This window comes from Fructobacillus durionis (genome assembly GCF_900112405.1).
GTDB lineage: Bacteria > Bacillota > Bacilli > Lactobacillales > Lactobacillaceae > Fructobacillus > Fructobacillus durionis.
In genome coordinates, this window is record NZ_FOLI01000001.1 from 113,998 (window position 1) to 344,683 (window position 230,686).

Consider the following 230,686-nt stretch of genomic DNA (forward strand, 5'->3'; position numbering starts at 1 on the left):
GACACAAGTTCTACGACCGTAAGGAAATTTTGGACATTATGGCCTACCTGTCTTTGGTCGCCAACCCGGCTGACAATGCTGCTTTAGAACGGATTATCAACGTGCCAAAGCGTTCCATTGGTCAAACGACCCTGGACCGCCTCTTTACCTTTGCGGATTCCATTAACCTGCCAATGTTGGCCGCCATCGATCAAATCGAAATGGCACCGGACATTCGTCCAGCGGCTGCAACCAAGTTGCTCGCCTTTGCGGAAATGATTAACAACTTCCGTCAGCAGGCTGAATTCTTGGAAGTGTCTGAATTAACAGATTTGATTCTTGACCAATCGGGCTACCGTAAGGAACTTCAGCAAAAGTCCGACCCTGAATCACAGTCCCGTCTTGAAAACTTGGACGAATTTATTTCGGTTACCAAGGAATTCGAGACCAAGTATGATAAGGATGCTGAAGATGCGGTTGATCCTTTGACGGACTTCTTGGGTTCAACGGCCTTGATGGCGGATTTGGATAACGTGGAAGAGGATTCGGGAGCAGTGACGCTGATGACTCTGCACGCCGCCAAGGGATTGGAATTCCCAGTCGTCTTCTTGATTGGCTTGGAGGAAGGACTTTTCCCACTCGGACGGGCTGCACAGGACGAGGATTTGCTCGAAGAAGAGCGCCGCTTGGCATACGTTGGGATTACCCGTGCCGAGAAGAAGTTATATTTGACCAACGCCTTCTCCCGAATGCTTTACGGGAAGACGCAATCCAACCAACCTTCCCGTTTTATCGATGAAATTTCGGATGACTTGATTGAAAAGGCCTATCCAGCCGGCTCATCAGCTACTCAACCAGGATTATCATCGAAGTTTCTTCGGGCAACGGCAACGACCTACCAGGGTCGCCCTGTTCAAGCATCTGCTGTTCAAAAGTCTGAAAGTAAGACGACAGGGGCTGAAGGTGTTTCTTGGCAGGCTGGCGATAAGGTTCAGCACAAGAAGTGGGGTGTCGGAACGGTTGTTTCAGTCACCGGCTCTGCCGAAGACCAGGAGTTGAAGGTTGCCTTCCCTGAGGATGGTATCAAGCAACTCTTAGCCGCCTTTGCACCAATTACGAAGGCCAACTAAAAATTACCTTAAAAGTCCTGTCCGAAACAATCGGACAGGATTTGTACATAAGATTTAAAAAGAATGAAAGGAAGTTTTCATGCCAGAGCCAATCGACATTAAAGACCTCACGACGGAACAGGCAAAGAAGGAAATTCAGACTTTGCAGGACCGTTTGACAGATTACGGAATTGCTTACTATGAAAAAGACGCACCCTTAGTTGAAGACCACGTCTACGATGAACAGTACGCCCGCCTCCAAGCTTTGGAGCAGGCCTTTCCACAGTTTATTAGCCAGGACTCACCAACTCAAAACGTTGGTGGCGCACAGACAAAGTCCGGCTTGCCAAAGGTGCAACACCCAGTGCCCATGTTGTCATTGGGGGATGTTTTCTCGCTAGAAGAACTGCAGGAGTGGGAAGACCGAACGAAGAAGGCTTTGGGCTTTCAGCCAAAGTACAACTTGGAATTAAAGATTGATGGCTTGGCCATTAATCTGAAGTACGAACAGGGGAAGTTAGTGCAGGCTTCGACCCGTGGAAACGGGTTGGTGGGTGAAGACGTGACGGCCAACGTGATGACCATCAAGGATGTCCCAAAGACTTTGCCAGAAGCCGTAACGGTTGAAGTCCGTGGTGAGATTTACATGCCCAAGGCTTCCTTTGCCAAGTTGAACGAAGAACGGGAAGCCGAAGGTCAGGAACCTTTTGCAAACCCACGTAACGCGGCGGCAGGATCATTGCGCCAGCTCGATGCCCGTGAGACAAAGAAGCGAAATCTGTCTGCCTTTATCTATTACACAGCCGAGCCTGATCAATTGGGCGTCACCACTCAGGCCGGCTTGCTCGACCGTTTCCGTGAACTGGGGCTACCAACCAATCCGGATAACCGGGTCATTGATAAAATGTCTGAAGTTGGCCCATACTTGGAAGAGTACACTGCCAAGCGTGAAGGCCTCCCATATGGAATCGATGGTGTTGTTGTCAAAGTCAATAACTTTGACGACGAAATCGACCTAGGGAACACTGTGAAAGTCCCACGTTGGGCTATCGCTTACAAGTTTCCACCCGAAGAGGCTGAGACGGTTGTCCGCGATATTGAATGGACGGTTGGGCGAACGGGGGCGGTAACGCCAACGGCGGCCATGGATGCTGTTCAACTGGCGGGTACAACTGTTCAGCGTGCTTCCTTGCATAACCCTGATTACCTGCAAATGAAGGATGTTCGCGTGGGTGATACGGTGACTTTGCACAAGGCCGGCGACATTATTCCTGAAATTGGTCAGGTGATTTTGTCAAAGCGTCCAGCGGACTCAGAGCCTTACGAAATTCCAACGACTTGTCCAGCCTGTGGCGCCGATTTGGTCCACGTGGAAGGGGAAGTGGTGCTACGTTGTATGAACCCAGCTTGTCCTGCACAGATTCAAGAGGGTTTGACCCACTTTGCCTCACGAAACGCCATGAACATTGACGGCTTGGGTCCTCAAATTGTTTCTCAGCTATTAGACAAGAAACTGGTTAAGGACGTTGCTTCAATTTACTCATTGAACCGTGAGGAACTGCTTACTCTGGATAAGTTTAAAGAAAAGTCAGCAGACAATCTCCTGGCGGCCATCGCTGCTTCAAAGGATAATTCCGCTGACCGCTTGCTCTTTGGATTGGGCGTTCGCCTAGTTGGTGCCAAGGCTGCCAAAACTATTTTGCAAAGTCTGGGTGACCTTAGAAGGGTTTCTTCTGCTTCAGAAGAAGACATTGTCGCCATTGATGGTGTTGGTCAGGCGATTGCTGATTCACTGGTAAAGTACTTCAAGGAACCAGAAGCTCAAGCACTTTTGGCAGAGCTGGCTCAAGCTGGTGTGAACATGGCTTATCATTCAGATCAGGGACCAATTGATGAAAATTCATTTTTCTATGGTAAAAAGATTGTTTTGACTGGTAAACTAGAAGTAAGTTCGCGTTCCGAGATTGCCGCCTGGCTTGAAGGACACGGTGCTTCAGTCACTGGATCTGTTTCAAAGAAAACGGATTTGGTCATTGCCGGAACAGATGCTGGTTCAAAGCTGAAAAAAGCTGAGGACCTTGGTATCACTGTTTGGAATGAGCAGGAATTCTTAACCGCTCAGGGTAATGAAAGCAAGTAAGCTTTATTTATTATCTTTCATAAAGAGGAATATTTATGTTAAAACGCATCAAAATGAGGACCTGGATTATTATTGGACTGATTCTTGTTATCGTCCTAGGAATCTTCTTTTTCGTTGTTAATCTATCGTCACAGGGTCCTTCTACTTCAAAAACAAAGGGTGTTCAGTTAACCCAAAACGGTGCGGGACAGTACCAGACGGTTATTAAAGACGGGCATTACCTAACTTCTGCTGCTCGTGGTTTGACCGCAACTTCTCAGGGAAATGCGGTTGATACGAAGGACTTCGAGTCCGGTCTGTTGACTTTGGCAAAGAGTCATTTCAAGACTGGTCGCTATATCTTCCAAGAAGGACAGTATTTGTCATCAGATACAGTTAACAGCCTCTTGGCTCGTCAAACGGACTCGAATACGACTGGTTTGAACCCTAAGGATAACGGAAAGACTGATTCTTCCCGTAATCCAATCTATGTTCAGAGCTTAACTGAACAAGACTTCATGACTAAAGATGGTTCAAACTTGAAGTTGGCGGGGATGGTCGTCGGTGTGGCAATGAACACGCAGGATACCTACCAAAAGGAACAATATGGTGCTAATTATTATCAGAACATTTCGGAAGAAGACCGAATTGCTTATGGTAAGAAGATTGCGCCAAAGTTGATTAAGCAGATTCGTGCTCAAAACGGTGTGGCTAAGAACATTCCAATTGTGATTGCCATGTATGCGAATGCTTCTGAAGACTCACTTGGTTCAGGTAATTTCTATTCAGAAACAACTTCTAAGTCGGGAACAAACATTTCATCATGGACTGACATTGATGATAAAACCGTTGTGTTCCCTAAGGAATCTTCTGATTCGTCATCCGTTGGATCTGATGAAAACACTGGCTTCACAAACTTTAAGAATGATATTTCCAGCTTCTTCCCAAACATTGCAGGGGCAACAGCTGTTGGAAAGTTTACCAACTCAAAGTTACAGTCAATGAAGGTTACGGTAACAACGCAGTTCTTCTCACAGACAGAGATTGAAGCCTTTGCAAACTATGTCGCTTCTGCTGCTGTGAAGTTCTTACCTTCATCAGCACCCGTTCAAATTACGATTAAGACTGCTAACGAAACGCAGGCCATCCTGGTTCGTAAGTCAGATGATAAGTCTTATACAACAACCATTATGTAAAGACAAAATGAATAAAAAGCAGCGCTATCGATTAAGATAGGCTGCTTTTTTATTTATCATAAATAAAAAAACGCTAATTCAAAGATTAGCGCTTTAAAATAGTATTTAATGGAATAACAAAGTCGTTCATTATAAGGCAAGTACCGAAAGTAATAGTGCCAGCATCGCAACCATTGGTTGATAGCGATAAGTTAATGGGCGAATAAAGGATAGCGTGTAAACACCAGCGGCTAGAATGAGGGCTAAGATGCTTGCTGGTCCAAAGGAATGGAAAACAAGCAAGCGGCCAACATATAGGCCACCCGTTAGAAGCCCAAGAAGACGTCCCTGAGACTTCGGTAAGAAGAGGGCGGTCAGATAGAAGAGGCTGGCGTAAAAGAAGGTCCAGGAACCGTTTAAGAAGGTTTGGTCGACATAGTTGTTAGCTAGAAAGGCCACGCAGACCGGAACGGAAAACGTAACCAGAGAAGCGAGTGCGACTAAACCCAATCCGTTCTGTAATTGAACCATCGGGAAGGGAAGAATGGCTAAAACTAAAATCAGTAGTAGTAGCAGCACTAGAATTTCGAAACGGTTTCGCAGTGAGGATGAGAAGAGAACAACAAGCGATGCAGCCAAGAAAGCATAGATACGCCAATCCTTTTTTTCAAAACGTTCCACAATTTCTAGTGCGATTGCTGCTGCACAGAACACGGAGTAGGCTAGCAATGGCCAAACCTGTTCGAAGGTTAGCCTATTTGTTAAGGTTCCGTTCAACATTGGCTTAATCCACCAAATAGCGGTTAAGGCCAGTGTGATAACTGGCATCGTGTAGGCTTGTACTGCTGGAAGTTTCGCGTAAGGCTTAACTTCCTTATCTGCAACTTGCTCTTTTTCTTCACGCCGTCGGCTGCGGGAAAAGAAGTTTTGAGCGGCTACTGGTAGTTTGTTTTCAGCACTTTCAGTGCTTTCAGTACTCTGATTATCCATTTGTGGCTCTTCGTTCATGTCATTCCTCGAGTGTTTTCTTGTACTTTCTCATTTTATCATGTAGAATAACAAATATACATTACAACAGCTATCAAGAGCAGGGAAGTGATACAGCACGATGATCCTGCACCAACCGGCATGTGCACGGTGGTAATTCTGTAAGATAGGCAAAGTCATTGCGTCCAAAGGCTTGCTTTGGGCGCTTTTCTTTTGCTCTTATGGTTTCTGATAGTAAGGAGGAATAGGAAATGACAAAGTATTTTACAGCTGAATCGGTGGCCAATGGTCACCCTGATAAAGTCGCAGACCAGATTGCCGATGCCATCTTGGATGCGGTCCTAGAACAGGATCCGAAGGCCCGTGCCGCCATTGAAGTGACTACTTCAACTGGTGACGTCTCAATCTTCGGAGAACTTTCAACAACGGCCTATGTTAACATTCGCCAAATCGCGGTAGAAACGGTCCGTGCCATCGGTTATGACAAGCCAGAACTTGGTTTCTCAGCCGATTCCATTAACGTATCCAACAAGATTGTTGAACAGTCAGCAGATATCGCCCAGGCCGTTGATAACGCCGATGACGATCCAGACCAACTGGGTGCTGGTGACCAAGGAATGGTCTTTGGTTATGCCACAAACGAAACAGCCGACTACCTTCCATTGGCCTTGGATTTGTCCCACCAATTGATGCGCCAAATTCGTGCCGTTCGTGAAGAAGGACAGGTTGCCTACCTCCGTCCAGACGCAAAGGGCGAAGTGACTTTGGCACTGTCAGACGATGGTTCGGTTGAACGAATCGCTGCCGTTGTTTTGTCAACGCAGCACGATGCCGATGTATCACTTGAACAGCTACGTGAAGACATGAAGAAGTTGGTCATTGACCAAGTTCTGCCAGCTGATTTGGTTGATGAAGAAACGAAGTACTATATTAACCCATCCGGTCGTTTTGTTCTTGGGGGACCACAGGCTGATTCTGGCTTAACCGGTCGTAAGATTATCGTTGATACTTACGGTGGGGCTGCTCATCATGGTGGGGGCGCTTTCTCTGGTAAGGATTCAACTAAGGTTGACCGTTCTGGTGCTTACTACGCTCGTTACGTTGCGAAGAACTTGGTTGCCGCTGGTTTGGCTGATAAGGCTGAATTGCAAGTGGCTTATGCCATTGGGGTTGCTGAGCCAGTTTCATTAAACATCGAAACCTTTGGAACAGCTAAGGTTTCAGAAGACAAGATTGAAAAAGTCGTGAAGGAACTCTTTGATTTCCGTCCACTATCCATCATCCGTTCATTGGACTTGCAAAAGCCAATTTATAAGCAAACGGCCGCTTATGGTCACTTTGGCCGTCCAGACTTGGACTTGCCATGGGAGCGTTTGGACAAGGTAGACGAAATTAAGGCTGCTATTCAATAACCATTAAAAAAAGCCAGCATGTTAGTCATGCTGGCTTTTTTGTTTACTTTTTCTTTTTATTTTTGGAAAGGTTGACTGCTTCAATTACGGGATAAGTGCCAGCCATTGAGAGGGTAAAGGAGTAGGCCCCGTTTTCAAGAACGTTGCCATCTAGTTTAATACTCTCCAAATCACGGATGTGGAAGGCGGCATTGTTTCCTAATGGGAAGGAGATGAAGCCACGGCGAGAAGGGTTTTGACGGCCCTTCTTTCCCTGTAAGTAGGTTAGTAAAATCTTTGGCCAAGCCACTTGGTTGACAACACGAACTGTAAAAGGCTCCTGTTCATTATCATTGTTCAGTAGAATCTGAAGACCGAGTGTCTTTGGATTGTGCTGGTATGACGTTCCATGCCGAAGTGTCCAGGCAAAGAAAATCTTGTCCTGGTTACGAGAGAAGTTACTCCAGAAATTGAGGAACTGTTGACCGGCCTGCTTCCAAATGACTTTTTGGTTAAAGGTTGGGAGAAGGGCGGAGAAGTCTGAACCAATTTGCAAGTAATTAAAGAAGTAGCGCGCCCCCTTGGTTGGGACATCGCCCTCAATCTTTGCGATTGGACGATTGATAATCGTGTTTTGGTTCAATGAAGCGTTAATCTCAGAAAGAATTTCGTGAACCTGGAGTCCCTTTTCTGGCCAGGAGATTAATAAAAGGGGGAGTTTACGTTCCGGATTGATCGCGAGAAATCCGGAAAGAACCTCGTTAGCCGTTGCTTCGTTTCCGATGACAATGATTGGTAGATCAATGCTTTGGAAGGAGCGGGAACGGGCTACAATTTTGGCTTGTGCATAGAGGGAGTGGTGCTGTTTTTCAACACGGTAGGAGGCCATAAGACCAGCCTGTGTTAACTCTCCCTGTAATTGGTCGAGTAGTCCCTGCTTATTCTTATGGCGAATAAGAGAGGCACCGACAAAGATATGAGCTTGCGTGGGCATAAAATAGCCCTCCTAAATAATTGGTGTAAAAAAGGCATGCTATTCGCATGCCTTCGGCCTTAAACCATGATTAACATTGGGAGAATCATTGGCTTTCGGGCAGTTTCTTTATGAAGATACTTGGAAAGGTCATCGATGATGGCCTGTCGAATATCAGATTCGGAAGCATTCTTTTGAGACATTGCTTTACGAATCGTATTGAAGATGACGTGGCGACCGTCGTTAATCAAGTCACCAGACTCACGCATGTAAACGAAGCCTCGTGACAAGATATCAGGACCAGAAAGGATTTCTTTCTTCTTCAAGTCGATGGTTGCGGTTACGATAACCAAACCATCTTGTGATAGCTTGAGTCGATCGTGAAGAACCACTGAACCGATGTCACCAATTCCTGAACCGTCGATGTAAGTATCTTCGGCTGGGAAGTGTCCGGCAAGGCGAGGTGGGTTAACACCGTCCATTGCCAAAACGTCACCGTTTTCTTGGATGAAAGTGTTCTCTGCAGGTATGTCAAGTTCTTCGGCTAATCCGGCGTGAACCTTCAACATACGGAACTCACCGTGGACTGGCATGAAGTACTTAGGCTTCATCAGAGAAATCATCAACTTCTGTTCTTCTTGGCCACCGTGACCAGAAGTGTGAATGTTGTTTAGTTTTCCATGGATAACGTTGGCGCCGGCTTCTTCCAATTTGTTAATCACAGCGTTAACAGAGGCTGTGTTACCAGGAATTGGAGAAGAGGAGAAGATAACGTTATCCTTTGGCTTCAAGCGAACTTGCTTGTGAGTACCGTTGGCGATACGAGCCAAGGCAGCCATTGATTCACCCTGAGAACCAGTTGACATGATTAAGAGTTCATCATCGGGGATGTTCTTAATCTGTGACTGTTCAACGAGGGCGTCGTCAGGAATGTCCAAATAACCAAGTGCACGTCCGTTTGACATGGCGGATTCCATTGAGCGTCCGAAGACGGCAATCTTACGACCATGACGGATGGCAGCGTCCGTTGCCATCTTGATACGGTTCATGTTTGAAGCGAAGGTGGCAAAGATAATTCGACCGTGCTGCAACTGATTGAAGAGCTTGTCGACTGTCTTTTGAACCCATGCTTCGGATTTAGTCCATTCGGGACGTTCTGCGTTCGTTGAATCAGACATCAAAAGCAAAACACCTTCGTGACCAATGCGAGCCATTGACCAGAGGTTTGGCTTTTGCTTAGTGGTTGGTGTTAAATCAAACTTGAAGTCACCCGTTTCAACGATTGTTCCAACTGGTGTCTTGATAGCAATACCAAAGACATCGGGGATGGAATGGGTAGTACGGAAGAATTCAGCGGATGTCTTACCGAAGTTAATCACGGAGCCATCCGTAATTTCGTGGAGTTCCACGCGGTTTAACATTTGCTTTTCTTCTAGTTTGTTACGAATCAGGGCCATAGCAAGAGGACCTGCGTAAACTGGTACGTTCACAGCCTGCAAGAAGTAGGCGATGGCACCAATGTGGTCTTCGTGTCCGTGGGTAATGACAAGGCCTTTGACCCGGTCAATGTTTTCGACTAAGTACGAGTAGTCAGGAATGACGTAATCGATTCCTAATAGGGAATCTTCAGGAAACTTGATCCCGGCATCGACGATGACAATTTCATCTTGGTATTCGATACCATAGGTGTTTTTCCCAATTTCGCCAAGTCCCCCGAGGGCGTAGACCGCAACTTCGTTGGGCTTAATATCAATTTTTTCCATGAAATTAGTTGAACTTTGTGAATTTGAATTCTGGATCAGCCTGTTCGTACACCAGTGCTGCGTCAGAGAGTTCTTCAACTGTTTCAATGTTGTAATCAGTGTTCTTTTGAGCCATTGCATAGGCGTCAGCCTGTGAGTCAGCTTCTAAGTAGAAAGATTGTGTTAGTTCACGCTTTGGGTTGCGTTCCATACTTTCTTGGTAATAAACTTTGTAAACCATTGTGGTTCCTCCAAAATATTTAATTCTTTTTTGTCACGAATCGAAAACCTTATTTGTCATTTTACCATAGATAGAAGGAAGTGGCGACTTTTATTAGAGTAAAATCCTAGATAAAATCGGTCTGTAAACGTGCGAAATGATGATTTATTTGTTATAATAACACCAATTACGAATAAACGAGGGATATGCTCATGGCAATTGGCATGAATGATTTGAAGACAGGTTTGACAATTGAGTACTCAAACTCAATCTGGCGCGTGATTGAATTCCAACACGTGAAGCCTGGTAAAGGAGCGGCTTTTGTTCGCTCAAAGTTGAAGAACTTGCGTACTGGTGCGGTTAACGAAGTAACGTTCCGTCCTGGTGATAAGTTCGAACAAGCAGAGATTACGACACGTCCTATGTCATACTTGTACGCTGAAAACGGTGGACGAGTATTCATGGATACTGAAACATTTGAACAAATCAACATTCCTGATGACCACTTGAAGGAAGCCTTGAAGTACATGCTTGAAGGTATGGAAGTGAAGATCACAATGTATGGTTCTGAAGTGTTGGGCGCAGAATTGCCTTCTTCAGTTCAATTGAAGGTTGTTGAAACGCAACCTGGTATCAAGGGCGCAACTGCAACTGGTTCTGGTAAGCCAGCCGTTGTTGAAACAGGCGCAACGATTACGGTTCCTGACTTTGTTAACGAAGGTGAAACGATCATCGTTAACACTGAAGACGGTTCATACAAGGGTCGCGCTTAATTATGTCGACTGCTTTGCTCTGGTAAAGCAGTTTTTTGTGTTTTGTTAGACCGTCTCGACGGTTAATTTTGGTCAATCAAGGAGGAAGCCCATGGCAAAGTCAACTGATTTAACGAACAAGAACTTTTTACTGACAAAAGAGCAAATGGCTGACGGGCAGATGCTCGTTTCTAAGACTGCTCTTGAGGCGGTTGCTCAGGCAGCTGCGCAAGGCGTTGATGGGGTTGTTGCCATGCAAGCCAAGGTATATGAGCACTTGCCAAAGTACTTGACTAAGGTTGCTGGTGTGCAGCCAGCCGTTCCTGGTGTCATGATGAAGAAGGACGAACGGGGAACAATCTCTTTCGACCTTTCAGTGATTCTTGAATACGGTGCTGTTATTCCTAAGGTTGCCTTTGCTGTTCAACAGGCTGTGAAGTCTGACCTTGCGAACTTGGCTGGTTTGACAGTTGATTCTGTGAACGTGACCGTTGCTGGTTTGGTACCTGATGAAGACCACCAGACGATTGATCCAGAACACCTTTTTGATGAAAGTGCGAAGAAGGAGTCAGCAAAATGACCCAGATGTCACGACATGAGGAACGCCGTGCTGCCTTGCAAATTTTATTTGCAGCTGTCAAGGAAGTTCCTGATGACAATCAAATGGACTTGAACTACGACTTGGTATTGCGTAACGACGCCTACCAAGCATTCCTTCCACAGCTAGTGAACGGTGTTTTGGCAACATCCAAGGAATTGGATGAAAACTTGTCAAAGCACTTGGCCACTGGCTGGAAGTTGGACCGAATTTCACGTATTGATTTAGTTATCTTGCGTATTGCAGCTTACGAATTGACTTTGCCAGAACCAACTCCTTATAAGGTTGTTGTGGACGAAGCTGTTGAGCTTGCAAAGGAATTTGCAACCAAGGAAGATGCGCAGTTCGTGAACGGTGTATTGAAGAACTATGCACCTGAAAATGTTCAATAAAATTAAATAAGAGGGTCGGCTTTCAGGCCGACTTTTTTATTTGTCTTCTAATTGGTAGTTGATTCATGCTGGATAAGCGAGAGCAGGGCTATCCTGTGCTAAAATAGGAGAAGATATTTAGGAGGATTCCATGGCAATTTATCACCCAAACGAACAACCTGCACCAACTTACGATGCGCACACTCACTTAAACGATGATGCGCTTTACTTTGACGTGCCTGCCTACCTTGGCCGCGCGCATGAATTCCAAGTTTTGGAAATGAACGTGGTGGGTTATAACAAAGTCGGGAACGCTCGCGCTTTGGAAATCGCTCATGAAAACGATGGCGTCTATGCCGTTTTAGGATACCAGCCGGAAGATACGCCGGACTTCGATGATGAAGCAGCCGCTGAGTTGGAAGAACAGTTGAAGGACCCATCCGTTGTCGGTGTTGGCGAAACTGGTTTGGATTATCACTGGGACACAGACCGTGATGTACAAATGAAGTCTTTCCTTGCCCACATTGCCCTTGCAAAGAAGTACGATTTACCAGTAATTATCCACAACCGGGATGCCTTTGATGATGTTTATCGTGTCTTAAAGGAGCAGGGTGTGAAGAAGGCGATTATCCACTCCTTCTCTGGTACTGCTGAACAGGCCAAGGCCTGGGCAGACCTTGGCTATTACGTTTCATTTTCTGGCGTTGTGACCTTCAAGAAGGCCGACGATGTTCGTGAGGGTGCAAAGGTGGTGCCATTGGACCAAATGCTGGTTGAAACGGATGCCCCTTACTTGGCACCTACGCCATATCGTGGAAAGACCAATGAACCTGGTTGGACGAAGTATGTGGTGGATTCATTAGCGGAAACGCTTGAAATGGACCGGGATGAACTAGCGGCTAAGACGGTTGAAAACGCCCACCGTGCCTTTTTGAACCATGACTAAAGAGCGTGAAGACAAGCGGCCGGTTATTGACGCCGTGGTCGTTGTTGAGGGCTGGTCGGATACTCAGCGTCTGGCGCTGGCAGTTGAATGTGACACCATTGAAACGGGGGGGTCTGCGCTGGGGGATGAGGTGATTGAACGAATCCGCCTGGCCCAAGAGCGGCGGGGCGTGATTGTTCTGACCGATCCGGACTTTAACGGAAACCGTTTGCGCCAGCTGATTTTGGCGGCGGTGCCGGGAGTGACTTTGGCAAGTATCTCTAGAGATGAGGGGAGAGCTGAGAAGGATAACCCCCACAAATCCTTGGGAATCGAACATGCTCCGCTAGCTGTGTTACAGCAGGTACTGCTGGAAGCGGATAAAAAAACCAAGGGTGAAAGGCCAGAATCCGATATTGACCGTTCCTTTATGATGGCCTGTGGACTAATGGGTGGACCTGAATCACGTGAAAAGCGTCGAATTCTGGGAGATCTACTATCCATTGGGTATGGAAACGGGAAGCAGTTCTTAGCCCGCTTGCAAGCACTCGGTTACCAAAAGAAAGATTTAATTGAAGCATTAGAAGGAGGCCAGAATGGCCAAAACGATTGATATTGCATCACCTGCACGTACGCAGGCGATTTTGAACCAGTACGGACTCCGTGCTAAGAAGAAGTTTGGACAGAACTTCTTAACGGATGGCAACATTTTGTCTGGGATTGTTGATGCTGCGGAATTAACAAAGGAAGACAACGTTGTTGAAATTGGTCCTGGAATTGGTGGACTAACTGAATATTTGGCCCGCGCTGCCAAGCAGGTCTTGGCCTTTGAAATCGATCCAGACATGGTCAAGATTCTCGCTGAAACATTGGCACCATATGATAATGTCCAGGTTCTTGAACAGGATGTTTTGGAAGCGGATTTGAAGACGGTTTTGTCCGATGCCTTTGGAGAAAATGTGCCGGTCAAAGTCGTGGCGAACCTTCCTTACTACATCACGACCCCAATCCTTTTGGCCCTTTTACAAGCCGGAATTAACTGGGAAAAGTTAGTTGTAATGATGCAAAAGGAAGTAGCCGACCGCCTTTCAGCTAAGCCAGGAACCAAGGAATACGGTGTTTTGACCGTTATGCTCGATTACTATGCTTCTGTTTCGGTTGCCTTGAAAGTACCGGCTGCTGCCTTTAATCCTGCGCCCAACGTTGATTCAGCGGTTGTATCGCTGTCACCAAAACCAGCCGAGAATCCAGTGGAAGAACCAAAGCAGCTCTTCTCACTCGTGAAGGCTTGTTTTGCCCACCGTCGTAAGTCACTTTGGAATAACTTATTGCAGCGTTTCGGTAAGGAAGAAGGAACAAAAGTCAAGTTGACGGCGGCCCTCGAAAAGGCCGGAATTGAACCTGGAATTCGCGCTGAACGCTTGACGCTAGCCGAGTTCACTGACCTCTATAATGCTTTAAAAGCTGAAACAATTCTTTAAATAAAATTGAATGATTCTACATAAATCGCCCGTTCACTTGATAAATTATTAACATTAGGTTATAATCATTATTGTTAAATGAGAAAGGCGGTTCCTATGTCAACCTTAGAAGAGATTAAGTCGCGCCTCGATGCGCACATCGGAGAAGAAGTGACAGTTGTTTCTCAAGCTGGCCGCAAGAAATATACAAGACGTTCAGGTATTCTTCGTTCAACCTTCCCTTCCCTATTTGTTGTGGAATTAGACGAAGAAGCACAGTTTGAACGTGCCTCTTATAGTTATACTGACGTATTAACTAAAAACGTAGATATTGATTTTGCTGATTAAGGTAATTTCAAATTAATTGACCCGTTTGTGGGTCTTTTTTGATACCGAGGAAATGATGATGACAGAACAGATTCAAGTGAACCATTATACCGTTTCTTTTGGAAAAAAGATGATCTTAAAGGATGTTTCCTTTGCCTTACCCACTGATCAACTGACCGTTGTGCTTGGGGAAAACGGAGCAGGGAAGACGACTTTGATTAAGGCACTGATTCAGGCTGCTTTAACTGGTGAAAAGGCAGAGACCATTCAGGTGCATGCCAATAAGTTAGCCTATGTTCCGCAGTTCCGCGATTTGGGGGATGATTATCCCTTATCGATTAAGGCCTTTGTTGGCTTGGGGGTGCGTGACAAAGGTTTGCCTTGGTTAAACCAGGAAGAAAAGGCCCGTGTTTCGGATGCACTGAACCGCTTAGACCTTAGCGAACTGGCTGATTTACCCTTAGCTAAGGCTTCTGGGGGTCAAAAACAGCGGGCCTATATTGCCCAAGCACTTGCTAAGAAACCGGATTTGTTAATCTTAGATGAACCAAGTTCCGCCTTGGATAGTCTACACACGGCTGAACTAGTGGCGCAAATTCGAAAGGCACAGCAGGACTGGAAGATTGGAGTGCTTTGGATTTCCCACGATACTTCCTGGGTGAAAAAGTCTGCCGATTCCTATCTTTGGTTGCACGATAAAACGATTACAACTGGCCCAGCGATTGAACTACCAGACGGGGCATCTTCCAAGCATTCGGAGGAGGTAAAGCATGTTCTCTGAAACTTATATGGTGAATGCCTATCTAGCCGGTACGGTTATCTCAATTATTTCCGCTCTGGTGGGGACCTTTGTGGTTGCTCGTTCCTATAACTTTTTGACACACTCACTCTCAGAAATTGCCTTTGCCGGTGCAGCCATGGGCTTCTGGTTAGGTTTTGCACCGCTACTTGGAATGGTGGCTCTAACGGCGTTATCTGCCATTGCCATCGGCTCTTTGGAAAACGCCAAAGTCAAGTCTGACAACGTGACCTCAGCCATTTCCGCTCTGGCCATTGGGCTCGGAATTCTATTCCTTGCCTTGGGGCATTCCTCGTCTTCATCGGCCACAGGAATTCTTTTTGGATCAGTGTTAGGAATTTCGGTTGGTGATATTCAACTGCTCCTTGGAATGGCAGCCTTCATTTTGGTTCTCTTCTTCTTGCTTTTCCGGCCACTCTCACTGTTGGCCTTTGATGAAGCTGGTTTGCTTCTATCAAATAAGAAAAAGGGACTTTTACGAATTGTCTTCCTGCTTGTGATGGCGCTGTCCGTTGCCATTTCTTCACAATTGGTTGGATCTTTGCTGATTTTCGTACTGGTGACTTTGCCAGCTGCTGCAGCTAGAACCTATCAGAAGACAATCCCGGGCTTAATTGCTTTGAGCATTTTCTTTGCTCTTTTTGGAACCTGGTTGGGATTGGCACTGGCCTACATGACGAACCTGCCAACGTCGGTCTTTATTGCACTGATTGAGGTCGGCATTTACTTGTTGTCACTGGCTTTGGCAAAGGTGAACTAATTAAAAAAAGAAATAAAATTGTTATCCGATAAAGACGAATGTTCGCCTTTATCGGCTTTTTTTATGCTATAATTATTTGGATATTTTGTTTATAAAAGGGGGCGGACTAAGGAGTCCGACACTATTAATTATGAAGACACGTCGTGCAGATCGTTTGGTCGATATGACCCATTATTTACTCGAGCATCCACGTAAGCTCGTTTCATTGAATTTCTTTGCAGAACGCTATGAAACTGCCAAGTCATCAATTTCAGAAGATTTGGCCATTGTCCGTCGCGTTTTTAAAACACGTGGAACCGGTGATTTGAAGACATATCCTGGTGCAGCCGGTGGTGTCTTTTACACACCATTGATGGGCGAGGAAGAAGCAACAGCCTTCGTTGATGAAGTGATTGCTGAAGTATCAAACGAAGACCGTGTGTTGCCTGGTGGCTATGTTTACCTGTCTGACCTCCTAGGACAACCAGATGTGTTGCGTCAAACTGGACGACTACTCTCGACAGAGTACGTTGGGGAAGAAATTGATGCTGTCATGACTGCTGCGACAAAGGGAATTCCTTTGGCACAGGCTGTTGCATCTGAATTAAACGTACCTTTCGTTATCGTTCGTGATGACGCGAAGGTGACCGAAGGGTCAATGATCTCAGTTAATTATTTGACGGGATCATCAAAGCGTGTTGAAAAGATGGCTTTGTCAAAGCGTTCATTGCGCTCAGGGTCACGTGTTTTGATTGTCGATGACTTCATGAAGGCCGGTGGAACTATTCAAGGAATGCAGACACTGGTACGCGAATTCGGTGGAACAGTTGTGGGAACGGCTGTCTTTGCCGAAGGTCGTTCAAACGTTCGTTTGATTGAAGACTTCACATCACTTTTGCACGTTGAAACAACTCCTGATACAACTGGTCAAATTAAGGTTGCAGCAGGAAACTATTTGTCACGTATTTACCAAAAGAAGGATTAATCATGAAGGGAACAAACGTTGTCATTCTAGCGGCCGGAAACGGTTCTCGAATGAAATCAAACTTGCCAAAGGTTTTGCACCAAGTGGCAGGAAAGGCGATGGTTGACTGGGTACTTTCATCGGTCGAACCATTGGCACCCGAAAAGATTTTAACTGTCACTGGTGTTGGAAATGAAAAGGTTCAAGCCCACATTGGTGACCGTTCTGACTTTGTCATTCAAGAAAAGCAATTGGGAACAGGGCACGCGGTTTTGCAAACGAAGGCGGCCTTGGGCGATGCCAAAGGTTCAACTCTGATTCTGTCAGGGGACACACCACTCTTTACAACGAAGACGCTACAGGCTTTGTTGGAAGAACACGACCGGACAAAGGCGGCTGTGACTGTTTTGACTGCCCACGCTGATGACCCAACGGGTTACGGCCGTATCGTTCGCGACGATGATGGTTTGGTCTTGAAGATTGTTGAAGAAAAGGACGCTTCCATTACGGAACGCCGCATTCAAGAAATCAATACCGGCGTTTACGTCTTTAATAACGAGCTTTTGTTTGAAGCGCTTGGTAAAGTCGGTAACGACAATGCTCAAGGCGAATACTACTTGCCAGATACTTTGGATATCTTGCGTGAATCCGGTCATCAAATCGCTGCCTTTGAGACAATGGATTTCACGGAATCACTCGGTGTGAACGACCGTGTGGCTTTGGCAAAGGCCAACGAAATCATGCGCGCTCGCATTAACGAAAAGCACATGCGCAACGGGGTTGAGTTGTTAGCACCAGCCCAAACCTACATCGAAGCCGATGTTGAAATCGGACAAGATACGGTTATTGAAGGCAACGTGACAATTACCGGTAAGACGGTGATTGGTCGGGATAACGTTTTGACCAATGGGACCCGTATCGAAGATTCAACGATTGGGGATGGGAATGTGATTACTTCTTCTCATATGGAAGAAGCCACGGTTAAGAACAAGACCACCATTGGCCCTTACGCCCACCTCCGTCCTCTTGCTGTGATTGAAGACGAAGCCCACTTGGGTAACTTCGTTGAAGTCAAGAAGGCAACGGTTGGCTTGCGTTCGAAGGTTGGCCACTTGTCATACGTTGGAAACGCTACCCTTGGCGAAGACGTTAACGTTGGTGCTGGTACGATTTTTGTGAACTATGACGGTGTTCATAAGTTTGATAGCAAAGTCGGTGATCGAGCCTTCATCGGTTCCAACACGAAGATTATTGCGCCAGTGACAATCGCTGATGAGGCGATTACAGCTGCTGGGTCAACCATTACGGATGATATTGAAAAGCATGAAATGGGAATTGCTCGTTCACGTCAAACGAACAAGGCTGATTTCTGGAAGCGCATGCCACATAAAAAGTAATGAAAAAAAGAACTGCGAGAGCGGTTCTTTTTTTGTTGCTTTGAAATCGATTTAACGATTTTTTTGTAGAAAATAGAAAGTATACCAATTTACATAATTGAGTTAAATGTGCTAGAATATAAATGTAATTTCATTAGACAGATTATTTTATTTTTAAAAAGGAGTGCTTATGGACTTTTCAGTATTATATATCGGCTCTGGACAGGCAACTTGGAACGGAGCAGTGCCCTTGGCCAAGTCTGGTGCCAAAGTGGCTGTGATTGAAGAATCACAGTACGGTGGTGTTTGTTCAAATAAGGGCTGCAATGCCAAAATTATTTTGGATAAGCCACTGGTCTTAATTGACCAGATTAAGGCCTTGCAGGGCCGTGGCTTGGATGGTGTTCCTAAGGTGAACTGGGAAGACCTGATGGCCCATAAGCATGAACTTATCGTGCCACAGGATCAGCATGGTAAGGACCGTTTGGACAACGTTGGAATTACAACGATTAACGGCCACGCCGAATTCGTTGATGCCCACACGGTCAAGGTCGGTGAAAAGACTTATACGGCAGACAAGATTGTTATCGCAACGGGGATGCGCCCACACCGTTTGACGATTCCGGGTGCTGAAAACTTTGCGGATTCAACGGACTTCTTGTCATTGCCACATATGCCAGAGCACGTGACAATTTTGGGTGGTGGCTTTGTCGCCATTGAGTTCGCAACGATTGCTGCTGCAGTCGGTGCCAAAGTCGATGTGATTACCCGTGGTAACCGTATCCTAAAGCAATTCCCAGCGGAATACGTGGCCAAGGTGCAAGAGGATTTGAAGCGGGCTGGCGTACGCTTTATTCCGGATATGAACATTGCCCGTGCTGAGAAGAACGCCGATGGTTCATTGACTTTGTTTGGCCCTAAGGAATTCCAGTTAAGCACGGATTACGTTTTGGACGCTACTGGTCGCGTGCCAAACCACGACCAGTTGAACTTGGAAGCAGTTGGAGTGGAAGCAACCAACCGTGGTATCGTAGTTAACGATAACTTGCAGACCAACGTACCAAACATCTATGCTTCAGGGGATGCCATTGATAAGACGATTGCTAAGCTGACACCAACGGCTGCCTTTGAATCCCGTTACCTGGCAGCTAAGTTCATGGGGACAAACGATGGGCCAATCGTTTATCCTGCCATTTCAGAGATTGTCTTTACTTCACCACGGATTGCCCAAGTGGGGGTTTCCTTGGATGAGGCAAAGTCAAAGCCTGAACAGTACGAAGTGGTCGAAGCTTCGTATGATGGTGATTGGTACCGCCAGATCAAGAATGAACAAGGTGCTCAATTGGCCTTGATTTTTGATAAAACTAGCCAGAAGTTGGTTGGGGCTGCCGAAATGGCCATGGATGCCGAAGAAACAATTAATACCATTGTGCCATACGTGCAGATGGGACTGACGAAGGAACAGTTAAACGACTTCGTTTATGTCTTTCCTTCCATTGCTTACACTTTGCAACGCCGTTTACCATTAGTTTAAATTAAATAAATCCACTGCTTTTTATCGGAGCGGTGGATTTTGACTTTTGTAGCGTCTTTGGCTATGCTATACTTTTTTTGTTAAGTAAAGGAGATTCTGATGGAATTAGCAGGCGATGCCATTGTCGATTTGGTCGACAACCAGTCATATCAAGATAAAGTCGTGGAAAACCCAGCCGGGCAGGCGGTCGATTTGGATGCCCTCTTTGAAGCATTCAAGGCCTTAGCTAAGAATGAAGAACCAGCCCGAGCTGCGCTTGATATCGATGGCGGTATCGAACAGGGTGGAACCACTCTATCGATGGAAGCCAACGTCATCAACTTGCCATTGCGCTATAAGAATCAAGAAAAGAAGTTGGTCTTTGTTGATCAGGCCTATGAACTAAACGTCTACTTGATTGTGGACAACGCCCACGTCAGCAAGTCCGCTTTGAAGATTGAAAAGTTGTCTTCTTTGTCAGCCTTTTTGGATGACCCGGATTCTGTTTTGGCTAAGGCTGCTAGCCGCTTTGCCGAATTACTCGATACGATTCGTGAAAATCAAGAAGCGGCAGTGGAAGAAGAAAAGGAAACAGCTGAAGAAGAGAAGACTGCTGATAAGAAAGCTTCGACTAAGAAAAAATAATATGTGTTAAAAAAACCTCCCGGTTGAATAACCAGGGGGCTTTTCTTATTCTTCATGAATTTTGGCGGATAAGTGGTAGGCAACGTTATCCTTTTCCACAGTCGCTTTCAATACATTCGGAGACGAGACATGGGAAAGGGTGGTGAGTTCACCAAGGTCATAAGCATCCAAGACTTCTTGAACAAGTTCTTTTTTTGATGAAAAGTCCAAGGCGGGGATGGCTAAGTCTTCGTACTCTCGTGTATTTGCTCGACCAATGGCCTTGAGCTCTTTTGTCTGGATTTTTGTAATGATTAGCATAGCTTGATTATAGGGGTTGGGGGAAGGAGAGTAAAGGAGAGAGGGAGTTTTTGCTAATTTGCATTGGTACTAATTCTTTGTTAGTTTATCTATATTAGAATTAGGAGAGATGGGAATGAAGAAGAGTACATTTTTAATATCGATTGCTATCATTGCTGCTTTGATTCAGGTAGTCGATAACCACTTGATTGCACCATATGTTAATACATGGCAGAATTGCTTGATTGTTTTCTTTATTGATTGTCCTTCCTTTTATTTTGTTTATTGGTTGAGAAATACCCGAGAGCATAAGGGGTTTAGGAAATCGGATTCTGGTCCGAAATAAAAGATTCTGTATGTAAATAAAGGGAGAAAATATGAAGAAGAGTACATTTGTTATATTATCTGCTATTTTTTATGGTTTTATCATTTTGATTGATGAACTCTTGATTGATCCATATGTTAATCAGTGGCAGAACAGTTTGATAATGATGATTATTACTGCTCCCGTGTTTTATTTCATTGCAAAGAGAGGTAATGAAATAAGCCGGAGAAGTAATCATACAAACTCTGAAAAGTAATCTGACTTGCCTTTTTGCTCTTTAGCTGGCATAATAAAGGTATGCGATGAGTCGAGCGCGTCTTTTAAGACGCCCACGCGGCCTGCTAGGATTAAATTCCAAGCCTCGGATTAGGTGCAGGTGTAATGGTTGTTGTGGAACTTCCATTTCTCACCATGACTACTAGCGCAAGCTAGGGTGACGCTGACTTGTTTGGTTCGTGACTGAATCAAACCGCCCGTCGAAGCGAATTCGGCATGCCAAACTAAGAGCTAACTTCGGTTAGCTCTTTTTTACTGTCTAAAGCTACAGCTAAAAGACTTTCTGATATAATAAAGAAAGCTAAAACAAGTTATGGAAAGGGGCTTTCGGTGGAAGAATCACAGTATGTCAGCGTTGCTGCACTAACGAAATATTTATCCGCGAAGTTTGATCGAGACCCACACTTGGGTAAGGTTTACCTGACGGGAGAAATCTCGAACCTGGGGAACCGTCGGTCCCGCCATCTCTACTTTTCCATCAAGGACCCCGAAGCCAAGGCCGTGATTCGGGCCGCCATGTTCTCTTATGCTTCCCGCTTGAAGTTTGAGCCAGAAGAGGGGATGAAGGTCCAGGCTGTCGGCCGTGTGCAAATTTACGAGCCTTCTGGTTCCTACTCGATTATCTTGGAACAGATGACGCCAGCCGGTGTCGGGGACCTCTTCTTGGCTCTCCAGCAGTTAAAGGACAAGTTGGCAAAGGAGGGTCTCTTTTCAGCACCTAAGCGGCCAATTCCACCACTGCCCCGTAAGATTGCCGTGATTACTTCGCCAACTGGTGCGGTCGTGGAAGATGTGGCCAAGACGGTTGAACGGCGGTTGCCACAGGCCCAGGTGGTTTTGCTGCCAGCCGTTGTGCAGGGGGATGGCGCCGTGCCATCACTGTTGAAGCAGTTGGATAAGGTCGATGAACTCGGCTTTGACACGGCAATTATTGGTCGTGGTGGTGGTTCGATTGAAGACCTCTGGGCCTTTAACGACGAGGCCTTGGTTCGTAAAGTCGCCGCCTTGAAAACGCCGATTATTTCCTCTGTTGGGCACGAAACCGACAACACCTTGGTTGATCTGGTCGCCGATCAACGTGCAGCAACACCTACGGCTGCTGCCGAATTGGCAACGCCGATTTCCAAACAGAACTTAATTGATCGAGTCTTGGAATTATCCTCTCGTCTGACGCTAGCCGGGCAGAAGTTGCTGGCAAAAAAAGAGCAGGATTTGAAGTACGTGATTGACCGGCCAATTATGAAACAGCCGGACCGACTCTACGCTGCCTACCAGCAGGAAGTTGATTCATTGGAGAAGCGTTTGTACCAGGCATTCTCACGGAAGACGGAACAGGCTAAGTACCAAGAAACGGCTTTAGCTGAACGCTTGGCTGCCCAGCAGACCCAGATGTTACGTCCTTATCAGGAGCGGGTCGCATTAGCAGCGGCTAAGTTGGATTTGGTTTCACCGTTGAAGATTTTGTCAGCTGGTTACACCATCGTGAAAGGACCTGAGGGTCAGGTTGTGAAATCAAAGAGTGATTTGAAGGCTGGCGAAAAGGTCGGATTGACTTTTGCAGACGGCCAGTTGGAAGCTGAGATTTTAGGAGAGAAACATGACTAAAGATGCATCATTTGAAGAAAAATTGAAGCAGTTGGACCAAATCGTGACGGCCCTTGAACAGGGTGACCGTCCATTGGAAACAGCCTTGGCCGATTTTAAGACTGGTGTTGTTTTGGCAAAGGACTTGCAGAAGACTTTGGCTGAAGCCGAAAAGACTTTGGCAAAGGTGATGCAAGACGACGGCTCCATGACTGATTTGGAATTGACCAACAATGACTAGTTTTAAGGACTTCATTCAAACATATAAGCCTCAGGTGGAAGAAACCTTGGTTGCTGAAAGTAAGCAGCATGGACCCGAAGTGTCCGATTCCTACGAGCAGGCCTTGCAGTATGCCCTGCTGACAAAGGGAAAGCGCTTGCGCCCACTTTTGGTTTTGGCTGTGATTGATTCTTTCGGACAAGCGATTGATGGCGAGGCGGTGAAGGCTGCTTCAGCCATTGAATGGGTGCATGCCTATTCGCTCGTCCACGACGATTTGCCTGAAATGGATAACGATGCCTACCGCCGCGGTCAACTCTCCGTACACGCCTTGTATGGACCTTCCTTGGCCGTTTTGGTGGGAGATGCCTTGCAGGCACAGGCCTATCAAATCCTGTCAGCTGTCAAAAGCATTTCAGCAGAACAGAAGATGCGGATGGTCGCGACTTTGTCAGCGCGTTCGGGGGCCTTTGGCATGGTTTATGGACAAGTCTTGGACATGGGAAACCACAACGTTAACCATGATGCTGTTGCTCAGGAAGCTGTGTTGAACCAGGTCTACCAGAAGAAGACGGCGGATCTCTTAACTGCTGCCGCTTTGATTGGTGGTCATTACTTGGATTTGGATGAAGCGGCGATGGCTTTGATGGGGAAGTACGGTCAGAAGTTAGGCCTCCTTTTCCAGATTCAGGATGACTTCGATGACTACGAGCAGGATGCAGAAGAGGGCGTTGTTTCCCTTGTTCATCTCTACGGCTTGGAAAAGTCAAAGCAGATGATTGCGGACTTGCGATCTGAAGCGAAGCAGGCTTTGCAGGACCTAGAAAAACTTGAACCAGCCTTTGATGCCGGTCTACTAACAAATTTGATTGATTTAATTGGAGCATAAGAATGGCAGTTGCAAAAGAACGTGTCGATATCTTACTTGTTCAGCAGGGACTCTTTACTTCCCGTGAACAGGCCAAGCGGGCCGTCATGGCTGGCCAAATTCTCGGTGAGAACGAGGAACGCTTGGATAAGGCTGGGCAGAAGATTCCAGTGACAACGGAATTACATTTTAAGGGACAACCACTGCCATTTGTGTCTCGTGGTGGCTACAAATTGGTGAAGGCCATTGAGACTTTTGGAATGGATATGAAAGACCAAATTGTCTTGGATATTGGCTCATCAACCGGTGGCTTCACTGACGTTTCCCTGCAGAACGGCGCCAAGCACGTTTATGCTTTGGATGTTGGAACCAACCAATTGGCTTGGAAGCTGCGGATTGACGAACGCGTGACGGTGATGGAAAATACAAACTTCCGTTATGCTAAGCTGGCAGACTTCATGGAAGGGCAGCCAACCCGGGCGACCATTGACGTTTCCTTCATCTCCTTGGGATTGATTTTGCCAACTTTGAAGGACATCTTGGCTAAGGGTGGTGAAGTTGCTGCCTTGATTAAGCCCCAATTTGAAGCTGGTCGTGAATTGGTGGGAAAGCATGGGATTATCAAAGACCCAGCGGTTCACCGTTTAGTTCTCGAGAAGACTTTGCCAATGATGGTTGAATCAGGCTTTTCAGTGAAGGGCCTGACCTATTCACCAATCAAGGGAGGTCAGGGAAACATCGAGTTCTTGGCCTGGTTGGAACGGTCGGATGAACCGGTTATCGCAGATGACGTGGACATCGATAAAGTCATTGAAGAAGCTCACGGTCAACTCGACCAAGAAGGTTAATTCAGTCGCCTCTTTGCAGGCGAGTACATATATGATTTGGAGGCAGGGGATGCTTGAACAACTTGTCATTGAAAATTTTGCCATCATCGATCAGGTCGAACTGTCTTTTGATGACCGTCTAACGGTTTTGACCGGGGAAACCGGTGCCGGTAAGTCCATTATTATTGATGCTTTAGCGATGTTGACTGGTGGCCGAGCTAGCACGGAAATGATTCGAAATGGTGCTGATAAGGCTGTCTTACAGGCTCTCTTTACCCTTGATGCCAAGCCGGAATCACGCAATGACGAACTGAAGGCTGCTTTCGAAGCCGCCGGTATCGATGTGTCGGATAACCAAGTGGCCATTTACCGTGAGTTTAACCAGAAGGGACGTTCGGTTTCCCGCATTAACGGCATGATTGTCCCTTTGAAAACACTCGCCTCCTTGGGTGCCCGTCTGGTGGAGATTCAGGGTCAGCACGATACATCCTTGCTCTTGAACCCTGATTCCCACTTGGCGCTTTTGGATGACTTCGCAGACGCCTCTTTGAAACAGGCCAAGGTCGAGTATGACAAAGTCTTTACTCGTTACCGTGATTTGGCGCAGCGTTTGAACCAGGTCAAGAACCAGGCCCACGATTTGAATCAACGCTTGGATTTATTGACTTTCCAGGCCGAAGAATTGAAGACGGCTAACTTGCAACCGGGTGAAGAAGACGAGCTTCTCGATGAACGGGCGAAGTTGGCCAACCATAAAAAGATTGCCGACTCTCTGGACCAGGCTCAGCAGGCGTTAAATCCTGGCTTGGAAGGGGGCGCCATTGACTTACTGGCCGCCGCTAATTCCGCACTTGAAACGGCCGCGTCCTTTGATAAGGGCTATGAGAACTTGGCCCAGTCCATTTCAGAAGCCTACTATGCCGCCCAAGATGCCGGCCGCGATCTGGATGAGTCGGTCGCCAATCTGACTTTTGATGAAGAAGCCCTGGTGAAAATTGACGATCGTTTGCAAGTTATTCACCAGTTGAAGCGTAAGTACGGCGATACAGTGGATGAAATTCTAGCCTTTCAGCAAAAAGTCGAGGCCGACCTATCGGCATTGGACGGCGGTTCGCTCGATATCGACCAGTTGACGGCTGAAAAGGCTGCTTTGAAGGAAAAGATGGACGGTGCAGCACTGACCTTACGTGAGCGCCGCCAGAAGGTGGCCAAAAAGCTGGAAGAAGCGGTTAACCAGGAACTCCACGATTTGTTGATGAAGGAAGCCTTTTTTGAAGTGCACTTCGAGCCGGTTGAAGGATTCTTACCAAGCGGTGCCGACCGCGTGACCTTTAACGTGCAAACCAACAAGGGGGAGGGCGTGAAGCCTTTGGAAAAGGCCGCCTCTGGTGGTGAAGCCTCCCGTTTAATGTTGGCCTTGAAAACCATCTTTATCTCTCAGCAGGGACTCTCAACTGTTGTCTTTGATGAAATCGATACTGGTGTTTCAGGACGAGTTGGTTCCGCCATTGCTTCGAAGATGCGGGCGATTTCAGTTCAAACCCAGGTCTTGGCGATTACCCACTTGCCACAGGTTGCTGCAGCTGCTGACCACCACTTCTTGATTGAAAAGTCTACGTTGGGCGACCGAACGGTTACCCACGTGACGGATTTGGAAGAGGCCGACCGTGACCGTGCGGTGGCGATGATGCTTTCTGGAGATGAAATTACCGACGTTGCCCTAGCCAATGCCAAGGATCTACGAGCTAAGGCTGGTAAATAATGTATAAAAAAAGGAATCTTAACGTAAGTTGAGCTTCCTTTTTTAATTCATATTCTTGTTAGTTGATATATCTGTCACTTGTATATATCTGCATTATTACGTATCATGATTAATTGATTATTTAAATAAACCGATTTTTTTTATCACCCTGGAATAGATGAGAAGGAATTCCGATGATGTTCAATCGATTAGCCAAACTGATTCAACGAACCATTCAATATAAAAAGAAACGTACCATTCAATTTTTATCTGTTTACTTTTTTGCAGTGATTTTGCTAGTGACGGTTTTTCATCAATCCTCCCGTCTAAAGGGTGCATACGAAGGAACAAATAATTCGTCGATTGTTTTCCATGGTGAGAGTTTTGTAACGAATTTAGATGGAACTGATGCTTGGGATGAAGGAACATATTCCATTCGTAGTCAGCAATTATCGATTACCATTGATGGCCAAACTTATTATGGAAAGATGGATAAAGACCAGAAGCATTTTTGGGTAGAAATTGACAGTGAGAAGGTTTGGTTTGAGAGACACTAATTAAAAAAGGTTCTGTACACGATCAGGGCTTTTTAATACAAAAAAGTCCTTTCCGTTTTGGAAAGGACTTTTAAAGTGGTTAAATTTTAGCTATGTGTATAGAAGAGAAAGGCAACGAAGATAACAGCCAAGCTGTACATCAGGAAGTTAACTTCCTTACCGCGCTTTGCAGCAATCATCGTAATAGGGTAGGCGATGAAGCCAAGAGCGATTCCATCAGAGATTGAGTAAGTCAAAGGCATTCCGATAACAATCAAGAAGGCAGGTGCGGCAATGGCCATGTCTTCCCACTTAATCTTCTTCAAGTTACCAGCCATCATAATTCCAACCACAATCAAGGCAGGTGCGGTTACCTGAGAGGTAACCACCGTTAGCAATGGTGAGAAGAAGAGGGCTAAGATGAAAAGACCAGCCGTTACAACGGAGGTGAAACCGGAACGACCACCAACGGCGATACCAGATGATGATTCGACGAAGGCAGAGGTTGGAGATGTACCAAGGGTAGCACCAACGGTCATACCAACGGCATCGGCCATCAAGGCCTTACCGGCACGGGGCATCTTACCGTTTTCATCAAGTAAACCGGCTTGTTCAGTCAAACCGATCAAAGTACCAGCAGTATCGAAGAAAACAACGATTAAGAAAGTCAACGCAACAATCAACATTTCAAAGGTGTTAATGTCACCCAAGTGCATCCAGGCCTGTCCGAAGGTTGGCTTTAAGGATGGTGCAGAAGAGATGATTGATGTTGGCATTGGAATTTCCTTGAAAATCAACCCAACAACGGCTGTTCCAACCATTCCAAAGAAGATGGCGGCTGGGACTTTTTTAACAATTAAAATCAAAGTCAAAGCAATTCCGAAGATGGCCAAGAGGGTGCTTCCCTTCGTCAGGGTCCCCATGGCAACCATGGTATCAGCGTTGGCAACAATCAATCCGGCGTTGTGTAAACCGATGAAGGCGATGAAGAGACCGATACCAGCGGCGATGGCCACACGCAAGTTGTAAGGGATGGCATCGATGATTTTTTCACGGATGTGTGTCAAAGTCAAAGCCAAGAAAATCAAGGCGGCAACTAAGATTCCTGAAATGGCCGTTTGCCAAGGCACCTTCATACCCATAACAACGGAATAGGCGAAGTAGGCGTTCACACCAAGGCCTGGTGCAATGGCGATTGGATATTTAGCAACAACACCCATGAAAAGGGTGGCGGTTGCAGCAGCCAGTGCAGAGGCAGTAAAGACCGCGCCCTTGTCCATGCCAGCGGCGGCAAGAACGTTTGGGTTTAAGAAAAGAATGTAAGACATCGCCACAAAGGTGGTGATACCAGCAATTGTTTCTTTTCGAAATGAAGTGCCCAGTTCTTTAAACTGGAAGTAAGATGCAATTTTCGACATGTATAACTCCTCAATAAGTAAAAAAGACTACCTGAATAGTTTACCAATAATGAAAGGGGATGTCTGAAGGAAAATGAAAAAAATGGCATTAAAAAACGAACAATTAAATAGAAATTAAATGAACGTTTGTTTTTCATCTCTCTATTTTAAAAAATATTCGGCTATCTCTTTTGATAGGCGGACATTGCGATTTTGATTTCTTTTAAAAGGACTTTGGCAGCATGTTTGAGATTGAGATATAATTGGTTATCATAGACTTTTTTAGAGGGGGCAGAATAATGGATCAAAAAACTTGGGAACGCCTAGTTAAGTACACGGAATTACAGGGAACGTCTGGACAGGAAGATGCTGTTCGAAAGGCCTTTCGAGAGGACATTAGCCCCCTAGTTGACCGTGTGGAACAAAATGGCATGGGTGGCCTTTTTGGTGTGAAAGAGGGGGCTGCTGATGCTCCCCGAGTTATGTTTGCAGCGCACCTTGATGAAGTAGGTTTCATGGTTGCAGGCATCTTGCCAACTGGTGCACTTCAGGTGGTGGCATTGGGCGGTTGGAATCCAATGACGGTACCTGCCCACCGTTTTACTCTGTTTACTAAGGAAGGTCAGTACCCGGTTGTATCTTCTTCCATTGCTCCCCATCTCTTACGTGGTAAGGGTGGTGCTGCCCAAGCCTTAACGATTGATGATATCTTGTTCGACGCTGGTTTTGAATCGAAGGAACAAGCGGAAGCCATGGGTGTTCGTCCGGGAGACTTCATTGTTCCTGAAACGAAGACGGTTCGGATGGCAAACCCTAACCGTGGGTTGTCAAAGGCTTACGATAACCGCTTCGGTGTATCCGCCATTGTTTCGGCATTGAATGATTTGCAGGGTGTTCAAACTCCTAATACTTTGATTATGGGTGCCAATACTCAAGAAGAAGTTGGACTTCGCGGCGCTTTGCCTGCTGTACAGCAAATGAAGCCAGACGTTTTCTTTGCGGTTGATTCATCAGCCGCTAACGACGTTGACCAGACGGTTGGTCGTCAAGGCGTTCTTGATCAGGGAACGTTGATTCGTGTCTTTGACCCAACGGTTGTGACGTCACCACGTTTGAAGGAATTTATTCTACAGACTGCTGAAGATAACCACATCCCATACCAGTACTTTGTTTCAAAGGGTGGTACGGATGCTGGTGGTGTTCAAAAGTATGGACAGGGATTACCAGCCGTTGCGCTTGGCGTTGCCTCCCGTTACATCCATACTCACGAAACGGTCTGGTCAATTCCTGACTTTGATGCTGCTCGTGAACTCATTGTTGCTTTGGCTAAGAACTTAGATCGTTCAGCTCTTGATGATATTGTGGGGAACTGATGTTTAAGAAATTACAGCGACTCGATTATTGGATAGCGGTTCCCTACGCCGTCTTATCCTTACTCGGAATCGTCATGGTCTTCTCTGCCACACAAAACGCCTATTTAGCACCGGTGATGTCCTTTGCCAAGCAGGCAATCTTCGTTGTGGTTGGCTGGGCAGCGGCCTTCATGACTTTTAAAATTAACCGAAATGCCTTGCGCTCTCCGGTTCTTTTAAACATTCTGCTCTTTGGAACGACTATTTTAATGGTGGCAGCTCGTTTAGCCCCTGCTGTTAACGGTGCCCACGGTTGGATTAACCTAGGACAGGTAACACTTCAACCCGTCGAATTAGCCAAGATTATGTTGATTCTTTATTTTGCCCACTGGTTTACGGTTTATCCTTGGAAACCAGGAAAGGGACTTGGTGGATTTATTCGGACCTGGGTACAGCCCGGCCGACCTGTTAAGTTACTCTGGCCCATTGCTATCTTAGCTTTGACCTTAATCATGCCTGATTTGGGGAACTTATTCATTACTGTTTCCGTTTTGATACTCATGGTTTTGGCTTCAGGAGTGAAGCCACGGGCTAATCTGATTCTGGTCGTTATCTTTTTCTTGATGTTGGCCTTTTTACCACAGATTATTTCGGCTTTGGATTTGAAAGAGTCATCGTCTTATGCCGTTCGTCGTTTATCAAACTTTGTCGATCCTTGGTATAATATGGACCAGAGTCGCCAGCTGCTTTACTCTTACTATGCCATTTCGCACGGGGGATTGTTCGGTGTTGGCCTTGGTAACTCATTAATTAAGCCTTACTTACCGGAATCAAACACTGATTTCATTATGGCTGTTGCCACAGAGGAGTTGGGCGCCGTCTTGGTTGTCGTGGTGCTTGGTCTGATGATGATACTGATTGGACGTTTGGTGGTGCTTGGCATTCACCAAAAGTCCCAGTATAACCGCCTCTTTTTATACGGACTGGCTGGGCTACTAACCATGCAGTCCTTTGTTAATTTGGGTGGTGTCTTAGGATTGCTCCCAATCACGGGAGTTGTTTTCCCATTTATTTCTGGTGGGGGATCCTCCTTTGTCTTCTTCTCTGCAGCGGTGGGATACGCCTTAAACATTGCCGCGCAGCACGTTCAACCAACTCGGCCAAGTCCACAAGATGATGCGGCACGAAGGGAATTAAAACACTAATGTTTGAAATGCAAAAACGACGAGCTATCTACGTTTATATGCGTGGGCTCAAGCAAGTTGGCCAATTGAAAAAGTTTGGCGACATTGCCTATATCTCAAATAAGATGAATTACGTTGCTTTGTATGTAAATGATGATGACGCTGAAGAATTAGCGTTGAAACTAAAGAAGTACCGCTTTGTGAAAACGGTCAAGGTTTCGCCACGTCCCGATATTGATCCTGATTTGGGCGATTTACACGATGATGTCTTCTTTGAGGCCTATGATAAGGGCCAAGATGAAGGAGAAACTGCCGCTGGGGCACCAGCCTCCGTTTCAGAATCACCAAAGAACATTGATAAGGTTCAGTCAGAACAAATCAAGGTGGAGGAAAAGTAAATGCGAGTCATTGCTGGAAAATTTGGTGGCTTGCACCTGGAAGCCGTTAAGGGCCGTGCAACGCGACCAACCACTGATAAAGTTAAAGAAGCAATCTTTTCCATGCTGATGCCATATTTGGATGGGGGCCGTGTGCTGGATCTCTACGCTGGTACTGGTGGATTAGGCATTGAGGCGATTTCCCGTGGCATGGATGAAGCGGTCTTGGTTGATAAGCAGCCGGCGGCTTTGGCAGTTATTCAAAAGAACATCGAAAAGACCCATGCTGAAGATGCCTTTACGGTGTTGAAGGCGCCTGCTGCGTCAGCACTATCACGGCTGGCAGGGCAGGGCTTGACTTTTGATATGGTCTTATTGGATCCACCCTATGCTAAGGAAAAGTTGAAGCAAGACATTGACAAGATGATTTCTTCTGGCCTTTTAGTGGACGGTGCCATTGTCATGATTGAATCTGATCAGGTAGCGGACCTGCCAGAAGCAAATCAAGAACTTGCTTTGTTGAAACAGAAGGACTACGGAATTACCCGTGTGTCCATCTACCAATATGAGGCCTAAGGAGTTGTAAGAATGAAAAAGGCTGTGTTTCCTGGATCTTTTGACCCACTAACCAATGGTCACTTAGATATTATTGAACGAGCAGCTGCCCTCTTTGATGAGGTGGTGGTTGCTGTTGGGAAAAACACGAATAAGCAGGGTCTATTCCAGCCTGAAGAACGGTTGGAATTAGCCAAGGCGGCTGTTGCCCACCTTTCGAACGTAACGGTTGGTCAAATCGATGGCCTAACCGTTGACTACATGGAAAAGATTGGTGCACAATACATTATTCGCGGATTACGTAACTGTAAGGACTTCGAGTATGAGCGCGATATCGCTGGTGTCAACTCGGTTTTGGATGATGTTGAAACGGTTTTACTCTTTGCAAAGCCGGAAAACCAAAACATTTCTTCTTCAATGGTCAAGGAGATTTCCAAGTTGTCTTCCAACCGCTTAGCTGCTTTTGTACCACCAGTTGTCGTAAAAGCATTGCAAAGTCATTTTGAATAAAATTATTGAAAGAGCTTCCGATTTTGGAAGCTTTTTTTCTGTCTTTTTCGTGATATGTCAATAAGGAGGACAGAAGATGTTTGAAAGAATTAATTTAGAGAATTTACTATTTTGGGTGAAGACTTATTGGCGCTGGTTGCTAGCTGGCTTGGTCGGTCTACTTGTTTTAATTGTGACCTTCTTTGTCATCTTGGCTGGCCATCAAAAGGAGAAGACACCCAGTGATTTTATGATATCTAGTCAGTCATTGAGTTCCAAAGAAGAGCCAAGTGCTAGCAAGTACATTAAGGTGGATGTAAAGGGAGCCGTTCACCACCCAGGTCTCTACCAGTTAAAGATTGGTGATCGACTAGAGGATGCTTTGAAAAGGGCAGGAGGAATCACGGAAGAAGCAGATGTTGAGCAACTCAACCGTGCGCAACTGTTAGCGGACGGGATGGTAGTTTATGTTCTGAAAATTGGTGAGGAAAAATTACCTGAGATGAAAAATGCTGGCACAATCCCTGGAAACCCCTCGGCATCCGATACAGGGGGAGTTGATTCAGCTAAGAATACAGGGAAGGTCCATTTAAATCAGGCGAGTCAAAAGGACTTGGAAAGTTTAACCGGAATAGGTCCGAAAAAAGCAGAGCAAATCATTGCCTACCGGGAGCAGCATCCCTTTAAATCTATTGATGAATTAAAAGAAATTCCAGGTATTGGACCAAAGCGTTTTGAACAATTAAAGGATCAACTTCAGTTATGAAAGGGACCCGTTTCTTTTTTCTTTTGGCTATCATTTGGGGAACCTTAGCGTCGGTTGTTTATTTACCCAATGAGTTGACTATTTTTCTTGCCTTACTTGTGCCACTTTTTTCTTTTACTCTGGGATGGAATCGGCGGCTTTTTTCATTTTGGCTGTTGACTGCTAGTTTTTTCCTATATGCACTGTGGGGAAACAACCGTTTGAATCAACAGACGCACCAACAAGAGGAAAATAAAACGTTTCGATTACTGGTCCAGGCAGACCAGGTGAAGGTCAATGAGGAGGGAACGGTGAGTGGACGGGGTGTTGATGAAAACGGACAGAAGTTACTCTTCTTTTATCGCTGCCATAATCAGGCGGAGGTAACAAAGTTTGATTTATTGAGACAGCCAGTTAAAATTACCGGGCCAGCGGAAAGAAAAACCATTATGCCAGCCACAAATGACTATCAATTTGACTTCAAGCAATTTTGGCGGAGTCAAAAGGTGACTCAGCAGCTGTCCTTTCAGTCAGTTGAAATCCAAGAAGTAGAAGCAGAAAACTTGTGGCAGGCTTTTTACTTTAAAGTACATCAGGCGCATAAGACTGCTGAACTTTTTGCGAATCGTTTACCTAATCCTTTACGTGACTACAGTCTGTCATTGCTCTTGGGGAGCAAGGAGAGTCAGCTCTATGAGCATAACCCGCAGATTGCAGAATTAGGGCTCATTCATTTGTTTGCGCTATCCGGCCTGCATGTATCCTTTTTTCTGACTGCCATTCAATGGCTTACAAGGTCGTTACGAATTACTCGGGAAGTATCGGATGGATTGATTGCGGTGCTTTTACCAATTTTTTATCTTTTTACGGGAGCTCCTGTTGTTTTATTCCGAGCCTTAGTGGCAGGTGAAATAAGAATTATCAGTAGAAATTTTGGGCGACCCGTACCTGGGATAACGGTTTGGTCAGGATCACTCTTGCTTTCTTTATTGGTCTATTCACAGGTTTTGCTGACGATGGGTGGGCGTTTATCCTTTGCTTTGACCTTTGCGATTCTACAACTTGGTCATATGAGTTATTGGAAGCGGGGAATTTATCTTTCTTTGGTCACTTTCCCAATTATCTTAGCCCATCAGTATGCTTGGAATGTTTGGCAGACCTTGGCTAACCTGATTGCTGTGCCGGTTTTTTCAACAGTGATTTTACCGGCTACCTTATTGGGTTACTTCATTCCAGGGTTAGATAGGGTAATGAACTTTGCCGTTTTTCTTTTTGATAAAACGGTGGAAACGGTTGGAAAAGTACCTGGTCAAATTGTGTTGGGTGCTTTTCCCTGGCCGTCCTTATTGTTATTGTTTTTGTTACCCTGGTTCATTTTAGCAGCGAATAAAAAAGTCAAAGGCCTACTTTGTGGCTTTGGATTGCTACTGTTGATGAGTAGTCATTTACTGGTGCGCTTTCCGGTTAACGGCGAGTGGACGACTTTTGATATCGGACAGGGCGATGCGGCCGTATTGATTGAACCAAGGCGGCGGTCCGTTACGTTAATTGATACGGGTGGAAAGGTAAGCTTTGGACCTGCGGTATCTTATAAGGTCCGTCAACAGCCGGAAAGTGCTAGTGAAAAGAAACAGCGAACTTTAAAAAAGCAGGAGGGATTGGCTAGAAATGTTATTCTACCTTACTTACATGCCCGTGGAATTTCAAGAATTAACACGCTGGCTCTTTCCCATCAGGATCAAGACCATATAGGGGATGCACGGGTCATTTTGAAGAATTTTAAGGTTGATCAGTTGGTTATGCCGGCGGGAATGGGTTCGCTTCCGGCCTATCAAAAGAAAATTAGACCGTACTTGAGAGGAACGAAGGTGATAGAAGCGACTGACCAGACACGAGTCGCTAGTTGTCCATTAAAGATTGTTTATCCCTTTGAAACGGGGACGGCCGGAAACGATGATTCTTTAGCATGGGTCGGTCGTTTGGGTGGTAAAAACATCTACACGGCTGGAGACCTGGACCAGGCTGGAGAGAAGAAAATATTAGAGAAGTATCCCGGCTTTGCCCCGGACATTGTTAAGTTTGGTCACCATGGTTCGAAGACTTCAACTGATGAAGCGGTTTTTGCTCGTTGGCAGCCGAGTGTTGGTATTGTATCTGCTGGTCGAAACTCCCGTTATGGTCATCCACATAGGGAAACTTTAGAGGTGGCGGCCAGGGAGAAGATGATTGTTTATAATACGCAAAGCCAGGGTATGCTAAGATATGTATATCAAAAGAATCATGGACATTTTGAGGTGACATTACATGACCCTGCAGGACTTAAAAGTACAAATTGAACATCAGGCCCTACCTGACTTGTACCTTGTGACAGGGGATGAAACAGCCTTACTTCAAAAGGCCAAGCGACTCTTTACTTCGATTATTCCTGAAGAAGACCAGGAAATGAACTTTGCCTCTTATGACTTTGGTGCAGTTGGATTGGATGATGCGATTGCGGATTTAACGGCGCCACCTTTCTTTGGTGACCACCGGGTGGTCATGTTGACGAACCCGACTTTTATGACTGCGACAGGGAAACTGACAGATAGCCAGGAAAAGGCCTTATTATCCTTGATTGAGCACCCTGTTCCAGGAAACCTATTGGTGATTTTTGCCGCTGACATGAAGTTGGATAAGCGTAAGAAAGTCACGAAGGCCATCAATTCCAAGGCAGAAAAGCTTGAACTAGCGCGTTTGAACGAACGACAGGTGGGACAAGCCTTGCACCAGTTGTTGGACCAGCTGGGCTTTCAGATTGAGACAGCTGCGGAGCAGGAATTGATGCTGCGAGTGCAAGCCTCTTACAGCAAGATGCTGCAGGAATTGCCAAAGCTCTTAGCTTATGCCGCGGATAGTAAGCAAATCACAAGACAGGCTGTAGATGATTTGGTTATTAAAGAGTCAACTGCCCAGGCCTTTGATTTGGCAGATTTGGTTCTTAAGGGTAAGCAGGAAGCGGCCATTCGAACCTACCATGATTTGGTGAAGAATGGTGAAGCACCGCTTCGCCTAAACGCGCTCTTGCTTGGTCAGTTCCGATTGTTGTTACAGGTGGCTTCATTACCTGGAAGCGATGCCGAAGCTGGTAAAGCCTTGGGAATTCACCCATTCCGAGTAAAGTTGGCCCGTCAGTCATTACGCAAGTACCCACTGGGAAAAGTGCGGGAAGGCTTCCTTAAAATTTTAGACATGGAAATTCAGATGAAGTCCAAGCAGGTGGATCCACTCTTCTTGTTTGAGAGCTTTATGGTGAATTTTTAGTAGTATATATAAAAACGACTCACCGAAAGGTGGGCCGTTTTTTATTGTTATGACATATTAGAATAAGTACAGTTTTTCCAGTAAAAAGCTGTTATTATTCAATCAGCGATGAAGATTTGCGGTGGTCGCCTTTTGATAGGAAGGAGGTACGCCTATGATTCAAGAAATCATAGAAACCAAATTTCAGTAGAAAGGTGGCCTCCTTCAGGTGACTGAAGGACAATTACTTTTAGTTATTTTAGCAGTAGATATGATTATCCACCTGCTAGAGTATGTCGAAAGACATCTTAAGAATAACAAGAGGGATCGTTGAAGCTTGGCGGCCGATGGCTCCTCTTGATTACTAGGCTTCCATCGCATTTGCGGCATCGCCGGAAGTTGAACTTTGGTTCAACTCCCTTTTTCATGTTTAGTATAACAGATAGTTTGACTTTACTTGCTTGTTATTCTGAAGAGTCGTAATACTTTATAAATAAAAAAGCCCTGGGCGCCGATAGGCCATCCAGGACTTTTAAAATTGTTTAGTTAAATTCGCCATCTGCGATTTGTGCAAGTGTATCGCGTGATGGGATGAAGAAGAGTTGACCAGTCAAGATGTCTGAGAAAGTCAACAAGAAGTCGGATTGATCCAACATGTTAATCAACATACCCTTGGTTACGTGCCAGTAGCGTGAGTAACCCATGAAGTAAGTCCCAGTGATACCCGTTGCTGGGTCTGAGTAAGGAACGTTCATACGGATAATCTTTTGTTCTTCACCGTTTTCGTCGTATTGAGAAGCGACATTGTGAGCATTCTTGTACTTGTCTTCGTCTTCCAATTCCAAGTCGGTGAACTTTTCACGTCCAACGGCCTTTTCTTGGTGTTCGGTCTTCATCTTGTTCCAGAAGTCCATGTCGTGACGCCACTTTTGTGCAAAGGCGTATGAACCGTTGATGTAATCAGGGTCTTCTTCGCCGATGATTGCGTAAGGTGCGGCATCTGCTTCAGCAGGGGCTTCCGTTCCATCGATGAAGCCGATGATGGCGCGACCTTCGAAGTAACGGAATCCTTGAGTTGAGTCCAAAACTTCTGTGTAGTCCTTCAAGAACTTCATGAATTGAGCCTGGCATTCGACAACAACGGCTTGGTTGTTTGAACGAATGTGGAAGAACAAGTCACCTTCGGTGGCTGGCATTTGGTACTTAGGGCCTTCAAGGGTTTCATAAGTAACCAATTCCTTTGGCTTCGTTGTGTTTGGGAACATGATATCCCAAGCGTGGTTTGAAATACCGATGGCAACCTTCAATTGTGAAGGGGTACCATCGTTTTGACCGTCGCGAATACGCAATGAGCGGATGATTGCTTGTGAGCGGTCGGCAAAGTCTTCGAACATTTCCTTTAAGTCTTCAGCAGGCAAGTCCTTGAACTTCAATACAGTAAACTGTACGCTTTGCCCGATATCCTTCCAGACATCTTGGGCCATCGCTGGGTTGATTGGCATAATGTAAAATCCTCACTTCTCTTTGATAAATGATATTATAGCTTATTTTCTGTATAGATAACATAGTAAATTAGAGTCATTTTAGTCTAATCTAAAGTAGGGTGGAAGATTAGAAAATTAGGGGCATAATTGGCCATTTTGAGCAGTTATTGTAAGTATTTATACAAAATAATTGAAAAGATTTAGGAAATTTCTCCTTTCCGAATTGTCAGAATAGATTAGAATTTTGGATTGGCAATGTAATCGATGATGGTGAGTAGGCGGACTTTCTTTTTTGAACCGTCCTCTATAAAATAAGGGCATGGCAAAAATCACGAAAATATCCACTCAAAAACGAGCGGGACGATACAATCTTGAATTAGACGGACGTTTTGCATTCGGTATTTCTGAAAACGTTCTGGCCAAGTTTGGTCTGATGAAGGGCCGTGAACTCAGCAAAGAAGAAGTTGAGCGAATTAAGGAAGCCAACCTGGTTGACCAGGGCTTGCAAATTGCCTTGAACTACTTGGGGCCAGCCTTGCACACTGCCAAGCAAGTCCGTGACCGCTTGAAAAGCAAGGATATAAAAGAAGAGGTGATTGACCAAGTCATTGAGTACTTGCAGAGTCAGCTTTTATTAAACGACGCGACCTATGCTAAAGCCTATGTGAATACCAAGCAGCTCTTTTCGCCCAAAGGACCACGAGCGATTGCAATGGACTTGAAGAAGGCTGGTGTGAAGGATGATCTGATTGAGGATGCCCTTTTGGAATATCCAGAAGAGGCGCAGTTAGAAGTGGCAACAAAGATGGCTGAGAAAATCGCCAGAACCCACAAGCGGGATTCGACTCGGATTCGTCAGCAAAAGACCGCGCAGGCTTTAGCACAAAAGGGCTTTTCTTTTGACATTGCCACAGCAGCGATTAATCAGATTGATATCGCCTCGGATGAGGAAGATGAGAAGGCGAACGCTTTGAAAGAGGCAGAAAAGGCCGCCCGCCGGCAGCGGACTGGAACAGCCAAGGATCGTTATTATAAAGTCAAATCTAAGCTCTATACGAAGGGCTTCCCCAGCGACGTGATTGACTGGGCGTTAGCGGAGTTGGATTTTGGTGAAGAAATCTAATTTTAATCTTTTTTGACAGGATTTATGATATAATCTAAAAGGAATTTTTTGTCAGAAAAGTGGGACGAGCATGATTGTTGATAAGCCAAGTCGCGGTCCACGCGAAGGGGATGTCATCACGATCAAGAGTTATAAGCATGACGGCTCGTTGCATCGAACATGGCGTGACACCATGGTGTTAAAAACCAGTGAGAATGCCATCATTGGATTAAACGACCATACTTTGGTGACAGAAGATAACGGCCGCCGCTGGGTAACCCGCGAGCCGGCCATTGTGTACTTTCATAAAAAGTACTGGTTTAATATTATCGCGATGATTCGCGATAACGGGGTTTCCTACTACTGCAACCTGGCTTCTCCCTATACCTTAGATAAAGAGGCACTCAAGTACATTGATTATGACTTGGACGTCAAAGTTTTCCCAGACGGGGAGAAGCACCTGTTGGACGCTGATGAATATGCAGCCCACAGTAAGAAATGGCACTATCCAAAAGAGGTAGACCAAATCTTGAAGGCCCATGTTAAAATTTTGGTCGACTGGATTGACCAAGAAAAAGGACCTTTTTCACAGGGATACGTGGACGTTTGGTATTCCCGTTACCAATATTTGATGCAACAGCGGTTGAATGATCGTCGTTGACTGAAAAAAAGCAGGAATAATTTTCCTGCTTTTTTTGTACAATAAAGTCGTAGAATTTTTATGATTATGCTAATTCATGAGATTAATAAGTAAGGGGTATGACATGACCGTTACAGTTAATATAGCAGCAGGTGAAGTGGACAGCCGTGCCCATTTTGTTTCAGAAATAAAGGAAAAGATTCGACAGGGTGAACGACGTCGTATCTTTTACATTGTGCCCAACCACGTGAAGTTTGATAGTGAAGTGGATGTTCTTTCACGTTTGGCTGAAGAAGGGGGGCAACTCGATGGCCAACAGTCTTACGCACAGTCACAGGTTCAAGTCTATTCGCTGAGCCGCTTGGCTTGGCGCTTGTTAGAAGATGAAGGTGTTGTGCAGCCACCTGTACTGGGGGCTGCTGGACTCTTTGTGATGGTTTCTAAAATTCTCCAAGAAGAAAAGGGCCGACTACCAATTTTTGCCCGCATGGCTGCAAAGCGGGGATTTATTGAAAAGCTGGTGGCCCAGTTATCTGAACTGCGTGCATCAAGAGTCACTCCTGAAGAGTTGCTAAACATTGTGTCTGAAATTGACACGTCTAACGACCAGCAGAAAGCTCTGAATGCCTCAGCACTACAGCAGAAACTCCGTGACCTGGCCGTGGTTGCGGATGCCTTCAATCAGAAGATGGGTAATGACTACATTCTTTCGCAGGAAACGCTGCCTTACTTTGTCGAGCAGATGAAGAACCCGGATTTAACGGATGCGATTTTTTACTTTGAAGGTTTTACTGGATTTACAGCGGCTGAATGGGCTTTAGTGCAGTTGTTAGTCCAACATACGGATGTACAAATTGCTTTGTTGGGACGTGTTGATGCCGCCGACCCATTGAAGTATGAAAATGCTGGTTCGGTCTTCGATAAGCCTTTGGAAACGGCCCGTACGATTCGAGCAATGGCTAAAACAGCGGACGTTGATTTTAATGTTAAGGTCTTAGATGAATCAACAAATAACGTCTTAGAAAGCACTCGGACCAACTTACTGCGTGCTTGGGAAAAACTCGGTGCCTACCGGGACTTTTCCGCAGACCTAAAACAGCAGCAAGCGACCGATTTGAACGTCTTTGTTGGCGCTAACGTTGTGACGGAGTTGGAAGAAGTCGCCCGCCGTATTCGAGAAGATTTGCGTGGGGATGCTAACTTGCATCTACGCGATATTTTGGTTTTGGCCCGGGATTTGAATCCATATGCTAAGCACTTGCCTGCCGTGATGGACTCCTTTGATTTGTCTTACTTCTTGGATAACGATGTTAAGATGGGCAACCATCCCTTGGTTGAGTTGACGACGACTTTGCTAGCCAATCCTTCTGTTTTGTACCAGAAAGATAAAATCTTAACGATTTTGAAAACGGGCTACTTACGACCTCTTATCGACGGACAATTGATGGATTCAGAGACCTATTTCGAAGCCGTCTCTTATTTGGAAAACTACCTTGATGGCCACCGGGTTGCTCGTCGGGTTTGGCAGAATGATACCGCTGAATTTGCTCTCTTTAAGGTGGAGGGAAATGAAGAGACCGCTGCCTTTAATGAAGACCAAGCGGTAAATAAATTAATAAACGAATTGAAGCGTTTCGTTCATCATCTTTTGGATGCTTTGACGGAGGCCTTTGCTGAAGTGAAAACAATTGAAGAGGGTGCGCGAGTATTAATGACCTTCTTGCAGGAAGAGAAGCTGCCGGAAGCTGTTTTGGAACAGCGAGACGGTTTGACAGATGCTGGGGAGCTGATGAAAGCTCAACAGCTGCAGGAAGTTTGGCAGCTCTTTACCAACATTTTGGAGCAGTTAGTTGCCGTCGCGGGGGATGAAGACTTTGCCCGCTCCACCTTCTTATCAGCCTTGCAGGCTGGCTTTTCTGGTGGAACATTCTCTGGAATTCCAAACCAATTGGACCAATTGACGATTTCCGAAGCGGGAATCGTGCAGAGTCAAAAGTATAAGAAGTTGTACTTTATTGGCGCCACCCGTTCGTCCTTGCCAGCACAGGCGAACAATAAGTCCTTGCTCTCAGACCAGGACCGTCTGATGGTGCAACCGGCTCTTGAAAATCAAGAAGATCCACGCTACTTGCAGGAAAGCGCTCAACAGCAAATGGCCAGCGAATCCCTGCTCTTTTATAACGCCTTGCAAACGGCGGCGGATTCAGTCACGATGTCATATCCACTGCTTGACCAGGATGGTAATGTGAACGAACCATCGCCATATTTGATGCGTTTGGCACATGCCTTTGGTTTTGCTGAAGATGACTTTGATAAAGTCAGAGCCCAGGCGGACGGATTGGCTGATTTGGTTGAAAACTACGCTGGGACGGCTTCGGCTACATTGAGCCAATTGGTGAAGTTGTCGACTGACAATGAGTCGGAATCGGCTATGGCAAAGGTACGAGCTGGATTAGCCGATGCTGGTTATGCAGAACAAATGAAGCGCGTACTGGCTAGTCAAAAATATAAAAATGAGCCAGCGGACGTTTCACGAGAATTGGCTAAGGAACTCTTTGGTAATAGTCCTTTGGTTCTGTCAATTTCACAGGTTGAATCTTTCTACCGTAATCCATACGAATACTTCTTGAAGTATGGCTTACGACTAAACGAAAAACCAACGGCCGAAATTGATAACCGAACAGAAGGAACGGTCTATCACGCCATCTTTGAAAAGACGGTCAACCAGGTAATTGGTCAGCAGGAACGACTGGCCGATGCTACAAATGAAGAAATCAGTCAGGATGTAGATACAGCCTTGGCCACGCTTCTAACAAATCCAAAATATAGCGAACTGACCGAAGAAGGCCAAGGTGCTGCCCTTGCTAATGCGATGAATAAGCAGTCGAATAAAGTACTGCAAAACTTACGCGATGTTTCTCGCCTATCCGCTGCTTCTCAGCCAGTCGCGGTTGAAGAAGGATTTGGATTACAAAGCAATGGCTTACCGGCCATCGAGATGACGGATGGCCAACGTTCTGTGAAGCTTCGTGGAAAAGTCGACCGTTTTGACCGTCAGGACGGTATAGGTGACTTTGGGACGATTATTGATTACAAGTTGTCAGGGAAGACTTTCAAGTATGCAGATGCTGCGAACGGTTTAGAGTTGCAGTTGTTGGCCTATTGGCAAGCAGTGAATGAAAACAATCAAAAGTTAGGATTGGCTGCATCTGGACATGTTGGCGGTGCTTTCTTTGCCCCAATTAATGATCAACAGACAGCGTTTAAGGACTTTAAAGATAGTTTTGACGAACTCCTTGCAGGTGATTTGAAGGCACCTGGAAATAAGTTGCGTGGTCTGTATCTAGACGATGAAGATTACGCCGATTCACTTGATAATATTGATATGGGTGAAGCTTCAGCTGCTTATGCGATGCAGAAAAACAAGACGACACCTGGATTTAATTCAAATATATCTGATTTTATTACTACTGATAACCTTGACTTATTGATGCGTCGCAATCGCGAGCTGATTTTGGATGCGGCTGAAAAAATTGAGAAGGGTCAGTTTAAGTTGAGTCCCTCAAAGAGCGCCCTTACCTATTCGAAATACCTGGATGTGATGCGTTTTGACGCCGCATTGGGTGATAAATACGAGGACTTCCGTTACAGCGGGCAAAAGGGTCCTGTCATGAAGGCCTTATCAGCCGATTACGAAGCAGAAGATTCAGAAAAGGAGAACGGTCATGCCTGAATTTACAGATAGTCAGAAAGCAGCCATTGAACAAGCTGGTCATAATATTCTCGTTTCGGCTTCTGCGGGTTCAGGAAAAACAACGGTTTTGATTGAGCGTTTGATTCGTAAAATCATGGCTGGAACGTCCGTTGATAAGTTCTTGATTGTGACTTTTACCCGTGCAGCAGCGGGTGAAATGAAGGACCGGCTGGAAGCGGCGTTGACAAAGCGCCTGCAGACAGAAGAAGACCAAGATACACGGGTATATTTACAAGAACAGTTAGCTCTTTTGCCAACGGCAGCGGTGACAACCATTGATGGTTTCGCCTTGAAGCTGATTGAGTCTTACTACTATGAAATTGATTTAGATCCAGCTTTCCGTTTGGTGGCCGATTCGGCCGAAGAAGCGCTCTTTAAAAACCGGGTCTTAGATGGTCTTTTCGATGAGTTATTCGACGAAAGCCATTCAAAGCACCAGGCTTTTCTTCAGGTTTTGGAGAACTTTGCTTCGGTTTCTCGTAGCCAAAATTTGAAGGACATTATTTTAAAGTTAGCGAACTTTGATATTGCTCGTCCCGAAGAGGATAACTGGTTGGATTCGTTGACGGAGAGCTATGACGGCTCTTTGTCAATGAAAGACCAAAAGGCTTACCAGAACTATTTGACAGGTGAAGTGCGCCCTTTGGTAGAAGAAGCACTGAATGATTTACCTGTGGCTTTGTCAGCGGTTGAAGGCGAAGAGAATGACAAGTCTATTAAAATGGCTGAATCATTGCTAGAAGTTCAGGGATATTTGCAAAAACTGCTCTATGATCTGGATGAGGGTGTTGATTATGACCAGATGAAGTCTGATATTTGTGTATATCCTAAGAAATTCCCGGGCCGTTACCAACAAAAAAAGATAGAAGCTTCAGAAGATACTGCTGCATTAGCTGAAGCTATTGAACCCGCTATGGTTTACAGAGAGCGTTATTTTGCTGGAAAAGATGCTCCAATCGCCTCGATTGCTAATTCCTTCTTCCGACTCACCGAAGAACAGTGGCAGACAGTGAACGCCCGTAGTCAGCGAATCGTTTCTGATTTAGTGATGGTGACTAAGGAATACTTGGCTGCACTAAAAAAGGCTAAGGCGGAAGCCAATATCTTGTACTTCTCGGACTTGGTCGTGCTTGCCCGACAAATTCTGAAAAATGATGAAATTCGTCAACTTGTTCAAGGACAGTTTGCCGAAGTAATGGTCGATGAATACCAGGATGTGAACCGCTTGCAAGAAGCCTTCTTGAAGGATATGTCAAACGGCCACAACATGTACATGGTGGGGGACATTAAGCAGTCGATTTATGGTTTCCGTCAAGCAGCGCCACAGCTCTTTGCCAATAAGTACAGCGCCTTTGCAAAGGACGAGAATGATGACGAGCGAATCGAATTAGCCGAGAATTTCCGTTCTGAAAATAACGTGACGAAGGTGATTAACCTGATTTTCACGCAGATTATGGACCAGGAGTTGGGCGATGTGGCTTACGAAGGGTCAGCAAAGTTGATTGCTAAAGCGGCCTTCCCTGATGACGTGCCACCCGTCTTTAACTTAGACTTGTTGGCTATTAAGCAGGGAAAGAAGAGCCAAAGTGATGATGCCGATGACGGGGATGGCGATGATGATCGTGAAACCCGTGAGAAGACTTTGACCTACCTGTTGAAGAAAGTCCAAGAGATTCGTGCCCATGGTCAGGTTTATGACAAGAACATGGGGATGCGTCCGGTTCAGTATTCGGATATTGCCATCTTGACTCGTTCGAAAACCTCTTACCCAGACTTGCTTCGTTTGGCTCACCAGGCTGGTATTCCAATTCAGTCTGAATCTGTTGGTGACTACTATAAGGCGATGGAAGTTTACGTTGTCTTAGATATCTTGCGTATTTTGGATAACCCACACCAGGACATCCCGCTGGCGGCTGTTCTGCGTTCGCCTATCTATGGTTACGATGAAAACGATTTGGCGAAGGTGCGTTTAGCCGATAAGGCCCATGATTTCTACATGGCCTTGAAGGCGGATGCTAAAGAGAACGAAAAGAGCCAAAAAGTCCTGGATGATTTGGCTGCTTGGCGTGTTTACGCAAGCCAAAACGACCTCGTTGGCTTGATTTGGGCAATTTATCAGGACACTGGTTGGTTAGACTACGTGGCTGGTTTGGCTGGTGGCGCTCAGCGTCAGGCAAACTTACACGCCTTGTATCAGCGGGCAACGACTTTCCAGGAAAACGGACAATCAGGACTCTTTGCCTTTATCGCCTATATCGAAGAGGTGCAGGATTCGGGTGGTAACGTGGGCGAGGTTGCTCAGGAAACATCGAACTCAGCGCTTTCGTTGATGACGATTCACAAGTCAAAGGGACTGGAATTCCCAATCGTTATCTTGCCGGAGCTGGATAAGCGCTTTAATGACATGGACATGAAGTCTGCCTTCGTTCTTCAGAAGGATGCGGGAATTGGTTTGGATTATTTAGAACCAAATGCCAAAGTCAAGGTGCCAAACTTAGGGAAGTATGCAGTTAAGCAGTCCTTGAAGCGTCAGAGCTGGTCAGAAGAGATGCGACTCTACTACGTTGCTTTGACCCGTGCTAAGCAGCAACTGTATTTGATTGGTCGTATTGATCCGCTTGAGGATAAGGAGACGGCTGAAGCGAAGTTGTATAAAAATGCCGTTGAATCAACGGAGCAGTTCTTGCCTGAAAGCCAGCGTTTGAAGGCCAAGTCCTACTTGGATTGGACCCTTCAGTCCTTTGCTCGTTTGGAAATTCCAAGTTTACAGCAGTACTTTATGGGTGACGAGAAGCCACTACACCAGTTGCTATCAGGGGAAAAGAATGGTTCTTGGTCAATTGAGGCCCAGGTTATTGCCGAAGAAGATATTCCAAAGCAGGAAGATTTGAAGGGACAGTTACCAAAGGCTGAAAGGGATGAGACCGAGAACGAAGCTAGAGTAAAATCTGCTGACTTTGATGCCCAACTTTTGAAGGATAAGCTTTCTTATCGCTATCCTTATGAGGCAGCAACGAAGACCGCTGCCTACCAGTCAGTTTCAGAAATTAAGCAGCTTTTTGAGGACCCAGACCGTCCATATCTAGAAGATTTGTATTTGGATGAAAACGGCCAGGCAGTTGAGAAACCGGATGAACAGACGGTTGAAACAGATGCTTTGGATGAGAAGTCCGAGCAGAAGGCGGCCAATATGCTAACTAAGCAGGAATTACCAATGCCTGCCTTCATGACGGATGGTAAAGTCAAGCCATCTCCAACGGCTGTTGGAACTGCTACCCACTTAATCATGCAATTGTTGAACTTTGAAGCTTGGATTGATGAATCCGACTTGCAAGACATGGTTGACCGTTTGGTAGCGACGGGTAAGATTGCCAAGGAAGTGGCACCGCTCATTAATTTGGGGCAGATTATCGATTTCTTGCGGACGGACTTTGCCGATACAATTGCTCGTCATAACGATACTCTGAAGCGGGAAGCACCATTTGCCATGATTATTCCGGCAAAGCGTGTTTATCAGAATGTTGACGATGAAGAACCAATTTTGATTCACGGAATTATTGATGGTTACTTCGTTGATGAAGCGAAGAAGACGGTAACAATCTTTGACTATAAGACCGATTTTGTTCCAAAACGTGCAGGAGAACGCCAGCGGATGGCTCTTCAACGGATGAAGAAGAACTATACGGGTCAGTTGAATCTGTATCGACAGGCGTTGCAGGATGAATATCCAGATTATGAAGTGCTACCTGGTCGATTAATTCTGCTATCGGCGGGAATGACTTTGGATTTAGATTAGAATTTAATTTATTGCGCTTTTAATGTTATCCGCCTATAATGGCAGACAAGTTCGGGAAGAAAGCGAGCGCTTTCATACAATAAAGGAGATTTCCGTGAAAAACTTTTATGATATTTTGCAATACCTGAAGAAGTATGAAATTTACATTCACGTTGGGCATCGACTTTGGGATATTGAAGTGGCGGCTTTGGAAGTGGATAACTTGTATAAAGCAAAGGTGTTATCCGCATCAGATTACCAAACAATGAAGGTGATCTTGGCAAAAGAGCACAAGGAAGAAGCAGAACGTTCCGGTGACCTTGGCCATTACAACGGACAAAAGTCTTCACAAGCCACTTCAAAAGCTTGAACTTAGAATGGGCATAAGCCTGAAAAGAAAGTTTTTGTAAACGCTTGCAAAACTTTCCTAACCTTTGTTAAAATATATTTGTAATTAAGGAAATAGGAGGCGGACCCCTGATTTGCCTTGGCCATCGGGGGCCAATCGATCATCATGACTAAAGATAAATTAATCGGTGTTGACCTTGGTGGAACAACCATCAAGTTTGCAATCTTGACTGACCAAGGGGAAATCCAACAAAAGTGGTCAATTCAAACGAACATTTTGGGTGACGGAAAGCACATCGTGCCTGACATCATCGAATCAATTAACCACCACTTGGACATTTACCAATTGGATCGCTCACGCGTGATTGGTATTGGTATGGGAACTCCTGGAACTGTTGACCGTGAAAACGGAACAGTTAAGGGTGCCTACAACCTAGGTTGGGCTAAGGAAAACGCCGTAAAGGAACCTATCCAAGCCGGAACTGGTTTCCCATTGTTCATCGATAACGATGCCAACGTTGCTGCTTTGGGTGAAGCCTGGAAGGGTGCCGGAAACAACGACGCTGACGTTTCATTCATCACACTTGGAACTGGTGTTGGTGGTGGATTGGTTGCCAACCACCAATTGATTCACGGAGTTGCCGGTGCCGGTGGTGAAGTTGGCCACATCATCGTTGAACCTAATGGATACTTGTGTACTTGTGGAAACCATGGTTGTTTGGAACAATACGCTTCAGCAACTGGTGTTGTTCACTTGGCACAGGACTTCGCAGAACAATACGTTGGTGAATCACGCTTGAAGAAGATGATTGACGACGGTGACGAAGTTACTTCAAAGATTATCTTTGACTTGGCTAAGGAAGGTGACTACCTTGCCAACGAAGCTGTTGATAAGGTTGCCTACTACTTGGGTTACGCATCAGCAACTATCTCAAACATCTTGAACCCATCAGCCATCGTTATCGGTGGTGGGGTTGCCGCTGCCGGTGAATTCTTGCGTGAACGCGTTGAGAAGAACTGGTCAGTATTCGCCTTCCCAACTGTTCGTACTTCAACAGTTGTTAAGTTGGCCGAATTGGGTAACGACGCCGGTGTTATCGGTGCTGCCTCATTGGCACGTAAGTAATATCAATTTAAATGAGTCATTAACGGCTCGACTTTTAAAAGAGTTATCCATACGGATGGCTCTTTTTTGTTCGCTTTGGTACAGTGCAAAATATGGTAAAATGGAAAAGTATTGTGGCGCTATTTTGCCATGTCGAGAAAAGGAGGCCCAACCGTGGAGTGGGAGAAGTTTTTTGAACCTTATGAACAGGCCGTAGCCGAGCTAAAAGTAAAGCTTGGTTATTTGACGACCGGTCAGGTAAAAACGGGAACCCGTCCGGTTGAGTCGGTGACGGGACGTGTGAAGTCCCAGGCCTCCATTGAAGAAAAGATTGTTCGTCGTCATTTGCACGAGGACCGTTTGGCCTTGGATCTACAAGACATTGCCGGCTTGCGAATCATGACTAAGTACATCGATGACATTTACAAGGTCGTTGAGTTGCTTCGGAAGCGCACGGACTTTACGATTTTGGAAGAACGTGACTATGTGATGAATGCTAAGCCTTCTGGTTACCGTTCTTATCACATGGTAATCGAGTACCCAGTTTCCCTTTATTCAGGTGAAACGAAGGTTTTGGCCGAGATTCAAATCCGAACAATGGCCATGCACTTTTGGGCAACCATTGAGCACGATTTGAACTACAAGCACGGTGAGATTAAGCCTGAAATGGCCAAGCAGCTGGCTGAGATTTCGGAACAGACTTTTTCACTCGAACAGGAATTATCTGAAATTAAGGACATGGAGTAGGGTTCGACTCCCCCTCAGCGCATATTGAATGCTGCTGATTTCAGGATAAGACCATTAAACGGTTTGAGTCCGTTAGTCGGCATGTAATAAAATGCCGATGACAGGTATCACAGTAAGCACTAAGAAAGAAGCTTTATGAAAGTCGCACTCTATCACAATGACCAAGAACGGTCATTACGAATTGTGAAAGAATTGAATAAAGAATTGAAGGAGCAGGGGATTGTTCGCGATGATGAACATCCTGATCTCGTTATCACGGTTGGTGGTGATGGGACGCTCCTCGGGGCCTTCCACGAGTATATCGGGTACGACCCTGACCTGCGTTTCGTGGGATTGCACACGGGACACCTTGGTTTCTATACGGACTGGTTGGGAAACGAGGTGAAGGAGCTGGTTGCTTCCTTGAAGAATGATTCGGGACAGCGGGTTTCCTACCCATTGTTGAAGCTAACGACGACTCAGTCTGATGGCTCAACGCAGGAGTATCTGGCTTTAAACGAGGCTACGATTAAGCAGCCAATTGGAACGCTGGTTTCAGATATTTACTTGGGTAACCACCTCTTTGAAGGCTTTCGAGGGGACGGCGTTGCCATTGCAACGCCAACTGGCTCAACGGCTTATAACAAGGCGAACGGTGGGGCGGTTTTGCACCCATCGTTACAGGCTATTCAGATGTCTGAAATCGCTTCGATTAATAACCGAGTCTTTCGAACACTGGGCTCACCACTGATTGTACCTAAGGGCCAGACCATTACGGTGAAGCCTAAGCACCAGTCGTTTTTGATTACTTGTGATCAGTTAGAAATTCTTGCTGAAAACGTTGTTTCTGTGCGCTTTGAAGTAGCGGACGAGATGATTCACTTTGCCTCATACCGACACTTAGACTTTTGGTGCCGTGTGCAGCAGGCCTTTATTGCTGATGAGGTAAGGGATTTAGAGAATTAACTCCCTAAATCGTTTTATTATTTGAACTATTGAAAGGAAGAGCCGAGTAGAACCTTGATTCGGCCCAGATCACTATGAAATTTTCTTGGACATATGAAGGGGATGAGGAACGTAAGGTACGTTCCTTCCTCCAAAGTCATGGCGTATCACACCGGATGTTTTCACAAATGAAGCATAACGGTGGGGCCATTCTTGTAAACGACAAGCAGGTCTACACGTCAGACTACCTAAAGAAGGGTGACGTGGCGACGATTATTATGCCAGTGGAGCAGGGTAACGATTTGGTTGTGCCTGACTTTTCACCCATCAAGGTTATTTATGAAGACGACCACTTCTTGGCTGTTGATAAGCCATACGGTGTTACAACTGTCCCTGGTCATGCCGACCGCCTGCACACCTTGGTTAACAAAGTGAAAGGTCACCTCATCGATGAAGAGGCCGAAGACCTTGTTCCCCACGTGGTCACGCGTTTGGACCGTGATACATCTGGTCTGGTGTTGCTTGCTAAGCACCGCTTCGCGCACGCCGTTTTGGACCAGCAGTTGCAAGACCATTCGGTGGAAAAGTTCTACACGGCCTATGTGTCTGGTATCCTGCCTGACGATCACGGTATCATTGAAGCACCAATTGGTCGTTTGGAAGGGGACTTCATTAAGCGAACGGTAACTGATGATGGGAAGCCATCTAAGACGGAGTACTGGGTGGAACAGCGTTATGAAAAGGACCCTGAGCATCCAATGACCCGTGTAAAAGTCCAGTTGCACACCGGTCGAACACATCAAATTCGTGTTCACTTTAAGCACATTGGTTTCCCATTGGTTGGCGACGACTTATACGGTGGTCCACTCTGGTATGGTTTGAAGCGTCAGGCTTTACATGCCTATCAGATGGCCTTTTATGACCCATTCGCTGAAGAAACACGACACCTTCAAACTGATTTGCCTGAAGATTTGCTAGCTTTAAAGGATATTGAGGGCTAAAATAGTTAATTAAACGTACAAAATCATTTTAAGGGCAGTTATTTTCGCCCTGAAAGGAATAACGAAACGATGGAACTTGATCACGACCAGCAGTTAGAGCAAACGGTCCACGACTTGGTCAACTTTATTAATTCCGGTCAAGACGATGAATTTATGAATCGTTTTACGACCTTGCACGACTTTGAAAAGGGACAGGTCTACGCTGCCCTACCTGAAAGCATTCGTGAAGTGGCTTGGCGCATCATGGATGACGAGACTTTGGCAACGATTTTCGATAACTTGGAAATTGATCCAGAAGAGATTGTTAAACTGTTAGAAGAGATGCCAGCTCAAAAGGGTGCCGACATCTTGGTTGCGATGTTTGCGGATAACGAAGCTGACCTCCTACAAGCAATGCCCGCTCGTGAAGTAGCGAAGTATCTCTCACTCATGCCCGCTGACGAAGTGCGCGAAGTGAAGAAGCTGATTAAATACGAGGACGATACTGCCGGTGCCTTGATGGCCACGGAGTATCTTGCCGTTAAGCAGTCTGAAAAAGTCAAAGACGTTCTTGTTCAAGTTAAGAAGCAGGCTGAAGAAGCCGAATCAATCATTTACGTTTATGTCATCGATGATGAACAGCATTTGATTGGTGTTGTCTCACTGCGTGATTTGCTCACACATCCTGATGACATGACCATTGATTCCATTACTAACACCCGTGTTATCTCCGTGAAGGCCGATAGTGACCAAAAGGACGTCGCACAGGTTGTTGCGGATTATAACTTCTTCTCAATTCCTGTTACGGATAGTGACCACCACCTACTTGGAATCATTACCGTCGATGATATTGTTGATGTTATCGATGAAGAGGCCGTGGGTGACTACTCTGGCTTAGCTGCCGTGGATGTTTCGGATACTGATGATTCAGCTTGGCATTCAGCTATCAAGCGAATCCCATGGTTGATGACGCTATTGGTTCTCGGGTTGGCTTCAACAGCCCTCATTGGTATGTTTGAGCATACGATTCGTCAGGCTCCAATTCTAGCTGCTTTCATTACCATTATCGCCGGAACGGCCGGTAATGCTGGTACGCAGTCATTGGCCTTAGCAATTCGTCACTTCGGTAACGGATCTGATCGGTCTGGTTGGAAGAACTTGATTTCTGAGTTCATCTCAGCCATCGTTTTGGCTGTTACAGCTGGTGTTATCCTGTTTGTTGTGACTATTTTGTGGCAGGGCAACAACGGTTTAGCCGTTGCGGTTGGATTGTCACTTGGTTTATCTATTTTAGCGTCATCGCTTTTGGCCCACTTAGTTCCAGCTATCATGAACCGCTTCGATATCGATCCTGCGGTTGTGAACGGCCCTTTGGTTGCCACGGTCTGTGACTGGGCATCTATCCTAATCTACTTCAGCATTGCCACGGCGATGTTGGGGCAGTTTGTGGGGAAGTAAAGAGTTAATAAAAAAGGATTGCCTATAGCAATCCTTTTTATTTTTCAAAATTTTTATGTAGTTTGTTCTGATATAATGTTTGATGTTTGAATAAATTAAGTGAAGAGGAATGTATTTTGTATAATCGATTGCGTAAAAATAAGGAGCAACACTCTAGAAAACGAAAAATTATTATGATTTTTATGCTTTTCATAATCATAATTCTTGGCTTTTGTGGATATAATCTGCAGGAAAAGTATCATTTCTTTGGTGATGGCGTTACCCACGTAACGATTGCCGATGTTGACTCATTCTCAACAGCATCTCGTAAAACAAGTACTAAGATGCCTGAATTTAAGCAAAAGTCCCTTTTATCAGACATTCCTTCATCGAAATACTATAATTCTGCAACTGGTAAAGAAGGGAAAATCGCTGTTTGGGATTCTTGGCCTGTTCAAAATCCAGATGGGACTGTTGCCAACTTCCATGGTTATCGTATCGTCATCGGTCTGACATCAAAGGACCATCGAAACGATGGTGATGCTCACATGGGGATGTACGTTCAAAAGATTTCTGATGATTCAAACGATCTATCAACTTGGCAGTATATTGGAAATGTCTTTAACTATTATGGAGAAGGTGCACCTAACGGGAAGCCTGATAAATACCTCCAACAAATTAAGGGTGAGTGGTCTGGCTCAACTGTGATGATGGATTCTAAGAGCAATACTTTGCGTGTGTTCTATGCGAATGCGATGACGAAGGGGCAAGCACTCACAACGGCACAAATCACATTAGACCCTAAAAAGTCGGGAGACTGGAATTCTGGACTAACAATTAACCATTCGAAAACAAAGGACCATAAAACGGTCTTTGTTGGCGACGGTTACTATTATCAAACCGTTTCCCAAAATGCAGGTCATGCTGACAAAATGTCTGATGAATTGGCAATGCGTGACCCGCACTTTGTTGCTGACGGTGATAAGTATTACCTTGTGTTTGAGGGAAATACCGGTTCTAAATATCATATTCAAGGTAAAGCCAATTTCATGAACTACTCAAATTATGGAAATTGGTCAACTTATAAATATATGCAGAAAAAACTACTGGATAACAAGGATACCAATTTGTATGGTGTTTCTTATTACGCTAATTCTGCAATTGGAAAGATTGAGTTGAATTCAGACTTTAGCCTTAAAAAGGTCCTAAAGCCCATGGTTGTTGCTAATCTGGTGAATGATGAGTTAGAGCGAGTTAACCTATTCCAATTCCGTGGTAAGTGGTATTTGTTTACTACTTCCTGGGGGGCTAAGTTTGCATCAACAACTGAGAGTCTCTCAAAAAATGCTTATATGTTAGGTTATGTGTCGGATAATGGCATTAATGGCTCTTATAAAAAGTTGAATGGTAATGGATTGGTCTTAAATACTAATTTGCCAAAGTCGGGTATGACCTATGCTTACTTGGTAATTCCAAATAAGAATCAAAAAAATAATAAGTTGGTTGTAACTTCCTTTGAAGATTCGCATACTTTTGCTCCAAGTTTCTTGCTGGAAGTAAACGGTCATAAGACAAAGGTTATTAACAATAAGGTCTTGGATCAGGGAGCCTTAGTGGATAACGGCCATTATTATAAAGCTAAACCAGAGTCATCGAATAAATAATTATTGTGCGTTATTTTTTAGATTGCCGAAAAAGAGATTAATTATATTAATCTCTTTTTTTGAATAAAAAGAAAAAAAGAGTATAATATCTGAGTCACAATTAAAAAAAGGTATATAGAAATGTTAAAAAATAAATTTAATAAAGTGAACTATTTTAGTTGTTTTGTTTTTGTGATTTTTATATTTGTACTGGTTGGTACATTTTATGATCGGCAAATATCAGAAGCTGTTATTGATAAAAAGTCAATCTGGGCACATTTGTTTGAGCACTATACTGTTCAAGGTGCAAATGTTCTTTATTTTTCTGTTTTTGAAATGATGACTTGGATTGCCTGGCGGCGTATTCAAGATAAAACTTTAAGATGGACTGTTGTCATTGGCATGTTATTAATTGATATTAATCAAATGTTTTTAATAACCTATGACTTTGTGTATTACACGGCTGCTGTTATACAAAAACATAGTCTGGGTGTGAGATGGCGTGAATGTTTTGACGCCGTACCCTTATATGACCATTCTCAAGAGTTGGTATTTTGGCTTTCGACGATTATTTTATTTATTATTTTTTCCTTTATATTTTTTTGGTTCATCTCCAAGCAAACGGAAGAACAACTCCGATATTCAACTAAAGCTGCTTTTATCGGCTTGTTAGTCGTTGTCTTAGCACAGGTATCAATTGATGGTTTGAAAAACTGGTGGGGCCGTTATCGCCCTTATGAGATTGGGGCGCAAGGAACGCATTACACTCCATGGTATAAAATTAACGGGGATAATGGGCATTCTTCATTCCCTTCAGGGCACACTCGCTTTAGTTGGCTCTATCTCTATCTTCCTTTGCTGTTACAACGTAACCAAATTAAACTTCAACGTATTTTTACAATTGTCGCAATTGTTTTTGGAATTGGTGGTGCCTTGGGACGAGTGCGTACCGGTATTCATTTCCTAACAGATGTTTCGGTATCATCATTGATTACTGTCACGATTATTTATTTGGCTAGTCGGGTAATGCAAGTCCATTTTATTGAAAAAAAGTAATTGTCTATTCCTAATATTCAAAGCTATGCATTTGATATTCTAAAGAAATAGTGTGTTTACTTAAATTCTCCAGAAAATTCTGAAATAGAAATTGTTTTCTAGTAAAATTAAATGTGTATTAACATGGCGACTTTTTGTCATGAAATCTTTCATAAGATAGGAGCACCAAATGAAAAAAATTATTATTTCACTAGCAGCACTTGTTGCGGCTGGCCTCATTGCATGGGGAGCCTACACACTTGGTTCAAACCATAGCTCTGATAACGACTCAAGTTCTTCTAAGACTTCAACAAGTATTTCTAAAAAGAAGTCAACGAATACATCATCCAGCTCTAGCAATTCAGCATCTGACTCATCTAGTTCTTCCCAAAAGCATTCAGCCTTTGGAGGACAGGGTGGTGGACAACCATCAACACCTTCAACGACAGATGTCAATATGGCTAAGGCACAATTGAAGGCAGCTGGTTTCCCCGTTGATGAATGGGCACCTTCAGACATCGAGAAGATTATCTCTGATGCACAGCAACAGGGTATCTCTGTTGTTGATTATGCTAATCAGAATTACCACAAGTAAAAAGATTAGCAACTAAGGAACAATAAACATGAAAGTTAAAAAAATTATCTTAACAATCGCTGCTGTCTCTTCAATGGGATTCGCAGCTAATGCATTAAACGTTGCCAACGCTGATGGCGTTCCATCAGTTGTGGCAGGGCAATCAGGTTTGCCATCGATGGATGTTGTCGATGTAGCGTCATACCAGGGTAATCTATCCGTTGATGATTTCAAGGCAATGAAAGCCGCTGGAATTAAAGGGGTTATTGTTAAGTTGACTGAATCAACTAACTACACCAATCCTTTTGCGCGTACTCAGGTGAATAACGCTCGTGCGGCAGGTATGAAGGTATCTGCTTATCACTTTGCCCGTTACCAAAGTGCTGACGCGGCTCGTAACGAAGCAAATTATTTTGCTGATGTTGCCTATAACTTGGGATTCTCAAGTTCTGATTTAATGGTTAACGATGTTGAAGACAACAACATGGTCGCACACAACGTGTCCGGTAATTCAAAGGTCTTCAACGATCAGCTACATTCTCGTGGCTTTTCAGATACTGGGTTATATACTTACACGAACTACAATATGGATCGTTCATTCATGCCAAATAACCGTATTTGGATGGCTTCGTATCCATATGAACCATCATCAAGCCGTTTGTGGAATACACAATATGGTATGTGGCAGTGGACATCAAATGCTCACGTAAATGGTGTTTCTGGTACTTTTGATATGTCAATTGACTATTCAGGTATGGCATCAGTTGATTCTGGCTATCGTTACGTTCCTTCAGCAGGAGGTTGGCGTTGGGTAGAAAACGGTCAGCTTTATACTGGTTTCCGCATGTACATGGGAACTTATTACTGGTTTGAAAATGGTGTTCGTTCTGATAATGCCTGGCACGAAGCATGGGGTAACTGGTACTACACAGGTTCTGATGGCCGTGCTGTTCAGGGTCATCAAAAGATTGATGGTCAAGATTTGTACTTCGGAGATGACGGATCATTTGCTCTCCGCTCATCAGGTTATATTTATGATCGTTCATCGCAAAATGGTGGCTACCGTTGGTATGAAAACGGTCATCTCTTTACTGGTTTCCGTTTCTATATGGGAACGTTCTATTGGTTCGTTGACGGGGTTCGTCAAAATGCCGGATGGCGTTCAGCATGGGGAATGAAGTATTACACTGATGATACTGGTCGTGCTCTTCAAGGCGTTCAAAAGATTGATGGCACTTACTATAACTTCGGTAATGACAATTCATACTACGAACGTGGTGGATACATCTTTGATGGTTCTTCACAAAACGGTGGTTACCGCTGGTATAACGACGGGAAGCTTTTCACTGGTTTCCGATACTACATGGGAACTTACTACTGGTTTGTTGACGGAGTTCGTCAAAATGCCGGATGGCGTCATGCATGGGGAATGACATATTATACCGATGCAAATGGTCGTGCAGTACAGGGTGTACAAACGATTGACGGAAAAACTTATAACTTCGGTACTGACAACACGTATTACTTACGATAAGTTGAAAGCCACTACTGAGGTAGTGGCTTTTTTTGCTAAAAAACATCTAATAGGAGAAAGAATAGATGCGCATTAAAATGTATAAAAGCGGAAAGGCTTGGGTAACAACTGCACTGTTGATTACTGGTTCTGTGGCTGCGCTGCAAATGAATCAGCCTGTTTCTGCAGACAATAACGAAACGACAAATACTGTTGTGACTACAACTCATCCAGAAAACGGCTTTCAGACTGTCAACGGTAAGCAGTATTACTATGAAAATAACCAATTAGTAACGAATACTCAAAAGAACATTGACGGGAAGATTTACGATTTAGCCGCTGATGGAGAAGCAACTATTAAAAATGGTTTGGTTAAAATCTCAGACCAAGATGGCTATGCTTTTTATAAAGATGGCGTACGTGTTACGAATCAATTTGTAACGGTTGATAATAACACCTATTACTTCGGACAATACGGTGAATCATATTCTGGTTTGCATACCATTGGTACCGATGAGTATTATTTCGGAGATGACCATAGCTTCACGCTTCGCCGTTCAATTGATAGCATCACTATTAACAATGTCCCTTATAAGATTGACAGTGAAGGTCGTTTGACTGCTATTCACGGTATCCTTTGGGGATTTGGTGATTCAACTACGGTAGGCTGGAACCCTTATAACGATGGTAGCCGTTCTTATGATTATTATGCAGCGCAAGCGCTACAAATGCTGTATAAAAACACTTCTGCCTATTCTGGTACACAGATTGGACAGGATATGGTTTGGATGACGGACCAGGCTGTTTCTGACCCATCTTTTACTAAGGCAACCGATATTGTGATTGCGCTTGGGGTCAATGATTCTAATTATGGTATTCAAAATATTAATACCATTGCACAAATTTTCCAAGATTCAGTTCGTCGATTGCATCAAGCAAACCCTAACATCAAAATTCACATCTTGCTTCCGCAAGGGGATTTCTTGAATGGACGGAACAACGACACAATCAACGGCGATGGATTCTCAATGAACCAATTAAAGAGCGTCCTAACTATGATTGGAAATAACATGGGTGTGAATGTTATTGATGCTGGTGTTGTAACCGATCAAAACCATAATGAGACGATTCCTGATGGTGTTCATCCAACGAACGCGGCTTATAAAGCTATTGCTGCTAAGATTGCCGATGCTATTCAAAATGATCATCAGCAGTATCGAGACAATGCCCAACATTACGATTTAGGAAATGTTTCAGGGTATGTGAACACACTTGCCGGTTGGCGTTGGTTGGAAAACGGTAAGGCTTATACCGGTTTCCGTTACTACATGGGAACTTACTATTGGTTCGTGAATGGTGTTCGCCAAAACCGCGGATGGCATGAAGCCTGGGGACGTTTATACTACACAGATGATAACGGACGTGCTGTGCAAGGTATTTACAACATTAATGGTCAGAACTTTGACTTTGGAAATGATGGTTCTTACTACTTGCGTTCATCTGGTTACCTTTATGATGGTTCATCACAAAACGGTGGTTATCGATGGTATGAAGACGGTAAACTCTTTACTGGATTCCGTTACTACATGGGCACCTTCTACTGGTTCGTTGATGGTGTTCGTCAAAATGCTGGTTGGCGTCAAGCATGGGGTATGACATACTACACAGATGCTAGCGGTCGAGCAGTTCAGGGAATCCAAACTATTGACGGTAAAGCATATAACTTTGGTACGGACAACACATATTATGAACGTCCCGTATCAGGTTATATCCACGACGGTTCATCACAAAACGGTGGTTACCGTTGGTATGAGAACGGTAATCTATTTACCGGTTTCCGATTCTATATGGGAACATATTACTGGTTTATTGACGGCGTTCGTCAGAATGCCGGATGGCGTGAAGCTTGGGGTATGAAGTATTACACTGATGCTAATGGCCGTGCTGTACAAGGTGACCAAACAATTGATGGCCGTCATTACTTCTTTGGAAACGATGGTTCATATTATTTGCGTTAATTATTGAAATTATAAAAAAGACAAACGGGTTTTATTGTTTGTCTTTTTTTAATATTCTGATATAGTTTCTTATTAGGGAGATTTTTAAAATTATCAATTGATAATTTTTTATTCTAAAAAAAGTATTTGAGAGAGAAAAATGAAAAGTAAAATTCTTATCGTTCGTTTAGTATGTACGATTGCGTGTTTTGTACTTATCGGAACAACAAATAGTCAGAATATTCACGCTAGTACGCATTATACAAGAGCAGATTTGCGGTCCATTGTTGATTCAATGAATAATTCGGACTTTCGAGCTCCTCAAGTTGAGACGGATTCATTAAGAAAAGATATAACGGGTGTTACCGGTAAAAATGCCCAAGGAAAAACCGTTCGATTGAACGTTGGTGATACCTGGCACATCCAAAATCCTGATGGAACGGTCGCAAACTACCATGGTTATCGTTTAGTAGCGGGTATAACATGGTTATCTGACCATAGTTCACCATGGTATTACTCTAAAATTGGACTTTTTGCTCAAAAGATTGACGGTAATCAAGATATTTCATCTTGGAAATATTTAGGCTATGTATTTAATGATTTTGGGGAAGGTAAAGCCGGTAATAGTGATACACCATTAAACAACATTACTTCTGAATGGTCTGGTTCAACTGTTTTACTAAATTCAAATGATGATTCTTTGCGTTTTGTATACACTAATTTTTCTTCTGCGGGACAGTATTTAACGACAGCAAAGGTATCCGTTGTTCCACAAAGTGGTAATGATTGGAATTCAGGATTAAAAATTGAGCACTCTAAGACAACTGATCATAAAACTGTTTTTGGTGGCGATGGTTCAAAATATGCTAAAGCCTCTACTGGTGGCATTGATGAATCTGCTATGCGTGATCCTCATATCATCTATGATAATGGCCAACCGTATGTTGTTTTCCAAGGAAGTACTGGTAATTCAGCAGATCAAGCAGGAGAAAATAATTTAAATAATCGTCAATATTATGGTTTGAGTGATAGTGAATATCAAAAGTTTGTAAATAAAATTAGAGCTCAAAAAGGAAGTTCTTTATATAATAGGGTGTTAAATTCAAATAGTACTATTGGTATTATCAAGTTAAATAATGATTTTACTGTTAGTCAAGTAAATGACCCCTTAGTAACATTTAATGGAACTGGGATTGAAATTGAGCGAGCTAATATTTTTGAAAAGAATGGCAAGTGGTATATTTTTGCAACTAGTCACGGGACGCATTTAGCAACGAACAATAAGAGGATAAATGATGGTAAAGCCCAATATATGTTTGGTTTTGTATCAAGTGATGGAATTACTGGAAATTATCAGCCGTTAAATGGTAATGGCTTGGTACTTGCTAGTGATGATCAAACTGCTAATTTTGAGTACTCTTTCCTAGTTATACCAAATAGTAATAATAATCGTTGTATGATTACTTCGTTTTTGAATAATCGAAGTTTTGCTGCTAGCTATGAACTAGAAATAAATGGCAATACAACTAAAATTATTAATAATAAAGTTTATGATCAAGGTGCATTGACGACTAATGGTAAAAGTTATAATGTTAGTCCTCAAAAAAATACGGTCTATTCTGGTTATCTCTTTGATGGTAGTGCATTTAATGGCGGGTACCGATGGTACGAAAATAATAAACTTTTCACTGGTTTTAGGTATTATTGTGGTTCTTATTATTGGTTTGATGAGGGTGACCGACAAAATAATTGTTTCCATGAAGCCTGGGGACACATTTATTACACGGGGGCTGATGGTCGTGCCGTTCAGGGACATCAAAGAATTAATGGCCAAGATTTGTACTTTGGTGATGATGGTACCTATTACTTACGTTCCTCCGGTTATCTTTATGATGGCTCATCGCAAAACGGGGGCTACCGTTGGTATGAAGATGGTAAGTTGTATACAGGATTCCGCTATTACATGGGGACCTATTACTGGTTTATTAATGGTGTTCGTCAAAACGCCGGATGGCGCTCCGCTTGGGGTATGAAGTACTATACTGACGATAGTGGTCGAGCAGTTCAGGGTATCCAGAAAATTGATGGTACTTACTATAATTTTGGTAATGATAATTCTTACTATGAACGTGGTGGCTATATCTATGATGGCTCTTCACAGAATGGCGGCTATCGTTGGTACAATGATGGTAAACTATTTACCGGTTTCCGCTACTACATGGGAACTTACTATTGGTTTGTTGATGGCGTTCGCCAGAATGCCGGATGGCGTGAAGCCTGGGGTATGAAGTATTATACTGATGCCAATGGGCGCGCTGTACAAGGTGACCAAATGATTGATGGACGTCATTACTTCTTTGGAAATGACGGTTCATACTATCTTAGATAAAAACTAAAAGTCGTAGGGTTAACAATCCTTACGGCTTTTCTTTTTTTTTACTTATATATATAATAAGTAGGTTAATGAAATGCATGATTGTTCAGTTGAGAGGGAAAGCATGAAACGTCGTTATTATTATCTGGATATCTTGAATATAGTGGCTACCTTTGCAGTTGTAATGCTCCATTCATCGAGTTTTGCTTTTATGAATGCTGCGGGAATGCGATGGAATTTAGCAGTATCTATCCAAGTTCTCTTTATATTTGCGGTTCCAATCTTCTTAATGATTTCGGCTGCCAATATTTTGAATTATCGACAACGCGAAACAACAGAAATTTTCTTTAAAAAACGTTTTAAGCGAATTGCGATTCCTTTTGTGGTTTGGTCTATTGTTTGGTTCCTATATTTTAACCATTACGACTGGCATTATTCTTTGAAAAGTTTCAATACATATAGTCGTTTACTAGACGGCTTCTTACATGGGACGATTCAACCAATCTTTTGGTTTTTCTATGTAATTATTGGCTTTTATTTGTCGGTTCCGATTTTAAGTAAGATTTTTATTAAAGAGAATAAAAAAACGATTCAGTATTTAATTGGATTGAATTTAGTGGTGATTGGTTTGTTTAGTTACTACTATCAGTTGCAGCATCAACCATCATTAGCTCTTGAAGGATATTTGAGTATTGGAGCTTCAGGTTCTATTGGTATTTTTGCAATTGGTTGGTACCTGCATAATTTATCGCTTGAAAACAAAGAAAGGTATCTTTATATTTTTGGTATCTTTTCTGCATTAGTGATGATTGCTCTTACAATTTATCTTTCGCACAAACGAGGCAGCTACCAGAGTGCTTCCTATAGCATTTGGGGCATATTTGGTTTGGGCTGGTCGGCTACTGTATTTGCCTTTGTAAAGTCGAGGTTATATAGTTGGGAGCCTAGTGAACGGATACAGTCTCTATTACGCCATGTATCTGGGGCATCCCTTGGCGTTTATGTCATTCACTACTTCTTTATCGACCGTGTTGATCGTTATCATCTCCTTGCCAATAATTCTTTGATTCATCTTTTTGTCTTACCGGTTATCGTATGGTTGATTTCAATTATCATTATTTTGTTAATTAAAAAAATTCCGTATTTAAAGAGAACAGTTTAAAAAAGCGCACGATATGTGCGCTTTTTTTAGTAAAGACTTAACTAAATATTAAGACTATATATTGTAGAATATTAAAGATAAGCAAAACGAAATGGATTCCGATTTATGCAAGTTGCTAAAAATTATTTATACAATGCAGCCTACCAGTTGCTGAATATTATTGTTCCCATTATCACCCTGCCATACTTGGCACGTGTGCTTGGAAAAGAGGGTGTAGGAATTGCATCCTGGACGAATTCATTGGTTACTTACTTTCTCTTAATTGCTTCACTGGGAATTGTTACCTATGGTTCGCGTGAGATTGCCTATGTTCATGATGATGAAGAGCTGAGACAGAAAAAGTTCTGGGAAATTCAAATTATTCATTTCCTAGCGGGTGCAGTGGCCGTGATACTTTACATTGCTTTTATTTATGGTGGTGGTGCTATGAACACTCGAATCCATAATAATGAGTTATTTTTGTGGTACCAGATATGGGTTATTTTCTCAGGGATTGTGGATATCTCATGGTATTTTATGGGACTGCAGGATTTTAAGAAAACTGTACTACGTAACATGATGATTAAGCTGTTGATGACAGTTTTGATCTTTGTATTAGTTAAAAGTCCCCATGACGTAGGTGCCTACATTCTATTATTGGCCATCTCACAAGTGGTCGGAAATCTTTCAATGTGGTTTTATCTTATTGGTAAGTTTAAATTTCCTAAGCTTTCATCCTTAGAGTTTAACGTGCATTGGAAGCCAGTCTTCCTAATGTTTTTACCAACTATCGCAACACAGATTTATTTGCAGTTAAATAAAACAATGTTGCCATTCATGACGGGATCCACTGCTTCATCGGGAATTTATGATAATGCCGATAAAATTATTAAGGTGTGTTTGGCCTTAGTTACGTCGGTGGGGATGGTCATGCTGCCAAGAATGTCAGCTCACTTTGCCGCAGGGGAGAGTGAGCAGATGAAAAAGGCTATTCATTCATCCATGGACTTTGTCTCGGCTATTGCGATTCCACTGGCTGCTGGAATCGCTGCTGTTGGTCCCACGGCTATGCTTTGGTTCTTAGGCCGCTCTTGGGGTGAAGTTGGAACGGCATTGGTCCTTTTGACACCAATTATCGTTTTCATCGGTTGGTCGAATGTTATTGGTAATCAGTTTTTGATTCCAACCAAACGCTTGAATGATTATACCTGGTCAGTGACCTTTGGAGCTGTATTGAACATCTTCTTAAACTTCTTCTTTATCTACCTTTGGGGAGTTGAGGGTGCAGCTGTCGCAACGGCTTTATCTGAATTAGCTGTTATTGCCTATCAGTTAGTCGTTACGAGAAATGATATGCCAGTCATGAAGCATTTCGTTGGCCTTTGGCGCTATGCTGTTGCCGCAGGGGTGATGTATGCTGTGGTAACGATTATTGTTGACATGCACCGTATTGGTATTATTTCAACGTTAATCGAATCGATTGTTGGTCTTGTTGTTTACCTTCTTGTTTTAGTCTTACTACGTGCACCTATTCTAAAACAGTTGAAAGGACCGCTATTCTTCCGATAGTTCGTATTTTCTGGTATAATTAGCGGTTGTGTACAAATAATTTAATAATGGAGGATGGGGCAGTGAAAGAAATCTTGTTCTATCGCCTTCCCAAACGTCTGCTAGATATTATTGTGTCCTTATTAGCCTTGGTGGTTTTTTCACCATTATTCCTAATTATTGGACTCTGGATTAAGTTTTCAGCGGGAACGTCACATGTTTTCTATAGCCAGGACCGTGTTGGTAAAGGCGGGAAGCATTTTAAAATCTATAAGTTCCAATCAATGGTTGATAATGCCGATGAAATTTTGAAGTCGGATAAGGATTTGTACCAACGATTCGTAGAAAATGGCTACAAGTTACCAACAAAGGAAGATCCTCGAATTACAAAGATTGGATCCGTTCTTCGCCGTACTTCCTTGGATGAGCTTCCACAGTTTTGGAATACGTTGATTGGTAATATGTCAATTATCGGGCCACGACCGGTTGTTGAAAAAGAATTGGCGGAATACGGTAGTCAAGAACGAATTGATAAGTTCTTGTCAGTTAAGCCCGGTGTATTTGGTTTGTGGCAAGCATCTGGTCGTTCTAACATTGGCTATCCGGAACGTGCTCATATCGAATTGGAGTATGTTGACGAAGCTAATTTGGCGTTAGATTTTAAGATTATGTTTTTAACAGTTATTGCAATTTTTAAGGGCGATGGCGCCTTTTAATTTGAGGAGAGAAAATGGAATTTTCATTTACTGATTTAATGAAGCGTTTTTGGAAGTATAGTTGGGTAATTGTATTGTTTATGATTATTTTTGCTGGCGCAGCATTCTCATACGCTAAGTTTTCAAAGACCATTACTAATTATTCAGCAACGCGTTTAGTTTTGATGGCTAAGAATAACACGGATGTTAAAGATCCTAATTCTCGTTATTCTGCTGATAAATCTTTAATTACAACTTATCAGAAGTTGGCCCAGGATGACGCCATTGTGAGTGCCGTTCAAAAAGAGTTGCCATTCAATATGAAGAAGAATGAAATTACGTCAGCTATTTCAGTTGAAAATCCTTCTGATACATTGATGTTATCTTTTAAAGCAACAGCACCAACACAGTACAAGGCTAAGACGCTTGTTAACACCTATGCCAATGTTTATTCAACTGTTGGTCCTAAGCTTTATCCTGACATGGGACAACCTGATTTGTTGTCAAAGGCTACATCTTCTGACGTAACGCAATCTGGATTTAAGTCTGGTAAGAAGCTAGCCGTATTTGGAGCATTTGCAGGTTTGGTTATCTCAATGTTTGGTATTTTGGTAACTGGAATCCGTCGTAACTATAAATTAGCTAAAGAACAAGGATAATGAGTCAGTCATGGTGAATTTTCTCCTCCCAATTACATTCTTTTCGAAGAATTATAGTAACGCGGTAGCTGAAACAAGTTCTATGATTGCTTTTCCATTTTTTGTGGGAATAATTCTTGTCCAGTTATTTCGTCAACCAGGCCGGTTAAAGTCAATTTTGCCTTCAAAAACGGCATTGGCCTTAGCTGGCTTTTTCTGGGTTTTACAGTTGGGAGCAATGGCATGGTCTTACCGCTTAACAGGTGAGACTGTTTTAACGAGTGGTTTAATTCATTCGGTCATTGTTTTAACAACGTGGAGCCTGACTGTGTATATCGCATGGGCTACGATAGAAGTTACTGTTACAAGTGAACAAGATGAAAAGAAATTTGTTAAATCGGGATTGATTGCTTTAGCAATTTATCTGCTACTTGTTGTTCTACCACAAATTCTTGTGACTCTAAATGTACATCGCCTTAACGGTTATGTTAACCATCTCGCATCATTATTCGAACGCAGATGGCGAGTGCATGGTCCTAACTATGACTTTTATCGTAAAGGGTCTTACGTAACCAGCCAGCATCGTGTAAATGGCTTTGAGCCTGAAGCCGCTTTCTTGGCAAACTTGCTTGGAGTTGTTTATCTGCCAATCCTGATTGGCTTGACTGCAACCGGTCAAAAATTCTGGAACTGGACTAAGAGCCGTCGCTTGGATCTCGTGTTAAACGTTTTCTTTGCATTGACTCTCTTTGGTATTTTGTTACTTGCAAAGACGACAACCGGAATATTGACAGCTGTGATTGCCTTCGTGCTTTGGATTATCTGGTCAAAGGGCGGAATGCGTGCTTTCTTAGTGACCATGGCTGTGTTGGGAATTCTACTTGGAGTTGCTGCGTACATTAAGGTTCCAACGGTGCATAACCTATTGAATCAGTTCTTATTCGCAAAGGGTGGTACTGATAATCGCCTAGGTGGAACAATTGGCTTACTATTGACCTTCTTAACGCATCCGATTTTCGGAGTTGGTTACGGTTACACATCATTCTTTACGATTCAAAATGTTCCGGAATATACGACTCGTAATTATGAGTTCCAGCATGTTTATTCACAGTTTGGCTATCCTAACCTTTCCGATTTACTAGGTTGGTTTGCTTCCTTTGGTTTAATCGTCATGATTCCGGCAATTTTCTTACTCGTTCGACTAGTGGCTAGAACTTATTTAGTTCGTTACCGATTAAATTCAATGAACTTATCGGCTGAACAACAGCAGTGGACAAGGGGATTAGTTGCTTCATTTATTACGATGATAATTCTTGCAGCTTTCTCTTCGATTTTTGTTATCCAAGTATTCTTATGGCCATACTTATTAATGTTTTTCTTTTATCGAAAGCATATGATTCGGCTTGAAAAGGAGTTGAAATAATGAATATTTTTGTGGCAACACATAAAAAATATGACATTCCTTCCGATGGTTGTTATCAACCAATTATGGTTGGATCTGCCTTGCGTGACCATATCCCAGATGGTTTCCAGCGCGATGATGAAGGGGAGAATATCTCCACTAAAAATCCTAATTTTAATGAATTAACAGCCATCTATTGGGCGTGGAAGAATTCAAATACCTCAGTTGTTGGGCTCGTTCATTATCGTCGATATCTTGGATCAAAGAAGTCCCATGACGTTGCGGACCGACTAACTAAGTCCCAAATTAAGTATCTCTTACGTGATCATGATGTGATTTTGCCAAAGGCGCGGAACTACTTCATCGAGAACCAACGTAATCACTACTTACACGCTCATGCAAACGAACCATACTTTGCGATGGAGTCGGTGATCCGTGATGACTTTCCTGAGTTTTATCCAGCCTTCCAGCAAATGGAAAAGTCAACGAAGGCTCACCTCTTTAACATGTTTATCATGAAGCGTGAGGTTTTTGATGATTACGCTAGCTTCTTGTTCGGCGTTTTGGAAAAAGTCGAAGAAAAGGTCGACTTATCCACATTGAGCGGACAAGATTTGCGCGTATATGGCTTCTTATCTGAACGATTGATGGATACCTGGTTATATACCCGCGGTTATTCATTTATCGAAGCCCCCGTTGTATCGCTTGAGAAGACGAACTGGATTGACAAGGGAACACAGTTCTTAAAGCGTAAGTTTTTCCCTAATTCAAAGAAAAAGGTACATTTCTAATGGCTAATAAGTTTAATACAAAGAATTATGATTATTTGATTGTTGGTGCCGGACCTTTCGGTATGACTTTTGCATACGAAGCAGCTAAGCGCGGCAAGCGTTCATTGGTTGTTGAAAAACGTGCTTTCATTGGTGGAAACACACATACACACGTTGAAAACGGAATTACGGTTCATGATTTTGGTGCACACATCTTCCACACGGACAACAAGCAGGTTTGGGACTATGTGCGTCAATTCGCTGAATTTAACGGTTTCCAAAACCAAGTGATTGCCAACTACAACGGTAAGCTTTACAACTTGCCATTTAACATGAACACCTTCTACCAAATGTGGGGAACGAAGACGCCTGACGAAGCGAAGGTTAAGATTGAAGAACAAAAGTCTGCCGCTTTGAAGGAATTGGGCGACCGTCAACCACGTAACTTGGAAGAACAGGCCATCTCTTTGATTGGTACCGATATCTACCAAGCTTTGATTAAGGGCTACACGGAAAAGCAGTGGGGACGTAAGGCGACAGAATTGCCAGCCTTCATCATCAAGCGTTTGCCAGTTCGTTTTATCTACGATAACAACTACTTTAACCACCGTTACCAGGGAATTCCTGTTGGGGGATACACACAAATTTTCGAACACATGGTTGAACGTGCAGATGGTTTGATTGATGTGTTGACTGACACAGATTTCTTCGACCACAAGGACGAATTCTTGGCTGAATTCCCTAAGGTGCTTTACACGGGAATGATTGATCAGTTCTTCGATTACAAGCACGGTGAATTGGAATACCGTTCATTGCGTTTCGAATCAGAAACAATCGACTCGGATAACTACCAAGGAAACGCTGTAGTGAACTACACGGATGCCGAAACACCATTTACACGTCAAATGGAATGGCGTCACTTTGATGGCTTGGCCGATGAAGGTAAGACCATCATCACGCGTGAGTACCCACAAGATTGGGACCGCACGAAGGAAGCTTATTACCCAGTCAACAACGAGAAGAACACAGAATTGTACAAGAAGTATGTTCAAGAAGCTCGTGAAAACGCCCCTGAAGTGATGTTCGGTGGCCGTTTGGGTAAGTACCGTTACTTTGACATGGACCAGGTCTTCAACGACGCGTTGAACACGGTTCGTGCCGAATTCGGTATCGACGATGACTTCAACTTCGCTCATGACGAAGTAAAGTAAAAATAAACAAGCCCTTAAGGGCTTGGTACATAAAACTGTATTAAAGAGAGAAGTACGGTTTAAAAGAGAAGGATAGATTTATGAAAGAAGCGAAAGTTCACAGAATTGAATGGGTAGATGTTGCGAAAGCAGTTGGTATTTTATTGGTCGTTTATGGACATGTCTTGTTAGGTGCACATGATGCGGGGCTATGGTCTGATACTTTGAACTACCGTATTCAGCATAGCGTTATTTATACAACCCATATGCCACTGTTCTTCTTTCTTTCTGGTATTTTTGCAATTAAGTGGGTGCAGAGAACTCCAAAAATTGCGTTGACACAAAAGCTGCGGTCTTTGATTATTCCATACTTTGTTTGGGGATTTATTCAGGCAATCGTGATGCAGGTCGTGTCTAAGAATACGAACAATGGGCAGGGAATTAGTAATGCCTTACAGCTACCATTTATTCCTTATGCACAGTTTTGGTTCCTTTATGATCTTTTCTGGATCTTCTTAATTTATTACCTGGTTGTCCATGTTTTCCATTGGTCTGATAAATTAGTTGTGATGCTTGCAATTGTTTTGTTTATTCTTTCGCCATACTGCCATGTTTGGGAATTTTGGCGAATCTTTTATCACTTTATTTTCTTTATTGCCGGTACCTATGTATTGAAGCATCAAGATCTGATTAATCGTTTTAAGTTATGGCAAACTTTGATTGTTGCTGCTGTATTGAATGTTATTTTATTTGTACTGCCTCAACAGGAACTATTGATTACTATTTGTTCTTTTTTTGTGGCTATTGCAGGCATCTTTTTCCTAATCAATGTATCGAAATTATTAAAAACGCCAATGATTGAATACATTGGCCGCAATTCAATGGCAATCTATGTGATGCATATTATTTTTACTGCTGGGACTCGTGTCTTTTTGATTAAACTTGGACATGGAACATTGCTATGGGTATTACCGGTGGGTGTCTTAGCTGGAATGATTGGTCCATTGGTTGTATTCGAAGTGCTTAAGAGATTAAAAATTAACCAGTATTTATTTTAGTTAGGTAAAAATACTTTGTAATTATTTTGCTTTGATAAGGAGAAGTAAAAATGAATCAGGAAGAACAACGAAAAACATTATCTTTGGTAGTACCAGTCCATAATGAAGAAGATACGATTCATCTTTTTTATAATGCTATTGAAGAAATTAAGCCAAAAGTTAATGCCACCATTGATTTTCACTTTATTGATGATGGGTCAACGGATAAAACTTTATCAATTTTACGCGATTTAGCTGAAAAAGATGAGCATGTTCACTATGTCTCTTTCTCAAGAAATTTCGGTAAAGAGGCAGGACTATATGCAGGTTTGCAACAGTCTAAAGGTGACTATGTCGCGGTAATGGATGTGGATTTGCAAGATCCACCAGAATTATTACCCGAGATGTTAAACGAAGTTGAATCGGGCGAATACGATGCAGTTGGTACCCGACGTGCTGATCGTAAAGGTGAAGCAAAAATACGTTCCTGGTTCTCTTCACAATTTTATAAGTGGATGAATAAGGTATCTCAAACCCACTTAGTTGATGGTGCAAGAGATTATCGTGTGATGACTCGACAGATGGTTGATGCCATTCTATCGATGACAGAAAACCAGCGTTTTTCAAAGGGAATCTTTACTTGGGTAGGTTTTAAAACGAAGTACATTCCATTTGAAAATCGCGAACGAGTGGCAGGGAACACCTCCTGGTCATTTTGGTCTTTGGCAAAGTACGCGGTTGAGGGTATTGTTTCATTCTCGACAATGCCGTTAACTATTGTGACTTTTTTGGGATTGATTACATTCGGTGCTTCGATTTTAGCCGGAATTTTTATTGTGATTCGAGCACTAATCTCTAATACATCCGTAGCAGGATGGCCATCGATGGTTACCATCATGCTTTTTATTGGTGGTATTCAAATGCTAAGCCTTGGAATTATTGGACGTTATATTGCTGCTATCTTTATGGAAACAAAGAAGCGTCCAATTTACATTGCTAAAGAAGAAAAATAGTTATTAGTGTGGTAGAAAATGTTTAAAAGTAAAAATTTAGTGGATTTTAAGAGACGATTAAAAAGAATCCAAGGCATTAGTGGATTCTTTTTTATTGGGATTGTGTTTGCTGTTTTACTCTTGATGATTGGTCATGGACACATTCTGTATCAAGGAGCAGATGAGCAATTTCATTACAACCGAATTTATGAGTTGTACCGGAATATGCAACACGGGAACTTCTTTCCAACCATCTCAACTTATTCAGCTAATCAAATTGGAAGCAGTGTCATAACAATGTACCCATCACTCCCTAACTATTTGGGAGCTTTGTTACTATTCGTTTTTCCTCGAGTTCCAGCCATTTATCTTCTCATTTGGATTCAGTGGATGGTTCAATATGTTATTGCACGATATGTATCGCGTCAAATGGGTCTAACAAATGGGGAGTCATTTACTGTTGCGGTTCTTTTTACAACTGCGACTCCTTTAGTTACTCAAACGATTCAGCAGTGGCTATTTGGTGAAGTATGGGCCATGTCGTTTATGCCTTTAATCTTACTTGGCCTATATCGTATTGCTAAAAAGTTTTGTTTTGACAATAAAAGCACCAATTTACAGAAAGTTGACTTTCAGATCATTTGGCCTTTAGCGATTGGTTTTGCATTAATGCTTAATTGCCATGTATTATCTTCGGCTATTTTGTTTGTTTATACTGCGATCTTTTCTCTAATTGTATTTATTTTTGGTAAGAAACGATTGAACTTTCTTTTGCAAATGTTTATTGCGGGAGTATGGGCTTTCTTGCTTTCAGCAGGCTTCTTGGTACCTTTTCTGTATAACTCTGCAACAAATCGACTCCTTACGCCACAGCCATATGATTATTTAAGTACCTGGGCAGCCCCAGGCGTTAAAGATATATTCCATTCATCGTTTAGCTTTTTTTCAAACACAATTGGTTTTATTTCCATTATTAGCTTGATTTTGGGTGCTTTATTATTTTTCACTCCCAAGTACGGTAAAAAGTTGAAGGCACTTTATATTGCAGCTGTACTACTCACACTGGCTGGAACACGATATGTGTGGGTACATATCTATAATAGCCCACTAGGGATTATTCAATTTCCCCATCGTGTGTTTGTAGTTGCAATTTTTGTATTATCTATTTTAATTGTATTATCAACACGAAAGTTATTTAAAAATAAAGTAGTACAAAAAACTTTAATGGGCTTGCTGGTTACAGTCAGTGTTTTATTAATGTTTGTTGGTGCTCGTAATCATTGGCTTAATACTATGAGAGCGACATCAAGTAACGTTAACTATGTACCAAGTGAGAGCCATAAGCTTCCAGCACCTTTTAGTGGGACAAATTTTTATACCAAGTCAAATACAACTGATAATTTAACTAAATATTGGGAAACTTTTGGTGCTTTTGATTACTTACCCCAAAATATAAAATTGTCTTCAGAATTATTAGCTCATAAAGTAGTAGTTAATGGAGAAGTATTTGAAAAAACAAACTACCAATCTTTGCCAAATGGGATTGAGTATACTGGTCACTTTAAGAGTGGCGAAGCAAAGCTACCACTTATATATTATAAGGGAAATTATAAGGTTACAGATCAAAGTGGTAGGACGTTAGATTATTACGTAAATGGTGAAAAACAATTTGTTGTTCAAACGGAGAAAGATACAACAGAAATTAAGGTAGTTCGAAAGCATTCAATACTCGAAATTTCTTCTTATGTAATTAGTTTGATTACCTGGATTGCTACATTAGTATTTTTTATTCATCGCAAGAGGTTTGTGAAAGGAGAGGGATAAGTGGTTAATCATTGTAAACGTTTGATTGTTGTTGTTCCTGCATACAACGAAAGTCAAATTATTAAAAAGTCCGTAACTAAGTTGAGCGAAGTATTGAAACATTTAATTGATCAACAATTGGTTTCAAAAGAAAGTAAATTACTGTTTGTAAATGATGGGTCTGAGGATGATACTTGGGATCAATTGATTTCATTTCATAAAGAAAATTCTTTAGTAACTGCAATTAATTTTAGTCGTAATTTTGGACATCAAAATGCCATTATTGGTGGCCTCACGGAAGCATATGATTATGGTGATATTTTTATTACGATTGATGCTGATCTACAGGATGATCCATGGGCAATTGTCGAAATGGTGAAGTCTTATTATGAGGGATTTGATGTTGTGTATGGTGTTCGGGAATCACGTACCACAGATACATTATTTAAACGATCAACCGCTGGACTATTTTACACATTGATGTCTAAGTTGGGCGTTAAAATGGTTCCTGAAGCAGCAGATTTCCGTTTAACTTCAAAACGAGTGGTAAAGCAATTACTTTCATATTCTGAAAGAAATTTGTTCTTACGTGGAATCGTTCCTGATATTGGTTTCCCAAGTACAAATGTGTACTATTCACGAAAGGAAAGAGAATTAGGAGAAACTAAGTACCCACTGCGTAAGATGATTGGACTGGCATGGGATGGAATTACATCTTTCTCGATGGCACCAATGCGTTTTGTGCTGTTCTTAGGGATTTTCTCCTTAACTGTATCCTTTATAATGTTGGTTTATACGCTCGGACAACATATTTGGGGAGATACTGTCCGTGGTTGGTCTTCATTAATGTTGTCTATTTGGTTTATTGGTGGATCTCAGTTAATTGGACTAGCGATTTTTGGGGAATATCTGGGAAAGGTATTCAATAACACTAAACAGCGCCCACGGTTTATTGTTCAAGATAATTTGTTAAAAGAGGGGCAAGATAATGCCTAATCATATAAAGAAAATTCTATTACCGGAAAATTTAAAAAAGTTTATATTTCCAGTATCAATTATTATTTTAGCTAGTTTAGCAGCACTAGGTTCATCCCCATTTTATTTAACAAATCCTTGGGATGATTCAAATGCTATGTTAACGATGGGACGCTCATTCTTACACGGAATTTTGCCATTCAAAGATGCGGTGGATCAACGTGGCCCATTTTTATATTTTATTTTTGCAATTGCAGCATTAATTAAGAACAATAGTTTTTTGGGTGTATACATAGTTGAACTTATTAACATTTTAGTCGTATATTATTTCACCTACAGAATTGTAAAAATCATGACTCCAGATGGTTCAAAACAACCATGGATTGCTATTATTGGTCCTATTGTTCTTTTTGGAACAAGTGCTTTTTACCTTGGGGGAGCGCCAGAAGAGTTTGCTTTTACGTCAGTCTTATACTTACTCTTTACAATAGTTCGTTCAAATTATGACCTGTTAAGAATTCAAACTAAACAATTAGCGTTCATCGGATTAAATTTCGGATTTGTGTTCTGGAATAAATATTCTATGATTGGTCCATTTATTGTTTTCTTTATTTTGTTAACGTTCTATTCAGTGAAGAAAATAAGTTTGAAAGATTATTTTTTGAAATTGGTTCTACCGATTTTTATTGGCTTTTCATTGGTTTCGGCTATTATTCTTTTCTTCTTTGTACTATCGAATGGGTTAAACGACCTAATTCAAGTTTATTTTGTACAAAATATGGCATATGGCAATACACCATCTCCTTTTTTGTTTAGGTACATTGCTAGCATAGCTTATATTGCTGCCATTGTTGGGATGCACACATATGTATTGATAATTTTGGCTATAGGATGGTTCTTAGGGATAAAAAATAGCCAAAATATCTTTCCTGAAATTATAATTTTTATTGGTTCAATCCTTATTATGGCAATACCAAGGCAATACACCGACTATTATAATTTGATTTGGTTACCACTGTTAGTTTTTGCACTTATCCGTATCGTTAATTCATTATTAAACTCTAAGGTTGAAACACTTCATTTTAATAACAAGAATAGGTTTTTTGCTGTATTGGCTACAGTCTTAGTTGTGTTCTTACCTTTTGTAAATAACACTCAATTAGGACGATTGATTGTTAAAGGAACTGATAAAGCAGCTGATTACGGAAATCGTAATTCACAGGAACTATTTGCTAAAATCATGTTACAAAAAACGAATTCAGCAAAGCCAAGTTTAGTTATGTTGAATTCTTTAGATGATGGATTTTTCTTAGCTACGCAATCATTACCAACAACACGTTTCTGGCATAAATTAAATATGACACCAAAGCAAATGCCGGAAATGTATGCGGATTTTAATGAAACTTTGTCAAAACAAAAGGTGCAATTCGTAGTGATTCGTTTGAAAGAGCGACCTGCCACATCGGTTAAGCTTCTAAAAGAACAGATAAAACATGAAGTTGATCCATCATTGGTCAAAAATTTGGAATGTAATTATGATATAAGTGCTATATCTGCAAATCGCGATAATCTTGGATATGTACTTTTGCAAAGTAAAGAAATGGATAAAAGTCAATATTATATTTCTAAATTGAATTAATAAGGAAAAATTATATGTCGATGCTAAAAACAATAAAAAACAAAAAAATAATACTAATAAGTATTATTTTATTTGTAATTACTTTAATTCCTAATTTACTGATTCCTTTTGTTTCTGATGATGTATCATTTGCACTTGTAACAGGTGAACATGGTTTTATTCGTAACTTAGTTAGTATGTCTTATCATTTTTATTTTGATTGGTCAGGCCGACTACTTACAGATTTTGAATCTAGAGTTCTTCTTCAATTTCCACATTTTTTTGTTGCATTGTTTAAGAGTGCAGCATTAGTATTATTAATTTTCTTGATTGCACAATTACCAAGTAATGTTTTTAAGAAAAAGAATATCTCTGCATTTTCGTTTGTATTTATCTTTATCGTTTATTGGATTTGTAATCCCAATTTAGGGCAAACAACTTTTTGGACAGTTGGTGCATCAAATTACTTATTTACAAATGTTTGGATATTAGTTTATTTAAATTTAGCTTTTTATACTGATTTTAGAACTAAGAATATAATCAAGAAGATTCTTTATTTCTTGGTTGCTTTTGCAGCCGGTTTATCAAATGAAAATACAGCTCCGGTTGTTGTTTTATTGAGCCTTGGATTAGTTATCTATAATTTTTTAAAAACTAAACATTACTCGTTTAATTGGATTACCGGTACTCTTTTTTCAGTAATCGGTGCTAGTGTATTGATATTGGCTCCAGGGAACAGTATTAGGCAAGAAATCAGTTCACCTATTTTTAAACAAGAGTCATTATTTGTAAAGATTCACGACTTTTTTGTTAATGGAGTGTTTACATATTCATTTTCTAATTATGGTTTCTTTTTCTTAATTTTTACTCTCATTTTAATTGCTGCCTTTCTATTTAATAAGAGTGACCGTAAGGCAATGAGTTGGACCATTATTTTTGGAGCAATGGGAATACTTAGTAATGCGTTGTTTACATTTTCGCCTGAAATTCCACAACGTGCATTACAGGGGGCATTCGTATTCTTCCTAGTTTCAATGAGTTTTGCTATTAATCAATTACTTTCAGCTGAGGTAACTTCTAAAATTGAAAAAGTTTCTATTTCAATTTTATTTTTACCTTTATTAGTCTTTTTCGTCCTTAGTTACTCTTTGGAAGTTCACTCATTTAATTTAGCTGGAAAAGAAAGTGCAATTAGGATTCATTTAATGAAGGAAGCTGCTAAAAATCATAGTGGCAGTGTTAATATTCCTTCCTGGTATATTGGTCGTGTATTGAGGCCTAATAATGATCCTTATGATCGTTATTTCAACCACAAAATTGGTCAATATTACGGTTATTATGGTTATGTTCATGAAGTAAGAGCACATTTTGATTATACAGATTCAAAATTACTTTCAAAGACTCAGTTTGCTGTTCGTGACAATCCAGTATTTTCTAAAATTAATATTTATAATGATGATGAAAATTTGAATAGAAAGACAGTTGTTCTATTTTTGAAGGATGATGCGAATAATATTCAAAATGGTAAGTTGAAATTAGTAACGGATCATGGAGAAAAGCAACTCGACTTTTCAAGTTTAGATATTTTATCAATTAATGGATATAAGTTTATTAGTGTAGATATTGATAAGTTCTTGTATAAAAATTCTCTTCGTGAAATTGATGTGAATTATGAAAATAATGGAAAAGTAGGGAAGGAAATCCAAGTTCATGACATCAAGTAAAATAAAAAATATATTTTCTAGTGGCGAAGTTATAGCATGGGGATTTTTGATTATTTTCCCTATCCTAATGTTGAGTAATATATTATGGACTCCAATCCATATTCACTCCGATGATTATTTCCATCTTTCAAGAATTTATAATTTATACCAGAGCAGATTTGATTTTCTATATCCACAAAACTTTGCTTCTCTGGGTAGAGTAGGAAGTATCGTTAATGTATTTTATCCTCCAGTTCTTTTACAAATGATTACCGCAATTTTACCAAAGGGGCTGGGAGCAATAACGGTACTGAAAATTGTTGTTTGTTTTGTTTTATATTTGAATACTATAGCTGTATACGTACTATTGAGATATAAGCTGGCTAAATCAAGATCCTTTTCTCTTGCGATGGCGATATTTTGGGGAGCGGTAGTTATTTCCTTTGATATCGCTTCAACGGGAGGAGAAGCAATTGGTAAACTTTCTTTTCCATTTATTGCTTATGGATTAATTAATTTACGCAAGAAAAATGCATATATTTATTTAGTACTTGGATTTTCTTTTGCATTGTATACTCATCTGCTAACGACGTTATTCTTAGTAGTATTTGTATTAATTTATTCCCTTTTTGTTCTTTTCAATCAAAAAGAATGGGTAAGCGTTGTTCTGACAGGAGTTAAAACGATTGCTCTTACTGCCCTAACAGGTATGATTGTGTATTTACCAGTTATTTATTTTGGGCATTACAATGAAATTGCTTTTCCTCCACAACCTGCAAGCTTCTTTACAGGTTATAATCGAATCTACTTGTCTTCGATTATTGAAAATCCGATGTATCTCGTGATGATAGCTTTTGTTATTATTTCGATTTTTATTACTAAGAAAATTTCACTTGGAACTTCACTAAGTTTGATTATAGCTCTCCTGGGAACAGCAGCCTCATCATGGCCATTCTTCTTGCAACATACATCAGTAAATGTCATTCAATTCCCATATCGTCTCTTTCAGTGGGGACTGTATATGGCTATTATGTTTTCTATATTTAGCTTGGCCAATATATCTAAGCAATTTAAAAATCAAAAAACGATATTGATTTGTTCTGTAATTTTTTCAATCTTCTTAGGTAGCGGTATTTATCAGTATTGGTTCCCAAAGGTAAATGAAGATGGAACATTATGGGTTGCTACCACGAAAGATGTTGAGACAAGTATTGACAAAAATGAAGATGGATATCATCTTTATGATTTTCCTTCATTCACGGATTCTATGCTAGATGATTCAGCTTCATGGAATTTAATGAATTTTTCTGATTATGCACCACGACATGTTTTAAAGGATACTCAGTCAAAGTTCTTAAAGTATGATGATAGGGCCAAGCATGTTGCAATGCATGAATTGAAAACATCCACTAACCATTACGTAGAAACAAAAAATTTCACGTCAAGCTATAATATGATTTCATTTAGCCCATCTAGTGATGTGCATGCAACAAAAATTGCATTACCTGTCTTTGGTTATAACAAGACAAAACTAAATGTATTTATTAACGGTAAATTAGTAAGCTATAATATTGAAAATGGTTTAGTCACAGTAAGTGGTTCATTAAAGTCTTCAGATGTTATCGTTATTAAGCAAATGGTTCCGCTAGTTGAAAAAATGGCTTTTGTATTTTCAGCTTTGGGTTGGATTATATTCATATCATTTGTATTTAAAATTAGAAAGAATAAAAGGTATAAACGTGAAAGTGAAGGTATTGAGGGAAAAGTTAATTAGTAGGAAGTATTACCAAAGATTAGTTTCAGTTTTTTTTGTTACTCTTTTATTTTCTTTATTAATTAGTGTAGATAAAAACGTATCTGCTAATGCGCTAAAAGAAAGTATTTTAACTTCAAGTACTTATTCTTCTAATGAAAAAGCTATAAAAGGAAATAAAGGCAATATACCTAATACGTTACAGACAAAATTATCAGAAGAGATTAGTGTTCAAATTCATAATAAAATGATTCTTGATAATCCCTTGTTGGTAGGAAATGATTTAAATCAAAATTTCCATTTTAATAACCCTCAAGGTTTTTCAAATGATGTGACAAGTATTTATCCTCATTACAATTCTCATGGGGAAATCGATTATTACGAGGGGTATTACTTATGGTCATCTGTTGGTAAAAGCGTTGGTGATCAAGAGTGGTATCATTTTAAAACTTATAATTTGTCTACATTCTTGCCCTATGATGATTAACCCTTTTACCTACAAAAATATTGGAATACCAAAACCTAATCAAAAGTATGATAATTTAACCGGATTCGATGTTGAAAAAAGTACCGATATTAAAGACGTACCCTGGGATTTTGCTATCGGTGGTGGTACTTTTAAAAATAATTCTAAATACAATGGTGCTAGTTGGTATAAAGAGGATTTTAAGGGAAATAAGATTAATTCTGATGCTGTTATTGCTTTGTTTTCAGGTGCCAATGATACAGGATATTTAGCATATTCTAATAATGGAGAGCAATTTAAACCAATTTGTAGAAGAGCTTTGGACTTATCTTCCGTACCATTTGTATCAGGACTTAGAGATTTTTCAACAGTTACTGTGAACTCTGGAAAGAAACTTGTTTCATATGTAGCAGGAGCGGATGATCATAAGTTTTATATTATTGAATCTAATGATGGATACAATTGGAAATATACGAATAAGACTATTGATTTGACCACTCTAGGAAGTCAGAACTTAGAACAATATAGTAATCAAGTAGTTGATTTGCAAAAAATTCGTGTAGAATCACCATATGTAACTACAATTTCGGGTCAGCCAATCATGATTTTTGGTGCACAAAATCCTAAGGATTCAACTTTTTCTGGTGCTGCGTATGTAACGGGGCATTTTGATAGTGATGGGATTTTTCAAATTGATTCTAATTCTAAAACGGGGTCTATTGATCAAGGATTTGATGTATATGGTGCTAATGCCGTAAAGTTGGATGAAAACAATCAGATTTTTCTTGGTTGGTTAGGTAATTGGAATGTTGGATTCAGTGGCCACCAAGGCGGGTTATCTTTATCAAGGGTATTACAATGGAGAAATGGTCAGTTGTATCAGATTCCTATTGATCCAGGAGATGTAAAAGATTTACAAACTTCTAACTATCAAAAAGGTATATCTAATACGGTTACAACTAGCCAAAAGTTAGACGTTAAGTTTAATGAAGCTAAATCTTCGTTCCATATTAATTTTAAACGTAAAGATAATAGTTCGAACATAGATGTAGTTTTCAATAATGGATATTTCCAAGTGAAACGTGAAAATGGAGTCTTAGGAAACAAAAATTATCAGACATCATTTAATACAGGTGTTAAAAATATTTCTAATATTCAATTTTATGTTGATAATACTTCAATTGAAATTTATATACCTGAAATAGGAAAGATGTTTACTCTTTTGAGTTATGCTAATGTTCCAAATTCACCATATGCATATACTATTGATTCTGATGCCGTAATATCTACAAATGAATTTGATATTAATAAAAATATTGAATTATTGAGTACAAAAGAATCGGCGCAAAAATTAGCATCAGATGCTGATTTGTTATCAAAAATTGCTGCTTTGCTACACATTAGTGTAAAAAATTCCAAGTATGAGGAACTTGACCAAAAAGTTAAAAGTTTGAGTACAGCGTATGGTAATTGTGATAGCCAATCAAAGTCATATGATAAACAAAGTAATGGTACTTCAAAATACGCTTATATAGCTATTCAGAATTCTTCAATTAATGTATTGAATACTCAACTTCAACAGTTAGAAAAAAGTATTTTTGATTTAATAAACGAGAATTCTTCAAATCTTAATCATGAAGCTGGATTTATAACTATTGACCCTAAAACAACTATGTACTTTAACGGACATACATTTGTTAAGGGGATTCAAAAGATTGATGGAAAAATATACTTTTTCAATTCTAATGGTGTCTTAAGTAAGAACGAATTTAATGACTTTAATAATAAGACTATTTATTCTAATTCTGATGGAGTCTTAGCTAAAGGGTTATCAACAATAGATGACAAATTGTATTTTTTTGACGATGAAAATAATCTAGTTAAAAATAGAGTACTAAATATTGAAAGTAACTGGTATTTTTCTGATTCAAAGACTGGAATTCTAAAGGAATTACATTTAACTGGTGGTTTCTTTAGCCCAGATGGCGAAAATCAATATTATTTTGATAAATTAACAAACCAATTGTTAATCGGTTTCCAGCATATTGATAATAAAAAACTATATTTCAATACTTTAGGTCAGTTAATTAAAGGGAATTTCTTTTCAGAAAATAATGCCGAATATTACGCGGATCCATTGGATGGACATATAGTGACTGGTCGAAATGTTATTGGAGGATACCGATACTATTTTGATTCAGATGGTAAAAAAATTGTTGGGTTGTATTTTTATGATAAAGGAAACTGGTTCCATGCTAATTCAGTCAATGGACGTTTGGATACCGGCCTATGTGATATTGATGGCCATTGGAAATACTTTACTAGTGAAGGTATGCAGGTCTTTGGAAAGTTTTTCCAGAATAACGGTAAATGGTATCATACCAATCAAGGTGATGGTGAAATCGATACCGGATTGAAACTAATTGATGGACACTGGAAATACTTTACAAATGAAGGTGTACAGATTTTTGGCAAGTATTTCGAGAATAATGGCAAATGGTATCATGCAAATTCATTTGATGGAGAAATTGATACTGGACTCAAATTGATTGATGGTGAGTGGAAATACTTTAATAAAGATGGTAGCCAGGTATTTAATCAGGATATTTGGGTAAATGGCAAAAAGTATCATGCGGATAGTGGTTCTGGAAAAGTGGAAATGAGCACTTCTGGTTACTTATTTGATCCATCTGTGAATGGGTATCGCTGGTTTGAAAATGGTCAGCTTTATACTGGTTTCCGTTATTACATGGGAACTTACTATTGGTTCGTGAATGGTGTTCGCCAAAACCGTGGATGGCATGAAGCCTGGGGACGTTTATACTACACAGATGATAACGGACGTGCTGTGCAAGGTATTTACAACATTAATGGTCAGAACTTTGACTTTGGAAATGATGGTTCTTACTACTTGCGTTCATCTGGTTACCTTTATGATGGTTCATCACAAAACGGTGGTTATCGATGGTACGAAAACGGTAAACTCTTTACAGGATTCCGTTACTACATGGGAACCTACTACTGGTTCGTTGATGGCGTACGTCAAAACGCTGGTTGGCGTCAGGCATGGGGTATGACATACTATACAGATGCCACTGGTCGAGCTGTACAGGGAATTCAAACCATTGATGGTAAAGCATATAACTTTGGTACGGATAACACATATTATGAACGTCCCGTATCAGGTTATATCTACGACGGTTCATCACAAAACGGTGGTTACCGTTGGTATGAGAACGGTAATCTATTTACCGGTTTCCGATTCTATATGGGAACATATTACTGGTTTATTGACGGCGTTCGTCAGAATGCCGGTTGGCGTGAAGCTTGGGGTATGAAGTATTATACTGATGCTAATGGCCGCGCTGTACAAGGTGACCAAATGATTGATGGTCGTCATTACTTCTTTGGAAATGATGGTTCATACTATTTGCGTTAAAATTTCAAATTAATGGAAAAGGCCCGAAGATTATTTCTTCGGACCTTTTTTATTTTCTTTTTATCAAGGCGACTAGGGTAGTAAGCAGTATGCTAAGCGTAGAAGTTATAAATAATAATTTGTGCGAGCTTTCGTCTGATTGAACGTTTATAACGTGTTGACCTTTTTTAAGATTTAGGCAAACCATTTTGTTATTAATTGATTTAATATTTTTACCATTATCTGTAATTTGGTAGTTAAAGTGATTGTACAAGACAGTAGGTAGCGTAATATTTGCATCACTATCGTTTATGACCAAGAACTGAATTGAATTTTCAGTTCGGTTAGTAATTGCAAATCGGCTATCTTTTGGATTCTTTATTTGAAGATTTTCTTTCAAGACGCCCTTTGGTATATAATCACCAAAACTATAGCGCGTAGTTACGATTTCTTTATAATTTTCCTGAGTGATTTTATCCCGATGGTTAGACCAACTAGGTTTAATCTGGGTAACATGAGATGAACCATTAAATGTCAGAGCAATAATGACTAGAGAAATAAAGGTAATTATTAACTTTGGACTAATTGTTAGCCGTTGCATTGGATACAAAGCGACGGCGATAACGATAAACAATACGATGAAGGCGTTTAATCGTCCAAGGAATTGAATCAAACCCAATGGCGTGTTCTTAAGTATCTCCCATGGGAAAATATTAAATGTGAGGACAAATAATATATCGGCAGAAATAATCCATGATTTACAAGCGGAATTTTGAACTTTCTTTGTAAATAACAAACAAGTAAGGACGAGTTGAATTAGCACAACTGCAATACCATAGCTCCATGGTAGATTTTCTCCCATGCTATTAGTAAATAGTTGACTGATATAATCGTTAACATTTGATCCGGTAACTCCTAAGAAAGGAGTGATGAAGGGGGTTGCCCGTTTGTACATTAATAGAATGTTGAATAGGGAATATGCAGAAATTGCTAACGCAACGAGTGATGCGAAAACTAAGCTCTTAATTATTTCTAGGTTAATTTCTTTTTTAATTACTTTGTTAATTTCATAAATGATAATAAAGCAAATAGCCATCATTAATGATAGTAGATGACTATTTCCCAACATTCCCATGGATAAGCCAAGAACAAAAATACCTTTTTTTTGGCCTCGATGGATTTGGATTAACCCTAGGATTACTAAGGGCATCCAGGCATAACCAAAACATTCACCAATGGCGACTCGTGTGTATAAATCAATAAAATGGAAATTATTGAATTCATAAATAATTGTTCCAAACCATATCATCCAATAATTATTAGTTAATGATTTTAACAAACTAAATGTGTTAACAATGGTCAGTAAATTTAATAGAAAGAAACCCCATATAAGGCCTGTATACGGATCGCTAATAAATAACCTAGGTATGATAAAAGTGAATCCACCAATCCAAGGATACATGGCGCTAATCGCAACTCCTGGATAACTAAAATAGCTTGGTGCTACTAAATAGTTAAACATTGAAGGAATATGGTGATTTTGAAGTGCTAGTATGACGTTTTCAAAGCGGTTCAAGTGAAAAAAACCGTCAGTTGAGCAGTTAAAATATCCTTGTGAAAATGCTGGAAGTAGACTAAACGCAGCAAAGACTACTATTAATAATGAGTTGAATAGTATGAGTGCTTTTTTGGATGTGATTATTTTATGTAATGTTGACATGCTTATTCTCTATTTTTTTGACTTTTATTTTTCTAACCTTATATAAAATATCACATTTTTACTCTAAAAAACTTAGTAAGGCCATTTACTTTTTAATATTTAAGGAGTGGTAAAAGGAAGTAGTTCAGTTTTTCAATATGATATAATCAATTAGATAAATCACGATAAGGATATGACATGACAAAATCAGTATCAGCAGTCGTTGTGACCTATAATCGGTTAGAGCTGCTTAAAGAAGTTATTGAAAGCATTAAAAGCCAAACGGTTCCTGTGTCCCATCTTATAGTGGTGGATAACGCCAGTAATCATGATACTAAGGATTATCTTGAATCTTTAGGGAATAGTATTGATTATCTCAGATTAGAAGAGAATCTGGGAGGTGCCGGTGGTTTTAACCATGGAATTCGTTATTTTATGGAAGAAACAAAGGATGACTTTGTTTGGGTAATGGATGATGATACTGTCACTCATCCTGACACATTGGAACAGTTGTTAAGCTATGCAGATGATCAACCAAACTTTTCATTCTTAGCTTCCGATGTTCGTTGGATTGATGGCCATCGTTCAAAGATGAACCTTCCATCAGCGGTTGAGAAACAACCAGGCGATGGTGAAGTTCCCGAAGATCAAGTTGAACCCCTAGAACTTAAAAACGCTAGTTTCGTTTCACTGATGATTAAGCGGGAGATTATCGAAAAAATTGGTTTGCCAATTACTGATTTCTTCATTTGGGGTGACGACATTGAGTATACTGAGCGTGCTGCTCGAGTTGCTCCCGGTTATTTTGTGCCTGCCTCAAAGGTAACGCACAAAATGGCCAGCAATGTTGGTTCATCACTAATGGATGACGGTCCCAATCGAACACCTCGGTATTTTTACTCATATCGAAACCGTTACTATTATGTAAACCAGCGCGAATTTTTACCACGCCTAAAGGGAATGGTTAAATTACACTTAGAGCTTTGGCAGATGCGTTTTGCTAAAACAGAACGTAAAGATGAAAAGTTAGCAGTTTTGAAAAAAGGTTTGAAGGCTGGTAGAAGTTTCCGACCTGACGTTGAATTTGCAAAGAATAATAAAGATATTTAATAGAAAGCAGAATTATAAAAATGTCTGAACAAAAAAAAGTTTCTGCGGTTGTCGTCACATATAACCGCTTAGATTTGTTGAAGCAATCTTTGGAAGCACTTTTTAACCAAGAATATCCATTGTCACACATCATTGTTGTTGATAATAAGAGTGAAGCAGATACGAAGGAATACTTAGAATCTCTTGGTGATAAGATTGATTACCTTCGTTTAGAAGAAAACCTCGGTGGTGCCGGCGGCTTTAACCGTGGTGTACGTTATTTTGCTGAACATACAGATGACGATTACGTTTGGTTGATGGATGACGATACAATGGCACATCCAGATACATTGGCAAAGTTTATGGATTTTGCTAATGAAAAGCCAGAGTTCTCATTCTTAGCATCAAAGGTGCTTTGGAAAGACGGATCGCTTGCAAAGATGAACGTGATGCACTACATGAATAACAAGTTGATTCCTGCTACGGAAACAAAGCCTGTTCAAACTCGTAACGCTACCTTTGTTTCACTACTCGTTTCTCGTGCTGCTGTTGAAGCTGTTGGATTACCAATTACTGACTTCTTTATTTGGGGGGATGACATCGAGTACACGGAACGTGCTGCTCGCTTCATGCCAGGATACTTTGTTCCGGCAGCTCAAGTAACGCATGCTACTAAGGGAAACGTTGGCTCATCATTGCTGAATGACTCTGCCGACCGTACGCCTCGTTACTACTATCACTACCGTAATAAGATTTACTATGCACGTCAACGTGATTGGTATCGAAAGCTTCGTGCAGAAGTTCGACCTTGGTTGGATTATGTACAGATTTCATTCTCAAAAACTGAGAATAAAAAGGGAAAGTTGGCTATCATCCGTAAGGGTGTAAAAGCTGGATTTAATTTTAATCCTGTTGTTGAAACAGTGAAAAAAGAAAAATAATTTCTAGTTTTATTGACTAGCTCACAGAATATCCCGTTTGCTAAATAGCCAACGGGATATTTCTATGTAGGGATTATGTAGTGCATTTTGAGAGAATGTATGAATAACGGGAAAGAAGATGGATTTAAAGAGAAGTAATCGAAAAAAGAAGAAACACCCAATTTTAAAGAGCATGCTTTTTCTGGCGTTGCTTCTGGTGATTGGAACTGGAATTTGGGGATGGCATAACCGTCGAAACATTCGTTTAGCCATTAACCAAATGGGCGTTGCGCATTTAACACGGCAGGACTTTTCTAAGACAGAAGAGAAGGTCAAAAACAGTACTGATTACCGTGTGCCCGATGCTAAAGAAGATAAGCTATTGAGTAACATACCTAGTGCTAAGCAATACAATAGCAAAACTGGTCAGTGGGAACCGGTGATGGCTTGGGATTCTTGGCCAGTAACAACGCCGGATGGCACGGTTGCCAATTACCATGGGTATCGTTTAACGATGGCGCTTACAGCTGTTGGGAATCGTAGTAATGATATCGGTTCTAAGATTGGTTTATATGCTCAAAAGATTTCGGATAAAAACACGGATGCTTCGTCTTGGATATATTTGGGTAATGTATTCTCTAGTTTCGGAGAAGGAAAGGCTTCGTCTAAGGATGATTGCCTTAACCAAGCGATTGGTGAATGGTCTGGAACAACTACCCAAATGAATAAGAGCGACAATACTCTTCGAATGTTTTATACCAATCGATACGGGACAAATAAGCCTGGGCAAGCATTAACAACGGCGAAAATTGAGATTGATCCTAAGGTTGGGGATGATTGGAAATCTGGACTTGTCATTAACCACTCTAAAGCTTCTGATCATAAAACTGTTTTTGCAGGTGATGGTAAGTATTATCAAACGGTTGATCAGATTCAATTTAAAGGGGATTCCGCTGATTCCTATGCTTTGCGTGATCCACATTTTGTTGCAGATGGTGGTAAGTACTACCTGGCTTTTGAAGGAAATACTGGAACAGAAACCGGCTATCAAGGTAAAAATAATTTTTCAAACGCTAAATATTTTGGTAGTTCGTCATTCTTTAAAAAAGATGTGAATCGTTTGAATAAAAAGGGTAATGAAACGGAGTACAACCGCACATACTTAGCGAATGCAACATTAGGAAAATTGGAATTGAATTCTGACTTTACCGTTAAGAAAATTATGAAGCCAATGTTGACAGCTAACGCAAGTTCCGATGAAATGGAGCGTCCTAATCTCTTTGAATACAAGGGAAAGTGGTATCTCTTTACTTGTTTCTGGGGAAACAAGATGGTAACTAATAATAATTATTACCTTGGTAAAACCTATATGTTTGGTTACGTTTCAGATAACGGGATTAATGGCACTTACAAACCGTTAAATGGAAATGGCTTAGTGATGCAAAGCTCCTTTAAAATGAATGACCCAAGATATCCTTATGCTTGGTTAGTAGTGAAGCCATCTAAAATTGTGAATAACCGTTTTGTAATCACGTCATTTGAAGGGAACCGTACTTTTTCACCAAGTTTCATGGTGGAGATTAACGGTCATAGCACAAAGATGGTAACGAATGAGGTTCTTGATCAAGGAGCCTTAGAGACAACAGGAAAGACCTATTCTGCTACAGCACAGCCTGCAGAATAGTGATTGAAAGAGAGCAGTTAATGCGTAAACTTTTTGATAAAAAATCGATTATTTGGTGGGGATTATCCATCATATTCTTTATCTATTTTCTAGTAATGAACTTGGATACACCGCTTTTTGATGATGACCTTTATGTGAGTTCACATCAAACTTTCGTTAGCCTATATAATCAAGCACATGCTGATTATTTTGGCTGGAATGGTCGTGCAGTGGGGCAGACCCTTTGGCGGCTGCTCATAGCAAGCCAAGGAATTGGCGCAAGCTTAGCGATTGCAGTAGTTTCAGTTGGATTGTTCTGGCTAATTGGAAAGTTTGCAAAGAATTCGTCCACTAAAAATTGGGCAATCCTTTTGCTTTCATTTTCTTCTGTAATGGCCTTTGCACCTGTTATTGGTCAAACAATGTTTTGGCGAGCAGGTGCTGGTAATTATCTGATGACGACAGTGTTGATTTTACTTTTTATTTTGCCGTTTTATCAGTGGTATCATAAAAAAATAAGTTTTTCTTCCAATTGGTGGTATTTATTACCAGTTTTTGCTTTTATTGCAGGCTGGTCCAATGAAAATACTGCTGGTGGAGGTTTGTTAGCTGTCCTTCTTTATCTAGTGTTGGGTAAGTATTGGAAGCAGCTTAAATGGGCGGTTAGCCAAGCCTTATCAGTTATCGGATTTATTATCGGTTACGCTTTTCTAGTATTAGCGCCAGGTAACAGTGCGCGTACACATGCACAGATGCCTGCTTGGTGGTTTGACCAGTCGACTTTTACCCATTTTAAAACTGGATTTAAAGAGGTAACTAAATCCTTATACCACGGTTACTTAGCTTTATTACTCTTACTTTTGGTTTTGACCGTTTTGGTTATTCTATATAAGGGTTGGGCAAAGGTGATTGAAAGTACTCTATTTACCATTGCTGGATTAGCAACGATTTATGTTCTTTCATTTGCACCGATGGGACAAGATGGCGGTCGTTCTTTCTTTGGCGGATCGATTTTCTTAATTATTGCATTGGTTCGCTTGCTAGCCACCTTATTTGAAGGCAAGCAGGTAAAAACTCGTTACATTGCTGGAGCCTTTGCTTTTTGTATTATTGCTCTAGGCTTATACCGTGTAGCGGTTGGCACTGTGGATGCCCATAAGTCTAATCAAGCCATTCGGGAGCGTTATGAAGTGCTTGATAGCAAGAAGTCTTCCCGTGAGGTTGTTAAGGTTCCAAAACTCTCATATTATCCACAAAAGAAGTTTGCCGTGGATTATCAATTAGAGGAACTATCCTCAAATCAAACGGATATCTTCCCTAACACGGGATATAATGTTCACTTTGATCTCCAGGGGATTTTATTGAAATAACGTAATTGTCCGTAAACAATGACTTGTTTACGGACTTTTTATATAATGAATAGGTAAATCATGAGAGTAAGTTGAAACAGGAGAGATGTTTGATGAAGTCCGGGATTCACATTGGGTTAGTTGCAATCGCTTTAATTACATTGGGGAGTGTTGCTACCTACAAATATCAGCATAAAAGTGAGGGTGAAACGACGCATTACACGAGGGCTGATCTATTATCTTTAAGTTCGCAAGTTAAAGAAAAAAAGTACCAGGCACCGCAAGTCACAAATACGGCCTTAATGAAAGATGTCCCATCCGGAAAGGTGTGGGATGCTGCGACAAATAAAGAAGAGGATGTGCTAGTTTGGGACTCTTGGCCTGTCACTGATAAGGATGGAAATGTAGCTGATTATCACGGCTATCATATCGTCATTGGTTTAACTGCAAAAGGGGCTCGTCAAGACTCTTCGGGTGTAAAACTCGGTATGTATATTCAAAAGGCCTCCGTAAAGGATGATGATATTTCATCCTGGCAGTACATTGGTGACGTCTTTAATACGTTTGGTGAAGGACGCGATAAATCCAAAAAGGATAAGTATCTTGATCAAATTGTAAGTGAATGGTCTGGTTCAACCGTTCAGTTGAATAAAAATGACAATACTTTACGAGTTTTCTATACAAATAAAGTCGGTAAGGAAGGGCAGGCTCAGGCTCTTACAACTGCCAAAATTCAGGTTGATCCAAAGGATGGTCAGAACTGGTCAAGCGGTTTAAGTATTAATCACGCAAAGGCCTCAGACCATAAGACTGTTTTTGTTGGGGATGGTAAATATTATCAGACCGTTGATCAAATTGAAAAAAAGAATGGTGTCACTGATTCTTTCGCCATGCGTGATCCTCATATTGTAGTAGATGGTGATAAGTATTATTTAACGTTTGAAGGAAATACCGGAACAAAAGCTAATTATCAAGGTAACAATAACTTTAATAACCAAGCTTACTATGGTAGTGACTCGCTCTTTAAGTCTGAAGTAGAGCGGTTGAAGGCTAATAAGCAATCGGAAGAATATGCCCGGGCCTACCTGTCTAATTCAGCTTTGGGTAAATTAGAGCTAAATAAGGATTTCACAGTTAAAAAGGTCATGAAACCAATGGTGACCTCTAATGCAACGCATGATATGTTTGAACGCCCTAACCTTGTTAAATACAAGGGACGTTGGTATCTCTTTACTTCTGTATGGGGCATCTACCTAGCTTCTTCAGATCCTGCATTGAAGTCACAGACATTCATGTTGGGCTGGGTTTCAGATGGTGGTATCAATGGCACATACCGTCCGTTAAACGGTAATGCTTTGGTATTGGCCTCCGATATTCCCTTAGATAAAAAGAATATGATGTATTCATACTTGGCTATTCCTTCTAATAAAAAGAATAAGAGCGAATTTATTGTAACGGCCTTTCAAGGTAGCAGAACTTTTGCTCCAAGTATGAAAATTGAAGTACATGGTGATAAGACAAGTGTGAATAATAATATTTTGTTAAACCAGGGTGCGGTAGTTGATTCTGGTAAATATTACAAAACAACTGCCCAAAATATTAAGTAATTTAGAAAAAGACACTTTAAAAGCGGAAGGTAGAGCCTTTCGCTTTTTTATTTAATTATTTTAACTTTCATTTAGTGTTATAATTATTTTATTATTGTTTCAAAAAAATTACGGAGAGCGATAGAAATGCATAAAAAGTTATATAAGGCAGGAAAGGTTTGGGTAGCAATGGCTGTTGTAACGGCGACTGCAATCCTTGGTGCCAATACTGCTTCCGCTGAGTCAACTAACTCAGCTCAAACGTCAGGAAATCAAGCGGCATATGCGGCTGCTAATTCTTCTGAAAATACTAGTGGGTCAACGGCAGTTCAAAGCGGTTCTGATACTACATCATCTTCACAAAATGCAGTATCTACATCTTCTTCAAACGCACAATCTGCTAATCAGAATGTCAACGTACAAGACAATCAACAAGCAGCTGGTAAATCAGCACGTGACGTTGCACTGGATAAGTATGCTAGCCAACACGTAAGTGGTTATATTTATTCCCCTGATGTATCAACCGCTAACGGTGGTTATAACTGGTTTGAAAACGGTCAGTTGTTCACAGGTTTCCGTTACTATATGGGAACATATTACTGGTTCGTTGACGGTGTTCGTCAGAACGCTGGTTGGCGTCAAGCCTGGGGGATGACTTACTATACGGATGATAATGGTCGTGCCGTTCAAGGCCACCGTAACATCAATGGTCAGGATTTCTACTTTGGTAACGATGGTACTTACTACTTGCGTTCATCTGGCTACCTTTATGATGGATCAAGCCAGAACGGTGGTTATCGCTGGTATGAAAATGGAAAGTTGTTCACTGGTTTCCGTTACTACATGGGAACTTTCTACTGGTTCGTTGATGGTGTTCGTCAAAACGCCGGTTGGCGTCAAGCTTGGGGAATGACCTACTATACGGATGATAATGGTCGTGCTGTTCAAGGTACCCGGATTATCGATGGTCGCCTTTATGACTTTGGAAACGATAACTCATACTACAGCCGTCCAGTAAATGGCTATGTATGGGATGGATCAAGCCAGAACGGTGGATACCGTTGGTATGATAATGGTAACCTTTACACTGGTTTCAAGTACTACATGGGTACTTTCTACTGGTTTATTGACGGTGTTCGTCAAAATGCTGGCTGGCGTCAAGCATGGGGTATGACATACTATACCGATGATCAAGGTCGTGCCGTTCAAGGACGTCGCTGGATTGATGGTGGTCAGTACTTCTTTGGTACTAACAACAGTTTCTTCCTCCGCACAAACAAGTATGTAGCTGACAATGACGGTGTATACTTTGCAGGTGGGGACGGGCGTTTCTTGACTGGTTCACAAAATATCTACGGTCGATCTGTTTCATTTTTTGGCGACGGCCGCTTGAATACTGACGGACTTGATATTAACTTCCCACACTGGTCTTTGAACCAGGGAGCACTTGGCGCACCTGAAGGATGTGAAGGTGTATCTTTCCAGATGGCCTTATCTGCTAAGGGAAAGCGTGTTCCTAGCTTGCAGGAAATCTATAACCGAATTGGTTATGGAGATGGCGTTTCACCATACCAAGGATTTAATGGTAACCCATTCGGAGGAGCACGTCCTTATACTACGACTGTTCTTGCTGCACCATTGGCTGCTAAGTTGAACAATGCCTTTGGAGTTCAGACTGAAGATATTACTGGTGCTGGGCCAAATGAAATTTTGGCACAATTGCTTTCTTATAATCCTGTGATTTCATACATCCCTTGGGACTTCCAAGTGGGTGCTGGCCGTGATCACTTCCACGTCCAGATGATTTATGGATATCGTAACGGTGGATTCCTTGTTGCTGATCCTTTGCAATATGCACGTGGTGCTAATTACTGGATTTCAACTGGTGAATGGTGGTACTTAAACAGCCACCTACAACCTGTTGGCTTTGGGGCACCTGCTTCACAGAACGTTGCTGTTATCTAACTTTATTTAAAAAATCGACTGTTGATGATGAATCACAGTCGTTTTTTTATTGCAAATTTTGATATTATGGTTAATGTGTATTTAAAATGAATGTTCAGTTATAAGGAAATAAAATGGAAAGACGTCGAAAGAATAAAAAAATTAAATCTCGTAAACGCCTTTATCAGGTGGTTGGGCTTGCCACTATCTTGTTGATTGGAATTGCTAGCGCTTTTATTATTAGTGGGCAGAAAAGTCAGCAGAATGTCAGTGATAAAACTTCTTCTAATAAAATAGGTGAAACGTCTTTTTATACTCGTTCGGATATGAATAATATTCCGGATTTAATTTCTAATAAGAAGTATTTAGCGCCAACGATAGATCATGATTCCTTGAAGAAGAATCTTCCGAATGCGAGGGTTTATGACAGTACGACTGGAAAAACAGTATCGATGGATGTTTGGGACTCATGGCCAGTTACTAATCCCGATGGAACAGTTGCTAACTTTCATGGCTATCGGCTAGTGGTTGCTCAGACGGCAAAGAACGGACGTAATACAGGTTCTCCGACAAAGATGGGGATGTTCTTACAAAAAGATGGGGCTAAGCAAGACGATTTGAGTACTTGGAAGTTTATTGGCTATGTCTTTAACTCCACAGCTGAAGGAGTTGCGGATAACGATTATGATCAGTATTTTCAACATTCGATTGGGGAGTGGTCAGGTTCCACTATCATGATGGATAGTAAGGATAATACTTTACGAATCTTCTATGCAAACGCCTTTAAAATGAATGGTGTTTTTGGTCAAGTATTGACGACTGCCAAAATCACCTTGAATCCAGCGGATGGTAAAAAATGGTCGAGTGGTTTAGTTGTTGACCATAGTAAGACTACGGACCATAAGACTGTTTTTTCAGGGGATGGTAAAGTTTACCAAACGGCTACCCAGGGAGAAGGAAAGGGCGCTCACTTTAGTGATGATATAACGCTTCGAGATCCTCATTTTGTGCAAGACGGTGATAAATATTACCTCGCTTTTGAAGGAAATACAGGCCCGGCTGCAAATTATCAGGGAAAGAATAATTTTTCTAATCAGTCTTATTACGGCAGTGAGTCTTATTTCAAAAAAGAATCTGAACGGCTGAAGTCAAATTCCAATAGTCCTGAGTATGAAAAAACTTACTTTGCAAACGGAGCGATTGGAAAGCTTGAATTGAACAAAGATTTCACCGTTAAAAAAGTCATGCAACCCATGGTAACTGGAAATGCTACGAATGATGAATTAGAACGTATTAATCTGTTTAAGCATGATGGGCGTTGGTACGTCTTCACTTCAACATGGGGATTCCATATGGCGACTGATGATGAGAAGATTTCGAAGAACTCCTATCTTTTAGGATTTAGTTCGAAAGATGGTATTAATGGAACGTATAAGCCTTTGAACGGGAATGGATTGGTCATTGCCGGACAAGGTGAAGGGGTTAACCCATCTAGTTTTACTTATTCTTATTTGGTTCTGCCCAACGGTAACAAGAAAAACAATCAGTTTGTTGTGACTTCATTTGAGCATAACTCGACTTTTGCGCCTAGTTACTTGTTGAAGATTAATGGGGATAAAACAACGATGATCAATAATAAAGTCCTTGGTCAGGGAATGCTGATGGACAATAAGAAATATTATTCTGCACATGCTCAGAAATTGAGTTAAGCATTAACTTTGTTTGTTTCTTTAATATAAGTCCTGTATGCTATTGGATATAGTATTATTTGATTGAGGAATATAATGACTAAATTAATTGATTTGTATAAGAAGTATGAAGAAACAATTCTTTATTTGTTCTTCGGCGGAGCGACCTTTGTTGTTTCTGTTGTTAGCTATGCTTTGTTTTCAGCCGTTTGGCATTGGAGCTATACTTGGGCATACATTGCTTCTTGGTTCTTGGCCGTCTTATTTGCTTATCTAACGAATCGGATTTGGGTCTTTAAATCTGAGGTTCGTGATTTACCTGGATTGTTTCGAGAAATCTGGCAGTTTTACTTAGCCCGAATTGTTACTGGTATTTTAGGTTGGTTGATTTTAGCCTTTGGTGTTCGAATCCTAAACCAGAATGATTTGATTTGGAATGGTATTCAGAATATTTTTGTTATTATCTCGAACTATGTGTTGAGTAAGTTGTACATCTTTAAGAAGATCGAAGAGATGGAAGGCTAAGAAAAAGCAGTTGCTTAGGCAGCTGCTTTTTTTGTTGTTATGAAGTGTGAGACTTTGTTACTTAATTATTGAAAAATTCTGCTCATCTCATTGCAATCTTAAAGAAATGTATATAATATAAGGGTTGAAAAGATATTTTAACCGTTTGGTAGATATCGATACCATTTTTAGGAGATTGACCAGTGTGGTAAAACAGAAAAAATTCTTGGTAACAGTTTTCGTTACCATTATTTTGACTGCGGGCGCTGCGACTTTGGCGGTGAGGGATTTGGATTCTTCGACTGCTGATGGAGAGAAAACGGAGCGAAGCAGTTCAAAAAGTTCGACAAAGGATACGTCTTGGAAGAAGAACATTCAGTCGGAGGCAACAGTTGATGAAGATGTGAGCGAATCGAGCAGTTCGTCATCAACTCAGGCAAGTAGTAAACAGAATTCAGGTAGTGAGGGAGACTCTTCGGTTGTTCAGCAATCGAATACGCTGACCGAGGATGATTTCCGTTCAAGTGATGATTTAGCTTATCGAATGATTGTGATATACGGATTGGTTCATGGGGATGCTTCTTGGAAAGGCTTGGCATCAGCATCAAGTATTACGATGACGCGTCAACCTGGTTCAGCGCCGGTGTTTATCGCTACTGATACAAAGGGTGGTAAGTATAAGGCGTACTATCGTTATGTCATGAATTCCAATGATACAGAATCACAGAAGCAGCCACTTTCCTTTAGTGAAAATGATGCAAAGGAATACCGAGCAACTTTTGATGATGTATTGAATTACGTGAATGCTAACGGCGGTCGTACGACAGTCGAGAAGTTGAATTTTAAGTTAGTTAATTAATATAAAAAGGACCTACTGAACAGTAGGTCCTTTTTTGTATAACATCGATTAAGACTGTTGTGATGGGGATTTTAACCTGTTATGCTTACGGCAGAAAATACTATAAAAAGGAGAAAAAGATGACCACACAAATTCAAATTAATTTAGATAGTCGTGATAAGGTATCCTTTGATAGACTCTGTGAGAAATTGGGGATGACAGCGGAAGATGCCTTCCAAAATTTTGTGATTAAGTCGCTAGATGTAGGGAATATTCCCTTTAAAATAGAAGAACCGAATGAGCGATTGAAAAAAGCTTTGGCAAGTCGAGACTTTGTGACATTTAAGAATCCCAAAGATTTTTTGGAGTACTTGAATAATGACGAAGATGAATGAATATCAGTACGAAGCGCGCCCTGTAAATGGATTTAAAAAGCAATATCGAAAAGTAATGAAGGGAGGTAGATATAAACAGAAGGATTTTGATAGAATAGTTGAAATTCTTTTACGTGGGTTGCCCATTCCTGCGTCATATGAAGATCATCAATTAATCAATCGAGAAGAAGAGCGTGCTCTGCATATTAAACCGGATTGGGTTTTGGTTTATCGCTATAATGGTCATTACGTGGAATTCATTGAAACCGGTAGTCATACCAATCTATTTTAAGCAAAACAAAAACCCCCTCAGCCGAATAGGTGAGGGGGTTTATTCATTAAAATGAATTACTTAACGTACTTAGCCAAACGTGACTTTTGACGTGAAGCCTTGTTCTTCTTGATCAAGCCCTTTGAGTGGGCACGGTCAATAGCAGAAGAAACTTGCTTGTACAATTCAGCAGTGTCTTCTGAACCTGCGTTAGCAGCCTTAACGAAACGCTTTACAGCAGTACGGTAGGCAGAACGTTGAGGTTCGTTACGATCGTGTTGCTTCTTAGTCAAGCGTACACGTTGAATAGATGATTCAATGATCGGCATATGTCTATCTCCTTAAATTTGATGCTGGTTTTTGAAAAGCAGTAGCTTAACGACGCAAACCTAAGCGCTTGATCAATTCACGGTAACGAGGAACATCGGTACCACGGAGGTAACGAAGCAAGTTACGACGACGACCGATCTTCTTCAAAAGACCACGTTGTGAGTGAAAATCATGCTTGTGCATTTCCATGTGGGCGTTCAATTCGTTAATGTCAGCAGTCAAAACTGCAACTTGAACTTCCACTGAACCAGTATCGCCTTCATGGCGGGCATATTCTTTCATGATTTCGTTCTTACGTTCTTGTGTAAGGGCCATAATCATTCCACCTTTCTATAATGTCGCCAAGTTCTGAGAAAAACGACGGTGAGACGTTAATCTAAGAAATTGGTCAGTTGTTTTGACAACAGTCTTAATTATACGGACTTTTGCTAGAAAATCAAGGGGCAAGAAAAGCCTTTTAATGGTAGAATAGAACAGTAATTAATCTAGAAAGGAAAGCCGTGGTATCGCCTTTGTGGCGTGCCATGCAGGTGAATACATGGCAACATCAATTTCAAAAGAAGAAGTCGCCCACGTGGCCGATTTGGCCAAGTTGACTTTTACCGATGCTGAACTAGAAGCCTACACAAACCAATTGCAGGATATCGTATCCCTCGTTGGTAAGATGGCTGAGGTTGACACAGAAGGCGTAGAACCAACGTTCTCCGTAACCAAGAACGTCAATCATCTCCGTGAAGATAAGGCGGACAACTGGCATGAAAAGAAGGCCTTGCTCAAGCAAGCGCCTGAAGAAGCAGCGGACCTTATCAAGGTTCCTGCCATCTTATCAGGAGGGGAAGAAGCCTAATGACATACAATTACTTCGAACACTCACTGGAAGATATCCATGCAGCCTTGCAGTCTGGTGAATTGACTGCTACGCAGTTGACTAAGGATACTTTAGAAAATATCAAGCAAACTGACGGCGAATTGGAAGCCTTTGTTCGCTTGCACGAAGACGCCGCTTTGGAAGCAGCACGTGTTGCTGATGAAGAGGGTAACTTCGATAACATCTTGGCTGGTATCCCAATGGCCATGAAGGACAATATCTCAACGGAAGGTCTTGAAACAACTGGGGCTTCTAAGATTTTGTCTGGCTTTGAACCAGTTTATGACGCTACGGCAACTAAGAAGTTGAAGGCGGCTGGTGCCGTTATCGTTGGTAAGGCCAACATGGATGAATTTGCCATGGGTGGTTCTACTGAAACTTCTGCTTACAAGAAGACAAAGAACGCCTGGGACCTAAGTCGTGTTCCTGGTGGTTCATCAGGTGGTTCTGCTGCAGCCGTTGCTGCTGGTCAAGTGCCATACGCTTTGGGTTCTGATACTGGTGGTTCAATCCGTCAGCCAGCCGCTTTTAACGGTTTGGCTGGTATGAAGCCAACTTATGGTCGTGTGTCCCGTTTTGGACTCTTTGCCATGGCTTCATCATTGGATCAAATTGGTCCTTTGACTCGTACAGTAAAAGACAACGCTTTGGTTTTGAACGCCATCTCTGGTTTCGACGAGCGTGACTCTACTTCTGCCAACTTGCTTGTTCCTGACTTTACTGAAAAGATGGGTCAGTCAATTAAGGGCATGAAGGTTGCCGTTCCTAAGGAATACTTTGAAGAAGGTATTTCTGACGAAGTGAAGTTGCAAGTTAACGCTGCCATTGCTGAATTGAAGGCAATGGGTGCCGAAGTTTCTGAAGTATCCTTGCCACACACGCAGTACGGTGTTGCCGCATACTACGTTTTGATGTCGTCTGAAGCTTCTTCTAACTTGCAGCGTTACGATGGTATCCGTTATGGATTCCGCGCACCAGATGCCAAGTCTTTGGAAGAAGTTTACAAGAAGACTCGTTCTGAAGGATTTGGCCCTGAAGTAAAGCGCCGTATCATGCTGGGAACCTTCTCATTGTCAGCCGGTGCCTACGATGCCTTCTTCCGTAAGGCCGCTCAAATCCGTACCTTGATTATCGAGGACTTCAACAAAGTCTTTGAAGACTACGATTTGATTGTGGCACCTACGACACCAACTCAGGCCTACAAGATTGGTTCTGAAATTGATGATCCAAAGGCCATGTACATGGGTGATGTTTTGACAATCCCCGTGAACTTGGCTGGATTGCCTGCCATGTCAGTGAACGCCGGCTTCAACGCTGGTTTGCCAATTGGCTTGCAAATTATTGGTAAGGCTTTCGACGAACAAACAATTTACCAGTTGGCTTACGCCTTTGAGCAAAAGAACCATTTTGCTGAAAACGTGCCAGCAATCGGTAAGGATTTCTAAGGGGGCCAGCTGATGGGAAATGAAAATTTTGAAACAGTAATTGGACTCGAAGTCCACGTTGAGATGCAAACTAAGTCAAAGTTGCTCTCACCATCCCCAGTCCACTACGGGGATTCACCTAACGAAAACACAAACGTGATTGACTGGGCTTATCCAGGTGTTTTGCCAGTTGCCAACAAGGGTGCCATTGATTATGGGATGCGTGTTGCTATGGCTTTGCACGCTGACATTACGGAAGACATTCGTTGGGATCGTAAGAACTATGTTTATCCTGATAATCCTAAGTCATACCAGACCACTCAGTTGCATACGCCAATTGGTCGTAACGGTTACTTGGACGTTAAGATGCCTGATGGTAACGTTAAGCGCATTGGTATCGAAGAATTGCACGTCGAAGAAGATGCCGGTAAGAACACCCACGGAACCGATGGCTATTCATACGTCGATTTGAACCGTCAGGGAACACCGTTGGTCGAAATCGTTTCAAAGGCTGAGTTGAACTCACCTGAAGAAGCCTATGCATACTTGGAACAATTGCGCCGTGTCATCCTCTTTACCGGTGTATCTGAAGCTAAGATGCAAGAAGGGCAGATGCGTGCCGATGTTAACGTTTCATTGCGTCCACACGGATCATCAAAGTTTGGTACCCGTGTTGAAATGAAGAACGTTTCTTCATTCCGCTACGTTGAAGCCGCTTTGGAATACGAAGAAAAGCGTCAGGCTAAGATCATCCGTTCCGGTGGCCAACTTCGCCAGGAAACCCGTCGTTATGACGAACCTACGAAGTCAACCATCTTGATGCGTGTTAAGGAAACGGCTGATGATTACCGTTACTTCCCAGAACCAGACTTGTCACCAATTCACATTGACCAAGCTTGGATCGACCGAGTAGCGGCTGAATTGCCAAAGTCAGCGGCCGACCGTCAAAAGGATTACGTTGACGAACTTGGTTTGGAACCATACGATGCCGAAGTTTTGACACAGACATTGGCTATGTCAAACTTCTTTGATAACACGGTTAAGGCAGGGGCTTCTTCAAAGGCTGCTGCTAAGCGTGCTGCCAACTACTTGATTGGTGATGTGAACGCCTACATGAACAAGAACCAGGTTGAGTTGCAGGACACGAAGTTGACTCCTGAACACTTGGCCGGCATGGTGAAGCTGATTGAAGACGGTACTATCTCAACGAAGCAGGCGAAGAAGGTCTTCGAAGCCATTATGGAAGGTGAAGAACCCGAAGCTTACGCTAAGGCGAAGGGCTTGGTACAGATTTCTGACCCAGCAACCTTGTTGCCATGGATTACCGAAGTCTTGGACGCCAACCCACAGTCAATTGAAGACTTCAAGGGTGGAAAAGACCGTGCCACTGGTTTCTTGATTGGACAGTTGATGAAGAAGTCAAAGGGACAGGCGAACCCAGGTGTCTTGAACAAGTTGCTCTTAGAAGAGTTGAATAAGCGATAAAAAGATTGGTTTTGTATCGGATTTGACCTGTGAAAGGTAATAGTCTGTATAGAATTTGTCTATTTAAAAAGGTGCCTTTAACGGAAGAACGGCATAACCGTTCCACCTGTTGAAAAGCATCCTTTCAAACGGGGATTTTCCCCGTGTACATAGAAATTTAGGAGGAAGAGCCAACTCCGGTCGAATTGGCTCCGATTGTGAAGATGAAACGTGCACGAATTATTTATAACCCTAGCTCAGGACGTGAGATGGTCAAGCGGGACATGCTTGATATCTTAAATGTCTATGAAGAAGCAGGGTATGAAACCTCGACTTTTGCAACTACGCCAGAACCGCTATCAGCGCAAAACGAAGCAACCCGCGCAGCAAAAGCCGGTTTTGATTTAATTGTTGCTGCTGGAGGGGATGGAACCATCAACGAGGTTGTGAACGGGATTGCACCGCTTGATAAGCGCCCCATGATGGCCATCATTCCTGCTGGTACAACCAACGATTACGCCCGGGCTCTGAAGATTTCTCGTGATGATCCTTTGAAAGCAGCTAAGGCTATTCTAAACAAGCAAACCATTAAGATGGATATCGGTGAAATTCAAGCTTACCAACCTGCTAAAGATGGCGAAGAAGTTGAAAAGCAACCGGTTCACTACTTTATGAACATTGCGGCCCTCGGAACGTTGTCAGAGTTGACCTACGCCGTGCCATCTTCGTTAAAATCACTTTATGGTTACTTGGCCTACTTGGTCAAAGGGGCTGAATTGCTAACTCATTTGAAGCCTTTCTCAGGAAAAGTGACTTATGATGATGGCGAATATGAAGGCGATATCTCAATGATTTTCCTAGCGCTGACGAACTCAGTGGCTGGATTTGAAACCATTGTTCCTGATGCCAAACTTGATGATGGAAAGTTTACCTTGCTCATTGTTAAAAAGTCGAACATGTGGCAGATTGCCCAGTTGGCGGCCCAGGTACTAAAGGGTGGCGCCCACGTCAACAACCCTCAGTTGATTTATAAGAAGACCTCGAAGGTCGATATTCAACCATTGAACGGCGACCCAATTAAGGTGAACTTGGACGGAGAATACGGTGGCGATGCGCCAATGACTTTTGATAACTTGAAGCAACACATCGAATTCGTTGCCAATGTCACGAGCGATGTAAAGGACGAAACGACGTCCAAGGTTCAAGAACAGTTCGTTGAGCAGGTTGAGAAACTAGAAGAAACCGGAGGTCACGAGGGCCTTACGGATACGCCAGCTAAAGAAGCTGATAAGTAAGCAATCTGGCCGTACCGTTTGGTATGGCCGATTTTGCGTTAAAGCAATAGTTATAGGGGATTAAAATGGCTAAAGCCAATCGAGTAATTAAACAAAAGGCGCCGGTTGCTAAAAACGACCAGGTGGAAGCAAGCATCATTGATTTGACCTACCAGGGGATGGGTGTGGCCAAGGTGGATGGTTTTCCACTGTTTGTTGCCAACGCGCTACCAGGCGAAGAAGCGGTCTTGACCGTTACAAAGGTTTTGAAGAACTACGGTTTCGCCCGTATTCAAAAGATGGTCAAGCCTTCACCTGACCGTGTCGAATTGAAGGACAAGCTGGCTTTGACGACAGGGATCGCGCCAATGGCTAACCTCTCTTACCCAGCCCAATTAGCTTGGAAGCAGCGTCAGGTTCGTGAGCTCTTCAAGAAGGCCCAGTTAAAGGTTTCAGTGGCACAAACCATTGGAATGGAAGACCCAACCCACTATCGTAACAAGGCGCAGATTCCAGCACAAATGGTTAATGGCCGTCTTGAAACTGGTTTTTACCGTCGTGGTTCCCACAAGTTGATTCCAACGAATTCTTTCTATATCCAAGATGAAAACGTGGACGAAGCCATCCGTGCCACCCGCGATGTTTTGCAGGAACTTGGTGTGACTGCTTATGACGAAGAGACCGGTAAGGGTCTTGTTCGTCACATCATGGCCCGTTACGGTAAGGCGACTGGTCAGCTGATGGTGGTCATCGTTACTGCCAAGGAACGCTTCCCACAAAAGGAGGCAGTTATGACTGCCTTGCGTGAGCGTTTGCCAAAGATGGTTTCCCTCGTTCAAAACGTGAACAAGGCGAAGACCAATGTCATCATGGGTCAGGAGAACCACTTGATTTGGGGCCATCCTGAAATAGAAGACCAGTTGCTTGGTAAGGCCTACTTGATTGGCCCTAACTCTTTCTACCAGGTTAACCCTGTGACAACGGCTAAGCTCTACTCATTAGCAAAGGACATGGCGGATTTGAAGCCAACGGACACGGTGATTGATGCCTACTGTGGTATCGGAACGATTGCCTTAACGGTTGCTGACCATGTTAAAAAAGTCTTGGGTGTTGAAGTGGTTGAACCAGCCATTGAAGATGCTAAGAAAAACGCCAAGTTAAATGGTATTTGGAACGCGGACTTCGTGGTGGCCGATGCCCCTGAACAAATGCACAAGTGGGCTAGCGAAGGAAAAACGGCGGACGTTGTCTTCGTTGATCCTCCTCGTAAGGGTCTTACCCATGACTTCATCGAAGCCGTGGGTGTTATGAAGCCTGACCGTCTGGTTTACGTTTCATGTAACCCAGCTACTTTGGCCCGTGACGTCAAGGACTTGTTGGAGCAGGGTTATGAAGTGGATGGCCGTGTACAACCCGTTGACCAGTTCCCACAAACGATGCACGTAGAAGCGGTCGTGAAGTTGGTGCGGGTGAAGTAAATTCGATATTTTCAATAAAAAAGCCTTTGGAATTTAATGCATTCCTTGGACTTTTGTACATATTTTTTCTTAATTAAAAGGAGGGACCGCTATGGCCAAAGCAACCGACACACCAATGATGGTGCAGTACCATAAGATTAAAGATCTCTATCCTGATGCTTTCTTGTTCTACCGTCTGGGGGACTTTTACGAGCTCTTTGAAGACGACGCCATTAAGGGAGCGAAGATTCTTGAGCTGACCCTGACGGCCCGTAACAAGAATTCTGAAAATCCAGTGCCAATGGCCGGTATCCCTTACCACGCGGCCTCAAACTACATCGACATTTTAGTTGATGCGGGTTACAAAGTCGCCATCGTGGAGCAGATGGAAGACCCCGCCACAGCCAAGGGGATGGTCAAGCGTGACGTTGTTCAGTTGATTACGCCTGGAACGAAGTTGGCTGGCCAACACGGTGATGGCAAGACCAACAACTTCTTGGCTGCCGTTGTTCACGATAACGCTGGGATTCATCCAGCGAAGAAGGGGGCGGTTCCTCGTCCCTATGCCTTAGCCTACATCGATTTGTCGACTGGGGAGCTGAAGGCGACTTTTTTAGAGTCGGCTGATGAAGTGATGGATGAATTGGGTGCCTTAGAAGTCAAAGAAGTTGTTTTGGCTAAGCAGGACGACCTACAGGCCGGTGACGTTGCCCAATTAGTTGGTGAAAAGGGCTTGGTTGTTTCCTTCCAGGGAGAAGCTGAGGCCTCATCGACCATTACTTATTTAACCAAGGATTTGAAAGATCACCTTGGACAGGACGTAACCGCACTGCTCTTGCAGTACCTTTTTGATACGCAGAAGCGTTCTTTGGACCACATTATGCCGGTTCAGGCCTATGAACGACAGGCTTACTTGGTCTTTAATCAGGTGAGTCGTGTGAACTTGGATTTGGTGCAGAATGCCCGGACCAAGCAGAAGGCTGGTTCGCTCTTTGCTCTCTTGGATGAAACCAAGACGGCCATGGGTGGCCGTTTGCTTAAGCAGTGGTTAATCAAGCCATTGAAGAATTTGAAGGACATCAAGGCCCGACAAGACGTTGTGGCTGCCTTTAAGGAGGACTTCTTCACCCGTGGGACCGTTCAGGATCAGTTGAAGTACGTCTATGATTTGGAACGTTTGGCTGCTAAAGCTGCCTTGGGGACTTTGAACGCTAAGGACATGGTGCAGTTGAAAAAGTCCTTGCAGGCCGTTCCTGCTTTGCAGGGGGCTTTGACGGGAACATCAGCGGACCCAATTCTACAAACGCTGGGGAATGATTTAGACCCCGTTTCCGATTTAGCGGATTTGATTGAAGCTGCCTTGGTGGAAGATCCGCCCGTATCCGTTCGTGATGGCGAACTTATCAAGGAAGGCTACGACGACCTTGTTGATTCATACAAGCAGGCGTTGACGGATAACCAGGACTGGTTGGCTAACTATCAGGAAGAGGAACGCCAGGCGACTGGTATTCCGACCTTGAAGGTCAAGTACAACAAGAACTTTGGCTACTTTATTGAAGTAACGAAGGCGAACTTGTCGAAGTTGGAAGAGGGCCGCTATACCCGTAAGCAGACTTTGACCAATGCCGAACGTTTTACCACGGCTGAGTTGAAGGAACACGAGGACCTGATTTTTGCAGCACAAACCAAGCGGTACGACCGGGAATATGAGCTCTTCTTGGAGATTCGTCGCAAGGTCAAAGCCGAGATGCACCGCTTGCAGCACTTGGCTCACGACTTAGCAACCATTGATGTTTTGACTGCCTTGGCTGACGTGGCGGAAAACTTGCATTTCACCCGTCCGACTTTTCATGGAGACGGTTCTCGTGCGGTCAACATTACACAGGGGCGTCATCCGGTGGTGGAATCATTGCTACCAGCTGGGGAATACGTGGCCAATGACGTGACTTTCCCACAGGATAAATTCATTCAATTGGTGACTGGTCCGAACATGGCCGGGAAGTCGACCTACATGCGCCAGATTGCCATCATCGTGATTTTGGCTCAGATGGGTTCCTTCGTGCCAGCTGACGCTGCCGAACTGCCAATATTTGACCAAATTTTTACCCGAATTGGGGCTAACGATGATTTGGTGGCTGGTCGTTCAACCTTCATGGTTGAGATGGCCGAAGCCAACTTGGCTTTGCAAAACGCGACGGCTCAGTCTTTGATTCTTTTTGATGAATTGGGACGTGGAACGGCGACCTACGATGGAATGGCACTAGCACAGGCCATCATCGAATTCTTGGCCAAGCATCTGCACGCTACGACGGTCTTTGCGACCCACTACCACGAATTAACGGCTTTGTCAGAAGCTTACCCAGCCATTGAAAACGTGCACGTGGGGGCCAAGTTGACCGACGATGGTCGCTTGCACTTCTTACACCAGGTTCAGCCGGGTGCGGCGGACCGTTCTTACGGTATTCAGGTAGCCGCTTTGGCTGGCCTGCCTGGTTCACTTTTGCAGAATGCCGAGAGCATTTTGGCAACCTTAGAGCGCGAGGGTGCTGGTCAGGTTGAAGTGGAAGAAACCGTGAAGAAAGCGGCGGAAGGCACAGAGAATGTGGCTGTAGAAACGTCTACGAATTCGGCTTCAATGTCCGACTTTACCCAAGACAACCGTCTAGCAGAAGAAGTGCCACTTTTCGAAATTGCGGATGCTAAGCCAGAAGGTAAAACATTAAGTGATGAACAGGCCTCCGTTTTGAAGCGCCTGCAAGAAACAAATTTAAACAAATTGACGCCATTGGACGCCTTGAACCTGCTCTATCAATTGCAGGAGATGGGGGAGAACGATGGCTAAGATTCACGAACTTTCGGATTTAATTGCCAATCAGATTGCGGCTGGTGAGGTTATTGAGCGGCCGGCTTCGGTTGTTAAGGAATTGGTAGAAAACGCCATTGATGCCAAGGCGAATCAGGTCGACGTGGTTGTTGATAACGCCGGTCTGGACATGATTAAGGTCATTGATAATGGGGATGGTATCGAAGCGGACCAGGTCCCACTGGCCTTTGTGCGTCATGCTACCTCTAAGATTGAAAATCGTCATGATTTATTCAAAGTCATGACCCTGGGATTCCGAGGCGAAGCCCTACCTTCAATTGCATCGGTTGCCGATGTGACGCTGCAAACCCGGACGAAGGATGCTAGCGATGGCTTCACCTACCAGGTAAAGGGTGGACAGGTAGTGCAGCAGACCCCTGCTGCCGGTCGCTTTGGGACGATTGTCACCGTCCGGAATCTTTTTTACAATACGCCAGCGCGTTTAAAGTACTTAAAGAAGCCACAGACGGAATTATCCTTGATTGTCGACGTGGTCAACCACTTGGCTTTGGCTCATCCGGAGAAGGCGTTAACGCTGACTCATAACGGAAAGACTCTGGTGAAGACGGCCGGAAACGGTGATTTGCGTCAGGTATTGGCTTCGATTTACGATCGAAAGACAGCCGAGAAGATGGTTGATTTTTCAGGCCAGTCTGAACACTTTAAGGTATCGGGCTATTTGACGCTACCAGAGCAAACCCGTGCCTCCCGTTCTTATTTAGCGGTTTTGGTTAACCACCGTTTTGTTAAGAATTTCTCGGTATCAAACGCCATTATTAAGGGCTATGGCTCCAAGTTGATGGTCGGCCGTTTCCCAATTGGAGCGGTTTCCATTGAGTTGGACCCATTGCTGGTGGATGTTAACGTGCACCCCCAAAAGGCCGAGATTCGCCTTTCTGAACAGGGTGAACTGACGGATTTGTTAACCCGGGTCATTGCTCAGCGCTTGGCTAAGGAAAACTTGATTCCGGACGCCCTGGAGAACTTGGGGCAGGAAACAGAGGAATTAGCGCATCCGGGGATGGTGACGCCTGAGAAAAAGGTGGAGAAGCTGGCGGCCGTATCGACTGCTGCGACTTTCTTGAATCCGGCTGAACGTTCGGTCAAGTTGGCGACTTTGCCAGACATCGTAGTGGATGAACAACGGGTCATTCAGTTGACCGACAAGGCCTTCTTGAATGATGAAGCGGTGTTGGCCTTTACGAAGCGTTATGAAGATGAAGGTTACTGCGAACCATTTGGGGCGGCACCGGTTAAGAAGCGTCTGGCTGTGAGTGAAGAGGCTGAAGAAAGCTTTGAATACGCCAATCGTGTGGCTGAACCAACGAAAAGCTACGAAACAAAAAACGTTGACTTATTTGCACAGGCAGGGCATGAGGAAGTGTCAGTTTCAGAAACACCCGCGCCTACTAAAAAAGTCAAAGTCGAAAACATTGATTTAGATGTGGATGAACAAGATGCGGCTGACAATCCACAGGGCTTTCCCAACCTGGACTACATTGGCCAAATGCACGGGACTTTTCTTTTTGCACAGGACAAGGATAAGCTCTACTTGATTGATCAACACGCTGCCCAGGAACGGTTGAATTACGAGTTCTATCGTAAGCAGGTTGGGGAAGTATCGGACAATCAGCAGGTACTCTTGCAACCACTGACGTTGAGTTATTCAACAGCCGATGTGCTGAAGATTATGGACCACAAAGAAATGTTGGCCCAGGTCGGTTTGTCAGTGGAAGAGTTCGGTCCAAATACGGTTGCGCTTTACGAGCACCCAACCTGGATGAAGGCCGACCAGTTAGCCGAAACGGTGAAAGAAATGATTGATTGGACGTTGTCTGGGGAAAAGCTGACCGTTGCTGCCTTCCGTGAGAAGGCCGCCATTATGATGTCATGTAAGCGTGCTATCAAGGCTAACTGGCATCTTTCAGATGAACAGGCCCGGCAGTTGTTAAAGGACTTGGCGAAAGCCGAGAACCCATACAACTGTCCCCACGGACGTCCGGTGTTAACGGCCTTTACGTTGACTGAAATGGAACGAATGTTTAAGCGTATTCAGGATTCACACGAGTCTTGGCAAAATTACGATACCCATCCATTCTAAGAAGATTTGGAGCAGAAGGAGAAGAGCCAAATGATGAACAACAACGATGTTGTGATTCGATTGCGTTATGCGTTGTCGTTAACCAACAAGCAAATTGAAGCGATTTTTAACCTTGGCGGTGTTAAAGTTACGGACAGTGATTTAGACCGCATCCTAACCCGCCAGGATAAGGAAGCCCAACACGATGCAACGCTTTCAAACCATGACTTGGAAGCCTTTTTGAACGGCTTGGTCATCGACAAGCGTGGCCACCGTAAGGATAAGGATGGCAAGATTGTACCGCCAACTTTTGATATCAAAAACGCAAAGTTGGTTAACAACGTAACCATCAAGAAGATTAAGATTGCCATGGGCTATACATCTGATGACATTCAAGAGCTGATGAAGTTAGCAGGGGACAGCATTTCAAATGGTGAACTCTCAGCCATTCTGCGTCGACCAGACCACCGGAACTACCGTGAAGCGGGGGACCGTTACGTTCGTAAGTTACTGGCGGGCATGAGTAAGAAGTACCGCGGTTAAGCGACCAGTTATGACAATTCATTGATTTTGACGGCTATTTTTAGCCGTCTTTTTTCATATATAAATGTGAAATTTGTTATGATAGAAGAGATAGAACACAAATGGAGAACATGATGTCAAAGACTGAACCAAAGCTTTTAAAAGATACAGTAATTGCACCCTATGCCTACACACAGGCCGGGGGTAAGGCTGATTATTTAGCGATTCCAAAGTCCTTGGATGAATTAAAAGATTTGCTAGCATGGGCGGAAGACCGTGAGTTGCCCGTCCACGTCTTTGGACGTCTTTCCAACTTGGTTGTTCGTTCTGGTGGATTGCGTGGTTTGGTCATTATTATGACTGAATTGAAAGCGGTCCAACAAGAAGGTGAGTTACTGACCGCTGATGCCGGTTGTGACATTATCTGGTTGTCTGCCATCGCGCAGGATAAGGGATTGGCCGGCCTTGAATGGGCGGCTGGAATTCCTGGATCTGTCGGTGGTGCCATCTTTATGAACGCTGGTGCCTACGGTGGCCAGACGGACATGGTGGCGGAATCAGTCACCGCCTTAATGCCGGATTTGTCTTTGAAGACTTTTACACGGGATGAATTAGCCTTTGCTTACCGTCATTCCGTATTCCAAGACAACGGTGGAATTATCGTTCAAGTGACATTTAAATTAAAGAAAGGAAACCGAGAGAAAATTCAAGAAAAAATGGACGCAAATAATTACGCCCGAGCATTGAAGCAGCCTCTCTCCTGGCCGTCAAATGGTTCTGTCTTTAAGCGGCCAGAGGGGTACTTTGCTGGTAAGTTAATCATGGATTCTGGTTTACAGGGAACTGCTGTTGGCGGTGTGATGGTATCCACCAAGCACGCCGGCTTCATGGTCAACGTCGACCACGGAACTGGAAACGATTACGAAGATTTAATTCACCTTGTCCAGCAAAGCGTTTATAAGAACTACCAAGTCCGACTAGAACCTGAAGTTCGTATTATAGGAGACCGCTAACACATGACCTTGATTGAATTAATGGTTGTCTTAGTGACCGGGGTGGCGCTATCCAGCATCATCTCGCACTTTGTCCCGGCCATCCCCATTTCACTTTTCCAAATTGCCATTGGTGTCTTGCTGGCAACCATGGGCCATATCAACGTTGAAGTTGATTCCCACTGGTTCATGATGCTCTTCGTTGCACCAATCCTGTTTAACGATTCCTGGCGCTTCCCTAAGCGAGAGCTCTGGGAACTGCGCGCACCGATTCTGTTGAACGCCATTCTGTTGGTCTTGGTAACGACCATTCTGGGTGGTTACGCCATTCACTGGCTGATTCCACAGCTGCCGTTGTCAGTTGCCCTGGCTTTGGCTGCTGTGCTTTCACCAACCGATCCGGTGGCCGTACAGGCCATTGCTAAGCGAGTGAAGTTGCCAGAAAACCTCTTGCACGTTGTGACCGGTGAAAGTCTGGTAAACGATGCGACTGGTTTGGTTTCCTTTAACACAGCGGTCAAGGCCACGGTGGCCGGCACCTTTGTGCTGGGGGATGCCTTGTTAAACTTCGCCTGGATGACGGTGGTTGGTACCATCGTTGGAATTGTACTTGGGGCTGGGATCATTACATTCCGTAACTGGGTGTCTCAGGCTGGTCTGGCCGATGTCGTCTTTTATACAATTTTGACGATTTTAATGCCATTCATGATTTTCTGGGCAGCCGAAGGGTTACACGCCTCTGGTTTAATTGCCGTTGTAACTGGTGGGGTGACTGCTAAGATTTTGTCAGACCGTAAGGCTAACTTACTATCGGCCGAAGCGACCATTGTTTCGGTGCATTCTTGGGAAGTGATTGTCTACGTTTTGAACGGCTTGATTTTCGTTCTCTTAGGGATTACCTTACCAAACGCCCTGCACAGTATCTTGAAGAATACGGCCATTGCCAACTGGCAGGCCTTCTTGTACGGCTTTGCCGTTTGGTTCATCGTCTTTGCACTGCGAGTGCTCTGGGCCTATTTCATTCAGTTGGGTCAGCACTGGCATCACCGTCAGACAGCCGTTTCCTTCCGTTCGGCCGTCATTTCTGGCTTGACCGGTGTCCGCGGGGCCGTCACGATGGCCGCTGTTTTGACGGTGCCAGCCGTCACGGCGACAGGCGCAGCCTTTGTCGGACGCGACCTGGTGATTTTTATCGCTGCGGTCGTGGTTGTGCTATCCTTAGTGATGGCATCGATTATGTTGCCTCTGGTAACGAAGGAAGCCAGCCAGCACGACTTCACACAGCCAGAATCCGCCACATCCGTTGACGATAGCGATGAGCGTCCGAAGGCGGACTTGTCGGAGCGGCGGGCGCGACTTTGGATTACCCGTGTTGGGATTCAGCAGCTACGTGATATGCAGACGGAGAATAATCGTCGGATTATTCATGAATTAATTTCACGCCGTCAAAAGTCAGCCCGTGTCTTGCGACACAGCCTGCATGACAATCAAGATCAGTCGGACTTTGCCGCTGAAAAAGAATTGGAATTGCAGGAACTGGCCTTGCAGGCGCAGCGCGACCGTCTTCAACAGTTATTAGTGGAAGAAACGATTTCGCCCGTGACATACGGGGTTCAAGCCAAGCGTTTGGACCAGTTTGAAGCCGACCTTGGTTCAGACCGTGATTTGGTTTGGACAAAGCGTTTGAAGTGGCTCTACCGCCGCTTGCTAGCCGACATTCGTATCTGGTGGTCGGACGAGGAGTCTGACACCGTTTACGAGGAGTCGGGAGTTGCTAAACGGGAGATGGCCAAGGCGGCCATCAAGGCCCTGTCTGACTTTGTCAGCGGGCAGGTGGGTGATACGGTTACCCATCGAATCATTCGACAGACGGCCTATAACTTGATTGTTATTTACCGCTATCAGATTGAAATGACCAAGCACGTACCATCTTTCGACCAACAGGAAGAGGATGACCGTAAGCGCTTGGAATTAGAATTAAAGGCTCTGTCGGCCGAGCGTGACATGGTTCAACAGCTCTACGACCAAAAGCGCATTACTAGGCAGACGAGTATTAATTTAAGACAGTATATTAACTATGCGGAGACCCGAGCTTTGGTCGGCCGTAACGAGGAGTAAAAAATGGGAATTTGGGCGTACATGACCTCAAGCAACCTGGCCCACGTGGCAGATATTTTGATCATCTGGTTCTTGTTGTACAAGGTCATTACATTTGTTGAAGGAACGCGGGCCCTCCAGATTTTATTTGGAGTTGGTGCCATTGTTTTGGTAAAAGTCATCGCTTGGTCACTTGGCCTGGTGGTACTTTCATGGTTAATGGATCAGATTATTACCTGGGCGCCAATTGCCTTGGTTGTCATCTTCCAGCAGGAAATCCGCAGGGGACTGGAAAGTCTTGGCCGGCGAATTACCGTTCGTAAGCAGCACTTGGATAACGAGCAGGCTCGCGAATTGATTCGTGGGTTGGACATGGCTTTGCAGTATATGTCGAAGCGTCGTATCGGGGCTTTAATTACCATTAACGGAAAAGATACCCTGGAAGAATACATCAAAACGGGGATTCCATTGAACGCGACGGTAACCGGTCAGCTCTTGATTAACATCTTTATTCCGAACACACCATTGCACGATGGTGCCGTGATTATTAACGATGATAAGATTGCCGTTGCAGCAGCTTACTTGCCACTGTCTGAATCAACTCGTATTCCTAAGGAATTGGGAACCCGTCACCGTGCGGCCGTTGGTATTTCAGAAGCAACGGACGCCGTGACGGTTGTCGTTTCCGAAGAAACGGGGGAGATTTCCATTACGCAACGTGGTGACCTGCTTCGTAACATGGATCAGAAGTCATACATGAACTTCTTTGAAAAGCAGTGGGTTGAACCAGTTGAAAAGCCACGTCGCTTTGCTTGGCTCCAATTCTTAACGAAAGGGAGGAAGTCATGAAAAAATTAGGTTCATCAAAAATCATTAACATTATCTTCTCGCTGTTGATGGCCATCCTATTAGCAGCCTACGTCCTTTCAATTAAGAATTACTCAAATTCAACGAATTCAAATAGTTACTCATCATTGATTCCCGAAAAGAAGGCGACCATCACGGTTCCTTTGACTTTCCAGTACAACTCTGATGATTATGTCATCGTTGGTGCTGCTTCAACGGTCTCAGTGAACGTTCAAGGTTCATCAGCCTTGGTGACGGCGGCGAAGAACCATAATGACATTGCAGCTTCTGCTGATTTGCGCGGATTGGGTGCCGGACAGCATACGGTTAACGTGGCCTTGTCTGGTGTTAACTCATCGCTTTCAGCAAATGCATCACCTCAAACGGTGACGGTCACGTTGGCTGAGAAGTCTTCTGCTAAGAAGAACGTCAAGGTTCAATACGATGACAGTAAGATTGCCACTGGCTACTCTGTAACGGACGAGACATCAGATGTTAACTCGGTCACGGTTTCTGGTCCAAAGACAAATGTTGATGCCGTTTCATACGTTGGAGCGGATGTTGACCTGGATAAGAATACCAAGTCCAATGTGTCAGAAGCCGCAAAATTGACGGCCTATGATAAAGATGGTAACGCTGTTCAAGTTACTTTGTCCCAGACAAAGGCCAATGTAAAGTTGACTTTAACTAAAGCCCAATCAAGCAAAAAAGTGCAGTTAGCAGCGCAGGCTAGCTCTGGCTCACTGAGTGCTTACGACATCTCCTTCGATCCGTCAACAGTGACAATCTATGGTTCAAGTGATACACTTAATAGCATCGATACACTGCCTGTGAACTTAGATTTATCAAATATCACAAGTAAAACGACGAAAAGCATCACGCTAGATAAACCATCTGGTGTTGATCAGCTGTCAGATCAAAAAGTTTCGGTAACGATTACACCGAAGTCAACGAATAGTAGTTCTAGTGCTAGTTCAAGCAGCGCAAGCTCAAGCTCTAGCAGTAACTAAGACTTTTTAATGACATGACAGTCAAACATATTTGGAGATAAAACGATGACAGAACCACAGTTAAAATATTTTGGAACTGACGGGGTCCGAGGGGTGGCCAATCAGGAATTAACGCCTGAATTGGCCCTCTCACTTGGTCGAGCAGGGGGAGCAATCCTTACTCGTCACAACGATAATCCCGATAAGAAGCCAGTTGTTGTTGTTGGTCAAGATACACGTATTTCATCTGAGATGTTACAAGAAGCCTTGATTTCAGGGCTTTTGTCAGTCGGTGTGGATGTCTTGAACCTGGGCGTTATCACAACTCCAGCGGTTGCCTACCTAGTTGAAGCCCTTGAAGCTGATGCCGGTATCCAAATTACAGCCTCACACAACCCTGCCAAGGACAACGGTATCAAGTTCTTTGGTCAAGATGGATTCAAGCTTTCTGATGAATTAGAGGGCGAAATTGAAGCTATCTTGGATGGTGAAGATGGTGATCAATTGCCACGTCCTTCAGCCGAAGGTTTGGGTGTGGTTTCTCACTATCAAGAGGGTGCTCAGAAGTACTTGGCCTTCTTGCAAAAGACGGTTCCTGCCGATTTGGCTGGCTTCCGTATTGCCTTGGATGGTGCCAATGGTGCAACGTCTGATTTGCTACCACGTTTGTTTGCTGACCTTGGCTTGGACTTCGAAACAATGGGAACGGAACCTGATGGCTTGAACATCAACGACCACGTCGGTTCAACTCACCCTGAAGCCCTTGTCCAAATGGTTCAAAACGGCGAATTTGACGCCGGATTGGCCTTTGATGGCGACGGTGACCGTTTGATTGCCGTTGATGCCGAAGGAAACATCGTTGACGGTGATAAGATTATGTACATTACCGCTAAGGCATTGAACGATCAAGGCCGTTTGAAGCACCAGACCGTTGTGTCAACGGTGATGTCAAACATCGGCTTCTATAAGGCTTTGGAAGCAGCTGGTATCTCATCTGTTAAAACACAAGTTGGGGATCGCTACGTCATGGAAAAGATGGTCGAAGACGATGACAACTTGGGTGGGGAACAGTCCGGACACATCATCTTCCGTGACTGGGCCAAGACAGGTGATGGTCTCTTGACTGCCCTACAACTTTTGCAGGTCATGAAGGATTCTGGTCAGACTTTGCAAGAGTTGGCAGACCCCGTGACGATTTACCCACAAAAGTTGGTGAACGTGAAGGTTGCCAATAAGAAGGCTGTGATGGACAACCCTGTATTGAAGGAAAAGATTGCCGCTGTTGAAAAGCAAATGGCAGGGGACGGTCGTGTCCTCGTCCGCCCTTCAGGAACGGAAGCTTTGATTCGTGTCATGGCGGAAGCGAAGACACCTGAATTAGTGGACGGTTATGTCGCCCAACTAGTTGAAACTGTAAAAGAAATTACAGCTGAATAACACATTTAAACCAAGAAAACGGTCCACGTTTTCTTGGTTTTTTCGTGTCAGTCTGACCAAGAAAATACCGGTAAATCTGGTATAATAGAAACTAATTGAAACATGAGGGGAAAACAAAGTGTCACCAGAAGAATTCATAAACTATTTAAGTAAGAATTACCATGTAAACTTTGACAACGTGGACCTTTTAAAAGAGGCGTTGACACAGCGAAATTATCTAAACGAGCATCCAAAGGAAAAAGGCCGGGACTACCAGCGCCTAGAATTCTTGGGGGATGCCATTATGCAAGCTTCCGTTACAGAGTATCTCTTTAAGCGGTACCCTGATTGGGACGAAGGCCAGTTAACTGAAATGCGAATTACCATGGTTCAGACCAAGTCCTTCGCACACTTTTCTCAAGTTATCCATTTGAACGAAGCCATTCGTTTGGGTAAGGGTGAGGAAATGAACGGTGCTCGTCACCGTCCTTCACTACTAGAAGATATTTGGGAAGCCTTTATCGGTGCCTTGTTCCTTGACCAGGGACAGCAAGCCGTTGTGAAACTTTTGAATCAAACGGTCTTTGCAGCCATTGATGAGAACTTTTTTGACCAATTCATCGACTTCAAGTCCCGTTTACAAGAACAGCTGCAGGCCAAGGGAACGGTTGATATTACCTACAATATCGAAGACGAAGAACGTAATGAAGATAATAGCCAGGTCTTTAAGGTGTCGGTTGCCTTGGACGGCCGTATCTTAGCCTATGGTTTTGGCTCATCAATTAAGGATGCTGAAAAAGCAGCCGCACAACAGGCATTGGTTGATTTATCTGAATAAACTGAGTAGAGAAGTATGAAACTAAAAACGTTGGAGATTATTGGCTTTAAATCTTTTGCCAATAAGACCGTCATTGACTTTCAGAAGGGGATGACGGGGATTGTCGGACCGAATGGTTCTGGTAAATCAAATATTATTGAAGCGATCCGCTGGGTGATGGGCGAGCAGTCTGCAAAGGACTTGCGCGGTAACAAAATGGCGGACGTTATTTTTGCTGGAACAAAGGACCGTAAAGCCTTAAACCGTGCGGAAGTTTCGATTACTTTTGATAACTCAGACCACTATGTTCAATCCGATTTCTCTGAATTGCGGATTACCCGTCGACTCTACCGTTCCGGTGAATCTTCCTACCAGTTGAATGGGGCAGATTGCCGTTTGAAGGATATTCATGAAATCTTTATGGATACGGGATTGGGTAAAGATGGTTTTTCCATCATCTCCCAGGGGCAGGTTGAAAAGATTTTCTCTGCTAAACCCGAAGAGCGACGGGGAATCATCGAAGAAGTTGCCGGTGTCTACAAGTACAAGCAGAATAAAACGCAGGCCGAAAAGGACCTGACCGTCACTGATGACAATCTGGCCCGTGTTGCTGACATCGTCCACGAAGTGGAAGGCCGGTTGACGCCACTTGAGAAGCAGGCCGAAAGTGCTAAAGAATACCTTGAAAAGCGGGAACGCTACGAGCAGTTGGACCAGGTTCGCTTAACCCGTTCGATTCTATCCTTACAAGGAAAAGTCGTTGCCCAAGGCAAGACTTTGGGTGAAAAGAAAGCGGATGTTTCCAAAAAGCAGTCCGCTTTAGCAGCCCAGAAAGAGTTGCTTGCTAGCACCCGTGCTGAGTTGACTTCTGTTCAAGAAGCAAAGGATCAGCTGTCAGAGGACATTCTGACTAAGACGCAGCAGCGTGAGCAGATGATTGGAAACCAGAAATTGGCTTCCCAGGAAGCGGATTCCTTGCAGCGTGAATCGGAAACGCTGGTGAAGCAGCAAGCGACTCTCACAACACAGGGTGAACAGGCCGCTAATCAGTTGGCTGAAGTTGATGAGCAGGAAGGACTGCTATCAACTAAGGAAACCGAATTAAAGAAAACAATTCAACAGATTGAAGCCAATCATGGTCAGCAGCAGGTTGACCGGATTAAGACTGAATTGGAGAGTAATCGTCAGGCCTACGTTGCCATTATGCAGGACTTGGCGACCTACCATAACAAGGTCACCTTTGAAGAGAAGGCGCTCTTGCAAAACCAGGAGCAAAAAGCTCGTAAGCAGGAACTACTGAAAGCTGCCGAAGAGGCTTTGGCTATTGCCCAAAAGAACTTGGCAGATTATAAAAAAGACCATCCTGACCAAGAGACAGGGGAAAATCCCTACTTGGCACAGCTGGATGAAGCTAAACAACAGTTGAATCAGGCTAAGCAGGATTACCAAGCTGCTCAGCAAAACTGGCAGAGTGCTGCCTATGCTTTGGACAAGGCCCAGTCGGTTTATCAGGCTGAGTCATCCTTGGATGAATACGCTGGCTTTTATCAGGGTGTTAAGAATTTGATGGCCCCTGCCGTTAAGCGTAATTTCCCCGGTATTCGAGGAGTTGTTGCTGAATTGGTGGACGTACCAAAGCGGTATACTAAGGCGATTGAAACGGTCCTAGGCGGTGCCTTGCAAAACGTTGTCGTTGACTCAACGAAGACGGCCAAGGCGATTGTCCAGTACTTGACGAAGAACCGGAAGGGGCGTGTCACGCTCCTTCCTGAAGATAGTATTCGATCCCGAACTGCCCGTGATGTCTACCGTGCCGAACAGGAACGGGGTTTCATTGGGATTGCTTCAGATTTGGTTTCGATGCCTCAGGGGATGGAGAACATCCTGACCAATTTGCTGGGAACGACTTTGGTTGTGGAAGACTTGGACGCGGCAACCCGGGTTGCCCGTGCGGTTCAAAACCGTTTGCGGGTGGTTTCCTTGGATGGCCAATTGGTCAACGCCGGTGGATCAATTACTGGTGGTGCTAACCACCGTCAGGGACCATCGGTTTTGTCACGACAGGCAGAATTAAAGGCAAAGGCCGATGCTTTAGCCGAACAAAAGGCGCAGGTTGAAGCCTTGGTTGGATTACGGAACCAAGAGCAGGCCCGCGTGAACCAACTGTCCGATAAGGTGCAGGAACTGACAGCTTCCTTCTACGACTTTGAAAACCAGGGCCAGCAGGTTGATTACCAGTTGACTGCCTTGAAGGATGCAGTTGCAAAAGAAGAAACCAAGGTTCAGACCTTGACCCTTGATTTGGCCGATTTGAAGGCCGATGAAGAAGATAGTCAAACCGAACTAGATGAATCAAAGCAGGCACTGCTTGAAAAAGAACGTGCGCAAAAGCAGGCCGAAGCAACAACTGCCGATTTGACTGAGAAGTTGAGCCAGGTCGAAGAAGAGCAGGCCGGCTATCAGGAAGAAAAAGCAGCCTTTCAGGCCGAAATGGCAAAAATTTCTGCCAAGCGGGAAGCGGCGAATGCTGATAAGGAACGTTTGCAGGCCCTGCTGGCTGAACTTCAGAGTCAACGAAACGAGCTAACGACTCGTCAAACTGAGATTAAGGAACGCTTGGAGCAGGCCGCTAATGGTCCAGCTTTGGCCGAACAATTGGCAGGTCTAGAAGAAGCACTTCAAAAAGCCGATGGTCAATCAAAGGATTTGGCGACACGTTTCCAGACTTTGACGCAAAAAGTCAGTGAATTGGAAGAAGAACTATCCGTTCAACAAGAGACGGTTAACCAACTCCTGATGGAAGAATCCAACGCTGCCTATACCTTGCAGACGACGCAGGAAAAGTTGGGTAAGCAGGTTTCAACCTTACAGCAGACCTATGGTTTGACTGTTCAAAGTCAGGCTGATGTGAAAGAGTCTGAGCTGGATGACAGCGAGATTGATAAAACCTTGACCGCAATTAAACGGGCCTTGGATGCCATTGGTCCCGTTAATATCGCGGCCATTCAGGAGTATGAAGAAATCAAGGAACGTCATACCTTCTTGACTCAACAGGCCAGCGATTTGGAGCAGGCCAAGGCAACGCTACAGGCAACCATTGACGAGATGGACCAAGAGGTGAAGGTGCGCTTTAAGGAAACCTTTGATCAGGTGGCCGAGCACTTTAAGGACGTCTTTACGAAGATGTTTGCCGGGGGTCAGGCTCAAATTGAGTTGACAGATCCCGAGCACTTGCTCACCACTGGAATCGACATTAAGGCTCAGCCACCTGGCAAGAAGTTCCAGCAGATGTCCCTGTTATCAGGTGGTGAAAAGGCTTTGACTGCCATTTCATTACTCTTTGCCATTTTGCAGGTTCGCCCAGTGCCCTTTGCTGTTTTGGATGAAGCGGAAGCAGCCCTGGATGAGGCAAACGTTGACCGTTTTGCCGCTTACCTAAAGAACTTTGGTGGTAGCACACAGTTCATTACCATTACGCACCGTAAGGGAACGATGGTGGCTGCAACTGTTTTGTATGGTGTGACCATGCAAGAAGCCGGTGTATCGAAGATGGTCGCCGTTAACTTGGAACAAGCGGAAGAAAAACTCGCTTAAAGGAGGGAACACATGGGACTTTTTGATATCTTTAAAAAGAAGAAGCAGGAAGAACCGGTTGTTCAACCGGATGAGGTTCAATCACACGAACCCGCTCAAAACGATGAAAGCCAACAGGCTGATCAAGTAGAAGCCGTTGAAGAAGCTGAAGAACAGACCAATGACGGTTCTGCACCGGTTCAATCAGACGAGCAGGTCGAAGAAGAAAAGGACTCTGAAGAAACTGAAGAGTCTGCTGATGAACCAGTAGAAACAGTTGATTTAAAAGAACCTTCGGATGCTGAAACTGATAAAGTCGCTGAAGAAGGACTTGAATCAGTAGCAGAGGCCGAAGAGGACCGGGCTGCTGAACTATCCGTTGCGGATTTAGCTGAATCTAACGACGATTCAGATGCGGAAGAAGCGGACGATGCTGTTCAAGAAGAGGAAGAAAGCCTCGAAGAAGAAAACGAACAGGCTGTTTATGAAAAGGGACTCACTCAGTCTCGTAAGGGCTTTGCCGACCGTTTTAACCGTTTCTTAGCCAACTTCCGTTCGGTTGATGAAGACTTCTTTGAAGACTTGGAAGATACCTTGATTGGTGCTGATTTAGGCTTTGATTTGGCCATTAGCATTTCAAACAAGGTGCGCGAAGAGGTCAAGCTTGAGAACATCAAGGACAAGGGGGCCATTCGTGATTTGATTATCCGTTTGATGGTGGAATCTTACGAAGAGCAGGGCAAGGACGAAGAACAGGCTATGCACTTTGCACCAGCTGGTCAACCAACTGTGATTCTCTTTGTCGGTGTGAACGGCGTTGGTAAAACGACAACCGTTGGTAAGATGGCTCAGCGTTATAAGGATGAGGGTAAGTCAATTATGTTGGCGGCCGCTGATACCTTCCGTGCTGGAGCGGTGAAGCAGTTGCAGGAGTGGGGAAACCGGGCCGATGTGCCAGTTGTTTCAGGACCTGAAAAGGCCGACCCATCTTCTGTTGTTTACCAAGCCGTTGAACGCGCTAAGGAAGAACAGGTCGACGTGCTCTTTGTCGATACAGCCGGCCGTTTGCAAAACAATGTCAACTTGATGCAAGAATTGGCGAAGATGAACCGTGTCATTAAAAAGGTTCTGCCAGACGCACCGCAAGAAGTACTCTTAGTACTGGATGCCACGACTGGACAAAACGCCTTGCAGCAGGCTAAGTTATTCAAGGATTCTTCTGAAGTTACCGGTCTTGTGTTGACCAAGATGGATGGAACGGCCAAGGGTGGTATCGTCTTCGCCATTCGTGACCAGCTTCATCTTCCAGTGAAGTGGATTGGCTTTGGGGAAAAGGCATCTGATTTACGGGTCTTTTCCGCCGAAGACTTTGTCTACGGGCTCTTTAAAGATTTGGTACAAGGCTAATGGATATTGAGCAGAAGAACAAAGTCAACGGCTTGCTTGCCTTTTACGGTGACTTGCTTGCTAAAAAGCAGCGGGCCTACTTGCAGTATTACTGCGAGGATGACTTTTCCATTATTGAAATTGCAGAAGAAGAGCAGGTCTCTCGTCAGGCAGTTTCGGATAACCTGAAAAAGGGTTGCGAGGCCTTGGACCACTACGAAGAGGTCTTGGCACTTTACCATGACTCACTACAGCGTCAGCAATTAGAAGAAAACCTTTTGGCCTACGTTGGTGAGCACTATGGGCAGGATGAAAAATTAAAAGAATTAATTAGCCAAATGGTTAATCAAGAAATCAATTAAAGAAGGGGGCAGCTGGGTCTAGGCCCAGTCAGCAGATTATGGCTTTTGAAAACTTAACAGATCGTCTATCGAAGGCGCTCAAAAACCTAACCGGAAAAGGAAAGATTCATGAAGAAGACCTTCAAGCATCTTTGAAGGAAATTCGTTTGGCCTTGTTGGAGGCCGATGTTTCTTATCCAACGGTTAAGAAGTTTATTGCAGCAATCAAGGAAAAGGCCAAGGGGGCCGAAATTCTTGATGGCTTGAACGCACCACAACAAGTTGTCAAGATTGTGAACGATGAATTGACAGCCTTGATGGGTGAAGAGGCCGTTCCGCTTAACAAGTCTGAGAAGATTCCAACCATCATCATGATGGCCGGACTTCAGGGTGCTGGTAAGACGACAACGGTTGCTAAGCTTGCTTATAAGCTCAAGCGTGAAGAAAACGCCCGTCCACTCTTGATTGCAGCCGATGTTTACCGTCCAGCTGCCATTGACCAGTTGGAAGTTCTTGGTAAGGATTTGGATATTCCAGTTTTCTCTGAGGGAACGGATGTTGATCCACGTAAAATCGTTGAAGATGGTTTGGCAGAAGCTAAGGCCAATAAGAACGATTACGTCTTCATTGATACGGCCGGTCGCTTGCAAATCGACGAAGCCTTGATGAACGAATTGAAGGACATCGCTAAGATTGCTGAGCCAGATGAAATCTTGCTGACGGTTGATGCGATGACTGGTCAGAACGCAACGGAAACGGCGGAAGGCTTTGCCAACGCCCTTGATTTGACCGGTGTTGTTTTGACAAAGTTGGATGGTGACACCCGTGGTGGTGCTGCCCTTTCAATTCGTGACGTGACGGGTAAGCCAATCAAGTTTGTTGGACAAGGTGAAAAGCCAACTGACTTGGATGTCTTCTACCCAGACCGTATGGCTTCCCGTATCCTTGGTATGGGGGACATGCTGACTTTCATCGAAAAAGCCCAGCGCGAAGTCGATGAAAAGAAGCAGGCCGAGCAGTTGGAGAAGATGCGTCAAAACACCTTCGATTTCAACGACTTCGTTGACCAATTGCGTCAGGTCCAAAACATGGGGCCAATGGAAGATTTGATTAAGATGATTCCTGGTATGGCCGGTAACCCTGCTTTGAAGAACTTGAGCATTGACCCAAAGACTTTCACACACATGGAAGCCATCGTGTCATCAATGACCAAGCAGGAACGTGAAAATCCAGATTTGTTGAACCCATCCCGCCGTCGCCGTTTGGCTGCCGGTGCTGGTCGTCCAATTGTCGAAGTGAACAAGATGCTAAAGCAGTTCGACCAGATGAAGAAGATGATGAACCAGGCCACGAAGGGAAACTTCTCAGGCATGGAACAGATGATGGGTGGTGCCGGTATGGACATGTCATCCATGATGGGTGGCGCTGGTATACCTGGTGGAAACTTTGGACAAAAGGTTCAAAACTTCGCTATGAAGCAGGCTGCTCGTAAGATGAAAAAGATGAAGAAGAAGCGCGGAAAGAAGTAAGAATTTAAGAGTTTGTCTTATAACTAGTACTCTAGGAGAAGGGTTCATGACTGTTCAATTAATTGCAACGGATTTAGATGCGACTTTTTTAAATGATGAAAAGGGCTTTGACCACGCCTTGTACGCTGAAATGGTTGAGAAGGTAAAGGCTGCTGGTGCTGTCTTCGTTGTGGCAACGGGGAACCACCCAGCTAAAGTCGCCCACTTTTTTGAAGGGGTTGATCAGTCTTACACCTTGATTGCCAATAATGGTGCCGAGGTGGTGGACGCCAAGGGCAATGTGTTAGCAACCTATGCCATCGAACCTTCAGCCTTTGCACCCGTCGTTGACGAAGTGACAGCTGAACAAGACCGTGCTGAAATGGGCCTTGTTTTTACGGGTACCGATAAGGCCTTCATGTTGAAATCCCAGGCCGATTACGGTTTGGGACGCGACAAAGCGGCATCGTACTTTAAGTCCTTGACTTTTATTGATGACTTATCCGAAATTGATGAGCCAATCTTAAAGATGACGGTCAATTTGCCCGACTACGAGTTACCATTTATTGAACAAATTCAGTCGATGAACCTACCGGTTCACATCACAACATCTGGATATGGGGCCATTGATTTGGTGGCACCTAACGTCAATAAGGGGGTTGCCTTAGCTGACCTAAGCAAGCGTTTAGGCATTAAGGCTGAAAACATGGCCGCCTTTGGGGATGGCCTGAATGACCTAGAGATGCTGAACTATGTTGGGCATCCCTTCATTATGCCAAACGCCGATCCGCTTTTACGCGGACGTGGATTTGAAACAGCGGTTGCTGACAACAACCATGATGGCGTGTTAAAGACAATCTTACAAAAATTATTCTAGAGGACTTCTGGTTGACATGTTGTTTTAGTAAACTGGGAGTATCGACAGAGGGAGAGAGTCATGAAGGAGAAAATTCGGAAGTACTTGCACCGCTTCTTTGGTTTGTTAACCATCGTCTTAGCGTGTTTATTAGCCTGGCAGTGGGTTCAAAGTCAGCCTGCAACTAGCCCGGTTAAGAAAACCACTAAAAAGGTACTGACACAAAAGCAGGGAAAGTATTCTAAAAATCAGCGGCAGTCCTTAAAGGATGGGGTTGGTACACAAGACCAGCAGAGTCTCGGCTTAACGAAGCAGGGCTATGTGGCCATTCCTAACCTCAGTATTTTGTTACCAATCTATGACAATGCCTACTCAAAGGTTGCCTTAGATAAGGGTGCCAACACTGCCCAAAAAGATACGGCGGTTCCAGTGATGGGGCAGGGAAATTACACCCTTGCCGCTCATAATTGGAACAACGACTACACCGGATTTTCTGCCCTTCAGCAAAAGTTGAACCAAAACGCACCCTATGAGAATGCGGATGGGACACTTGGTAACTCTGATTGGCTGAACGGAACGATGATTTACATGGCCAATAGCAATGGTATTTACCGCTATCAGATTACAGGCCAAACAACCGTTGACCAAAATGATTCATCCGTTTTGAATCCTGATGATCGCATTGATAAAAAGGCCAAAATAACGATTATCACCTGTCTCTTCCCAGATACAACAAAACGTATTATTACCAATGCGAAGTATGTTGGCTACCACAGCTGGACCCAGGCTAAGAGTGATGAACTCGGTTACTTTGACCTATCGAAGCAAAAGACAAATATCTTACCCTAAGGGAGCACAGTGATGTACGAATATTTTAAGGGTCGAATTACTCAGATTACGCCCGGAGCAATCGTGCTTGAAACGAAGGATGGCATTGGTTATAAAATTTATCCTGCCAATCCCTATCATTTTGAAGTGAACCAAGAGGCCCAGGTTTTTGTCGAACAAATCGTTCGTGAAACGGAATTGTCACTCTATGGCTTTGCGACTCTAACTGAAAAGCAGCTCTTTAACAAGCTGTTGAACGTTTCTGGTATTGGGCCAAAGTCGGCCTTGGCCATTCTGGCCGGGGCCAAGCCCGCCGATTTGGTTGCTGCCATTGAAAACAGCCAGGTTGACTATCTGACTCAGTTCCCTGGTGTCGGTAAGAAAACCGCTCAGCAAATTGTTTTGGACCTATCCGGTAAAATGGATGACTTCTCAAGTTTGGTTGACCAAACTAGTACGACTTTTGCAGATGCGGAAAGCACCGATTCGGTACCTTCACGGTCCAACCTTGAGGATGCCTTGGCTGCCCTTGAAGCCTTGGGATATGCTAGTCGCGATTTGACCAAGGTTAAGAAGGCCTTAGTTAGTGAGACTGGCAGCACTTCCGATTTGATTTCAAAGGGTCTGACACTTTTGGTTCAGGGCTAATTGGCAAATCGTTTGTAAGAACGAAATGAAAAAGAAAATGGAGTAAATATGGTGATAATTACAGCGGGGATGATTGGTGTCGGAAAGACAACCTTAACAGAATTAGTTGCAAAGCACTTCGGCACACAGGCTTTCTTTGAACCGGTAGGGGATAACCCTGTTTTGCCACTTTATTATAAGGATCCTAAGCAGTACGGGTTCTTGCTCCAAATTTTCTTCTTGAACCGTCGTTTTTCAATGATTAAGAAGGCCTTAGCAGATAACAACAACGTCTTGGACCGTTCAATTTATGAAGACGAACTCTTTACGGAAGAAAACCATAAGGACGGGAACATTTCTGATATGGAAATGGATGTCTACCATGATTTGATTACACGTATGATGTCCGAATTAGACGAACTACCTAAGAAGGCGCCAGACCTCATGGTTTATGCGGATGCCGACTTTGATACCATCTTGCACCGGATTAAGAAGCGTGGCCGTGATTACGAGCAGTTCGAAGACAATGATGAGCTATATAACTACTATCACAAGATGTGGGAAGCTTATCAGGGCTGGTATGAATCATACGACAAGTCACCAAAGATGCGTGTTGATTTGCAAAAGTACGATTTGGAAGATCCTAAGAATCAAGAAATCGTCTTGAAGCAGATTGAAGATGAATTGAAGAAGATTCGTTAATAATATCCATAATAAAAAAGCCATCCGAATGGATGGCTTTTTTGTGTGTTGCTGCTTACTTTGATTCGGCTTGCTTTGCCAAGAGTTCCTTGATTTCACGAAGGGTAACCAATTCGTCAGATGGCTTGGCGGCTTCCTTTTCCTTTGGCTTTAGGACCGTCTTGTTTAAGAACTTAACGATTAGGAAGACAACGAAGGCGGTAATCAAAAAGGTGATGGTGTCATTAAGGAATGAACCATAGGTGAAGACGAGGTTTGATGTCACGCGTAGCTTCAATTCGGTTAGCGAATGGCCAGAACCTGTAAAGAACCCGAGAAGAGGGTTGATGAGGTTATTAGTCAAGGATTTTACCAAGGTTGTGAAAGCACCACCAATAATAACACCAATGGCCATATCAACGATGTTTCCACGGTTAATGAACTGCTTGAATTCCTTTAAAATTTTCATGAATGTCTTCCTTTTGTTTTATGCTTTCTTGAGTTTTTGTACTAAAGTCGCATCCGGTGTCACGTAAGTGGTTTGTTGACCTTCGAAGATAACAAAACCGGGCTTTGCACCATTTGGCTTACGTAGCTTACCGGCTGGTAAGTAGTCAACGGGGACGTTGGCCGAATCACGAGCCTTTGAAAAGTAGGCGGCTAGTTGGGCGGCTTCTTCTAAGGTTTCGTCAGATGGATTGTCTGAGTCAATTAAGACGTGCGAACCTGGAAGCTTTTGAACGTGGAGCCAAATCTTGTGACGGTTTGTTTTCTTCAGTGATAGCTGGTCGTTTTGAAGATTGTTCTTACCAACCTCAATCAGGGTCCCGTCGGTTGAAAGGAACTGGTCGGGTTTACCCATGACGTGCTTAGGCTTACGCGTTTGCTTACCACGTGTTTTGACTTTGACCTTTTCGCGTAGGTAACCCTGTTCGATTAATTCGACTTTGATGTCGGCGACGTCCTTCGGTGAGGCAACGGCCAACTGGGTTTGAATCTGTGAGAAGTAGTCGATTTCTTCTTGTGTTTCTTTCAGCTGACCGAGCACGTGGTCTTTGGCCAGGCGTAACTTACGATACTTGTGGAAGTAACGGTTCGCATTTTGCATACCATCGAAACGGGGGTCTAAGGCAATTGTAATCAGATTGTTGTTATCGTAGTAGTTTTCAATCTGAACGGAATTCATGCCCTTTTTAACTAAGTGAGGGTAGGTAATCAAGAGGTCACCTTTGATTTTTAAGTCTTCCGCATTTTCGGAATCGACTAAAGTCTGGTTGAGCTTCTTTTCCTTGCTCTGATTCTTCTTCAGTTCGTTCTTGACTAAGCGAACAAGGGAGGCGGCCTGCTGGTTGACCCGGTCAGCCTCTGCTTGACCAGCGAAGTAGGCGTCGAGTAAATCACCTAAAGTCTGGTAGGATTCAGAGGTCGAACCGGTTTCACCCCAATCAAAGGCAGCGTATGAAAGCTTGTTTTTTTCAGAACGGTAGAGTGTTGGTTCTGGATTGCTGAAGTGGTTAAGCCAGTCGTGGGCGGTCGCCATGGCGTCGGAAGCAGCGGCTAGATGGGAAGCCAAGTTTTTAGCAGAGATACTAGAAAATCCTTGGTATTCCTGTTGGATGGCTTTGCCCCAGTCCGCTTTATCGGAATCAAGGATGATCTTTGCAAGGCCCCCTAAGTCAGAGCTGAAAGGGTTCTCCTTATCTTGTGCTGGTGGCAAAACGTAGGTTGCACCAGGAATTAAGGAACGAACACGGTTCTGATCAGCCGGAACGTGTTTGATCAACTCGAGTATCCGTTGATCTTTTTCCCGAACCAGGAAGAGGTTGGAATGGCGGCCCATCATTTCCAGTGTGAGAAGGAGGGTTTGCTCGTCACCTAATTCATCGTGGGTATTAACGGCAAAGTGTAAGATTCGGTCGTTTTCCACTTGCGTAACGGAATCCAAACGGGCACCTTCCAAGTTGCGACGTAAGAACATGGCGAAGTTGGTTGGCGTCTTTGGGTTCTGATAAGGAATACGAGTGACCTGGGCACGGGCGTAAGCGGGATGTGCTGACAGGAGAACGGGATAGTTTTGTCCATTGTTCCGGACGACAAGAATGATTTCGTTTGGATAGGGCTGGTGGACTTTGGTAATGCGACCGCCAGCAAGGGTTTGATTCAGTTCATGCGCAAGGGCGTGAACAAATAGACCATCAAGGGGCATGGGCTCCTCCTTTTTTAAAGTAACTATCATTCATTATAAAGCATGATAGTGGGGAATACATGGATTGCTTGCAGTCTTAAGAAAAGCAAAAGAAAAAAGCCCCATTCTGCAAAGCAGAACAGGGACCTTTAAATAAATTACTTCTTTTCAGTAACTTGCTTACCGTTGTACATTCCTGAAGGAGAAACGCGGTGAGCAACGCGGTATTCACCAGTAGTCTTGTCCAAAGTAATGTTTGGCACGTTCAAACCGATGTGTCCGCGGCGGTTACGCTTGTGAGACTTTGAGTTCTTGTTTGATGGGGTAGCCATTACAGCACCTCCTTTCGGTTCAATTTATCAACTTTTTAAGTTTATCTAATATCTGCCTCAATGTCAATAAGCAGGCCAGAAACAATCAAAAAAATTCTGGAGTCTTTCGTATCACTATTATAGGTAATCGTTGTAATCGGTATTGTAATAATGAGAGATTGCGTTCACTCGTCGTTATAAAATATGGGTAACAACCGGTTGCTGTTAATTCCCAACATTGTCCCATAAGAAAGGTGGATAAAAATGAAGGCACTTGTTTATAGCGAACCGCAACGAATGACTGTTGCAGATGTTGACTTACCAAGAATTCAAGAAGATACGGACGCCATTGTTCGAATGGTCAAGACAACAATCTGCGGAACGGACTTACACATTTTGAACGGGGATACACCAGAAGTGAAAGCTGGTACTGTTCTTGGCCATGAAGGAATCGGTGTAATTGAGAAGATTGGGTCGACCGTCTCGAACTTTCGGGTTGGTGACCGGGTCATTATTTCCTGCGTGACGGCTTGTGGTTATTGTACATACTGTAAGAAAGGAATGTACGCCCACTGTGAAAACGGTGGTTGGATTTTAGGGCACGAGATTGATGGCACACAGTCAGAATTTGTGCGGATTCCACACGCTGACCATTCCCTCCATCACATTCCGAAGGGGATGTCGGATGATGCCGCGGTGATGATGTCCGATATTTTCCCAACGGGATTTGAAATTGGTGTTTTAAATGGACGGGTAAAAAAGAACGACACCGTGGCCATTGTTGGTGCTGGCCCAATTGGAATGGCGACCTTGTTAACCGCTCAATTCTATTCGCCAGCTAAAATTATCATGGTCGACCTTGATGAACATCGTTTGCGAGTTGCTCGAGACTTTGGTGCAACGGATACCGTTCATGCTGGTAATATGCCAAAAGCAATTGACAAAGTCTATGAATTGACTGCTGGTAAGGGGGTCGATGTTGCCATCGAAGCGGCTGGCTTCCCCGAGACTTTTGACTTCTGCCAAAAGATTTTGGCTCCCGGTGGTCATTTAGCTAACGAGGGGGTTCATGGTCAGCCCGTTCAGTTTGATTTGGATAAGCTTTGGATAAAAAACGTGACGGTTACGACGGGCCTAGTTTCAACTAATTCAACAGCCGAATTAATCGCGGCCGTTTTAAAGCGGAAGCTCTCACCGGAACGCTTAGTTACACATCATTTTGACTTCACAGAAATTGAAAAAGCCTACCATGTTTTTAAAGAGGCAAGCCGTAGTCAGGCAATCAAGGTTATCCTTAGTTTTTAAACGGTTTTACTTAAATATTTAGATAGGTAAAAAAGAACTGTTAGTATTTTCGACTAACAGTTCTTTTACTTTGTATGAAATGTTTATTCTGAAACTAGTTGGTAGGGGTGCTTTAGAGCAATTAGCACCTTTGTGAAGTCGAGCCAACTCATTACCACTGTTGCTTTATTTTGGTTGGGGTGCACCGCGATGACGCCTGCATCGACGATGGCTTGATCCACAATGACTTGAATGGATCCGTGAACATCGTGCATTAAAGCAAGGGGAGTAACTGTTCCAGGTTGGACGCCCAGTAATTCTTCTAGGTCATCGTTGGAAGCAAAGCGTAGTTGACTCTTTGATGTGCCTAACTCCCGGGCTAATTTGGTAAAGTCGACCCGTTTATTAGAGGTCATATATAGAAAGTATTGGTTATCTCGTTTTGTTTTTAAGAGGAGATTTTTCATTCGAGGAAGGTCTTTTGGTGCGCCCTCATCAGATAAGTGGTGTAGTGCGGCGTGCCGAACAAGCTGGTATTGAATGTGCAACCGGTCCAACAATTGAATCGCTTCGTTTTCGTTTGCTTGTATCATGTGTCCTCCTTTCCCTTAACCTCTATTATACAGGGGAACGGTAAAAATATCAGGAGTAAGACCTAGTTTTCAATTCGGTTAAAAAGTCGAGAAAGGCCTTAACGGTGCGGGTTATATCTGTTAAAATATTAAGAGTTATACACCGTATAAAAGGTGTGCAGAGATGACTTTTAATAGTTAAAGGGTAGGCGAATGTTTAAAAAAAATACAAACAATATGATCATGGTTCACCTTGTTGTACTGGCATTCATTGCTTTTGTCTACTTGACGCCAACCCACTTTGATTTCTTGATGTGGAATGTTTTCTTAGCTTTGCTGCCATTGGACTTCGCGCTTTTGGCCTTAGCGTCACGTTTGAAGATATCACAGATTATTTTTTCTGGGCTCTGGTTGTTGTTTTTCCCAAACACCATGTACATGATTACGGATTTCATCCACTTGCAGTACATCTCAACGGCATTGGATGTTCGTTACCAGTACTTTAACTACTCAGTCTTGGCTGCAGGTATCTTCGTTGGTGTTTACCTTGGTATTCTTTCATTAGAAATCATGATGCGAATTTACCTTCGAAATCGAACGGGTTGGTCAGTGTTGATTACCCTGGGAATTGTTTCCTGGTTGTCATCCTTTGGTATTTACCTGGGCCGTTTCTTACGTTTAAACTCTTGGGACGTCTTTACGAACTTTGACGTGGTGATTGCCAATGTGCAAAGTTCGGTTTCAAAACACATGTTTGCCTTCGTTGGGCTCTTTGCTTTAGCACAGTTTGCTATCTTGATTGCCTACCATTACGGTGGCCGAATCTTATCTTCATTGGATTTCGAAGAAAAGATTGAAAGTAGCGAAAAAAATTAATAAATCCGTTGACAGTGGGTGCTCTATCGTCTATACTTAATGTCGTTGAACAAGTAGAAGCACCCGCTTCTCGCCTCGTGACTCGCGTTGCCAGGCAGATACACGTTGCACTTAATTGTGCAGTAAGGTAAAGTGGGTGAACTTCGGTTCACCCACTTTTTTCTTCGTTGTTCACACAAAAATATTTTGGAGGTATCGAGCCATAGCACGTCAACCAAGACAAGTTGATCTAGTCAACGATAATATCCGTGCAAGTCGGGTTTTACTAATTCACGATGGTAAGCAAGAAGAAATGTCAACGCGCGAAGCACAACAGCTCGCCGATGATAAGGGCCAAGATTTGGTTCTGGTTCAGGCAAACGCCCAACCACCTGTTGCTAAAATTATGGATTGGGGTAAAGCGAAGTTCGAAGCGCAAAAGCGCCAGAAAGAACAACGCAAGAACCAAAAGATTGTTCAGGTTAAGGAAGTTCGTATGTCACCAGTTATTGATTCTGGAGACTTCGAAACGCGTAAGAAAGCAGCCATCAAGTTCCTTGAAAAGGGTAACAAGGTAAAGTTGAACTTACGTTTCCGTGGCCGAATGATTACCCACCAAGATATTGGACGGGAAGTCTTAGAACGGATGGCCAACGAATTGGACGACATTGCCAAGGTTGAGCAACGTGCTAAGATGGACGGTCGGCAAATGTTTTTGGTTTTGGCACCTAAGAAGGGCTAAGCCAAGCATACCGACTTTGATACTTGAAAAACGATAGGAGAATGGACACATGCCCAAGATGAAGACTCACCGCGCTGCTGCGAAGCGCTTCAAGAAGACTGCAAAGGGTGGCTTCAAGTCAGCCTCAGCTTACACGTCACACCGTTTCCACGGTAAGACTAAGAAGCAACGTCGTCAATTGCGTGGAACACGCATGATGAACAAGACAACAATCAAGAAGTACGCAAAGATGTTGTCAACCCTTTAATTTCAGGGTGTCTATAAGTAACTAAATTTTAGGAGGATTTTCCCATGCGAGTTAAGGGTGGAACAGTTTCACGCGCACGTCGTAAGAAGTTTATTAAGTTGGCCAAGGGATACCGTGGACAACGTCGTATCAACTATAAGGTTGCTAAGCAACAAGTTTACAAGTCATACTTGTACGCATACCGCGATCGTAAGAACCGCAAGCGTGACTTCCGTAAGTTGTGGATTGCTCGTATCAACGCAGCAGCCCGCATGAACGGTATGTCATACTCAAAGTTGATGCACGGTTTGACTTTGGCAGGTGTTCAATTGAACCGTAAGATGTTGGCTGACTTGGCCGTATCTGACTTTGACACTTTCTCAAAGATTGCTGAACAAGCAAAGGCCGCTTTGGCATCAGAAAACGTCTTGAACAAGGAACGCACTGCAGCAACTACTGACAAGACTGTTAAGGTTTCTCGTTAATCTTACTTTTAAACCAGCTTTCGGGCTGGTTTTTTTGTGCCCTTTTTTAGTAAAGTCGGACTAGATTTCCCTATTAAATAGAATGTTTTCTCGAAGAATAGATAAATATGATAAAATAGGTGTAATTGAAATCGAGACAAGAGTTTGATTCTCACGATTGAACTCAAGTATTAAATTGACAAAACTCTAAAGGAAACATTATGACTGATTTGAATATTTTGCCCCTTGGGGGTGTCCGCGAAAATGGGAAGAACATGTACGCGGTTTCCGTTAACGATGAAATTTTCATTCTTGACGCTGGTTTAAAGTACCCAGATACGGAACAATTAGGAATCGACGTTGTCATTCCTGACTTTGAATACCTCTTGAAGAACCAAGACAAGATTGCTGGAATTTTCTTGTCCCACGGACATTCTGATGCAATTGGGGCCTTGCCTTACTTATTGCAGCAGATTCAAGCGCCAATCTTTGGTTCAAAGTTAACCATCGAATTGGCTAAGATTGCCATTAATGACGAAAAGGCCATCAAGGACTTTGATGACTTCCACGTTGTTAATGAAAAGACTGAAATCGACTTTGGCGATGTAAAGGTGTCATTCTTCAACACGACTCACACAATTCCGGAAGCGCTTGGTATTGTTTTGACTGTTGACGAAGGACAAATCGTTTACTCTGGCCACTTTAAGTTCGACCAAACGGTTGAGGCTGCCTACCAAACAAACTATCAACGTTTGGCTGAAATTGGCCAAAAGCCTGTTTTGGCACTGCTTGCTGACGCGGCGGGTACGGAAGAAAACATCAAGCCACAAGCTTCTGAGCGTCAGATTCACTCTTACATTCAAGAAGCCTTTGAAGAAGCAAAGGGCAAGCGGATTATCGTTGCCGCTGTTGCTTCAAATATTCAACGTGTGCAACAGGTGATCGATGCAACGGCTAAGACAAAGCGCCGTTTAGTGATTACCGGACACGATGCTGACAAGATTGTGAAGACGGCCTTGGATTTGGAATTAATTAATTTGCCAATGCCTAAGGATGAACTCTTTGCTTCTGTTAAAGAGTTAGACGACATGCCTGATTCACAAACGGTTGTTTTGGAAACGGGTAAGCTTGGTGAACCTGTTAAGGCTTTGCACAAGATGGCCAAGGGTGAAGACCCAGTGGTTAACATTGGTTCGAACGACTTTGTCTTTATTACGACAAATCCTTCCTTTGCAGTGGAATCTTATGTGGCCCAGACGCGAAACATGCTCTTTAAGAAGGGCGCTAACGTTAAGCAGATTTCAACTGACTTGCGTTCATCTGGACACGGATCAAGTTCTGACTTACAGTTGTTGATGAACTTCTTCAAGCCAGAAGTTCTCCTTCCTGTTTCAGCTGAATTCCGCGTGATGGTCTCTGCTAAGCAAGCTGCTGAAGAAGTTGGCTTGGCTGAAGATAAGATTATCATGGCTAAGCGCGGTGATATCATTTCTTATGACGGCCAAACTTTTGAAAAGACTGATGCAGTACAAGTTGCTGAAACGATGATCGATGGTGATTCATTGAAGGACATCGGAAACGTTGTGCTTCGTGACCGCCGGATTCTTTCTGAAGACGGTGTTTTTGTAACGGTTGTAACGATTGACCGTAAGAAGCGCAAAGTTGTATCAAAGCCAAAAATGACGTCACGTGGTTTCGTTTACGTAAAGGCTAACCGTGACTTAATGAAGGAAGCCGGTAAGTTGACCATCGAGTCAATTGAAGACTACTTGAAAAACGCCAAGGCCTTTGACTGGAACGAGTTGAAGAACGGTGTCCGTGAAAAGTTGTCACGCTTCTTGTTCAACGAAACTCGTCGTCGCCCAATGGTGATGCCAGTGGTAATGGAAGTTAACCAAAACCGCCGTCCACACCATAAGGGAGAACCTGAAAAAAAGGGTAATAAGAACCATAATAAAAAGGGCCAAAAGCAACAGGGCAAAAATAAGAAGCCAAAGGGTCAAAATAAAAAGCAGGAGCCCGCAAAGAAGCAATCTGCTGAATAAGTTTGAAAAAAGGGAACCGTCATGGTTCTTTTTTTGTTATAGTTAGTTAGAATATATCAAAACTAATTGGAACATCGATGTATTAAGAGGAAATAATGACAGATATTAATCAGCTAAAAGAGGAGGGGGTACAAGCCCTCGCCGATGAAGAATATCAGAAGGCGACTGAGTTATTGAGTCAGGTTTACGAGAATGACCGGACTTATGAAAATAACCAGCTCTTTGCTAAGGCACTCTTAAACAACAATCAAGTTAATTCAGCCCTAACGATTGCTCAGGAATACGTTGGTGAGTACCTGGGACAGAAGGCGGACTACCAGTTTTATTTTGATGTCTGCCTCGCCGCAGGATACTTTATCATGGCCCGTCGGATGGCCATGGAGTCCATCTTTAGTGATGATCGAGAAGAACGGCTTCGCCAAATTGACAAGGCCGAGGAGAAAGCACGGGAAGAACGGTCAGAAACGATTCAGAAGATTCATCGCCGTTTTAAGCACATTGCCGGCTATGATGTCTTGGAACAGCAACAGATTTATCAAGATGCTCAGCTCTTACCGGTTGAAGATTTTGTCGATGCGGCAAAGGATTTGCTCTTGGACCCAGACATTATGCCAATTATTCGCGTTTCGGTTTTAACTGATATTCAGTGTTTAGAACTACACCGAAAAGTCAGATACCTATATATTGATGGCCAGGAGTACACGACCATCCTTTGTGAGCAACCCAAACCACTCCGTGATGAAATTTATTTCGAAGCACGGGATTATTTAGGTGAAACGGTTGGACAGGATGATCCAATTACCAATCAAATGTTGCAAGAACAACTCCGTTTGGAAATGAATGTGCTATTCCCTCAACTTGAGCGAGTGACAGACCCAATTGCCTGGATACAAGCCGACATTGCCATGATAAAGGGAAACCGAATGGATGAGCAACAGCATGAAAGTGTTGAACAGGCAGCCATTCATGATTATGCGCACCGCTTACTTTCTGAGATGGGTGCGTTATAATAGGGGTGGCTAATCAGAGAATTCAGAGTGCAATACGCTTGTTTTTGGTAGAACTTTTTCATTTGAAAAGTGTTTACAAAAATTTAAGAAGTTAGTATAATTGAATTCGGCTCATCAGCCAGAAAAACGTTTGGAACGGTTGTTTTTATCGTCCAAGCGTTGTAAAATATAAACATACGATTTTCTTGGGTCTATCCTGAGAAATAAAATTTGGAGGAAACTACATTGGCTAAGGAAACATACGTTCGTAACAAGCCCCACGTTAACATTGGTACTATCGGTCACGTCGATCACGGAAAGACTACTTTGACTGCCGCTATCTCAAAGGTATTGGCTGAAAAGGAAGGTAAGACTGCTACAGACTTCGCCGAAATCGATAACGCCCCTGAAGAAAAGGAACGTGGAATCACAATCAACACGTCCCACATCGAATACGAAACGGACGCACGTCACTACGCCCACATCGATGCCCCAGGTCACGCGGATTACGTTAAGAACATGATCACTGGTGCCGCACAAATGGATGGTGCCATCTTGGTTGTTGCCGCAACTGATGGTCCTATGCCACAGACTCGTGAGCACATCTTGCTTGCCCGCCAGGTTGGTGTTGAACACTTGGTTGTCTTCTTGAACAAGACTGACCTTGTTGACGATGAAGAATTGGTTGACTTGGTTGAAATGGAAGTTCGTGAATTGTTGTCAGAATATGACTTCCCAGGCGATGACATTCCTGTAATCAAGGGATCAGCTTTGAAGGCACTTGAAGGCGACAAGGAACAAGAACAAGTTATCTTGGACTTGATGAAGGCCGTTGACGAATACATCCCAACTCCTGCACGTGAAGATGACAAGCCATTCTTGATGCCTGTCGAAGACGTATTTACGATCACTGGTCGTGGTACTGTTGCTTCTGGTCGTGTTGACCGTGGTGTTTTGACTACTGGTACTGAAGTTGAAATCGTTGGTTTGAAGGACGAAATTTCAAAGACTACTGTTACTGGAATCGAAATGTTCCGTAAGACTTTGGAAGAAGCTCAAGCTGGTGACAACATTGGTGCATTGCTCCGTGGTGTTGACCGTGACCAAATCGAACGTGGACAAGTTTTGGCAGCCCCTGGCTCAATCAAGACTCACAAGAAGTTCAAGGCTGAAGTTTATGTCTTGACTAAGGAAGAAGGAGGCCGTCACACGCCATTCTTCACTAACTACCGTCCACAGTTCTACTTCCACACAACTGATGTTACTGGTGTTGTGGAATTGCCTGCTGGCGTAGAAATGGTTATGCCTGGTGACCAAGTAACGTTCGACGTTGAATTGATCGCTCCAGTTGCCATTGAAAAGGGATTGAAGTTTACTGTTCGTGAAGGTGGCCACACTGTTGGTGCCGGAACTGTTACTGAAATCGAAGGCTAATTCATTAGTTTTCAAAAAGTCTGCTTACGCAGGCTTTTTTCTTTTGCACTTTTTTGTCCGTTTTTACAGTTTGATTACATATGTCACAGTTTTGCTCTGAATGTTTTGAAAATGACATGGATATAGTACAATAGTGAACGGTTTTGTAATACAAGTGTGAAGTATTTAAATGCTTCTGGATTTAGGAGAGAGTGTTCATGTTGAAACGGTTGATGACTATAATGGCAGTTTTCTTGCTAACGGGAGTATCAACAGTTCAAACTTTTGCTGACGAGGTACAACCGGAGTCGAATAAATACGTGAAGTCAATCGATTTGACGGACGTTACCAATAGCGCTGCTAAGCAATATAGCGTTGATGATATGATGCGGGTCACTTGGACTTTTGATATTCCAACTGGTGAAAAGATTCAGGCGGGGGAGAAAACGAAGTTTTTCGTTCCATTAAATTTCTCCATTGATAAAACAACTGGTATTCCTGGTGCTGACCGAAATGGGGCGAAGGACTCTACCGATCCTGATACGGGGAAGGTGCTTGGAAAAACAACAGTGGAAGATCACTATGTTGTGATTACTTGGAATGAAAACGGGGCCGCCTTAATCAATACTCAAGGGGTAAGAGGGACAACGGATGCCCTTGTCGGCTGGAACTTACCTGATAAAAAGCATGAAACGAAGAATGTGCCAATTAATTGGGGGACTGATGGATCAGTTACTGTCCCAACAGCACCAACTGTCGTCCCTTCAGATCCAACGCCTGCTCCAGTAACACCTGATTCAAAGAATAACTTTACAATGAATAAATCTGGGGATTTCACTAAGTCGAATGACCCGGGTTACATGTATTGGATGGTCCGGCTGAATGGTGTGCAAAAGACACTCACAAACGCTGTTTTGACTGACACAATGGGTGCCGGACAGACTCTAGCAACAAATAAAATTTTCAAGGTCTATACCTATGATATTGACAAAGATGGTGAATGGGTAAACCAGCAAGAGGTGTACCCTCAGCCAAAGATGGTACCGGTTTATAGTCAAGACGGGAAGGATATCACCGGATTTACAATCGACCTGGGAACGATTGATAAACCGACCACTGTTTTTTACTACACAAAGTATGATTATCAAAATACCGCTGACGGAACGGCCTTCACAAATAGTGCTAGCTTGAAAGCGACGGAGACGACTGATTCCGCGGTTGACGTACCAACTGCTCATAAGTATTTTGACTATAAGACCATTATTAATCCGCATGGACGGCCAAATGAAAGTGATTTGAAGCGTGTCATTACCCATACCACTCACTACCGGGACCGTCAGGGAAACAAGCTGCATGATGATACTGTCCAAACGATTACCTATACTCGTGATGGCAATCTAGACGAAAACGGTCACTTCCAAGCGACAAGCGATTGGACAGCGACGCCGTCATCGACTTTTGCAGCGGTTTCAGATACTAAGATTAAGGGTTATAAGGTTGTCGACGATTCAGAGAATAAAGCGCTTGCGACAAAGGCAGACAGCTCTTCTTCTGAAAGTACGATTTACTATGATCGTGATGTGACACCGGTCACGCCCGATAACCCACATGGGCATGGCAGTGATGTGGAGAAGACAATTACTCATATCACTCACTATCTTGACCGGGCCGGCCATAAGGTTCACGATGACACGGTACAAGTAATCGTTTATAAGCGTGCTGGTGAACTGGATGCGGACGGTCACTTTACAGCAACGAGTGATTGGAAGGCGGAACCTTCGGATACCTTTGCTGCTGTTGAATTGCCAACGATTGATGGCTATAAAGTCGTGAACGATTCTGAAAATAAAGCCCTTTTAACAACGGTTGATAGTTCGGATTCAGAAAGCACCATTGTCTACGATAAGATGGCAGCGCCAGTTCCGGATGTAAATCCTAGTCCGAATGTACCAGACACACCTACGCCGGATGTGGAACCGACCCCAAGTGTGCCTAACCAGCCAATACCCTCTGTTAATCCTGCTCGACATCACCCAGGACCTTTTTCTCTGCCCGCTACTAGTGAAAAGGGCGTGGTGGAAGAGTCCAGTGTTGTCGAGAGTCAGCCTCTGCCTGAAACAGGGAAGATTGAAAAAAATCAGCAAAATGGTTGGTCAATTGTGTTGATTTCGATTCTTGGAATGACCTCGTTGTTCTGGCGGAAGAGTCGTCAAAAGAAAAATTAGTGTTTTGCATATTTTTTGAATAAAAAGGCAGCATTACCATTGGTAACACTGCCTTTTTTTATTTGTTTTGAATTATTCTAAAATTACGAAATGATGACGTTCTCGTGACTTTTTTGTTGATTTCTATTTACAGCAAATATCTATAGTATACTTACGCTAGTCTTCCACCAAGAGACATAAAAATTAGAACATTATGCCTTTTAGAGAGAGAGTATATGGGAATTAAACATTTTTTGATTACTGCAGCAGCCTTTCTGCTTGCAGCCGTTGTTGGGTTAAGCGTCTTGCGTAGTGAGGCGGATGCCTTCAACAAATATATAACAGGGGTTGAGTTAACTGATTTAGATAATAAGAAAGCTAAGTCATATGGCCCTTATGATAACATGCAGATTAAGTGGGATTTTTCGGTGCCAAAGGGGACTGAACTTAAAGCGGGCGATAGCATGGATGTTATCGTACCGAAAGTATTCAACTTAGAGGGTGTACCAGACTTTGATATCAAAGATAACGATAAGAACGTTATTGCACACTGTACAACAGCTGCCAACCGACTGGTTCTTGTTGTGACCTGGACGGATGAGGCTGTTAAAACATTGGGTGAAAAGAACCTGGATGGGTATTTTTACGTTAATTCCAAGTGGAAGGTCGACATTGTTAATTGGAAGCAAGAAATTCCAATCGATTGGGATGTTCCTGGGATGCTTCCAAGCCATGCTGATATTACGCCAGCGCCCCCTTCGCCCAACCCAGCGGATAATAAGCTCCGAAAGGACGGCGGTTTCGCTGGTGAAGGACCCGGCCTCATTTACTGGGTGGTACGAGCGAATTGGGCACAAAATGAAATCAAGAATGCTAAGGTGACCGACCATGTCGGACCGGGCCAGACGCTGGACCGCAGCCGACCAATTCGAGTGATTAAGTGTAAGGTGGTTGGAAAGGATGTCGAGGAGGTTTGCGACATTCAGCCAAAGAGCATCAAGTACAAGTCGGACACCGAGTTTGTGGTGGATGTCGGGGATATCGATTTTCCAGTCAACGTCTTCTACTATACGAAGTTTGATACTAGCTTGCCGAAGGGAACGACTTTTTCGAATTCGGCCGAGTTGAGTGGGGATGACTATGAGACCCAGAAGGTGACAGCTTATACGAGTTCTTACTCGGGATCGGGCTCTTCTGATGGACCCGGGGGCACACCGGTGAACCCAACGCCAGGACCTAGTCCTAAGCCGGATCCAAAGCCAACACCTTCACCTAGTCCTAGTCCGGCACCAGCGCCTAGCCCGAAGGTGCAACCGGTACCAAGCCCCAAAGTGCGACCAAAGTCAACGCCTGCTCATCAGCAGGCGCCGGCGCCAGTAGTGAAGAAAGAAGAGCAAGCCGTTGGCAGTCAGGCGGAGCAATCCGACGGGGGACTACCTGAAACAGCTGCAAACTGGAAGCTGCAAAAGCCAGTATTGGCACTTGGATTCCTGGCGATTGTCTCTTCCGCTTTAGCCACTTGGTTTACGAAGTCGAAGAAAAATTAACGATGATTTTTAGTAAAAGAAAAGCAGCCTTATTCATCAGGCTGCTTTTTTAATGCTTATTTTTCGTCCTTTGGTTGTTGACCCAAGGCTTTTTCACGGTCTTCCTTTTCCTTATCCGTAATTGGATCTGGGAAAGAAATCAAATCTTCGAGCGGGTTGTTCAAACGCTCTTCTTTGTTAACGATGCGTGCCATTCGGTGCTCCTTTAGTTTTGCTAGTTCTATTATACAAAAATTTACTTTAAGCCTAGATAAAAGTCTGAGGTTAATCTTTAGATTTTTCTTTCTCGAAGAGGAGGGTTGAACCGTCTTTGGCTGAGAAAGTGGCCGTTGAGAAGGTACCTTCAAAGTCCGCTTCGATTGCCTTTTGAAGTGCTGCTAAATGATCGCTTGGCTGAACCAGAACAATCAATTGTCCATCGTCTTTTAGAAATGACCAGGCCGTTTCACTTTCGGCGTTGATGGTGTGCTGGTTTACCTTTTCGGCCTTTGTATAGTCAAGGATGATGAGGTCAACCTTTGTTAAACGGCCTAGTTCTTTTTGAAGACCATCAGTAGATAGGACGCCGTTTTCGACCGTCACACGGTCTTGCAGCCCGGCCATAAAGAGGGAAGCGGCGGTTTTGTTGGCTTCTTCGCGATCTTCGTGAAAGGAGAGAACCATGCCGTCTTTACCAACGTGTGAGGCGAGAAAACGGGTCTTTTGTCCGTTACCGGCCCGACCGTCAACAACAAGCATCCCTGTTTGAACCTGGGTTTCCAAGTAGTTTTGTAAAAAGCTTTCGTTTGAAAAAGACATGTTTCACCTCCAGTGAATTCTACTGATAGTATAGCGAATCTTATGGTATAATAATAGTACTTTTCAACACTAGTAGTAACAGCGGAGCATCAGAAAGTAAGCGGGGCTGCGAGCTTACCAACCAACGTTATGAACTCGGTTGAAAGCGTGATTGGTGAACAACAGTAGTCAGTCCGTTATACCGCGTTAAGGTACTGAGGCAGAGGGTGACTTTTGCAAAATGTAGGTGGGACCGCGGTTTCAACCGCCCTACGTTGGCTTTTTTGAGCTGACGTGGGGCTTTTTTATTTAAATAAAAGGGGAATATAGATGGGATACGATCACAAAAATATTGAAAAGAAGTGGCAGAACTACTGGCAGGACAACAAGACTTTTAAGGCCATTGACGGTTCTGATAAGAAGAAGTATTACGTGTTGGACATGTTCCCATATCCATCAGGACAGGGACTACACGTTGGACACCCTGAAGGTTATACTGCAACGGATATCGTGTCACGTTTCAAGCGTGCCCAAGGGTTCAACGTTTTGCACCCAATGGGATGGGATGCCTTTGGTTTGCCAGCCGAACAGTATGCTTTGAAGACTGGTAACAACCCAGCTACTTTCACTGATAAGAACATTCATACCTTTAAGAACCAAATCCAATCACTTGGTTTCTCATACGACTGGGACCGCGAAATTAAGACAACGGATCCTAATTACTACAAGTGGACACAGTGGATCTTCGAGCAGCTCTACAAGAAGGGCTTGGCTTACGAAGACGAAATGATGGTTAACTGGGCCCCTGACTTTCCAGGTGGTGGTTTAGTTGTTGCCAACGAAGAAGTGATTGATGGTAAGACGGAACGTGGGGGTTATCCTGTTTACCGTAAGCCAATGAAGCAGTGGGTCTTGAAGATTACGGCCTACGCTGACCGCTTGATTGACGACTTGGACGACCTTGACTGGCCAGAAGCCATCAAGGAACAGCAACGTAACTGGATTGGCCGTTCAATTGGAGCCACAATCCGTTTCAACGTGGAAGACCACGCTGACGACCAAATTGAAGTCTTCTCAACGCGTGCCGACACGCTTTTTGGTGCCTCATACATTGTTTTGGCACCAGAACACGACTTGGTTGATGAAATTACTACGGACGACCAAAAGGCTGCCGTTGCCGAATACCAGAAGCAGATTTCTTTGAAGTCTGATTTGGAACGTACGGACTTAAACAAGGACAAGTCCGGTGTCTTCACTGGTGCCTACGCTATTAACCCAGTGAACGGCGAAAAGTTGCCAATCTGGATTGCCGACTACGTTTTGGCATCTTACGGAACTGGTGCCGTGATGGGTGTGCCTGCTCACGACCAACGTGACTGGGACTTTGCGACAAAGTTTGGAATGGACATCACACCTGTTATTGAAGGTGGTGACATTACCAAGGAAGCTTACGCCGGTGAAGGTGTCCACATTAACTCTGGCTTCTTGGATGGCATGGACAAGCAGGAAGCCATCGATAAGATGATTGCTTGGTTGGAAGAGCACGATGCCGGTGCTAAGAAAGTCAATTACCGCCTCCGCGACTGGATTTTCTCACGGCAGCGTTACTGGGGTGAACCAATCCCTGTTATCCACTGGGAAGATGGTACGCAATCATTGGTTCCAGAAGATGAATTGCCACTCCGTCTGCCACAATTGACAGAAGACGAAATGAAGCCTTCTGGTACTGGGGAATCACCATTGGCCAACGCCAAGGACTGGTTGGAAGTTACCCGTGAAGATGGTGTTAAGGGTCGTCGTGAAACAAACACGATGCCACAGTGGGCCGGCTCATCATGGTACTTCCTCCGTTACATTGATCCAAAGAACGCGGACCAAATGGCAGCACAGGAAAAGTTGGACTACTGGCAAAACGTTGATTTGTACGTCGGTGGTGCTGAACACGCGGTTTTGCACTTACTCTACGCCCGTTTCTGGAACAAGGTTTTGTATGACCTTGGCTTGGTACCAAACAAGGAACCATTCCACAAGTTGGTGAACCAAGGAATGATTCTTGGTGAAAACCACGAAAAGATGTCGAAGTCAAAGGGAAACGTTGTGAACCCTGATGACATCGTTAACCAGTACGGTGCCGACACACTTCGTATCTACGAAATGTTCATGGGCCCATTGACTCAGAACAAGCCTTGGTCTGAAGAAGGGGTGACTGGTTCACGCCGTTGGCTTGACCGTGTCTGGCGTTTGCTTGTTCAAGATGATGGTTCATTGACGGATAAGTTGACGGACCAACCTTCAGACGAATTGAAGAAGGTTTACAATGAAACAGTGAAGAAGGTAACGGAAGATTTGGAACAACTCCACTTCAACACGGCCATCTCACAACTCATGGTCTTCGTTAACGAAGCCTATAAGCAGGACAAGTTGCCTGAAGCCTACATGGAAGGTTTCGTTCAATTGTTGGCACCATTTGCGCCACACTTGGCCGAAGAACTCTGGGCAAAGTTGACGGGTGCTTCTGAATCAATCGCCTACGTAGCTTGGCCAAGCTACGATGAAAAAGCCTTGGTTGACGATAGCAAGGAAATCATTTTCCAAGTGAACGGTAAGGTTCGTTCAAAGCAGGTCATGCCAGTTGATGCTTCTAAGGAAGACATGGAAGCAGCAGCACAGGCCGATGCTAAGGTACAAAAGTACCTTGATGGTCTTGAAATTAAAAAGATTATTGCCATTCCTGGCAAGTTCGTCAACATTGTTGCTAAGTAAGCGAGTTGACATAACCGTTTTGGGTTGCCTTTGGGTAGCCCATTTCGGGTACATAAATAAAGGGGAGTTATCATAACATGACCCAGAAAGATTCAAACCAAACTCATGGTCGTGTCAACCAGACAGAAGTTGACGGTGAGTATTTAACAGCTGAGGAGCTCTTGGCAAAGTTGGAAATCAACTTGCAGCCAAAGAAAAAGAGTAAGTTAGCTGGCATGTTCACGCGCAAGAAGGAGAAGGAAGAGGACGAAGAAATTCGGCAACTTGTTTCTCGGGGACAGTACCTGCGTGATGACTTTGACCTCGATGAAAAGAAAACCCACCAGTGGTTTCAAAAGTTTGAACAGGCAGAAAGCAATGTTCAGCAGGATGAAAAGAAGCCATTGGCCGCCCAGAATGTGAAGAAGGGTGGGGATGCTCAAGACTCTGAACCTGTTTCAGCACTAACCGCCAAAGCCGAAGGTCAAAAGGAGACGGCAGAGGACCTAGCTTCTCTAACGGCTGACTCCGTTGAGGAACTAGCTGAAAAGCCATCCGAATTAGATACTGTGGCGCAAACTGAGGCGGAGGGGCAATCTGCTGAAGCAAGTGGGAATGCGGGAGCGGACGTTGCGACTACTGGTAACAGTAACCACAATGTTGAATCTTCAGATGCGACAGAAGCGATGTCAGCTGAGGAAAAGGCTGCCCACCAAAAGAAAAAAGATGATCAAGCCCTCGTACGCGGATCATTCTGGTTGTCATTAGGAAACATTATTTCTCGTTTGCTCGGTGCTGCCTTTATCTTGCCATGGTTAGCGATGTTAGGGGCGGCAGCCAACCAGGCAAACGCGCTGTTCTCACAGGGTTATAACATCTATGGTATTTTGCTTTCAGTGGCAACCTTTGGATTTCCTTCAGCGATTTCCAAGGTTATGGCTCAACTGATTGCCAAAGAGGATGAAGATGGCCTTTGGTCGTTGACCAAGCAGTCACTGCAGATTGGAACACTCTTAGGATTGTTCTTTGCCGTACTGTTGTACGTCAGCGCACCTTTGCTATCGAATGGAAACGCCAACGTTATTCCAGTTTTGCATTCACTGGCGCCTGCGGTCTTTGTTTTCCCAGCCATGTCAATGGTTCGTGGAATCTTCCAGGGTCACCAACTAATGCACATTTCGGCCTTGTCTGAAATTGTTGAACAAATTGGTCGAATTATCTACCTGTTGATTGCGACCTGGATTGTGCTTGGACATGATAGCAGTAACTGGACGGGTGCTGTTGTTCAAGCAACTTTCGCCGCCTTTATTGGTGCGCTCTTTGCCATCGCTGTGCTGGCTTACGGCTGGGTTCGCTATAAGGACCTGCTTCACCCACGAGAACCAGTTGATGGCAGTTTGGTTTATCAGCCAAAGCAAAAGTCGAAGGCTAAGGCCAACCTTTTGTCCTTCTTAAAGCCTGATAAGGCGCAGTCAATGGTTTTGAATATTCTGAAGGAATCTTGGCCCTTTGTTATCATTGGGGCTTCCACGAACCTCTTTCTCTTCGTAGATCAGTACACCTTCTTCCCATTGATGAAGCTTTTCTTCCACAGCAGTTCGGATAGCCTGCAGGTGCAATTCGCACTCTTCTCGGCCAACCCAAACAAGCTGGTGATGATTGTGATTTCCTTTGCCACTTCGATTGCGGCAACGGCTTTGCCAATTTTGGCTGCAAAAAAGGCGGCTAAGGATGGCCTTGGCTTAAAGCAACAGTTAGTGGCGACGCTACAATTGACCGCCTTGGTCTTGTTGCCATCGGCTTTGGGAATGTATGCAATTTCAGATGTCCTTTATAAGTTCTTCTATCCAATCGATAGTACGGCACAGGAGGGGATTTACTTACTTCAGTTCTCATCTTTGTTGACCATTATTATGGCGCTCTTTATGCTCTTGGCCTTTGTGCTACAAGCCTTGTCACATGGCTCGATTGTGATGAAGTCCTTTGGATACGGTTTGTTGATTAAGATTGTGACCCAGATTCCTTTGATTTATCTTTTCCAGGGAATGGGTGCCTTAATTGCAACTGGCCTTGGATTAGGATGGTCTCTCTACCAGATGATTGCATTCTTGATGAAGCACTATGATTTGACATGGAGTGATATGAAGTCCACCTTGTTGAAGGGGTATCTGGCGTCAATGGTGATGGCAGTGGTTGCCTTCTTAGCGACAGAGTTCTCAACCAAAGTCTTACTCTCAGCGAATAGCAAGCTGGGTGCCGGATTAGCAACTTTCATAGGGGTTGCTGCCGGGGGAGTGGTTCTCCTTTACTTGTATAAGAAGTTTGGATTACTGCGTCAAGTTTTGAACCGCGGACGAGTGAATTAATTCGATAAAAAAGCAGACTCGGATTCCTTTCCGGGTCTGCTTTTATATTTGTTTAAATAAAGGTCGAAGTCCTTTAAAGGGCTTGGCTATCTATGTTACCATGGTACAAGTAAATAAAACGCCTAATAGGGGGAATAGCAGATGTCAAAGCAAATCAAAAAGTGGCGTAAGATTGCCTTAACCACTTTCTTTTTCTTTCTATCCGTTGCTTTGCAGGTAGCCGGATTGAATTACTTTTTGATTCCAAATAGTATTTTTTCTGTTGGGTTAAATGGTATTTCCCAGTTGCTTTCCTTGTCGATGTGGCAGTTCTTCCACTTACACATTGATACAGGACTATTCTTCCTGCTCTTCAACGTGCCAATTGGAATGGTTGGTTTCAAGATGATTGGTGGAAAGTTTACCATTCTTTCCTTTATCAACGCCGTCGTTGTTTCACTCTTCTTGATCTTCCTACCAACTTATTCCTTTACCACTCAGCCACTCTTGGCATCACTCTTTGGTGGTTTGCTAGTTGGTGCTTCCGTTGGGCTGGCTATGCGTTACGGGTTCTCAACGGGTGGTTTCGATATCATCGCCATGATTATCCAGAAGCGTACCGGTAAGTCCATCGGTGCCTTCATGAACGTGGCCAACGGTATCATTGTCTTGATTGCTGGTTTCTTTATCGGTTGGCAAAACGCGATGTACACCTTGATTGGTATCTATGCAACTGGACAGGTTGTGGATACGCTTTACACTGGTTACCAGAAAGTAACGGCTTTGATTGTCACATCAAAGGGCGAAGAAGTCATCGACGTTTTGCACCGTGACCTCATCCGTGGTATCACTGTCTTGCCTTCATCTGGTGCCTACACTAAGCGTGAATCAACAACCTTGATGATGGTTCTTTCCCGTTTCGAACTTTTCGAAATGCAAGAAGCCGTCCACTCGGTTGACCCAAAGGCCTTCATCAACTTGCTGTCAACGGTTTCTGTTTCAGGTGAATTCTGGGATGCTGACCGTCAGCTTCAAATGAAAAAGTCGATGGGTCCTAAGGCCGTGACAATTGATGCACAAATTGAAGCGGAACAGCAGTTGGAAGAACAGCTGGCTCAGCTTGAATTAAAAGAAGATAACGAAGCAAACCGTGTTAAATAAGTACAAATAAAAAAAGAAGGATGCTACTAGTAGCATCCTTCTTTTTTTATTCAGTTTATCGTTTGCGTTCGAAGAGCATCATATTCTGCTTGCGACCGGCCGGGCTAAAGCCGTTTTTTTCAGCCACTCGCTGACTCGCTTTGTTTTCTTGGTTAATCTCTAAGAAGGTGGATCGGAAGTCCAGATTTTTAAAAGCGTAGACCAACATTTGATCAACGGCTAGGGAAGTAATTCCCTGGTTATGAAATTCGGAAGCCAGCCAGTAACCGAGGGCAGCTGTTCGCTCCTCTTCGTTGACCTCGTGGAAGTCAATCATTCCGGAGGGGAGACCATTAACCATGATAATGAAGACGAGGGGATGACCTTCAAATTCGCGGTCTTTCTCCCGGTATAAGAAGTCCTTTTCATCCTTTAAGGTTAATTCTTTAGCCCATGGTAAAAAGTTTTCCAGGTCGGAACGACTTTCGACAATCTTTTGGTAAATGCCTGCAGCGTACTTTGCTTGAGCAGGAAGTAGCTGGACTCTACCGGTGGTTGTTTCAAAAGCTTTCATGGGGTTATACCTCTTGTTAATTGCTGAACGTCTTCTTACCTAAATATTAAAATAAAATGAGAGAAAAGGCAAGGGCTTGAAAACCTGATCTAGTCGACTGGATTCAACTTGCGGATAGGGTTTGCATTTTGTATAATAAAGCATAACAATTCAAGAAAATTTACAGATATATCGCTGGAAAATGGCCAGCAGTCTCTACCGCGCCCCCAAAGTCGTGACTATCCGTGAATGTTTCGCTTTTTAAGGGGGCATTCTGCGGATCTGGACACGAGACTGCAGAGTGCCTTTTTCTATCGATATAGATGATTGAAGGAGAATCATGGCAGCTTTTGATATGAAGAATAAGTTTGTCCCAATGGGATTGACTTTTGATGACATGGCAATGTCTTACGATGATAGCCAGTCAATTAAGCCCGCTGACGTTTCACTCCAAACAGAGTTGACGCCTAGCTTGAAGTTGAACATTCCTCTCTTGTCAGCCGCAATGGATACGGTGACAGAGGCGAAGTTCGCCACTAAGTTGGCTGAATTCGGTGGCCTTGGTGTTATTCACAAGAATATGACCATTGCAGCCCAAGCCGAAGAAGTTGCGAAGGTGAAGAACGCCCCCGTTGATTTGATGAAGACGCCAAACGCTGCCGTTGATGCACAGGGACGCCTATTGGTTGCCGGTGCCGTTGGTGTAACTAACGATACTGTTGATCGCGCGAAGGCCATGGTTGATGCTGGCGTTGATGCCATCATTCTTGATTCTGCTCACGGTCACTCTGAAGGAGTTCTCCGTAAGGTTTCAGAAGTGCGCGCTGCCTTTCCAAAGTTGAACATTATCGCTGGAAACATCGCGACTGAATCTGGTGCTGCAGCTCTTTACGATGCTGGTGCCGACGTTGCCAAAGTCGGAATCGGCCCTGGTTCAATCTGTACAACTCGTGTGGTTGCCGGTATCGGTGTACCACAGTTGTCAGCTGTTCGTGACGCTGCTAAGGAAGCAAAGCGCCGCGGTAAGGCCATCATCGCCGATGGTGGTGCTAAGACAGCCAATGATATTTTGAAGGCCATCACCATGGGTGGAAACGCCGTTATGCTTGGCTCCATGTTCTCCGGAACAATGGAAACACCCGGTGAAGTCTTTGAAGAAAACGGTAAGAAGTTCAAGTTCTACCGTGGAATGGGCTCAATTGCTGCCATGGAAAACGGTTCAAAGGACCGTTACTTCCAAGGAGAAGTCAACGAAGCCAAGAAAATGGTGCCAGAAGGTATCGAAGCCCGCGTTGCTTACAAGGGTGAACTAAACGACATCTTGCAGCCAATCTTGACTCACTTAACAGATGGCTTTGCCAAGATGGGTGCGCACACGGTTCTTGAAGCCATTGCCCACGCTTCTTCAATTAAGAAGACGACAACGACTTTTGATTACCAATCAGCGCTTGTTGCGGATGCAGCTGATTTGGCACAGCACGGATTGGGCTATGACGAAACATTGCTCGTACCAGCCGCTTCAAACGTTTTGCCTCACAAGGTTGTCCTTGATAGCAAGATTGGCTGGACCGATTTGACCAACCCATTGATGGCTGCTGATTTGACGGATAAGCGTTCGGTTGCTGTTGCCGTTGACATGGCGAAGTCTGGTGGCTTGGGTGTTATTCCATTTACGGAAGACACTGACGGCCAAGTGGAATTGGTCAAGGAAGCCCTTGCTGTTGATGACGAAGCAGCAATCGCAGCGGAAGTTTGGTTGACAGAGGACTACTTCGACCGGATTAACGCTTTGTTGGATGCCGGTGTGAAGGCCATCGTGCTTTACCTGCCAAAGGCTGTTGATCAAGAAACCATCGATACGATTCAAACGATTAAGGCCACCATCGATGCTGTTACTTTGATTGTTGGAACGGTTGAAAAGCCAGAAACTGCTAAGCAAATTGCTGAAGCAGGGGCCGACGGTATCATCGCCGGACGTTCCGTTGATTCAGCATGGCCTGATAATGCACACTACCCATTCTTGACGACGGTTATGACTTTGGCCGAAGCATTGGACGGTAGCCAAACAGCTGTTATCGCACAGGGGGGGATCCACTATTCTGGGGATGTCGTAAAGGCAATCGCTGCTGGTGCTGACGTTGTTATGGTATCGGATTACTTAGCAAAGGAAGACGTACCAGCTGACGCTATCTTCCAAATCGATGGTGGTTTGCGTGCCGGTATGGGTTACACAGGTTCACACGACGTTGCCCAATTGAAGGCCGACGCTCAATTCGTTCAAATCACCGATAACGGTTTGAAAGAATCACATCCACACGATGTTGAAATTACGAAAAAAGCTCCTAACTACGTTGAACAGGAAAGAGATTAAAAGATGGCCATTTCAAATGACAAAATCTTAGTACTGGACTATGGGTCACAGTACAACCAATTGATTACTCGCCGTGTCCGCGAATTGGGTGTCTATTCAGAACTGAAGTCAAACAAGATGACGGTTGACGAGATTAAGGAATACAACCCAAAGGCAATTATCCTGTCGGGTGGTCCTAAGTCCGTTTATGATGACGACGCTTACTCAATTGATCCAGAAATCTTTGAATTGGGTATTCCAATTCTTGGTGTCTGCTACGGTATGCAATTGATTGCTTGGCACTTGGGCGGAAAAGTCGAAGCTAACCCAGGTAACGGTGAATTCGGTCAAACTGAAATCACCTTGGAAGCACCTTCAAAGTTGTTTGCCAACACACCTGAAAAGCAAATCGTCTTGATGTCACACTCTGATAACGTGACACAGTTGCCAGAAGGCTTCACAGTGGCTGCATCAACTGCAAAGACGCCAATTGCTGCCATCGCCAACGATGACGCTGGTATCTACGGTGTGCAGTTCCACTCTGAAACAACGCTTTCAGAACACGGTAAGGAAATTATCAGGAACTTTGTTTTGAACATTGCCAAGGCTGACCCATCATGGTCAATGGCCGGCTTTATTGATGAACAAATCGAAAAGATTCGTGCCGAAGTAGGGGACAAGAAGGTTCTTCTCGGTCTCTCTGGTGGTGTTGATTCATCTGTTGTTGGTGTGCTTTTGCAAAAGGCCATCGGTGACCAGTTGACTTGTATCTTCGTTGATCACGGTTTGCTTCGTAAGAACGAAGCGGACCAGGTAATGGAAATGCTTGGTGGTAAGTTCGGCTTGCACATCATTAAGGTCGACGCGCAAGATCGTTTCTTGTCTAAGTTGGATGGTATTTCTGACCCAGAACAGAAGCGTAAGATTATTGGTAATGAATTCATCGAAGTCTTCAACGATGAAGCAACGAAGTTGAAGGGTATCGATTACTTGGCTCAGGGTACTTTGTACACCGATGTCATTGAATCAGGTACCGATACTGCTCAGACAATCAAGTCTCACCACAACGTTGGTGGATTGCCTGAAGACATGCAATTCAAGTTGATTGAACCTTTGAACACTTTGTTCAAGGATGAAGTCCGTGAATTGGGTGAGCAGTTGAATATGGACCACGCCTTGGTATGGCGTCAGCCATTCCCAGGACCTGGTCTTGGAATCCGTGTGATGGGTGCCATCACCGAAGACCGTCTTGAAATCGTCCGTGAATCCGACTGGATTCTCCGTGACGAAATCGCCAAGGCTGGCTTGGAAGACTCTGTTTGGCAGTACTTTACGGTTTTGACAAACAATAAGTCCGTTGGTGTCATGGGTGACTTCCGTACTTACGAGTACACGATTGCCATCCGTGCCATTACGTCAATCGATGGAATGACGGCCGACTTTGCCCGCTTGCCATGGGACCTTTTGCAAAAGGTTTCATCACGTATCGTCAACGAAGTGGATCACATTAACCGCGTCGTCTACGACATTACGGCTAAGCCACCTGCAACTGTTGAGTGGGAATAATTATTTAATCAAAAAAGCACAACTCTTAGGAGCTGTGCTTTTTTGTTTTAGTAGGCCTATAATGTTTTTTAAAGTACAGAATAGTAAAGGGTGATACATCATGAAGTTATCTGATATTTTACGTGGTCGAATATTTATTACAGTTTTAGGTTCTGTTATTCTTTTGCTCATCGTTATCTACCTTCTTACACAGAATTAGGAGTGACTGTAAGCTTGATTAAAGCGAATAAGTTCATTGTTAAAAGCCTTTACTTGAGAAATTTTTTTCAAAAAAAGTTCTTGTAAATCGGTTAATATGGGACTATTCTTAAGTTAAAGGGAGGATAACTCCATGCAAGTCATTAAAGAACATTTATCTCGTAAACGTGCATATTATATTACCGGTTTGTTTATTGCTGTTGTCGTGGTTGTCGTGGTTGCTTTTGTTCTTGGTCAACAAAGTTCGCACACCCAATCAGAGGTGGTGGTTAACAAGCCATCTATTTCGCAACAGTCATCTGCAACGAAAGATTCAGAAATAAAGTCTGAGAGTGCTAAGGTTGCGCAGGCCAATGGTGATCAAAATAACCAAGGTAAGGGATAATTAATAATAAGAGCTGAGATGTTTCTCAGCTCTTTTTTTATGCAAAAACGAAGCTGTCAGATTGACAACTTCGCCTTGGAAAGGAGGTAATGCTTACAATTTAAGCAAATCATAAGCGAAAAAATTAAAGAAAGGAGAACTTGATTAGCTAAATCAACTGAATCAAGTTATTCGAGATAGTTTTCTATCTCAAGGCTATTTTAACAAAGTCTTGTCAAGGTATTGATGAAGTCTACGAATAATTAAAATTGTTTTTTGAGCATTTTTAATGCGATTTTGTAACAAAGATGTTACTTTTGCAATGATTGGTGTTATAATTCGTTTATATTCCTTTAATATTTATTATCAATTTTAAAATATACATTTTTAGCCAGAAAAACTATTGTCGACTGTTATCGCATATCAATTGATTGATTTTATTTACATTAACTAAGTAGAAAGAATGAAACATGCCAATCAATACAAATCAATTACTCAATGGAAAAATTTGGATATCCGCATCGGTCACAGCAGCACTGCTGGTTGGACTGGGTGGTTCACAGCTTGCGCAGGCTGACACTGGCAGTAATAATGTTAATGCCACTTTTTTGCGTTTAACGCAGCCAAGGGGACTGTCAGCTAGCCTGTCACCCAATGCGAAGTTTGCCAAAGAAAACCCGGCTGTTACGGGTAACATCTGGCAGCAAAATTTCCACTATACAACGCCTCAGGGAAAAATTAACGATATCGAGTCAATTACGCCACACTATGATTCAAATGGCAATATCGATTACTATGAGGGATACACACTTTGGGCGCCAACGAACAACGGTTTGGAATGGTACCATTTTAAGACAACGGACTTTAAGACCTTTACGGCCTATGACGAATCGGACCCAGTTGGTCTCAACAACGTCGCCATTCCAAATGGTTCAATTACAATCGATGGACAGGCAAACTCCCAGTTAGATCCTACTCAAAACACGAGTGTACCATGGGCAATTCCGGTCGGTGGCTCAACGATTAAAAATAATACAAAAGCTAACAACGGTCAGTGGTTTACAACGGATTCGAAGGGCCGGTCGATTTCGAAAAACGCTACCTTAGCATTAGTTTCGGATATGAATACCGAAAACAATGAGCAGCGCTTGTGGTGGGCCTATTCGAACAATGGCGAACAGTTTAAGCCAATTTTCGATACGCCAGCGGTCGTTCCCGGAAATGCCGGCGTCGATGCCAATGCTGATTTTCGTGATCCAGATATTAGCACCTCTGCTAATGGTACGCAGTTACAGATTAACGTTGCCGGTGGATTGAAGGGCAAACTGTATAACTTAACATCTTACGATGGTCAAACTTGGTGGCACCGTGCAACGGCGGATTCGGATATGGATATCGCAGCAATTGACCCTGACTGGTCATATTCTATTATTGAAACACCACAAGTTATTACGGTGGACGGTCAAGCCTTGATTACCTTTGGTATTCAAGGGCTGAAAAGCAATGATAAATTTGACCGTGTGGGCTATGCAACTGGAACCATTGATTCCAATGGTATTTTCCACTTAGATCAGAATCCCAAGCATGGCTACCTTGATGAGGGAACGGATGACTATGCCGGTGACTTTGTTAACACGGCCGATGGCTGGCGCTATGTCGGTTGGCAGGGGAATTGGAATTATAATGAAAATTGGGTTAATCACGTAGGTTCCTTTACTTTGAGTAAGAAGGTAACCTATGATGCAAAGAATGGTTTGCAAACTTCTTTGATTAATCCTGGACTTGATCAGCTTGTTGAAAAGCAAAAGTCTGTAACGAAGCAGTCGGAGATCACGCCGAACTCCTTGTTGAAGGTTCAGTTAGATAAGGGACAGGACAAGGGTTCCTTTAAGTTGGACCGAGTAGCAACTGGTAATCTTGCGCCCGCTACTTCAACCATTACCGTAAATTGGCAAAAGACTGATGGAAAGATTCTTTTCACAGTGGTCCGAAAGAGTACGCAGCAAGGTAACTTTATTAATAACCTTCAGATAGACCAGACCAAGACTTTTACGGTAAATGCGGATTCAATCTCATCATTTAACCTGTATCTTGATAATGTCTCGGTCGAAATGGAATTCCCTGAAATTGGTAAGACCTTAACAATTGCTTCCTTTGCTGGCGATAACTCGCGCTGGGTTTCACAGTATGATTGGAACTTTGAGATCACCGATGGTGGACAGGCAGACATCAAGACATACAAGAAGGATGCTGCTCCATACACCCGTGAGGTGACCCATACCGAAAAGATTGTCTATAAGGGTTCTGATGGTAAGGAACTTGGTACAAAGACGGCAACGATTGTGGAAACAATTCACGCCCATTTGGATAATACAACGGGCGATGAAGTCGTTGATTCTCGTGACTATAGTAATCAATCGGGTAAGTTTGATGCAGTCGACAATCCTAACTTTGACGGTTATGTTTTGAACCCTAAGGAAAGTAAGGCGGTTGCTGCTTATCAGGCAGGTACCGACGAAGATGCTGATAACGTCCGAACAATTACGGTTAATTATGACAAGACTCGTCAGCCAAACGATGGGGAAAAGTTCGATACCGACAAGTCAGTGACACGAACGTTGAACTGGGTTGATGATGACGAGAACCAAAAGATTGTTCAGTCAGAAGAGCAAAAGATTAGCTACCACCGTGATGTTCGTTACATTGACGAGGTAACGGGGGACGCTCAATATGGCGACTGGAAAGAAAGCAGTAACAGTTTCAAGGCTGAAACAATGGATGCTTTGGCTAATTACAAGATTGCAAACGATGGCCAACCAATCGACGTTGATGCGACAACTGTGAAGGATGAAACCTTGCACATGGTGCACAAGCACGACAATGGCGTTGATAAGAAGACGGTCAGCCGACCAATTAAGTATGTGGATGAAAATGGTGCTCAAATTAAGGTGCCAGATAGCACAGCTGACCATCAAGACGCCGAAGTCACACAGAGCTATGACCAGGACTTGGTGACCAAGCAGAAGACGGCAACGAGTGCTTGGTCAACGCCAAGTTATGCTGCTTTTACACACCCTGATGTGCCAAACTATGACTACGTGAAGACGTCGGAAGATGATACGAATGGTTTGACTTTTGTATATAAAGCCAAGAGTTCGACAGTGACGGAGAGTAAGACGGTGGACCGCCCAGTCCGCTACGTTGATGAAGCCGGGAAGGTCATCAAGGATGCGACCAAGCAGTCGGTTACTTTGACACGAACGGGTGTGAAGAATGATGCAACCGGTGAGGTCGTCTGGCAGGACTGGCCTGAGGCCAAGTTCGATAATCAATCGGCACCAACGATTGATAAGTATGCTTATGATAAGACTTCAGAAAATGATAACAAGGGGTTAACCTTTGTTTATCAGGCTGCCACGAAGTCGGTTACTGATAAGAAGACGATTAAGCGGACAATCCACTTTATTGACGTTAACGGTAAGCCCTTGAAGGACGATGAGGTTCAAAGTCAGGGAGTGAGTCGTGCTGGTAGTCAGAATGAAGTAACTGGGGATGTGACCTGGGGTGACTGGTCGTTGACGACTTTTGATGCTGAAAAGGTACCAGAAATTGCTGGTTACTCAACAGAAGATAAGATTTATTCGGTTACGACAAGTACAGACCAGGATGTGACCGTCACCTATAAGAAGGACGGCACGCCAACGCCAAGTTCTGATACACCATCAACACCAACAAAGCCAACGCCTGCAGCGCCAGCTGCGGATAAGGGCGCTACTGCTGGTAATGCTTCTGCTGCTACAAATGCCCATCATACTTCTGGATTAGCCGCTGTTCTACCAGCGACATCAAAGCAAGTCAAAAAGGGCGGTGCGGTTATTGTAACCGTTGCGGTTGTTTCTGCTCTAGCAGCCTTCTTCTTAAAGAAGAACCGTGAGGATTAATCAGCTGTTATCACATAAAAAGTCTCCTAACCATTGATTGGTTAGGAGACTTTTTTATTATTTTGAAGAGCGGGTAAAGAAGGTAACTGTCAACACTGCTGAAGTGGCCAGTGCTAGCATAATCAAAGAATAGTTCGTTGATTCTGTGCTAGCTGCCGTGCTTGGGAGGACAGTGTTTTTGTTGCGCTTACTTGCTTTGTTATCAGTTGATGTACTATCTGTCCTTGCTGTCTCTGATGACTGCTTTGAGTCATTTGAAGAAGAATTGGACGATGTAGCCACACTGTTTGAATCTGTGTTGTTGGATTGGTTGGATGCGTTGTTCGATGAATCGGATCCCTTGTCCGAGTTGGAAGAATCTGAAGAAGCTGCTGATTTTTGATAGGTAACCGTGATGGTGCTATCGCTTGTAGCTGCATTGACGACCTCTTTTTCGATCGTGGTTAAATCAGGATCACTGTAAGTGTTATTTTCATAGGTTACTGAAGTCGGTACGGCATAGGATGCCCAGTCGCTACCAGTGCCAACATTGGCTTCCCAGTCGGAGTAGACGACCTGCTTGCTATATTCGTCGTAGTAAAGGGCGCTACGGTTGAAAGTGACTTTTTGGGTTGTCTGACCGATAACCTGGCCGGTGCTATTGACTAGATTAATCTGACGGGTGGTGACTTTTTGAGTCACGGCATTATCGCTTGTGTTCACAGCACGTGTCTTGTGCTTGTAATAAACGGTCACGACGGGATCGCTGCTGTTATCGGAGCTGATAGTAGAGGGGGTAATGGGGAGGGCGTCGACAGTGCTTGCTCCGGTGAGTTCGAGTCCCTCGCTAGTCAAATCGGGAGAATCTTGCTTGTTAAATTGGATGCTGTCTCCGACTGGATTACCGTCTTTACTTGCGGAATAAGTTCCCCAGTTCAGCATCTGATTGGTTGTGTAGTCGTAGGTACCCCAGCGAACCAGCGAAACGGACTGCTGAACTGTTTTGGCAACTTCGGTATTGCTACCGGCATCGACGTAGCGGATGGTACGCGTGTAGGTCCTGTAAAAGTCGAACTGCTTAACATTCGAAGGAAGGTTAATGCCATTCGTTCCGTAGCTGTAGAAAGCGTTGCCGATGTAATAGCCATTTGGGGTAATGGTGCAGATGGTGTGTGTATTGCTACTTTGGGTTGCGCTACTGCTAGTATTTGTTTCAGCAGCGTTTGCCTGGATGTCACTTGTGTTGGTAAAAAAGATGCCGGCAGCTAACGTAGCGGAAATGAATGAACCATTGATTATTTTTTTTGTGAGGGTGGAGTGCTTTTGATTAACTTGTTTGGTCATGAACAAAGTCTCCTTTTTATTTAGTAGGTTCATGATAGACTATTTGTAATGAAAATGAAACATGATGTTCATTTAACCTTTACCTGCTTTAATAGTGGGATGTTAGCAAAGTATAAATTATGCAGATTAATTTAAAGTAAGAAAAGAATGCTTGGAAATTATTTTGTGAATTTATGTAAAAGGGGATGCCGATAACGTCATTGTCATCATTTTATTTAATTTTCTTAAATCATATAAAAAAGAGCGGACATCAAGTAATTGATGTTCGCTCTTTCATTTTTTTCGTACTGGACAAAAAGGGTGTGAATGCTGCCAAATTTTTTAGAATATCAGCTGAATAATTCCTTGCGATACTTTGACAGTTGGCGGACTTTTCCCGTATAATAGTAGCTAGATGTTTGACAGATTTTATGGCCATTTTGCGCCCTAAAATAGAAAGGAGGGGCCATGGCAGAACGAATTCCGCAACAAGTCATTGATGAAGTTCGTTCGCAGACCAATTTGGTTGATTTGGTCTCTCAGTACACGCAGTTAGTGAAGCGTGGTCGAGAATGGAATGGCTCCTGTCCCTTTCACGAGGACCGGCGACCATCCTTCTTCGTTGACGATAAGAAGCAAGTTTTCCACTGCTTCTCCTGTGGTCGCTCTGGAACGGTCTTTTCGTTCCTAATGGAAAAGGAAGGCTACACTTATCCACAGGCCGTCTTGAAACTGGCGGAGGACGAGGGGATTTCTGGTATTGAAAAGTATCAGGGTCAGCCGTCTGCCCGGCAGGAAAAATTCCAAAAGATTTATGAACTTTATAATGCTGCTCAGAAGTTGTATACGCACATTCTGTTAAATACAACAGCCGGTGAACAGGCTTTGTCCTATTTGAAGGATGACCGACAGTTGGACGAAGAAACCATTAAGAAGTATGGTTTGGGTTTTGTGCCCTCCAATAACGTCTTACTTTCATACGCCCGTGAGCATAACATTGATGAAAAAGTCATGGCGGAGGCCGAACTTTTCATCGATCGGGATGGTGAACTTGTTCGTGACCGCTTTAATAACCGAGTGGTATGGCCGATTAAAAGTGATCGTGGACAGGTGCTTGGATTCTCAGGCCGTTCACTGGATCCCGATAATCCGGCCAAGTATATGAATTCACCGGAATCGCCTTTCTTTAATAAGGGAAAGCTTCTCTATAACTTGGATTTGGCGAAGGGTAACATTCGTTCCGGCCAGCCTGCGATGATTTTTGAAGGATTCATGGATGTGATTTCAGCAGCCATGGCCGGTGCGGGTGGGGCCGTTGCGACAATGGGAACGGCCTTGACCGAAGACCACGTTAAGACTTTGGCTAAGCTAACCGACAAGATTACCCTGGTATACGACGGGGATGCGCCGGGTCAGAAGGCGGCTAAGCGGTCGATTCCTCTGATTCGTTCCGTAGCGCCACAAGTGGAAATTGGCGTTATCTCGTTAGCTGATAATCGGGACCCCGATGAGGTCCGCCGTGAATTGGGACTACCTGCCTTGAAACAGGCGCTGGAACAGTCTACACAGACGCCGACTGAGTATCTGATTAACGCGGCGAAGCAGGATAAGAACCTGCAAAACCAAGCACAGTACCTGGACTTCTTGAAAGAGGTTTGGCCGATTTTAACTTCGGCCACTGCGGTGGAGCAAGATTACTTCTTGAAGAAGATTGCCGAAGATTACGGCTCTTCTTTGGAAGCCTTGCAGTCGGAGTTTTCCGATTACAAGAACCAGCATCCAAACGGTCCACAGGCGGGTGCGAATTCAAAAGGTCAGCAGCCACCCGCGTCAGGTTATTCTGCTGACAATGGTTGGGATGATTCTTATATTCCAGACATTGATCCCTTGGCTGGCCGGAACGACTTTACTAGCCGTACGGTCGAACCAAACTGGCAGGATGCGCCGAAACCGAAAATCTCACGGGTTGAAAAGGCGGAGCAGGGTCTCTTGATGGCGATGATCAAATCACCGGCCATTCGGGACTACGTTCAGCAGCAGCCGAACTTTTCTTTCGTTCATCCCGAGTACCAACTGCTGCTTTTGCTCTACGAAGCATTCAGCCAGGAGCAGGGTGCCAGTGATTTTGATTTAGCGGCCTTTATGGACTATGTTCAAAAGCCCGAGTTAAACCAAAAAATGATGGCGATTGACCGTGAGTTTGGTACACTAGAGGCTCAGATGGATGCAGCAAAAGATTACCTGCAGGTAATCATTAACGTTGCCCCATACGAGAGTCAGGTTGCCACACTTCAGCAAAAAATTGCTCAGGCGAAGAATCAGCACGATGATGCCGCGTTGATTTCACTAATGACAGAACTCATCAATCTGAAAAAAGAACACTTTCAGCAATAGGAGAAAAAATGGCAAAGATTACAAGCTCAAGTAAAATTGCAGATATTAAAGCTTACTTAGATGAAAACCACATTGCTTATCATGGCCGTGCACGTAAGGCCGAATTGTTAGCTTTGGCTGAAGGTAAGACGCCGGAAGAAGCGGCTGAAATTGCTGCCAAGGAACCAGCAAAGAAGCCAGCAAAGAAGTCTGGACCTATCAAGTCAAAGGCCTATGACAAGGCTGTTCGTGAACTCTTGAAGGAATACAAGCCAGCTAAGCAAATCGTTTATGCTGATTTGTCAAAGAAAATTGCTGAACCATTCCGTTTGGACACTGAAAACATCGAACGTTTGATGGAAAAGGTGGAAGATGCCGGTATCGCCATCGTTGATGAAAAGGGTGAACCAGCACCTGAAGTTTTGAAGGCCAAGCAAAACAAGCCTTCAGAAGAGGAACGTGAAGCGGCGGATGCAGCTACTGGTATCAAGATTAACGATCCCGTTCGTATGTACTTGAAGGAAATCGGTAAGGTTCCTTTGTTGAAGGGTGACGAAGAAATCGAGATTTCAAAACGTATTGAAGCCGGTGATGAAGAAGCTAAGCAGGAATTGGCGGAAGCCAACCTCCGTTTGGTAGTTTCAATCGCTAAGCGTTACGTTGGCCGTGGGATGCAGTTCTTGGATTTGATTCAAGAAGGAAACATGGGCTTGATGAAGGCCGTTGATAAGTTTGATTACACGAAGGGATTTAAGTTCTCAACTTATGCAACCTGGTGGATTCGTCAGGCGATTACACGTGCCATTGCCGACCAGGCTCGTACCATTCGAGTACCTGTTCACATGGTTGAAACAATCAACAAGTTGATCCGTATCCAACGTCAGTTGCTTCAGGACCTTGGTCGTGAACCATTGCCTGAAGAAATTGGGGCTGAAATGGATTTGACCGGTGACAAGATTCGTGAAATCTTGAAGATTGCTCAAGAACCTGTTTCATTGGAAACGCCAATCGGTGAAGAGGATGACTCACACCTTGGTGACTTCATCGAAGATAACGAAGCCATTTCACCTGCTGATTCAGCGGCTTACGAAATGCTTCGTGACCAATTGGAATCAGTTCTAGACACCTTGACGGACCGTGAAGAAAACGTTTTGCGTTTGCGCTTCGGTTTGGAAGATGGTCGTACTCGTACTTTGGAAGAAGTGGGACGTGTCTTCGGTGTTACCCGTGAACGTATTCGTCAGATTGAAGCCAAGGCCTTGCGCAAGCTCCGCCACCCAAGTCGTTCAAAGCACTTGAAGGACTTCATGGACGAAAACTAAATCAGTATTTTTTAATAATCCGACTCCGGTCGGATTTTATTATGGTTCGTGTCAGGTGAAAGTCTGATTGAGGCCAAAAACCTTTTCGCGGTTCGTCTACCATCCCGCGTAAACAAAACTAGGAGTATTTATGAATAACATGGATAAGCGTACCGTATCACGGACGCAGAACTTGACGTTAACAGCCGTTGTGGCTGCCCTTTACGCCGCCATCACGATGATGGTGGCCCCAATCGGATTTGGACCTGTCCAGCTGCGATTGTCCGAAGGGTTGAACCACTTGGCCGCCTGGAACAAGCGCTATGTTGTCGCTTTGTCACTGGGTGTCTTAATTGCCAACTTGGTCTCACCAATGGGCTGGATTGACTGGGTCTTTGGAACCTTGGACACGGTCATCATGACTGGGTTGACTTACTACTTGACCCGCAAGATTGCCTCACCATTGTTGAAGATTGTGATTTCAACGGTTTCTGTTTTGACTGTTGGTATGGCCATCTTGGCGGCAGAATTCACCTTTGCCTTTGCCATCAATGCGGCAGGTTCTTTTGCCCCTGACCATGCTGGGTCAATCTGGGCCAACTGGTTGTCATATTACATTTCACTTGTGCCAGGAGAATTTGTTTCTCTTGTCGTTGGTGGTATTGTTATCTTCGCTTTGTCAAAGTTTGTTGACTTGTCAAAGTAATCAAATAATTTTCATCAAAAAGTCCCGCTGGCTAGTTGCCAGCGGGACTTTTCTAATTGGATTGGTTGATATCGTACTGATTGATGCTAATGTGAATGACAGGCATCATCTCCTTTGTTGTACATTCCTTCGGAGCCATTATTCTTATGAGAGAATTTCTGTATGAGAGTGTGCTTCTTTATGAGTACTTATCTTTATGAGAGATTTGTTTAGTCGAGTGGGACATCGACTACCCAGCCAGTAGGACCGGTTTGATCGCCGTATTGAATACCAATCAAGCGGTCGTACAAGGCCTTGGTCTTAGGACCAACTTCTGTTTCAGAGTAGAAGACGTGCTTCTTAGCTTGGTGGGTAATGGAGCCAACCGGTGAAATAACAGCGGCTGTTCCCATGGCACCAGCTTCAGCAAATTCGTCTAATTCATCAATGCTGATTGGTGTTTCAACGGGGTTCATGCCCATTTCCTTGGCCAAGTCAATCAAGGAGAACTTCGTGATTGAAGGCAAGATTGAAGGGGACTTAGGCGTCTTGAACTGACCGTCTTTTGTGATTCCGAAGAAGTTGGCTGAGCCTAACTCTTCAATGTATTGGTGTTGACGTGGGTCCAAGTAGACAACGTCTGAGAAACCGGCGCGGTGTGCTTCTTCTCCAGGAAGGAGGGAAGCCGCGTAGTTTCCACCGACCTTGGCTTGACCAGTACCACCGTGGGCAGCACGGTCGAATTCTGAAGTCACAAAGGCGGTTGGCTTCATGCCACCAGGGTAGTAGGCACCAACTGGTGTTGCATAGATGCGGAAGATGAAGTCCTTACCGGGCTTCACGCCAACCATTGGTGTGGTCGCAATCAACATGGGACGCAAGTAGAGCGAACCTCCTGATTCGTATGGTGGGACAAAGTCCTGGTTGGCTTTTACGACTGCCTTTGCGGCTTCGATAAAGTCGGGTACTGGGTAACCGGCCATCAAGAGTCGTTCGGCTGATTCGCGCATTCGCTTGGCATTTCGATCAGGTCGGAACAAGTTAATGCCACCGTCCTTTCGACGGTAAGCCTTCAAACCTTCGAAGACTTCCTGACCATAGTGCAAGACAACGGCCGCTTCCGATAGCGTAATATTGGAATCAGTAATTAGTTTCCCTGGCTCCCAAGCACCATTATGGTATTCAGCTTGATAGCGGTAGGGAAGGTCTTTGTACGAAAAGTCAAGATTATCAAAATCTAACTCTTCGGCTGTGAGTTTAGTCATGGGGCAACTTTCCTTCCTAATTTATTATTATAGGCACTATATTAAAGTATTATTAGAAAATGTCAACACTTTTCTCATAAAACTGTCTCTTATTTTTGGCAGGATTCGCTCCTGTGCTAAAATATAGGAAGAAAAAAATCTTTTGGAGGACGAGATGGTGAACTATCCAAAGGGTGTTTCGCACGGTCGATCATCCGTATCCAATCAATTAAGGGCTGGTAAGAAAACTCAGCGCGGTCTGGTTTTTGGTAAGCGTGGGATGGGGCTGGAAGACGAAATTAACGCAGCTAATGACTACTACTTGGCTGACCATTTAGCCGTTATTTATAAAAAGCCAACGCCCGTTACCATCGTGAAAGTGGATTACCCAGCCCGTTCAGCTGCTAAAATCACGGAAGCTTACTTCCAAAAGCCTTCTACTACGGATTATAACGGTGTCTATCAGGGCCGTTACCTAGACTTTGACGCCAAGGAAACGAAAAACAAAACTTCCTTTCCTATGAAAAACATCCACGAGCACCAGGTCAACCACCTGGCTAACATCGTTTCCCAGGGTGGCGTCGGTTTTCTTCTTATTAAATTCACAACCCTGGACGAAACCTACCTGTATCCGGCACCAGAATTGGTGGCTGCCTGGCAGCGTTTGGAGGGGCACAAGTCCATTTCCTATGACGATCTGGTCGCTGATTCCTACTTAGTGAAGCCTAGTCTGACACCTTCCTTGGACTACCTGAAAGCGGTGGATGATTATCTGGCGGACCTACTATCTGGTAAACGTTCGGACCGTCCCCGCTCGCAAAAAAATGGTGGAGATGATGGTGGGCAGGAGCTACCATCATGAGCCGGATTTGGGTCACGGGCTACCGTTCCTATGAATTAGGCGTCTTTAAGGACAACGACCCCAAAGTAAAAGTCATCAAGTACGCCTTAAAGCAGCGCTTGATTGAGCAAATTGAGCAGGGAATGGACTGGTTGATTACCGGGGGACAGCCGGGCATTGAGTTATGGGCTGCGGATTTAGTAGAAGATTTGAAAGCTGATTATCCAGAATTAAAACTAGCGGTTTTTGTTCCCTTTGAAGGTTTTGGTAAAAATTGGAAAGAGGGTAATCAGGCTATGCTGGCAAAGGCAAAGAGTCAGGCGGACTTTTACGCTGCTACCTATAAGGGCGACTACCAGGGGCCCTTCCAGCTGCAGGGCTACCAGGATTTTATCTTGAATCATTCGGATGGCGCACTGTTGGTATACGACAAGGATTTTGAAGGTAAGTCTGCTTATGATGATAAGGCGATTGAAACTTTTCAGAGCAAAGCACCTTACCCGCTGAGCCGTATGGATATGGAAGATTTGCAGGAATATGCCAATGATTATCAGGAGATGATGAACGAGGCCCGTTGGAATAGTTAAAATTTGTCAATTTTTAGGACTCATTTAATCTTAGTTGGGAATAATAAAGTCATCCAAAGTGGGGCGAAGTATTGCCCTAGTGCTTTTATACTGGTATGATAAATGTAATTCGAAGAATGAATTCAAAGGAGTGAATCTTTTGGCACAAGTTAAATATACACAAAAAGATATCTACGATCGCGTCTTTAAGCAAAAGCGTATGGGCGTGGGTTACGATCCTGAAGATGTTGATGATTTCCTTGATGGTATCATCTCTGATTACGGGGTTTTCACAAAGCGCATTAAGGAATTGCAAGACCAAGTTGGTCAGTTGCAAAACGCTTTGCAGGCAGCACAAAACGAATTGGCAAATGAAGCAACTGCTCCACGTGCCGAAGCGCCTGTGCAAACGGCTGAAACAGTCGTTGAAGAAGCACCAGCTGCTGAACCAAAGGAAGAAGTGCCAACGAACCTTGATTTGATCAAGCGTGTGGCTAACTTGGAACGTGCCGTGTTCGGTACAGATCACCAAGCTTAATTTGGTAAAATCTGATAAAATATGTTGAAGGCCTTTTGGCTTTTGGCAGGTATTGAGTAATTGCGCATCGGTTATCCGGTGTGAGGAAGGTCCATGCTCGCACACTCTGCGATGAGTGTAGTGTTTGTGCTGGGATAAGAAATAAACCCAGGCGTACTTTGTACGACGGCGACTGAAAAGACTAAGGCTTTGCTATGTCTGAATAGGTCTGAAGGTGCCATAGAAACGTATTTCTAGATGAAAGTTTAGAATTTGAGACGAGGTAAACCCCACAAGCGGGCAACCCAAACTTTGGTAGGGGCGGCTGAACTAGTGAATTGAAATGATGTTCGGTATGGCTTTAATGCTTAGATAGATGATTACTGAAGGTTAGTGGTCCCCACTGCTAACTGGAACAAAACATGGCCTACAGATACCTGTCGGGGAGCTCGCGTAAGCGGGCTTTTTTTATTGCCTTTTTTACACTAACTTGAGGTGATTCCATGAATGACCGCCGTTTGAAATTACCGGGCTGTCTGTTCTACAATGGTGATGAAGAAATAAAGGAGGCAATTCATGGCAGAAACAATTTTGCAGAAGACAACTAAGCTATCGAATGGTGTCGAAATGCCAGTCTTTGGTCTTGGTGTTTGGAAGTCATCGAACCAGCAGGCTGCTGATTCAGTTCGAGCAGCGGTTAAGCATGGTTATCGTTTGATTGATACGGCTAAGCAGTATGGAAACGAAGCCGGAGTTGGTTATGGTATCCAACAAGCTTTGGTGGAGAACCACTTAAACCGTAAGGACCTCTTTATTACAACAAAGATTTTTAACGGTGATCAGGGCTATGTTTCAACACTGGAAAACTTTAAAGAGCAGTTGAAGCGTTTGCGTTTGACCTACGTGGATTTGTTGCTGATTCACTGGCCTGTTGATGGTAAGTACCTGGACACTTGGAAGGCGCTTGAAAAGCTTTACCATGATGGTAAGGTTCGTGCCATCGGTGTTTCAAATTTCGATGAGGCCAACTTGGCAGACATCGAAAGGTTGGATGGCTTGATGCCACAGGTTAACCAAATGGAATTCAATCCCTTGATCCAAGAAAAGCACTTATTAACTAAGATGAACGGTTTAGGTGTTGCAATGGAAGCCTGGTCACCACTTGGTGGTGGGGAGGCCTTGTCTGACCCAACCGTTCAGGCCATTGCGGATAAACATGGCAAGACAGCTGCTCAAGTCATCTTGCGTTTTGACTATCAAATGGGTGTGATTACCATTCCAAAGTCAAGCCACGAGGAGCGCATCGTTGCGAACTCACAAATTGATGATTTTGAATTATCAGACGAAGAAATGAAGCAAATCCAAGCCATGGACAAAGAGAAGCGTTCCATTTGGCACGGTGACTTTGCCTGGCATAAGGGCTCAGAGGAGACTGGAACCAAGGATTCTGTTTCTTACTGGGACGATAACGATGAGTATCTAAACAAAGAAGTGACCTACTAAGATAAATAAAAAGACGACTCGCTTTGAGTCGCCTTTTTTTATGCTTAAAATTGTTGCATTGTGTTTTTGAGATTTGCGGAATAAAGCCGCTTGGCTGCTCGTAATTCAGCTGGCGTTTTGGCTCCTAGCAAAGTCATGTAGAGGGGGAGCTGTTGCTGCCAGAGTTCGATTTCTGCCTGCAGACCAGCCTGTCCGTCACGCATGAGCGTGTCGAGAAAGTGACCTGCGGAAGAAACAGCGTTGGCCCCAAGCATGAGTGCGGTTGTGACATCCTTGGCCGATTGAATGCCGCCTGTGGCAATAATCGGACTTTTCACTCCGACTTTTTCAGCTGCGAGAAGTGATTCAACAGTGGAAAGACCAAAGGAGGATAAGTCCAATGGGTTTTCATGCTTTCGATCACGGGCCTGTTCGATTTGGGCAAAGGAGGTGCCGTTCCCACCGCCAATGTTAATCGCGGCTGGATGGAGAGCGTCCAATTGCTTTAGCAAATCAGTCCCCATACCAAAGCCAACTTCTTTGATGATGACAGGAACGGGGGACTTGGCGATGATAGTGGCCAAGTTGTCTAACCAGTAGAAAGAACGGTCACCCTCGGCCATGGCCAGTTCTTGGCCAACGTTGATGTGCAATTCAATGGCATTGGCATCAATCATGTCGACGGCTGCCCGCACGTTTTCAATTGGGTGGTCGGCGCCAAGGTTGGCAATTAGGAATCCGTCGGGGTTCTTTTCACGAACAATTTTGAAGGAATCGGCCTGTGCCAGGTCCTTCAAGGCAACGGACTGGGAACCAACGGCCATGGCAATGTTGGTTTTAGCAGCGGTGCTAGCTAGGTCCGCATTGACTCGCTTCGTTGATTCCGAGCCACCTGTCATGGCTTCAATGTAGAAGGGCCAGTCAAAGTGATGGTCGAAAACTTGGACGGCTGCTTGGACTTCTTCTAGTGAGATGTCTCGGAGTGTTCCGGGAATCCAGCGGATATCATCAAAAGTCGCGCCCACTTGGGGGTTTTCACCCTCACGCCAGAATTTAGTGGCAAGCGAGAGGTGTTCGTTTTTTCGATTGGACTGGGGTGTGTTCATCAGTCTTTCCTCATCTTAATTTTGGTCAATGACGCTTAGGCCGGCCGTACGGGCGGCCGTTTTTACAGGGAGCAAACTGTGCTCATCGTTTCCAACGACAAAGCCGTTATCACCGAAACCGGCTCCTGAAATCTTTCCAGCTAAATCCAGACGCTTAATAATCGCTAGGAAGGTTGCAAGCTTTTCGGTCTGGTAGTCATCAGGAAGAGCCTCAACAAGGGCCTCCTGATTGTCCTTTAAGGCTTTTTTAAAGCCATCGTAGTCTTCGGCCTGAATGGCTGACTTAGCGGCTTCCACGGCCTTTTTAGAGGCTGAAAGTAATTCGGACAAGTCCGTCGTCTTTGCCAGGGCCTTACGGGTTGAAGCAGGCTGGCGACTGGCAACAATTTGAAAAGTCCAACCGGCTGGCCAATTTAGTGGTGTCACCGCCATTTCAGACCAGTCGAGGGTTTTGTAGTCTGAAATTTGCCAAATCTTCTTTTCGGCTAACCAGACCGGTGCCTGGTAGCAGATCGATTGATCATAGGCAGCTGTGGCAATGTCGCCAAGTGAACCGGACCCCTGTACAAGGTAGTGGGCGAAGGCGGCTTCTTTAAAGACGCTTGATGGATTATTGTCCTCTAACAAGCTGGCGTGAAGGGCCTTGATAATGGCCACCGTTACAGCGGCTGAGGAGCCTAATCCCAACTTTCCCTCTTTTGATTTCATGGTTGAACGAATTAAAAGGGTGACGGTTGGTAAAGGTTTTTCACCATCAAGGAAGAGTTCTTGGTGTGCCTGATGAAAGACGGCCAAAGCAGCCCGGATAAAAGTCCAGGAGCCGGTGGCTAGGTCGGCCGTTGTAATGGCCTGCACTTTCTTCCAATTGGTTTGGTAAGGGGCTTCGTATTGATCAGATTGTAAAATAATCTGATTCGTCGATTCTGGTGAATCAGTATGTATATCAACCGTCATGCCACGGTCAACAGCTGCGATGATTGCGGGCTGTCCTGGTGTGGTAACGGCGTATTCTCCGGCTAAAAAGAGTTTACCGGGGACGGTGATGTGTAAAGAATTATTCATAGGAAATGCCTGGTCCTGGAGTTGCGATGTCGAATTGAATCTTGCGGAAACGTTCTGCTAAGTATTCCTTGATTGCTTCAGCCTGTTCACGATTGGTAATGATTTTGACGTTTGGACCAGCGTCCATTGTAGCGTAGGCGATGTAGCCTTTGGCACGGAGTGCCTTCACTTCATTCAATACCTTCATGGTGTTTTGGTTGAAGTAGGTGAAGCGTTGCTTCGTTGCGGTCAGGTTTAAATCGTGCATGGCCAGCGCGTTTTTTTCGGCGATTTGGCCGACACGGTCAAGGTCGGCATTGGCCAGCGCGACTTTCATATCTTCCAATTGCTTAGCTGACTCATCGACCCAGGCCTGGTAGTTAGGGGATGTTTGAGCCCGTTGCATACCATCCGAGGAAGAAACCTTCTTCACCATACCTGAAATGCGGCAGACAACCAGTGCGATTGGTAGGTCTGGTACATCGAGGTGGTGGGCGTATGAGCTCTTGTCATCGTGTCCCTTATCCCAAATGGCAAAGTCTGGGAAGAAGGAGCGGGTGGCAGAACCAGAACCACGACGGGCTAGGCGGGAGAGCTCTTCCAATGAAAGGTCCCAGCCGTTGTGCTTGGCAACAGCAGCCGTTAAAGCGGCAAAGGATGAGGCTGAGGAGGCCAAACCAGCTGAGAGTGGCACTTTATTTTCTGAAATCACACGAAGGGGTGGGAAGTTGCCCATTTCTTCGCGTAAGATGTTTAGAAATTGGTGAACGCGCTTGCCGTCTTGAGGCAGTTCATTAATCAATAGTGAGTCTTCATCAGCCTCTTCCACCCGAGTCTTGGTGTAGTATTCATCGAGTGTGAGGGAGAGCGATGAGGTTGTGGGTAAATTCAAAACTGGATCAGCTTTTCCCCAGTATTTAATCAAGGCGATGTTTGTGTGGGCAATTGCCGTTTGACCTTTTGTTTCCGACATGGAAAACTCCTTTTGCTTTATAAAAGTAGTGGAAAAGTGCTGAATCTTTAGAGCGGTTGAATCCAAGTTTCTTGTGCGCCGGCCTTTTGAAGGGCTTCAGCAATTTGCACGGCCTCTTCATCGTTGCTTGCTAATGCTAACATTGCTCCGCCGATACCGGAACCAGTTAGTTTAGCACCGAGTGCACCGGCATCAATGGCAGCATTCACGAGCTTATCCAATTTTGGATGGGAGACCTGTAAGGCCTGGAGGTCCTGGTGGGCTGAGGTAAAGAGCTGACCCAGTGTCACTGGGTCGTTTTCAGCAAGGGCTTCCTTCACGGCATAAGCTAACTTACCTAAATGTTCGATAGCAGACCAAGAAGCATCGTAATTAATCTTAAGTTGCTCACGGACGATGTTAACAGCACGTACCGTTTGTCCGCGCACGCCAGTGTCTGCTAGCACCAAAGTGGCGTCCAAGTCAGTTTCAAAAGTCGAGCAGACTTTGTCTTGGAACCAAACGGGTTCTTCGGCTGAAACAGTGGCGGCATCGATGCCAGAAGGAGAGCCGTGTGAGATGTTTTCAGCCAGTGAAGTATAGTGGGCCAACTGGTCATCACTGAGTGGCAGGTCCTGCCAGTCGAAGAAGGCACGGGTAATGGCGGTTGCTAAGGCAGCCGAGGCACCAAAGCCACGTTCCTGTGGAATGATGGATTCGATTTCAAGTAGAAAACCGTTTTCACTGAGGTTCCTGTCTGCCAAGAGAGCAACAATGAGCTGACGGATACCTTCTAGATCAGCGCCTAGCTCGGAGAGCTCGATTGCTTGACCGGCTAAAATTAACGTTTGGCCCTTTTCAAGGCTTTGAAAGGTAGCGGAAACTTCTAGATTTAAAAGGGGGATGGCCACAGCTGGCTGATTGTAGACAACTGCGTGATCCCCGATAAGGATGGCCTTGGCGTGTGAACGCCCGGTTCCGATATTATGATTTTTCATATTAAAGACTCCAATTAATAAACATATTGTACCGCACAGGTCTAAGTAGTGTAAAATGGCATCGAACGGTCCTTTTTATCTAAATTAGAAGATTTCGATTTAATTTCGTAATATCTAGTGGATATTAAGGCCTAACGAGTATTGAAAGGAGTCCTGATGAAAGAATCAGCCGCCTTTGTTATCGTTGATTTGGAGACAACTTCACCATCCGTTGAAAACGGTGGGCGCATTATCCAAATCGGGATGACTTTTGTTAAAAATAAAAAAATCGTTGAGCACTTTGACTCCTTTGTTAATCCAGCCCAACCAATCGATAAAAAGATTCAGCAGCTGACTCATATCTCACCTGCAGATGTGCGGGATGCTCCCTTTTTTGAGGAATTGGCACCATCCTTACAGGCACTTTTGCAGGGACAGGTTTTTGTTGCGCATAACGTGAACTTTGATTTGCCTTACTTGAACGCCGAGTTTGCACGAGTTGGCTTGCCAGAGCTAGACTTGCAGGCGATCGATACGGTTCAGTTAGCCCAGATTCTTTTCCCAACGGCACCGGGCTACCGTCTATCGGATTTGACCCATTATTTGGATTTGCCACTAACGCAGGCTCACCGAGCAAACGCCGATGCCGAGGCCACGGCCTACTTGATGTTAGCCATTTGGCAGAAGGCCCAGGCCTTACCTGAGAAGACGAAGCGGACCCTTCTATCGGTTGACTGGAACCTGCTACGTCAAAGTCAGGACTTCTTGAAGATGGCCTCGAAGTCTAAGGGGACTTTTGAAACGCCAGTGCTGAACCAGCGGGTCCAGCAGATGATTGAGAAGCGCAAAGAGAGTCAGCGCCGTTTCCGTATTCTTGAACATAAGAAACCGGTTGAAAAGGTAGCGACTTACCCAGTGTCGATTTCTGACAAAGTCGCTGCGCTGGGACGTGACTTGGAGATTGATAAGCAGCGTAACGAAGTCATGAACCGGGTGAAGGCCTTCGTTGACAGCTCCAAACACGAAGTGGCCATCTGGCAAACAAGTCCGCAATTGAAGAAAACCGTTTCTTATTTGCTGCCACTCTTCTACACGAAGCGTCGTAAAACAAACTGGTTACTAACGGACGATTTGTCTTTGATTGTTCACCAAAAGGAACTGTTGAAAAAGTTGGCGGAACGACTGCCGGAGCAAGACCTCCGCTTTGTTTCTCTCTATCAGCCATCGGGTTATCTGGATGATAGTAAATTTCGTTCAGCCATTAAGCGGGCCCGTGAAAAGGGCGGTAATTTCTGGCAGGCTCAGATTTTGGTCTGGTTGTCAGAAACCCCAACGGCCGCTTTTGCTGAATTGCCACGTGGAATTCGTTCCCACCCTGATTTATCAGAGGTAGCGGCCGACGAACAGTCGGAAGTCTTCCAAAACGCTTTTGCAGAAGCAAAGGGGGCCGACGTTGTTTTGGCAACCTACGACACTTTCTTCTCTTGGGGCCGGGAGTTAACGGCTGTCCAAGGACAGAAGGAAAAGCCGGCTGTTATCTTGGAAAAACCAGTTGGCATTCAACAGGCCATTCAAGACAGTATTGGCTTGACCCTGCCACTCGGCTTTTACCAAGACCAGGTGGCCCGTTTGGCTGACCAAGCCGCCCAGTTACCCGCAAAGGGACGGGGTGTTTGGCAGGTCAACTTGCATAACTGGTCGGTGGCCTGTCAAAAGATTGATCAGAACTTAACCGAGAAGGATGCACTGAAGGCGGCCAAAGCCATTTTGGACCGTTTGATTGCCATTAGTGAACTCGCTGCTAAAACGAAGTTACATACCAAGTTATTAGTGACCTCGTTGACCGAGCAACGGTCCAAGTTAACTTGGTTGGCTGCTCATCAGGAGATCATTGATCAGACATACTGGACGATTGATGATGAGCGTGGTCAGCAGAACCTGACTTTCGCGGTGAAAGAAGAGGTCTTTTACCAGAAGTACTTCTTGAAGCAGGTCAGCAAGTTACTCGCCATCTCGTCCTTCTACCCAGAAAGCCTCCGAACTTTCTTGGAGTCGGTTCCACGGGGAATCGCTCAGCCAGAAATTGGCGAGAAGGTCAAGAAGGCCGAACGGAATTTGAAGTTGAAGACGGTCTTGTCGGCTGAACGAAACGAGGATAAGCAGATTCAAGCGGCCTTTGAGGCTGGGCGGAAGCACCTACTTTTCGTTGCCGAGGACTTCAATTCTGTTAAGCACTGGTACTACAAGTTGTCTAATAAATACGGGGATGACTATATGGTTTATGGTCAGGACTTGTCGGCTCCCTTGAAAAAGGCTGCCTGGCAGGCCTCTGGCGAAGACCGGTCCATCCTGGTTGCAACGCCGGATTACCTAAAGGACCTCTTCGAGCAGAGCCTTCCTTTGCCTGAAGTTGCGGTTTTGCCACGTGCCAACCGCTGGTTGGAAATGGATGACTTACGCCTCCTAGTTGTGGCCTTGCAGAAGGATCCAAATTCACTCTTGCTCGCTTCGCTGAGTCAAAAGCAGGTGCAGGCGGTGAAGGATGATTTGCAAATCTTAAATCCAGGTCGGCGACTCGTCAAAGTCGGTCTGTTGAAAGTGAAATAATTGATTGAAAAAAGACAGTGAGAACTGTCTTTTTTCTTTTGTCCTTGACCTGTTTGGACGATTTTTATTAAAAGAGAAAGGGGAAGGCGACTTTTGCAGAAAGAGTTGTGATTTAACGTGAAAATCGTCCTGTATGGGGATGATTTTTGCTATAATATTTAACAGTAGAGCAAATTTTGTGAGGTTACCATGGAAAGACATGACAACTTAATGGTCAATATGGCCCGACCAAGGAAGTTTTCCTGGTCGAAGTTTATCGCCATCTTAGTGACGATTGCGGTGTTGATCTTCGCAGCCTTTGCATTTTATGCTTACCTGGCCTTACGCCCAATGGCGAAGGCTGAGAGTAATGTTCAGACGGTTGTTGCACAAAAAACCAGTTTGACGGATTTACATGACATGACAGTTGATTACCGTGATGGCGCAACTTACGCCGTTCTTGGATCTGAAAAGGGCAAGAGTAAGGTGGCAATTATTCACGGTAAGAAGGGCAAAGTCCAAGTCTTTGATTACGGTAACGGTATTTCGAAGGCTGAGTTAAAGCAGAAGCTGACGACTGATTACCATCCTAAGAAGGTTTATTCCGCTAACCTGTCCGAGTACCAAGGTGCCTTAGTTTGGGAGATTTCTTACCAAGCTAAAAACGGTAGCTTGAATTACCTGACGATGGATTACAAGAACGGTTCAATCTACCGTGCAGTAAACGGAATTTAAGGGAGTACTTGATGCTAGAAGAAAGTGAATTTTCAACCCTGGCCCAGTCCGTTCATCCATCCGCTACCTTAGCCGTTTCCAAAAAGGCCAAGGCCATGACGGCGGCTGGTGAAGACGTGATTAACTTGGGAATAGGAGAGCCGGACTTCAAAACACCGGAGCCCATTGCACAGGCGGCTATCGCGGCAATTGAAACGGGAAAGACTTCGTTTTACACGCCGGTATCCGGGACCCTTTCGCTGCGGCAGGGAATTGTTGACCTCGCCAAGAAGTTAACGGGACAGGAGTTATCGGTGAACCAGGTCGTTGTGACGACTGGTGCTAAGATGGCACTGTACGCCATGGTTCAGGCTTTGGTTAACCCTGGCGACTTTGTTGTTTCTGCTAAGCCTTACTGGGTTTCATACGCCGAACAGGTCAATATGGCCGGGGCTGACTTCATCGCGGTTGGTGATGAGAAGCAAGGCAAGTTGCGGGTGGCTGATTTGGATGCCTTGGACCGCAAGCCAAAGCTTATCATGGTTAACAACCCAACGAACCCTTCTGGTATTCTATACAGTAAAGAGGAAATTCTGGGCTTGTTGAACTGGGCTGAAGAGCAGGACGTCTTCATCATGATTGATGAAATTTACGGCCGTCTGGTTTACAACGGTGCGACTTTTACGTCTGCCATGAAGTTGAAGACTCTGTCGGGTTCCAAAGTCATCGTCGTGGACGGGGTTTCCAAGTCCTACTCCATGACCGGCTGGCGAATCGGCTGGGCTTTGGCTGACGAGAGCGTGATTGCCAACATGAGTAAATTGCTCGGGCACATGACCTCTGGGCCAACGGCAGCGGCTCAGGCTGCGGCTGAAGCGGCTGTCACGGAGAGCCAAGAAGTGGTCGAGGGGATGCGCAAGACTTTTGAAGAACGGTTGAACGCGACCTACGCTTTGATTGAGAAGATTGATGGTTTGAACCTAGCGGCTAAGCCGGAAGGGGCTTTCTACTTCTTCATCAAGGTTGATCAGGATGTCTTGGACCGGATGAATCTTTCATCTACGCTGGAATTTGCCGACAAGCTCTTGGAAGCCGAAAAAGTCGCGCTACCAGCTGGCGAAGGTTTCGGGATGCCGGGCTACTTGCGTTTATCCTACGCACAGGACCAGGCAACCTTGAACGAAGCCTTGAAGCGAATTGAACGCTTCATCAAATAATCGATAATCTGGCCGTGAGGCCGTACATAATAGAAGGAGGAGGGGCTTGCCCCACATTAGTATGACAGAGCAAACGATTCCGATGATTCAAATTAAGGACGCATCAAAGTACGTTGGTCAACGTGTAAAGATTGGCGCATGGTTGCGTCACAAGCGTGGTTCAGGGAAGATGGCTTTCTTGCAGTTGCGTGACGGTTCTGGATTCTTCCAGGGTGTTGTTGCCAAGGCCGATGTGCCCGAAGACGTCTTTGAAACGGCTAAGGAATTGAAGCAGGAAACATCAATGTACGTTTATGGTGTGATCCATGAAGACGCACGTTCTGACTTTGGTTACGAAATTAAGATTGATCAAATCGAAGTAATTGGTGAATCACACGATTACCCAATCACGCCAAAGGAACATGGAACGGAATTCTTGTTTGACGAACGTCACTTGTACCTCCGTCACATCAAGCCATACGCTACTTTGAAGATTCGTAACACCATTATTGCGGCAACCTACGAATTCTTTAACAAAGAAGGCTTCATCAAGTTGGATGCGCCTCTCTTGACTGGTTCAGCTCCTGAAGGGACCACTGAATTATTTGAAACGGATTACTTTGGGCAAGATGCTTACTTGTCACAAACTGGTCAGCTTTACGCCGAAGCAGGGGCCATGGCCTTCTCACGTGTCTTCACATTTGGACCAGCCTTCCGTGCTGAAAAGTCAAAGACTCGTCGTCACTTGAACGAATTCTGGATGATTGAACCAGAAATGGCCTTCTTCCACCAAGAACAGTCTTTGGAATTGCAGGAACGTTACGTCGCCTTCTTGATTGAAAAGGTCTTGGAAGAAAACGACCAAGAATTGGACATGTTGAAGCGTGACAAGGAATTGTTGAAGTCATACACGCAATTGCCATTCCCACGTATCTCATACGATGATGCCATCAAGTTGTTGCAAGACAACGACTTTGACGTTGAATGGGGTGTTGATTTCGGTTCACCTGAAGAAACCTTCTTGGCGAACCACTTCTCAAAGCCTGTCTTCGTTGTGAACTTCCCTAAGGCAATCAAGGCCTTCTACATGAAGCGCCATCCAGAACGTGAGGACGTCGTGATTTCAGCCGATTTGTTGGCCCCAGAAGGCTACGGTGAAATCATCGGTGGTTCAGAACGTGATACGGACTATGACTACTTGAAGGAACGCATCATCAACGACGGCTTGGGTGTTGAAGAGTACCAGTGGTACTTGGATTTGCGTAAGTATGGATCAGTTCCTCACTCAGGATTCGGTCTCGGTTTGGAACGTATGGTGACTTTCGTAACGGGTGAAGAACACATTCGTGAAGCTATCCCATTCCCACGTACAATGAACCGTCTACGCCCTTAATTAACAGAGTAAAAGCGTCCAAGTTTGTCTTGGGCGCTTTTCTACGAAAATGAGGTTTGATATGGAAGAGAGTGTTAAAGCCTTAATTAACGCAGGTCAGACGACTGTTTATAACTATCTATTGAGTCATTACCGAGATATCGGCATGGATAATGATGACTTGGTGATCTACCTGCAAATTTCCCGCTTGCAGAAACAGGGTGACCAGGCCAGCTTATCTGCCTTGGCAGCAACCATGAAAGTCACGGAGCAGACTTTGACTGAACGGATTAAGCGTTTTGTTCAGTTGGATTTGATGACCGTTCAGAATCTCGGAAACCGCCAGGAGTACTTTGACTTTACCCCCTTGTTTGACAAGCTGTTAGCGGGTCAACGGGTGAACCAGGATAATCCGGTGGTTTCTGCTGGTGAGCAGAGCCGCCGTCAGGTGGTGCGGGTTTTGCAGGGTGAATTCGGCCGTCAGTTGTCGCCAATGGAATTGCAGACGATTAACCAGTGGTTTGATGTTGAACACTTTGATCCAAACATGATGATTCTGGCCATTCAAGAGGCGATTGCCAATAATGCGCGTTCCTTGCGCTATATTGAAACGATCTTGATTAACTGGAAGAAAGCGAACCTGACTTCACCACAGGCCGTGCAACTAGCAAAGGAGCGCCGGCGGGGCGTTACCTATGATGCCAGTAAGTCAGCGGGGCAAGGGCGGCAGTCAACTGGTCAGCAGGCAGCAAAAAAGCAGCCAACGGTGCCAATCTTTAAGTTGGATGACTTGTAAGATTGAAACGGGCTGCTTGCTAGAAATGGAATTACTTGATGACGATTTTACCGTCATGGTCCTGGTGAAAACCAAGAACCGGGCGGGGTCGACCGTCGATGAGACAGTAGAAACTGGCTTTATCACCAACTTGTGACAGCCTGGTTTGAACCTGTTCTAGTGAAAGTGGCCGACCGCTAGCGCTGAGTACCAGTGCAACACGACTATCATCGCCAAGAAAACGGAGGGCGGTAATCGCTTGGATATTATCGCGACTGTCGTCGACTTGTCCGTAGAGTGGTGTCTTGCGATCAATGTAAGTTGTTAGTGAGAAAAAGTCAAAAACATTCATAGTAAGTTTTATTATAAAGGAAAACAATGGAAAAGAAATATACAATCATGGTAACAGTGGCGGCTGGTTTGGAATCAGTCGTTGGCCAAGAATTAAAGAATATGGGCTACGACGTTCGCGTTGATAACTACCGTGTCTTCTTTGAAGGAACACAGGCCGACATCATGCGTGCCAACCTATGGTTGCGAACGGCTGACCGTGTTAAGATCGTTATCGGTTCTTTTGAGGCCAAGACTTTTGAGGAACTTTTCCAGGGAATCAAGGCGCTGCCAGTGGAAGACTATTTGAACTATGATTCAGAGTTCCCAGTGGCTGGACGTTCACACAAGTCCATTTTGCACTCTGTACCAGACGTGCAGTCAATTACGAAGAAGGCCATTGTACAAAAGTTGCAAGAAGCCTACCATGTTCGAACACGATTGCCTGAAAACGGCTTTTTTGCCCAATTAGAAGTTATGATTTCAAAGGACCAGGTCATGCTGACTTTGGATACGACCGGACCATCTTTGTTCAAGCGTGGTTACCGTGTTGAAAAGGGTGCGGCGCCTTTGAAGGAAAACTTTGCAGCAGCTTTGATCTTGTTAACAAACTGGCGTAAGGATTTACCTTTTGTGGACCCAACCTGTGGTTCAGGAACGATTGCCATTGAAGCGGCCCTGATTGGTCGTAACTTGGCGCCTGGTTTGACCAGGACTTTTGACATCGAAAAGATGGATTGGTTCGACCATGAATTGTCGGATACGATTCGTGATGAAGCCGAAGATAAGGCCGATTACGACTCTGTCTTGGACATTCATGGTTACGATATTGACCCACGCATGGTCAAGATTGCGCAAGAAAACGCCAAGCACGCCGGATTGTCCCAGGACATCACCTTTGAAACCTTGGACTTGGCCGACTGGCACCCAGCTACTGAACAGGGTGTTCTGGTTGCTAACCCTCCATACGGTGAACGTTTGGGTGAATTGGATGCAGCCGAAGCTTTGTACAAGACGATGGGCCAGCTATACAAGCCTTTGACGCACTGGTCAAAGTACATTTTGACATCGGATTTATCATTTGAAAAAGTCTATGGCCAAAAGGCAACGAAGAAGCGTAAGCTCTATAACGGTCAGTTGCGAGTGGACTATTTTCAGTACTGGGCAAAGCCAATCAAAAAATAATTTTAAAATAAATTGGTATAGTAAATTTTTTACGGATTTTCTTTACTTTTTAAAAAGACTGCTTTGGCAGTCTTTTTTATTTTTCATTTAGAAAGGGAATTTTATTTTCATGTTTTATTTATTTTAAAATCTCTAATTAATTGGATATTTTGAATTAAATGAAGATATTATACATTTTAGACCAATATAATCTTTTAATTATTTAAATTAATTTTCACTAATTTTATTTTTTAAATATTCTCCGATATACTTTCTGTAAGACGTCGAAAAGAAAAGTAAAAGGATGAACGTAAATGATTAAGAAAAATAATTTATTGACAATCGCGCAATCCAAGCGAACTTGGTTGATTGCGTCCACCGTTTTTGTTTCAACTGGTATTGCTGAAATTGATGCAAGACATCGTGCGACGGCAACTGCTGATGATTTGAACATTAGCCAGCCAGTGAAGAGTCAAAACGAACAATTTTCACCTACGACCGCTGCTGATGAAAAGAATCAAATAGACGACAATGCTTCTTCTGTTGTTTCGGAGCCGAAGAATCAGAAGCCTTCTGATGAAAGAGCGAGTACAGCAGCAAAAGGTACTGATTCTTCAGCGGTAAGAGCAGATGAACATTCTAATCAGGATGATCAGGTAGTGCCTCTTAAAGGTGATGAACAAAATAACCAAAAGCCTGCTAAGGTTCTGCCATTGGACGGCGAGGCTAATCAGCAATCAAACGATGATGTTGCAAAGGCTTTGACCGATGCCCATCAGGCAGAACAAACACCATTGCCACAGTCAGATATTCCCTTAACTGATGAAGATAAGGCACACTTAGCCGATGTCGCACGTCAAATTCTAGATACTGTGAAGAATGATTTGGCTAAGAAGCCTTATTCAACTAACCCAAATAATGATCCTCTGAAACCACTGTATGAAATGACAAAGACGAGTTCTTATGAAGAATTGGTAAATGTTTTGGGTGGATTTTTACCGAACTTGGCCTATCCGGGTGAGGGACAGTTGGATTACAACCAAGAGTACGTGAAGAAGCCTGGTGAAATGAAGTTCGACGTGCCATCATACTCATTCTTTGGTTATGGTGGTAAGGAAAACGATTACTCGAACGTTTCCTATATGCGCTTGATTACTGATGAAACCTTGGTACGAGAGGTTGCCGACCGGATTCTTTCAATCATGGGAACTCCTTACAAGGGAACGAAGATAAACTATACACCTGAAAATAATTCATTGAATTTCTCCGGTGGTTTCCCATTTTACGCAGTAATTCAATCAACAAACGGTTCCTTGCTGAACCCAACTTACTACCTAGGTCAGTTGAGCCGAACACTTGAAGCCATTACGAATTTACTAACTTTTGGTGCCATTGATACAAGCGTTAACCAGAACTATGATAGCGGGCAGTACGGTATTTACTTGCGTTTAGAAGTACCCGAAGGGGCGGACCCAAACACCGTTATTCAAGCAATGAATTTGGAAAAGTCAAAGTTTGGTGCTCAGATGGACTTTAATGTGAACCTGAGTGTTGATGAAATTTTGAACCGGATTCCTGGAATTCGTGACATTATTTCTTCTTCAGCGGGTATTCCAATTTCTGGTTACGCGGGTTCCGTAATTGATTTGCTAATGGGGTCCGTTTTGGACAAGATTAACGAAGAGTACGGTACAAACTTGAAGGCGAAGGGAGTGGATAGTCCTTTCTACCCAATCACTCTTTATCCAAAGGACATTAAGACGAACTTGAAGGAAGACCCTCGTGGTATGTATTTGTTAGTTCGAGGGGATAACTTGGATAAGTTTGATTCTCTCTTCCTGCAAGCAAAAATTATGCTGACAAAGTTCTTCATGAACGCCCTTTCCTGGGGAGGAAACATCGTTGGTGGCGCTTACGGTTATTTGAACTTTGATTTGAACCGTTACCAAGGAAACATGTCTTCTGAAGAAATGGCAACTGCTTACGGAAAAGACTCTGCTAATTCAAAGGCCATGGCCGGTTATGCAGACGATAGTCCGAATAAGGTGTTGACCAGGGGACAGCTGCCACCTGATCCAAATGGTCGTTTGTCATTGTCAATGAACGCTTTGGACGCGAATAGCATGTTGTCTGAGAAGAAGGAAAAGTATACCAATGGAAACCTTGGAAAAGACATTGTTATTGACCGAAACAAGATTCATGATAATCCACAACTAACAGGAGGCATCGATACTTGGCGTGCTTATATTTCGCTCTTTGATAATCAGGGTGAATACAATACCAAGGACGTTGATTCTTCAAAGGCTGAATGGATGGAAATTGATGGCGTTAAGCAGGTTCTTCCTGGTTCTGACATCGACCATCGAACGGTTGATTTGAAGCCTGGTGAAGACTTCTACTCAGAACGTGACCGTTTTGACCGTGTGATTGATTACTTTACAGGGGATGTTCTCCTAGATGATAAAGGCTTCCATCCGACTGACGCCGTGAAGTCCTTGAAGTTGGTCAAGTCTGTTGATCCGGAAGGAAAGAAGACGAGTGCCGATGACTTTGCTATCTATGACCGACCATTCACTGTTTACTACAACGGTGAAATGACACTGGCTGATGGCCGTCGAATCGCGCTGCGACCAACTAAGATGACGGTTATTCAGCACGCTGTGGTAACCCGTTCTGCTGAAGACGGAGTTGATTTGAATCGTAAGCGGACAATTGCCTATAACCACATTAAGGAGCAGTCAGATTTCATTAAGTTAACGGTGCAAGATTTAACGCCAAAGGTAGCCGATGAAAAGCTTGTTGATTTTATTCATCGCATGGATGATGTTTTGGTATCCGCTAATCAGGCTTTAGAAAAGGCAGCTAGTGAAGAAGACGTATTCGTCGCTCAGGATGCAGCTGTTAAGAATATGCAGGAAATCCAAAAGTCAGTGATTACCCGTCAGGACTTGGACACTGCCATGCGTCGGGCAGCCCGTCAGCAGGGTGATCAGCAGATTAACGAAACAGCCTATAGTTATCGTTTGATGATTACGGACGCTAAAGATCTGACTGACAAGCAAAAAGAAGAGTACATCAAGTCGATTCAAGAGATTCAAGATGATACTTTGAAGAATTTAGCAGGTATTTACTTACACGCTGAAGAAGAGAGCGCTAAGCAGAGCTTGCAAGATTACTTAAACCAAATTGGTCAAGAAACCAATCAGGGATTGAACAAGATTCGTAACCTCTACCTTTCTCAAGAAGAGAAGGATAAGGCAATGACAGAATTGAAGGATGCGGCTGATGACCGCTTGGCTGAATTTAGGAAGGTTGACTTTGTTGATCCTGAAAGTTTGGCTGAACAGAGTGCCAAGGTTCATGCTCTCTTGAGTGATTACAGTCATTCAATTGACGAAAGTAAGAGCTATGACCAATTGCTTGCCGTGAAAGAAGAAGGAATCGCGGCCATTAAGAACGTTGCTTTGCCAGTACGTAATAATGATTACGATGAAGCGACGGCTGCTGATAAGGCTGCTGCAAAGCAGGCTTTGGCGAACGCTCTGCAATTGAAGAAGGAAAAGTTTGCTGCCATTGAGCATGTTGACAAGGATTCTTTGAACCGGCAAGATGCCCGCCTGGATGCGGTTGTTGACGTAGCCAACCAGTCGATTGATTCTTCCAAGACAAAGGGTGAAGTGAAGTCAGCTTTGAGATATGGATTGTCTACTTTAGACACAGTGGCTGAACCAGAATTAGAGTTAGCTTACCAGCCAGTTTCTGATATTGATCGTCAAAACGCTCGTGATGCCATTGATTCTTCGGCAAAGAACCGTTTGAATGCCATGAAGAAGATTGAGCACGTTGACGCTAAATCACTTAAGGAACAGGGTAATCTGTTGGAGATGATTGTGAACGATGCGATGGCAGAAATTAATGCTGCACAAAATAAGCAAGCACTTCGTGATGCGTTAACTGATGGGCTTTCTAAGATTGAAAGTCTCGCTGACCCTAAGAAGGAAGCTGCCTATCAAAAGCCAACGGTTGCTGATCGTGAAGAAGCTAAGAATGCCATGAAGCAGGCGGGTGAAGAAAAGAAACGCTTCTTTGAAGATATTGATGGCGTTGATCCTGATAGTCTAAAGGAAACAGAACAAAGTGTTGACCGGATTGTCAACGAGGCTGATACAGCCATTGACCAAGCCGATACTTTGGCAGATGTTGATAAGGCCTATCGTGACGGATTGAAGGCACTGGATAACTTACCAATGCCAAAGGTTATCTTTGAAAATGAAAAGGCAACGGATGAAGACCGTCAGCACGCTGCTGAAAAGCTTCATCAAGTAGCGACGAATAAACAAGAGAGCTTTAACCAAATTGAACACGTTGACCAGAATTCTTTGAAGCAACAGAGTCAATTGATTGAGAAAAACCTTTCCAGCGGATTAGAAAGCTTCAAGTCAGCAGTGACAAAGGGCGACCTCGCCAAGGCTTTGCAAGAGGCGATGGCCGCAATTGAAAACATTGCTGCACCAAGCCTTGAAGATGATTATCAGCCGGCTACGAGTGATGATAAGTTGTCCGCTCAAAAGCAACTGGAAGAAGCATCAGCTAAGCGTAAGAGGGCGATGGCGGCCATTGAAAACGTTGACCCAACTTCATTAGCTAACCAGCAAAAGATTGTCGGTCAAGTTCTCATGGACTATTTAGGGCAGATTACCTCTGCTCAGCTTCGTAAGGATGTTGCAGCTGTTTTGGATAACGGATTAAAGACAATCCAAGCGGTTGCGGACCCTGTTGTGGGAGAAGATTACCAGCCAGCTAGTGCAGAAAAGAAGGATGCAGCCAAGCGTCAGCTTGAGCAAGCTAAGCAAGAGAAGGAACGAATCTTCAATTCAATCGAGCATGTTGATCCAACGAGCTTGAAGAACCAAACCCATCAATTAGAAGTAATCGCTGAAAGTGGCTACCATGCCATTGATGAAGCGAAGACAAATGGGGATGTGAACCGTGAATTGAACGAGCACCTTCTTTCGATTAGTCAGGTGCTTGATCCAATGGTTTTGCCAGAGTATCAGCCGGCCAATGAGATGGTTAAGAACCTAGCTAAGCAAACGTTGACGACCGCCAAGGAAGGGCGTGAAAGCGCCTTTAAGGCAATTGGCCATGTTGACCAATCCGATTTAGGACGCCGTGTTTCAGAACTGGAAGAGACGTTAAAGAATGCTTTGTCTGGCCTTGATCAAGCTAAAATGAACGGACAAGTAAAGCAAGTGCTGTCTGATGGGTTGCAAGCGATTAGTGCCGTCTTGGAGCCAGGACTTGAAACGGACTATCAACCGGTAACAGACCAAGACCGTAATGAAGCGGTGGTCCTTGTTGAAAGAGCTTCAGACCATAAGCAGAAGGACTTTGAACAAATTGCCCATGTTGACCAAAAGAGCTTACAGCAACAAAAAGAAGCCGTTATTAACCAGCTTTCATGGGCTAAGTCAGCCATTCAACAGGCAAGCGTACAAGCCGAATTAAGGAATGCCGTTCAAGAAGGACTTGCTCGAATCGCAGCGGTTGCTGAACCAGTTTTGGAAAAGGCTTATCAACCTGCTAAGCCAGAGTCGAAGGACCAGGCGAAGAAGCAGTTGGATGAAGCGGCCGATAAGAAAAAGAAGGGCTTCTCCGATATTGACGGTGTTAATCCTGACTCTGAAAAGAAACAAGATAAAGCAGTTGATGACGCTGTAAATAAGGGGAAGAAGGCGATTAATCAAGCTGAGAAGGAAGGAGAGGTTGATGATGCCTTCCGTAAGGCTCTCAGTGATATTGACCATATTGATAACCCTGAAGTTCAAGAAGAGCGTAAGACAGCGAATGCTGAAGACCGTCAAAAGGCTAAGAAGACACTGTCAGATCGAGCTGATGAAATTAAGAAGGCCTTTGCGGGTATTGAGCACGTTGATCAATTAAGCTTGAATGAACAGCAGAGCCTAGTTGAACGTGAAAGAGCGGTCGGCGAAACAACAATTGATTCTGCTAAGACTAAGGGTGACGTGCAGTCTGTTTTGCACCAGGCTTTAGATAAGATGAATCAAATTAGTCAACCAAGTTTGGAGGCCGCTTTCCAGCCGGCTAGTTTGGATGACAAGAAGCGTGCAACTGCTCTTCTTTATCAAGCGGCTGACCAGCGTGTTAAGCGATTTGAAGAAATCGACCATGTTGACCCCGTTAGTTTGAAGAAGCAAAGCGAAGAAGTTCGTACGATTGAAAGTAAGGCAGCCGATGATATTCAAGCATCTTCAACCCGTGGAAGTGTTGATCAAACATTATCATTGGCAATTCAGTCAATTAATTCTGTGAAGGAGCCGGCTTTATTAGCAGGATTTGAACCTATTACCCCTGATGATAAAAGAGCGGCAACTAGTCAAGTTGTTGTTGCCGGTCGAACAAAGAAGGAGGAGTTTACACTGATTCCTTACGTTGACCAGGGTTCATTAAAGCAACAAATGGACCGCGTCGATGCCATTGTGGATAAGGCCACGGCTGATATTAATAACGCAACAACTCGAAATGAGTTGGACGGTCTCATTAGCAAGGCCGTGATGGATATTTCTCAGGTTCCGGCCCCAAAGGCAAAGCCATCTGATCAGCCACCTAGTCAGGAAATGAAGGACATTTACAAGGAAATGCTTCAACGCTATGCTGATGAAAAGAAGCAGAAGTTTGAGGCGATTGAACACGTTAGCCAAGTTAGTCTTAAGGAAGAACTTGAAATTATGCAGGACATTTTGACTAAGGGACAGAATGCCATTCAAAATGCCGATACAAATTGGTTTGTTATTTTCCAGTACCGTCAATACATCGGTTTGATTGATACGGTGCCAACTCCCGAATTGGAGTATGATTACCAGCCACCAACAAGCTTGGATATTAAGGCGGCTACAAACCGTTTGACTTGGGATGGGGATAACCGAAAGTATATCTTTAATCATATGGCACGAGTGAACCCTGATAGTTTGGCCCAACGAAAGGCCGAAGTTGACCAACTGGTTAAGGAACGAATCCCATTGTTTAGTCAAGCAAAGACCCATTTGGAATTAAACGCTATCGTTACGAAGGCCGTTCAAGACCTGTATGACATTCCATTCCCAGATGTTTTGCCAAAGGACGATCATCCAAGTAAGGAAGAAATCGCAATGGCTATTTCATCTCTAGAAAAGGCAGCAGAAAGTAAGCGTGCTGACTTTGAATCGATTGCTCACGTAGATGCTCAGTCATTAGACCGTCAAATTAAGGTTCTGACAGATACGTTGAGAAAGCAGAAGTCGATTATTCAAGATAGTCCAACACAGTCTGACCTTCAAAAGAACTTGGTTGATGCTTTGTCTGCTATTCAAGCGGTGGCCCGTCCAGATGTTGAGGATGGTTACCAGCCATTAACGGATGCTGAAAAGCAACAGGCCGTTTCCGAACTTGAAAAGCTGGTCAATGAACGGACTGATGAATTTGAACATCTACTTGGTGTTGATCCAGATTCACTGGCCAAGCAAAAGCAACGTTTGCAGGATGTACTTAGCCGTGTGAAATCAACCATTATGGCATTGGCCCAACGACAAGAATTGGACCCTGCAATGAAGGTTGCACGTGCTGAAATTCAGGCGGTTGAAAAGCCAGAATTAAGTCGCGATTATCAGACTCCAAGTCAGCAGGATCGTGATCAGGCTGTCGAACAGTTGAAGCGTGTGGCTGAAACAAAGAAGTCCGATTTTGACCAGATTATTGGTACTCAAAGTGATTCATTAACTGCTCAAAAGCTTGAAGTGGACCAGACGGTTCTTCTATACCAAGACAAGATTGCTGGGGCACAAACCATTGCTGGTTTGAACCAAGTACTTTTGGCGGGTGAAGAGGCTATCAATCACGTGGAATCACCAAAGTTGGACCGGGATCATCGTCCGGTAACAGCAAAGGACCTTGCGGAAGCTAAGGAAGCTGTAAGACAAGCTGGTGATGACAAGAAACAATCATTCGATAAGATTAGTCACGTTGACCCAGAGAGTTTGAATCGTCAGAAGCAAAAGGTTGATAAAATCATCAACGATAATCAGTCCGCTTTGGATGGCTCAAAGACGCTGGGTGAGTTAACACGAGTTAAGAATGTCATTATCTTTGTTATCCAAGCTGTTGACGACCCTGACCGTTTGCCAGTAGTCAATGACGACAAGGAAAAGGCAAAGGCTGAGGTAGAGCAAGCAGCTAAGGAAAAGAAGGCTGCCATTGATGCGGTTCCAAACGCTAACGCAGGCGAACGAGACGAAATTGAAAAAGATCTCGCAGCCATTGTTGATGAGGCCGATGCAAAGATCGATGTGGCTGATACACACGACAAGATTGACGCTGCAGTAGCGGAAGCCTTGGATAAGATTGCCCAACTACCATTACCAAAGTCTGGTGATAATCCATCAGGAGGCGGTGATAACGACAACGGCGGTGGTGATAATCCAGATAACCGTGGAGGTAATGATGACGATAACGGTGGGAACCACTCCGGTGGTTCAGACGCCGATGCCGACGCTGCAAGAAGAGCAGCCGAGGATGCTGAACGTGCTAAGCGCGAAGCCGAATTGGCCGCTCTTGAAGCAATGAAGAAGCGCGGTGGCGCTGATTCATCTGCTGCTTCACCTGCAACTGCTAAGCAGGATAAGGTGAGTGGTAACCGTGTCATCGTTGCACTTTCAGCTATGGCAGCAGCGACAATCGGATTTATCACAACAGGTCGTAAGCATAAATAGTTGAAAATAGTTAAATAATGCCAGGAAGTCTAGTTCAATTTGAACTAGGCTTTTTGTCATTGAAATCTTTGTGCTATAATATTCTTCTGATGATTGAGAGAAAGGAGCCGCACGTTTGATTCATTGAACGTGCAAACAAAGAATATGCCAGCAGTATACATGCGGCGGGCCAAGGCTCGCGACATTGACGCCATTGTCGAGATTTTACAAACGGCCAAAGCTTATTTGAAGGAACAAGGATTGGATCAGTGGCAGGGAGAATACCCTAACGCTGATACCATTCAGACCGATATGGATAAGCACCAAGCCTTTGTGTTGATGGTTGATAACCAAGTTGCAGGATATGCAGCTGCCTTCGAAGGTGAAGACCCACTTTACACTGCCTTGGAAGACGGTTCATGGTTGAAGGAGGGACATGACTATGCCTCACTTCACCGTGTTGCCATGTCAGATAAGTTCCGTGGACAACGTTTAACACCACGTTTCATCACTGCCTTGATTTCATACTTCTATGCACAAGGTGCACGTGATTTCCGAATCGATACGCACCCTGGCAACTTGCCAATGCAAAAGGTTATTAAGAACAATGGCTTTGAGCAACGTGGAACGGTTCACATGCAAGAAGCACCTCACGTTTCAACAGCACGTTGGGCTTACCAATTGTTGATTGAAGACGAAACTGAAGCTTAAGTTTAATCAAAAAGTCCTTTAGGAAGATTCCTAAAGGACTTTTTTGTGCTTACTTTATTAGTCTAAAGATGAGTTATTGAGAATATTAGATTTTAGTCTTGATTTAACACCTGCCAGGCAAGCTGGTGGGGGCCCTTGTTCTTGTTATCTGGAATCCAGATAAAGAAAACCATGTCAAGGTTGGGGAGCAGTCCAAGAATTTCATCGACCTCTTTTTGGTAGTGTTTGGCGTACTGCTTTTGAAGGGAAGTGACTAGAATTTCGGAATCAGACTGAATTTGGATGATTTCATTGTCATTTAATTCCGCTTGCACCTGTTTGAGTCCCCAAATGAGGGCCTGAAACTCAGCCTCGTGGTTACTTTCGCAGTGTTTTAATGAACTTTTGAGTGGAATTTGCTCTTTATTTTTAACAAAAACAATGCCGGCAGCGCTTTCTTTTGTTGATTGTCGAAAAGCAGCGTCTGTTTGGATTTGAATCATGCGATTTCCTCCTCATATTTACCAGTCTTACAATAACAGAAGCGGTTATAAAATGGTAAAATAGATACAGTATCTTTCACTTTAAGGAGTTATCATGACGAAAATTAAAGCATATTATCAGCCGGCCTCTGATTGGGCCGCAATTTGCTGGTTAATTTGGGGCTGCTTTCTTGCTGTTAGTCCTATTTGGGCGTCAGAACTCTTTTATAAAGTCAATGGTCTATGGCTGGCTTATACCGTTTTCATTGTTTTGGTTGGGATTTACCGCTTTGGAATGCGCCGGCTTGTTTTTGATAAGAAATACATACAGATTCTACAGTTGCGTTTCTGGAAAATGAAGATTATCGAACTTGGTGAAGAAGGTCAATCAGTAAAGGTTGATGGCCGAACATTAACGATTCAAGACGAAGACGGCAAAGAAAAACGTTACCGTTTGACACGACGGGCATGCCGGAAAATAAAGGATGAACTGAATGAGCAACAGTAAGCAAATCACAATTAAAGAGGGTGGCAAGCGTTTGGATGCCGCTTTAGTCAACGCTGGCCTCGAACATTCGCGCTCGACTTTGGCAGCTTGGATTAAAGAAGGGGCTATCCTAGTTAACGGAAAGCAAGTGAAGTCCTCTTACAAAGCAAAGGCTGGCGACGAAGTCTTCATTACGGTTCCCGAAACAAAGGAAACGGCTATCGAAGCAGAGAACATTCCGCTTGATATTGTCTATGAAGACGATGATTTAATTGTCGTTAATAAGCCACAGGGAATGGTTGTTCACCCAGCTGCAGGACACGCTACTGGAACCTTGGTGAATGCCTTGCTTTACCATGCACCACTCTCAACGATTAACGGGGAGTTCCGGCCAGGAATTGTCCACCGTATTGACCGAGATACGTCGGGCTTGCTAATGGTGGCCAAGAATGACAAGGCCCACCAAGCATTGGCAGCAGAATTGAAGGCCCACAAGACCGAGCGTTATTACTATGCTTTGGTTCGTGGCGAATTCAAGGAAGACAAGGGAACGGTGGATGCACCAATTGGTCGCCATCCAAAGGACCGTAAGAAGCAAGCGGTCATCCCTGGCGGACGCGATGCCGTGACTCACTTTGAAGTCTTGGAACGCTTCAACGGTTATACGCTTTTGAAGCTAGCCCTGGAAACTGGACGGACACATCAAATCCGTGTGCACATGCAATACATTGGACACCCGGTTGTTGGCGATCCAACCTATGGCCACCAGCAGGTGATGGCGGATATAAAGCTAAAAGGTCAGTTATTGCACGCCAAAACCTTGGTCTTAACACAGCCAAACACGGGCGAAAAGATGACTTTTGACTCAGAGTTACCTGAGTCTTTCAAACGAGTATTAAAAGCTTTAAAAGAAGAATGATTAAGTAAGTATACATATAAAAAAGGAGTGAAAGATGGTTAACAAAATTGTTTTAGACCAAGCTTCCATGCAACGAGCACTAACGCGAATTACCTATGAAATTTTGGAGCACAACAAGGGTGGCCAAAACTTGATTTTGGTTGGTGTGAAAACCCGTGGTGAGTATTTGGCACACCGCATTGCTGACCGTTTGGAACAACTGGAAGGCGTTCAGATTCCGGTGATGGCCATTGATATTTCAGACTACCGTGATGATCGGTTGAGCAACCACACGAAGTTAGGTTTGGATGAAGATGACCGCGTCAACATTATCGATAAGAACATTGTTCTTGTCGACGACGTACTCTTTACCGGTCGTACAACACGTGCGGCCTTGGACGCTTTGATTCAAATTGGTCGTCCAAAGACGATTTCATTGGCAGTTCTGATTGACCGTGGTCACCGCGAATTGCCAATTCGTGCGGACTTTGTTGGAAAGAACATTCCAACTGCTCAAAACGAAAAGATTCAAGTGCGAGTGAAGGAAATTGATGACGTGGACGAGGTTGAAATCGTTCACTAATTCACCGAACTTGCTGTGATAAAACAGGGGACACAATGGAACGACATCTCATTCTAGAAGACGGGACAGTTTTTTCAGGCCAGGGATTCGGTGCGCCAGCAACGACCTTTGGTGAAATTATTTTTGATACGGCAACCTCTGGTTACCAGGAAACAATCACCAACCCAATTTACGATGGGCAGATGATTGTTTTTGCCATGCCCGTTGTTGGTGCCGATGGAATTCACGCGGAAGCCTATGAATCCATTAACCCTAAGATTCGCGGGATGATTGTCCACGACTTGGCTGAGGTTTCCACTAACCGTCAGCGTCGAATGAATTTGGACCGTTTCTTGAAACAGCATAATATTCCTGGTCTTTACCAGGTGGACACCCGTAAATTGATTCGTCATTTACGAGAGACTGGTTCACAAAAGGCAACCATCGTGGATGTTGTCGATGACCACGCTCGTGATCAGCTACAGGCGACGGTTTTGACGAACAAGCAGGTGCAGAATACGGCGACAACGAAGGCCTATTCCAATCCAGGCCGCGGCTTTCACATTGTTGTGATTGATTTTGGTTTGAAAAACGGGATTCTACGAGTTCTTGGCGACTACGATGCCAACGTAACGGTGCTGCCTTATACGACTTCGGTTGACGAGGTGTTGACTCTGGATCCAGACGGTATCATCTTGTCGACGGGACCAGGAAACCCCGAGGACCTACCGGAGTCAGTTTTGACTTTGATTCGCGTTTTGCAGTCGAAGGTGCCAATGCTTGGTATCGGTTTGGGGCACGAGCTCTTTGCACTGGCAAACAACTCGGAGTTGACGACTTTGCCAGCTGAATACCACGGGATGAACCATCCTATTCAGGAAATTATTTCGCAAGAAATGATTTATGCCCGACAGGGACGTGGATACGTGGTCGACCCTGACGCCTTGGACACAAAGAAGCTTTTCGTAACCCACCGGGATATGGTGGATAACTCGATTCAAGGTTTGCGCCACCGTGACTTTCCGGCCTTTTCGGTACAGTTTTTCCCCGACGGGGCACCTGGACCACTGGAAGCAAAGCGTGTTTTTGCGGACTTCTTCGAAACGGTAGTAGATTATGTACAAAAGAACAACTGATGAAAATTTAAAGCGCATCCTGTTCTTGGGTGCTGGTGAAACTGACTTTGGTATGCAGGGTGAGAACGATGCGGCCATTTACCAGGTTTTGCCCATTTTAAAGTCGCAGGGATACCGTCTCTTTTTGGTGGATGATAATCCTTATTCGATGGCTTTGGAATCCTCTGAGGCGGAGACCATTGTTTCGACGCTGACGGTTCAAAACATTAAGTCCATTATTAAGGAAAAGCAGATTGATGCGGTCTTTCCTGGATTTGCTGGAATTCGTGGTATACGTCTTTGGCAGCAAATTATCTCGGAATGGCGTGAAACGGATGGCGCCCGGCCAGTTGGTTTGGGAATGCCCGATTCAACCGTTGAATTGTTAAACGATTCAGCGGCGCTTTTTGAGCGTTTGGAGTCTGCTGGGCTGTCCATGCCACGGGCAACGATTGTCCGCAACCAGACGGAAGCTAATGAATTATTGCGTGATTTGGAGTTGCCATTGTTGGTGCGTGCACACAACCCAGCAGCCGGGACGACACGTAAAATCGTACGGCGTTTGGATGACTTTGAAGATACCATTGACCAGGTGATGAGCCAGTCTTTGACTGGGGAAGTGGTGATTTCCAAGGCCATTAACGGGTTGAAGGAAATTTCCATTCTCGTTCTTCGTGATACTAATGGAAACTGTATGCAGGTGGGAGCGACCGAGGATATGGATCCGGTCGGAATTCACACGGCGGATTCACTTTCCGTGGCACCGGTACTAACCATTTCGGATCAGGTCCTTCAAGAAATGCGCTCACAGGCCTTCTTAGTGGCTAACATTTTGAATATTCAAGGACCGGTTCATGTTCAATTGGCTTTGAACGAAAAAACCAACCAGCTTTATATTATTAAAGTCTCACCATACTTGGATAATTTGACTAATCGCATGGCTCTGATGACTGGTTATCCGGTTATGCTTGTGGCTGCTCAATTAGCGGCTGGCCGTGCTATTCAAGACGTTGAATTACCTGATTCTTACCATGCCAAAACGGCCATGATGGAACCCGTAATGGACCACATTGTCGTTAAGCTGCCCGTTTTCTCCTTTGGCGATTTGAAGGCTGCTGGGGTCGAAGTGAACAGGCAGCTGAATTCAATTCAAAAGTCGGTTGGGTCAGCCCTTGGTTTTGGCCGAACCTTTACCGAGGCCATGGAAAAGGCGATTCGTGCGGCCCACTTTAACAACCGCTCCTTCTCACCAAAGTATATGAAGAACGTATCGGATGATGAGTTGATTCAGCAGTTGATTCACCCCCACGATAACCGTGTACTTCTACTTGTCGAAGCGCTTCGACGGGGCTATGAAGTGGATGAATTAGCCGAATTGACTAAGATCGATGAATTCTACTTCTATCAATTGAAGCAGTTGTTGAAGATTGAGAGTCAAATCGTTGATGGCGAAGCCAGCCAGGAAATGCTTTCCGTTGCCAAGCAGTCTGGCCTTTCAGATGGTTTGTTAGCACGATTTTGGCAGACGGACTTCCAGTCTATCCGTGCCTTGGCGAAGCAGTCCGGTGTCGTGCCAACCTATAAGGCTCTGGAACCATCAGCCGGTGAGTTCCCAGAAAACGCCCACCAGTTCTTTGCGACTTTTGAAGAGGAAAATGAGTCCGAGCCTGTTTCAGATAAGTCGATTTTGCTTGTTGGAGCAGGGGCCTTTCGAATGGGGGATGGCGCTGCCGCTGGTTATGTGACTTCGGTTGTTTTGTCCGAGTTGCGGAAGTTAGGCTATAAGACAGTCATCATGAACAACAATGCGGCCGACGCTTCTTTGTTGCCACACTTGTCTGATAAGCAGTATTTGGAACCCTTGGAAGTTTCTGATGTGATGGCCGTTGTTGACCAGGAGCATCCGGAAGCTATCGTGGTAACTGGTAACCGACGGAAGTTGATTGAGGCCTTGGTAGCCCTAGGGCAAAAAGTCATTGTGCTACCAAAGGAAAAGCATCAGCCAGCTGGTCCTGAAAAGGACGAATCCGAGTTTGCCTTGAACATTTTCTATGATGGCGAACAGGCCTATCCGCTAGTGCTGACTCAGCACCAGGAAGGTGAAGTTCGTTTGATTGATCAGGACGTTTTCGATGCTGATTTATCCGGTATCAAATTGCCTTACTCTGGTGTTTATCAATTAATTTGGCGGGAGAAACGTACTGATTGGCCTGCGGAAGTATCATTACCTAATTTTGCTGTGGACACTTGGCTACGGCCAATGCCATTTGGTGAAATTGCCTTTCTTTCGAAGATTCTGCAATTGTCTTTGATTCGTTTGGTTGTCCGTTCTTGGAAGGGCGGCTTGGACGGGAGCGATTTGGAAGCTCTGGTTGCTCACATGCCAGCTTTGCGTGGATCGGACTTTGCCATGGTATCTGACCGAACGGACTTTGACCTGCACTTGAAGCCGGATTCGCCAATCGATTCGACCCGTTTTGAAATGGGTGCAAAGATGATTCGCTTACAGGAGAATTAAGATGGCAAAGGGAAAGTACGACACGGTGATTTTATACGGCCAGCCATTAACGGAAGATGCCTCTGGTAAGCTTTACGTTGCTGAGGGGGAGAAAGAACACCCTTGGCGGATTGGAAAGCATACCAAGGGGAAGTTAATTGGGCCTGGTCAGGTTTTCTTGACCGAGCAGAATCAAAAGGTTCGTTTGGCTAAAACAGCACCACTATCCTTCAAGGACCGCCATGACTATCAGCCAATGGGCCGTTTCACCAAGGATGTTTTAGACTAAGGTCTAGAAAAAAAGATAATATTCATTCAAAAGTCCTAGAAATCTTCTAGGACTTTTTTAGTACAGTCTTTTGAAAAGTGCTCGGGCTCTTGTATAATAATGATACGAACACCTGTTTGGAAGGAGCGGAGCTATGCTGTCATTTATTCACGCGGGGGATGTCCACTTGGGCAATCCTTTTACTGGTTTATCAAAGAATTTACCTAAAGCTTTTCAAGATGCAGTGGCAGATGCTGGCTACGTGGCCTTTGACCGTTTGATTCAAGAAGCGATTCAGCAGCAAGTGGACTTCGTGCTCTTTCCGGGGGACCTCATGCATGGTGCTGGCCAGACGGCCCGTCTACAGGCCACACTGGTGAAGGGCTTTCTAGCGCTGAAAGAGGCGGGAATCCAGGTCGTACTTTCCTTTGGGAACCATGATTATCAGGCCTATGAAGGGGTTAAGAACGCTTGGCCTGATAATGTATACGTTTTTGGCCAGGAAGTTCAAGAAAAGATTTTGATGACTCGCACAGGTGAGCGGGTGGCCTTTGTTGGCTTTTCCTATCGTGACCGTTCAGAGCGACGGGACCGCCTAGTGGACTTTCCAGTTCGAAACGAATCGATTGATTATGAAGTGGGCCTATACCATGGGGCCGTTGGCCAGGTTGGGGATGATTACGCCGCCTTTTCAATTGAGGAAATGTTGCAGAAGAATTATGACTACTGGGCTCTCGGACACATCCATATTCGAGAAGTGCTGCATGAACACCCAGTCATTGCTTATTCAGGTAATTTACAGGGACTGAATCGCAAGGAAACAGGGCCAAAGGGGGCACTCTTAGTGCGGGATAGTGGACAAGGTTTGGAGCCCACTTTCCTAAGCTTAGCACCGGTTCGCTTTGAAACCCTTGAAATGACGGATTGCCGGTCTTTTCTTGATTTCATTGGGCAGTTAAAGCAAGTGGAGTTTGATTCTACGACGTTGCTATCTATCGAATTAAATGGTGATATTCCAGCCGAAATGCAAGCTGATCAAGCGGACGGCCGCTTACTCGATAAGGTGCAGTTAGCACTACCAGAGAGCGGAAAAGTTTGGCCAATTCATATTGCTTTGTCCCATAAACAGAAGTTAGTGAAACCAGCCTTTGCACAAATGGATTTTGATCAGGCTATTCGACAAACCATCGAGGGGCAACCTTTGACGGCCAATTTGTCCGATGAAGTGCCTCTTCCAATTCGTGATTATTTTACTAGTAAAGAAGGGCAGCAGGCCGTTCAGGAAGCGTTGGAAGAACTATTTTCTGAAGGAGGGGAATCATGAGAATTGAATCAATTCATATTTCTGGCTTTGGAAAATGGTCGGACGTGACCTTTGATTTTAATGACCAATGGCAGGTGGTTTTCGGTCCAAATGAAGCTGGGAAAACGACTGTTAAAGCCTTTATTTTAGGTGTTCTCTTTGGTTTTCCTAAGGGACGAAAGGCTGGGAACCAGTTGTACGTTCCCCGTTCTGGTGCACAGTATGGTGGTTCTCTGGTACTATCTACTAAAAAGGGACGCTATCGGGTCGAACGACTGGGACGCACTAAGTCGACTTTGACTGTGACCGCCCTTGATACTGGACTTGAAATGCCTAATCCTGAAAAGTGGTTGGCAGATTTAATTGCGCCCCTAGAAGAAAGTGACTTTCGACAAGTTTATTCTTTTGACGAGTCAGAATTGGGTGCGGTAGCGGAATTGACCGCTGACGACTTTGACCAGGTTTTGCTCTCCTATACCCGCCCTCAGGCCCAGCGTTTTTTGAAATGGGCCGGTGATAGAGAGGAAGAGGGGCAGGCACTGTTTGCTCAAGGAAAGAACGGGAAGCGGCCACTGAATTTGGCTAACCGTGAGTACCAGAAGCTGTTGGCGGAAAGGCCGGCGGAGCAGGAGAAATACAGCCGCTACCAAGAGTTACTGGCCAATCAAGAGGCTTTGGATGAAGAGCTGAATCGCTCCCGAACAAAAGAGCAGTCTCTGTTGAAAAAGTTGAGTGATCAGGAAAGTTTAACAAAGGCCTGGCCCTTGTTTGAACAAGCTGTGAAGCTTAAAGCAGATGCTGGTTCAAAGAAAGTCAATCAGCAGGTTCAACTGGAAACGGTTCAAGAGGTCCAACGGTTAGAGCAGACTGGTAACTGGCTGTTTGAACAGCAGCAGGCTAATCAGAAAGAAATCGACAAACTGCGAGCTCTTTTGGCGCAGCCCCAGGAAAAGGATCAGGGGCAGGTGATGGTTAACGATTCCCTTAATCAGCTGCTGAATATCCAAATAAAGAAGCAGGGGTTAGTTCAACAGCTGACGAATTTTGCTGCTCAGTTTGACCATGGATTGCCCAAGGCACTCTCAAAACGCGAACAGTCTGAACTGGCGTCTTCATCAGTGATGACAACCACTTTGGGCGGGATAGCCCTCGTGTTAGCAATCGTCATTGTGGCAGTTGTTTCTGCACCGCTTGGTTTGGGGATTGGAATTGTTGCTGCCATTCTGTTAGCGAAGGCCTACCGAGACTTTCAGGCACGGCAGTTAATTGCCGAACGCTATCAACCCTTTAATATGGCGGAGGCAATTGAGAAACAGGAAGCTGTTGCCCTTGCTTGGCAACAGCAAGCCCAGCTTCAGTCCTTAGACCAAGAGGCGGAGTTAGCTAAAAAGCAACTAGCCGATAACCTAGTTCACTATCAGATAGTTGATGGCGAAAAGCTGGCTACTTGGTCAACTGAGCAGTTAGTTGACTGGACTCGAAAGTGGTTGCAGAGTCAGGAGAGTACTGATACCGAAAGTACTAGTCGACGTTTGAACGAACTGCTAACGACTGGTCAGACACTGGCAAAGAAGATTGATGATCAAAAGCAAGCTTTAAGCCAGATACTATCAGAGTATGGGGTAAGAGAATTAAAAGACTTCTATCAATTGGTGAATGAGGAGAAGGCGGATGAAGCTACCCGGGAGAAGGGGCAGTTAATCCATGAGCAGCTTGGCCAAGAGCGATACGAACAGCTACTTTCTCTCTTTCAAGAACATGGGGCGGAAAGTTTTGCTCGGCTTGAAGATGAACTAAAAAGGCTACGCCAGGACTTACAAGCGATTCGTGAAGATGAGCGTGGTCAACAACAGCAGTTGGCTAATCAGCAGTCTGAGATGAAGCAATTGACTGCTGATGGCGGATTAGCGCAGTTAGAGCAAAAACTCGCTAACCAAGAGAGCGATTTGAAAGCAGATTATACCCGTTATTTAGCCAAGGTTTTGGCCAAGTCTGTTGTGAACCAGGCTTTCCTGGGACAGGAAGATTCCTTATCTAAGAAAGTCTTAGAGCAGGCTTCGGCTTATATGGCCCAATTAACGAAGGGCCGTTACCAAGAGCTAGAGTTGGAAAAGGGCCGTTTATTCTCGACTGAGGATTCTAACGAATCTGATTCAAAGCGGACCTTTCAAACGGCCGAGTTATCTTCTGGAACAAGAGACTTACTGTTTTTGTCACTCCGTTTAGCGCTAGCAAGTACCCTTCATGCAGAAGAGCCTTTGCCCATACTAATTGATGATGCACTGGTTCACCTTGATGAAGAACGGCGGGAAGCGACTTTGGCACTGCTACAGGAAGTAGCCCTTGATCAACAGATTCTTTTTTGGACCTTTGATGAAAAGTTGAATACCGGTCAAGCGATTAATTTATTAGAGTATTAAAAAAGCAGTTCGATTAAGATAATCGAACCGCTTTTTATTTTGTTTCATTAACTTGCAGTGTAGTAGCCAGAAAGGGCAGACTTCAAATCAGAATCCTTTACATTGACATTTGCCTTCTTGAGCAACTTACCAATGATTTTCTTCATGGCATCCTGGTTGTTGGTATCGTTGATAAAGTCGTTGGTTAACTTATCCTTCAACTTTTGTTCAACCTTTGATTGCGCTGGCTTATCGGCCATTGAATCGGTACGGACAACGTAGTAAGTTCCGTTAGAACCCTTAACAGGCGCGGAAGAGTAGACGCCGTTATCCTGGTTGAAGGCAGCCTTTCGAATCTCTGAATCAACGTTGGTGTTGGTTGAATCAAAGGCGGCCATTTGACCAGTTCCAGAAACCGCTGAGTTGGTCTGTGAATACTGCTTGTAAACGTCGTCCCATGATTCGCCAGAATCCAAGGCGTCGATGGCTGCCTGTGCATCATCTTCGCTCTTAGCCGAAATCAAGGAAATCTTGGTATCGGGTACGTAGTTCTCGTAGGCTTCTTTTAATTTATCGGCTGAGATGGTGTAGTTGGCTTTGACGGCAGCTTGCATGACTTGCTTATCACGGAGTGATTGCTTGTACTGCTTCTCGGTCATACCTGACTGTGAAAGGTACTGCTTGAACTTGCTGTCACCGTATTGGGCGCGAAGCGTGTTGTACTGTGTGTTGACTGATGAAGCGGTCACTTCCTTACCGTATTTCTTGTCTAATACCTTGTTAATAACCATTTGGGCAAAGACTTGACGGCCGGCGGATGATTGTTTCACTTCATCGTAGTATTCAGACTGTGTGATTTTTCCGTTATCGGTCGTTACCAAAGTCTTGCTTCCGCTAACAGCTAAGTAGGTTAGTCCTGAAACGAAGGCAAGGGCAATGACCACCCAGATTATTTTACGATGCATGTGGGTCGGTCCTTTCTTGTTTATGATAATTCAAACGCTTTTCGTATCGAGCTGTTTGAATTACTTCTTGTGCTTAGCTAAAGTCTCGTTAATACGATCAATTTGAGCCTGGTTCTTAAAGGTGAAACGTTTAACGTCGCGTTCTATTTCGGCAACGTCTTTTTTGCTACCTTCTACCGCTTTTTTTAAGACAGCCGTTTGAAATTTAGCACGCTTTTGTAGGGTGTTAATTTCCTTAAAACGGGCAATCATACGTTTAATTCCTGTCATTGCCATTAAGATAACGCTTTCTTGATATCATCTGCAATTTCTTGGTAACGGGCTTCTGTATATTCAGAAGAATGATCAATCGTTGGCGCGAGTGTGTCGTTCAAGTTGTCATCGTCGTAACGTGGAATCAAGTGCCAGTGTGAGTGGATGACCGTTTGACCGGCTGAAACACCATTGTTTGAGCAGATGTTCATTCCTGTAATTTTAGGGTTGGTTGCGCGGATGGCACGGGCCAGCTTTGGTAAAGTCAACAAAACGTGTTCAGCTGTTGCTTCGTCATAATCAAAGATGTTATCCACGTGGTTTTTTGGCACTAAGAGGGTGTGCCCTGGTGTTACCTGTGAAATATCCAAGAAGGCCAAAACGTATTCGTCCTCATAGACCTTGTAGGAAGGGATTTCACCCGCAATAATCTTGTCAAAAATATCTGCCATTAGAAGCACTCCTTTATCGTTTTTTCTACTTATTATTATATCAAAGCGAATGACGCCTGGTATAATAAAGATATGGGATTAGAAATAAAGAACCTTTCTGCCGGCTATGCAGGCCAGGCAGTTGTTAAAAATTTAAGCTTTTCTGTCAAAGAAGGACAAATTGTTGGCCTGATTGGTCTGAATGGTGCTGGTAAGTCCACGACTTTGAAACAGGTCATTGGTTTAAAGCAACCACTGGCTGGTTCACTGTCGCTTGATGGCCAGACTTTGACGGCAAATCCAGCAGAATATAAGAGAAATTTGGCTTACATTCCAGAACAGCCAGTCCTATATGATGAATTGACACTTGACGAGCACTTACATCTTGTTTTGGCTGCTCATCAACAGGACGATGCCGCACACTGGGACAAGGTCCAGGAGTTATTAGCGCTTTTCCGCTTGGATGGGAAGGGGCACTGGTTGCCTCAGCACTTTTCAAAGGGGATGAAGCAGAAGGTGATGCTGGTGGCAGCTTTTGCATTGGACACACCGCTGCTTGTGATTGATGAGCCCTTCCTTGGTTTAGATGTTTTGGCCCAAAAGCAATTGATTACTTTAATGAAAGAGAAAGCAGACAATGGAACGGCGGTTTTGCTGACAACTCACTTGCTTGCTCAAGCTGCTGATTACGTCGATGACTTTGCACTTTTAGAAGACGGGGAAATGACTTATTTTGGGTCGGCTGAAGGTTTGGCAACATCACGGCAGTTAACGGTTGATCATTTGGATGATTTGTTCTCATGAGTTCAAAAAAGCAGAAAATTCAATTATCGAATCTTTATGAGATTCGAAGTGAACAAAAGCAGATTGAAACGACCCGTTACATGAAGCTCTTGTTCAACGATCACTTCTTGGTTTTCTTGATGATTGCTTTTGGAGCCCTTGTCTTGGCTTACCGCAATTTGCAGGGACAACCATTGACGCTCTTTGGAACTGGGGTCACTGCCTGGCAGGTATTGGCCGTTGTCTGGTTTGCCATGGGCCTATTTTTAGGACATCTTCAAACAAATCTGAAAGCAGCGGACCGCATTTTCATACTTGGAGCGGACCAGTACTTAATTAAGAATTACTTGCCCAAAGCCTACCATCGGTCACTCTTCGTTGGAATGGGGATTCAGCTGGTATTCTTTGTTTTGGCACTGCCAATACTAAAGGAAACGGGCTTAAAGAGCATCTGGCTTGTCGTCATTTTATTTCTTTTACTAGCGATGAAGTATGGTCATATTCGATATGAATATAATCAGGTACGTTTTAATCAATACAAGCAGGAGCCAACGGTTAACTGGGATTGGGCCATCAATCAGGCTGAACAGATGAATAATCGTCGTTACCGCTTCTTTGCACTCTTTGCTCAGGTTCCTGGACAGGGTGTTGTGATTAAGCGGCGGGCTTATCTTGATTCGCTTCTGAAGCAGGTATCCTTTTCAAAGAGTCCGATGAAGGCACTTGCAATACGGCAAATGATCCGAAATCAGTCGGCCTTAAATTTGATTGTAAGACAGTTCCTATTAGTGGCCGTTTTACTGTATACTATACGAAATCAGGCCTGGTATTTACAGGCTGCTTTGATGGTTGCTTTTCTTTACATTGCGAACCGTCAACTCTGGCCGGTTTTTGACCAGTCGGAGCGTGTTCTCTGGAACAACTTGCTGTCACCCAACCTGGCTGACAGACGAAAAAGCTTTAATGGTGCCGTTCAGACTTTCTTAATGTCCTTTGCCATCCTACTGGTTGCCTTGATTACTATCTTTTCTGGCATTCAGGCAGGGGGCGCGTCCTTACTGGCAAGCTTATTGATGCTTCTTATTTTTCAATCACAAACCACATCTAAAAAATAAAACAGTTTAGGAGAATTCTTATGCATTTACGTTCAAAACCATGGGCAAAGCCTTGGCTTGAGGAACATACTGACCTTGTTATCGACCAGACCCGTGCCCAGGAACAAAAAGGACACTGGCAGGACTTGTTCGATAAGGAACAACCAATTCACGTTGAAATTGGTTCTGGTAAGGGGCAGTTTATTTTGGGAATGGCTTTGGCTCATCCTGAAATTAACTACATCGGAATGGAAATTCAAGAGACTGCCGTTGCCATCGCGGCCCGTAAGTCTTTTGACCAAGTGGGTATCTTGCCTAACTTGCGTTACCTTTACGGAAACGGTTCCGGGGTTGAAACATACTTCGAAAAGGCTGAAATCCAGAAGATCTACTTGAACTTCTCCGATCCATGGCCAAAGACCCGTCACGAGGCCCGCCGTTTAACTTATAAGTCCTTCTTGGCATCTTATAAGGCAGTTTTGCCAGACGGTGGAGAAGTGGAATTTAAGACGGATAACCGTCACCTATTCGAGTACTCACTCGTTTCATTCATGAACTTCGGTATGCGTTGGACAGCCGAAGACTATACGATGGACTTGCATGCTGACGCCGATAAAGTCGAAGGCAATGTAAAGACCGAATACGAGGAAAAGTTCCTTGCAAAGGGTCAGCCAATCTATAAGATTAAGGCTCACTTTTAAAATAAAAAAGCAGCACTCAAATGAATGAGCGCTGCTTTTTTTGTTTGATTATTTGTCGTCTTCTCGCAAGAAGTTACGGGTGTTTCGGAAACCGTCGATGGCAAGTTTTGCTGAAAGCTGATCAGGGAAGCGTTGTACGTGAACGTTCACGATATCAGAGTTTGCAAAGAGTTCCACGCGGTGAACCAGGTAGTGGGGACTTGAGACGCCAAGTGAAAGAGAAATGACATCGCCGATTTGTGGACGAACGGGTAGTGAAATCTCAGTTTCAATACGGGCTGAAGCAACAATAAAGTTATATTTAACCATTGGAAAGCCTTTCAATATAATGTGTGTTTGATTATCTTTTAAGTGGGTTGATTCTAAAAGAATTAGACAATTCCATTGTATTGATTTTAGATGAAAAAGCAAACCGGAGTATACGAAAGTTATTGTAGTTTATCTAATAATGCATAGAAAAAAGGCCCAAACTAATCTAGCGGTTTGGACCTTTGATAGTGCGCTGAGGGGGAGTCGAACCCTCGACCTGCCGGGTAGAAACCGGCTGCTCTATCCAGCTGAGCTACCAGCGCATGTGTTAAAAACGAATACGTCTTATTTTAGCAAAAATGGGGTTAGAAAGCTAGAAAAGGGAATTGTTATTAAAAAGTTAATATACTGTTTTCATGTATCTGTATTGCAATTAAAATGATAAGAAAATTTCACTTGTTATCTGCCAAAATCCAGGATACTATTTTCTAGTAAAGGAGATTCAAATGCTTGCTTATTTTTACCTCGCTTTGGCGGTAATTGCTGAAACAACTGGGACCGCTCTAATTGGACAGACCAATGGTTTTACCAAAATCATCCCAACGGTTGTAACGTTGGGATGTTACGGTGTGTCCTTCTATTTGTTGGCGGTTGTTGTGAAGACAATTCCCGTGCATTTGGCGTACGCGATTTGGAGTGCCAGTGGTATACTAATCATTACCGCCTTGAGCGTGTTAATCTTTAAAGCAAGCTTGAATTGGCAAACGGTTCTGGGGTTGACTTTCTTAGTCATGGGAGTGGTTATGGTCAATCTATTTGGAAACGTTCATGAATAATTCTTTAGGATGAAGATTCTAAAGAGGTTTTGGGAGAAGGATATGGCAGAAAACACAACAAAGAACGGCTTCACATGGTCTGAAGTTAAAGAGAACATGAAGCAAATTTTCACTTGGTCATACTACAAGGAAGGGTTCTCTGGTTGGGACCGTTTATCTTATATTTGGCTAGCAGTTGGACTGGTTGTTATTATTTCAACTGGTTTGGCTCACGGCTTGAATTACTTGTCCGTGATGTCAATGCTTGGTGGTGCAATCGGTTTCACTTGTACCTTGGCGATTACGGCGAACCGCCGAATCAACGGATTGCTTGGATTTATCTCAGCGGTCTTGATTTCAATCGTTGCCTTTCATTCAAAGAACTATTCTGACATCGTGATGCAGATGATTTACTTAATCACCTTGGATTTGAACTTTATGTTCTTTGGAAATGCTTGGCAGAATCGTAAAATCAAAGTAATGGATAACCATGGCTGGGTTTTGGCAGCGGTAACCGCTGTAGTTGCTTTCATTCTATTGTACGCAATGGACACAAACGTTTTGATTTCACCACGTCCAGTCATTGATGCTTTGTCAGCCACAATTGGTATTACTGGTGCGGTGTTGACCATTTCAAAGTATCGTTCACAGTACTGGATGTGGACGTTGCAGGGCATTATGTCGGTTACCCTTTGGGGATTGACTGCTTTGCAAGGGGATGCCAACTGGGTTCTCTTTGCAACCTACATTTTGTATCTTGGAAACGACGTTCTTGGATTGTTCTTCTCACCATGGGCACGTGCCATGAAGGCAGCAAATAACAAATAATTTCTTCGGAAATTTATTATAAATTCATTGAATAAAAGGTTGGATTATTGTTAGTTATGACAATTTTTCAACCTTTTTTGCTTCCTTATTTTTTTAGCTATTTTCTTAATAAAATAACTTGCTATACTCAAATTGAAAAAGAGCTTTTTGGGGTATTAAATTTATAAGAAGGAGTTCAAGTGAATGAGTAAAGCAATGGATGCGCGTGTCATACGTTCGCGTCAAGTGATGAGAACGGCTACCATGAATCTTTTAGCTGAATCGGATCGGTTTTCGATTTCAGAGTTGTTGGAAGAGGCCCATGTAACACGGGGGACTTTTTACCGGCATTACAGTAACAAGAATGATTTAATTAACGACGTCAATCACTATTTGATTCATGATTTATTGTCTGAGAACACGGAACGTTTTGTTTGTTATGAAGTTGTGAAGAAGATAGCAGCGGAAGCCAACTTCTATCATGAGGTCTTTAATCATAATAAAAATACGGACCTGCTTTTTGCTCTAATGGAAGAGCTACGGAAACGACGTGACGTTGCCCTACAAAATCTCCGTTCTAGTGCTTTGAAAACGCGGATTGTCTTTCAGTGGGAAATGATGACAGCGGCTTTCTTCGCGGCGGTTGCCCTTTGGTTAGAAGAGGGGATGCCTTTTTCTGCAGAAGATTTAGTGATTGAATTTAAATCATTGTGGAAGGGAACCTCCGGTCGAACAAAGAAGTCTGCGCAATCTTTATTTGACTTTTACGTGCCCTTAAGTAATCCAGAGAAAGTGACGGATTCAGTTGAACAGGTTGCACAAAGCAAAGAGCGGTAAGATAATGGAGTGGAATCTGGTGAGAATACCCCTTAAATTCCGTAAGAGCGGAAGGTAAAGCCTTAAAAATTGCAATTCCGAACATTCCTTGCTATAATTAAACAGTTGTTAGCGCAGCTACAACCACACAGTGCAGGTATAAGAAAGTTCATTGAACCGCCTCGTACTGGTGAGTCTAAGTATAAAAGGAGAATTCAATAATGGCATATGCAATTATTGTAACTGGCGGCAAGCAATACAAGGTCGCTGAAGGCGATACCATCTTTGTTGAAAAGTTGGACGCTCAAGAAGGAGACAAGGTTGTCTTCGACCAAGTAGTGTTGACTGATTCAAAGATCGGTACACCTTTTGTTGAAGGTGCAAAGGTCACTGCAACTGTGGAAAAGCAAGGTAAGGAAAAGAAGGTTGTTACTTTCAAGTACCGTCCTAAGAAGCATTCCCACACGAAGCAGGGACACCGCCAACCATACACGCGCGTGACGATTGATTCAATCGCGTAATCATCACTGTAAAAGGAGAATAGACTTATGTTGATGAATCAAGATAACTTACAACTCTTTGCCCACCACAAGGGTGGTGGATCATCTGCCAACGGACGTGACTCAGCCGGTCGTCGTCTTGGTACGAAGGTTGCTGACGGTCAAGCTTTGACTGCCGGTTCAATCATCTACCGCCAACGTGGAACGCACATCTATCCAGGTGTTAACGTTAAGCGTGGTAACGACGATACGCTCTTCGCGTTGACTGATGGCGTTGTAAAGTTCGAACGTAAGGGTCGCGACAAGCGTCAAGTTTCCGTTTATACTCGGGAAGCATACAACGAAATGGCTAAGGCCTAAATCGTTGAAAAGCAGGCATTGCCTGCTTTTTTTGTGCTTTCATTTAATTAGATTTTCATCATAAAAATTCTTTCTGTCCTAATTTGACAGTCAATATTCTTAATTTAAAACAAATCTATGTTACAATGGCCAAAAGAGATAAAAACAGGAGGCAGAAAATGGGATTCTATGAAAAGCGGATTGCAAAGCTGCAGAAATTGATTAAGCAGTTGGACTTGCAAGGTATGATTATTACCAATGGTTCAAACATGCGTTATCTAACAGGCTTCACTGGTGGAACAGGGGATGGCGTTGTGGTTGTTTCCCTTGCCGATGCGGCTCTAATTACTGATGCCCGTTATGAAAACGAATACGTTAACTCATTGCCACAAGGAGTTTCTTTGCATGTTACCCGTGACTACTACGGTGAAGCAGTCAAGCAATTAATTGAATTTGGCGTTGAAAAGCTCGGCTTTGAAGCAGAGTTGCCATTCTCAACTTATCAATTGATGGATGATTTGTTACCAGCTAACATTTCATTTGATGCCGTTCCTGGTGCCGTGGAGGCATTGCGTGAAGTGAAGGATGATGTTGAAGCCGATGCCTTGCGTAAGGCTGCCGAAGCTTCTACAAAGGCCTTTAACCAATTGATTACAGAAGTAAAGGTTGGCATGACAGAACGTGAGGTAGCCAACCGTTTGGACGCTTTGCAAAAGGAATTTGGTGCTGATAAGCCATCCTTCGATACCATTGTTGCCTCTGGTGCCCGTTCTGCGATGGCACACGGTACTGCAACTGATAAGAAGTTGGAAAAGGGTGACTTGGTCACCATTGACTTTGGTTACTACGTTGATGGCTACACATCTGACGTTACGCGTACTTTTGCCATGGGTGAAATTGACCCTGAATTGACGAAGATTTACGGCATCGTTAAGCAGGCCAATGAAGATGCCATTGACGTTATTAAGCCTGGACTATCAACGGCTGAAGTTGATCGCGTAGCCCGCGATTACATTGCTGGTGAAGGTTACGGTGATTACTACAACCACGCGACTGGCCACGGAGCTGGATTGGATATTCACGAAGGTCCTGTTCTTTCTGCTCGTTCATCCGATGAAATTCAAGCGGGGAACTTGTTGACTGTTGAACCTGGTATCTACCTTGCTGGTAAGGGTGGCGTACGTATCGAAGACGATATCTTAGTTACGGAAGATGGTCATGAAAACCTGACCGCTGGTCTTCCTAAGGACTTGATTGTCATTGACCGTTAAAAAATTGATTGAAAAGTCTCTGTTTGTCGGAGACTTTTTTATTTTCCAGAGAAAGACATCTAAATAATGTTAAGATAGAAAAAGGAGGTTAGCGATGGAAACTATTCAATTACGACACACCAATGACATGCACTCACATTTTGGACCCTGGCCCAAGATTAAACGTTTCTTATTGAAGGAGACCCCTAAAAACGGGACGGTCTTTCGCTTCGATATCGGTGATGCCATTGATCGCTTACATCCGCTAACCGATGCGACACTTGGTAAAGCCAACATTGATATCATGAATGAGGCGAAGTACACCGCTGGCACGATTGGTAACAACGAAGGGCTGGTTATGCCACACGAAGAGCTCGAACACTTGTATGACAAGGCCGACTTTGACGTGATTTTAGCCAACATGAAAGAAAGGGATGACACTAGTCAGCCAAAGTGGGCGAAACCTTACAAAGTCTATGAATCAAAGGCGGGAACGAAGCTTGCGGTGATCGGCATGACGGCGCCATACCAGGAAACCTACCAATCATTGGGCTGGTTTCCTGAAGACCCTGAGGATGTTTTGAACCAATACTTACCTGAGATGCGTGGAAAAGCTGATTTGGTTGTTTTGTTGTCACATCTCGGTTTGCCAACTGACCGTGAATTGGCTGAGAAATACGACATTGACTTCATTCTTGGGGCCCATACCCATCACGTTCTACCTGAGGGTGAATTGAAGAATGGGACCTGGCTAGCGGCCGCTGGTCGTTACGGGGAATACGTTGGGGAAGTGACCATTGAAGTCGATGATCAGCACAAGGTGCAATCGGTGGTTGCCAAGGCTCATAAAACGGCTGATTTGCCAGCAGAGCTCTTAGATAATGAAGCCGTTTCGATGATTAACCAGGCGGGAATTGATAAAGAATCGACTGAAATGGTTACCTCCTATGAACCAGAGGTGACAAAGGAAGAGCAGGGGCCCGATTGTTTGAAGGCTTTGCAGAATTTTTATCACCTGCCCGTTGCCATTTGTTCGACTGGTTTATTCCTGACCGATTTACCAGCGGGGCCAAAGAGTAAATATACATTCTTAAAGGATATGCCCCATACCATCCAGCCGATGCTTCTAACCCTTTCGGGTAAGGATTTAAAGGACTGGATGGCTGAGTACAATGCTAAGAAGGATAAGCTATTGACCCAGCGAATCAAGGGTTCTGGCTTCCGCGGTGAAGTCTTTGGAAAGTTCTTGACGACCGGACTAGATTACGATGAATCCAATCAGTTGACTTATATGGGTGAGACTGTTCAGGACGATAAAAACTATCAAGTTGCAACCTTAGACCACTACCGCTGGTTGGATTTCTTTACGATGCTCGATGAAGCACCGGCTAAAATTTCTCTGGATGTCTTTCTACGAGAAATGATGGCTGATTACTATCAAAAATTAGAGGAAGAGGCGATTGCACCAATCGCTTAAAGTAAACGCATGGATCACGCTACGTTAAAAGATAGAACAATTGAACAACAGTTGCGCCGGCAATCGGAGTACCAGGTTTCTCGTATCGGTGACGAGATTGAAATTGACGGTCTAAAGCTGACACTCTTGGATAACTTCAAGGAGGCTTTTACGACGGAAGGGATGGCCTTGCGATACACGCCCTTGTTGAAACAGTATGACTACATTGTTGGTGATTTGTCTGCTGGTCAGTTACGATTGCGTGGCTTCTACCATGAAGAGCGAGAGGTATCTGCTGACCAAAAAATTAATACCTTGGCCGATTACCTATACGAAACAGTGAATTTTGGAGCGCCATACTTTATTTTGCAAAGCCAAAATTCCTCCTTCCGTCCTGTTAAGGAGCGCGACTACTTAACTGAGTGGGAAGAGGAGCAAAAGGAAAAGCGGCAGAAGCAGCAGGCCCAGGAAAAGAAAAGCGCTAAGAAGCGTCCGGTTAAAAAGAATGGGCATTCAAACCGTAATAACCGGCCAAAGAAACGTGCTGGGCAAGAAGACGAACAGCAGAAGACAAATAAGAATAATAAGCGTCGCCACCGTTTTACCGAACGAAAGCGGACGGAAAACAAGAAGGCGGATTCTGAAGTAAAAGAACAAAAGGATCAAAGGTCAAAGGTCAAAGAGGCTGGTGATGCAAAGCCTAAACGTCAAAATCGACGTCGTAACCACCGCCGTTCTAAGACTGCCAACCCTCAGCAAGAACAGCAGGGTAAGCGTCAACAAAAAACAAACACTCAGCCATCAAAGCAAAATACTGAGAGTAAAAAATCAGGCAATCAGAAGAAGCGTTCCTTTACGATTAAAGAACGTGATTGATGCTGGAAAAGAAGGGGACCAGGTGCTGGTCTTTTTTTTTGCTATTTTTCTCTTGACTTAAAGTAACCCTTTTAAATATAATTAGGTTACTCAAAAACAAGGAGAGAGTTTATGAAGAACATGAGAGTACGTGATTTGACCTTGGAGGCCGTCTTTTTGGCCCTCCTAATTGTTTTTGCCATGGTGCCCGGTATGACTTTAGGGTTCTTACCAGTTCCAGTCGTTGTCCAAAACCTAGGGGTAATGTTGATTACCTTGGTTCTTGGTGCACGCCGTGGAACGATGGTGATGGCTGTCTTTATTATTATGATTGCCTTGGGCTTGCCAGTTTTAACAGGTGGGCACGGTGGTGCTGCCATTTTGGTTGGGCCAACAGCCGGATACATCTGGGCTTGGCTTTTCCAACCAATGATCTTTGCGGCTTTGTCATTGGTCTGGCCTAAAAAAGAAGGACAAAATCGTCCTGGCGTCTTCCAATCTTTTGTATTAATCTTTATTATTGATGTAGTTGTTGTTTATGGAATGGGAGCTGGTTGGTTAGCTCTTTCAGCACACATGGATTTCTGGAAGACATACATGGCTAACATGATTTTCATTCCAGGTGACATTTTGAAGGTCTTCATTGCAACGGTTGTTGCGAAGGCTTTACCAGAAAAGATGTTTAAGTAAGTCGACTTATTAGTTTGGAGAGATTCGATGGTTGAAACAAAGGTAAAGACAAAGGATCGCGTCTTGAGCGCACTTGCCAAGCAGGCTGGTTCTTACGTTTCGGGGGACCAGTTGGCGACCGAATTATCCATTTCACGGGAGTCGGTTTGGAAGGCGATTAAGTCCTTACAAAAAGATGGCCATCGAATTGTTTCCAAGAAGAAGATGGGCTATGCCTACCTTTCTTCTGACCACGTGGATGCGCGGGTTGCTGAAAGTTATCTGAGTGCTTTGAGTCATGGTAAGCAGCAGTTCGATACCATTCGAGTCTTCGATGAAATTGGTTCCACTCAGACTTTTGCAAAGGATTACTTAGCGAAGAACCCTAGTCCTTATCCATCCATCTTCACGGCGCGTACAATGGGCGCCGGATACGGTCGGCGGGGACGTGCCTTCTTTGCACCAAAGGACCATGGCTTATATATTTCACTGTCATTGCCAATTGATGAAAAGAAGGAGTTAATTCCTTCTTTGTTAACAACCTCGGCTGCGGATGTGATTGCTAACGTTCTAGAAGAAAGCTTTCCAGGTCTCGATGTCCAACTGAAGTGGGTGAACGATTTAATCGTGAAGCGGCACAAGGTTGGGGGCATTATCACTGAGGCGGTTTTCGATATGGAAACGCAGCAGTATAACGCCCTGGTCTTGGGATTCTTTGTGAACGTCTTGCCTGCTGACTATCCGGAAGATATTTCGCAAAAGGCTGGTTCTGTTTTAGATGATTCAGAAGCGGAAGTGGACTGGAACTTCCTTTTGGCCCGATTGACTTTGGCATTGATTGAAATGAACAATCATTACCAAGATGGGTCCTACTTGCCTGACTATCGCAAGCGATCCTTGCTAGTCGATCAGATGGTCGCGATTCAGGTTGGACAGGATGTTGTGAAGGGAAAAGTCACAGGAATTTCCGACCAGGCCGGTTTAGCGTTAGAATTAGAAGACGGCGAAAAGAAAACTTTGTATGCTGGTGAAGTGACGAAGGTAAAGCTGTACGAAAATCTAAATCTATAAGGGTGGCAAAGGAATGCGTTTAGTATTTGCATCGAATAACAAAGCAAAAACCAGAGAAATGGCGAAGTTTACCAAGCTCTTTGGTTTTGATTTAGTATCCTACGTGGACGTTTTGGGCGAGAAGTTGTCCTTTCCAGCAGAAAGTACGACTAGTCAAAAGGAGAACGCCGAGCAAAAGGCACTCTTTATCCACGAACACCTGCCCAATGAATGGGTTCTTGCGGACGATACGGGTTTCTTTTTGGAAGCCTTTCCGGAACGCTTTGGTGTGACGGCCTCCCGCGAGTTTGCCTCTTTGGGGCTGCATGGAAACGAAGAGGTGAATGATTACCTTTTGGACCTCTACAAAGACATCCCCGATGAACAGCGCGGGGCTTACTTCTTATCTACGATGGCGCTTTGTTCACCGGATGGAAAAGTCACAGTCGCTGCAGAGCGAGGTGGCGTTCGAATGGCCCGGGAACTTCATCCTGGCCCTGATTTGGGTGGTATCACTGATTTGCTTTTAGCAGAAAACGGGAAATCACTTTCTGAAATGCCAGTTGAAGAGGCGGTTGTCTACCATGATCGTGGTCGAACTTTTAAAGCCTTGATTGAAAAGGCCGGCCTTAGTAAATAAATTTCAAAAGTCTGTCTGGCAAGTACGCCAGGCGGGCTTTTTTATTTCACATGGTCTAGTCAGCTTCCTTTGTGGTGGGGGATAAATCATGCTAAAATGTATAGGTTAATTTGACGTTTGGCCCAAGCGGCCGTAAAGGAGTGCAATATGCGACAAGCAAAGTCAGCCTACTGGCAAAATATTGTTGATTCTGCAAAAGACGAACAGGGCAATCCACGTCCCTTTTTCTCAATGGCCCCAATGGAAGCCGTAACGGACACGATTTTCCGTCGCGTGGTTGCAAAGGCCGGTGGTCCCGACGTGTACTACACGGAGTTTACGAACGCTGCTTCCATGGTTCATCCAGAAGCAAAGTTCTCCATTCAAGGCCGTTTGGCAGTCGCTCCGGGGGAGCAGATGCCAATTGCTCAAATCTGGGGTTCAAAGGCTGAAGCCATTGGTGGGGCAGCGAAGCTTCTTCCTGAAATGGGCTACGAAGCCGTTGATATCAACATGGGCTGCCCAGACGGGACGGTTATTAAAAACTCCTCTGGATCGGACTTGATTCGCCACCCAGATACAGCGGTCGAGTTGATTGCGGCAGCCAAGGAATCTGGTTTGCCTGTTTCCGTTAAAACCCGTTTGGGCTTTAACAAAGTCGAGGAATACCATGACTGGTTGGAAACGATTTTCAAGCAGGACGTTCAGGTGTTGACCATTCATTTGCGAACTCGTAAGGAAATGTCTAAAGTCGACGCCCACTTCGAATTGATCGATGATATCATCGCCATGCGTGACCGAATTTCACCAAACACGCTCTTGCAGTTGAATGGTGATATCAAGAACTACAAGCAGGGAATGGAAATCGCTGCTGCCCACCCTGGTGTCGATGGTATTATGATTGGCCGTGGGGTCTTGGAAGACCCATACGCCTTCAATCATGAAGAGACCGAGCACACCTTGGCAGAGTCAATTGATTTGCTTAAGTTGCAGCTTGATTTGTTCGATGAAGTGACGAAGACGGTTACGCCAAAGCACTTTGAAGCTTTGAAGCGTTACTTCAAGATTTACCTGCGTGGCTTTGCCCACGCTTCACAGCTTCGTCAGATGTTGATGGAAACCCATGCAACGGATGAAGTACGTGCCATCTTAGATGAGCACGTGGGGGACCTTGTGAAAAACGAGGACCGTTAATTTCGATTATGGTATACTAAGAATTAAGTTAATTACATTTGGTTGAGGTCGTACTCAAGGATTTGCCTAACGGGGGAGTTAGGCGAGTCTTTGGGCGCGGCCTTTTTGGTTGCAGAAATAAGGAGAATTTATGGCAGGAGTTATCTTAGCAAGTATGCTTTTGGCAGCATTGTTTTTGGCATGGTTAGTGGAACGAATGGGTCTACCAGCAGTGGTTGGCCAGATTGGGGCCGGATTATTACTGGGGCCCGCTGGTTTTCACTTTTTGAACGCCAACAGTATCACGGAACACTGGGCCGAAATCGGTGTGCTCCTGCTGATGTTCTTAGCCGGAATCGAGTCGGATTTGGGCTTGCTGAAGCAGCATTTTAAAAAGTCGCTTTCGGTCGCACTGGCCGGGGTGGTGACACCCTTTACAGTCTTTTATATCTTTGGACATGTCCTGGGTTATGGAAACGAGCAGGCCTTACTCTGGGGTGTGCTTTTCTCAGCAACCTCTGTTTCCATTACGGCTCAGATTCTAACGGAGTACAAGCAGCTGAAGTCGGAGGCCGGATCAACCATTCTTGGAGCAGCGGTTATTGATGATATCCTTGCTGTTTTGATGTGGACGATTTTTGAAACAAGCTTCGGGGTGGGGGATAACAAGCACTTGAGCCTACCACTTATGATTGTGGGGATGGTTCTTTACTTGGTCGGTCTGCTTTTCTTGTTAAACTGGGCTTTGCCAAAGGTTCTGCCGATTCTATCCAAGATTCCACAACCTGGACTAGTGTTAACAGTGGTCTTTGCCTTGATCCTGTTGAGTGCCTACTTTGCGGAGTTCGTTGGACTATCAGGCGCCATTGTTGCCTTTCTACTGGGCTTGCTCTTTAGCCGAATGAAGGGGCGTCAGTCAATCGAACACGGGATGACACTGGTCGGCAACGTTGTCTTTATTCCGATTTTCTTCGTGAACATTGGTTTAAAAGTCTCCTGGGATGGTCAAGGGCAGCACATCGTGCTGATTGTCTTGATGACTATTTTCGCAATTTTGACCAAGTGGTTAGGGCCAGTGGTTGGTGCCCGTTTGGCGGGAATGGACAAAAAGCCGGCCTACATCGTTGGGGTGGGGATGGTTTCCCGTGGCGAAATGGCCCTGGTAATTGCGGACTTGGCGCTAGCTGCCCACCTGTTAAAGCATGATATCTATGCAGCCATGGTACTGGTTATTCTATTAACGACCATTTTTACACCAATTGTCTTAAAACCAATGTTGAAAAAGAATTAAATTCTTTAAAAAGTCTGGCAACGGCCAGCCTTTTTTGTTTGCTCAGAAAGGTTGCAACTGGCATTCCTATGCTATAATAAAGGCACTATGAAATTATCAGGAAAACAAGTGACGGCCCTCTTGCAGGACCAGAATTTATTGGTTCAAGGTCCATCGGTTGATGTCGACTTTGACTTCTTACACTACGACTCACGGCAGGTCAAAGAAAAGACACTTTTCGTTGCCAAGGGTGCCTTTAAAGCCTCTTACTTGGATGACGTTCAGGGTGTCAGTGGAATGGTTGCAAGCGATGACTTCGGTTTGGATATCCCACTTTGGCTAGTGAATGACACGCAGAAGGCGCTTGCCGTTTTGTCTCAGGCCTTCTTCGATTACCCAGAGAAGAAGCTCTGGATTGGTGCCATCACCGGGACCAAGGGGAAAACGACGGCGGCCTACTTTGCTTACAACATTTTGAAGGAAGAAACCAATGGAAAGACAGCGCTCTTTTCAACGGTTAACCGAATCGTTGGGCCAAAGCCAGAGGACAGTAAAAAATCCGATTTGACCACACCGGAATCCTATGAACTTTATAAGGATATGGCCCGTGCGGTAAGCAAGGGAATGACCCATCTGGTGATGGAAGTTTCTTCACAGGCCTATTTGAAGAATCGTGTCTACGGGCTCCGTTATAACGTGGGCATCTTCTTAAATATCTCACCTGATCACATCGGGCCAAACGAACATCCCACTTTTGCCGATTATTTAGCACACAAGGAAATGCTGCTTGACCATTCAGACCAAGTGATTATTAATGCGGGGATGGACCACTTCGATGAAGTTTATCAACGCGCTGCTTCACAGCACGAAAACGTCTGGACTTACAACCGGGAAGGGGCCACTAGTCTCTTACCTGACCTAAAGGACACGGTTGAGTTTCACTCAGACAAGACGGAACTGCACGACTCTTACTTTACGGTTGAAGACTGGGCCAAGTTGCCTGAATTTAAGGAACTCGCTAGTTCTTACCGCTTGAACCTACCTGGTGATTTCAACGAAGAAAACGCCACGGCGGCCTTGATGATGACGGCCCTTGCTGGTGCTCATCATTCAGCCATGAAGAAGGGCTTGGATGAAGTCACAATTCCTGGTCGTATGATTTCAATGAGCCTTCCTGGACACGGGGTGGCCTTCGTGGATTACGCCCACAATTTCGCTTCTTTGAACGCGCTCTTGGCCTTTGCTAAGGGACAGTCACCCAAGGGAGAAGTTATCGTTGTATTAGGGGCTCCCGGTAACAAGGGAGTTTCGCGCCGTCTTGACTTTGCCAAAGTCTTGTCAAAGCAGGCTGACCAAGTCTTCTTGACCGCTGATGATCCTGCCTTTGAAAAGCCAGAGGATATCTGTCAAACGATTGCCGATGCCATTACTAACCCTGAAGTAAAGCTACACTTCCAAATGGACCGCATTCAGGCCATTCGCGAAGCAATCAACTTAGCTGGCCCACATGACCTCGTCGTGGTGGCTGGTAAGGGTGAGGATCCTTACCAAAAGGTGAATGGCGTTGACACGCCATACATCGGTGATTTCCAAGTTGTGAAGAACTGCAAAACGGAACTTGAAGAAGGAAAGTTTACGGTCTAATATGAGCTCATCATTAGCAGAAAAGAACATATTGCTGGCTGTGACCGGTGGCATTGCCGCTTATAAGGCAGCCGAACTGGTTCGCTTGTACGTGAAGGCTGGGGCGAACGTCAAAGTCGTCATGACGGCGACTGCTGAATCCTTCATTCCAGCTAAGACGTTGGGTATTTTATCCAAGCAGGATGTTTTGACTGATGTTAGTCGAGAAAATGCTGCTTCAGTGGAGCACGTTGCCTGGGGACGTTGGGCCGATGCTATCGTCTTAGCACCTGCCACGGCCAATAGCTTGGCCAAGGTGGCCAATGGCATAGCTGACAACGTACTGAACGAAACTCTTTTGGCGTCAAACGCAGTTGTAAAAGTCATGGCACCAGCCATGAACGAGCAGATGCTGGCCAACCCTGCTACTCAGCGAAACTTACAAACCTTGCAGTCGGATGGCTGGACAATGGTCGAACCGGAAACTGGTTTCCTGGCCGAAGGTTATGAGGCCAAGGGCCGCTTAGCTGATTTGGAAAAGATTGTGTCCACAACGGGAAAAGCGCTTGCTGCTGACGGTGCAGACAGTCGGGATGCTTTTGACAACCAGCCTCTAAAGGGCCGTCGAGTAGTTGTGACTGCCGGAGGAACAAAGGAACCCATCGATCCTGTCCGTTTCTTAACCAACCGTTCATCAGGCAAGATGGGCTATGCCCTAGCCGAAGCGGCGCTTGCTGCGGGTGCGGATGTCACGCTCATTGCAGCGACAAAGCGTGATTGCTCAGCGGCTATTCATTTAGTTCTCGCACCTTCCGCCAAGGAAATGCTGAAAGCGGTTGAAGAAGCGATGCTTGATGCGGACGCCTTTATTGGGGCCGCAGCGGTTTCCGACTTTGCACTGGAAAAGCCCTTTGATAAAAAGGTGAAGAAGACCAGCTCAGACAGCCATCTCACCCTTGATTTGGTTCAAAACCCAGATATCTTAAAGACGGTTGGGACGCAGAAGAAGCCCGGTCAGGTTGTGATTGGCTTTGCGGCCGAGACAAACGACCTGCTGCAAAATGCCGAGAGAAAGTTGAAGTCTAAGCAGGCCGATATGATTGTTGCCAACGATGTTTTGGCGCCCTCTGCAGGCTTTGATAAGGATACCAATCAGGTAACTTTAATCCAGGCTAACCAGGTGCCAATTGAGATTGGCCCTAAGTCAAAAACAGCTATCGCAGAAGACATTATTCAGCAATTAGTCACCATACTAGACGGGCAGTAATTGTGGTATAATATGTACCTAATAAGGAATCGGAGGCTTTCATGGCAAAGACAGACGAAGAACAAGCAGCTAAGTACCATGTAGGGGATGTCTTGTTGGCACCCGCTTATGGTAACTTGGAAAAGCCTTTCACTGGAAAAGTCGAGAAGGTTTACGACAACGCTTTGCTTGTCGAAATCATCGAAAACGATCCAGCTGATCAACCAGCTGTTAACGAAATGAATCACCGTGGTGTGGTGAGAATGGCCGACGTTGAAGTCATTCAAGAAGCACCAGCTGAGAAAGAATAGAAAAAGAAGAAGGCAGGATTGTAAGAATCCAGTGACTCTGGCGCTAGTGTGAGCCAGAGCTTACCCCTGACCCGCGCCGCTTTTTCTTTTGTACAAGTGAATCAAACAAAAGTGGTTGGCCTAGCTGACTATTAGAGTGGTACCGCGGGCAGGGCTCGTCTCTTCAGATAATATGTAGAGATGGGTCCTGCTTTTGAAGATAAGAGGATAACAATATGGCAGAAAAGCAAGCAGTTGTATCAGCCTTAAAGGCTGTACTCCCCGAACTAAGTGAAGAAGAAATCGCAAATAAGGTGGAAGCACCCAAGGACTCAAGCATGGGTGACTTGGCCTTCCCAACCTTTACCTTGGCAAAGGTGTTGCGTAAGGCCCCTCAGATGATTGCAGCCGACGTGGTTGAAAAGATTGATCAGTCAGGCTTTGAAAAAGTCGTTGCCACTGGCCCATATGTCAACTTCTTCTTAGATAAGAAGCAAGTAACGGCGGACACCTTGAAGAAGGTCTTGAAGGCCGGCATCAACTACGGTGAAAACTCAGATGGTGAAGGACAAAACATCGCTTTGGATATGTCTTCACCTAACATTGCTAAGCCAATGTCAATGGGACATTTGCGTTCAACGGTGATTGGGAACGCCTTGGCGAACTTATCAGCTAAGAACGGCTACAAGCCAGTGAAGATTAATCACTTGGGTGATTGGGGAACACAGTTCGGTAAGTTGATTTACGCTTACAAGACTTGGGGTTCAGAAGCCGAAGTAAAGGCCGACCCAATCGCGACTTTGCTAAAGTACTACGTGGAATTCCACGAAAAGGCCAAGGAAAACCCAGCCTTGGATGATGAAGGACGTGCCTGGTTCAAGAAGTTGGAAGACGGTGATCCTGAAGCCCACAAGCTTTGGTCATGGTTCCGTGAAGAATCATTGAAGGAATTCACCGAAATCTATGACCGTTTGGGAATCACTTTTGATTCATTTAACGGGGAAGCTTTTTACAACGATAAGATGGACCGTGTTGTGAAGGCCTTGGAAGACAAGAAGCTCTTGCAAGAATCACAGGGAGCACAAATCGTTGACCTTTCACCAATTAACGAAAACTTGACGCCTGCGATGATCAAGCGTTCCGATGGGGCTACTCTTTACATGACTCGTGATTTGGCCGCAGCCATGTACCGTAAGGATACCTACAATTTTGCTAAGTCACTCTACGTGGTTGGTGGGGAACAGCGCGAGCACTTCCAACAGTTGAAGGCTGTCTTGACTTTGTTGGACCTACCATGGGCTGATGATGTTGAACACATTCCATTTGGTTTGATTACTTTCAACGGTAAGAAGATGTCAACTCGTAAGGGTGACGTGGTCTTGTTGAAGGATGTCTTGGACGATGCCCACGAATTAGCGTTGAAGCAAATTGAAGAAAAGAACCCATCCTTGGCCAACAAGGACCAGGTTGCCGAAGAAGTTGGTGCCGGTGCGGTTGTCTTCCATGATTTGATGAACGATCGTACGAACAACTTTGACTTCAACATTGCCGAAGTCGTACGTTTTGAAGGGGATACTGGACCTTACGTTCAATATACGAACGCCCGTGCGCAATCAATCTTGCGCAAGGCAGGAGTAGCTGTTGATACTGATAACATTACCCTTGATGATGCCGCTACCTGGGACATCATTACATCTTTGAACGCCTTCCCAGATACGGTTCGCCGTGCCTTTGCACACCGTGAACCATCTGTGATTGCTAAGTACGCCTTGGGATTGGCCCGTGCCTTTAACAAGTACTACGCTAATTCAAAGATTTTGGCTGATGATGCTAACAAGAACGGCCGTTTAGCATTGGTTGCAGCGGTATCTGAAACATTGACGGTCTCTTTGTCAATCTTGGGTGTGAAAGCACCAAAGGAAATGTAAGCATTTCATTTCCTACTTGAGTTTTTAATGCTATTTCGGCCATTTGGCTGTAAGGAATACAAATGAAAACGAATATTTCAATGAAACACACAGCCTTTTGGCAAAAAGTATCGCCAGTTTGGAATCGCTACCAGTTGGGAAGATTAATCATCTTAATCTTCATGACCATCTTCTTAGCGGCTTCTGCCTATGGAATTTTTAACGCAAAGACGGCCCACGTTTCGTCTTTGCAAAGTTCCTTATCACAGACAACGGATGTCTATGATAATTCTGGGAATAAAGCTGGTTCCTTGTACTCACAAAAGGGAACTTATGTGAAGTACAACCAGATTTCACCATCGATGAAAAACGCCGTTCTTTCAATTGAAGATCGGAACTTCTATAAAGAACATGGTTTTTCATTTAAGGGATTAGCCCGTGCGGCCTTCTTGCTCTTTAAGAACAAGTTGACTGGTTCGGATACGATTTCTGGTGGTGGTTCAACACTGACCCAGCAGTTGGTAAAGAACGCCTACCTGACACAGGAGCAGACTTTTACACGAAAGTTTAAGGAAATCTTCCTCTCCGTTCAGGTTGAAAAAACCTATTCAAAGAATGACATCATCACGATGTACTTGAACAACGCTTGGTTTGGTCACGGGGTCTGGGGTGTCGAGGATGCTTCCGAGAAGTACTTCGGTATCCATGCTTCTGAATTGAATACGGAGCAGGCGGCAACCTTGGCTGGTATGTTGACGAATCCTTCTGGATTTAACCCAATTGATAACCCAACCCGTTCTAAGTCGCGTCGTAACTTGGTTATCCAAACAATGTACGAGAACAAGAAGATTTCTCACAGTGAAGCATTGGCAGCCAAGGCGACCGACATCACCTTGAAGGATAACTATTCTGGTGATGAATCTTACCGTTACCCATGGTACTTTGATTCAGTCATTAACGAAGCCATTAACACCTATGGCTTGACTGAAAAAGATATTATGAACAAGGGCTATAAGATTTATACAACCCTGAACCAAAAGGATCAGGAGAATCTGCAAAACGATTACCAGAAGAACGCACTCTTCGGTAATCAAAACGAGGCCCAGGCCGCAACGATTGTTTTGAACGCCAACACTGGTGGTGTTCGAGCCGTGGTTGGTGGTCGTGAGACGACCCATACTTACCGAGGCTTTAACCGTGCCACGCAATCACAGTTGCAGCCAGGTTCTATCATTAAGCCATTGGTTGTTTATACGCCAGCGCTTCTTGACGGTTACTCAATCAACTCAACGCTTCCTAACAAGAAGATGAACTTTGGTACGAACAACTACTCACCAAACAACGCCTTGAACGTTCAAACTGGTGACGTGAAGATGTACGAAGCCTTGGAGCACTCTTACAACATTCCAGCTGTTTACTTGCTAGATAAGTTGGGTGTCAACACCGGGTACTCATGGGGTAAGAAGTTCGGATTACCTTTGGTTTCATCCGATAAGAACTACGCCTTAGCACTTGGTGGTTTGACCAAGGGAGTATCACCACAGCAAATGGCATCGGCCTACACGACTTTTGCCAATGGTGGAAAGATGTCCGAAGCCCATTACATTACCAAGATTGTTGATTCAACGGGTAAGACGATTGTGGCTAAGCCAAAGGCTAAGCAGACGCAGTTGATTTCTAAGTCTGTTGCAGACAAAATGACGAAGATGATGCTTGGTACTTATACCAATGGAACTGGAAAGGGTGCAACGCCATCCGGTTATACCATTGCTGGTAAGACCGGTACGACGGAAAATCCTAACTCAACCAATAACTCAAATTCATCAAAGGATTCATGGGCGGTTGCCTATACCAACGATGTTGTGCAAGTTTCTTGGGAAGGGCTTGAAGGTAATACAACAAGTTCATTGCCAATTGGGTTGATGGCCACGATTGGTAACTTGGTAAAGACGTCAATGGGACAGATTCTTCCAAACACGGAAGAAACGTCATTCTCAGTGACGGATGCCAATAAGTCCACGTCAACTTCGTCCTCGAAGTCATCGTCTGGCTCATCAAGCTCTTGGGCAAACGATGCAGTAGATAACATTTCAAATGGAATTAACACAACAGTTGCCGGCGCTAATAAAGTGTGGGATACTGTTACTGGATGGTTCTCTTAGAATAAAGAGGCCGTTTGTAGAAAAGGAAGGATCGATTACATGTCAGTAAATATTTACGATAACGCCAACGAAATGGCAAAGGTTTTGACTCAAACTGAGCAATATCAAGCATGGGAATCTGCTTTTAATGCGGTTCAAGACGACGCAACGTCAAAGGACCTCTTTAAGAAGTTCCAAACGATTCAAATGACTGTACAACAAATGATGCAGGCACAAAAGACTCCTACTTCTGAACAAGAAAAGGAATGGGACGAAACTGCTAAGGAAGTACAGGCCGACGAAAAGATTAAGAATTTGATGTCAGCTGAACAAGTGTTGAACACTTTGTTGGGTGAAGTTAATGATATCGTGACGAAGCCTGTTTCAGAGAGCTACGCAGCTGCTCACAAGGCCTAAGTTAAATAAAAAAGACGACACGGAAGTGTCGTCTTTTTTTGTGTGCGGATTTTGTTAGTTCGATTTTAGTTTTGTGCTTGGAATGCATAGTTGAATAGAATAGTAATTTTTCTAAATTAAAGAAGTAATTATAGTATAATTATTTCTATTGTTACATATTTGTGACTGTTTAGCTGAGAATTAAATATTTAGATTTATTATAAGCGGCATTCAGAGTTTGAATGCCATATTTAAATAATCAAAGATTTGTATTATGTTAAAAATAATAAATATATTGATTTTTCTTAGAATAAATCAATTAGAGTAATTAAATTTAATACTTAAAATAGCATAGAATTAAAGGATATCTAATGACTAATATCGAGCCAAGGTTTAATCAAATTAATATTGAACAGATTTTTAATAAAGGACAAAAATATAGAGTTGCTGATTTTCAGAGACAGTACACTTGGAAGACTGAGGAACAAAGGTTGCTTGTTTCTGATTTTATTTCGCATGTCCATGAATCAAAAAATAATTTATTTGGTGAGAAATTTAATGAAAATTTCTTTTTTTTAGGAACTGTTATTACGTTTGCTAATGAACAGGATAAGAAAGACGGAGTACTTTATATCGTTGATGGTCAGCAACGTCTTATTTCAATTTCAATTCTTTTAGTTGTTATTAGAGATATTTTGAAAGTAGACTACGCGTCAAATTTACGTATTAATAAAGATGCGTTAAATCTTGCTAATCGTATTGCTGATAGAATCACTGAGATTTTAACGAATAAAACAACTACTGGTGAGGCTAGTTTTGTTATATTGCCACATATTCAGGCTGAGCAAAAATTCTTTGAAAACATACTTTATGCATCAGATATGAACCAAAATGTTTGTGATGATACGAATCTTGAAGCTTTCTTATCAGCAAATCCACAAGCTAAAAAATATTATTCTGCATATAAAACGATGAAAAACGAAATCAAAGAATATATAGCAAGTGGGAATTTCCGAAATGCTAAAAGTCGAGTGGATTGGTTAGTATCTTTATATATTCAAATTCAGCATTCATCGATAATAGAGTTAACAATGGATAATGATGAGGATGCATATCAGATTTATTCGGATATAAACTTTAAGGGAATGCCTCTTACCAATGTTGATCGTTTAAAAAATAATATTATGAAAAAGGTTAAATTGGATAAGCTCTCTCATAAAGAAATCGTTTTGGATTTATGGAATAAGTTACAAGATAATACTCAAAATGTTAATTTTATGACATTTTATAAGTATGCTATTTTTATCATAAACGGGAAACGTGCGGTAAATAATTCTTCACCATTAGGCGATTATGACAAAAAATTACCAGACGAACAGGACTTACCAGACATTTTTAATGAAGAGTTTCAGCAACAAGGTCAGAACTCTGCAAGGAAAAAAATCCAAAAGCTACTAGGAGAATTAAATAAAATAAATTCTTCATACCAGTCCTTAATCGATAGTGATTTTTCTCTTATTGGTAAAAATGACAATTGGCCATTTTATAGTAAAAATTTAAAAATACTATATGATGTGTCGGCATCATGTGAGTTGGAAAGCTTTGTTTATTTCTTAATACCAACTTACAATTGTTATTCAAAAAAAATAATAAAACCCAATGATTTGAAAAAATGGATTGACTTACTGAATGATTTTTATTTTATTGGACTATTAAATGTTTGTATTGATTCTAATAACGTTGAAATAAAAGAAGCATATAAAGAGCTTCATGATGAACTTTTCATATATTCTAGTCGTATTATTGATAAAGATACATTTGTAAAGTATTATGAACTTTCTAATAATATTTTTTCGGAATTTTTATCAAATAATTTTGATACTATATATTTTAATTTAGATCGGTTAAGAAACGGTAATACTGAAAAGAAAAACATGAACTTACTATGTACTTATTTTCTTCGTCAGTTAGAAGGAAATAAGATTAATAAATCGGCTTCCATAGAACATATAATGGATAAAGAATATGGAAAAGATAACATTCACGGTAATCCATATCATGCAGTTGGTAATCTCATCATGTTGGAAAATGATTTGAATAATGAATGCGAAAAACTTAAAGACACTCTATCAACTGCTTCTCAACGTATAAAATATAAAGAATCGGTTTATAAAAAAAGTAATTCAGAAACTACAAAAATTTTTATGAATAACTTTGATTTATCAACGTTTTCTGATGAAGCAATTATTGAACGAACACAACAAATGAGTAAACAGTTTATTTCAAAGTATTGTTCGTAATTAAATTGAAAAAGTTTTTTGTAGTGTATTTTGTGTATAATAATAGTTATGAAATTTTGATTGTGTACGATTTAATTATTTTTCACATTTTAAAATTTATAATAATAAAAAAGCTCAGCTTATAGCTGAGCTTTTTATTGTTTTAGTAAATGGCATCACGGTATAGGGAAACAACCTTACCAAGGATGGATACCTGGTCTAAAATGATAGGGGCCATGGTATCGTTTTCTGGTTGAAGACGGTAGTGACCAGACTCACGGAAGAAACGCTTAACCGTTGCTTCGTTATCTTCATTCATGGCAACGACGATGTCACCGTTGTCGGCGGTTTGCTGACGGCGGACAATTACTTTGTCGCCATCGAGGATACCAATGTTAATCATTGATTCACCGCGGACGTTTAGCATGAAGAGGTCGCCATCGTAAGGAATCAAATCTTCAGGAATAGGGAAGAATTCGGTTGCCTCTTGTTCGACGGCCAAAATTGGTTGACCGGCGGTAACGAGTCCAAGAACAGGAATCTTACCGGCATTTGATGAGATGCCGAGCAGTTCGAAGCCTTTAGCGGTTACTTCAATTGCACGGGCCTTTGTTTTCTCACCCTTCTTAAGTAGGTAACCATTCTTGATCAAACGGGAGATATGCCCGTGAATGGTTGAAGAAGAAGAAAGGCCGACGGATTCACCGATTTCACGAATCGTTGGTGGAAAACCGTTTTTTGCTTGGTACTCGTGAATGAAGCGGAGTACCTGGATTTGTTTTGAATCAGATGCCATAATGTTCTTCCCTATTTCATTTATACTGCTATTATTCTAGCGAAAAAAAGGCGAAAAAGCAAACACGTGTTCGTAAGAATTTCTAAAGAAGACGGCTTTGGCTTAAGAAAAATGTTAGAAAGATTAAAATCTTTCAACCTTAAAGAAGGGCATGTGGTATACTTATCATTAGATTTTTAGAGGTAAAGGAGACCGCTATGCTTGTACTAGTTGGACTTTTGGCCCTAGTTGTTGGGCTGGTTGGTGGATTCTTCTTGGCACGCTTCACAATGAAGTCATACTTGGCCAAGAACCCACCAATCTCAGAAGAGATGATGAAGTCAATGATGATGTCGATGGGTCAAAAGCCATCACAGAAGAAGTTGAATCAAATGATGAGCCAAATGAAGGCACAAAGCCAAAAGGCATCAAAGAAGTAAACAACTTCAATTTAAAAGAGCTGAATCGAATGATTCAGCTCTTTTTGTATCTTATTTTTTGTTAGCCTTTGGATCGACGTACACCCAGTTTGGGTCGATTTCGTCGTCTAGTGCGTTGAAGGAATCTTCAATTTTTTGGTTATATTCAGCAATCACTTCGTCAGTCAACTTGACCTTGGGGTCAACGTAGATTGGTTCACCGAAGTTCATGGTTACTCGCTTACGCAAGAAGAGGTGGGAGAACTTAACTGGTCCCTGATAAACGGCTGGCACGATTGGCTTCTTAGAAAGCTTAGCAATCAAAATTGAGCCGGATTTCAACTTCTGTGAGTGGCGGGAGCCGGAAGGAAACATGATGAGGGAGCGGTCACCGGACTTCAGTTCACTGACCGGCTTGCGGATGACATCCGCTCCAACGTTCTTACGGTCAACTGGGAAGGCACCCAGCGAAACGATGAGCTTACGTAGGAAGTAGTTTTTAAACAATTCCTTCTTGGCCATGAAGATAAAGCGCTTAGGATAAGCTGCCATGGCGTACCAAACGGGATCCCACCAGGTACGGTGAGGGGCAACAAGGATGTAGTTGTCTTCCTTTGGTAGACGATTTTTGTTCAAATAATAAGTACGTCCGTTTATAATGGAAACCAGGGTCACAACGAAGACCCGGATAAAACGATAGAACATAAGCGATTCCTTTCAATAACATTTAACTAATTAATTTTACTATAAAAGGGGACAAAGGCCAATGAAAGAGCCAAATTTAAAGACTGGTGAACGCCTCGATGGCCTACCATCACAGGGTGTTTCCATTATTCAAAACCCAGACATGTTTTCCTATTCACTGGATGCTGTTTTACTGGCTTACTTTGCAAACCCAAATAAGAAGGGGCGGGGATTGACGGTTGATCTCGGTGCCGGGACTGGTGCCGTCGGCCTCTTCTACGCTAAAAAAGTCGCCGGGCAGGTTAAGCTGGTGGAAATTCAAGAGGACCTGGCGGCCATGGCCAAGCGGTCCATTGACCTAAACGAGATGGCAGACCGGATGGAAGTGATTCATTCGGACATGCAAGAAGTCTTTGACCAGATTAAACCGGGCTCAGTGGATACTGTTCTCTGTAACCCTCCTTACTTTCCTGTGAAAGAAACGACTAAGCAGAACGTGGATGAACATTATCAGATTGCCCGCCATGAAGTGGCCATCGATTTGCCTAAGTTGGCGCAAACGGCTAATAAGCTCTTGAAGAATAAGGGAAAGTTTTTCATGGTTCACCGGCCGGAACGGCTGGGGGACATCTTTGCTGCGCTGACTGCCCGTGGCCTGCAGGTCAAGCACTTGCAGTTTGTTTATGGAAAGGCCGACCGGGAAGCTAACATGGTCTTAGTTGAAGCAATCAAGCAGGGCCGCGCTGGTGGTGTTCGGGTTATGCCGCCAATTGTCGCCTATACGGCAGACAACAATTATACAGAGCAGGTACAAGAAATCTTGTATGGCGCGGGCTGGACTTTGGAGTAGGGAGTAATTCGGTCGAGATGATGGATAAGAATGGGAAGACCTATGACTTTTACGTGCTCTACACGGCGGACGGGTACTTTTACGGTGGCTATTCGGACGATGCGATTCGCCGCTTTCACGTCCATGAGTCCGGTAAGGGGGCGAAGTTTACCCGAGTAAAGTCACGGCACCCCTTGAAGTTGCTCTACTATGCGACTTTTGAGACTAAACACGATGCCATGCATGCCGAAGCCTCCTTTAAAAAGTTGACGAGGGCAAATAAGGAAGCCTTCTTGATTGAGCACGGGGTACCGGCAAGTATTTGGACAAAATAGGCGGATTGCTACCTTTTTTACAGGACCTTTTCTTGATAGAATAAGACATTATCAGGAGGAGTAAGTAAGAATGGTTGTAAATTTTGAGTTAAAGAACATTATTGGTCAAACAGTCCCTTACTCTGCTTTTGATAAGAAAGAGGAATTAGTGGAAGTTATTGGTAATTTCTACCATTATCGTTTGGCTGAAGGCCTTGTCCTTCAGCCAAATCAGAATTACTTGGTAGAGGCTGCCGATGGCAATCAGCTAATCATAAGAGAAGCAGACACGAAAGGATGACCATGATGATCATTGTAATTCTTGTTATCGTCTTAGTATTGGCGTTAACTTGTTTTAAGATTGTGCCGCAAAATACGGTGGGACTATTAGAAACACTGGGTAAGTATTCGACAACCCGTTCAACGGGCTTGAACTTCCGCTTACCAATTATTCAAAAGATTCGCGTTGTTTCACTGGCCTTGCAGCCATTGAAACTAGCAGGTTATTCAGTGATTACCAAGGATAACGCCGACATTGGCGCAACGGTAACGTTGAACTTTCACATCACGGACCCAGTGAAGTATTCTTATGAAAACACGAACTCGATTGAATCCATGCAGCAGCTTGTTCGAGGACACCTGCGTGATATTATCGGGCGGATGGAGTTGAACGAGGCCCTGGGTTCGACCTCTAAGATTAACAAGGACTTGGCGGACGCTATCGGGGATTTGACGAATACCTATGGTATTAACGTTGACCGAATCAACATTGATGAATTGAAGCCATCTGCTTCAATCCAAGCCTCAATGGATACGCAGTTGAAGGCCGACCGTGAACGTGTCGCGGCCATCTCCCAGGCTGAAGGAGAGGCGAAGTCAATCGAATTGCGTGCCAAGGCCAACAACGATGCCTTGGTGGCAACGGCGACAGCCAACGCCCAGGCAACAAAGACCCGGGCTGATGCCGAAGCCTACCGAATTGATAAGGTTCAATCTGCCTTGAAAAATGCTGACCAAAACTACTTCAACAACCAATCCATCAACGCCTTTGAGACACTGGCACATTCCGATACGAATTTGATTATCACAAACGGTGCAGAACTTGACAAAACTGGCCAGAACGCGACTTTGGCAAAGATGTTGGGGGATGAATTGAAGAAAAAAGATTAAGAAGGGACTGCCTAGTGGAAAACTAGGTAGTTTTTTTTAATAAAAAGGCTTGAAGATGGGGTTTGAATCCTGTAAAATACTAAGCGTTGTGTGAACAACAAAATACACACGACCGAAGAGAACGCAGAGGTGCAGAAATGTTCATGCGAACCAAGAATCGGTCGGAGGATAACCTAGGAGGCCTATAATGGCAGTTATTACAATGAAAGAACTCCTCGAAGCAGGAGTTCACTTTGGACACCAAACACGTCGTTGGAACCCAAAGATGGCACCATTCATCTTTACGGAACGTAACGGAATCCACATCATCGACTTGCAAAAGACGGTGAAGATGGTTGACGAAGCCTACAACTTCATGCGTAACGCATCAGCTGATGGCGCCAACTTCTTGTTTGTTGGTACAAAGAAGCAAGCTTCAGACGCAATTGCTGAAGAAGCTACACGCGCTGGTCAATTCTACATCAACCACCGTTGGTTGGGTGGAACTTTGACTAACTGGAACACTATCAAGACTCGTGTTCAACGCATGAAGGACATCCAACGTATGTCAGAAGACGGAACATTTGACCGTCTTCCTAAGAAGGAAGTTGTTTTGTTGAAGAAGCAACACGCCAAGTTGGAAAAGTTCTTGGGTGGAATCGAAGATATGCAGGACTTGCCTGACGTATTGTTCGTTGTTGACCCTAAGAAGGAAGAAATCGCCGTTAAGGAAGCCAACATGCTCAACATTCCTGTTGTTGCTATGATTGACACAAACGCCAACCCAGATGTTGTTGACGTTAAGATTCCTGCTAACGATGATGCTATCCGTGCCATCCGTTTGATCACTTCAAAGATGGCTGATGCTGTTATCGAAGGTCGTCAAGGCCAAGACCAAGCAGCTGAAGATGCTTTCATCGATGGTGACGAAAACACTGAATCAATCGAAGAAATCACTGAAATTGTTGAAAAGAACAACTAAGCGATAATATCTGATTTGCCGTTCCGGTGGACCTGCTTGGGACGCTGGCACGGCATTTTTATTTGAATTAAAAAGGAGCACATTCATGGCTGTTACAGCAAAGATGGTAAAGGAACTACGTGATAAGACGTCTGTTGGTATGATGGATGCCAAGAAGGCTTTGGTTGAAGCCGAAGGTGACATCGAAAAGGCAATCGACTTGTTGCGTGAAAAGGGAATGGCAAAGGCCGCTAAGAAGGGTGACCGTGTCGCTGCCGAAGGTATGACTTATGTCATGGAAGATGGTAACAAGGCTGCTATCATCGAATTGAACTCTGAAACTGACTTCGTTGCTGGTAACAAGGAATTTAACGACTTGTTGGCTGCTGTGACAAAGGTTATCTTGGAAAAGCAACCAGCTGATGTTGAAGCTGCTTTGGCTTTGGAAGGTGAAGATGGTCGTACTGTTAACGACATGATCATCAACGTTTCACAAATCACTGGTGAAAAGATTACTTTGCGTCGTTTTGCAACAATGGAAAAGAACGACAACGAAGTATTCGGTGCTTACTCACACATGGGTGGCTCAATCTCTGCTTTGGCCTTGTTCGAAGGTTCAAACGCAGAAGCAGCCCGTGACATCGCAATGCACATCGCTGCCATTGCACCACAATACGTGTCAGATGCTGACGTTCCTGCAGAAGTTGTTGCTAAGGAAAAGGAAGTTCAATTGGCTTCTGAAGACTTGAACGGTAAGCCTGACAATATCAAGGAAAAGATGGTTGAAGGACGTATCAAGAAGTTCTTGGCTGAAATTTCATTGTTGGACCAACCATTCGTTAAGAACGGTGACC

Annotated in this window: 199 protein-coding genes, 1 tRNA gene, 1 other RNA gene, 1 pseudogene, 2 riboswitches and 2 other annotated features (2 of these 206 running past the window's edge); of the genes and pseudogenes, 170 read left to right on the plus strand and 32 right to left on the minus strand. The window is 44.0% G+C overall.

Annotated features, from left to right (window positions below; all coding sequences use genetic code 11):
• The 3 genes from pcrA to BMZ93_RS00590 all read left to right on the plus strand — a co-directional run.
• Positions 1-1,109, plus strand: the final stretch of a protein-coding gene (gene pcrA, locus BMZ93_RS00580) for a DNA helicase PcrA (protein ID WP_091501152.1). It extends 1,144 nt beyond the left edge of the window; only the last 1,109 of its 2,253 coding nucleotides appear in the window; its start codon lies beyond the left edge, outside the window; it ends in the stop codon at positions 1,107-1,109.
• Positions 1,110-1,188: 79 nt separating this feature from the next.
• Positions 1,189-3,228, plus strand: a complete 2,040-nt coding sequence (ligA, locus tag BMZ93_RS00585; RefSeq protein ID WP_091501153.1) for an NAD-dependent DNA ligase LigA — start codon at positions 1,189-1,191, stop codon at positions 3,226-3,228.
• A 35-nt stretch (positions 3,229-3,263) separates the two neighbouring features.
• Positions 3,264-4,403, plus strand: coding sequence for a CamS family sex pheromone protein (locus BMZ93_RS00590; protein WP_091501155.1), 1,140 nt, complete (start codon positions 3,264-3,266; stop codon positions 4,401-4,403).
• Between the two features lie 129 nt (positions 4,404-4,532).
• Here the strand turns inward: BMZ93_RS00590 and BMZ93_RS00595 are convergent, their stop codons facing one another.
• Positions 4,533-5,390 carry a hypothetical protein gene (locus BMZ93_RS00595; protein WP_091501157.1) on the minus strand — a complete coding sequence of 286 codons (858 nt, stop codon included), beginning with the start codon at positions 5,388-5,390 and terminating at the stop codon, positions 4,533-4,535.
• 67 nt (positions 5,391-5,457) lie between these two features.
• A riboswitch (SAM riboswitch) is annotated at positions 5,458-5,542 on the plus strand.
• Between the two features lie 78 nt (positions 5,543-5,620).
• Between BMZ93_RS00595 and metK the strand changes: the two genes are divergently transcribed.
• Positions 5,621-6,781 (plus strand): methionine adenosyltransferase, encoded by a 1,161-nt coding sequence (gene metK, locus BMZ93_RS00600; protein ID WP_091501159.1) that lies wholly within the window; start codon positions 5,621-5,623, stop codon positions 6,779-6,781.
• Positions 6,782-6,824: 43 nt separating this feature from the next.
• Here metK and BMZ93_RS00605 read toward each other — a convergent pair whose 3' ends face one another.
• From BMZ93_RS00605 to BMZ93_RS00615, 3 genes are read right to left on the minus strand one after another with little or no spacing between them, the layout of a single operon-like run.
• Positions 6,825-7,754 (minus strand): hypothetical protein, encoded by a 930-nt coding sequence (locus BMZ93_RS00605; protein WP_091501161.1) that lies wholly within the window; start codon positions 7,752-7,754, stop codon positions 6,825-6,827.
• A gap of 59 nt (positions 7,755-7,813) precedes the next feature.
• Complete coding sequence (rnjA, locus tag BMZ93_RS00610; protein ID WP_091501163.1) at positions 7,814-9,496, minus strand: ribonuclease J1; 1,683 nt, start codon at positions 9,494-9,496, stop codon at positions 7,814-7,816.
• Positions 9,497-9,500: 4 nt separating this feature from the next.
• Positions 9,501-9,716, minus strand: coding sequence for an RNA polymerase epsilon subunit (locus BMZ93_RS00615; protein WP_091501165.1), 216 nt, complete (start codon positions 9,714-9,716; stop codon positions 9,501-9,503).
• A gap of 191 nt (positions 9,717-9,907) precedes the next feature.
• On the opposite strand from BMZ93_RS00615, the gene efp reads away from it, so the two are divergent.
• The 13 genes from efp to BMZ93_RS00680 all read left to right on the plus strand — a co-directional run bounded on the left by efp (position 9,908) and on the right by BMZ93_RS00680 (position 20,164).
• Entirely contained in the window at positions 9,908-10,468 is a 561-nt protein-coding gene (gene efp, locus BMZ93_RS00620) for an elongation factor P (protein WP_091501166.1), read from the plus strand.
• Between the two features lie 91 nt (positions 10,469-10,559).
• Positions 10,560-11,027 carry an Asp23/Gls24 family envelope stress response protein gene (locus BMZ93_RS00625; protein WP_091501168.1) on the plus strand — a complete coding sequence of 156 codons (468 nt, stop codon included), beginning with the start codon at positions 10,560-10,562 and terminating at the stop codon, positions 11,025-11,027.
• The gene (gene nusB, locus BMZ93_RS00630; protein ID WP_091501170.1) at positions 11,024-11,437 is read left to right on the plus strand and encodes a transcription antitermination factor NusB; all 414 of its coding nucleotides are present in this window, start codon (positions 11,024-11,026) and stop codon (positions 11,435-11,437) included. The genes BMZ93_RS00625 and nusB overlap by 4 nt, the downstream gene beginning before the upstream one ends.
• A gap of 130 nt (positions 11,438-11,567) precedes the next feature.
• The gene (locus BMZ93_RS00635) at positions 11,568-12,362 is read left to right on the plus strand and encodes a TatD family hydrolase (protein WP_091501172.1); all 795 of its coding nucleotides are present in this window, start codon (positions 11,568-11,570) and stop codon (positions 12,360-12,362) included.
• On the plus strand, positions 12,355-12,954 hold the full coding sequence (gene rnmV, locus BMZ93_RS00640; RefSeq protein ID WP_091501174.1) for a ribonuclease M5: 600 nt from the start codon (positions 12,355-12,357) through the stop codon (positions 12,952-12,954). The genes BMZ93_RS00635 and rnmV overlap by 8 nt, the downstream gene beginning before the upstream one ends.
• Entirely contained in the window at positions 12,938-13,822 is an 885-nt protein-coding gene (gene rsmA / locus BMZ93_RS00645) for a 16S rRNA (adenine(1518)-N(6)/adenine(1519)-N(6))-dimethyltransferase RsmA (RefSeq protein ID WP_091501176.1), read from the plus strand. Before rnmV ends, rsmA begins: the two co-directional genes overlap by 17 nt.
• A 96-nt stretch (positions 13,823-13,918) precedes the next feature.
• On the plus strand, positions 13,919-14,149 hold the full coding sequence (locus BMZ93_RS00650; protein WP_091501178.1) for a Veg family protein: 231 nt from the start codon (positions 13,919-13,921) through the stop codon (positions 14,147-14,149).
• 58 nt (positions 14,150-14,207) lie between these two features.
• Positions 14,208-14,909: a metal ABC transporter ATP-binding protein gene (locus BMZ93_RS00655; protein ID WP_159427767.1), complete on the plus strand. Its 702-nt coding sequence runs from the start codon at positions 14,208-14,210 to the stop codon at positions 14,907-14,909.
• Positions 14,899-15,687 carry a metal ABC transporter permease gene (locus BMZ93_RS00660; protein WP_091501182.1) on the plus strand — a complete coding sequence of 263 codons (789 nt, stop codon included), beginning with the start codon at positions 14,899-14,901 and terminating at the stop codon, positions 15,685-15,687. Before BMZ93_RS00655 ends, BMZ93_RS00660 begins: the two co-directional genes overlap by 11 nt.
• Positions 15,688-15,817: 130 nt before the next feature.
• Entirely contained in the window at positions 15,818-16,651 is an 834-nt protein-coding gene (purR, locus tag BMZ93_RS00665; protein ID WP_091501184.1) for a pur operon repressor, read from the plus strand.
• A 2-nt stretch (positions 16,652-16,653) separates the two neighbouring features.
• Positions 16,654-18,027: a bifunctional UDP-N-acetylglucosamine diphosphorylase/glucosamine-1-phosphate N-acetyltransferase GlmU gene (gene glmU / locus BMZ93_RS00670; protein ID WP_091501186.1), complete on the plus strand. Its 1,374-nt coding sequence runs from the start codon at positions 16,654-16,656 to the stop codon at positions 18,025-18,027.
• A 169-nt stretch (positions 18,028-18,196) separates the two neighbouring features.
• Positions 18,197-19,540, plus strand: coding sequence for a dihydrolipoyl dehydrogenase family protein (locus BMZ93_RS00675; protein WP_091501188.1), 1,344 nt, complete (start codon positions 18,197-18,199; stop codon positions 19,538-19,540).
• Between the two features lie 99 nt (positions 19,541-19,639).
• Positions 19,640-20,164: a hypothetical protein gene (locus BMZ93_RS00680; RefSeq protein WP_091501189.1), complete on the plus strand. Its 525-nt coding sequence runs from the start codon at positions 19,640-19,642 to the stop codon at positions 20,162-20,164.
• A gap of 45 nt (positions 20,165-20,209) precedes the next feature.
• Here the strand turns inward: BMZ93_RS00680 and BMZ93_RS00685 are convergent, their stop codons facing one another.
• Complete coding sequence (locus tag BMZ93_RS00685; RefSeq protein ID WP_091501191.1) at positions 20,210-20,464, minus strand: hypothetical protein; 255 nt, start codon at positions 20,462-20,464, stop codon at positions 20,210-20,212.
• Positions 20,465-20,579: 115 nt separating this feature from the next.
• On the opposite strand from BMZ93_RS00685, the gene BMZ93_RS00690 reads away from it, so the two are divergent.
• From BMZ93_RS00690 to BMZ93_RS00725, 8 genes are all read left to right on the plus strand, one after another.
• Complete coding sequence (locus BMZ93_RS00690; RefSeq protein ID WP_091501193.1) at positions 20,580-20,789, plus strand: hypothetical protein; 210 nt, start codon at positions 20,580-20,582, stop codon at positions 20,787-20,789.
• Positions 20,790-20,820: 31 nt separating this feature from the next.
• Positions 20,821-21,024, plus strand: a complete 204-nt coding sequence (locus BMZ93_RS00695) for a hypothetical protein (RefSeq protein ID WP_091501195.1) — start codon at positions 20,821-20,823, stop codon at positions 21,022-21,024.
• Positions 21,025-21,374: 350 nt separating this feature from the next.
• Positions 21,375-22,649, plus strand: a complete 1,275-nt coding sequence (gene xseA / locus BMZ93_RS00700) for an exodeoxyribonuclease VII large subunit (RefSeq protein ID WP_091501197.1) — start codon at positions 21,375-21,377, stop codon at positions 22,647-22,649.
• Entirely contained in the window at positions 22,642-22,869 is a 228-nt protein-coding gene (locus BMZ93_RS00705; protein WP_091501198.1) for an exodeoxyribonuclease VII small subunit, read from the plus strand. Before xseA ends, BMZ93_RS00705 begins: the two co-directional genes overlap by 8 nt.
• Entirely contained in the window at positions 22,862-23,737 is an 876-nt protein-coding gene (locus BMZ93_RS00710) for a polyprenyl synthetase family protein (protein WP_091501201.1), read from the plus strand. Before BMZ93_RS00705 ends, BMZ93_RS00710 begins: the two co-directional genes overlap by 8 nt.
• Before the next feature lie 2 nt (positions 23,738-23,739).
• Positions 23,740-24,564 (plus strand): TlyA family RNA methyltransferase, encoded by an 825-nt coding sequence (locus BMZ93_RS00715; protein ID WP_091501203.1) that lies wholly within the window; start codon positions 23,740-23,742, stop codon positions 24,562-24,564.
• 49 nt (positions 24,565-24,613) lie between these two features.
• On the plus strand, positions 24,614-26,305 hold the full coding sequence (gene recN, locus BMZ93_RS00720) for a DNA repair protein RecN (protein ID WP_091501205.1): 1,692 nt from the start codon (positions 24,614-24,616) through the stop codon (positions 26,303-26,305).
• Positions 26,306-26,478: 173 nt separating this feature from the next.
• Complete coding sequence (locus BMZ93_RS00725) at positions 26,479-26,841, plus strand: hypothetical protein (RefSeq protein WP_143404261.1); 363 nt, start codon at positions 26,479-26,481, stop codon at positions 26,839-26,841.
• 86 nt (positions 26,842-26,927) lie between these two features.
• Here the strand turns inward: BMZ93_RS00725 and BMZ93_RS00730 are convergent, their stop codons facing one another.
• Positions 26,928-28,238 (minus strand): NCS2 family permease, encoded by a 1,311-nt coding sequence (locus BMZ93_RS00730; protein WP_091501208.1) that lies wholly within the window; start codon positions 28,236-28,238, stop codon positions 26,928-26,930.
• A 278-nt stretch (positions 28,239-28,516) separates the two neighbouring features.
• Between BMZ93_RS00730 and pepA the strand changes: the two genes are divergently transcribed.
• The 8 genes from pepA (at position 28,517) to holA (ending at position 36,219) form a co-directional block, all read left to right on the plus strand.
• Positions 28,517-29,590, plus strand: coding sequence for a glutamyl aminopeptidase (pepA, locus tag BMZ93_RS00735; protein WP_091501210.1), 1,074 nt, complete (start codon positions 28,517-28,519; stop codon positions 29,588-29,590).
• Positions 29,590-30,774 carry an FtsW/RodA/SpoVE family cell cycle protein gene (locus BMZ93_RS00740; protein ID WP_091501212.1) on the plus strand — a complete coding sequence of 395 codons (1,185 nt, stop codon included), beginning with the start codon at positions 29,590-29,592 and terminating at the stop codon, positions 30,772-30,774. The genes pepA and BMZ93_RS00740 overlap by 1 nt, the downstream gene beginning before the upstream one ends.
• Entirely contained in the window at positions 30,774-31,151 is a 378-nt protein-coding gene (locus BMZ93_RS00745; RefSeq protein ID WP_091501213.1) for a YlbG family protein, read from the plus strand. Before BMZ93_RS00740 ends, BMZ93_RS00745 begins: the two co-directional genes overlap by 1 nt.
• Positions 31,152-31,706 (plus strand): 16S rRNA (guanine(966)-N(2))-methyltransferase RsmD, encoded by a 555-nt coding sequence (gene rsmD, locus BMZ93_RS00750; RefSeq protein WP_091501215.1) that lies wholly within the window; start codon positions 31,152-31,154, stop codon positions 31,704-31,706.
• 12 nt (positions 31,707-31,718) lie between these two features.
• Positions 31,719-32,195, plus strand: coding sequence for a pantetheine-phosphate adenylyltransferase (gene coaD, locus BMZ93_RS00755; protein WP_091501217.1), 477 nt, complete (start codon positions 31,719-31,721; stop codon positions 32,193-32,195).
• Between the two features lie 76 nt (positions 32,196-32,271).
• The gene (locus BMZ93_RS00760) at positions 32,272-32,940 is read left to right on the plus strand and encodes a helix-hairpin-helix domain-containing protein (protein ID WP_091501219.1); all 669 of its coding nucleotides are present in this window, start codon (positions 32,272-32,274) and stop codon (positions 32,938-32,940) included.
• Positions 32,937-35,255, plus strand: coding sequence for a DNA internalization-related competence protein ComEC/Rec2 (locus BMZ93_RS00765; protein ID WP_091501220.1), 2,319 nt, complete (start codon positions 32,937-32,939; stop codon positions 35,253-35,255). The genes BMZ93_RS00760 and BMZ93_RS00765 overlap by 4 nt, the downstream gene beginning before the upstream one ends.
• On the plus strand, positions 35,224-36,219 hold the full coding sequence (holA, locus tag BMZ93_RS00770; protein ID WP_091501222.1) for a DNA polymerase III subunit delta: 996 nt from the start codon (positions 35,224-35,226) through the stop codon (positions 36,217-36,219). Before BMZ93_RS00765 ends, holA begins: the two co-directional genes overlap by 32 nt.
• A 521-nt stretch (positions 36,220-36,740) precedes the next feature.
• Here holA and BMZ93_RS00775 read toward each other — a convergent pair.
• Positions 36,741-37,700 (minus strand): Dyp-type peroxidase, encoded by a 960-nt coding sequence (locus BMZ93_RS00775; RefSeq protein WP_091501224.1) that lies wholly within the window; start codon positions 37,698-37,700, stop codon positions 36,741-36,743.
• A 301-nt stretch (positions 37,701-38,001) separates the two neighbouring features.
• Here BMZ93_RS00775 and recX point away from each other — a divergent pair, with 301 nt between their 5' ends.
• The 32 genes from recX to BMZ93_RS00930 all read left to right on the plus strand — a co-directional run bounded on the left by recX (position 38,002) and on the right by BMZ93_RS00930 (position 82,800).
• Positions 38,002-38,805 carry a recombination regulator RecX gene (gene recX, locus BMZ93_RS00780; protein ID WP_091501226.1) on the plus strand — a complete coding sequence of 268 codons (804 nt, stop codon included), beginning with the start codon at positions 38,002-38,004 and terminating at the stop codon, positions 38,803-38,805.
• Positions 38,806-38,875: 70 nt separating this feature from the next.
• Positions 38,876-39,445: a nucleoside tri-diphosphate phosphatase gene (ntdP, locus tag BMZ93_RS00785; RefSeq protein ID WP_091501228.1), complete on the plus strand. Its 570-nt coding sequence runs from the start codon at positions 38,876-38,878 to the stop codon at positions 39,443-39,445.
• A 103-nt stretch (positions 39,446-39,548) separates the two neighbouring features.
• Positions 39,549-43,157, plus strand: coding sequence for a PD-(D/E)XK nuclease family protein (locus BMZ93_RS00790; protein WP_159427768.1), 3,609 nt, complete (start codon positions 39,549-39,551; stop codon positions 43,155-43,157).
• Positions 43,150-46,974 carry a helicase-exonuclease AddAB subunit AddA gene (gene addA / locus BMZ93_RS00795; RefSeq protein ID WP_091501232.1) on the plus strand — a complete coding sequence of 1,275 codons (3,825 nt, stop codon included), beginning with the start codon at positions 43,150-43,152 and terminating at the stop codon, positions 46,972-46,974. Before BMZ93_RS00790 ends, addA begins: the two co-directional genes overlap by 8 nt.
• 94 nt (positions 46,975-47,068) lie before the next feature.
• Positions 47,069-47,323 carry a YqgQ family protein gene (locus tag BMZ93_RS00800; protein ID WP_091501234.1) on the plus strand — a complete coding sequence of 85 codons (255 nt, stop codon included), beginning with the start codon at positions 47,069-47,071 and terminating at the stop codon, positions 47,321-47,323.
• Between the two features lie 144 nt (positions 47,324-47,467).
• Positions 47,468-48,427 carry an ROK family glucokinase gene (locus BMZ93_RS00805; RefSeq protein WP_091501910.1) on the plus strand — a complete coding sequence of 320 codons (960 nt, stop codon included), beginning with the start codon at positions 47,468-47,470 and terminating at the stop codon, positions 48,425-48,427.
• Between the two features lie 153 nt (positions 48,428-48,580).
• A complete protein-coding gene (locus BMZ93_RS00810; RefSeq protein WP_091501235.1) occupies positions 48,581-49,153 on the plus strand; it encodes a GTP pyrophosphokinase in 573 nt (190 codons plus the stop codon).
• Between the two features lie 135 nt (positions 49,154-49,288).
• Complete coding sequence (locus tag BMZ93_RS00815; protein WP_091501237.1) at positions 49,289-50,098, plus strand: NAD kinase; 810 nt, start codon at positions 49,289-49,291, stop codon at positions 50,096-50,098.
• Positions 50,099-50,172: 74 nt separating this feature from the next.
• Positions 50,173-51,078, plus strand: a complete 906-nt coding sequence (locus BMZ93_RS00820) for an RluA family pseudouridine synthase (protein ID WP_091501239.1) — start codon at positions 50,173-50,175, stop codon at positions 51,076-51,078.
• A gap of 69 nt (positions 51,079-51,147) precedes the next feature.
• Positions 51,148-52,515 (plus strand): magnesium transporter, encoded by a 1,368-nt coding sequence (mgtE, locus tag BMZ93_RS00825; RefSeq protein WP_091501241.1) that lies wholly within the window; start codon positions 51,148-51,150, stop codon positions 52,513-52,515.
• A gap of 173 nt (positions 52,516-52,688) precedes the next feature.
• Entirely contained in the window at positions 52,689-54,158 is a 1,470-nt protein-coding gene (locus tag BMZ93_RS00830) for a glycoside hydrolase family 68 protein (RefSeq protein WP_091501243.1), read from the plus strand.
• A 120-nt stretch (positions 54,159-54,278) separates the two neighbouring features.
• On the plus strand, positions 54,279-55,193 hold the full coding sequence (locus BMZ93_RS00835; RefSeq protein ID WP_091501245.1) for a phosphatase PAP2 family protein: 915 nt from the start codon (positions 54,279-54,281) through the stop codon (positions 55,191-55,193).
• 169 nt (positions 55,194-55,362) lie between these two features.
• Positions 55,363-55,767, plus strand: a complete 405-nt coding sequence (locus BMZ93_RS00840) for a hypothetical protein (protein ID WP_091501247.1) — start codon at positions 55,363-55,365, stop codon at positions 55,765-55,767.
• A gap of 28 nt (positions 55,768-55,795) precedes the next feature.
• Complete coding sequence (locus BMZ93_RS00845) at positions 55,796-57,280, plus strand: GH25 family lysozyme (protein WP_091501249.1); 1,485 nt, start codon at positions 55,796-55,798, stop codon at positions 57,278-57,280.
• Positions 57,281-57,345: 65 nt separating this feature from the next.
• Complete coding sequence (locus BMZ93_RS00850) at positions 57,346-59,277, plus strand: GDSL-type esterase/lipase family protein (RefSeq protein WP_091501251.1); 1,932 nt, start codon at positions 57,346-57,348, stop codon at positions 59,275-59,277.
• Between the two features lie 139 nt (positions 59,278-59,416).
• Complete coding sequence (locus BMZ93_RS00855; RefSeq protein WP_091501253.1) at positions 59,417-61,645, plus strand: glycoside hydrolase family 68 protein; 2,229 nt, start codon at positions 59,417-59,419, stop codon at positions 61,643-61,645.
• A 109-nt stretch (positions 61,646-61,754) separates the two neighbouring features.
• Positions 61,755-62,792: an acyltransferase gene (locus tag BMZ93_RS00860; protein ID WP_159427769.1), complete on the plus strand. Its 1,038-nt coding sequence runs from the start codon at positions 61,755-61,757 to the stop codon at positions 62,790-62,792.
• A gap of 105 nt (positions 62,793-62,897) precedes the next feature.
• Positions 62,898-64,340, plus strand: a complete 1,443-nt coding sequence (locus tag BMZ93_RS00865; RefSeq protein WP_091501257.1) for a flippase — start codon at positions 62,898-62,900, stop codon at positions 64,338-64,340.
• A gap of 47 nt (positions 64,341-64,387) precedes the next feature.
• Complete coding sequence (locus BMZ93_RS00870; protein ID WP_091501259.1) at positions 64,388-65,035, plus strand: sugar transferase; 648 nt, start codon at positions 64,388-64,390, stop codon at positions 65,033-65,035.
• A 14-nt stretch (positions 65,036-65,049) separates the two neighbouring features.
• Positions 65,050-65,673 (plus strand): YveK family protein, encoded by a 624-nt coding sequence (locus tag BMZ93_RS00875; RefSeq protein WP_091501261.1) that lies wholly within the window; start codon positions 65,050-65,052, stop codon positions 65,671-65,673.
• 157 nt (positions 65,674-65,830) lie between these two features.
• The gene (locus BMZ93_RS00880; protein WP_244269326.1) at positions 65,831-67,075 is read left to right on the plus strand and encodes an O-antigen ligase family protein; all 1,245 of its coding nucleotides are present in this window, start codon (positions 65,831-65,833) and stop codon (positions 67,073-67,075) included.
• Positions 67,075-67,845, plus strand: coding sequence for a DUF4422 domain-containing protein (locus BMZ93_RS00885; RefSeq protein WP_091501265.1), 771 nt, complete (start codon positions 67,075-67,077; stop codon positions 67,843-67,845). Before BMZ93_RS00880 ends, BMZ93_RS00885 begins: the two co-directional genes overlap by 1 nt.
• On the plus strand, positions 67,845-69,035 hold the full coding sequence (glf, locus tag BMZ93_RS00890; RefSeq protein WP_091501267.1) for a UDP-galactopyranose mutase: 1,191 nt from the start codon (positions 67,845-67,847) through the stop codon (positions 69,033-69,035). The genes BMZ93_RS00885 and glf overlap by 1 nt, the downstream gene beginning before the upstream one ends.
• 80 nt (positions 69,036-69,115) lie before the next feature.
• Entirely contained in the window at positions 69,116-70,072 is a 957-nt protein-coding gene (locus BMZ93_RS00895) for an acyltransferase family protein (protein WP_091501269.1), read from the plus strand.
• Positions 70,073-70,122: 50 nt separating this feature from the next.
• Positions 70,123-71,064 carry a glycosyltransferase family 2 protein gene (locus tag BMZ93_RS00900; protein ID WP_091501271.1) on the plus strand — a complete coding sequence of 314 codons (942 nt, stop codon included), beginning with the start codon at positions 70,123-70,125 and terminating at the stop codon, positions 71,062-71,064.
• Positions 71,065-71,082: 18 nt separating this feature from the next.
• Positions 71,083-72,867, plus strand: coding sequence for a glycosyltransferase family protein (locus tag BMZ93_RS00905; protein ID WP_091501273.1), 1,785 nt, complete (start codon positions 71,083-71,085; stop codon positions 72,865-72,867).
• A complete protein-coding gene (locus BMZ93_RS00910) occupies positions 72,868-73,842 on the plus strand; it encodes a glycosyltransferase family 2 protein (protein WP_091501276.1) in 975 nt (324 codons plus the stop codon). It abuts the gene before it with no gap.
• Positions 73,835-75,460: a glycosyltransferase family protein gene (locus BMZ93_RS00915; protein ID WP_091501278.1), complete on the plus strand. Its 1,626-nt coding sequence runs from the start codon at positions 73,835-73,837 to the stop codon at positions 75,458-75,460. The genes BMZ93_RS00910 and BMZ93_RS00915 overlap by 8 nt, the downstream gene beginning before the upstream one ends.
• Positions 75,461-75,474: 14 nt before the next feature.
• Entirely contained in the window at positions 75,475-77,163 is a 1,689-nt protein-coding gene (locus BMZ93_RS00920; RefSeq protein ID WP_091501280.1) for a DUF6056 family protein, read from the plus strand.
• Positions 77,150-78,916 (plus strand): glycosyltransferase family protein, encoded by a 1,767-nt coding sequence (locus BMZ93_RS00925; protein ID WP_091501282.1) that lies wholly within the window; start codon positions 77,150-77,152, stop codon positions 78,914-78,916. Before BMZ93_RS00920 ends, BMZ93_RS00925 begins: the two co-directional genes overlap by 14 nt.
• Positions 78,882-79,382 (plus strand): hypothetical protein, encoded by a 501-nt coding sequence (locus tag BMZ93_RS06560; RefSeq protein WP_159427770.1) that lies wholly within the window; start codon positions 78,882-78,884, stop codon positions 79,380-79,382. The genes BMZ93_RS00925 and BMZ93_RS06560 overlap by 35 nt, the downstream gene beginning before the upstream one ends.
• Entirely contained in the window at positions 79,372-82,800 is a 3,429-nt protein-coding gene (locus BMZ93_RS00930) for a hypothetical protein (RefSeq protein WP_159427771.1), read from the plus strand. Before BMZ93_RS06560 ends, BMZ93_RS00930 begins: the two co-directional genes overlap by 11 nt.
• 49 nt (positions 82,801-82,849) lie before the next feature.
• Here BMZ93_RS00930 and BMZ93_RS00935 read toward each other — a convergent pair whose 3' ends face one another.
• Complete coding sequence (locus BMZ93_RS00935) at positions 82,850-84,499, minus strand: glycosyltransferase family protein (RefSeq protein WP_091501285.1); 1,650 nt, start codon at positions 84,497-84,499, stop codon at positions 82,850-82,852.
• Between the two features lie 177 nt (positions 84,500-84,676).
• On the opposite strand from BMZ93_RS00935, the gene BMZ93_RS00940 reads away from it, so the two are divergent.
• The 11 genes from BMZ93_RS00940 (at position 84,677) to BMZ93_RS00990 (ending at position 96,725) form a co-directional block, all read left to right on the plus strand.
• Positions 84,677-85,588 carry a glycosyltransferase family 2 protein gene (locus BMZ93_RS00940; protein ID WP_091501287.1) on the plus strand — a complete coding sequence of 304 codons (912 nt, stop codon included), beginning with the start codon at positions 84,677-84,679 and terminating at the stop codon, positions 85,586-85,588.
• Between the two features lie 20 nt (positions 85,589-85,608).
• Complete coding sequence (locus BMZ93_RS00945) at positions 85,609-86,508, plus strand: glycosyltransferase family 2 protein (protein ID WP_091501289.1); 900 nt, start codon at positions 85,609-85,611, stop codon at positions 86,506-86,508.
• A gap of 172 nt (positions 86,509-86,680) precedes the next feature.
• On the plus strand, positions 86,681-88,171 hold the full coding sequence (locus tag BMZ93_RS00950) for a glycoside hydrolase family 68 protein (RefSeq protein ID WP_159427772.1): 1,491 nt from the start codon (positions 86,681-86,683) through the stop codon (positions 88,169-88,171).
• A gap of 20 nt (positions 88,172-88,191) precedes the next feature.
• On the plus strand, positions 88,192-89,520 hold the full coding sequence (locus tag BMZ93_RS00955) for a DUF3329 domain-containing protein (protein WP_091501293.1): 1,329 nt from the start codon (positions 88,192-88,194) through the stop codon (positions 89,518-89,520).
• Between the two features lie 92 nt (positions 89,521-89,612).
• Complete coding sequence (locus tag BMZ93_RS00960; protein WP_091501295.1) at positions 89,613-91,106, plus strand: glycoside hydrolase family 68 protein; 1,494 nt, start codon at positions 89,613-89,615, stop codon at positions 91,104-91,106.
• Between the two features lie 126 nt (positions 91,107-91,232).
• Complete coding sequence (locus BMZ93_RS00965) at positions 91,233-93,050, plus strand: C39 family peptidase (RefSeq protein ID WP_091501297.1); 1,818 nt, start codon at positions 91,233-91,235, stop codon at positions 93,048-93,050.
• A gap of 113 nt (positions 93,051-93,163) precedes the next feature.
• Positions 93,164-94,738, plus strand: a complete 1,575-nt coding sequence (locus BMZ93_RS00970; protein WP_091501298.1) for a glycoside hydrolase family 68 protein — start codon at positions 93,164-93,166, stop codon at positions 94,736-94,738.
• Positions 94,739-94,813: 75 nt separating this feature from the next.
• Positions 94,814-95,242 carry a GtrA family protein gene (locus tag BMZ93_RS00975; protein ID WP_091501300.1) on the plus strand — a complete coding sequence of 143 codons (429 nt, stop codon included), beginning with the start codon at positions 94,814-94,816 and terminating at the stop codon, positions 95,240-95,242.
• Between the two features lie 184 nt (positions 95,243-95,426).
• Positions 95,427-96,080, plus strand: coding sequence for a hypothetical protein (locus tag BMZ93_RS00980; RefSeq protein WP_091501302.1), 654 nt, complete (start codon positions 95,427-95,429; stop codon positions 96,078-96,080).
• A 119-nt stretch (positions 96,081-96,199) separates the two neighbouring features.
• Positions 96,200-96,454: a type II toxin-antitoxin system RelB/DinJ family antitoxin gene (locus tag BMZ93_RS00985; protein WP_091501304.1), complete on the plus strand. Its 255-nt coding sequence runs from the start codon at positions 96,200-96,202 to the stop codon at positions 96,452-96,454.
• Positions 96,438-96,725: a type II toxin-antitoxin system YafQ family toxin gene (locus BMZ93_RS00990; RefSeq protein ID WP_091501306.1), complete on the plus strand. Its 288-nt coding sequence runs from the start codon at positions 96,438-96,440 to the stop codon at positions 96,723-96,725. The genes BMZ93_RS00985 and BMZ93_RS00990 overlap by 17 nt, the downstream gene beginning before the upstream one ends.
• A gap of 56 nt (positions 96,726-96,781) precedes the next feature.
• On the opposite strand, the gene rpsT is transcribed toward BMZ93_RS00990, so the two are convergent.
• Positions 96,782-97,033 carry a 30S ribosomal protein S20 gene (gene rpsT / locus BMZ93_RS00995; RefSeq protein WP_091501307.1) on the minus strand — a complete coding sequence of 84 codons (252 nt, stop codon included), beginning with the start codon at positions 97,031-97,033 and terminating at the stop codon, positions 96,782-96,784.
• 46 nt (positions 97,034-97,079) lie between these two features.
• Positions 97,080-97,349: a 30S ribosomal protein S15 gene (gene rpsO, locus BMZ93_RS01000; RefSeq protein WP_091501309.1), complete on the minus strand. Its 270-nt coding sequence runs from the start codon at positions 97,347-97,349 to the stop codon at positions 97,080-97,082.
• 223 nt (positions 97,350-97,572) lie between these two features.
• On the opposite strand from rpsO, the gene gatC reads away from it, so the two are divergent.
• The 22 genes from gatC to BMZ93_RS01110 all read left to right on the plus strand — a co-directional run bounded on the left by gatC (position 97,573) and on the right by BMZ93_RS01110 (position 125,964).
• Positions 97,573-97,881 carry an Asp-tRNA(Asn)/Glu-tRNA(Gln) amidotransferase subunit GatC gene (gene gatC / locus BMZ93_RS01005; RefSeq protein ID WP_091501311.1) on the plus strand — a complete coding sequence of 103 codons (309 nt, stop codon included), beginning with the start codon at positions 97,573-97,575 and terminating at the stop codon, positions 97,879-97,881.
• Positions 97,881-99,347, plus strand: coding sequence for an Asp-tRNA(Asn)/Glu-tRNA(Gln) amidotransferase subunit GatA (gene gatA / locus BMZ93_RS01010; RefSeq protein ID WP_091501313.1), 1,467 nt, complete (start codon positions 97,881-97,883; stop codon positions 99,345-99,347). The genes gatC and gatA overlap by 1 nt, the downstream gene beginning before the upstream one ends.
• A 12-nt stretch (positions 99,348-99,359) precedes the next feature.
• The gene (gene gatB / locus BMZ93_RS01015; RefSeq protein ID WP_091501315.1) at positions 99,360-100,811 is read left to right on the plus strand and encodes an Asp-tRNA(Asn)/Glu-tRNA(Gln) amidotransferase subunit GatB; all 1,452 of its coding nucleotides are present in this window, start codon (positions 99,360-99,362) and stop codon (positions 100,809-100,811) included.
• 203 nt (positions 100,812-101,014) lie between these two features.
• Positions 101,015-102,085, plus strand: a complete 1,071-nt coding sequence (locus BMZ93_RS01020) for a diacylglycerol kinase family lipid kinase (protein WP_091501912.1) — start codon at positions 101,015-101,017, stop codon at positions 102,083-102,085.
• A 65-nt stretch (positions 102,086-102,150) separates the two neighbouring features.
• The gene (rlmD, locus tag BMZ93_RS01025) at positions 102,151-103,542 is read left to right on the plus strand and encodes a 23S rRNA (uracil(1939)-C(5))-methyltransferase RlmD (RefSeq protein ID WP_091501316.1); all 1,392 of its coding nucleotides are present in this window, start codon (positions 102,151-102,153) and stop codon (positions 103,540-103,542) included.
• A 91-nt stretch (positions 103,543-103,633) separates the two neighbouring features.
• On the plus strand, positions 103,634-106,363 hold the full coding sequence (gene mutS / locus BMZ93_RS01030) for a DNA mismatch repair protein MutS (RefSeq protein WP_091501318.1): 2,730 nt from the start codon (positions 103,634-103,636) through the stop codon (positions 106,361-106,363).
• Complete coding sequence (gene mutL, locus BMZ93_RS01035) at positions 106,356-108,485, plus strand: DNA mismatch repair endonuclease MutL (protein ID WP_091501320.1); 2,130 nt, start codon at positions 106,356-106,358, stop codon at positions 108,483-108,485. Before mutS ends, mutL begins: the two co-directional genes overlap by 8 nt.
• A 33-nt stretch (positions 108,486-108,518) precedes the next feature.
• On the plus strand, positions 108,519-109,007 hold the full coding sequence (locus tag BMZ93_RS01040) for a YehS family protein (protein WP_091501914.1): 489 nt from the start codon (positions 108,519-108,521) through the stop codon (positions 109,005-109,007).
• Positions 109,008-109,120: 113 nt separating this feature from the next.
• Positions 109,121-109,999, plus strand: coding sequence for a UDP-N-acetylmuramate dehydrogenase (gene murB / locus BMZ93_RS01045; protein WP_091501322.1), 879 nt, complete (start codon positions 109,121-109,123; stop codon positions 109,997-109,999).
• A gap of 3 nt (positions 110,000-110,002) precedes the next feature.
• Positions 110,003-112,096 (plus strand): Na+/H+ antiporter, encoded by a 2,094-nt coding sequence (locus tag BMZ93_RS01050; RefSeq protein WP_091501325.1) that lies wholly within the window; start codon positions 110,003-110,005, stop codon positions 112,094-112,096.
• Between the two features lie 3 nt (positions 112,097-112,099).
• Complete coding sequence (cdaA, locus tag BMZ93_RS01055) at positions 112,100-112,924, plus strand: diadenylate cyclase CdaA (protein ID WP_091501327.1); 825 nt, start codon at positions 112,100-112,102, stop codon at positions 112,922-112,924.
• On the plus strand, positions 112,921-113,931 hold the full coding sequence (locus tag BMZ93_RS01060) for a CdaR family protein (protein WP_091501329.1): 1,011 nt from the start codon (positions 112,921-112,923) through the stop codon (positions 113,929-113,931). Before cdaA ends, BMZ93_RS01060 begins: the two co-directional genes overlap by 4 nt.
• Positions 113,932-113,976: 45 nt before the next feature.
• Positions 113,977-115,347: a phosphoglucosamine mutase gene (gene glmM, locus BMZ93_RS01065; RefSeq protein WP_091501331.1), complete on the plus strand. Its 1,371-nt coding sequence runs from the start codon at positions 113,977-113,979 to the stop codon at positions 115,345-115,347.
• Between the two features lie 118 nt (positions 115,348-115,465).
• Entirely contained in the window at positions 115,466-116,164 is a 699-nt protein-coding gene (rnc, locus tag BMZ93_RS01070; protein WP_091501333.1) for a ribonuclease III, read from the plus strand.
• 15 nt (positions 116,165-116,179) lie between these two features.
• Positions 116,180-119,737, plus strand: a complete 3,558-nt coding sequence (smc, locus tag BMZ93_RS01075) for a chromosome segregation protein SMC (RefSeq protein ID WP_091501335.1) — start codon at positions 116,180-116,182, stop codon at positions 119,735-119,737.
• A gap of 12 nt (positions 119,738-119,749) precedes the next feature.
• Positions 119,750-121,123: a signal recognition particle-docking protein FtsY gene (gene ftsY / locus BMZ93_RS01080; RefSeq protein ID WP_091501336.1), complete on the plus strand. Its 1,374-nt coding sequence runs from the start codon at positions 119,750-119,752 to the stop codon at positions 121,121-121,123.
• Complete coding sequence (gene ylxM / locus BMZ93_RS01085) at positions 121,123-121,464, plus strand: YlxM family DNA-binding protein (RefSeq protein WP_091501338.1); 342 nt, start codon at positions 121,123-121,125, stop codon at positions 121,462-121,464. The genes ftsY and ylxM overlap by 1 nt, the downstream gene beginning before the upstream one ends.
• Positions 121,465-121,502: 38 nt before the next feature.
• A complete protein-coding gene (gene ffh / locus BMZ93_RS01090) occupies positions 121,503-122,972 on the plus strand; it encodes a signal recognition particle protein (RefSeq protein WP_091501340.1) in 1,470 nt (489 codons plus the stop codon).
• A 46-nt stretch (positions 122,973-123,018) separates the two neighbouring features.
• The gene (locus tag BMZ93_RS01095) at positions 123,019-123,828 is read left to right on the plus strand and encodes an HAD-IIB family hydrolase (protein WP_091501341.1); all 810 of its coding nucleotides are present in this window, start codon (positions 123,019-123,021) and stop codon (positions 123,826-123,828) included.
• Positions 123,829-123,888: 60 nt separating this feature from the next.
• Positions 123,889-124,656 (plus strand): class A sortase, encoded by a 768-nt coding sequence (locus BMZ93_RS01100; protein WP_091501343.1) that lies wholly within the window; start codon positions 123,889-123,891, stop codon positions 124,654-124,656.
• Positions 124,657-124,668: 12 nt separating this feature from the next.
• Positions 124,669-125,283, plus strand: coding sequence for a Holliday junction branch migration protein RuvA (gene ruvA, locus BMZ93_RS01105; protein WP_091501345.1), 615 nt, complete (start codon positions 124,669-124,671; stop codon positions 125,281-125,283).
• Positions 125,284-125,331: 48 nt separating this feature from the next.
• Complete coding sequence (locus BMZ93_RS01110) at positions 125,332-125,964, plus strand: deoxynucleoside kinase (protein ID WP_091501347.1); 633 nt, start codon at positions 125,332-125,334, stop codon at positions 125,962-125,964.
• 55 nt (positions 125,965-126,019) lie between these two features.
• Here the strand turns inward: BMZ93_RS01110 and mscL are convergent, their stop codons facing one another.
• The 3 genes from mscL to rpmF all read right to left on the minus strand — a co-directional run bounded on the left by mscL (position 126,020) and on the right by rpmF (position 128,460).
• Positions 126,020-126,406, minus strand: a complete 387-nt coding sequence (mscL, locus tag BMZ93_RS01115; protein WP_091501916.1) for a large-conductance mechanosensitive channel protein MscL — start codon at positions 126,404-126,406, stop codon at positions 126,020-126,022.
• A 24-nt stretch (positions 126,407-126,430) separates the two neighbouring features.
• Positions 126,431-128,149: an NFACT RNA binding domain-containing protein gene (locus tag BMZ93_RS01120; protein WP_091501348.1), complete on the minus strand. Its 1,719-nt coding sequence runs from the start codon at positions 128,147-128,149 to the stop codon at positions 126,431-126,433.
• A gap of 137 nt (positions 128,150-128,286) precedes the next feature.
• Positions 128,287-128,460, minus strand: a complete 174-nt coding sequence (rpmF, locus tag BMZ93_RS01125; RefSeq protein WP_091501350.1) for a 50S ribosomal protein L32 — start codon at positions 128,458-128,460, stop codon at positions 128,287-128,289.
• 243 nt (positions 128,461-128,703) lie between these two features.
• On the opposite strand from rpmF, the gene BMZ93_RS01130 reads away from it, so the two are divergent.
• Positions 128,704-129,744: a zinc-dependent alcohol dehydrogenase family protein gene (locus BMZ93_RS01130; protein WP_091501352.1), complete on the plus strand. Its 1,041-nt coding sequence runs from the start codon at positions 128,704-128,706 to the stop codon at positions 129,742-129,744.
• An 83-nt stretch (positions 129,745-129,827) separates the two neighbouring features.
• On the opposite strand, the gene BMZ93_RS01135 is transcribed toward BMZ93_RS01130, so the two are convergent.
• The gene (locus tag BMZ93_RS01135; RefSeq protein ID WP_091501354.1) at positions 129,828-130,316 is read right to left on the minus strand and encodes a YbaK/EbsC family protein; all 489 of its coding nucleotides are present in this window, start codon (positions 130,314-130,316) and stop codon (positions 129,828-129,830) included.
• Positions 130,317-130,508: 192 nt separating this feature from the next.
• Between BMZ93_RS01135 and BMZ93_RS01140 the strand changes: the two genes are divergently transcribed.
• From BMZ93_RS01140 to BMZ93_RS01180, 9 genes are all read left to right on the plus strand, one after another.
• Positions 130,509-131,171 (plus strand): DUF1361 domain-containing protein, encoded by a 663-nt coding sequence (locus tag BMZ93_RS01140; RefSeq protein WP_091501356.1) that lies wholly within the window; start codon positions 130,509-130,511, stop codon positions 131,169-131,171.
• 45 nt (positions 131,172-131,216) lie between these two features.
• Positions 131,217-131,341, plus strand: a sequence feature (ribosomal protein L20 leader region).
• Between the two features lie 11 nt (positions 131,342-131,352).
• Positions 131,353-131,892 carry a translation initiation factor IF-3 gene (infC, locus tag BMZ93_RS01145; RefSeq protein ID WP_200769360.1) on the plus strand — a complete coding sequence of 180 codons (540 nt, stop codon included), beginning with the start codon at positions 131,353-131,355 and terminating at the stop codon, positions 131,890-131,892.
• Between the two features lie 49 nt (positions 131,893-131,941).
• On the plus strand, positions 131,942-132,139 hold the full coding sequence (rpmI, locus tag BMZ93_RS01150) for a 50S ribosomal protein L35 (protein ID WP_061993849.1): 198 nt from the start codon (positions 131,942-131,944) through the stop codon (positions 132,137-132,139).
• Positions 132,140-132,183: 44 nt separating this feature from the next.
• Complete coding sequence (gene rplT / locus BMZ93_RS01155) at positions 132,184-132,603, plus strand: 50S ribosomal protein L20 (RefSeq protein ID WP_091501358.1); 420 nt, start codon at positions 132,184-132,186, stop codon at positions 132,601-132,603.
• A gap of 200 nt (positions 132,604-132,803) precedes the next feature.
• The gene (locus BMZ93_RS01160) at positions 132,804-134,627 is read left to right on the plus strand and encodes a ribonuclease J (protein ID WP_091501360.1); all 1,824 of its coding nucleotides are present in this window, start codon (positions 132,804-132,806) and stop codon (positions 134,625-134,627) included.
• Positions 134,628-134,722: 95 nt separating this feature from the next.
• The gene (locus tag BMZ93_RS01165) at positions 134,723-135,637 is read left to right on the plus strand and encodes a hypothetical protein (RefSeq protein WP_091501362.1); all 915 of its coding nucleotides are present in this window, start codon (positions 134,723-134,725) and stop codon (positions 135,635-135,637) included.
• A gap of 225 nt (positions 135,638-135,862) precedes the next feature.
• Entirely contained in the window at positions 135,863-137,050 is a 1,188-nt protein-coding gene (tuf, locus tag BMZ93_RS01170) for an elongation factor Tu (protein WP_091501364.1), read from the plus strand.
• Between the two features lie 197 nt (positions 137,051-137,247).
• Complete coding sequence (locus BMZ93_RS01175) at positions 137,248-139,254, plus strand: mucin-binding protein (RefSeq protein ID WP_091501365.1); 2,007 nt, start codon at positions 137,248-137,250, stop codon at positions 139,252-139,254.
• A 215-nt stretch (positions 139,255-139,469) separates the two neighbouring features.
• The gene (locus BMZ93_RS01180) at positions 139,470-140,780 is read left to right on the plus strand and encodes a collagen binding domain-containing protein (RefSeq protein ID WP_091501366.1); all 1,311 of its coding nucleotides are present in this window, start codon (positions 139,470-139,472) and stop codon (positions 140,778-140,780) included.
• Between the two features lie 56 nt (positions 140,781-140,836).
• Here BMZ93_RS01180 and BMZ93_RS06615 read toward each other — a convergent pair whose 3' ends face one another.
• Together BMZ93_RS06615 and BMZ93_RS01185 are read right to left on the minus strand one after the other, a co-directional pair.
• Positions 140,837-140,974, minus strand: coding sequence for a hypothetical protein (locus BMZ93_RS06615; RefSeq protein ID WP_200769351.1), 138 nt, complete (start codon positions 140,972-140,974; stop codon positions 140,837-140,839).
• A 70-nt stretch (positions 140,975-141,044) separates the two neighbouring features.
• Positions 141,045-141,578 (minus strand): hypothetical protein, encoded by a 534-nt coding sequence (locus BMZ93_RS01185; protein ID WP_091501367.1) that lies wholly within the window; start codon positions 141,576-141,578, stop codon positions 141,045-141,047.
• Between the two features lie 309 nt (positions 141,579-141,887).
• On the opposite strand from BMZ93_RS01185, the gene leuS reads away from it, so the two are divergent.
• The 3 genes from leuS (at position 141,888) to BMZ93_RS01200 (ending at position 147,805) form a co-directional block, all read left to right on the plus strand.
• Entirely contained in the window at positions 141,888-144,320 is a 2,433-nt protein-coding gene (leuS, locus tag BMZ93_RS01190; protein ID WP_091501369.1) for a leucine--tRNA ligase, read from the plus strand.
• Positions 144,321-144,397: 77 nt separating this feature from the next.
• The gene (locus BMZ93_RS01195; protein WP_244269327.1) at positions 144,398-146,665 is read left to right on the plus strand and encodes a putative polysaccharide biosynthesis protein; all 2,268 of its coding nucleotides are present in this window, start codon (positions 144,398-144,400) and stop codon (positions 146,663-146,665) included.
• A 141-nt stretch (positions 146,666-146,806) separates the two neighbouring features.
• Positions 146,807-147,805 (plus strand): YitT family protein, encoded by a 999-nt coding sequence (locus BMZ93_RS01200; RefSeq protein WP_091501371.1) that lies wholly within the window; start codon positions 146,807-146,809, stop codon positions 147,803-147,805.
• Between the two features lie 55 nt (positions 147,806-147,860).
• On the opposite strand, the gene BMZ93_RS01205 is transcribed toward BMZ93_RS01200, so the two are convergent.
• Positions 147,861-148,358: a GNAT family N-acetyltransferase gene (locus tag BMZ93_RS01205; RefSeq protein ID WP_091501372.1), complete on the minus strand. Its 498-nt coding sequence runs from the start codon at positions 148,356-148,358 to the stop codon at positions 147,861-147,863.
• A gap of 144 nt (positions 148,359-148,502) precedes the next feature.
• Positions 148,503-148,599: riboswitch (purine riboswitch) on the plus strand.
• A gap of 78 nt (positions 148,600-148,677) precedes the next feature.
• Between BMZ93_RS01205 and guaB the strand changes: the two are divergent.
• The 5 genes and pseudogenes from guaB to BMZ93_RS01225 all read left to right on the plus strand — a co-directional run.
• Positions 148,678-149,716, plus strand: a pseudogene (gene guaB / locus BMZ93_RS06645) (IMP dehydrogenase); the annotation flags it as partial.
• Positions 149,701-150,708 carry an IMP dehydrogenase gene (locus BMZ93_RS06650; RefSeq protein WP_244269336.1) on the plus strand — a complete coding sequence of 336 codons (1,008 nt, stop codon included), beginning with the start codon at positions 149,701-149,703 and terminating at the stop codon, positions 150,706-150,708. The pseudogene guaB and the gene BMZ93_RS06650, both read left to right, overlap by 16 nt.
• A 3-nt stretch (positions 150,709-150,711) precedes the next feature.
• A complete protein-coding gene (gene guaA / locus BMZ93_RS01215) occupies positions 150,712-152,253 on the plus strand; it encodes a glutamine-hydrolyzing GMP synthase (protein ID WP_091501374.1) in 1,542 nt (513 codons plus the stop codon).
• Between the two features lie 331 nt (positions 152,254-152,584).
• Positions 152,585-152,836 (plus strand): hypothetical protein, encoded by a 252-nt coding sequence (locus BMZ93_RS01220; RefSeq protein ID WP_091501376.1) that lies wholly within the window; start codon positions 152,585-152,587, stop codon positions 152,834-152,836.
• Between the two features lie 449 nt (positions 152,837-153,285).
• Positions 153,286-156,756, plus strand: a complete 3,471-nt coding sequence (locus tag BMZ93_RS01225; RefSeq protein ID WP_091501377.1) for a mucin-binding protein — start codon at positions 153,286-153,288, stop codon at positions 156,754-156,756.
• Between the two features lie 57 nt (positions 156,757-156,813).
• Here the strand turns inward: BMZ93_RS01225 and BMZ93_RS01230 are convergent, their stop codons facing one another.
• Positions 156,814-158,079, minus strand: a complete 1,266-nt coding sequence (locus BMZ93_RS01230) for a mucin-binding protein (protein ID WP_091501379.1) — start codon at positions 158,077-158,079, stop codon at positions 156,814-156,816.
• Between the two features lie 447 nt (positions 158,080-158,526).
• On the opposite strand from BMZ93_RS01230, the gene dnaG reads away from it, so the two are divergent.
• The 3 genes from dnaG (at position 158,527) to BMZ93_RS01245 (ending at position 162,438) form a co-directional block, all read left to right on the plus strand.
• Positions 158,527-160,452, plus strand: a complete 1,926-nt coding sequence (gene dnaG, locus BMZ93_RS01235; protein WP_091501382.1) for a DNA primase — start codon at positions 158,527-158,529, stop codon at positions 160,450-160,452.
• An 8-nt stretch (positions 160,453-160,460) separates the two neighbouring features.
• A complete protein-coding gene (gene rpoD / locus BMZ93_RS01240) occupies positions 160,461-161,753 on the plus strand; it encodes an RNA polymerase sigma factor RpoD (protein ID WP_200769352.1) in 1,293 nt (430 codons plus the stop codon).
• Between the two features lie 130 nt (positions 161,754-161,883).
• Positions 161,884-162,438, plus strand: coding sequence for a QueT transporter family protein (locus BMZ93_RS01245; RefSeq protein ID WP_091501385.1), 555 nt, complete (start codon positions 161,884-161,886; stop codon positions 162,436-162,438).
• 209 nt (positions 162,439-162,647) lie between these two features.
• Here BMZ93_RS01245 and BMZ93_RS01250 read toward each other — a convergent pair whose 3' ends face one another.
• Positions 162,648-163,682: a branched-chain amino acid aminotransferase gene (locus BMZ93_RS01250; RefSeq protein ID WP_091501387.1), complete on the minus strand. Its 1,035-nt coding sequence runs from the start codon at positions 163,680-163,682 to the stop codon at positions 162,648-162,650.
• A gap of 154 nt (positions 163,683-163,836) precedes the next feature.
• Between BMZ93_RS01250 and recU the strand changes: the two genes are divergently transcribed.
• The 5 genes from recU to BMZ93_RS01275 all read left to right on the plus strand — a co-directional run bounded on the left by recU (position 163,837) and on the right by BMZ93_RS01275 (position 167,088).
• Positions 163,837-164,523: a Holliday junction resolvase RecU gene (gene recU / locus BMZ93_RS01255; RefSeq protein WP_091501389.1), complete on the plus strand. Its 687-nt coding sequence runs from the start codon at positions 163,837-163,839 to the stop codon at positions 164,521-164,523.
• Positions 164,520-165,089, plus strand: a complete 570-nt coding sequence (locus BMZ93_RS01260) for an SLOG family protein (protein WP_091501391.1) — start codon at positions 164,520-164,522, stop codon at positions 165,087-165,089. The genes recU and BMZ93_RS01260 overlap by 4 nt, the downstream gene beginning before the upstream one ends.
• A 139-nt stretch (positions 165,090-165,228) precedes the next feature.
• A complete protein-coding gene (locus tag BMZ93_RS01265; protein WP_091501393.1) occupies positions 165,229-165,606 on the plus strand; it encodes a cell division regulator GpsB in 378 nt (125 codons plus the stop codon).
• A gap of 48 nt (positions 165,607-165,654) precedes the next feature.
• Positions 165,655-166,020: RNase P RNA component class B (gene rnpB / locus BMZ93_RS01270), an RNA gene on the plus strand.
• A 141-nt stretch (positions 166,021-166,161) separates the two neighbouring features.
• Positions 166,162-167,088 carry an aldo/keto reductase gene (locus BMZ93_RS01275; RefSeq protein WP_091501394.1) on the plus strand — a complete coding sequence of 309 codons (927 nt, stop codon included), beginning with the start codon at positions 166,162-166,164 and terminating at the stop codon, positions 167,086-167,088.
• Positions 167,089-167,132: 44 nt separating this feature from the next.
• On the opposite strand, the gene fni is transcribed toward BMZ93_RS01275, so the two are convergent.
• The 4 genes from fni to mvk are packed head-to-tail and all read right to left on the minus strand — an operon-like array spanning position 167,133 to position 171,164.
• Complete coding sequence (gene fni / locus BMZ93_RS01280; RefSeq protein ID WP_091501396.1) at positions 167,133-168,176, minus strand: type 2 isopentenyl-diphosphate Delta-isomerase; 1,044 nt, start codon at positions 168,174-168,176, stop codon at positions 167,133-167,135.
• 12 nt (positions 168,177-168,188) lie between these two features.
• Positions 168,189-169,235 (minus strand): mevalonate kinase family protein, encoded by a 1,047-nt coding sequence (locus tag BMZ93_RS01285; protein WP_091501398.1) that lies wholly within the window; start codon positions 169,233-169,235, stop codon positions 168,189-168,191.
• Positions 169,228-170,187, minus strand: coding sequence for a diphosphomevalonate decarboxylase (mvaD, locus tag BMZ93_RS01290; RefSeq protein WP_091501399.1), 960 nt, complete (start codon positions 170,185-170,187; stop codon positions 169,228-169,230). The genes BMZ93_RS01285 and mvaD overlap by 8 nt, the downstream gene beginning before the upstream one ends.
• Positions 170,188-170,234: 47 nt before the next feature.
• Complete coding sequence (gene mvk, locus BMZ93_RS01295) at positions 170,235-171,164, minus strand: mevalonate kinase (RefSeq protein ID WP_091501401.1); 930 nt, start codon at positions 171,162-171,164, stop codon at positions 170,235-170,237.
• A 156-nt stretch (positions 171,165-171,320) separates the two neighbouring features.
• On the opposite strand from mvk, the gene BMZ93_RS01300 reads away from it, so the two are divergent.
• The 5 genes from BMZ93_RS01300 to BMZ93_RS01320 all read left to right on the plus strand — a co-directional run bounded on the left by BMZ93_RS01300 (position 171,321) and on the right by BMZ93_RS01320 (position 177,807).
• The gene (locus BMZ93_RS01300; RefSeq protein ID WP_091501402.1) at positions 171,321-173,750 is read left to right on the plus strand and encodes an exonuclease domain-containing protein; all 2,430 of its coding nucleotides are present in this window, start codon (positions 171,321-171,323) and stop codon (positions 173,748-173,750) included.
• A 189-nt stretch (positions 173,751-173,939) separates the two neighbouring features.
• Positions 173,940-174,464 (plus strand): hypothetical protein, encoded by a 525-nt coding sequence (locus BMZ93_RS01305; protein WP_143404263.1) that lies wholly within the window; start codon positions 173,940-173,942, stop codon positions 174,462-174,464.
• A gap of 11 nt (positions 174,465-174,475) precedes the next feature.
• The gene (locus tag BMZ93_RS01310; RefSeq protein WP_091501405.1) at positions 174,476-175,660 is read left to right on the plus strand and encodes a pyridoxal phosphate-dependent aminotransferase; all 1,185 of its coding nucleotides are present in this window, start codon (positions 174,476-174,478) and stop codon (positions 175,658-175,660) included.
• A 61-nt stretch (positions 175,661-175,721) separates the two neighbouring features.
• Positions 175,722-177,032, plus strand: coding sequence for an asparagine--tRNA ligase (asnS, locus tag BMZ93_RS01315; RefSeq protein WP_091501408.1), 1,311 nt, complete (start codon positions 175,722-175,724; stop codon positions 177,030-177,032).
• 61 nt (positions 177,033-177,093) lie between these two features.
• The gene (locus BMZ93_RS01320; RefSeq protein ID WP_091501410.1) at positions 177,094-177,807 is read left to right on the plus strand and encodes a DnaD domain protein; all 714 of its coding nucleotides are present in this window, start codon (positions 177,094-177,096) and stop codon (positions 177,805-177,807) included.
• 31 nt (positions 177,808-177,838) lie between these two features.
• Here the strand turns inward: BMZ93_RS01320 and BMZ93_RS01325 are convergent, their stop codons facing one another.
• Positions 177,839-178,138: a hypothetical protein gene (locus BMZ93_RS01325; RefSeq protein ID WP_091501412.1), complete on the minus strand. Its 300-nt coding sequence runs from the start codon at positions 178,136-178,138 to the stop codon at positions 177,839-177,841.
• 26 nt (positions 178,139-178,164) lie between these two features.
• Here BMZ93_RS01325 and BMZ93_RS01330 point away from each other — a divergent pair, with 26 nt between their 5' ends.
• From BMZ93_RS01330 to BMZ93_RS01340, 3 genes are all read left to right on the plus strand, one after another.
• On the plus strand, positions 178,165-179,301 hold the full coding sequence (locus tag BMZ93_RS01330) for a THUMP domain-containing class I SAM-dependent RNA methyltransferase (protein ID WP_091501413.1): 1,137 nt from the start codon (positions 178,165-178,167) through the stop codon (positions 179,299-179,301).
• A 293-nt stretch (positions 179,302-179,594) separates the two neighbouring features.
• Positions 179,595-188,045: a DUF1542 domain-containing protein gene (locus BMZ93_RS01335; protein ID WP_091501415.1), complete on the plus strand. Its 8,451-nt coding sequence runs from the start codon at positions 179,595-179,597 to the stop codon at positions 188,043-188,045.
• A 144-nt stretch (positions 188,046-188,189) separates the two neighbouring features.
• Complete coding sequence (locus BMZ93_RS01340; RefSeq protein WP_091501922.1) at positions 188,190-188,735, plus strand: GNAT family N-acetyltransferase; 546 nt, start codon at positions 188,190-188,192, stop codon at positions 188,733-188,735.
• A 92-nt stretch (positions 188,736-188,827) separates the two neighbouring features.
• On the opposite strand, the gene BMZ93_RS01345 is transcribed toward BMZ93_RS01340, so the two are convergent.
• The gene (locus BMZ93_RS01345) at positions 188,828-189,217 is read right to left on the minus strand and encodes a ribonuclease HI family protein (RefSeq protein WP_091501416.1); all 390 of its coding nucleotides are present in this window, start codon (positions 189,215-189,217) and stop codon (positions 188,828-188,830) included.
• Positions 189,218-189,311: 94 nt separating this feature from the next.
• Between BMZ93_RS01345 and BMZ93_RS01350 the strand changes: the two genes are divergently transcribed.
• From BMZ93_RS01350 to BMZ93_RS01385, 8 genes are all read left to right on the plus strand, one after another.
• Positions 189,312-189,704 carry an EbsA family protein gene (locus BMZ93_RS01350; RefSeq protein ID WP_091501418.1) on the plus strand — a complete coding sequence of 131 codons (393 nt, stop codon included), beginning with the start codon at positions 189,312-189,314 and terminating at the stop codon, positions 189,702-189,704.
• Positions 189,691-190,602, plus strand: a complete 912-nt coding sequence (locus BMZ93_RS01355; RefSeq protein ID WP_091501420.1) for an RluA family pseudouridine synthase — start codon at positions 189,691-189,693, stop codon at positions 190,600-190,602. Before BMZ93_RS01350 ends, BMZ93_RS01355 begins: the two co-directional genes overlap by 14 nt.
• Positions 190,603-190,636: 34 nt before the next feature.
• Positions 190,637-191,164 carry a bifunctional pyr operon transcriptional regulator/uracil phosphoribosyltransferase PyrR gene (gene pyrR / locus BMZ93_RS01360; RefSeq protein ID WP_091501421.1) on the plus strand — a complete coding sequence of 176 codons (528 nt, stop codon included), beginning with the start codon at positions 190,637-190,639 and terminating at the stop codon, positions 191,162-191,164.
• Positions 191,165-191,199: 35 nt separating this feature from the next.
• Positions 191,200-192,279 (plus strand): carbamoyl phosphate synthase small subunit, encoded by a 1,080-nt coding sequence (locus BMZ93_RS01365; protein ID WP_091501423.1) that lies wholly within the window; start codon positions 191,200-191,202, stop codon positions 192,277-192,279.
• On the plus strand, positions 192,260-194,776 hold the full coding sequence (locus BMZ93_RS01370; RefSeq protein WP_091501424.1) for a carbamoyl phosphate synthase preATP-grasp domain-containing protein: 2,517 nt from the start codon (positions 192,260-192,262) through the stop codon (positions 194,774-194,776). The genes BMZ93_RS01365 and BMZ93_RS01370 overlap by 20 nt, the downstream gene beginning before the upstream one ends.
• A 1-nt stretch (position 194,777) precedes the next feature.
• Entirely contained in the window at positions 194,778-195,044 is a 267-nt protein-coding gene (locus tag BMZ93_RS01375) for a DUF7671 family protein (protein WP_091501426.1), read from the plus strand.
• Between the two features lie 133 nt (positions 195,045-195,177).
• The gene (locus tag BMZ93_RS01380; RefSeq protein WP_091501428.1) at positions 195,178-196,347 is read left to right on the plus strand and encodes a metallophosphoesterase family protein; all 1,170 of its coding nucleotides are present in this window, start codon (positions 195,178-195,180) and stop codon (positions 196,345-196,347) included.
• On the plus strand, positions 196,344-198,746 hold the full coding sequence (locus tag BMZ93_RS01385; RefSeq protein WP_091501430.1) for an ATP-binding protein: 2,403 nt from the start codon (positions 196,344-196,346) through the stop codon (positions 198,744-198,746). The genes BMZ93_RS01380 and BMZ93_RS01385 overlap by 4 nt, the downstream gene beginning before the upstream one ends.
• A 47-nt stretch (positions 198,747-198,793) precedes the next feature.
• On the opposite strand, the gene BMZ93_RS01390 is transcribed toward BMZ93_RS01385, so the two are convergent.
• Genes BMZ93_RS01390 through BMZ93_RS01400 form a run of 3 tightly spaced genes read right to left on the minus strand, consistent with a single transcriptional unit; the run spans position 198,794 to position 200,394 of the window.
• Positions 198,794-199,690 carry a peptidyl-prolyl cis-trans isomerase gene (locus BMZ93_RS01390; protein ID WP_091501433.1) on the minus strand — a complete coding sequence of 299 codons (897 nt, stop codon included), beginning with the start codon at positions 199,688-199,690 and terminating at the stop codon, positions 198,794-198,796.
• Positions 199,691-199,750: 60 nt separating this feature from the next.
• Complete coding sequence (locus tag BMZ93_RS01395) at positions 199,751-199,966, minus strand: hypothetical protein (RefSeq protein WP_091501435.1); 216 nt, start codon at positions 199,964-199,966, stop codon at positions 199,751-199,753.
• Positions 199,966-200,394, minus strand: a complete 429-nt coding sequence (locus tag BMZ93_RS01400; RefSeq protein ID WP_091501437.1) for an HIT family protein — start codon at positions 200,392-200,394, stop codon at positions 199,966-199,968. Before BMZ93_RS01400 ends, BMZ93_RS01395 begins: the two co-directional genes overlap by 1 nt.
• 72 nt (positions 200,395-200,466) lie before the next feature.
• On the opposite strand from BMZ93_RS01400, the gene BMZ93_RS01405 reads away from it, so the two are divergent.
• Genes BMZ93_RS01405 through trmB form a run of 3 tightly spaced genes read left to right on the plus strand, consistent with a single transcriptional unit; the run spans position 200,467 to position 202,951 of the window.
• On the plus strand, positions 200,467-201,177 hold the full coding sequence (locus BMZ93_RS01405) for an ABC transporter ATP-binding protein (RefSeq protein WP_091501439.1): 711 nt from the start codon (positions 200,467-200,469) through the stop codon (positions 201,175-201,177).
• Positions 201,174-202,271, plus strand: a complete 1,098-nt coding sequence (locus BMZ93_RS01410) for an ABC transporter permease (RefSeq protein ID WP_091501441.1) — start codon at positions 201,174-201,176, stop codon at positions 202,269-202,271. The genes BMZ93_RS01405 and BMZ93_RS01410 overlap by 4 nt, the downstream gene beginning before the upstream one ends.
• A gap of 20 nt (positions 202,272-202,291) precedes the next feature.
• Positions 202,292-202,951 (plus strand): tRNA (guanosine(46)-N7)-methyltransferase TrmB, encoded by a 660-nt coding sequence (gene trmB / locus BMZ93_RS01415; RefSeq protein WP_091501442.1) that lies wholly within the window; start codon positions 202,292-202,294, stop codon positions 202,949-202,951.
• A gap of 48 nt (positions 202,952-202,999) precedes the next feature.
• Here the strand turns inward: trmB and BMZ93_RS01420 are convergent, their stop codons facing one another.
• Together BMZ93_RS01420 and BMZ93_RS01425 are read right to left on the minus strand one after the other, a co-directional pair.
• Positions 203,000-203,260 (minus strand): hypothetical protein, encoded by a 261-nt coding sequence (locus BMZ93_RS01420; protein ID WP_091501444.1) that lies wholly within the window; start codon positions 203,258-203,260, stop codon positions 203,000-203,002.
• Between the two features lie 189 nt (positions 203,261-203,449).
• Positions 203,450-203,523 (minus strand) — tRNA-Arg (locus BMZ93_RS01425).
• Positions 203,524-203,706: 183 nt separating this feature from the next.
• Here BMZ93_RS01425 and BMZ93_RS01430 point away from each other — a divergent pair.
• From BMZ93_RS01430 to BMZ93_RS01525, 20 genes are all read left to right on the plus strand, one after another.
• A complete protein-coding gene (locus BMZ93_RS01430; protein WP_091501445.1) occupies positions 203,707-204,036 on the plus strand; it encodes a DMT family transporter in 330 nt (109 codons plus the stop codon).
• 42 nt (positions 204,037-204,078) lie between these two features.
• Entirely contained in the window at positions 204,079-204,843 is a 765-nt protein-coding gene (pnuC, locus tag BMZ93_RS01435; RefSeq protein ID WP_091501447.1) for a nicotinamide riboside transporter PnuC, read from the plus strand.
• A 183-nt stretch (positions 204,844-205,026) separates the two neighbouring features.
• Positions 205,027-205,659, plus strand: a complete 633-nt coding sequence (locus tag BMZ93_RS01440) for a TetR/AcrR family transcriptional regulator (RefSeq protein ID WP_091501449.1) — start codon at positions 205,027-205,029, stop codon at positions 205,657-205,659.
• A gap of 111 nt (positions 205,660-205,770) precedes the next feature.
• Positions 205,771-205,846, plus strand: a sequence feature (ribosomal protein L21 leader region).
• 13 nt (positions 205,847-205,859) lie between these two features.
• Complete coding sequence (gene rplU / locus BMZ93_RS01445) at positions 205,860-206,159, plus strand: 50S ribosomal protein L21 (RefSeq protein WP_010690655.1); 300 nt, start codon at positions 205,860-205,862, stop codon at positions 206,157-206,159.
• A gap of 27 nt (positions 206,160-206,186) precedes the next feature.
• A complete protein-coding gene (gene rpmA / locus BMZ93_RS01450; protein WP_091501451.1) occupies positions 206,187-206,498 on the plus strand; it encodes a 50S ribosomal protein L27 in 312 nt (103 codons plus the stop codon).
• A 158-nt stretch (positions 206,499-206,656) separates the two neighbouring features.
• Positions 206,657-207,748, plus strand: a complete 1,092-nt coding sequence (locus tag BMZ93_RS01455) for a M24 family metallopeptidase (RefSeq protein ID WP_091501453.1) — start codon at positions 206,657-206,659, stop codon at positions 207,746-207,748.
• A 94-nt stretch (positions 207,749-207,842) separates the two neighbouring features.
• On the plus strand, positions 207,843-209,204 hold the full coding sequence (locus tag BMZ93_RS01460; RefSeq protein ID WP_091501455.1) for a bifunctional metallophosphatase/5'-nucleotidase: 1,362 nt from the start codon (positions 207,843-207,845) through the stop codon (positions 209,202-209,204).
• Positions 209,205-209,213: 9 nt separating this feature from the next.
• Positions 209,214-210,059 carry a YutD family protein gene (locus BMZ93_RS01465; protein ID WP_091501457.1) on the plus strand — a complete coding sequence of 282 codons (846 nt, stop codon included), beginning with the start codon at positions 209,214-209,216 and terminating at the stop codon, positions 210,057-210,059.
• A 111-nt stretch (positions 210,060-210,170) separates the two neighbouring features.
• A complete protein-coding gene (locus BMZ93_RS01470) occupies positions 210,171-210,728 on the plus strand; it encodes a biotin transporter BioY (RefSeq protein ID WP_091501459.1) in 558 nt (185 codons plus the stop codon).
• 27 nt (positions 210,729-210,755) lie between these two features.
• Positions 210,756-211,778 (plus strand): biotin--[acetyl-CoA-carboxylase] ligase, encoded by a 1,023-nt coding sequence (locus BMZ93_RS01475; protein WP_091501462.1) that lies wholly within the window; start codon positions 210,756-210,758, stop codon positions 211,776-211,778.
• A 13-nt stretch (positions 211,779-211,791) separates the two neighbouring features.
• Positions 211,792-212,397 (plus strand): non-canonical purine NTP pyrophosphatase, encoded by a 606-nt coding sequence (locus tag BMZ93_RS01480; RefSeq protein ID WP_091501464.1) that lies wholly within the window; start codon positions 211,792-211,794, stop codon positions 212,395-212,397.
• A 147-nt stretch (positions 212,398-212,544) separates the two neighbouring features.
• Positions 212,545-213,570, plus strand: coding sequence for a tRNA dihydrouridine synthase (locus BMZ93_RS01485; protein ID WP_091501466.1), 1,026 nt, complete (start codon positions 212,545-212,547; stop codon positions 213,568-213,570).
• A 130-nt stretch (positions 213,571-213,700) separates the two neighbouring features.
• A complete protein-coding gene (locus BMZ93_RS01490) occupies positions 213,701-214,840 on the plus strand; it encodes a cation:proton antiporter (RefSeq protein WP_091501469.1) in 1,140 nt (379 codons plus the stop codon).
• A gap of 87 nt (positions 214,841-214,927) precedes the next feature.
• On the plus strand, positions 214,928-216,463 hold the full coding sequence (gene murE / locus BMZ93_RS01495; RefSeq protein ID WP_091501471.1) for a UDP-N-acetylmuramyl-tripeptide synthetase: 1,536 nt from the start codon (positions 214,928-214,930) through the stop codon (positions 216,461-216,463).
• Position 216,464: 1 nt separating this feature from the next.
• Complete coding sequence (coaBC, locus tag BMZ93_RS01500) at positions 216,465-217,709, plus strand: bifunctional phosphopantothenoylcysteine decarboxylase/phosphopantothenate--cysteine ligase CoaBC (protein WP_091501473.1); 1,245 nt, start codon at positions 216,465-216,467, stop codon at positions 217,707-217,709.
• 41 nt (positions 217,710-217,750) lie between these two features.
• Positions 217,751-217,999, plus strand: coding sequence for a hypothetical protein (locus BMZ93_RS01505; protein ID WP_091501475.1), 249 nt, complete (start codon positions 217,751-217,753; stop codon positions 217,997-217,999).
• Between the two features lie 215 nt (positions 218,000-218,214).
• Entirely contained in the window at positions 218,215-219,906 is a 1,692-nt protein-coding gene (gene argS / locus BMZ93_RS01510) for an arginine--tRNA ligase (protein ID WP_091501477.1), read from the plus strand.
• 62 nt (positions 219,907-219,968) lie between these two features.
• Complete coding sequence (locus BMZ93_RS01515; RefSeq protein ID WP_244269328.1) at positions 219,969-222,047, plus strand: PBP1A family penicillin-binding protein; 2,079 nt, start codon at positions 219,969-219,971, stop codon at positions 222,045-222,047.
• Between the two features lie 39 nt (positions 222,048-222,086).
• The gene (locus BMZ93_RS01520) at positions 222,087-222,443 is read left to right on the plus strand and encodes a YlbF family regulator (RefSeq protein WP_091501479.1); all 357 of its coding nucleotides are present in this window, start codon (positions 222,087-222,089) and stop codon (positions 222,441-222,443) included.
• A 350-nt stretch (positions 222,444-222,793) separates the two neighbouring features.
• Entirely contained in the window at positions 222,794-224,722 is a 1,929-nt protein-coding gene (locus BMZ93_RS01525; RefSeq protein ID WP_091501481.1) for a DUF262 domain-containing protein, read from the plus strand.
• 142 nt (positions 224,723-224,864) lie between these two features.
• Here BMZ93_RS01525 and lexA read toward each other — a convergent pair whose 3' ends face one another.
• Positions 224,865-225,497, minus strand: a complete 633-nt coding sequence (gene lexA / locus BMZ93_RS01530; RefSeq protein ID WP_091501483.1) for a transcriptional repressor LexA — start codon at positions 225,495-225,497, stop codon at positions 224,865-224,867.
• A 197-nt stretch (positions 225,498-225,694) separates the two neighbouring features.
• On the opposite strand from lexA, the gene BMZ93_RS01535 reads away from it, so the two are divergent.
• Positions 225,695-225,916: a YneF family protein gene (locus BMZ93_RS01535; RefSeq protein WP_091501485.1), complete on the plus strand. Its 222-nt coding sequence runs from the start codon at positions 225,695-225,697 to the stop codon at positions 225,914-225,916.
• A 51-nt stretch (positions 225,917-225,967) separates the two neighbouring features.
• On the opposite strand, the gene BMZ93_RS01540 is transcribed toward BMZ93_RS01535, so the two are convergent.
• Positions 225,968-226,600 (minus strand): lysophospholipid acyltransferase family protein, encoded by a 633-nt coding sequence (locus BMZ93_RS01540; RefSeq protein WP_091501487.1) that lies wholly within the window; start codon positions 226,598-226,600, stop codon positions 225,968-225,970.
• 61 nt (positions 226,601-226,661) lie between these two features.
• Here BMZ93_RS01540 and BMZ93_RS01545 point away from each other — a divergent pair, with 61 nt between their 5' ends.
• The 6 genes from BMZ93_RS01545 to tsf all read left to right on the plus strand — a co-directional run.
• Positions 226,662-227,429, plus strand: coding sequence for a tRNA1(Val) (adenine(37)-N6)-methyltransferase (locus BMZ93_RS01545; protein WP_091501489.1), 768 nt, complete (start codon positions 226,662-226,664; stop codon positions 227,427-227,429).
• Between the two features lie 17 nt (positions 227,430-227,446).
• A complete protein-coding gene (locus BMZ93_RS01550; protein ID WP_091501491.1) occupies positions 227,447-227,743 on the plus strand; it encodes a GIY-YIG nuclease family protein in 297 nt (98 codons plus the stop codon).
• Between the two features lie 70 nt (positions 227,744-227,813).
• On the plus strand, positions 227,814-228,023 hold the full coding sequence (locus BMZ93_RS01555; protein WP_091501493.1) for a hypothetical protein: 210 nt from the start codon (positions 227,814-227,816) through the stop codon (positions 228,021-228,023).
• Positions 228,024-228,028: 5 nt separating this feature from the next.
• A complete protein-coding gene (locus tag BMZ93_RS01560; protein WP_091501926.1) occupies positions 228,029-228,892 on the plus strand; it encodes an SPFH domain-containing protein in 864 nt (287 codons plus the stop codon).
• A gap of 187 nt (positions 228,893-229,079) precedes the next feature.
• Positions 229,080-229,853: a 30S ribosomal protein S2 gene (gene rpsB / locus BMZ93_RS01565; protein WP_091501495.1), complete on the plus strand. Its 774-nt coding sequence runs from the start codon at positions 229,080-229,082 to the stop codon at positions 229,851-229,853.
• An 85-nt stretch (positions 229,854-229,938) separates the two neighbouring features.
• A protein-coding gene (tsf, locus tag BMZ93_RS01570; RefSeq protein WP_091501497.1) for a translation elongation factor Ts crosses the window boundary here: on the plus strand, positions 229,939-230,686 show its 5' portion. The gene runs 128 nt beyond the window's last position; the window shows 748 of its 876 coding nt (coding positions 1-748); the start codon lies at positions 229,939-229,941; its stop codon lies off the right edge, out of view.

What these genes read in the sequence shown, in the direction of transcription:
- ligA (WP_091501153.1), top strand. Translation starts at nt 1,189, where the DNA reads ATGCCAGAGCCAATCGACATTAAAGACCTCACGACGGAACAGGCAAAG.
- BMZ93_RS00590 (WP_091501155.1), top strand. Translation starts at nt 3,264, where the DNA reads ATGTTAAAACGCATCAAAATGAGGACCTGGATTATTATTGGACTGATT.
- BMZ93_RS00595 (WP_091501157.1), bottom strand. Translation starts at nt 5,390, where the DNA reads ATGAACGAAGAGCCACAAATGGATAATCAGAGTACTGAAAGCACTGAA.
- metK (WP_091501159.1), top strand. Translation starts at nt 5,621, where the DNA reads ATGACAAAGTATTTTACAGCTGAATCGGTGGCCAATGGTCACCCTGAT.
- BMZ93_RS00605 (WP_091501161.1), bottom strand. Translation starts at nt 7,754, where the DNA reads ATGCCCACGCAAGCTCATATCTTTGTCGGTGCCTCTCTTATTCGCCAT.
- rnjA (WP_091501163.1), bottom strand. Translation starts at nt 9,496, where the DNA reads ATGGAAAAAATTGATATTAAGCCCAACGAAGTTGCGGTCTACGCCCTC.
- BMZ93_RS00615 (WP_091501165.1), bottom strand. Translation starts at nt 9,716, where the DNA reads ATGGTTTACAAAGTTTATTACCAAGAAAGTATGGAACGCAACCCAAAG.
- efp (WP_091501166.1), top strand. Translation starts at nt 9,908, where the DNA reads ATGGCAATTGGCATGAATGATTTGAAGACAGGTTTGACAATTGAGTAC.
- BMZ93_RS00625 (WP_091501168.1), top strand. Translation starts at nt 10,560, where the DNA reads ATGGCAAAGTCAACTGATTTAACGAACAAGAACTTTTTACTGACAAAA.
- nusB (WP_091501170.1), top strand. Translation starts at nt 11,024, where the DNA reads ATGACCCAGATGTCACGACATGAGGAACGCCGTGCTGCCTTGCAAATT.
- BMZ93_RS00635 (WP_091501172.1), top strand. Translation starts at nt 11,568, where the DNA reads ATGGCAATTTATCACCCAAACGAACAACCTGCACCAACTTACGATGCG.
- rnmV (WP_091501174.1), top strand. Translation starts at nt 12,355, where the DNA reads ATGACTAAAGAGCGTGAAGACAAGCGGCCGGTTATTGACGCCGTGGTC.
- rsmA (WP_091501176.1), top strand. Translation starts at nt 12,938, where the DNA reads ATGGCCAAAACGATTGATATTGCATCACCTGCACGTACGCAGGCGATT.
- BMZ93_RS00650 (WP_091501178.1), top strand. Translation starts at nt 13,919, where the DNA reads ATGTCAACCTTAGAAGAGATTAAGTCGCGCCTCGATGCGCACATCGGA.
- BMZ93_RS00655 (WP_159427767.1), top strand. Translation starts at nt 14,208, where the DNA reads ATGACAGAACAGATTCAAGTGAACCATTATACCGTTTCTTTTGGAAAA.
- BMZ93_RS00660 (WP_091501182.1), top strand. Translation starts at nt 14,899, where the DNA reads ATGTTCTCTGAAACTTATATGGTGAATGCCTATCTAGCCGGTACGGTT.
- purR (WP_091501184.1), top strand. Translation starts at nt 15,818, where the DNA reads ATGAAGACACGTCGTGCAGATCGTTTGGTCGATATGACCCATTATTTA.
- glmU (WP_091501186.1), top strand. Translation starts at nt 16,654, where the DNA reads ATGAAGGGAACAAACGTTGTCATTCTAGCGGCCGGAAACGGTTCTCGA.
- BMZ93_RS00675 (WP_091501188.1), top strand. Translation starts at nt 18,197, where the DNA reads ATGGACTTTTCAGTATTATATATCGGCTCTGGACAGGCAACTTGGAAC.
- BMZ93_RS00680 (WP_091501189.1), top strand. Translation starts at nt 19,640, where the DNA reads ATGGAATTAGCAGGCGATGCCATTGTCGATTTGGTCGACAACCAGTCA.
- BMZ93_RS00685 (WP_091501191.1), bottom strand. Translation starts at nt 20,464, where the DNA reads ATGCTAATCATTACAAAAATCCAGACAAAAGAGCTCAAGGCCATTGGT.
- BMZ93_RS00690 (WP_091501193.1), top strand. Translation starts at nt 20,580, where the DNA reads ATGAAGAAGAGTACATTTTTAATATCGATTGCTATCATTGCTGCTTTG.
- BMZ93_RS00695 (WP_091501195.1), top strand. Translation starts at nt 20,821, where the DNA reads ATGAAGAAGAGTACATTTGTTATATTATCTGCTATTTTTTATGGTTTT.
- BMZ93_RS00705 (WP_091501198.1), top strand. Translation starts at nt 22,642, where the DNA reads ATGACTAAAGATGCATCATTTGAAGAAAAATTGAAGCAGTTGGACCAA.
- BMZ93_RS00710 (WP_091501201.1), top strand. Translation starts at nt 22,862, where the DNA reads ATGACTAGTTTTAAGGACTTCATTCAAACATATAAGCCTCAGGTGGAA.
- BMZ93_RS00715 (WP_091501203.1), top strand. Translation starts at nt 23,740, where the DNA reads ATGGCAGTTGCAAAAGAACGTGTCGATATCTTACTTGTTCAGCAGGGA.
- recN (WP_091501205.1), top strand. Translation starts at nt 24,614, where the DNA reads ATGCTTGAACAACTTGTCATTGAAAATTTTGCCATCATCGATCAGGTC.
- BMZ93_RS00725 (WP_143404261.1), top strand. Translation starts at nt 26,479, where the DNA reads ATGATGTTCAATCGATTAGCCAAACTGATTCAACGAACCATTCAATAT.
- BMZ93_RS00730 (WP_091501208.1), bottom strand. Translation starts at nt 28,238, where the DNA reads ATGTCGAAAATTGCATCTTACTTCCAGTTTAAAGAACTGGGCACTTCA.
- pepA (WP_091501210.1), top strand. Translation starts at nt 28,517, where the DNA reads ATGGATCAAAAAACTTGGGAACGCCTAGTTAAGTACACGGAATTACAG.
- BMZ93_RS00740 (WP_091501212.1), top strand. Translation starts at nt 29,590, where the DNA reads ATGTTTAAGAAATTACAGCGACTCGATTATTGGATAGCGGTTCCCTAC.
- BMZ93_RS00745 (WP_091501213.1), top strand. Translation starts at nt 30,774, where the DNA reads ATGTTTGAAATGCAAAAACGACGAGCTATCTACGTTTATATGCGTGGG.
- rsmD (WP_091501215.1), top strand. Translation starts at nt 31,152, where the DNA reads ATGCGAGTCATTGCTGGAAAATTTGGTGGCTTGCACCTGGAAGCCGTT.
- coaD (WP_091501217.1), top strand. Translation starts at nt 31,719, where the DNA reads ATGAAAAAGGCTGTGTTTCCTGGATCTTTTGACCCACTAACCAATGGT.
- BMZ93_RS00760 (WP_091501219.1), top strand. Translation starts at nt 32,272, where the DNA reads ATGTTTGAAAGAATTAATTTAGAGAATTTACTATTTTGGGTGAAGACT.
- BMZ93_RS00765 (WP_091501220.1), top strand. Translation starts at nt 32,937, where the DNA reads ATGAAAGGGACCCGTTTCTTTTTTCTTTTGGCTATCATTTGGGGAACC.
- holA (WP_091501222.1), top strand. Translation starts at nt 35,224, where the DNA reads ATGACCCTGCAGGACTTAAAAGTACAAATTGAACATCAGGCCCTACCT.
- BMZ93_RS00775 (WP_091501224.1), bottom strand. Translation starts at nt 37,700, where the DNA reads ATGCCAATCAACCCAGCGATGGCCCAAGATGTCTGGAAGGATATCGGG.
- recX (WP_091501226.1), top strand. Translation starts at nt 38,002, where the DNA reads ATGGCAAAAATCACGAAAATATCCACTCAAAAACGAGCGGGACGATAC.
- ntdP (WP_091501228.1), top strand. Translation starts at nt 38,876, where the DNA reads ATGATTGTTGATAAGCCAAGTCGCGGTCCACGCGAAGGGGATGTCATC.
- BMZ93_RS00790 (WP_159427768.1), top strand. Translation starts at nt 39,549, where the DNA reads ATGACCGTTACAGTTAATATAGCAGCAGGTGAAGTGGACAGCCGTGCC.
- addA (WP_091501232.1), top strand. Translation starts at nt 43,150, where the DNA reads ATGCCTGAATTTACAGATAGTCAGAAAGCAGCCATTGAACAAGCTGGT.
- BMZ93_RS00805 (WP_091501910.1), top strand. Translation starts at nt 47,468, where the DNA reads ATGACTAAAGATAAATTAATCGGTGTTGACCTTGGTGGAACAACCATC.
- BMZ93_RS00815 (WP_091501237.1), top strand. Translation starts at nt 49,289, where the DNA reads ATGAAAGTCGCACTCTATCACAATGACCAAGAACGGTCATTACGAATT.
- BMZ93_RS00820 (WP_091501239.1), top strand. Translation starts at nt 50,173, where the DNA reads ATGAAATTTTCTTGGACATATGAAGGGGATGAGGAACGTAAGGTACGT.
- mgtE (WP_091501241.1), top strand. Translation starts at nt 51,148, where the DNA reads ATGGAACTTGATCACGACCAGCAGTTAGAGCAAACGGTCCACGACTTG.
- BMZ93_RS00830 (WP_091501243.1), top strand. Translation starts at nt 52,689, where the DNA reads ATGATTTTTATGCTTTTCATAATCATAATTCTTGGCTTTTGTGGATAT.
- BMZ93_RS00835 (WP_091501245.1), top strand. Translation starts at nt 54,279, where the DNA reads ATGTTAAAAAATAAATTTAATAAAGTGAACTATTTTAGTTGTTTTGTT.
- BMZ93_RS00840 (WP_091501247.1), top strand. Translation starts at nt 55,363, where the DNA reads ATGAAAAAAATTATTATTTCACTAGCAGCACTTGTTGCGGCTGGCCTC.
- BMZ93_RS00845 (WP_091501249.1), top strand. Translation starts at nt 55,796, where the DNA reads ATGAAAGTTAAAAAAATTATCTTAACAATCGCTGCTGTCTCTTCAATG.
- BMZ93_RS00850 (WP_091501251.1), top strand. Translation starts at nt 57,346, where the DNA reads ATGCGCATTAAAATGTATAAAAGCGGAAAGGCTTGGGTAACAACTGCA.
- BMZ93_RS00855 (WP_091501253.1), top strand. Translation starts at nt 59,417, where the DNA reads ATGAAAAGTAAAATTCTTATCGTTCGTTTAGTATGTACGATTGCGTGT.
- BMZ93_RS00860 (WP_159427769.1), top strand. Translation starts at nt 61,755, where the DNA reads ATGAAACGTCGTTATTATTATCTGGATATCTTGAATATAGTGGCTACC.
- BMZ93_RS00865 (WP_091501257.1), top strand. Translation starts at nt 62,898, where the DNA reads ATGCAAGTTGCTAAAAATTATTTATACAATGCAGCCTACCAGTTGCTG.
- BMZ93_RS00870 (WP_091501259.1), top strand. Translation starts at nt 64,388, where the DNA reads ATGGAGGATGGGGCAGTGAAAGAAATCTTGTTCTATCGCCTTCCCAAA.
- BMZ93_RS00875 (WP_091501261.1), top strand. Translation starts at nt 65,050, where the DNA reads ATGGAATTTTCATTTACTGATTTAATGAAGCGTTTTTGGAAGTATAGT.
- BMZ93_RS00885 (WP_091501265.1), top strand. Translation starts at nt 67,075, where the DNA reads ATGAATATTTTTGTGGCAACACATAAAAAATATGACATTCCTTCCGAT.
- glf (WP_091501267.1), top strand. Translation starts at nt 67,845, where the DNA reads ATGGCTAATAAGTTTAATACAAAGAATTATGATTATTTGATTGTTGGT.
- BMZ93_RS00895 (WP_091501269.1), top strand. Translation starts at nt 69,116, where the DNA reads ATGAAAGAAGCGAAAGTTCACAGAATTGAATGGGTAGATGTTGCGAAA.
- BMZ93_RS00900 (WP_091501271.1), top strand. Translation starts at nt 70,123, where the DNA reads ATGAATCAGGAAGAACAACGAAAAACATTATCTTTGGTAGTACCAGTC.
- BMZ93_RS00905 (WP_091501273.1), top strand. Translation starts at nt 71,083, where the DNA reads ATGTTTAAAAGTAAAAATTTAGTGGATTTTAAGAGACGATTAAAAAGA.
- BMZ93_RS00915 (WP_091501278.1), top strand. Translation starts at nt 73,835, where the DNA reads ATGCCTAATCATATAAAGAAAATTCTATTACCGGAAAATTTAAAAAAG.
- BMZ93_RS00920 (WP_091501280.1), top strand. Translation starts at nt 75,475, where the DNA reads ATGTCGATGCTAAAAACAATAAAAAACAAAAAAATAATACTAATAAGT.
- BMZ93_RS00925 (WP_091501282.1), top strand. Translation starts at nt 77,150, where the DNA reads ATGACATCAAGTAAAATAAAAAATATATTTTCTAGTGGCGAAGTTATA.
- BMZ93_RS00930 (WP_159427771.1), top strand. Translation starts at nt 79,372, where the DNA reads ATGATGATTAACCCTTTTACCTACAAAAATATTGGAATACCAAAACCT.
- BMZ93_RS00935 (WP_091501285.1), bottom strand. Translation starts at nt 84,499, where the DNA reads ATGTCAACATTACATAAAATAATCACATCCAAAAAAGCACTCATACTA.
- BMZ93_RS00940 (WP_091501287.1), top strand. Translation starts at nt 84,677, where the DNA reads ATGACAAAATCAGTATCAGCAGTCGTTGTGACCTATAATCGGTTAGAG.
- BMZ93_RS00945 (WP_091501289.1), top strand. Translation starts at nt 85,609, where the DNA reads ATGTCTGAACAAAAAAAAGTTTCTGCGGTTGTCGTCACATATAACCGC.
- BMZ93_RS00950 (WP_159427772.1), top strand. Translation starts at nt 86,681, where the DNA reads ATGCTTTTTCTGGCGTTGCTTCTGGTGATTGGAACTGGAATTTGGGGA.
- BMZ93_RS00955 (WP_091501293.1), top strand. Translation starts at nt 88,192, where the DNA reads ATGCGTAAACTTTTTGATAAAAAATCGATTATTTGGTGGGGATTATCC.
- BMZ93_RS00960 (WP_091501295.1), top strand. Translation starts at nt 89,613, where the DNA reads ATGAAGTCCGGGATTCACATTGGGTTAGTTGCAATCGCTTTAATTACA.
- BMZ93_RS00965 (WP_091501297.1), top strand. Translation starts at nt 91,233, where the DNA reads ATGCATAAAAAGTTATATAAGGCAGGAAAGGTTTGGGTAGCAATGGCT.
- BMZ93_RS00970 (WP_091501298.1), top strand. Translation starts at nt 93,164, where the DNA reads ATGGAAAGACGTCGAAAGAATAAAAAAATTAAATCTCGTAAACGCCTT.
- BMZ93_RS00975 (WP_091501300.1), top strand. Translation starts at nt 94,814, where the DNA reads ATGACTAAATTAATTGATTTGTATAAGAAGTATGAAGAAACAATTCTT.
- BMZ93_RS00985 (WP_091501304.1), top strand. Translation starts at nt 96,200, where the DNA reads ATGACCACACAAATTCAAATTAATTTAGATAGTCGTGATAAGGTATCC.
- BMZ93_RS00990 (WP_091501306.1), top strand. Translation starts at nt 96,438, where the DNA reads ATGACGAAGATGAATGAATATCAGTACGAAGCGCGCCCTGTAAATGGA.
- rpsT (WP_091501307.1), bottom strand. Translation starts at nt 97,033, where the DNA reads ATGCCGATCATTGAATCATCTATTCAACGTGTACGCTTGACTAAGAAG.
- rpsO (WP_091501309.1), bottom strand. Translation starts at nt 97,349, where the DNA reads ATGGCCCTTACACAAGAACGTAAGAACGAAATCATGAAAGAATATGCC.
- gatC (WP_091501311.1), top strand. Translation starts at nt 97,573, where the DNA reads ATGGCAACATCAATTTCAAAAGAAGAAGTCGCCCACGTGGCCGATTTG.
- gatA (WP_091501313.1), top strand. Translation starts at nt 97,881, where the DNA reads ATGACATACAATTACTTCGAACACTCACTGGAAGATATCCATGCAGCC.
- gatB (WP_091501315.1), top strand. Translation starts at nt 99,360, where the DNA reads ATGGGAAATGAAAATTTTGAAACAGTAATTGGACTCGAAGTCCACGTT.
- BMZ93_RS01020 (WP_091501912.1), top strand. Translation starts at nt 101,015, where the DNA reads ATGAAACGTGCACGAATTATTTATAACCCTAGCTCAGGACGTGAGATG.
- rlmD (WP_091501316.1), top strand. Translation starts at nt 102,151, where the DNA reads ATGGCTAAAGCCAATCGAGTAATTAAACAAAAGGCGCCGGTTGCTAAA.
- mutS (WP_091501318.1), top strand. Translation starts at nt 103,634, where the DNA reads ATGGCCAAAGCAACCGACACACCAATGATGGTGCAGTACCATAAGATT.
- mutL (WP_091501320.1), top strand. Translation starts at nt 106,356, where the DNA reads ATGGCTAAGATTCACGAACTTTCGGATTTAATTGCCAATCAGATTGCG.
- BMZ93_RS01040 (WP_091501914.1), top strand. Translation starts at nt 108,519, where the DNA reads ATGAACAACAACGATGTTGTGATTCGATTGCGTTATGCGTTGTCGTTA.
- murB (WP_091501322.1), top strand. Translation starts at nt 109,121, where the DNA reads ATGTCAAAGACTGAACCAAAGCTTTTAAAAGATACAGTAATTGCACCC.
- BMZ93_RS01050 (WP_091501325.1), top strand. Translation starts at nt 110,003, where the DNA reads ATGACCTTGATTGAATTAATGGTTGTCTTAGTGACCGGGGTGGCGCTA.
- cdaA (WP_091501327.1), top strand. Translation starts at nt 112,100, where the DNA reads ATGGGAATTTGGGCGTACATGACCTCAAGCAACCTGGCCCACGTGGCA.
- BMZ93_RS01060 (WP_091501329.1), top strand. Translation starts at nt 112,921, where the DNA reads ATGAAAAAATTAGGTTCATCAAAAATCATTAACATTATCTTCTCGCTG.
- glmM (WP_091501331.1), top strand. Translation starts at nt 113,977, where the DNA reads ATGACAGAACCACAGTTAAAATATTTTGGAACTGACGGGGTCCGAGGG.
- smc (WP_091501335.1), top strand. Translation starts at nt 116,180, where the DNA reads ATGAAACTAAAAACGTTGGAGATTATTGGCTTTAAATCTTTTGCCAAT.
- ftsY (WP_091501336.1), top strand. Translation starts at nt 119,750, where the DNA reads ATGGGACTTTTTGATATCTTTAAAAAGAAGAAGCAGGAAGAACCGGTT.
- ylxM (WP_091501338.1), top strand. Translation starts at nt 121,123, where the DNA reads ATGGATATTGAGCAGAAGAACAAAGTCAACGGCTTGCTTGCCTTTTAC.
- ffh (WP_091501340.1), top strand. Translation starts at nt 121,503, where the DNA reads ATGGCTTTTGAAAACTTAACAGATCGTCTATCGAAGGCGCTCAAAAAC.
- BMZ93_RS01095 (WP_091501341.1), top strand. Translation starts at nt 123,019, where the DNA reads ATGACTGTTCAATTAATTGCAACGGATTTAGATGCGACTTTTTTAAAT.
- BMZ93_RS01100 (WP_091501343.1), top strand. Translation starts at nt 123,889, where the DNA reads ATGAAGGAGAAAATTCGGAAGTACTTGCACCGCTTCTTTGGTTTGTTA.
- ruvA (WP_091501345.1), top strand. Translation starts at nt 124,669, where the DNA reads ATGTACGAATATTTTAAGGGTCGAATTACTCAGATTACGCCCGGAGCA.
- BMZ93_RS01110 (WP_091501347.1), top strand. Translation starts at nt 125,332, where the DNA reads ATGGTGATAATTACAGCGGGGATGATTGGTGTCGGAAAGACAACCTTA.
- BMZ93_RS01120 (WP_091501348.1), bottom strand. Translation starts at nt 128,149, where the DNA reads ATGCCCCTTGATGGTCTATTTGTTCACGCCCTTGCGCATGAACTGAAT.
- rpmF (WP_091501350.1), bottom strand. Translation starts at nt 128,460, where the DNA reads ATGGCTACCCCATCAAACAAGAACTCAAAGTCTCACAAGCGTAACCGC.
- BMZ93_RS01130 (WP_091501352.1), top strand. Translation starts at nt 128,704, where the DNA reads ATGAAGGCACTTGTTTATAGCGAACCGCAACGAATGACTGTTGCAGAT.
- BMZ93_RS01135 (WP_091501354.1), bottom strand. Translation starts at nt 130,316, where the DNA reads ATGATACAAGCAAACGAAAACGAAGCGATTCAATTGTTGGACCGGTTG.
- BMZ93_RS01140 (WP_091501356.1), top strand. Translation starts at nt 130,509, where the DNA reads ATGTTTAAAAAAAATACAAACAATATGATCATGGTTCACCTTGTTGTA.
- rpmI (WP_061993849.1), top strand. Translation starts at nt 131,942, where the DNA reads ATGCCCAAGATGAAGACTCACCGCGCTGCTGCGAAGCGCTTCAAGAAG.
- rplT (WP_091501358.1), top strand. Translation starts at nt 132,184, where the DNA reads ATGCGAGTTAAGGGTGGAACAGTTTCACGCGCACGTCGTAAGAAGTTT.
- BMZ93_RS01160 (WP_091501360.1), top strand. Translation starts at nt 132,804, where the DNA reads ATGACTGATTTGAATATTTTGCCCCTTGGGGGTGTCCGCGAAAATGGG.
- BMZ93_RS01165 (WP_091501362.1), top strand. Translation starts at nt 134,723, where the DNA reads ATGACAGATATTAATCAGCTAAAAGAGGAGGGGGTACAAGCCCTCGCC.
- BMZ93_RS01175 (WP_091501365.1), top strand. Translation starts at nt 137,248, where the DNA reads ATGTTGAAACGGTTGATGACTATAATGGCAGTTTTCTTGCTAACGGGA.
- BMZ93_RS01180 (WP_091501366.1), top strand. Translation starts at nt 139,470, where the DNA reads ATGGGAATTAAACATTTTTTGATTACTGCAGCAGCCTTTCTGCTTGCA.
- BMZ93_RS06615 (WP_200769351.1), bottom strand. Translation starts at nt 140,974, where the DNA reads ATGGCACGCATCGTTAACAAAGAAGAGCGTTTGAACAACCCGCTCGAA.
- BMZ93_RS01185 (WP_091501367.1), bottom strand. Translation starts at nt 141,578, where the DNA reads ATGTCTTTTTCAAACGAAAGCTTTTTACAAAACTACTTGGAAACCCAG.
- leuS (WP_091501369.1), top strand. Translation starts at nt 141,888, where the DNA reads ATGGGATACGATCACAAAAATATTGAAAAGAAGTGGCAGAACTACTGG.
- BMZ93_RS01195 (WP_244269327.1), top strand. Translation starts at nt 144,398, where the DNA reads ATGACCCAGAAAGATTCAAACCAAACTCATGGTCGTGTCAACCAGACA.
- BMZ93_RS01200 (WP_091501371.1), top strand. Translation starts at nt 146,807, where the DNA reads ATGTCAAAGCAAATCAAAAAGTGGCGTAAGATTGCCTTAACCACTTTC.
- BMZ93_RS01205 (WP_091501372.1), bottom strand. Translation starts at nt 148,358, where the DNA reads ATGAAAGCTTTTGAAACAACCACCGGTAGAGTCCAGCTACTTCCTGCT.
- BMZ93_RS06650 (WP_244269336.1), top strand. Translation starts at nt 149,701, where the DNA reads ATGGGTGCGCACACGGTTCTTGAAGCCATTGCCCACGCTTCTTCAATT.
- guaA (WP_091501374.1), top strand. Translation starts at nt 150,712, where the DNA reads ATGGCCATTTCAAATGACAAAATCTTAGTACTGGACTATGGGTCACAG.
- BMZ93_RS01220 (WP_091501376.1), top strand. Translation starts at nt 152,585, where the DNA reads ATGCAAGTCATTAAAGAACATTTATCTCGTAAACGTGCATATTATATT.
- BMZ93_RS01225 (WP_091501377.1), top strand. Translation starts at nt 153,286, where the DNA reads ATGCCAATCAATACAAATCAATTACTCAATGGAAAAATTTGGATATCC.
- BMZ93_RS01230 (WP_091501379.1), bottom strand. Translation starts at nt 158,079, where the DNA reads ATGACCAAACAAGTTAATCAAAAGCACTCCACCCTCACAAAAAAAATA.
- dnaG (WP_091501382.1), top strand. Translation starts at nt 158,527, where the DNA reads ATGGCAGAACGAATTCCGCAACAAGTCATTGATGAAGTTCGTTCGCAG.
- rpoD (WP_200769352.1), top strand. Translation starts at nt 160,461, where the DNA reads ATGGCAAAGATTACAAGCTCAAGTAAAATTGCAGATATTAAAGCTTAC.
- BMZ93_RS01245 (WP_091501385.1), top strand. Translation starts at nt 161,884, where the DNA reads ATGAATAACATGGATAAGCGTACCGTATCACGGACGCAGAACTTGACG.
- BMZ93_RS01250 (WP_091501387.1), bottom strand. Translation starts at nt 163,682, where the DNA reads ATGACTAAACTCACAGCCGAAGAGTTAGATTTTGATAATCTTGACTTT.
- recU (WP_091501389.1), top strand. Translation starts at nt 163,837, where the DNA reads ATGGTGAACTATCCAAAGGGTGTTTCGCACGGTCGATCATCCGTATCC.
- BMZ93_RS01260 (WP_091501391.1), top strand. Translation starts at nt 164,520, where the DNA reads ATGAGCCGGATTTGGGTCACGGGCTACCGTTCCTATGAATTAGGCGTC.
- BMZ93_RS01275 (WP_091501394.1), top strand. Translation starts at nt 166,162, where the DNA reads ATGGCAGAAACAATTTTGCAGAAGACAACTAAGCTATCGAATGGTGTC.
- BMZ93_RS01285 (WP_091501398.1), bottom strand. Translation starts at nt 169,235, where the DNA reads ATGAATAATTCTTTACACATCACCGTCCCCGGTAAACTCTTTTTAGCC.
- mvaD (WP_091501399.1), bottom strand. Translation starts at nt 170,187, where the DNA reads ATGTCGGAAACAAAAGGTCAAACGGCAATTGCCCACACAAACATCGCC.
- mvk (WP_091501401.1), bottom strand. Translation starts at nt 171,164, where the DNA reads ATGAAAAATCATAATATCGGAACCGGGCGTTCACACGCCAAGGCCATC.
- BMZ93_RS01300 (WP_091501402.1), top strand. Translation starts at nt 171,321, where the DNA reads ATGAAAGAATCAGCCGCCTTTGTTATCGTTGATTTGGAGACAACTTCA.
- BMZ93_RS01305 (WP_143404263.1), top strand. Translation starts at nt 173,940, where the DNA reads ATGGAAAGACATGACAACTTAATGGTCAATATGGCCCGACCAAGGAAG.
- BMZ93_RS01310 (WP_091501405.1), top strand. Translation starts at nt 174,476, where the DNA reads ATGCTAGAAGAAAGTGAATTTTCAACCCTGGCCCAGTCCGTTCATCCA.
- asnS (WP_091501408.1), top strand. Translation starts at nt 175,722, where the DNA reads ATGACAGAGCAAACGATTCCGATGATTCAAATTAAGGACGCATCAAAG.
- BMZ93_RS01320 (WP_091501410.1), top strand. Translation starts at nt 177,094, where the DNA reads ATGGAAGAGAGTGTTAAAGCCTTAATTAACGCAGGTCAGACGACTGTT.
- BMZ93_RS01325 (WP_091501412.1), bottom strand. Translation starts at nt 178,138, where the DNA reads ATGAATGTTTTTGACTTTTTCTCACTAACAACTTACATTGATCGCAAG.
- BMZ93_RS01330 (WP_091501413.1), top strand. Translation starts at nt 178,165, where the DNA reads ATGGAAAAGAAATATACAATCATGGTAACAGTGGCGGCTGGTTTGGAA.
- BMZ93_RS01335 (WP_091501415.1), top strand. Translation starts at nt 179,595, where the DNA reads ATGATTAAGAAAAATAATTTATTGACAATCGCGCAATCCAAGCGAACT.
- BMZ93_RS01340 (WP_091501922.1), top strand. Translation starts at nt 188,190, where the DNA reads ATGCCAGCAGTATACATGCGGCGGGCCAAGGCTCGCGACATTGACGCC.
- BMZ93_RS01345 (WP_091501416.1), bottom strand. Translation starts at nt 189,217, where the DNA reads ATGATTCAAATCCAAACAGACGCTGCTTTTCGACAATCAACAAAAGAA.
- BMZ93_RS01350 (WP_091501418.1), top strand. Translation starts at nt 189,312, where the DNA reads ATGACGAAAATTAAAGCATATTATCAGCCGGCCTCTGATTGGGCCGCA.
- BMZ93_RS01355 (WP_091501420.1), top strand. Translation starts at nt 189,691, where the DNA reads ATGAGCAACAGTAAGCAAATCACAATTAAAGAGGGTGGCAAGCGTTTG.
- pyrR (WP_091501421.1), top strand. Translation starts at nt 190,637, where the DNA reads ATGGTTAACAAAATTGTTTTAGACCAAGCTTCCATGCAACGAGCACTA.
- BMZ93_RS01365 (WP_091501423.1), top strand. Translation starts at nt 191,200, where the DNA reads ATGGAACGACATCTCATTCTAGAAGACGGGACAGTTTTTTCAGGCCAG.
- BMZ93_RS01370 (WP_091501424.1), top strand. Translation starts at nt 192,260, where the DNA reads ATGTACAAAAGAACAACTGATGAAAATTTAAAGCGCATCCTGTTCTTG.
- BMZ93_RS01375 (WP_091501426.1), top strand. Translation starts at nt 194,778, where the DNA reads ATGGCAAAGGGAAAGTACGACACGGTGATTTTATACGGCCAGCCATTA.
- BMZ93_RS01380 (WP_091501428.1), top strand. Translation starts at nt 195,178, where the DNA reads ATGCTGTCATTTATTCACGCGGGGGATGTCCACTTGGGCAATCCTTTT.
- BMZ93_RS01385 (WP_091501430.1), top strand. Translation starts at nt 196,344, where the DNA reads ATGAGAATTGAATCAATTCATATTTCTGGCTTTGGAAAATGGTCGGAC.
- BMZ93_RS01390 (WP_091501433.1), bottom strand. Translation starts at nt 199,690, where the DNA reads ATGCATCGTAAAATAATCTGGGTGGTCATTGCCCTTGCCTTCGTTTCA.
- BMZ93_RS01395 (WP_091501435.1), bottom strand. Translation starts at nt 199,966, where the DNA reads ATGGCAATGACAGGAATTAAACGTATGATTGCCCGTTTTAAGGAAATT.
- BMZ93_RS01400 (WP_091501437.1), bottom strand. Translation starts at nt 200,394, where the DNA reads ATGGCAGATATTTTTGACAAGATTATTGCGGGTGAAATCCCTTCCTAC.
- BMZ93_RS01405 (WP_091501439.1), top strand. Translation starts at nt 200,467, where the DNA reads ATGGGATTAGAAATAAAGAACCTTTCTGCCGGCTATGCAGGCCAGGCA.
- BMZ93_RS01410 (WP_091501441.1), top strand. Translation starts at nt 201,174, where the DNA reads ATGAGTTCAAAAAAGCAGAAAATTCAATTATCGAATCTTTATGAGATT.
- trmB (WP_091501442.1), top strand. Translation starts at nt 202,292, where the DNA reads ATGCATTTACGTTCAAAACCATGGGCAAAGCCTTGGCTTGAGGAACAT.
- BMZ93_RS01420 (WP_091501444.1), bottom strand. Translation starts at nt 203,260, where the DNA reads ATGGTTAAATATAACTTTATTGTTGCTTCAGCCCGTATTGAAACTGAG.
- BMZ93_RS01430 (WP_091501445.1), top strand. Translation starts at nt 203,707, where the DNA reads ATGCTTGCTTATTTTTACCTCGCTTTGGCGGTAATTGCTGAAACAACT.
- pnuC (WP_091501447.1), top strand. Translation starts at nt 204,079, where the DNA reads ATGGCAGAAAACACAACAAAGAACGGCTTCACATGGTCTGAAGTTAAA.
- BMZ93_RS01440 (WP_091501449.1), top strand. Translation starts at nt 205,027, where the DNA reads ATGAGTAAAGCAATGGATGCGCGTGTCATACGTTCGCGTCAAGTGATG.
- rplU (WP_010690655.1), top strand. Translation starts at nt 205,860, where the DNA reads ATGGCATATGCAATTATTGTAACTGGCGGCAAGCAATACAAGGTCGCT.
- rpmA (WP_091501451.1), top strand. Translation starts at nt 206,187, where the DNA reads ATGTTGATGAATCAAGATAACTTACAACTCTTTGCCCACCACAAGGGT.
- BMZ93_RS01455 (WP_091501453.1), top strand. Translation starts at nt 206,657, where the DNA reads ATGGGATTCTATGAAAAGCGGATTGCAAAGCTGCAGAAATTGATTAAG.
- BMZ93_RS01460 (WP_091501455.1), top strand. Translation starts at nt 207,843, where the DNA reads ATGGAAACTATTCAATTACGACACACCAATGACATGCACTCACATTTT.
- BMZ93_RS01465 (WP_091501457.1), top strand. Translation starts at nt 209,214, where the DNA reads ATGGATCACGCTACGTTAAAAGATAGAACAATTGAACAACAGTTGCGC.
- BMZ93_RS01470 (WP_091501459.1), top strand. Translation starts at nt 210,171, where the DNA reads ATGAAGAACATGAGAGTACGTGATTTGACCTTGGAGGCCGTCTTTTTG.
- BMZ93_RS01475 (WP_091501462.1), top strand. Translation starts at nt 210,756, where the DNA reads ATGGTTGAAACAAAGGTAAAGACAAAGGATCGCGTCTTGAGCGCACTT.
- BMZ93_RS01480 (WP_091501464.1), top strand. Translation starts at nt 211,792, where the DNA reads ATGCGTTTAGTATTTGCATCGAATAACAAAGCAAAAACCAGAGAAATG.
- BMZ93_RS01485 (WP_091501466.1), top strand. Translation starts at nt 212,545, where the DNA reads ATGCGACAAGCAAAGTCAGCCTACTGGCAAAATATTGTTGATTCTGCA.
- BMZ93_RS01490 (WP_091501469.1), top strand. Translation starts at nt 213,701, where the DNA reads ATGGCAGGAGTTATCTTAGCAAGTATGCTTTTGGCAGCATTGTTTTTG.
- murE (WP_091501471.1), top strand. Translation starts at nt 214,928, where the DNA reads ATGAAATTATCAGGAAAACAAGTGACGGCCCTCTTGCAGGACCAGAAT.
- coaBC (WP_091501473.1), top strand. Translation starts at nt 216,465, where the DNA reads ATGAGCTCATCATTAGCAGAAAAGAACATATTGCTGGCTGTGACCGGT.
- BMZ93_RS01505 (WP_091501475.1), top strand. Translation starts at nt 217,751, where the DNA reads ATGGCAAAGACAGACGAAGAACAAGCAGCTAAGTACCATGTAGGGGAT.
- argS (WP_091501477.1), top strand. Translation starts at nt 218,215, where the DNA reads ATGGCAGAAAAGCAAGCAGTTGTATCAGCCTTAAAGGCTGTACTCCCC.
- BMZ93_RS01515 (WP_244269328.1), top strand. Translation starts at nt 219,969, where the DNA reads ATGAAAACGAATATTTCAATGAAACACACAGCCTTTTGGCAAAAAGTA.
- BMZ93_RS01520 (WP_091501479.1), top strand. Translation starts at nt 222,087, where the DNA reads ATGTCAGTAAATATTTACGATAACGCCAACGAAATGGCAAAGGTTTTG.
- BMZ93_RS01525 (WP_091501481.1), top strand. Translation starts at nt 222,794, where the DNA reads ATGACTAATATCGAGCCAAGGTTTAATCAAATTAATATTGAACAGATT.
- lexA (WP_091501483.1), bottom strand. Translation starts at nt 225,497, where the DNA reads ATGGCATCTGATTCAAAACAAATCCAGGTACTCCGCTTCATTCACGAG.
- BMZ93_RS01535 (WP_091501485.1), top strand. Translation starts at nt 225,695, where the DNA reads ATGCTTGTACTAGTTGGACTTTTGGCCCTAGTTGTTGGGCTGGTTGGT.
- BMZ93_RS01540 (WP_091501487.1), bottom strand. Translation starts at nt 226,600, where the DNA reads ATGTTCTATCGTTTTATCCGGGTCTTCGTTGTGACCCTGGTTTCCATT.
- BMZ93_RS01545 (WP_091501489.1), top strand. Translation starts at nt 226,662, where the DNA reads ATGAAAGAGCCAAATTTAAAGACTGGTGAACGCCTCGATGGCCTACCA.
- BMZ93_RS01550 (WP_091501491.1), top strand. Translation starts at nt 227,447, where the DNA reads ATGATGGATAAGAATGGGAAGACCTATGACTTTTACGTGCTCTACACG.
- BMZ93_RS01555 (WP_091501493.1), top strand. Translation starts at nt 227,814, where the DNA reads ATGGTTGTAAATTTTGAGTTAAAGAACATTATTGGTCAAACAGTCCCT.
- BMZ93_RS01560 (WP_091501926.1), top strand. Translation starts at nt 228,029, where the DNA reads ATGATCATTGTAATTCTTGTTATCGTCTTAGTATTGGCGTTAACTTGT.
- rpsB (WP_091501495.1), top strand. Translation starts at nt 229,080, where the DNA reads ATGGCAGTTATTACAATGAAAGAACTCCTCGAAGCAGGAGTTCACTTT.